General features: G+C 67.9%; 185 protein-coding genes, 3 tRNA genes, 2 rRNA genes and 1 other RNA gene (2 of these 191 only partly in view). 105 read left to right on the top strand and 86 right to left on the bottom strand.

Going from position 1 to position 220,000, the window contains the following annotated elements:
* From BRESU_RS14610 to BRESU_RS14600, 3 genes are all read left to right on the top strand, one after another.
* Positions 1-415: ribosomal RNA gene (locus tag BRESU_RS14610) — 23S ribosomal RNA — on the top strand; it begins 2,369 nt to the left of the window's first position.
* A 70-nt stretch (positions 416-485) separates the two neighbouring features.
* Positions 486-600, top strand: a 5S ribosomal RNA gene (rrf, locus tag BRESU_RS14605).
* 67 nt (positions 601-667) lie between these two features.
* A tRNA-Met gene (locus BRESU_RS14600) sits at positions 668-744 on the top strand.
* Positions 745-878: 134 nt separating this feature from the next.
* Here BRESU_RS14600 and BRESU_RS14595 read toward each other — a convergent pair.
* The 3 genes from BRESU_RS14595 to BRESU_RS17220 all read right to left on the bottom strand — a co-directional run bounded on the left by BRESU_RS14595 (position 879) and on the right by BRESU_RS17220 (position 2,956).
* Positions 879-2,330, bottom strand: a complete 1,452-nt coding sequence (locus BRESU_RS14595; RefSeq protein WP_013270333.1) for a recombinase family protein — start codon at positions 2,328-2,330, stop codon at positions 879-881.
* Complete coding sequence (locus tag BRESU_RS14590) at positions 2,330-2,647, bottom strand: hypothetical protein (protein ID WP_156796179.1); 318 nt, start codon at positions 2,645-2,647, stop codon at positions 2,330-2,332. The genes BRESU_RS14595 and BRESU_RS14590 overlap by 1 nt, the downstream gene beginning before the upstream one ends.
* 69 nt (positions 2,648-2,716) lie before the next feature.
* The gene (locus BRESU_RS17220; protein WP_083777565.1) at positions 2,717-2,956 is read right to left on the bottom strand and encodes a helix-turn-helix domain-containing protein; all 240 of its coding nucleotides are present in this window, start codon (positions 2,954-2,956) and stop codon (positions 2,717-2,719) included.
* Positions 2,957-3,027: 71 nt separating this feature from the next.
* On the opposite strand from BRESU_RS17220, the gene BRESU_RS14585 reads away from it, so the two are divergent.
* Positions 3,028-3,852 (top strand): hypothetical protein, encoded by an 825-nt coding sequence (locus BRESU_RS14585; protein WP_013270332.1) that lies wholly within the window; start codon positions 3,028-3,030, stop codon positions 3,850-3,852.
* A 1,400-nt stretch (positions 3,853-5,252) separates the two neighbouring features.
* Complete coding sequence (locus BRESU_RS14580) at positions 5,253-6,404, top strand: hypothetical protein (RefSeq protein ID WP_013270331.1); 1,152 nt, start codon at positions 5,253-5,255, stop codon at positions 6,402-6,404.
* A 330-nt stretch (positions 6,405-6,734) separates the two neighbouring features.
* Here the strand turns inward: BRESU_RS14580 and BRESU_RS14575 are convergent, their stop codons facing one another.
* Positions 6,735-8,075 carry a DUF5677 domain-containing protein gene (locus BRESU_RS14575; RefSeq protein ID WP_013270330.1) on the bottom strand — a complete coding sequence of 447 codons (1,341 nt, stop codon included), beginning with the start codon at positions 8,073-8,075 and terminating at the stop codon, positions 6,735-6,737.
* A gap of 198 nt (positions 8,076-8,273) precedes the next feature.
* Between BRESU_RS14575 and BRESU_RS14570 the strand changes: the two genes are divergently transcribed.
* Positions 8,274-10,406, top strand: a complete 2,133-nt coding sequence (locus tag BRESU_RS14570; RefSeq protein WP_169308027.1) for a P-loop NTPase fold protein — start codon at positions 8,274-8,276, stop codon at positions 10,404-10,406.
* Positions 10,407-10,906: 500 nt separating this feature from the next.
* On the opposite strand, the gene BRESU_RS16990 is transcribed toward BRESU_RS14570, so the two are convergent.
* Together BRESU_RS16990 and BRESU_RS14560 are read right to left on the bottom strand one after the other, a co-directional pair.
* Entirely contained in the window at positions 10,907-12,040 is a 1,134-nt protein-coding gene (locus BRESU_RS16990; RefSeq protein WP_013270328.1) for an AlbA family DNA-binding domain-containing protein, read from the bottom strand.
* Positions 12,037-16,254, bottom strand: a complete 4,218-nt coding sequence (locus tag BRESU_RS14560; protein ID WP_013270327.1) for an NACHT domain-containing protein — start codon at positions 16,252-16,254, stop codon at positions 12,037-12,039. The genes BRESU_RS16990 and BRESU_RS14560 overlap by 4 nt, the downstream gene beginning before the upstream one ends.
* Positions 16,255-16,268: 14 nt before the next feature.
* On the opposite strand from BRESU_RS14560, the gene BRESU_RS14555 reads away from it, so the two are divergent.
* A complete protein-coding gene (locus BRESU_RS14555; protein WP_218915391.1) occupies positions 16,269-17,192 on the top strand; it encodes a hypothetical protein in 924 nt (307 codons plus the stop codon).
* 106 nt (positions 17,193-17,298) lie between these two features.
* Here the strand turns inward: BRESU_RS14555 and BRESU_RS14550 are convergent, their stop codons facing one another.
* Positions 17,299-18,105: a hypothetical protein gene (locus BRESU_RS14550; protein ID WP_013270326.1), complete on the bottom strand. Its 807-nt coding sequence runs from the start codon at positions 18,103-18,105 to the stop codon at positions 17,299-17,301.
* A gap of 236 nt (positions 18,106-18,341) precedes the next feature.
* Complete coding sequence (locus BRESU_RS17580) at positions 18,342-18,479, bottom strand: hypothetical protein (RefSeq protein ID WP_013270325.1); 138 nt, start codon at positions 18,477-18,479, stop codon at positions 18,342-18,344.
* Between the two features lie 297 nt (positions 18,480-18,776).
* On the opposite strand from BRESU_RS17580, the gene BRESU_RS14545 reads away from it, so the two are divergent.
* Positions 18,777-19,337: a hypothetical protein gene (locus BRESU_RS14545; RefSeq protein ID WP_013270324.1), complete on the top strand. Its 561-nt coding sequence runs from the start codon at positions 18,777-18,779 to the stop codon at positions 19,335-19,337.
* A gap of 196 nt (positions 19,338-19,533) precedes the next feature.
* Complete coding sequence (locus tag BRESU_RS17455) at positions 19,534-19,692, top strand: hypothetical protein (protein ID WP_013270323.1); 159 nt, start codon at positions 19,534-19,536, stop codon at positions 19,690-19,692.
* Between the two features lie 75 nt (positions 19,693-19,767).
* Here the strand turns inward: BRESU_RS17455 and BRESU_RS14540 are convergent, their stop codons facing one another.
* Positions 19,768-21,069, bottom strand: coding sequence for a hypothetical protein (locus BRESU_RS14540; RefSeq protein WP_013270322.1), 1,302 nt, complete (start codon positions 21,067-21,069; stop codon positions 19,768-19,770).
* Between the two features lie 319 nt (positions 21,070-21,388).
* On the opposite strand from BRESU_RS14540, the gene BRESU_RS14535 reads away from it, so the two are divergent.
* Entirely contained in the window at positions 21,389-21,880 is a 492-nt protein-coding gene (locus BRESU_RS14535) for a plasmid mobilization relaxosome protein MobC (RefSeq protein WP_218915390.1), read from the top strand.
* A gap of 941 nt (positions 21,881-22,821) precedes the next feature.
* Here BRESU_RS14535 and BRESU_RS14530 read toward each other — a convergent pair.
* From BRESU_RS14530 to BRESU_RS14505, 6 genes are all read right to left on the bottom strand, one after another.
* Entirely contained in the window at positions 22,822-23,868 is a 1,047-nt protein-coding gene (locus BRESU_RS14530; RefSeq protein WP_013270320.1) for an HNH endonuclease family protein, read from the bottom strand.
* Positions 23,868-26,180 (bottom strand): AAA family ATPase, encoded by a 2,313-nt coding sequence (locus tag BRESU_RS17445; RefSeq protein ID WP_013270319.1) that lies wholly within the window; start codon positions 26,178-26,180, stop codon positions 23,868-23,870. The genes BRESU_RS14530 and BRESU_RS17445 overlap by 1 nt, the downstream gene beginning before the upstream one ends.
* Positions 26,180-27,655 (bottom strand): alpha/beta hydrolase family protein, encoded by a 1,476-nt coding sequence (locus BRESU_RS14520; protein WP_013270318.1) that lies wholly within the window; start codon positions 27,653-27,655, stop codon positions 26,180-26,182. The genes BRESU_RS17445 and BRESU_RS14520 overlap by 1 nt, the downstream gene beginning before the upstream one ends.
* Before the next feature lie 987 nt (positions 27,656-28,642).
* A complete protein-coding gene (locus tag BRESU_RS14515; protein WP_013270317.1) occupies positions 28,643-31,039 on the bottom strand; it encodes a glucan 1,4-alpha-glucosidase in 2,397 nt (798 codons plus the stop codon).
* A 70-nt stretch (positions 31,040-31,109) separates the two neighbouring features.
* A complete protein-coding gene (locus BRESU_RS14510) occupies positions 31,110-32,633 on the bottom strand; it encodes an MFS transporter (protein ID WP_013270316.1) in 1,524 nt (507 codons plus the stop codon).
* The gene (locus tag BRESU_RS14505; RefSeq protein ID WP_013270315.1) at positions 32,630-34,693 is read right to left on the bottom strand and encodes a glycoside hydrolase family 97 protein; all 2,064 of its coding nucleotides are present in this window, start codon (positions 34,691-34,693) and stop codon (positions 32,630-32,632) included. Before BRESU_RS14505 ends, BRESU_RS14510 begins: the two co-directional genes overlap by 4 nt.
* Positions 34,694-34,770: 77 nt before the next feature.
* On the opposite strand from BRESU_RS14505, the gene BRESU_RS14500 reads away from it, so the two are divergent.
* The gene (locus BRESU_RS14500; RefSeq protein ID WP_174262863.1) at positions 34,771-35,823 is read left to right on the top strand and encodes a LacI family DNA-binding transcriptional regulator; all 1,053 of its coding nucleotides are present in this window, start codon (positions 34,771-34,773) and stop codon (positions 35,821-35,823) included.
* 2 nt (positions 35,824-35,825) lie between these two features.
* Here BRESU_RS14500 and BRESU_RS14495 read toward each other — a convergent pair whose 3' ends face one another.
* On the bottom strand, positions 35,826-37,442 hold the full coding sequence (locus BRESU_RS14495; RefSeq protein ID WP_013270313.1) for an alpha-glucosidase: 1,617 nt from the start codon (positions 37,440-37,442) through the stop codon (positions 35,826-35,828).
* Between the two features lie 32 nt (positions 37,443-37,474).
* A complete protein-coding gene (locus BRESU_RS14490) occupies positions 37,475-39,301 on the bottom strand; it encodes an alpha-amylase family glycosyl hydrolase (protein ID WP_013270312.1) in 1,827 nt (608 codons plus the stop codon).
* 294 nt (positions 39,302-39,595) lie between these two features.
* Between BRESU_RS14490 and BRESU_RS14485 the strand changes: the two genes are divergently transcribed.
* A complete protein-coding gene (locus tag BRESU_RS14485) occupies positions 39,596-42,481 on the top strand; it encodes a TonB-dependent receptor (protein ID WP_013270311.1) in 2,886 nt (961 codons plus the stop codon).
* A gap of 174 nt (positions 42,482-42,655) precedes the next feature.
* Here the strand turns inward: BRESU_RS14485 and BRESU_RS14480 are convergent, their stop codons facing one another.
* Positions 42,656-44,170 carry a tryptophan halogenase family protein gene (locus tag BRESU_RS14480; protein WP_013270310.1) on the bottom strand — a complete coding sequence of 505 codons (1,515 nt, stop codon included), beginning with the start codon at positions 44,168-44,170 and terminating at the stop codon, positions 42,656-42,658.
* Positions 44,171-44,286: 116 nt separating this feature from the next.
* On the opposite strand from BRESU_RS14480, the gene BRESU_RS14475 reads away from it, so the two are divergent.
* Positions 44,287-45,306 carry a cupin-like domain-containing protein gene (locus BRESU_RS14475; RefSeq protein WP_013270309.1) on the top strand — a complete coding sequence of 340 codons (1,020 nt, stop codon included), beginning with the start codon at positions 44,287-44,289 and terminating at the stop codon, positions 45,304-45,306.
* 15 nt (positions 45,307-45,321) lie between these two features.
* Entirely contained in the window at positions 45,322-46,563 is a 1,242-nt protein-coding gene (locus BRESU_RS14470) for a cation:proton antiporter (protein ID WP_013270308.1), read from the top strand.
* A gap of 15 nt (positions 46,564-46,578) precedes the next feature.
* On the opposite strand, the gene BRESU_RS14465 is transcribed toward BRESU_RS14470, so the two are convergent.
* Positions 46,579-47,319, bottom strand: a complete 741-nt coding sequence (locus BRESU_RS14465) for a FadR/GntR family transcriptional regulator (protein WP_013270307.1) — start codon at positions 47,317-47,319, stop codon at positions 46,579-46,581.
* A gap of 410 nt (positions 47,320-47,729) precedes the next feature.
* Here BRESU_RS14465 and BRESU_RS14460 point away from each other — a divergent pair, with 410 nt between their 5' ends.
* The 7 genes from BRESU_RS14460 to BRESU_RS14430 all read left to right on the top strand — a co-directional run bounded on the left by BRESU_RS14460 (position 47,730) and on the right by BRESU_RS14430 (position 59,707).
* The gene (locus BRESU_RS14460) at positions 47,730-50,711 is read left to right on the top strand and encodes a TonB-dependent receptor (RefSeq protein ID WP_041762709.1); all 2,982 of its coding nucleotides are present in this window, start codon (positions 47,730-47,732) and stop codon (positions 50,709-50,711) included.
* Positions 50,712-50,768: 57 nt separating this feature from the next.
* Positions 50,769-52,982 (top strand): polysaccharide lyase 6 family protein, encoded by a 2,214-nt coding sequence (locus BRESU_RS14455; RefSeq protein ID WP_169308026.1) that lies wholly within the window; start codon positions 50,769-50,771, stop codon positions 52,980-52,982.
* The gene (locus BRESU_RS14450; RefSeq protein ID WP_013270304.1) at positions 52,979-55,186 is read left to right on the top strand and encodes a heparinase II/III domain-containing protein; all 2,208 of its coding nucleotides are present in this window, start codon (positions 52,979-52,981) and stop codon (positions 55,184-55,186) included. The genes BRESU_RS14455 and BRESU_RS14450 overlap by 4 nt, the downstream gene beginning before the upstream one ends.
* A gap of 10 nt (positions 55,187-55,196) precedes the next feature.
* Positions 55,197-56,489 (top strand): MFS transporter, encoded by a 1,293-nt coding sequence (locus tag BRESU_RS14445; protein WP_013270303.1) that lies wholly within the window; start codon positions 55,197-55,199, stop codon positions 56,487-56,489.
* On the top strand, positions 56,490-57,242 hold the full coding sequence (locus tag BRESU_RS14440) for an SDR family NAD(P)-dependent oxidoreductase (RefSeq protein ID WP_013270302.1): 753 nt from the start codon (positions 56,490-56,492) through the stop codon (positions 57,240-57,242).
* Positions 57,242-58,438 (top strand): SGNH/GDSL hydrolase family protein, encoded by a 1,197-nt coding sequence (locus tag BRESU_RS14435; protein WP_013270301.1) that lies wholly within the window; start codon positions 57,242-57,244, stop codon positions 58,436-58,438. Before BRESU_RS14440 ends, BRESU_RS14435 begins: the two co-directional genes overlap by 1 nt.
* A gap of 156 nt (positions 58,439-58,594) precedes the next feature.
* On the top strand, positions 58,595-59,707 hold the full coding sequence (locus BRESU_RS14430) for an extracellular catalytic domain type 1 short-chain-length polyhydroxyalkanoate depolymerase (RefSeq protein ID WP_013270300.1): 1,113 nt from the start codon (positions 58,595-58,597) through the stop codon (positions 59,705-59,707).
* Between the two features lie 9 nt (positions 59,708-59,716).
* Here the strand turns inward: BRESU_RS14430 and BRESU_RS14425 are convergent, their stop codons facing one another.
* Genes BRESU_RS14425 through BRESU_RS14390 form a run of 8 tightly spaced genes read right to left on the bottom strand, consistent with a single transcriptional unit; the run spans position 59,717 to position 66,621 of the window.
* Positions 59,717-60,127, bottom strand: a complete 411-nt coding sequence (locus BRESU_RS14425) for a SpoIIAA family protein (protein ID WP_013270299.1) — start codon at positions 60,125-60,127, stop codon at positions 59,717-59,719.
* Between the two features lie 27 nt (positions 60,128-60,154).
* Positions 60,155-61,009, bottom strand: a complete 855-nt coding sequence (locus BRESU_RS14420) for a glycosyltransferase family 2 protein (protein WP_013270298.1) — start codon at positions 61,007-61,009, stop codon at positions 60,155-60,157.
* Positions 61,006-61,593: an SAM-dependent methyltransferase gene (locus BRESU_RS14415; protein ID WP_013270297.1), complete on the bottom strand. Its 588-nt coding sequence runs from the start codon at positions 61,591-61,593 to the stop codon at positions 61,006-61,008. The genes BRESU_RS14420 and BRESU_RS14415 overlap by 4 nt, the downstream gene beginning before the upstream one ends.
* Positions 61,580-62,269: a PIG-L deacetylase family protein gene (locus tag BRESU_RS14410; protein WP_013270296.1), complete on the bottom strand. Its 690-nt coding sequence runs from the start codon at positions 62,267-62,269 to the stop codon at positions 61,580-61,582. Before BRESU_RS14410 ends, BRESU_RS14415 begins: the two co-directional genes overlap by 14 nt.
* Complete coding sequence (locus tag BRESU_RS14405; RefSeq protein WP_013270295.1) at positions 62,263-63,396, bottom strand: acyl-CoA dehydrogenase family protein; 1,134 nt, start codon at positions 63,394-63,396, stop codon at positions 62,263-62,265. The genes BRESU_RS14410 and BRESU_RS14405 overlap by 7 nt, the downstream gene beginning before the upstream one ends.
* Positions 63,393-64,436, bottom strand: coding sequence for a glycosyl transferase (locus tag BRESU_RS14400; RefSeq protein ID WP_013270294.1), 1,044 nt, complete (start codon positions 64,434-64,436; stop codon positions 63,393-63,395). Before BRESU_RS14400 ends, BRESU_RS14405 begins: the two co-directional genes overlap by 4 nt.
* The gene (locus tag BRESU_RS14395) at positions 64,433-65,347 is read right to left on the bottom strand and encodes a glycosyltransferase family 2 protein (protein WP_156796176.1); all 915 of its coding nucleotides are present in this window, start codon (positions 65,345-65,347) and stop codon (positions 64,433-64,435) included. Before BRESU_RS14395 ends, BRESU_RS14400 begins: the two co-directional genes overlap by 4 nt.
* Before the next feature lie 56 nt (positions 65,348-65,403).
* Positions 65,404-66,621: a glycosyltransferase family 4 protein gene (locus BRESU_RS14390; RefSeq protein ID WP_013270292.1), complete on the bottom strand. Its 1,218-nt coding sequence runs from the start codon at positions 66,619-66,621 to the stop codon at positions 65,404-65,406.
* 193 nt (positions 66,622-66,814) lie between these two features.
* On the opposite strand from BRESU_RS14390, the gene BRESU_RS17575 reads away from it, so the two are divergent.
* Positions 66,815-66,961 carry a hypothetical protein gene (locus BRESU_RS17575; protein ID WP_013270291.1) on the top strand — a complete coding sequence of 49 codons (147 nt, stop codon included), beginning with the start codon at positions 66,815-66,817 and terminating at the stop codon, positions 66,959-66,961.
* Complete coding sequence (locus tag BRESU_RS14385) at positions 66,958-67,716, top strand: DNA polymerase III subunit epsilon (RefSeq protein ID WP_013270290.1); 759 nt, start codon at positions 66,958-66,960, stop codon at positions 67,714-67,716. The genes BRESU_RS17575 and BRESU_RS14385 overlap by 4 nt, the downstream gene beginning before the upstream one ends.
* A 63-nt stretch (positions 67,717-67,779) precedes the next feature.
* Here the strand turns inward: BRESU_RS14385 and acs are convergent, their stop codons facing one another.
* Positions 67,780-69,717, bottom strand: coding sequence for an acetate--CoA ligase (acs, locus tag BRESU_RS14380; protein ID WP_013270289.1), 1,938 nt, complete (start codon positions 69,715-69,717; stop codon positions 67,780-67,782).
* Positions 69,718-69,736: 19 nt separating this feature from the next.
* Complete coding sequence (locus tag BRESU_RS14375) at positions 69,737-71,083, bottom strand: DcaP family trimeric outer membrane transporter (protein WP_013270288.1); 1,347 nt, start codon at positions 71,081-71,083, stop codon at positions 69,737-69,739.
* 164 nt (positions 71,084-71,247) lie between these two features.
* On the opposite strand from BRESU_RS14375, the gene BRESU_RS14370 reads away from it, so the two are divergent.
* Positions 71,248-71,865 carry a response regulator transcription factor gene (locus BRESU_RS14370; protein ID WP_013270287.1) on the top strand — a complete coding sequence of 206 codons (618 nt, stop codon included), beginning with the start codon at positions 71,248-71,250 and terminating at the stop codon, positions 71,863-71,865.
* Between the two features lie 12 nt (positions 71,866-71,877).
* Here BRESU_RS14370 and BRESU_RS14365 read toward each other — a convergent pair whose 3' ends face one another.
* Both BRESU_RS14365 and BRESU_RS14360 read right to left on the bottom strand, forming a co-directional pair.
* Positions 71,878-75,258, bottom strand: coding sequence for a hybrid sensor histidine kinase/response regulator (locus tag BRESU_RS14365; RefSeq protein WP_156796175.1), 3,381 nt, complete (start codon positions 75,256-75,258; stop codon positions 71,878-71,880).
* Between the two features lie 96 nt (positions 75,259-75,354).
* On the bottom strand, positions 75,355-77,028 hold the full coding sequence (locus tag BRESU_RS14360; protein WP_013270285.1) for an MFS transporter: 1,674 nt from the start codon (positions 77,026-77,028) through the stop codon (positions 75,355-75,357).
* 591 nt (positions 77,029-77,619) lie between these two features.
* Between BRESU_RS14360 and BRESU_RS14355 the strand changes: the two genes are divergently transcribed.
* From BRESU_RS14355 to BRESU_RS14340, 4 genes are all read left to right on the top strand, one after another.
* Positions 77,620-78,843 carry an L-lactate dehydrogenase gene (locus BRESU_RS14355; RefSeq protein ID WP_013270284.1) on the top strand — a complete coding sequence of 408 codons (1,224 nt, stop codon included), beginning with the start codon at positions 77,620-77,622 and terminating at the stop codon, positions 78,841-78,843.
* 115 nt (positions 78,844-78,958) lie between these two features.
* Positions 78,959-80,065, top strand: coding sequence for a beta-galactosidase BglB (gene bglB / locus BRESU_RS14350; RefSeq protein ID WP_013270283.1), 1,107 nt, complete (start codon positions 78,959-78,961; stop codon positions 80,063-80,065).
* Positions 80,066-80,085: 20 nt separating this feature from the next.
* Positions 80,086-81,738, top strand: a complete 1,653-nt coding sequence (locus tag BRESU_RS14345; protein WP_013270282.1) for an MFS transporter — start codon at positions 80,086-80,088, stop codon at positions 81,736-81,738.
* Between the two features lie 14 nt (positions 81,739-81,752).
* The gene (locus BRESU_RS14340; protein ID WP_013270281.1) at positions 81,753-83,111 is read left to right on the top strand and encodes an oligogalacturonate lyase family protein; all 1,359 of its coding nucleotides are present in this window, start codon (positions 81,753-81,755) and stop codon (positions 83,109-83,111) included.
* A gap of 10 nt (positions 83,112-83,121) precedes the next feature.
* Here BRESU_RS14340 and BRESU_RS14335 read toward each other — a convergent pair whose 3' ends face one another.
* Genes BRESU_RS14335 through rhmD form a run of 4 tightly spaced genes read right to left on the bottom strand, consistent with a single transcriptional unit; the run spans position 83,122 to position 86,854 of the window.
* Positions 83,122-84,027 carry an amidohydrolase family protein gene (locus tag BRESU_RS14335; protein ID WP_013270280.1) on the bottom strand — a complete coding sequence of 302 codons (906 nt, stop codon included), beginning with the start codon at positions 84,025-84,027 and terminating at the stop codon, positions 83,122-83,124.
* A 13-nt stretch (positions 84,028-84,040) separates the two neighbouring features.
* Complete coding sequence (locus BRESU_RS14330; protein ID WP_013270279.1) at positions 84,041-84,790, bottom strand: SDR family NAD(P)-dependent oxidoreductase; 750 nt, start codon at positions 84,788-84,790, stop codon at positions 84,041-84,043.
* Complete coding sequence (locus BRESU_RS14325) at positions 84,787-85,659, bottom strand: 2,4-didehydro-3-deoxy-L-rhamnonate hydrolase (RefSeq protein ID WP_013270278.1); 873 nt, start codon at positions 85,657-85,659, stop codon at positions 84,787-84,789. Before BRESU_RS14325 ends, BRESU_RS14330 begins: the two co-directional genes overlap by 4 nt.
* A gap of 16 nt (positions 85,660-85,675) precedes the next feature.
* Positions 85,676-86,854 (bottom strand): L-rhamnonate dehydratase, encoded by a 1,179-nt coding sequence (gene rhmD, locus BRESU_RS14320; protein ID WP_013270277.1) that lies wholly within the window; start codon positions 86,852-86,854, stop codon positions 85,676-85,678.
* A 157-nt stretch (positions 86,855-87,011) separates the two neighbouring features.
* Between rhmD and BRESU_RS14315 the strand changes: the two genes are divergently transcribed.
* Genes BRESU_RS14315 through rhaM form a run of 3 tightly spaced genes read left to right on the top strand, consistent with a single transcriptional unit; the run spans position 87,012 to position 88,972 of the window.
* Positions 87,012-87,857 (top strand): IclR family transcriptional regulator, encoded by an 846-nt coding sequence (locus tag BRESU_RS14315; protein ID WP_013270276.1) that lies wholly within the window; start codon positions 87,012-87,014, stop codon positions 87,855-87,857.
* 15 nt (positions 87,858-87,872) lie between these two features.
* Complete coding sequence (lra1, locus tag BRESU_RS14310; protein WP_013270275.1) at positions 87,873-88,634, top strand: L-rhamnose 1-dehydrogenase Lra1; 762 nt, start codon at positions 87,873-87,875, stop codon at positions 88,632-88,634.
* Positions 88,631-88,972, top strand: coding sequence for an L-rhamnose mutarotase (gene rhaM, locus BRESU_RS14305; RefSeq protein ID WP_013270274.1), 342 nt, complete (start codon positions 88,631-88,633; stop codon positions 88,970-88,972). The genes lra1 and rhaM overlap by 4 nt, the downstream gene beginning before the upstream one ends.
* Here rhaM and BRESU_RS14300 read toward each other — a convergent pair.
* From BRESU_RS14300 to BRESU_RS14275, 6 genes are all read right to left on the bottom strand, one after another.
* A complete protein-coding gene (locus BRESU_RS14300; RefSeq protein WP_013270273.1) occupies positions 88,969-90,393 on the bottom strand; it encodes a rhamnogalacturonidase in 1,425 nt (474 codons plus the stop codon). The two genes, rhaM and BRESU_RS14300, sit on opposite strands and share 4 nt — an antisense overlap.
* A complete protein-coding gene (locus BRESU_RS14295; protein WP_218915388.1) occupies positions 90,393-91,067 on the bottom strand; it encodes a DUF6250 domain-containing protein in 675 nt (224 codons plus the stop codon). The genes BRESU_RS14300 and BRESU_RS14295 overlap by 1 nt, the downstream gene beginning before the upstream one ends.
* A 65-nt stretch (positions 91,068-91,132) precedes the next feature.
* Complete coding sequence (locus tag BRESU_RS14290; protein ID WP_013270271.1) at positions 91,133-92,029, bottom strand: glycoside hydrolase family 43 protein; 897 nt, start codon at positions 92,027-92,029, stop codon at positions 91,133-91,135.
* Complete coding sequence (locus tag BRESU_RS14285) at positions 92,026-92,991, bottom strand: glycoside hydrolase family protein (protein ID WP_013270270.1); 966 nt, start codon at positions 92,989-92,991, stop codon at positions 92,026-92,028. Before BRESU_RS14285 ends, BRESU_RS14290 begins: the two co-directional genes overlap by 4 nt.
* Positions 92,991-94,169 carry a rhamnogalacturonan acetylesterase gene (locus BRESU_RS14280; RefSeq protein ID WP_013270269.1) on the bottom strand — a complete coding sequence of 393 codons (1,179 nt, stop codon included), beginning with the start codon at positions 94,167-94,169 and terminating at the stop codon, positions 92,991-92,993. The genes BRESU_RS14285 and BRESU_RS14280 overlap by 1 nt, the downstream gene beginning before the upstream one ends.
* A gap of 26 nt (positions 94,170-94,195) precedes the next feature.
* The gene (locus BRESU_RS14275) at positions 94,196-96,124 is read right to left on the bottom strand and encodes a rhamnogalacturonan lyase (protein WP_013270268.1); all 1,929 of its coding nucleotides are present in this window, start codon (positions 96,122-96,124) and stop codon (positions 94,196-94,198) included.
* Between the two features lie 226 nt (positions 96,125-96,350).
* Here BRESU_RS14275 and BRESU_RS14270 point away from each other — a divergent pair, with 226 nt between their 5' ends.
* From BRESU_RS14270 to BRESU_RS14255, 4 genes are all read left to right on the top strand, one after another.
* On the top strand, positions 96,351-99,518 hold the full coding sequence (locus BRESU_RS14270) for a TonB-dependent receptor (RefSeq protein WP_013270267.1): 3,168 nt from the start codon (positions 96,351-96,353) through the stop codon (positions 99,516-99,518).
* Between the two features lie 98 nt (positions 99,519-99,616).
* Complete coding sequence (locus BRESU_RS14265) at positions 99,617-102,364, top strand: exo-rhamnogalacturonan lyase family protein (RefSeq protein ID WP_013270266.1); 2,748 nt, start codon at positions 99,617-99,619, stop codon at positions 102,362-102,364.
* Entirely contained in the window at positions 102,361-104,760 is a 2,400-nt protein-coding gene (locus tag BRESU_RS14260; protein ID WP_013270265.1) for a glycoside hydrolase family 2 TIM barrel-domain containing protein, read from the top strand. The genes BRESU_RS14265 and BRESU_RS14260 overlap by 4 nt, the downstream gene beginning before the upstream one ends.
* A gap of 61 nt (positions 104,761-104,821) precedes the next feature.
* The gene (locus BRESU_RS14255; RefSeq protein ID WP_013270264.1) at positions 104,822-105,781 is read left to right on the top strand and encodes an alpha/beta hydrolase; all 960 of its coding nucleotides are present in this window, start codon (positions 104,822-104,824) and stop codon (positions 105,779-105,781) included.
* Positions 105,782-105,877: 96 nt separating this feature from the next.
* Here BRESU_RS14255 and BRESU_RS14250 read toward each other — a convergent pair.
* Positions 105,878-105,967 (bottom strand) — tRNA-Ser (locus tag BRESU_RS14250).
* A gap of 163 nt (positions 105,968-106,130) precedes the next feature.
* Between BRESU_RS14250 and msrA the strand changes: the two genes are divergently transcribed.
* Entirely contained in the window at positions 106,131-106,778 is a 648-nt protein-coding gene (gene msrA / locus BRESU_RS14245; RefSeq protein ID WP_041762678.1) for a peptide-methionine (S)-S-oxide reductase MsrA, read from the top strand.
* Between the two features lie 7 nt (positions 106,779-106,785).
* Here the strand turns inward: msrA and BRESU_RS14240 are convergent, their stop codons facing one another.
* The 7 genes from BRESU_RS14240 to flgF form a co-directional block, all read right to left on the bottom strand.
* Positions 106,786-107,316, bottom strand: coding sequence for a hypothetical protein (locus BRESU_RS14240; protein ID WP_013270262.1), 531 nt, complete (start codon positions 107,314-107,316; stop codon positions 106,786-106,788).
* Complete coding sequence (locus tag BRESU_RS14235) at positions 107,313-107,717, bottom strand: hypothetical protein (RefSeq protein ID WP_013270261.1); 405 nt, start codon at positions 107,715-107,717, stop codon at positions 107,313-107,315. Before BRESU_RS14235 ends, BRESU_RS14240 begins: the two co-directional genes overlap by 4 nt.
* A gap of 34 nt (positions 107,718-107,751) precedes the next feature.
* Positions 107,752-108,231, bottom strand: a complete 480-nt coding sequence (locus BRESU_RS14230) for a hypothetical protein (RefSeq protein WP_013270260.1) — start codon at positions 108,229-108,231, stop codon at positions 107,752-107,754.
* A 314-nt stretch (positions 108,232-108,545) separates the two neighbouring features.
* On the bottom strand, positions 108,546-109,271 hold the full coding sequence (gene flgH, locus BRESU_RS14225; RefSeq protein ID WP_013270259.1) for a flagellar basal body L-ring protein FlgH: 726 nt from the start codon (positions 109,269-109,271) through the stop codon (positions 108,546-108,548).
* Between the two features lie 11 nt (positions 109,272-109,282).
* Positions 109,283-109,915, bottom strand: a complete 633-nt coding sequence (locus BRESU_RS14220) for a flagella basal body P-ring formation protein FlgA (RefSeq protein ID WP_013270258.1) — start codon at positions 109,913-109,915, stop codon at positions 109,283-109,285.
* 4 nt (positions 109,916-109,919) lie between these two features.
* On the bottom strand, positions 109,920-110,708 hold the full coding sequence (gene flgG / locus BRESU_RS14215; RefSeq protein WP_013270257.1) for a flagellar basal-body rod protein FlgG: 789 nt from the start codon (positions 110,706-110,708) through the stop codon (positions 109,920-109,922).
* Positions 110,709-110,719: 11 nt separating this feature from the next.
* Positions 110,720-111,457 carry a flagellar basal-body rod protein FlgF gene (flgF, locus tag BRESU_RS14210; protein ID WP_013270256.1) on the bottom strand — a complete coding sequence of 246 codons (738 nt, stop codon included), beginning with the start codon at positions 111,455-111,457 and terminating at the stop codon, positions 110,720-110,722.
* 181 nt (positions 111,458-111,638) lie between these two features.
* Between flgF and BRESU_RS14205 the strand changes: the two genes are divergently transcribed.
* The 6 genes from BRESU_RS14205 (at position 111,639) to BRESU_RS14180 (ending at position 115,887) form a co-directional block, all read left to right on the top strand.
* Positions 111,639-112,310: a flagellar basal body-associated FliL family protein gene (locus BRESU_RS14205; protein ID WP_013270255.1), complete on the top strand. Its 672-nt coding sequence runs from the start codon at positions 111,639-111,641 to the stop codon at positions 112,308-112,310.
* Positions 112,311-112,313: 3 nt separating this feature from the next.
* Complete coding sequence (gene fliM, locus BRESU_RS14200; RefSeq protein WP_013270254.1) at positions 112,314-113,384, top strand: flagellar motor switch protein FliM; 1,071 nt, start codon at positions 112,314-112,316, stop codon at positions 113,382-113,384.
* A 1-nt stretch (position 113,385) separates the two neighbouring features.
* Positions 113,386-114,018 carry a DUF6468 domain-containing protein gene (locus tag BRESU_RS16980; protein ID WP_013270253.1) on the top strand — a complete coding sequence of 211 codons (633 nt, stop codon included), beginning with the start codon at positions 113,386-113,388 and terminating at the stop codon, positions 114,016-114,018.
* A 70-nt stretch (positions 114,019-114,088) separates the two neighbouring features.
* Positions 114,089-115,048: a MotE family protein gene (locus tag BRESU_RS14190; RefSeq protein WP_013270252.1), complete on the top strand. Its 960-nt coding sequence runs from the start codon at positions 114,089-114,091 to the stop codon at positions 115,046-115,048.
* 80 nt (positions 115,049-115,128) lie between these two features.
* On the top strand, positions 115,129-115,392 hold the full coding sequence (locus tag BRESU_RS14185) for a DUF3297 family protein (RefSeq protein ID WP_013270251.1): 264 nt from the start codon (positions 115,129-115,131) through the stop codon (positions 115,390-115,392).
* A gap of 183 nt (positions 115,393-115,575) precedes the next feature.
* Positions 115,576-115,887: an energy transducer TonB gene (locus tag BRESU_RS14180; protein ID WP_245528569.1), complete on the top strand. Its 312-nt coding sequence runs from the start codon at positions 115,576-115,578 to the stop codon at positions 115,885-115,887.
* 108 nt (positions 115,888-115,995) lie between these two features.
* Here BRESU_RS14180 and BRESU_RS14175 read toward each other — a convergent pair whose 3' ends face one another.
* The 12 genes from BRESU_RS14175 to lgt form a co-directional block, all read right to left on the bottom strand.
* Positions 115,996-117,444, bottom strand: coding sequence for a mannitol dehydrogenase family protein (locus tag BRESU_RS14175; RefSeq protein WP_013270249.1), 1,449 nt, complete (start codon positions 117,442-117,444; stop codon positions 115,996-115,998).
* Complete coding sequence (locus tag BRESU_RS14170; protein WP_013270248.1) at positions 117,441-118,751, bottom strand: MFS transporter; 1,311 nt, start codon at positions 118,749-118,751, stop codon at positions 117,441-117,443. Before BRESU_RS14170 ends, BRESU_RS14175 begins: the two co-directional genes overlap by 4 nt.
* Positions 118,744-119,487, bottom strand: a complete 744-nt coding sequence (locus BRESU_RS14165) for a FadR/GntR family transcriptional regulator (protein ID WP_013270247.1) — start codon at positions 119,485-119,487, stop codon at positions 118,744-118,746. The genes BRESU_RS14170 and BRESU_RS14165 overlap by 8 nt, the downstream gene beginning before the upstream one ends.
* A complete protein-coding gene (locus BRESU_RS14160; protein WP_013270246.1) occupies positions 119,487-120,293 on the bottom strand; it encodes a helix-turn-helix transcriptional regulator in 807 nt (268 codons plus the stop codon). The genes BRESU_RS14165 and BRESU_RS14160 overlap by 1 nt, the downstream gene beginning before the upstream one ends.
* Positions 120,294-120,390: 97 nt before the next feature.
* Entirely contained in the window at positions 120,391-121,794 is a 1,404-nt protein-coding gene (locus BRESU_RS14155) for an FAD-binding oxidoreductase (protein ID WP_013270245.1), read from the bottom strand.
* A 21-nt stretch (positions 121,795-121,815) separates the two neighbouring features.
* Positions 121,816-123,924, bottom strand: a complete 2,109-nt coding sequence (locus BRESU_RS14150) for a TonB-dependent receptor (protein WP_013270244.1) — start codon at positions 123,922-123,924, stop codon at positions 121,816-121,818.
* A gap of 111 nt (positions 123,925-124,035) precedes the next feature.
* Entirely contained in the window at positions 124,036-124,956 is a 921-nt protein-coding gene (locus BRESU_RS14145; protein WP_013270243.1) for an ROK family protein, read from the bottom strand.
* Positions 124,953-126,458 carry a carboxylesterase/lipase family protein gene (locus BRESU_RS14140; RefSeq protein WP_013270242.1) on the bottom strand — a complete coding sequence of 502 codons (1,506 nt, stop codon included), beginning with the start codon at positions 126,456-126,458 and terminating at the stop codon, positions 124,953-124,955. The genes BRESU_RS14145 and BRESU_RS14140 overlap by 4 nt, the downstream gene beginning before the upstream one ends.
* Positions 126,459-126,522: 64 nt before the next feature.
* Positions 126,523-127,707 carry an alpha-hydroxy acid oxidase gene (locus tag BRESU_RS14135; RefSeq protein WP_013270241.1) on the bottom strand — a complete coding sequence of 395 codons (1,185 nt, stop codon included), beginning with the start codon at positions 127,705-127,707 and terminating at the stop codon, positions 126,523-126,525.
* Positions 127,708-127,884: 177 nt separating this feature from the next.
* Positions 127,885-128,658 carry a peptidoglycan editing factor PgeF gene (gene pgeF, locus BRESU_RS14130; protein WP_013270240.1) on the bottom strand — a complete coding sequence of 258 codons (774 nt, stop codon included), beginning with the start codon at positions 128,656-128,658 and terminating at the stop codon, positions 127,885-127,887.
* A complete protein-coding gene (locus tag BRESU_RS14125; protein WP_013270239.1) occupies positions 128,655-129,728 on the bottom strand; it encodes a class I SAM-dependent methyltransferase in 1,074 nt (357 codons plus the stop codon). Before BRESU_RS14125 ends, pgeF begins: the two co-directional genes overlap by 4 nt.
* A 4-nt stretch (positions 129,729-129,732) precedes the next feature.
* Positions 129,733-130,620, bottom strand: coding sequence for a prolipoprotein diacylglyceryl transferase (gene lgt, locus BRESU_RS14120; protein WP_013270238.1), 888 nt, complete (start codon positions 130,618-130,620; stop codon positions 129,733-129,735).
* A 176-nt stretch (positions 130,621-130,796) separates the two neighbouring features.
* Between lgt and BRESU_RS14115 the strand changes: the two genes are divergently transcribed.
* The 3 genes from BRESU_RS14115 (at position 130,797) to BRESU_RS14105 (ending at position 132,421) form a co-directional block, all read left to right on the top strand.
* On the top strand, positions 130,797-131,087 hold the full coding sequence (locus tag BRESU_RS14115) for an accessory factor UbiK family protein (RefSeq protein WP_013270237.1): 291 nt from the start codon (positions 130,797-130,799) through the stop codon (positions 131,085-131,087).
* A 79-nt stretch (positions 131,088-131,166) separates the two neighbouring features.
* On the top strand, positions 131,167-131,667 hold the full coding sequence (locus tag BRESU_RS14110) for a type III secretion system chaperone family protein (RefSeq protein ID WP_013270236.1): 501 nt from the start codon (positions 131,167-131,169) through the stop codon (positions 131,665-131,667).
* Position 131,668: 1 nt separating this feature from the next.
* Positions 131,669-132,421 carry a pyrroline-5-carboxylate reductase family protein gene (locus tag BRESU_RS14105; RefSeq protein ID WP_013270235.1) on the top strand — a complete coding sequence of 251 codons (753 nt, stop codon included), beginning with the start codon at positions 131,669-131,671 and terminating at the stop codon, positions 132,419-132,421.
* Here BRESU_RS14105 and BRESU_RS14100 read toward each other — a convergent pair.
* From BRESU_RS14100 to BRESU_RS14090, 3 genes are all read right to left on the bottom strand, one after another.
* Entirely contained in the window at positions 132,398-132,892 is a 495-nt protein-coding gene (locus tag BRESU_RS14100) for a hypothetical protein (RefSeq protein WP_013270234.1), read from the bottom strand. The two genes, BRESU_RS14105 and BRESU_RS14100, sit on opposite strands and share 24 nt — an antisense overlap.
* Before the next feature lie 80 nt (positions 132,893-132,972).
* Positions 132,973-134,316: an ATP-binding protein gene (locus BRESU_RS14095; protein WP_013270233.1), complete on the bottom strand. Its 1,344-nt coding sequence runs from the start codon at positions 134,314-134,316 to the stop codon at positions 132,973-132,975.
* Between the two features lies 1 nt (position 134,317).
* On the bottom strand, positions 134,318-135,037 hold the full coding sequence (locus BRESU_RS14090; protein WP_013270232.1) for a response regulator: 720 nt from the start codon (positions 135,035-135,037) through the stop codon (positions 134,318-134,320).
* A gap of 82 nt (positions 135,038-135,119) precedes the next feature.
* Here BRESU_RS14090 and BRESU_RS14085 point away from each other — a divergent pair, with 82 nt between their 5' ends.
* The 6 genes from BRESU_RS14085 to BRESU_RS14060 all read left to right on the top strand — a co-directional run bounded on the left by BRESU_RS14085 (position 135,120) and on the right by BRESU_RS14060 (position 141,046).
* Positions 135,120-135,998 carry a branched-chain amino acid aminotransferase gene (locus tag BRESU_RS14085; RefSeq protein WP_013270231.1) on the top strand — a complete coding sequence of 293 codons (879 nt, stop codon included), beginning with the start codon at positions 135,120-135,122 and terminating at the stop codon, positions 135,996-135,998.
* A complete protein-coding gene (locus tag BRESU_RS14080; protein WP_050762579.1) occupies positions 135,995-137,170 on the top strand; it encodes an 8-amino-7-oxononanoate synthase in 1,176 nt (391 codons plus the stop codon). The genes BRESU_RS14085 and BRESU_RS14080 overlap by 4 nt, the downstream gene beginning before the upstream one ends.
* The gene (gene bioD / locus BRESU_RS14075) at positions 137,167-137,790 is read left to right on the top strand and encodes a dethiobiotin synthase (RefSeq protein WP_013270229.1); all 624 of its coding nucleotides are present in this window, start codon (positions 137,167-137,169) and stop codon (positions 137,788-137,790) included. The genes BRESU_RS14080 and bioD overlap by 4 nt, the downstream gene beginning before the upstream one ends.
* The gene (locus BRESU_RS14070) at positions 137,787-139,049 is read left to right on the top strand and encodes an adenosylmethionine--8-amino-7-oxononanoate transaminase (RefSeq protein ID WP_013270228.1); all 1,263 of its coding nucleotides are present in this window, start codon (positions 137,787-137,789) and stop codon (positions 139,047-139,049) included. Before bioD ends, BRESU_RS14070 begins: the two co-directional genes overlap by 4 nt.
* A gap of 87 nt (positions 139,050-139,136) precedes the next feature.
* Positions 139,137-140,408, top strand: a complete 1,272-nt coding sequence (locus BRESU_RS14065) for a NupC/NupG family nucleoside CNT transporter (RefSeq protein ID WP_013270227.1) — start codon at positions 139,137-139,139, stop codon at positions 140,406-140,408.
* Positions 140,409-140,425: 17 nt separating this feature from the next.
* A complete protein-coding gene (locus BRESU_RS14060; RefSeq protein ID WP_013270226.1) occupies positions 140,426-141,046 on the top strand; it encodes a glutathione S-transferase family protein in 621 nt (206 codons plus the stop codon).
* On the opposite strand, the gene BRESU_RS14055 is transcribed toward BRESU_RS14060, so the two are convergent.
* Entirely contained in the window at positions 141,047-141,478 is a 432-nt protein-coding gene (locus BRESU_RS14055) for a PaaI family thioesterase (RefSeq protein ID WP_041762669.1), read from the bottom strand. It abuts the gene before it with no gap.
* Positions 141,479-141,526: 48 nt separating this feature from the next.
* Between BRESU_RS14055 and BRESU_RS14050 the strand changes: the two genes are divergently transcribed.
* From BRESU_RS14050 to flhA, 10 genes are all read left to right on the top strand, one after another.
* On the top strand, positions 141,527-141,847 hold the full coding sequence (locus tag BRESU_RS14050; RefSeq protein ID WP_013270224.1) for a DUF3253 domain-containing protein: 321 nt from the start codon (positions 141,527-141,529) through the stop codon (positions 141,845-141,847).
* Entirely contained in the window at positions 141,831-142,427 is a 597-nt protein-coding gene (locus BRESU_RS14045; protein ID WP_013270223.1) for a uracil-DNA glycosylase family protein, read from the top strand. The genes BRESU_RS14050 and BRESU_RS14045 overlap by 17 nt, the downstream gene beginning before the upstream one ends.
* Positions 142,424-143,455, top strand: coding sequence for an alpha/beta fold hydrolase (locus tag BRESU_RS14040; RefSeq protein ID WP_013270222.1), 1,032 nt, complete (start codon positions 142,424-142,426; stop codon positions 143,453-143,455). Before BRESU_RS14045 ends, BRESU_RS14040 begins: the two co-directional genes overlap by 4 nt.
* Before the next feature lie 69 nt (positions 143,456-143,524).
* Positions 143,525-145,153, top strand: a complete 1,629-nt coding sequence (fliF, locus tag BRESU_RS14035; protein WP_013270221.1) for a flagellar basal-body MS-ring/collar protein FliF — start codon at positions 143,525-143,527, stop codon at positions 145,151-145,153.
* Positions 145,153-146,190: a flagellar motor switch protein FliG gene (fliG, locus tag BRESU_RS14030; protein ID WP_013270220.1), complete on the top strand. Its 1,038-nt coding sequence runs from the start codon at positions 145,153-145,155 to the stop codon at positions 146,188-146,190. The genes fliF and fliG overlap by 1 nt, the downstream gene beginning before the upstream one ends.
* A gap of 1 nt (position 146,191) precedes the next feature.
* Positions 146,192-146,854 (top strand): FliH/SctL family protein, encoded by a 663-nt coding sequence (locus BRESU_RS14025; protein WP_013270219.1) that lies wholly within the window; start codon positions 146,192-146,194, stop codon positions 146,852-146,854.
* Positions 146,851-147,183: a flagellar motor switch protein FliN gene (fliN, locus tag BRESU_RS14020; RefSeq protein ID WP_156796324.1), complete on the top strand. Its 333-nt coding sequence runs from the start codon at positions 146,851-146,853 to the stop codon at positions 147,181-147,183. Before BRESU_RS14025 ends, fliN begins: the two co-directional genes overlap by 4 nt.
* 38 nt (positions 147,184-147,221) lie before the next feature.
* On the top strand, positions 147,222-148,619 hold the full coding sequence (gene flbD, locus BRESU_RS14015) for a sigma-54-dependent transcriptional regulator FlbD (RefSeq protein ID WP_013270217.1): 1,398 nt from the start codon (positions 147,222-147,224) through the stop codon (positions 148,617-148,619).
* Position 148,620: 1 nt separating this feature from the next.
* Positions 148,621-149,520, top strand: a complete 900-nt coding sequence (gene bla / locus BRESU_RS14010; protein WP_013270216.1) for a class A beta-lactamase — start codon at positions 148,621-148,623, stop codon at positions 149,518-149,520.
* Positions 149,521-149,534: 14 nt separating this feature from the next.
* Positions 149,535-151,622 carry a flagellar biosynthesis protein FlhA gene (gene flhA, locus BRESU_RS14005; protein WP_050762578.1) on the top strand — a complete coding sequence of 696 codons (2,088 nt, stop codon included), beginning with the start codon at positions 149,535-149,537 and terminating at the stop codon, positions 151,620-151,622.
* Here the strand turns inward: flhA and BRESU_RS14000 are convergent.
* Complete coding sequence (locus BRESU_RS14000; protein WP_013270214.1) at positions 151,619-152,335, bottom strand: hypothetical protein; 717 nt, start codon at positions 152,333-152,335, stop codon at positions 151,619-151,621. The two genes, flhA and BRESU_RS14000, sit on opposite strands and share 4 nt — an antisense overlap.
* Positions 152,336-152,452: 117 nt before the next feature.
* Between BRESU_RS14000 and BRESU_RS13995 the strand changes: the two genes are divergently transcribed.
* The 5 genes from BRESU_RS13995 (at position 152,453) to BRESU_RS13975 (ending at position 156,165) form a co-directional block, all read left to right on the top strand.
* Positions 152,453-153,982 (top strand): sensor histidine kinase, encoded by a 1,530-nt coding sequence (locus tag BRESU_RS13995; RefSeq protein WP_013270213.1) that lies wholly within the window; start codon positions 152,453-152,455, stop codon positions 153,980-153,982.
* Positions 153,983-154,008: 26 nt separating this feature from the next.
* Positions 154,009-154,410 carry a response regulator gene (locus BRESU_RS13990; protein WP_083777603.1) on the top strand — a complete coding sequence of 134 codons (402 nt, stop codon included), beginning with the start codon at positions 154,009-154,011 and terminating at the stop codon, positions 154,408-154,410.
* On the top strand, positions 154,407-155,447 hold the full coding sequence (locus tag BRESU_RS13985; RefSeq protein WP_013270211.1) for a sensor histidine kinase: 1,041 nt from the start codon (positions 154,407-154,409) through the stop codon (positions 155,445-155,447). Before BRESU_RS13990 ends, BRESU_RS13985 begins: the two co-directional genes overlap by 4 nt.
* Positions 155,444-155,887, top strand: coding sequence for an NUDIX hydrolase (locus BRESU_RS13980; protein ID WP_013270210.1), 444 nt, complete (start codon positions 155,444-155,446; stop codon positions 155,885-155,887). Before BRESU_RS13985 ends, BRESU_RS13980 begins: the two co-directional genes overlap by 4 nt.
* An 89-nt stretch (positions 155,888-155,976) precedes the next feature.
* Positions 155,977-156,165 carry a CsbD family protein gene (locus tag BRESU_RS13975; protein ID WP_013270209.1) on the top strand — a complete coding sequence of 63 codons (189 nt, stop codon included), beginning with the start codon at positions 155,977-155,979 and terminating at the stop codon, positions 156,163-156,165.
* A gap of 63 nt (positions 156,166-156,228) precedes the next feature.
* Here BRESU_RS13975 and BRESU_RS13970 read toward each other — a convergent pair whose 3' ends face one another.
* The 4 genes from BRESU_RS13970 to BRESU_RS13955 form a co-directional block, all read right to left on the bottom strand.
* On the bottom strand, positions 156,229-156,720 hold the full coding sequence (locus tag BRESU_RS13970) for a hypothetical protein (RefSeq protein WP_013270208.1): 492 nt from the start codon (positions 156,718-156,720) through the stop codon (positions 156,229-156,231).
* A gap of 78 nt (positions 156,721-156,798) precedes the next feature.
* Positions 156,799-157,977, bottom strand: coding sequence for a vWA domain-containing protein (locus BRESU_RS13965; protein WP_013270207.1), 1,179 nt, complete (start codon positions 157,975-157,977; stop codon positions 156,799-156,801).
* A gap of 21 nt (positions 157,978-157,998) precedes the next feature.
* Positions 157,999-158,535: a GNAT family N-acetyltransferase gene (locus BRESU_RS13960; RefSeq protein ID WP_013270206.1), complete on the bottom strand. Its 537-nt coding sequence runs from the start codon at positions 158,533-158,535 to the stop codon at positions 157,999-158,001.
* Positions 158,536-158,550: 15 nt separating this feature from the next.
* Entirely contained in the window at positions 158,551-159,555 is a 1,005-nt protein-coding gene (locus BRESU_RS13955; RefSeq protein ID WP_013270205.1) for a zinc-binding alcohol dehydrogenase family protein, read from the bottom strand.
* A gap of 149 nt (positions 159,556-159,704) precedes the next feature.
* Between BRESU_RS13955 and BRESU_RS13950 the strand changes: the two genes are divergently transcribed.
* The 6 genes from BRESU_RS13950 to dxs all read left to right on the top strand — a co-directional run bounded on the left by BRESU_RS13950 (position 159,705) and on the right by dxs (position 164,859).
* The gene (locus BRESU_RS13950) at positions 159,705-160,625 is read left to right on the top strand and encodes a histone deacetylase family protein (protein ID WP_013270204.1); all 921 of its coding nucleotides are present in this window, start codon (positions 159,705-159,707) and stop codon (positions 160,623-160,625) included.
* 45 nt (positions 160,626-160,670) lie between these two features.
* Positions 160,671-161,321, top strand: coding sequence for a phosphoglycerate mutase family protein (locus BRESU_RS13945; protein WP_013270203.1), 651 nt, complete (start codon positions 160,671-160,673; stop codon positions 161,319-161,321).
* A gap of 47 nt (positions 161,322-161,368) precedes the next feature.
* Positions 161,369-161,620 carry an exodeoxyribonuclease VII small subunit gene (locus BRESU_RS13940; protein ID WP_013270202.1) on the top strand — a complete coding sequence of 84 codons (252 nt, stop codon included), beginning with the start codon at positions 161,369-161,371 and terminating at the stop codon, positions 161,618-161,620.
* The gene (locus tag BRESU_RS13935) at positions 161,620-161,973 is read left to right on the top strand and encodes a tRNA-binding protein (RefSeq protein WP_013270201.1); all 354 of its coding nucleotides are present in this window, start codon (positions 161,620-161,622) and stop codon (positions 161,971-161,973) included. Before BRESU_RS13940 ends, BRESU_RS13935 begins: the two co-directional genes overlap by 1 nt.
* Positions 161,973-162,878 carry a polyprenyl synthetase family protein gene (locus BRESU_RS13930; protein WP_013270200.1) on the top strand — a complete coding sequence of 302 codons (906 nt, stop codon included), beginning with the start codon at positions 161,973-161,975 and terminating at the stop codon, positions 162,876-162,878. The genes BRESU_RS13935 and BRESU_RS13930 overlap by 1 nt, the downstream gene beginning before the upstream one ends.
* Positions 162,879-162,942: 64 nt before the next feature.
* Positions 162,943-164,859: a 1-deoxy-D-xylulose-5-phosphate synthase gene (dxs, locus tag BRESU_RS13925; protein ID WP_013270199.1), complete on the top strand. Its 1,917-nt coding sequence runs from the start codon at positions 162,943-162,945 to the stop codon at positions 164,857-164,859.
* A gap of 151 nt (positions 164,860-165,010) precedes the next feature.
* Here dxs and panD read toward each other — a convergent pair whose 3' ends face one another.
* Positions 165,011-165,367: an aspartate 1-decarboxylase gene (panD, locus tag BRESU_RS13920; RefSeq protein ID WP_013270198.1), complete on the bottom strand. Its 357-nt coding sequence runs from the start codon at positions 165,365-165,367 to the stop codon at positions 165,011-165,013.
* A gap of 206 nt (positions 165,368-165,573) precedes the next feature.
* Here panD and sppA point away from each other — a divergent pair, with 206 nt between their 5' ends.
* The 3 genes from sppA to BRESU_RS13905 all read left to right on the top strand — a co-directional run bounded on the left by sppA (position 165,574) and on the right by BRESU_RS13905 (position 168,554).
* Positions 165,574-167,349 carry a signal peptide peptidase SppA gene (gene sppA, locus BRESU_RS13915; protein WP_013270197.1) on the top strand — a complete coding sequence of 592 codons (1,776 nt, stop codon included), beginning with the start codon at positions 165,574-165,576 and terminating at the stop codon, positions 167,347-167,349.
* Between the two features lie 121 nt (positions 167,350-167,470).
* The gene (locus tag BRESU_RS13910; protein WP_013270196.1) at positions 167,471-167,785 is read left to right on the top strand and encodes a hypothetical protein; all 315 of its coding nucleotides are present in this window, start codon (positions 167,471-167,473) and stop codon (positions 167,783-167,785) included.
* Positions 167,786-167,792: 7 nt separating this feature from the next.
* On the top strand, positions 167,793-168,554 hold the full coding sequence (locus tag BRESU_RS13905) for a peptidoglycan recognition protein family protein (RefSeq protein WP_013270195.1): 762 nt from the start codon (positions 167,793-167,795) through the stop codon (positions 168,552-168,554).
* On the opposite strand, the gene BRESU_RS13900 is transcribed toward BRESU_RS13905, so the two are convergent.
* Entirely contained in the window at positions 168,535-169,407 is an 873-nt protein-coding gene (locus BRESU_RS13900; RefSeq protein WP_013270194.1) for a putative peptidoglycan glycosyltransferase FtsW/RodA, read from the bottom strand. The genes BRESU_RS13905 and BRESU_RS13900 overlap by 20 nt on opposite strands.
* A 116-nt stretch (positions 169,408-169,523) precedes the next feature.
* On the opposite strand from BRESU_RS13900, the gene rnpB reads away from it, so the two are divergent.
* The 18 genes from rnpB to ppdK all read left to right on the top strand — a co-directional run bounded on the left by rnpB (position 169,524) and on the right by ppdK (position 194,040).
* Positions 169,524-169,915: RNase P RNA component class A (gene rnpB / locus BRESU_RS17035), an RNA gene on the top strand.
* A 405-nt stretch (positions 169,916-170,320) separates the two neighbouring features.
* The gene (locus BRESU_RS13895; RefSeq protein WP_013270193.1) at positions 170,321-170,788 is read left to right on the top strand and encodes a division/cell wall cluster transcriptional repressor MraZ; all 468 of its coding nucleotides are present in this window, start codon (positions 170,321-170,323) and stop codon (positions 170,786-170,788) included.
* A complete protein-coding gene (gene rsmH, locus BRESU_RS13890; protein ID WP_013270192.1) occupies positions 170,785-171,738 on the top strand; it encodes a 16S rRNA (cytosine(1402)-N(4))-methyltransferase RsmH in 954 nt (317 codons plus the stop codon). Before BRESU_RS13895 ends, rsmH begins: the two co-directional genes overlap by 4 nt.
* Positions 171,735-172,181, top strand: a complete 447-nt coding sequence (ftsL, locus tag BRESU_RS13885; RefSeq protein ID WP_013270191.1) for a cell division protein FtsL — start codon at positions 171,735-171,737, stop codon at positions 172,179-172,181. The genes rsmH and ftsL overlap by 4 nt, the downstream gene beginning before the upstream one ends.
* On the top strand, positions 172,178-173,926 hold the full coding sequence (locus tag BRESU_RS13880; protein WP_013270190.1) for a peptidoglycan D,D-transpeptidase FtsI family protein: 1,749 nt from the start codon (positions 172,178-172,180) through the stop codon (positions 173,924-173,926). The genes ftsL and BRESU_RS13880 overlap by 4 nt, the downstream gene beginning before the upstream one ends.
* The gene (locus tag BRESU_RS13875) at positions 173,923-175,374 is read left to right on the top strand and encodes a UDP-N-acetylmuramoyl-L-alanyl-D-glutamate--2,6-diaminopimelate ligase (RefSeq protein ID WP_013270189.1); all 1,452 of its coding nucleotides are present in this window, start codon (positions 173,923-173,925) and stop codon (positions 175,372-175,374) included. The genes BRESU_RS13880 and BRESU_RS13875 overlap by 4 nt, the downstream gene beginning before the upstream one ends.
* A complete protein-coding gene (locus BRESU_RS13870; protein WP_013270188.1) occupies positions 175,367-176,791 on the top strand; it encodes a UDP-N-acetylmuramoyl-tripeptide--D-alanyl-D-alanine ligase in 1,425 nt (474 codons plus the stop codon). The genes BRESU_RS13875 and BRESU_RS13870 overlap by 8 nt, the downstream gene beginning before the upstream one ends.
* 43 nt (positions 176,792-176,834) lie before the next feature.
* The gene (gene mraY / locus BRESU_RS13865; protein WP_013270187.1) at positions 176,835-177,944 is read left to right on the top strand and encodes a phospho-N-acetylmuramoyl-pentapeptide-transferase; all 1,110 of its coding nucleotides are present in this window, start codon (positions 176,835-176,837) and stop codon (positions 177,942-177,944) included.
* A 4-nt stretch (positions 177,945-177,948) separates the two neighbouring features.
* Positions 177,949-179,427, top strand: a complete 1,479-nt coding sequence (murD, locus tag BRESU_RS13860) for a UDP-N-acetylmuramoyl-L-alanine--D-glutamate ligase (RefSeq protein ID WP_013270186.1) — start codon at positions 177,949-177,951, stop codon at positions 179,425-179,427.
* Between the two features lie 6 nt (positions 179,428-179,433).
* Positions 179,434-180,624: an FtsW/RodA/SpoVE family cell cycle protein gene (locus BRESU_RS13855; RefSeq protein ID WP_013270185.1), complete on the top strand. Its 1,191-nt coding sequence runs from the start codon at positions 179,434-179,436 to the stop codon at positions 180,622-180,624.
* Positions 180,625-180,794: 170 nt separating this feature from the next.
* Positions 180,795-181,895, top strand: a complete 1,101-nt coding sequence (murG, locus tag BRESU_RS13850) for an undecaprenyldiphospho-muramoylpentapeptide beta-N-acetylglucosaminyltransferase (RefSeq protein ID WP_013270184.1) — start codon at positions 180,795-180,797, stop codon at positions 181,893-181,895.
* Positions 181,896-181,951: 56 nt separating this feature from the next.
* On the top strand, positions 181,952-183,778 hold the full coding sequence (locus BRESU_RS13845; RefSeq protein WP_156796169.1) for a tetratricopeptide repeat protein: 1,827 nt from the start codon (positions 181,952-181,954) through the stop codon (positions 183,776-183,778).
* Position 183,779: 1 nt separating this feature from the next.
* Positions 183,780-184,664 carry a 4-(cytidine 5'-diphospho)-2-C-methyl-D-erythritol kinase gene (locus BRESU_RS13840; RefSeq protein ID WP_013270182.1) on the top strand — a complete coding sequence of 295 codons (885 nt, stop codon included), beginning with the start codon at positions 183,780-183,782 and terminating at the stop codon, positions 184,662-184,664.
* Between the two features lie 206 nt (positions 184,665-184,870).
* Positions 184,871-185,854, top strand: a complete 984-nt coding sequence (locus tag BRESU_RS16975) for a fasciclin domain-containing protein (RefSeq protein ID WP_013270181.1) — start codon at positions 184,871-184,873, stop codon at positions 185,852-185,854.
* A gap of 28 nt (positions 185,855-185,882) precedes the next feature.
* Positions 185,883-186,818 carry a glycine--tRNA ligase subunit alpha gene (locus BRESU_RS13830; protein ID WP_013270180.1) on the top strand — a complete coding sequence of 312 codons (936 nt, stop codon included), beginning with the start codon at positions 185,883-185,885 and terminating at the stop codon, positions 186,816-186,818.
* Complete coding sequence (gene glyS, locus BRESU_RS13825) at positions 186,818-189,007, top strand: glycine--tRNA ligase subunit beta (protein WP_013270179.1); 2,190 nt, start codon at positions 186,818-186,820, stop codon at positions 189,005-189,007. The genes BRESU_RS13830 and glyS overlap by 1 nt, the downstream gene beginning before the upstream one ends.
* Positions 189,008-189,111: 104 nt before the next feature.
* A complete protein-coding gene (locus BRESU_RS13820) occupies positions 189,112-191,190 on the top strand; it encodes a catalase (protein WP_013270178.1) in 2,079 nt (692 codons plus the stop codon).
* A 159-nt stretch (positions 191,191-191,349) separates the two neighbouring features.
* On the top strand, positions 191,350-194,040 hold the full coding sequence (gene ppdK, locus BRESU_RS13815) for a pyruvate, phosphate dikinase (RefSeq protein WP_013270177.1): 2,691 nt from the start codon (positions 191,350-191,352) through the stop codon (positions 194,038-194,040).
* A gap of 12 nt (positions 194,041-194,052) precedes the next feature.
* Here the strand turns inward: ppdK and BRESU_RS16970 are convergent, their stop codons facing one another.
* Positions 194,053-194,622 carry a hypothetical protein gene (locus BRESU_RS16970; RefSeq protein ID WP_013270176.1) on the bottom strand — a complete coding sequence of 190 codons (570 nt, stop codon included), beginning with the start codon at positions 194,620-194,622 and terminating at the stop codon, positions 194,053-194,055.
* 122 nt (positions 194,623-194,744) lie between these two features.
* On the opposite strand from BRESU_RS16970, the gene BRESU_RS13805 reads away from it, so the two are divergent.
* From BRESU_RS13805 to BRESU_RS13795, 3 genes are all read left to right on the top strand, one after another.
* Positions 194,745-195,638: a 2-dehydropantoate 2-reductase gene (locus tag BRESU_RS13805; RefSeq protein ID WP_013270175.1), complete on the top strand. Its 894-nt coding sequence runs from the start codon at positions 194,745-194,747 to the stop codon at positions 195,636-195,638.
* 158 nt (positions 195,639-195,796) lie between these two features.
* Positions 195,797-196,327, top strand: coding sequence for a porin family protein (locus tag BRESU_RS13800; RefSeq protein WP_013270174.1), 531 nt, complete (start codon positions 195,797-195,799; stop codon positions 196,325-196,327).
* 297 nt (positions 196,328-196,624) lie between these two features.
* Positions 196,625-197,152: a porin family protein gene (locus BRESU_RS13795; protein ID WP_013270173.1), complete on the top strand. Its 528-nt coding sequence runs from the start codon at positions 196,625-196,627 to the stop codon at positions 197,150-197,152.
* 55 nt (positions 197,153-197,207) lie between these two features.
* On the opposite strand, the gene BRESU_RS13790 is transcribed toward BRESU_RS13795, so the two are convergent.
* The 6 genes from BRESU_RS13790 to BRESU_RS13765 form a co-directional block, all read right to left on the bottom strand.
* Complete coding sequence (locus BRESU_RS13790) at positions 197,208-197,471, bottom strand: hypothetical protein (RefSeq protein WP_013270172.1); 264 nt, start codon at positions 197,469-197,471, stop codon at positions 197,208-197,210.
* A 113-nt stretch (positions 197,472-197,584) separates the two neighbouring features.
* Positions 197,585-198,733, bottom strand: a complete 1,149-nt coding sequence (locus tag BRESU_RS13785; protein WP_013270171.1) for a beta-ketoacyl-ACP synthase III — start codon at positions 198,731-198,733, stop codon at positions 197,585-197,587.
* 28 nt (positions 198,734-198,761) lie between these two features.
* A complete protein-coding gene (locus BRESU_RS13780; RefSeq protein WP_425358211.1) occupies positions 198,762-200,819 on the bottom strand; it encodes a capsular polysaccharide biosynthesis protein in 2,058 nt (685 codons plus the stop codon).
* Between the two features lie 52 nt (positions 200,820-200,871).
* On the bottom strand, positions 200,872-201,708 hold the full coding sequence (locus BRESU_RS13775) for an HpcH/HpaI aldolase/citrate lyase family protein (protein ID WP_013270169.1): 837 nt from the start codon (positions 201,706-201,708) through the stop codon (positions 200,872-200,874).
* On the bottom strand, positions 201,708-202,385 hold the full coding sequence (locus BRESU_RS13770; protein ID WP_013270168.1) for an SDR family NAD(P)-dependent oxidoreductase: 678 nt from the start codon (positions 202,383-202,385) through the stop codon (positions 201,708-201,710). Before BRESU_RS13770 ends, BRESU_RS13775 begins: the two co-directional genes overlap by 1 nt.
* The gene (locus BRESU_RS13765) at positions 202,382-202,882 is read right to left on the bottom strand and encodes a GAF domain-containing protein (protein WP_013270167.1); all 501 of its coding nucleotides are present in this window, start codon (positions 202,880-202,882) and stop codon (positions 202,382-202,384) included. Before BRESU_RS13765 ends, BRESU_RS13770 begins: the two co-directional genes overlap by 4 nt.
* Positions 202,883-203,130: 248 nt before the next feature.
* Here BRESU_RS13765 and BRESU_RS13760 point away from each other — a divergent pair, with 248 nt between their 5' ends.
* The 3 genes from BRESU_RS13760 (at position 203,131) to BRESU_RS13750 (ending at position 207,003) form a co-directional block, all read left to right on the top strand.
* The gene (locus tag BRESU_RS13760; RefSeq protein WP_013270166.1) at positions 203,131-204,591 is read left to right on the top strand and encodes a tetratricopeptide repeat protein; all 1,461 of its coding nucleotides are present in this window, start codon (positions 203,131-203,133) and stop codon (positions 204,589-204,591) included.
* A 14-nt stretch (positions 204,592-204,605) separates the two neighbouring features.
* On the top strand, positions 204,606-206,063 hold the full coding sequence (locus BRESU_RS13755; RefSeq protein WP_013270165.1) for a right-handed parallel beta-helix repeat-containing protein: 1,458 nt from the start codon (positions 204,606-204,608) through the stop codon (positions 206,061-206,063).
* A gap of 112 nt (positions 206,064-206,175) precedes the next feature.
* Positions 206,176-207,003 carry an outer membrane protein gene (locus BRESU_RS13750; protein WP_013270164.1) on the top strand — a complete coding sequence of 276 codons (828 nt, stop codon included), beginning with the start codon at positions 206,176-206,178 and terminating at the stop codon, positions 207,001-207,003.
* A 70-nt stretch (positions 207,004-207,073) separates the two neighbouring features.
* On the opposite strand, the gene BRESU_RS13745 is transcribed toward BRESU_RS13750, so the two are convergent.
* Positions 207,074-207,146 (bottom strand) — tRNA-Ile (locus BRESU_RS13745).
* Between the two features lie 294 nt (positions 207,147-207,440).
* Between BRESU_RS13745 and BRESU_RS13740 the strand changes: the two genes are divergently transcribed.
* The 3 genes from BRESU_RS13740 to BRESU_RS13730 all read left to right on the top strand — a co-directional run bounded on the left by BRESU_RS13740 (position 207,441) and on the right by BRESU_RS13730 (position 209,642).
* On the top strand, positions 207,441-208,178 hold the full coding sequence (locus BRESU_RS13740; protein ID WP_013270163.1) for an SIMPL domain-containing protein: 738 nt from the start codon (positions 207,441-207,443) through the stop codon (positions 208,176-208,178).
* A gap of 295 nt (positions 208,179-208,473) precedes the next feature.
* Positions 208,474-209,172 (top strand): pirin family protein, encoded by a 699-nt coding sequence (locus BRESU_RS13735; protein ID WP_013270162.1) that lies wholly within the window; start codon positions 208,474-208,476, stop codon positions 209,170-209,172.
* A gap of 65 nt (positions 209,173-209,237) precedes the next feature.
* Positions 209,238-209,642 carry a DoxX family protein gene (locus BRESU_RS13730; RefSeq protein ID WP_013270161.1) on the top strand — a complete coding sequence of 135 codons (405 nt, stop codon included), beginning with the start codon at positions 209,238-209,240 and terminating at the stop codon, positions 209,640-209,642.
* Positions 209,643-210,561: 919 nt separating this feature from the next.
* Here BRESU_RS13730 and BRESU_RS13725 read toward each other — a convergent pair.
* A complete protein-coding gene (locus BRESU_RS13725; protein WP_013270160.1) occupies positions 210,562-211,338 on the bottom strand; it encodes a PhoH family protein in 777 nt (258 codons plus the stop codon).
* 303 nt (positions 211,339-211,641) lie between these two features.
* Between BRESU_RS13725 and BRESU_RS13720 the strand changes: the two genes are divergently transcribed.
* On the top strand, positions 211,642-212,169 hold the full coding sequence (locus tag BRESU_RS13720) for a gamma carbonic anhydrase family protein (protein ID WP_013270159.1): 528 nt from the start codon (positions 211,642-211,644) through the stop codon (positions 212,167-212,169).
* Here BRESU_RS13720 and BRESU_RS13715 read toward each other — a convergent pair.
* A complete protein-coding gene (locus tag BRESU_RS13715) occupies positions 212,166-212,693 on the bottom strand; it encodes a PAS domain-containing protein (protein ID WP_013270158.1) in 528 nt (175 codons plus the stop codon). The genes BRESU_RS13720 and BRESU_RS13715 overlap by 4 nt on opposite strands.
* Positions 212,694-212,847: 154 nt before the next feature.
* On the opposite strand from BRESU_RS13715, the gene BRESU_RS13710 reads away from it, so the two are divergent.
* The gene (locus BRESU_RS13710) at positions 212,848-213,762 is read left to right on the top strand and encodes a hypothetical protein (RefSeq protein WP_013270157.1); all 915 of its coding nucleotides are present in this window, start codon (positions 212,848-212,850) and stop codon (positions 213,760-213,762) included.
* 136 nt (positions 213,763-213,898) lie between these two features.
* Here BRESU_RS13710 and BRESU_RS13705 read toward each other — a convergent pair whose 3' ends face one another.
* The 4 genes from BRESU_RS13705 to hfaA all read right to left on the bottom strand — a co-directional run bounded on the left by BRESU_RS13705 (position 213,899) and on the right by hfaA (position 219,538).
* On the bottom strand, positions 213,899-216,763 hold the full coding sequence (locus tag BRESU_RS13705) for a M16 family metallopeptidase (protein ID WP_013270156.1): 2,865 nt from the start codon (positions 216,761-216,763) through the stop codon (positions 213,899-213,901).
* A 147-nt stretch (positions 216,764-216,910) separates the two neighbouring features.
* Complete coding sequence (hfaD, locus tag BRESU_RS13700; protein ID WP_050762513.1) at positions 216,911-218,167, bottom strand: holdfast anchor protein HfaD; 1,257 nt, start codon at positions 218,165-218,167, stop codon at positions 216,911-216,913.
* Positions 218,094-219,104 carry a holdfast anchoring protein HfaB gene (hfaB, locus tag BRESU_RS13695; protein ID WP_013270154.1) on the bottom strand — a complete coding sequence of 337 codons (1,011 nt, stop codon included), beginning with the start codon at positions 219,102-219,104 and terminating at the stop codon, positions 218,094-218,096. The genes hfaD and hfaB overlap by 74 nt, the downstream gene beginning before the upstream one ends.
* Positions 219,104-219,538 (bottom strand): holdfast anchoring protein HfaA, encoded by a 435-nt coding sequence (gene hfaA / locus BRESU_RS13690; RefSeq protein ID WP_013270153.1) that lies wholly within the window; start codon positions 219,536-219,538, stop codon positions 219,104-219,106. The genes hfaB and hfaA overlap by 1 nt, the downstream gene beginning before the upstream one ends.
* 325 nt (positions 219,539-219,863) lie before the next feature.
* Between hfaA and BRESU_RS13685 the strand changes: the two genes are divergently transcribed.
* Positions 219,864-220,000, top strand: partial view of a rhomboid family intramembrane serine protease gene (locus tag BRESU_RS13685; RefSeq protein ID WP_050762512.1) — the beginning only. Its footprint extends 490 nt past the window's final position; 137 of the gene's 627 nt are visible here — the first part of the coding sequence; the start codon lies at positions 219,864-219,866; its stop codon lies off the right edge, out of view.

Genomic DNA, 220,000 nt, shown 5'->3' with positions numbered 1-220,000 from the left:
GTCCATATCGACGGCAAAGTTTGGCACCTCGATGTCGGCTCATCACATCCTGGGGCTGGAGCAGGTCCCAAGGGTTCGGCTGTTCGCCGATTAAAGTGGTACGTGAGCTGGGTTCAGAACGTCGTGAGACAGTTTGGTCCCTATCTGCCGTGGGTGTTCGAAGCTTGAGAGGATCTGTCCCTAGTACGAGAGGACCGGGATGGACATACCTCTGGTGGACCTGTCATGACGCCAGTTGTGCAGCAGGGTAGCTAAGTATGGAATAGATAACCGCTGAAAGCATCTAAGCGGGAAACTAACCTCAAAACAAGGCTTCGCTGAGGATCGTGGAAGACTACCACGTTGATAGGCCAGGTGTGGAAGCGCGGCGACGCGTGAAGCTTACTGGTACTAATAATCCGATCGGCTTGATCGTTTCTCAGCAAAACTCATTCGATCTTTAACAGACAATGTCTTCTCAAATAATCTGCTGTCCGCCTGGTTGACCTGGTGGTTATGTCGGAGGTTCCCCACCCGATCCCATTCCGAACTCGGTCGTTAAGCCCTCCAGAGCCAATGGTACTTCGTCTCAAGGCGCGGGAGAGTAGGTCGCCGCCGGGTCTACCAGTCGGACAACAGATTATCTGAAAACTCTCTCGAACTCTTCCTTCACAACACACCCATCTGCCGCGGGATGGAGCAGCCCGGTAGCTCGTCAGGCTCATAACCTGAAGGTCGCAGGTTCAAATCCTGCTCCCGCACCCAATATTGTAGTATTATCGCCTTCCTGGTTCACCAGGGCGGCGATTTTGCCTTGTACCGTCAGTGCGAACTTCCCGCGCTCCGGCAACGGCATCACCACCGCGGTCTCGATCAATTTGCGCACCAGGTCCCGCGCCTCAGCCGCAGCCTCGCTGTCTATGCGTTCGAGGGCGCGCTCCAGCGACGCCACAACCGTTCGATAGTGGTCCGCCATGCGCGGGTGCAAGGCCACGAGCGGCGCCGCCGGCGATGTCGCCAGTTCGGATTCCAGTTCGCTGCGACGGATCTCCAGCGCCGCCAGCCGGTCTTGGACGGCCAAGCCGCTCAACACGCCGTCGGCGACCTGGTCCACCAAGGCGATCCGCCCGGCGCTTCACCTCCGCGAGTTCGCTCTCCGCTTTTGATCGCCCGAGCGCCAGAGTTCGCGCATCGTGCTCGGCGGCTCGCCGCGCCTCTTCGACGGCCAGCGCCACGCGTTCCGGCGCGAGAAGGCGATCCTTCACCGCAGCCAGGACGCGGGCTTCGATCTCCTCGCCCTTGATCCCACGGCCATTGCTACATGCAGCTTGGCCTTGCTCGCGGCGCTGAGAACACATGAACCGCCGATCTGCGCCGCTACGGATCATAGGGCCGCCACAGGCCCCACAGGTCAGCTTGCCGCTCAGCAGATGCTTCGGCCGCACCGCAGCCAGTGACGATGTCTTTTGCGGGCCCAGCCTATTCTGCTCGTAACGCGCCCGCACCTTCACCCAGAGATCCTCAGGGACGATGCGCAGGTCGGGCGCCGCTGTACGGACGATGTCCTCAGCGTCGCCCGTGCGAGCGCGCCGCTTGCCGGTTCGACGATCCTTCATCCAGGTCTGGCGACCGAAGACGAGCATGCCCCGGTAGAGTTCGTTGTGGATGACGCCGTTGCCCCGCTCGGCATTGCCGTTGATGGTGGAGGCGTTCCACTTTCCGCCCCGAGGTCCCGCGATCCCTCGCGTATTCAGATCGTTGACGATCGCGCGCGGCGACGCGCCGGCGGCGTAGCGGCGGAAAATCTCCCGCACGATATCGGCCTCGGTAGCGTCGATGTCCCGCAGGCCCCGGATCGGTTCGCCCACCGCGTTGAGTTCACGGCGGATCCGATAGCCATAGACGCGGCCGCCGGTGTGTCGCCCCGAGCGAACCACGCCCTGTAGGCCCCGCCGTGTCTTGCGGCCGATTTCCTGCAGCTGAAGGGCGTTCATCGTGCCTTTCAGGCCGACGTGGAGCTCGGTGACATTGTCCTCGGCCAAAGTGCGAATTCGGACGCCGTGGAAACGAAGGTCCTCAAACGTGGCCGCGACATCGGCCTGGGAGCGAGACAGTCGATCCAGCGCCTCGCAGATAACAACGTCGAACTGGCCCGCCTCGGCGCTGCGCATCAGGGCGTGCAGGCCAGGGCGGTTAGCGGCGGAGGCGCCGGAAATGGCGGCGTCTTCAAAAGTCGCCACGACCTGGACGCCTTGGCGCTCGGCATAGGTCCGACACGCGGCGAACTGATCCTGAATCGACGCCGCGTTCTGAAGGTCGCTGGAATAGCGGGCGTACAATGCTGCGCGCATCAGCGATCAGGCTCCGGAGGATTGAAGGAGCCGGAAGGTTGCAGATCGATCGCCACACGCGCAAGGGCGCGGGCCAACGCGTCGAGCAGCGCTTGCGCGCCGATCACTCGGGTCTCCGGCCACAGTTCGTCGCAAGCGGCAATGCCGCAGATGTCGACGATGACCGTTTGAGCGGCCTGCAAGGGAGCGGCTTGCGAAGGGGGCACCGCCGAAGCGTCATCGCTTGCCGGTTGGTGCTGCGGACCAGCGTGGGTGAGGCCGGTCGCTGCATCGATGGTCGTGTGTGCTTCGTTCGAAGCGAAGGATATGTTTTTCATCGCTACATCCATTTGGAAAAAGGGATGCAGGGATCAGGCTGACAGCAGGGCTATCCTCGTCGGCAGCTCTTAACGAGACGTTACGGCCCCGGATCCGTCCGGGAGCAGATCTCGCGCTTGGCAGTCGAGGCCGCGCGCCAAGGCGAAGACGGCCTTCACGCCCACGTTCCGCTCGCCGCGCTCGATTCCGCCTACGTAGTTCCGGTGCAGGCCTGCGCGTTCGGCGAGTTCTTCCTGGCTTAGCGCGCGCTCAAGGCGCCAACGTCGCACACAGGCCCCGAAGGCCAACAGGTCAGGGTCATTCGCCACCCCTTGGCCTTGCGGCCGAGCTATGTCCGCATCTACACACTATCAGTGTGATCTGGGGCGGAAGGTGCAAGATGGACAGGAATGGCCGGTTTGATGACGACGACTTCATCCCTCAGCTGATCGGCGATAACTCGCACCTTGACGCCGCCGCACTCGCCGAGCTTGAGCAACTGGCGGCACTCGACATGCTGCGTCGAGCGGCGACGGGAGGTCTGGAGGACGTGGGTTGCCAGGTCCTGCAGGCGCTATTGGTTCTCTGGCAGCGTCAGCGCCGGGAGAGTTCGGACCGGTCGTTTGTCGTCGCAGTCATGGCGGCTCACCTGGAAGATCTGACGGGCCTGACCGAGGAGGTCGTCCTCAGGGGTTTGCGTGAGCTGCGCCCCTTTGTGCGGGTTGAGGATGAAGAGCTTTATTTCGACGGCGATGTCGAAGTGGGGTTGGAGCCTCTGCTCGCTGCTGGGGTGGCGGAGCGGCTGGACCGCTTCTGGCGGGTAAGCCACGTTCAGATCATGCAGCGCGCGGCCAAGGAGGCGGGGGAGGGGATCGAGTCCTTTTTCCGCCTCGCGGAAGAACCGGGTCGTGCGGGGAATGCAGATAGGGTGTCCGCCCTGCGCCTCGAATGGCGACGCCACGTCGAGCAGCGGCGGTTCACCGACGCCCGAAACTTCCCGGACGCCGTGGCTGACCTGCAGGGTCTCCACGCCGAATTGGCGACGCTTGAACGAATCCATGACGCGTTGGCTGGCCTCGTGGTCCGCGCCGACGAACATGCAATGACCTTTCATGAGCGTCATCGACAGACCTCCGGCACGAAACTTCAAGCGCTGCGCACCAATCCCCTCGCCAATCCGAAGCGGGCGCCACAACGAGTCGCCCTCTTCTCTCTGGTTCAGTGAGATAGTCGGGCAGTAGCGGAGGTCCAAATGGCTGAGGTGGGGTATTTCGTCTTGGGTCTGCTGATCGGCGCCGGCTTGTGCTGGGTCCTCGCGCCGCTTTGGCAAGGGTTTGTTCAGGGGTTGTCTGAGGCTCGCTCGGATGCCTCCCGCGGGGCGGTAGGTTCGATAGCTCCTCTTCGCAGTAGAAACGGCGCCTAGAGGTCCGGCGAGCCAATGGTCCGGGGAAAACCAGTGGGTCGGTTGCGGTAGCACCCCACAGGGGGCCGTTTCGACGTCGTCATTCTGGGGCCGAATGACGTGCACACACTACGCACACCTGCGGTGGAGATGAGTTGTTGTAAAGCAACACTAATAAAACGCCGAAGGGTGGAGCCGAGAGTTACTCCACCATGCGCAAAGTGCCCGTTCAGCGATATTAATCAGCGAGTTAAGGTGGAGCCAAAAGTTACTCCGGTCATACAGTTCGCTAAAAAGACCCGCAGCGACGTATGCGGCTTGGATGACCGTCGAACTGGCACGACCTTACTAATGAGGTGGGCGACTAGTCGCCCACCGGAAGGTCTTGTTTTCAGAGCTATATCGGGACGGCGGGGAAAAGTGGGCGAGAAGTCGCCCACCTTGCGCCCGGAAAGTCGGGTGAGATTACAAGCCTCTAGCGGAAGCGCAGGTGTGCGTAAGGTGTGCACGTCATTCCGCTCGAATGACGCTCCTCGAGTGGCCCCCTCAGGGGTGTTGCGGACAGCCCGATTGGACTGAAATCGAATGATGGGCTGCCCGACCCTCTAGGCGTCTCGCGGAGCGATAGCGCCACTCAAGCAGACCACCCCGTCAGTGCGGGTCCGCCGCACCTCCGACCACCCCTGGACGAGCCCTTGGCAGACAGGAAGCAGGACCCAACATACGCCAGCTCATCGTTGCATGCTCGTCGGCTGGGATCACGAGGTCCTCGAGTGAGTCGTAAATCCGTTCGAGAGTAGCCAGTCGTCGTGGAGACCCTGCAGGTCCGCCAGCGCCTGCGTGAAGTTGAGAGCATCGAGGAGCCGGCGCTGCTCCAGATGGAATCGCCTTGCCAGCTGGGGGCCGATCAGACGGCCCGCGTTCCACGGCAAATGGGTTGGATGAACAGGTCAGACTGGCGCATGGCCAACCTCCATTGAGGTCGCCTCCCTGTCCATTCCCCATTCTGCGCTCTCAGCATCGCTTCAGCGCCAAGAGGAGACATTGGGCTCGCTCCAGAACCGGACCTTCAGCCGCTGGCCGTAAGCGGCGAGACTGAATCTTCGCGGAACTTGCCCACCGACAATAGGCGTTGCAGATCACCAGGACTGCGACATTTCCTCTCACAATGGCGTGGGGGCTCGAATGGCGCGAAGTCGCGCCAACGGAGGTAGCTGTTCGTCATGACGGAGGCGGCGACCCAATACGTCGTACAGTTCGAGGAGGGCTTTCCCCGTGCCGAGGTCGAAGCGCTGGGCGCGGAGTTGATGGCTGCTGGCATCTTGGCTCCAGGCTTCATTCCACCTTCGGCAGGGTTGTTGCGACTGGAGGCGATCGTCTACGCCACGGACGAGCAAGGTTACGATACCGTGGTCCTGCCCGATAGAAATCTGGTGTCGCGAATGGCCCGCGTAGCGCGTGACGGCCACGCTGAGCTTAGGGACAAGACGACACGGAGCGCCGTGGCCCTGATGGCGTACTGCCAGGCCATGCAGGTCCTATTAGAACCCTCAATTGCTTTCCATGAATTGGGTTTCGTGTCGGGAAACAGCATCGCTCGCGAGGAGCTAGCTTGGTTCCGAGCCGCCGATCGGGGCGCGGTGCTGGATTGGGTCGCCCTCGCTGCCGGCCAGAAGGACCGCGTGGCCTTGGGAGATCCAGCGACCCTGTCGGATTTTGATTTCGAAAAGCCGCTCATGCGCTGGCGACGCAACTACGTAGTCGCGCTCAAGGCGGCCGAGCTGGAACTCACACCCGCGACCGCGCCCTTAGAGCGGGCGATGGCGCTACTAGAGTGGATGGACAAAGACTTCGTACTGGCGGGGCCGGCGGCGTTGTTCGTCTCGATGTATTACGGGCCCAAGGCGGCACGAGCCGGACTCTTTAAGCAGCTGCGCTCACCCGATCGCCAAGCGGCGATCGACGGGGCCAGGAATGCGGCTTGGGACATGACCCACCTCAGCGACTTCGTGGTTCGCGTCACCAAGGCCGAGGAACAGCGCCGACGTTACATCTTCGCCAGCGGCGACCTCAGCCTCGTGCGGATCGCCTCGCGCCTGTTCCTGGGCCCCGAGCCGGCCGACGGCTTGCCAAGCCTCGAACAGGGCCTTCGGGAATGGTGGTCCAACAAAGACGCCGAGCGCCTAGCTGAGGCGGTGTTCGCACGTTTCGACATAGAGCGATTCAAGGATCGTCCCCTTCCCAACCCGCCGCCGGAGAGCATCGATAGCTTGGTCGCTAAGGGGGAGGCCTTCGTTAGGGCGTGGCCCTTCAGGATTTCCCCGTCGGATCGAAGCGCTCTGGCTTCCGGAGGTCAGCGGCGCGCCAGCAGTTGAAGTTCGCGCCGGGGCAATCGCCGCGCCTAGAACTCGTTGACCCGGGTTTTGCCGAAGGGTTTCCACAGGTGTTTGGCGATCAACCTAAAGCGCCATTCCTTCATGGCATCCATGCTGACGGTATGAAGGGGGCCTTTCGAAAGCACTTCGGTATCGGCGAGCTCTGTCGCCGCCTTCAGTTGGTTACCTGCGCGGTCATCCTGCTAAAGGGACGCCGATGGCGCCGCCAGTCGAGCCTCGGCGGCTCGGAAGCCGATAACCGTAGCCCGTGAGCTGAGCGCCCTTATCGTGCCGCTCTTAAGACACTGCCCGCTGAGATGCATGCGCAACTTATTTGGTGGTCGTTGGCTCTCTTCCATCTACTGAAGCGGTCGATACGTTTCCAAAACGCTGACGGCGCATTGGACGCAACGCGGCAGACGCAGCCTTTGCGAGGCGTTCGTTTTGGTATCCGCGCTCATCGTCGCCGAGCTTCTTCGCCGCCTTGGCCAAAGCTGGCCCCACCCGGTCGCGCAGGAGCAGGAGCGTTTTGACCTCAGCGAGACGGTCGAGATTCTTGCTGACATCCCCGATGTACTGGCTGGTTAGCAACAGAAGGGTTTGGGCGGTACGCTCGCCGGGCTCGGTCAACCCTGCATTGCTTCGGCCAGCCAAGAGGACTTCCCGCTCCCCAATCGAACTTAGATTGAAAAATAGGCTCCGAGCGGTGGCGTGCACATTGAACGATGCCAGCTTGTAGAACCCGCTGAAGGCGCTCTGATCTACCGCTTCTTGGAGATCCTTGAACGTGGGCTTTTTCAGCCGGAGCTTCTTGGCTGCCCAGCCATATGGGTAGGCGAAGGTTGGCCCAAATCTGGCTATGGCATCATCGTAGCGGCGATCGATTTTTGCCCGCTCACGCTTTGCAATAGGCTTGAAGCCCGCGGGCACTTGGAACGCGTCGTACTCATCCGACTGTCGCTTCACCTCGATGGCGTCGTGCAAAATATACCGCTCTGCCAGTTCCTCATCGCCCTCCGAAATCATCAGCGCGACGACTGATAGTTCGTGTAGCGTTCGCCACCTTGCCATCGCCCCCTCCGCAAAGCCGTTCTCCAGCAGGCAGATGATTTCGTCGGCGATCTGGCATCCACGGGTGTGCAGTCTCACCATCACCCAACGACGGAAATGGTGTCGTCGTGATCGCGACTTGTTGTACCTGGCCATCGCCTCTCTTCCCACTTCCCGACAGCAGGTGAGCAGCATCCGGAGGTAGTCCAGACCCTCGCCCCAACGTTCCTCAAGCCGCTCCTTAAAGCCGTCAGTCTCGGCTTTTTGGCGGGCATTCTCGTCGGGCCACTTCGACCGAAGATCGTTGAACACGCTGCGGCTGAAGCCCTCGATCCCCGCGTCGAAAATCTCGGGAACCTTGCCAAGGATTTGGTCGATCGCGACGTCCAGTTCAGCTTCATTCTCGTCGGTGAGATCGAGCTTGTATTCCCAGTCATCGTCCCCACCGTCCCAGACGAAGCCACCTTCATCTCCAGACAAGAGATGCTTGGCGTAGGCATCGATTGTCTCAGGAGGCATCGGGATGCCTGCTTCGGTCAGTTTGCGCTCCAATAGGGCGCGCAATAGCTCGTGCTGCACGTCCGATACCGCGTCTTGGATAGCGTCATCTATGAATGCCATGAGCCTACCCTAGTCCTTGGCAGGGAGTCCGAAAGAAGAACTCGCAGCTTATCCTCAGGACGCTCAGCCTGCGCAGATGGCGGTTGCCAGCTTCACTATAAGTTGTATGCCGGATTGAGAACGATCTTTCGATGGGAAGTGACGATGAGCGTTTCTAACGACAGCCCAATAGGCTCCCCGAGCGAGGATCGATTTGGCTTGAATCCGTTCGCTCGGGCGGTTGCACAGAGCCTGACGACGATGAGCGCCCCGGAGGGAGTCGTCGTCGCGATCAGTGGCCCTTGGGGCGCAGGCAAAAGCAGCGCCGTCAATCTGGTCAGGCATCACCTCCAACGATCGGTTGAGGACGGCTCGCTTGTGATCGTGCCGTTTAACCCGTGGTGGTTCCCCGGCTCCGATGCGCTGACGCTATCGTTCTTCCAAGAGCTAAGTGCCGCCATCGGCCCGTCACTTCCATCCAAGCTCCGCAACTCCTTGGCCGCGCTTGGTCAAGGCGTGTCCGCTGTCGGTGCCTTTGCCGGCGCCATCGCCAGCTTGGGCTCACCGGGGATCGGCGATCTGTTTTCAAAGGGAGCTGCGCTCCTCGGGCGAGCCTCAAAACAGGAGCGCACGATCGACGAGGAGCATCGTCAGATAGCCAAGGCGTTGAGAGAACGAAGCAAGCGTTTCGTCGTCGTTATCGATGACATCGACCGGCTCAGCCCCGACGACGCGCTCACCATCTTCCGCCTAGTCAAATCCGTCGGACGGCTACCGAACGTGATCTATCTCTTGGCGTTTGATCGTCAGATCGCGGAGCGGATCGTTGCCGAGCGGTTCCCTTCCGAAGGCCCGAGCTATCTGGAAAAGATCATCCAGCGCTTTTTCCCGCTGCCACCGCCTGTGCAGACGACGCTCAACCAATTGGTCGTCGAGTCGGCTGTGAAGGTGATGGGCGATGTCCCTGAGCGGCAAGTGGCGCGCTTCTGGAACGTCTTCCACGATGTCATCGCGCCAATTATCCGGACGCCACGCGATGTGGTGCGGCTGGTCAATCACATTGCCACAGGCTGGCCTGCCGTCGAGGGCAATGTCGATAGGGCCGACTTCCTGGCAATCAGTGCGCTCGAGCTTGCAGAGCCGGAAATCTACGCGCGAATTCGTGCAAATCCTGATCGGCTTTGCGGTGTTCGCCAGCAGAACGACGGAGGCCGCCAAGGCGACATCGGGCAAGAGTATGATGAACTGCTCGGCTTGGCGGATCGGTCGGAACGTGACCGCCGTCGTCTCCGTATCGCCCTTCGCCGTCTGTTTCCCCGCCTCGATGCAGTCTGGGGCAACACTTGGCACGCCGGCGATGAATGGCGTCGCGACCGTCAGATCGCATCCTTGGAACATTTCCGCAGCTACGTTTCATTCGCTGTCTCTGACGACGTTGCATCCGCGCAAACGATTCAGGGAATCGTTGAGCATGCTGCTGACGGTGACTTCATCCGGAATGAGCTGGTTCGCGCGATAGCCGAAGAGCAGCGTGGTGGCGGTACGCAGGCAGCGCTCATCCTCAATGAGCTGCGCTATGCCGCTCCGGACATCGCTGAAGGTGACGTTGCCCCATTCGTAGCGACCCTATTTGAGGTCGCGGACACCCTCGATGTCGATGCCGACCGGCAGCGGGGTTTTGCCGGTATGGGAAACAACCAACTTCGCATCTACTGGCTGCTCAATAGGCTGGTGCAAGACAGATTTGACCAACCCGCTCGCGAGGAAATCTACCGGGCGGCGATGGAGAATGCGTCGCTGGACTGGGCTTTGGATTTCGCTGAGAGCTGTCTGGCTGAGCACACCCCGCGAGAGGGCCGGCGAGTGAGCGATAATCCTCGCGTCAGCGAGGCGGTGGCGAGAGAGCTACGAGATATCGCTCTTCGCAAACTTCGAGCGGCGGCGGAGACGGCTGCCTTCTCAACCAGCCCCAAGCTGATCTCGATCCTGTTTGCTTGGTGGAGATTGAACGGCAGTGACGCTGCGGAAATACGCACTTGGACGGATGAACAGCTTGGCTCCGACGCTTTCGTCATCGCCTTGGCAGCAGACCTCCCCTCCGAATCTTGGTCATTTGGTGCGGGTTGGGATGGGATGGGAGATCGAGTCCAGCGTCGAACGCTGCGGGTCAATCTCCAACCTCTAGAGGATATTTTGGATACAGCGCGCTTAGAGGCTCGTGTCGCCGACTTGCTTGAGGGAGACACGCTCGACGAACAGACACGAGAGACGCTCGTCCTCTACCGCGACACGCCCAGAGGGCGTCACGACATCGGGCGAAGCGGAGCCGACGAGGAAGACGCTGGGGATTGAGAGGGAAGATCTGTCATTGTCATCAGGCGCTTTGACCTAAGCTCCCCTACAGGCCTAGCAGCGGATGCAAGTAAAGTCCGCTAAGAGTCAGGAGCCGACCTCTGTGTCCAGCCCGCGATCAGGTCTCCTTCTGACTCGAAGCGGCGGTTCGGAATGACTGCTTTTGGTACCGTCATTCTAGGTTCGAGTCCTAGTTCCCCAGCCACCGCCATCACTGGATCAGAGCGCTTTTCGCCAACTCCCAAGGTCGTGGGTTTTACAACGGTCTTTACGGTTGGCGTTCTGTTCTGGGTTTTCTGGAGCCTAGTGATCATACCCAAACCGATGGCGTCTCCCGTTACCTACCGGCGCGCAATTTCCTTCACGCGCTTGAAATCTCACCCCAGGACCGTCGCCACGTCGTCCATAGGCGGGCCTGCAAGGATATAGCTGGTCGCAGGCGTCCCGCGCAGGTCGTGGAAGAGAAGGCCTGCTAGGCCCGCTGTCGAATGCGGTCTGATCTAGGTTGGTCGGGGCAGGCCGAAGGCGAGCCAGAACGCGGACTTCAGCGGGTCGAGGGAGACCGTCCGCAGATCCTCGGCGAGGATCTCGCCGAGCCGGGCGTGGTCGCGCCACGTGCCTTCTGATGACTGGTGCGGACCCAGGATCAGATGGCTCCCCTCGATGCCGATCACAGTGGCTTGGATCAGGTACGGGCCCTCGATGCCAAGGTCCCGGAGCCGCAGCCCGCTGGACCTCACAGCATCGTCCAGACCGTCCTCGAAACGCTTTGGCCAGACGGCGAGGGCGGACATGTCGCCGGCGAAAATCTGATCGCGTCCGATCGTCCAGGCCACATCGACCCGACCCCGGCGGTGGGTCAGGGCGTAGGTCCGCACCGAATTTCGGTTGGAGTTTTCAGGCGAGCCGGCATTGAGGGGGGAATGGAGCAGGACGCCCTCGATCATATGGATCGCGTGGAGGCCATCCGTCGCCTTGACCGGCGCGACCGCGGTCTCGGGCGTCACCTCATAGTCGCTGGCTTCGCGAAGGAAGCTGAACGGAATGATCGAAATGACCGCCGTCGGGAATTCGTGAATCGGAAAGGGAAGGTTCCGGCCTTTGGCCGCCGCCTCGACGGCCAGATCATGCAGAGCTCTAAATTTCTCCGGCAGGGCGTCGCCGGCAATGAAGGCGAGCCGCAGGTCGTGGGTGTCCATCTGGTGCTTTCCGCGACTGTTGCGGGCGTAGAAGCGGTTGTGGCCGCCAAGGATGACCCGGTGAGGGGCGGCGGCGCTGACCGGGATCCGCAGGATCAGAATTCCTCGCCCTGACGGCAGTTTGACCCAGTGGGACCGAAGACCGGCGATACGGGGCTCCACCCCCGTCCGGATCTGACATTCCAAGGCGAGGATGAGACTGTCGCCGTCGCCTTCCAAACCCGTCAGGTCGGAGGCGACGCCTTCGGTCTCATCGAGTCCCAGCACCAGATCACCGCCACTGGTGTTGGCGAATGCGGTCACATCGGCAAGGAACTCCTTGCCGTCCTTCGGGATCTGTCGCTTGAACTCCAGCGTCCGGCTTTCGGACGTCGAGTTGTCGATCAGGCCCTGCAGGACCGTCGCGTCGATATCGTCGAGGCGGCCGGCGATCATGGGGTCGCGTCCGTCTTCGGTCGGCCTCGTGGGCCGGGCGTCCGGGGCGCCGCAGTCGTCGTTTTCGCCTCCTTGACAGTCATCGCCGCCCTGGTCGTCTTGACGGCCTTGGGCGGGGCGACCGCCTTTGGGGTGGCTCCAGGCGCATCCGAAGGCGTCTTCGCCTTCGGGGCCGCCTTCTTCTTTGGCGCCGTCCCGAGTTTGGCGGCGGCGCCCTTGGGCGACAGGTCCAGCACGACGACGTCGATCAGAGGCCTCAGCGCCACGGGCTGGTGTTTCACCAGTGCCTTGCGCAGCGCCTCGGCGCTGGTGATCGGATCGACGCCGGCCGGGCGTTTAGGCACGGCTCCGGCTGCGGCGCCGTACCAGAAGACGAGGAAGACGCCGTGGCCGCTGGAGCCCGCCGATTTCGCGTAATCGGCGACCTGGGTTTCGATGGCGGTGAACACTTCGTCGTTCATATGCCGCTTGGCCTCGACGGGGAGGGCGGCGTCGCCTTCGCCGATGACCAGAAGATCGGTCCTGCGGTCGTTGCGGCGCCGCGTCTCGGTCGGGGTGCGATGCGTCCTGATATCGAACCGGATCAACCGGTCGCGAAGCCGGTCGGTGAGCAGGTCCCGGCAGTCATTCTCGATCTTGGGCTTGCGGGACGCCAGGTCGGGATTGTTCCAGTAGCCCTTCCAGCCGGAGGTGTCCCCGTCGCGAATATCCTTGTCCAAATCCTCGAGGATCTCGCCGACGACCGCGCGCAGGTCCGCCGGCGTGGCGGGCGGTCCAGCGTTGATCGCCTCCGCCACGGCCCTCGGCGCGGGCGGCTTGAATGCGGCCCGCTGGCGCAGGACGAGCTGAAGGGCCACATGATGACGCAGGAGGTCGTGCCAGGCCGACAGGGCGGGCAGGGCGAGGAGACCGTCCAGCGCCTCGGCGGCCTCGGCGGTGGGCGACTGTGCGAGCGCCTGCACCGCCCGGGCGACCACTTGGCTCATGTCGTCGCGATTGCCGCGATCATTGTCGGTGGGTTTGTACAGCGGCCCGATCAACCGGGCGATCGCCGCATCACGGGCGATCGCCGAGGTCGTCATGCCGTCCAGGGCCTTGATCAGATGCCCGCGGTTCAACCGATCGAACAGGGCGTCGAAATTGCCGGCGGCGAGTTCGTCGGCGAAGCCAGCTTCGTGCGCCACCGGGTCGATCAGGAAGGCGACAAGCCGCCAGATCGAGCGCGCCTCTGGCGACAGACCTCTACGCTTGAGCGCGGCGTCCGCCAGGAGACTGATCTGCGGCCCCCGCGCCGTGGCGCCAAGCACGCCCAAGGCGCTGCGCAGGATTTCCGGCCTCGCGTTGGGCTCGGCCCTGAGGAAAGCCGCGATCGGGCCGAACCGTTTCGCCGTTCGCAGAGCGTCGAGGAAAGGAAGGTCCCGTACCCCGTTCCGGTTGGCCTTCTTCCAGTAGTCCAGGAGCGCGGCCTCGCCCGCGGGATTGTCCAGAAGCTGATCGAGCGCGGCGATCTGCACCCGGTCGCGGTTTTCGCCTTCCAGCCAGTAGTAGCCGCGCAGGGCGGCGAAGGCGGCGTCTAGGGACAGGGTGACGGGCGCGCGCCGGCTCAGTTGCAGGTCCAGCCAGACGGCGGCGATCACATTGGCCTGGAAATCCTTGTTCTTGCCCTCCTGCGCTGCCTGACGAAGCCAAGTGATCGGGAAACGGGTCGTCAGGTTGGCCCAGCCCTGGACGATGGCATTGGCGATCTCCTCACCAACCCATTGGATGAGCTGCGTCTCGCCCCGATCCTTGCCGGGGCTACGGTGGTAACCCTGGGCCGCGAAATGCAGGGCCTGGAAGGCCTGGCCGCTCTCGACCTTCGCCAGGTTGGCGGTGAACCACGCCAGGTCCTTCGCCGTCGCCTCGGCTTCCGCTTGGGCATTCTGTCTCGTCTTGGCGGCCTGCTCGGAACGCCAGTGGCTGGTCTCGCTGACGCTCAGCGACAGATGCAGACCGGCAAGGTCTGAGCGGGCGGCGGTCAGATGCCACAGCCGCCAGTAGCGCTCGCTGCCGGGGGCCCAGGGACCGACGAGATCAAAGACGATGCGCCCGATCGCCTCGGCGTCAGGCCCGGCCGGGGCCTTGTCCAGCCGGTCGAATGCCTCGTCGAAAACCTCGGCGGGTGGATCGAGTCCGACCATTCGGTGATAGTCGTAGTTGGGCCGCCAGCCCTGTCCGTGCGAGCGGGCGTACAGGGCCCAGAACAGGGCGGAGCCGTTGCCGGGGGCGCGGTCGATCCACTCGCGAACCGCGGCCCGGACGTGGTCATCCGTCTCGTCGTAGTCCCTCACGCTCGCATTCGCCGTCCAGCGCAGGATGTCCTGTGCCGTCGCCGAGGGTTTCGCCTTGATCGTTTTGGCGAGCACCCTCTGGATGATGTTGCCCGCCTCATAGGACCGGGAGTTCCCGACGTTCTTCTTCACCCCGACGGGTTTTTCGAACAGGTCCGGGATGGGTCGTTTTTCGAGTGCGTTTCCGAGGGGCCAGGCGTAGCCCATCACCCCGTCCCCGGTGGTCGAATACTCGGCCAGCATCCTGCGGACCTCGCCGGCCGTGGCCCCGTGACCGACCAACGGCGCCAAGGCGATGGGCGCGACCACCATGGCGGTCGCCGCCGGCTCGCCCTTCATGGCGGTCAGGATCTGGCGCAGCACCGGCAGGGGCTTGTCGACGCGGTCCTGGATCGCCTCGATCGCATGCCGGCGCAGCCAGGTTGGATTGGCCGGATCCGACGTGAAGGCGCGCAGGTCGGCGTCCAGTCCGGGCACGCGCCGCCCGCTGGTCAGGGCCTCGATCACCAGATTGCGGCGGTGAATGGTCTCGGTCTTGTCGTTGAGGATGACGCGAAGCCGCGCCTCGAGATCCACCCCGGCGAGACCCCCGACGGCCGTGGCGCCCTGAACCGACGACAGGAACCAGGGATCGCCCCGGCCGGTGGCGTCCAGAAGCGCTTCGCGATGCGGCGTCGGCAACATGGCGGCGTCGCCCTGGAACAGGATCGCCTCCGGATGCGCCTTGACCAGTTTGAGCGCGCGGGCCGCGTGGACGCCTTGCGACACTTCGGTGACGAACCAGGCGAAGGTGCCCAGAAGGGCCGGAGCCGGCTTGTTGTCGTCGCCGCACAGGAGGGCGTAGGCGCGGCGGAAGGGAAGCGCCGCGGGGCGGCCGTCGCGGCTCGAGGCGGCGGCCGCCAGCGCGCGTCCCGCCAGATATTCCGCGACCATCCGGTGCGTCGGCGTGAAGACATCGGCCTCGCCCCGGAACATCGGCGTATCGAGGGCGTCCCTCAGCGCCTGGGTGTCGACTCCGGCCGGGATCAGGTCGTCGCGTGTGACCAGATCGGGGCGGGTCGGGGCGGTGTTGCCCATCCAGATGTCGTCGCGCGCCGACAGCATCAGGACGAGGCAGGCCTTTTCGGCGGCCGCGATGATCGCTCCGGGCGTGGACCGGGCGGCGCGGTGCGGCGCATCCTCATTGACCTCATCGGCCATGGCCCGGGTGGCGTGGGCCAGAAGGGCGCCCCGGGATTCAATCGCCTGGGTGGTCGAGCTGAGGGTCTGGTAGAGCAGCTTGAGCGTCGCCGGATTCTCCATCAGCGACGCGGCGGCCAGGTCATTGACCCGTCGAAGAATCCTGTCGGGATCGGTTTCGTCCAGGCTCCTGAGGATCGCCTTCTGCTCGTCCTCCTCCAGCTGGCCGAGGTGGAAGATCTCGAACTCGCCCAGCGTTTTGCCGATATGCGACAGATCGGGCTTCGGCAGCGAGATGGACCGGCAGGTCAGACGCCATTGGTCATAGGGGCTGGCCTTGAGGGCGGCGGTGAGATCCTCCAGCCGGTCGCGGCCCGTCTCCCCGATCCGGTATTCCTCGACGGCGTCGATGAACACGACCTTGCCCTCGGGCCGCACGCCCCGGCTGACGAAATCCTTCGCGGTCACGACGGTCGTGCCCTGTGCGGCGGCGGCCAGGGCGAAGGCCGTGGACTTGCCGCTGCCCGGCTCGCCCAGCAGCACCAGACGCGCGTGCGTCGCCAGATCGCTCATGCGAACCGGCGCACCGGACGCCTTCAACGGATCCAGATCCTTCAGGACAAGCCGATCCAGATCGGCGGGCGCGGGGATGGAATACGGCAATCTACTGTCCAGCTTGTTCGACGCGACATTACAACTTCGCATGGTTATGGCGCGCCTTGGGGGCGCAGGAAGAGAGGATTTCCGGAGACGACGCCGGGACGGGCCGACAGGCCCGGTTCGAGCGCGGTCTGGTCAGGGCCGAGGACGTGGTCGCCGACCCTGCGTCCGAAGCGGACGCCCAAGAACGGGAAGAGACCGGCTCCGATGCCGCCAGCGGCGCCGAACCGGAGGAGGTCGAGACCCGGGCCCTGTCGGACCGGCTCGTCATCGACCTGACGGCCCACAAGACCATGGGGCTGCGCGATGCGGTGCAAGCCGATGTGACCATCGCCTTGGCCACGGTCGTTCACGCCCTCACCCTGCAGGTCTTCTATCCGGGCTGTGGCCAGTACACCCCCCTGCAGCTTCGCTTGAGCACCAGCGATCTGGAGCGGCTGGCGCCGGGGGTGTCGGACGGCCCGGCCGGGCGGCGCGTCACGGACCGGTGCGAGGCGTGGGGTGCGCGTCTGCCGGAACGGGCCGAGGCCCTCTGGGCGGTGGTGGAGGCCCTGCCGCCCTCGGAGCAACTGGACCTCATGGCCTGTTGCGCGGGCGTCGGCCTTTATGCCGTCCGCGACCCGCACGACCGAAGGCCCGACGCACGGGCGCAGGCCGAGACCTTGGCCACGGCGGTCGGGCTGGACATGACCGGCGCATGGACCGCGACCGCCGCCAGCTATTTCACGCGGGTGGCCAAGACGCGGGTGCTGGAGGCGGTGACAGAGGCCGTCAATGCGGAGGAGGCGGGCCGGATCGCCGGGTTGAAAAAGGGCGAGATGGCCGAGGCGGCGGAACGGCTGGTGGAGGGGACGGGCTGGCTGCCGTCGGTGCTGAGAACGGCGGCGGCGGGGACGGACGACGACGCGCCCGACCAACCGGAACACAGCCCGGATGACGTCCCGCAAACCGTTCCGGACGCTTACGCCTTCGCGGCGGAATAGCTGGAAGACACTGCGGAAACCTCGCCGCGCGCCCTTCGGGGGCGCGCGGCTTTCTTGTGCCTCCGAGACCTCTCACAGGTGTCGCGGATTTTGATCCGAAGCGAATTCAGGCCGCGTGGAGCCGGGGCCAAAGCGATCCGTAGCGACGGGGCTCCAGCTTGCGACGCCGCGCCTGGGCGCGCGCGCCATTGGGCCGGCACGCGATGTCCAGCTCGAGCAGATGCTTCTGGGACATGTTGAAGGTGACGTTCGGCCACTCCCAGCCGTCCCGATCGCGACCGGTCTTGTAGACGAAGCCCAGATGGATGGCGGCGACGATCAGGGGGCCGTTCGCCACATAGCCGGGGCCGAGGGCCTCACCGCCCGGATAGGCGCAAGGGAAGTTCTCCGCGATGTGCTTGAGCCGATAGGAGTCCGTGTCCGGCCGGATCGTCCGGGTGGCCGGAACGCGGGACAACAGGGCGATGGCCCGAAGAACCTGTTCGGCGACCCGAATGGATGTCAGCTCCTCGCGGTAGCGGAGGAACCGGTCGTAGTGCTGGTAAGGAGTCTCCCAGGCGCCGCCGCTCCCACGCTCAGGTCGGCCGCACCCCCAACCCCACAGGTGCAGGCGCTCGTCGCGATCCATGGCGCCGAGGGTGATCGCATGGGCGACCGCGCGCAGGATGACGGACGGCGGCGCGTTGAAGCCGTGATCCGCGAGATAGAGGCGGAAGGCCTCCGGATTTATCGGGCAGGGGCCGACGGCGCCGGCCGACAACCGGACCCGCAGCTCGGCGTTGGTGCTGAAGCCGAGGGCGCGGGCCAGCGCCTCGACGCGATGAGAGGATTTGATGTCGGGGGCCGTCAGGCGAAGTCCGGCCTTCAGCCGGTCCAGCGTCACAGGGTTCAGGCGGAGTGAAAGGTCGACCATGGCGTTTGCCTCGATGGGTGCGCAGGTCGCCGATTACACTGCGGCACACGAGGGAAAACGTGAGGCCGGGGACAGGACTTGAAGCAAGGAGACGTTTGACCCGGCGACAGGTCACAGGCGCCTAACCCGGATGCCATCTTGGGCTGAGTCGCGGATCAGTCCAGAGGCGTCTCGAGGCAGGCTGGTCCCACGCACCGCGCGCCCTTTCGGGGCGCGCGGCTTGGGCACGATCTGGGTCAGCCGGGCTGCATCAGATAGACGATCGCGACCACGGCCAGGACGACCACGACGGCGAGGCCGAGGCCGGTTGCCGAGAGACGCCAGCCGGGGCCTTCGAAGTCGAAGCGGTGTTTGTCGGGTTCGGTATCGCGCATTGAACGCATCCTTTTCAAATGCGTCCCGGTCCTGTCGCGTGATGCGCATAGGCAGCAGCAGGCAGAGCACCGGGACAGTTGAGTCCAGGCCGTTCCTGCCGGTCTGACGCCGGGTGCGAACGGATATCTCTCGGAACCCGTTACAGACGGGGGTTCCATTACCTGCCGCGGTAGTCACGCTCAGACATTCCGTTGCGGCGTCACCCGATGATTTCAAGGTGAGAGCGTTGCAGGCAGGATGCGCCCGTTGACGGCGGCCTGCAAGCTCGGCCGTATCGTTCCGGAGCCTGACGCCGCATGATCCACGAAAGCTCGCCCTGGAAGTCCGCGCTCCGGAGAGACGCCGACCTGATCGTGCGCTGGGCGACCCGGCCCCCGGGCGAACGTCGCGGCTTCCTGCTTGAACGGAAGCTCTTTCTGGCCGCCTACAGCCTGCGAAAGCTGTCGGACGATCACAAACTGTCCAGCGCCACCCTGTCCGCCCCGGTCCAGGTTCGCCTCGCGCCGCCGCTCAAGCCGCATTTCTCCGGCCTGATGCACGGGCTGGCCCGGCATTACGATCTCAACGCCCGGCAGACGCGAACCCTGACCTGGCGCCGGATTCTGAACATGATGATCCACAGCGCCGCCTTCGCCGAGGTGGTCGACGACGAGGGCCGCTGCACGGGCGTCCTCGTCACCTCCGACCGGGAGGCCGGGCGCGGTCTGGTCGAGGTCGATCTCGGGGATTTCGTCGCTCTGATGATGCAGGCGGCCGAGGACTATCCCAGCGTCGTCCGCCAAATATGGGACCCCGAGGGGGAGCGCTGGACGACGTGGGCGGGTCACGATGACACCGATCCCGCGTCTGGTCGCTGACCGGTCTCGGTCAGGCCGCTGTCGCCAATCTTGCAATGGGCGCAAGGCGCGCCAATATCGAGGTCACGCCCGGGGACGTCGGGCACCCATTCCTCATAGGAGGGCCGATCACCGACCTGCGTGCCTTCGTACTGACCTTCATTGTGACGGTCCTTCTCCGACAATACTTCAACGCCTTCGGAAGGGAGAACTGATCATGACCACACTGAAAATCTGGCTCAAAGACATGCTGCGCAACGTCCCGTCGAAACTGGCCGATCTCGGCCTCAACTTCGCAAGCTCGGTAATCGCAACCATCAACGGCCCCGGCAGACCCGCCGGGGCCGTTTCCCTATCTCAGGTGCGGGTGTCGTAGCCGTTCTCGGCCCGGTCGTCGCACTGGACAAAGGCGCGCTTCGACATCTCAGGGGCTTCTCACAGGGGCAGCGGGTCAGTCGTCCGGGTTCGGCGATCGGGGCTCGGGCCGGGGCTCGCTGACGATCAGATAGGCCATGCCGGAGAGGTCTCGCTTCCGGCAGCCGATCACATCCAGGAACAGCCGTTCGAAGATGGCGCGGGCCCGAACGAGTTCGACATAGACGGGCTTGATGTCCGACACCACGCGCCCGTGCACGATGTCGTTGCGCATCTTGATCATTTCTCCGAGCCCCTCGAGGAGGGTGCGATCTTCCGGATGCCAATTCGCGCGGTAGGCCTTCGCCATCCGCTCAAGCCGGTCCTGCAGGGACAGGGTCGCGGGCGCAACCAGCCCCCGCTTGATGCGTGACCTCAGATCCTTATCCAGGTCGATCGCGTCCACCGCCGCCTTCAGGGACCGGGCGATCGGCCGCCAGGCGGCCCGGCTCACGAGGTCCCGGCTCAGTCCGTTGATCTCCTCATAGGCGCAGACCAGTCTTTCCAGCGCCTCCATGACACTGGTCAGGGCGCTCTCGGTCACCGCGCCCTTGAAGGATTCCGCATACCCCCATGCGGCGCCGTGGAGCAGTTCGCGCTGTGGCTTCAGGGCGTGGAGAGCAGGGAGGACGCGCGCGAAGATCTGATCGACCGCGCCGTAGAAGGGCGGGGTGTCGTCGTCGGATCGAAGGCCGCGGGGCTCTACGGCGACGACATGCCAGGTCTGTTCCAGACCGCCTTCGCGCTCGTGCGACTCCATCAGCGGGGTGATCATCTGCCGATAGCGGAACGTCAGGAAGAGACGGAGGCTGAACCAGATGTCCTCGGCGAGCAGTCGGAAGGTCGCCGGGTCGGTCCCGGCGAGAGGCTCGATGTCGAGGCTTGGAATCTCGATGAGTTCGGTCTCGCGCGACACCCGCGGATCGTGGCGCGCATGACCCATGGTCGCGAACCGGAACTTGATCCCGAGCTTGGGGACCCTGCGCCAGTCGCCATAAGCGCTCAGTTCGTTGCGAAGGCTGAAACGGCGACGCATCGGGATCCAGCCGACGGGTCTTTGCAGAAACCAGTAGTGCGCCCGGGTCCCTTTCCAGCCGGGTCCCGAGATCATCTCCTTGATGTCGGATAGATCGATGTCGGCGAAGGTCTGGATGGAATCGAGCGCGATGTTCAGGCCGCTCGCCATCCCCTTGGATCGGACGAAGCCCCGCCCCGACGTCTGATAGTCGCCGCCCATGTCGGGCCATTGCGGATTGACGAACATGGACCATTGAACGGCGCGACCATCGTCGGCCCGGAACAGTTCGAACATGTTGTCCTGGGCGCCGAGGAGCGACATCCGGTTCCATTTCAGATGATGGGGATCCTGATGGAGGAGGGCCGAACAGGTGAGCGTTTCGCCGCTGTCAGACGACAGGACGATGGTCACCGGTTGCCCGTTTTCATGCCGCGTCATGAGGCGGTTGTAGCAGAGTCGCGCAGGTGGCGACCTCAGGGAAACCGCCCGGTTGGGGCGCCCTTCAGGGCGGCGGGCGAGCGGACGCAGGGCGGACGCCGAGGGGAGGGCGGGCAACCCCGTAGGCCTGCGGGGCGAAGGGGATGACGGTTTAGGGCAGGATAGGCTTTGCGACGTCAACGTCAGACAAAGCCGCCCGATCATGGATCGCATCACCGTCCGCCTTTCGCACGACCTGGCGCGCAAGTTCGACGCTTCGGCGGCGGCGCGTGGAGGACGGTCGCGTCTGCTGCGACGCCTCATCCAGGAGGCCGCACACGCCCACCTCCCGGACGCGGATGGAGGGGCGGTGGAGCGGCTGACGGGACGGCTGGCGCTCCGATTGGGCGATCGGGATCTTGCCCGTCTGGAGCAGGAAGCGGGTCGTCTGGGCGTATCTCGAACGCAGTGGGCGGTCCGGCTCATCCGCGGCCGGCTGACCGGCAGACCACAGCCGACTCCTCCGGAAGCGACCGCCCTGATCGAGATCCGCCGCGAACTCAGGCGGATCGGCGTCAACGTCAACAGATTGCTCGCGCCCTCAATGTCGCCGTCCTGGAAGGGCGCGTCCTGCAGGCGGAACTCACGCAGCTGGAGGCTTTCGCAGGCGAGATCCGTGACCAGGTCGCTGGCGTCGACGAGACCCTTCGACTGAACCGCGCCTATTGGGATGGGGGATGACCGACGATCGTCAGCCGTTCGGATTCGAAGAGGCCCTGCGTCCGCCCGTGGACGTGCGCCGCGCCCGGATTACGCGGCCCGTCTTGCGGCCTCCGGGTCCCACAGGCGATCGCGCCGCCTACGGCCAACTCGCGCGCCTGGTCCGCGGGGCGTCCGAGGTCATGGTCAAGGTGACGGGGCGGACCGGCAACCGGAGCGATCTGCGGATCCATCTCGACTATCTGACGGACGCCTGCCCCTTGAGGATGACATGGGCGAGCGGTGGAAGGGACGCGCCCCCGCCGACGCCCTGGCGGCCGAATGGGCGATGGAGGCCGACCTCACCCGACCCGGCGCAAGGACGCGCCCCTCACGCGATCCATCATTCTGAGCATGCCGGCCGGAACGCCGGCCCATGTGGTCGAGGATTCGGCGCGCGCCTTAGCCAAGGCCGCCTTCGGAGATCGTTTCGCCTGGGTCTTCGCGCTCCACGACGAGGGCCGGACCCGCACGTCCACCTCACGGTGCGAGCGCTGGGGGCGCGACGGCGAACGGCTGAATCCGCAAGGCCGATCTGGAGACATGGCGGCAGCTCTTCGCCCGAGCCTTGCGAGAGCGGGCGTGCAGGCCGAGGGGACACCCCGCCGGGTGCGGAACGTCCAGCGAAATCCGGACAGCTTGCGACGGATCAAGGCGACCGGGCGACCGGGGGAGGCTTTGCCCGGGGCCGGCTCCGGACCATGGGAAGAACGGCGCCTAAGCCGGGCGCTGAAGATCCAGCGCGCCCTGCTGGCCGAGGCCCTTCGTCTGCAGGGTTCAACGCGAAAAGAGGACCGGATCCTCGGCGACGCGGTCCAGCGCTACGTCGCCGAGCAGATTCGGACGACGCCGGCCCGGGATCCGCACAGGCCCGAACGTGGACGAAGTCGCTAGACGTCAGATGACGCCCGGCGCGAGTTCGCGACGGAAGTCGGCGATCCACGCCTTGGCCAGGCTGGTGAAGGGGGCCTCGTCGGCTCCGGCAAGCCGAACTTCTGACAAGGCCCGATGCGCCAGGGCGTTCGCCTGTTTTGCAAGAGCGGTCAGCTTCTGGTGTTTGACGGGATCGGCTTCACCCGTCGCGAGATCATCCAGATCGGCCTCCATGGTGAAGAGCTTCAGGATGAGTTCGCTCAGCAGCTCCAGGCGTCTCAGCAGCCGGGTCCGCTCTTGGACAAGGCCCAGGCGATTGAGGCCGTAGACTTGGATGGAGACCGAGCCGCGAGGGCTGAGATGGGCCGCGCGGGCGGCTTTCTCAATCGCCATCGCGTCTTTCGCGCCCTCGAAGGCGAAGGGCGGGAAGGACACCGCACTCCCGCCGGTCGGCAGAACCAGGCCCATGGGCGAGTGGCGATCGATATAGTGCTGAAGATGGTCTTCAGGCCTGTCGCTGGTCGGATCGATCAGCAGCGCCAGCTCGGCCTTGGTGGCGTCCTTCCGCTTAGTGCCCATCGGCTCGGTCGTCATTCGGACGCCGCCGGGCGCGAGCGGGAAGCTGGAGTGTTTGCCGGTCTGATAGTCCCGGCTGAAGCCGGTCGGCGAACTGTCCAGCACGGCGGTCACGCTCGCGAGGAGGGTCGGCGAATGCTGATAGCGGCGACGATTGCAATCGATGCAGCTCGGCAGCAAATTTTCCCAGTCCGCCGCGAGCCACCAGTAGCCGGTATGGATCTCGCCCTCCACTTCGCCCTTGGGGCGGAAATGCTCGATGTCGACGGGGGCCGTGATGTCGTAGCGGCTTTCGCAATAGGCGCATTTGCCGTGGAAGAGCCGTTCCATGGCGTGGCGGACATCGTCTTCTTTGTAGGCCCTGAAGGTGAACGTCGAGGGCGGGTTGGCGCTCGTGTACTTCTTCCTCGCGCGCGCCAGCTCTCTCTGACCGGCCTGCTTCGCTTCTGTCAGGCAGGCGGGCGCTGTTTGCTTTGAACGATCCACAAAGCGCACTAGAGGCCCTCGAGCGCTTTGATGATCGATTGCCGCGCCTTGTCGCGAAGTCCGCCGAGCGCATCAGCACGGGCCCGGCGCCGGGTTGCGAGATATTGCTCGACGGCCTCCTGGATGAGGCGCTCGACCTCGGTCGATCCCACCGGCATGGCGCGCGAGATGAGAAGGCGCATGTCTGCTCTCGCCTGCTTGAGTGCATCCCGATCGTCGTCCGAGAAGTCCGCCCCGGCCCGCTCGGCCGCAAGCAGATCCGCCGCCTTTGCGAACCGGGCCTCGATGTCTGGACCGTCTGTCGAGTACAGCTGGAAGAGATCCGAGGTCAGGATTTGCTCGACCGTCAAGGAGCCGACGTCCGGCAGATCTTCCAGCTGTTCGACCACGACGGGGAGACTGTCTGGCGCGCGGCTCTCGACGCGGCGGAACACCATGACCTCGCCGGCTCTCAACCCTCTCAAGCAGAGCGGATCATGGGTCGTCATGATGAAGGTGACGTTGGGAAGCGCTTCGCGAAGCGCGGTCACGATGCGCATTTTCCACCGGGGATGCAGGTGGGCCTCGATCTCGTCGATGAGGACAACCGCGCGGCTGAAGGCGAGAGAGGCGCTGAACCGGTCCCGTTGGCTCAGCAGGCCGCGCATCACGTCGCAGACCATGGCCAGCACCGAGCGGAAGCCGGAGGATACGGCCTTGAGGGGCGTATCCTGGACAAGGTCATCGCCGTTCTCGCGGCGATGCCGGACCCGGAGATAACAGGCTCCGCGCTTGACGACGATGACATCGCCTTCCTGATCAAAGCCGAAGATCACCTTCAGGACCCGGGAAACCTCCTCGAACTCCGGCTTCTTGTGGAGCGAGGCAAGCCATGCGTCGGGGTTCGGCAAGACGTAGCCGGCGTCGAACAGCGACCGGATTGGCGACGACCGCCGGATTTTCTTTTCGGCCGTGAGGTAGAGGCGAAAGGCGCCATAGGCGAAGACCGGGAGGCGGGAGATCCTGTCATCATCGAGGGTCGGCAGGTTCGGGCGAACCCCCATCGTCGTCCAGTAGCCGTTTTCGAACGTCACCCGGACCTCGCCTCGCCGGGCCGTCTCCGACGTGTCGGGGGACCCCATCAGACGGGGGTCGAGCATAAAGGCCTGGCTCTGGCCGGGCAGGTCGTTCCGCGTCCCTTCATCGACCAGAGACAGGGCGATCGCCTCAAGCAGGGTGCTCTTGCCGGCTGCGTTTTCGCCCAGGACGACGAGGGTCGAGCCCTGGCTTCCAACCTTGGTCCCATCGAGGCTGCGGGGAGGCGGGAGCCGGACTTCGATCTTCTCCAGCGCCTTGAAATTGTGGATCTGGAACAGGGTGGGCTGAGGCGCCTCGCCATGCACCAGAGACCGTTCGGGGACCTCCCGCTCTAGGAGCTGCTCGGGCCGCTCCATGAGATCGAACCAGGCCTGGTCGAACAGGAACTGAAACTCCGGGTTCGACAGCCAGGTCGCGTAATAGCGATCGATCCGGCTGATCGAGAGAACGGGCCGGCCTCCCGTCCCGCCGCCCAGCGTCCTAGCGATCTGGTATAGGAGCAGATACCACCCTCCGCCGAACTCCATGTCCTGGAATCTCATCGCGAACCGGGGGCCGCCATCGGTGGCACCCAACAGCTGGGCGCGGTAGCGATCGAAGGCCGCGCCCCGTCGCGCCTGGAGACCGGGCCTATCCAGGTCGTAATGCTGGATGGTCGCCTGTCCGCGCCCGGAGATGCCGAGCATCGCCCCGCCGGGTATTGCGGCGAGATGTTTGCGAAGATCGGTCCCCTCGCACGGATCGAGGAAAAGGGGGTGGTCGCTGATCTCCGTGATCCAGCTGCCGGTCGGCTGTGTGAAGTTCCGGTCGATTTCGCCCGGGGTGGGAAGGCGTCGACGCCTGCCGGTGACCGGGAAAATCGAAGGATCGCGGGGATGGCAGCCGCCGCAGATGGGGTAGATGTTCTCCCAGGCGTTGGCTAACCACGCATAATAGAGGTGAGCGCGATCCGCGTCCTGCGGCGGGGCTGCCTGGCTGGGTCCTGCCTCCTCGCTCGGCCGGAAGCGATAGGGACGGAGTTCATCCTCGGTCTCGCAGAAGGCGCAGCGCCCGCGGAAGAGGCGTGTGACCGCCGAGTGGAGTTCATTGTCCTCGACATAGACTGAGGACATGCGGAAGCTGCGTTGCGCAGCCACCGCCCGATCCAGCGAGAAGAGGTCGAACAGCGCGCGCCGTCCCGGCTCTGACCGTTCGTCAGACAGGCAGGCGGGCGCGGGATGGCTGGCTCTGTCGACGTGAAGCATCAGAGGGCCTTTTCGCGCCGGGCGTTGATCATTCTGGCGGTGTCGCCCGGGTCCCAAACCACGTCTTCGAGGGCGAGCCGCAGGTTCAGGGCCTTGCGAAGCGCGCCGATCCACTCCGGCGCAGGATCAGCTTCCGGGCTGAGCCAGTAGTCGTTGTGCCGGAACCGCGGCGCGGCGATGCGCAGTTTCACATCGCGCACGCCCGGTCCGAACAGCGGGGCGACGGCACCCGAGACGATGTCGCCGAACAGGATCAGCCGGCTGGGGAAATAGACGTTGGTCCAGACCGTCGAGGCGAAAGGCGCGGCATGGTGGGGGCCCCAGCGATTGCGCGCGACCTCATAGGAGAACCGGGGCGGCGTGGTCTGCTCGAAGAAGGGCGGGCAGGTCGCCAGTCCTCGCGCTCCCACCCTGAAGTCAAAACGCTCCCGATTGCGCGTGATCAGGATCTGCGCCTTGCTCAGCGGCGAGCCCAAGGTAACGAAGTCGGAGACCAGCCAAGGGGCCTTGCCGACCTGGGCGCCCTTCTTGAGGGTCGAGGCATAGGCGCGCTGGGCGTCCCGGAACGCGACGAAGAGGTCTGGGTCGGTGTGGGCGTCTACGAGCTTCGCCGCCGCCTTTTCCAGAGCGCGCAGGGCCTTTGCCGCCGGGCCTCCGGCCGGATGGGCCTCGGCCCAGGTCTCGCGCGCGACACGCTCATAGGCGGCGGTAAGGACATCCAGGCCAATCGCCGAGCCGAGGCTGTGTCCGACCAGGACGATGCGATCATATTTGCCGGACTGGGCCAGGCGTTCGAGCACCTCGACCCCGGCGCGCCGGATGGCGTTCCGCGCCTCCACATTGGGCGGGTCCGGGCTGAAATAGCGGGCGGCGTCGCCGGCGACCGGGGCGAGCCACCGGGTCGCCAGAAGGCTCAGCACGAGGGACCCGAGGGACAGACTGATCGGCAGGCGCCTGGAGACGAAGCCATCGGTGAGTTCCGACGGGAGCGCGGCCAGTCCCATCAGCAGGGCGGCGGCGATAAGCAGGACAAGGCCGACCAGCCAGACCCGCCGAAGCCCTCTGGGAACGCTGGACGGGGGGCGAATGAACAGCGCGCGCAGCCAGGACAGGGTGCCCTGGACCGTGTTGCCCTGCATCAGATGGGCCCAGTAGAATTCGAAGAAGTCGACCCTTTTCGGATCCGGATCGCTCCAGTAGCGGGTGGTCACCCGACGCAGGTCGAAATTGTCGTTGATCACATCGGGCTTGGCGTAGACCGCATTGTCATAGGCCGGTGTCAGGGTGCGGTCCGTGCGCCACGCCGCCTCCACAAAGCTCCACAAGGTCGCCATCGGACGTTGTTCGCCCATGCCGTGAATGAGGACGACCGCCGTCTTGAGCTTTGATGCGGTTAGGGTCGGGACTTCGGAGGTCCGTTTGCGGCCCGGATTCGACTTCGGTGCCGTCACGGCGGGCTTGGGATTTCGTGCCATGGCGCTCCCCCCAGAGCTGGCGTCGGCGGTGCCCGAGGGCACAACTTCAGATGTAGTTTTTCTCGGCGAGGAGATTTGACGAACAACGTGTGATCGTCAACGACCTCGTTCATCCTCCCGACGAGCGGAGGGTTCTTTTCGATCACGGCTGGCGAGGCACATACCTTGGGATTGAGACGCGCCTAAGCGGTCGGGTCGGGAACGATAGTGCGGATCACGACCGTCGCTTCTCGCAGGCGGGTCGCGAGGGTTCGTGGTTGAGCGTCGGCGCTCCTGGCGGCGTGTATTGCTGGATGAGAACAGCCAAGCCGTGGTCGAAGACTTCGAATCCTAAACCGGGTTGGAAAGGATGGTGCTGCGTTTGGCTCAGGGTGAGGCGGATCGATGTCGTGCCTTGTTTGTCGGCCCTAACGGTCCCGCGACCTGCATCACTGACGCCCGCGATTTTCGCAGAACAGACCGGTGGTACCCTGCCGACCCCTGACCAACGCCCGGTGACTGCGCCATCGCGAACTGGTCGGTACCTAGCTCCGCTAAGAGTCGGCTGCGCACCTCGAGTGCATCGGAACGCCTGCTTCTTGACGGCGCATCAATGTCCGCAGCTGGCGCTTAGCGGACCTTTCCATCACGCGGGAACGTCCACGGTCCCGGATATACTATGTTGACCAGTGCGAGCTCCCGCACCCAAATCAACGAAAAGCCCCGTCGGTCAAAACCACGGGGCTTTTTGCTGTCCAGGGCCGATCTCACTGGTCCGATGCCTTGAGGGGTGAACGAGCCCCTGCTCGCCGGGTGGCTTCAGGACATCAGTCCCTGCAAAATCCGGCCGCGAGTTCGTTCCGTCGCGACGACGAGAGCGACTGTGGCGACCGACACCACCGGCCGCCACGGCATCGTCTGATGAACGACCGTGCACAGAGCCTGATGCTGCCACCCTCCTGCTGTCGCCTCCCAAGAAGGACCGAGCTGTTCGCTCGGGGCGGTCGCCTATCGGGCGTACCGCGTCGCCACCGGGGCATAGCGGTCCCAGATAGCGCGATCGGCCAGCGATCGCAGCAGCTTCAGATACTCCGCGTGGGTCCAGGCGAGGGGGGTCGCCGAGTCCGTCCCCTTGCCGATCGCGTAGTCGGCCGGCGTGCGACCCACACCATCCCAGACCTGTTCGGGCAGGAGAAGGCCGTCGTTGGCGAAGCTTTCCATGCCGCGCACATAGGTCTGGCGGATGCGGTCGATGGCGTCGGGATCCGGCGTACCGTCTTCCAGCAGGCGGGCCAGCTCATAGGTGCCGCGCTCGCCGGTGAAGATCGGCCAGACCCGGCCGCGCTGACCCGGGGTCATGCCGCCCACCCCATAGTTCCCGGAGGTGTCGGTATTCTCGCCGTAGCCGTCGTTGCCGTACCGACGCCAGCCCGACGAGCCATTCAGATCGTAGCGCACGCGCAGACGATCCTCCCGGGTCTGGTCGTCGTATTCAGGCAAGGTCTCCGTGATGGAGGGCGCGTCGGCCGCCCGCACGCCATAGCGAACCAGCTCCAGGAAGCCGCCGTCTACGATCCGGTCCTCCGGCAGGGCGGGCTGGCCGTTGTTCTCGCCGAGAGGCGCGCGGTCGTTCGGGTCTTCGTTGCGGCTCAGGCGCAGGAAATAGTCGCCGTCACCGAGCGACCCCTCCGTCGTGAACATCCGTGCCTCGACCTTGCCGGCATAGTCGTCGGCGGTCGCCTGATAGCGGTCGGCGGAGGCGACGTCCCCGGAGGCCCGCGCGATCTCCGCTGCCACCGTCAGTCCGGTGATGACAGCAGCCGTCGTCGACGGTGAGTAGCCTTCCTGTTCCTCCCAGCGCTCCTGCTGGGACCAGGGCGGGGTGATCGTCCGGTCGTTCCAGTCCAGACCGATGGTGCCACCGTCGACCAGGAAGTCGGCGGCCGGCTTGATCATGGCGGCATACATGCGCGCCATCTCGGCGTCGGACACCTCGCCCGCCTTCCACAGCTTCCAGCCCAGCATGATCGGCATGGCCGTCTGGTCCAGTTGGACCCCGACCCATTCGATCTGGCCGTCGACGTGGGTCTTCTGCAGGAACCAGCCGGTGGCCCCCGTATTGCCGGGTGTCCCCGCGTCGACCTGCACCTGTGGCAGGTAGCGGAAGGCCGCCAGAGGCGTCTGCCGGTCTCCCAGCGCCATCAGGGCCATGGCCACCTGATAGAAGTCACGCGGCCAGACGGCCTTGTAGCCGGTCGAGGCCTGGGTCGCGTCGACCGTTTCGCCCCAGGGATTGGAGAGGGACGCGATCAGGGCTCCGGCGTGGGTGCGATCTTCCTGGACCTTCAGCATCAGTGCCGAGGCATAGGCCAGCTTGCCACCATCGGTCCCGACCTCGGCCATGCGGGGCAGTTCGGTCAGGGAGCCGATCCAGTCCTCCCAGCCGACATGATCGCCCTCGCCGTTGAAGCGGGCGAGAAGGTCGCCGACGGTCTCGCCCGACGATCCGGAACCCCTCACCGAGGCGAGGGCGGCCTCACGGCTGTCGCCAAAGCCGATGTAGATGGCCTGGGCCGAGGCGAGTCCCTCGGGGATCGTCTGCATGGCACCGGTCAACACCACCGATCCCGGCGTGCCGCCCGATGACGCGTAGAGATTGGTCAGACGGCCGTTGGCCTGCAGGTCCATCAGTCCATCCGATGCCCCCAGAAATCCGGCGCTGGCCGCTTCGAAGGGCTGGCTGGGCATGAGGGCCAGGTGCACGTTGCCCTCGTGGGCGAACAATACATCGTTGGTGGCCTCGGCGATGTCGCCGCCCCCCGTGTTGGCCATGTGGGGCTCCAGCACGAGATACGGCGTCACCGGGCCCTTAAGGGCATGGATCACGACCGACACGACCAGGGTGTTCCGGTCGGGATCGGTGAAGATGGTCTTTGCGATTTCGTAGCGGCCCGCCTTGTCGGTCGTGATCACCCGGTAAGCCGGCGACAGGGGACGGCCCCCGGCATCGACATACTGGTATTCGGTGCGCGACGTCGTGTCGGTTCCTTCCACGGACAGGCCCGTCTCCGTCATGACGGCGAACCGCATCTGCTTGATCTGGGCCTCGTGGATCAGGCCGTACATGGTCTCGGTGAGAACGCCGTCGGCGATCGAGAACCAGACCTTTGACACCGCGCCTGTCGGGCCACCGTCCCGGTAATGGCCGTCAACATAGGCTTCGTACGAGGCCCCGACGCCGGTCTTGGCGGCGCTCGACCAGGTCGTGGCGGCACCGGGGGCCCCGGGGGCGATGGGCTCGGACGCGGGCAGCACAGCCGGGTCGGTAACCGGCGTCATCGAGGCGCAGGCCATCGACGGCAGCAAGGCGGTGCCGAGCATCAGGGCGCGGGTCAGTTTACGCATGGTCTTACTCTCGGTCAGGCGGACGGGAGGGGGAAGGCGACGGGTGGACAGAGGCGGCGGCGATACGGTGTCATGCGGCCCCGGGGTCCTTGACGAACAGGGCGCAGACCGCGGCGACGAAGAACGATACCCCGCCGATCACCAGCGCCCAGATGGCCTCGCCTGCGAACAGATGCTTCAGGACCAGCCCCAGGATGGTGGCCGCCAGCAGCTGTGGCATGACGATGAAGATGTTGAAGATGCCCATGTAGACGCCCATCTTCCGGCCCGGCACCGAGCCCGACAGGATGGCGTAGGGCATCGACAGGATCGAGGCCCAGGCGAAGCCGACCCCGATCATGGGGAGCCACAACAGAGCCGGATCACGGACCACGGCGATGCCGATCAGGCCGAGCCCGCCCAGCACGAGGTTGATGGCGTGGGCCCCCTTGCGTCCGGTCTTTTGGGCCAGAACCGGAATGACAAGGGCCGCCAGCGCCGCGACCCCGTTATAGACCCCGAACAGCACGCCCACCCAGTCGGCCCCGGTGTTGTAGGCGGCCGATGTCGTGTCCGTCGTTCCATAGTGCACCGCGGTGACCGCGGCGGTCGTGTAGATCCACATGGCGAACAGGGCGAACCAGCTGAAGAATTGCACGACCGCCAAGCTGCGCATCGTGTCCGGCATGCGGAAGATGTCGTCGACGATCTCGGTGAGACCGTTCGAGGTCCGGGCCGCATGCATCGCGCCGACGACCATCTGCAGCGCGCCGAAGGCCGCGATCCCGCCGGACAGAAGATAGAGCTCCTTTTCCAGTCCGGTCGCCGCCACACCGATGAAGCCCGCGACACCGAGGACCGTCCAGACGAGGCCACCGGCGACATAGGCGCGCGTGGGTCTTGCAGGAGCCGGTTCGCCGTCCGGCGTCCGGCCGGGCAAGGCGCGGTGGGCGTCGAAGGCGGCCATCTGCTCGGGGCTGTATTCCCGCGTCGAGAACACCGTCCAGAGCACCGCCGTCAGCAGGCACCCGGCCCCGATGTAGTAGGCCAGCCGGACGCTGTCGGGCGTGACGCCCGCGGGCGCGGTGGATTCGACCCCGAGGTTCGACAGGATCCACGGCAGGCAGGACGCGAACACGGCGCCGGTGCCGATGAAGAAGCTCTGCATCGCATAGCCGGCGGTGCGCTGCTCGTCAGGGAGCAGGTCGCCGACGAAGGCGCGGAACGGCTCCATCGTGATGTTGATCGAGGCGTCCATGATCCACAGCGTCGCCGCCGCGAACCACAGGCTCGGGCTGTTCGGCATGGCCACGAGTGCCAGCGACGTCAGAACCGCCCCGACCAGGAAATAGGGTCGCCGTCGACCCAGCGGGCTCCAGGTCTTGTCGCTGAAGTGGCCGATGATCGGCTGGACCAGCAGGCCGGTCAGGGGGGCGGCGATCCACAGGATGGCGAGGGAGTCGACCTCGGCCCCTAGGGTCTGGAAGATGCGGCTCGTATTGGCATTCTGAAGTCCGAAGCCGATCTGGATGCCGAAGAAACCGACGCACATGTTCATGATGGCCAGGGCGTTCAGCCTTGGCCGGATGGTCAGGATCCCTGGAATGGCGATCATCGGCGCGCGCCTCGACCGAGCGGCACGAAGCGGATGGCCTGGCCGCCGCCGGGCGCGAGGCGCAGCGTCAGCGTATCGGCCGCAGTCACGTCCTGCTGCTCGATGACGATATCGGTCCGGCTCATGCCGTCGCCGTCCCGCCAGGAGGCGCTCGGGCCGTCGCGGTAGATCTCGGCGCGATAGCGCACGCCGGGCTCCAGGAAGGTCAGGGCGGCGGTCAGGACACGGGGGTTCTCGTCGGTGATCGAGCCCAGGAACCATTCCCGCCCGCCGCGTTCCTTGCGGACGATGGTGACATAGTCGCCGACTTCGCCGTTCAGGACGCGGGTCTCGTCCCAGTCGACCGCGACGTCCTTGATGAACTGGAAGGGACCGGGATTGGCTTCATAGGTCTCCGGCAGGTCGGCCGCCATCTGGATGGGGCTGTAGAGGGTGACATACAGCGCCAGTTGCTTGGCCCAGGTCGTGGCGACCCCGTCCGGGCTTCTCGTCGCCATGACGAAGATGCCGGGTGTGAAATCCATCGGCCCGGCCAGCAGGCGGGTGAAGACCAGGTTGACCTCATGCTCCGGCGGATTGCCGGGCTGGCCCCAGGCATTGAACTCCATGCCGCGGGCGCCTTCGCGGCTGACCCAGTTGGGATAAGTCCGGCGCAGACCCGTGTCCTTGATCGGCTCGTGTGCGTTGATCGCCACCTGGTGGGCGGCAGCCGCTTCCACCACGGCAAGGTGGTGACGAGCCATGGCCTGACTCTCGTGCCAGGCGAAGGTCGCCCGTCCGTCCGGTCCCCGGACCTGGGCCCCGCCCGCATCGGCCACATAGCCCGTCTTGACCGTGGTGATGCCCAGGCGCTGGTCCAGGGCGAAAGCGGCCTCCATCTGTTGCTCATAGTGGAAGGCGTTGCCGCCGGTCTCGTGGTGACCGATCAATTGGACTCCCCGCTCGCGGCCATAGGCGGCCAGGCCCTCCAGATCGAAGTCGGGATAGGGCTGGGTGAAGGAGTAGTCCGATCCATTGCCGAACCAGTCGCCGTCCCAGCCGATGTTCCAGCCCTCGACCAGGACGCCACCGAAACCGTTCTCTGCGGCGAAGTCGATGTAGCGGCGCGTGTTCGCTGTGGTTGCGCCGTGCCGCGGACCGGACGCCCAGGTCGCCGTGTCGAGGTGCATTTCCCACCAGATGCCGATGTATTTCATGGGCTTGAACCAGCTGACGTCGCCGATCGCATTGGGCTCGTTCAGGTTCAGGATCAGGCTGGATTCGACAAGGCCGCCAGCCGTGTCCGAAATCTGGATCGTGCGCCACGGGGTGGGGAAGGGGGCCGTCCGCGCCACGGCCGCATTGGTGAAGCCCGGCGTCAGGTCGGCGACGAAGCGTCGGCCCTCGGCCCGACGCAGGTTCATGCCCGCGTAGTCCACCAGCGCCGCCTCGTGGATCGAGATGTGCAGGCCCGAGTCGAGCTTCATCGTCAGGGGCGTCTGGGTGCCGGACGCCTCACCGATCGATGTGCGGTGATAGAGGTATTCCTCGCGGTTCCACTCGTGCGAGGGGATCCACCAGGCCTGGCCGTCCTCGGCGATGTTGAACTCGGTCAGTTCGGAGCCGATGTTCAGGACCGGCAGGGCCGCCTGCTCGGGAAATTCGTAGCGAAAGCCCAGGCCGTCGTCATAGACGCGGAAGACGACGTCGAAACTGCGCGCAAGCGCGGTCCGCTCGCGCAGATGGACCCGGAGTTCGCGATAGCGGTTCCGGACGAACCGGCGCTCGCCCCAGGGCTGCTCCCAGGTGTCGTCATGGTCGGTCGCCGCCTCGGCCGTCACGACCAGATTGCGCTCCAGCTTGGGGGCATCGGTCAGGATGAAACCCAGCCGCGAGGGCGCGATGACCGGCTGTCCGGACCGCGAGACCGCATAGCTCGCGCGGCCGTCGCCGTCGGTCGTGACCCGGACCGACAGGGTCCCGTCCGGCGAGGAAACCCCGACCGCCGCGGGCGCTGCGGTCTGGGCGGCTGCGGGCGTGCACAGGGCGATCACGGCCAGGATAAGTAGCGGAATACGCATGGGCTTCACTCCGGTGCAGCTTCGAAAAGCGAAGCGCTTGCCAAACGTCGTCTGCGGGGTGCAGATGCGGCGATGACGTGGTTTGCAGCAAATTTTGCAGAGATGGCGGGGGCCATTTGACGAAACGATCCACCCGACTGGAAGACATCGCCGCCCTGGCCGGCGTTTCCATCGCCACAGCGTCCCGTGCCCTGAACGACAGCCCGGCGGTCAACACGCGCACCAAGCAGAAGATCTGGAAGCTGGCGCGCGAGCACGACTATCCCTTCAGACGGCATATGCCTGCGGCTCCGATCGGCGCATCGGGCACGATCGCCCTGGTGACGCCGCGACCGCAAGGGCGCGAAGGTCGCTTGAGCGACCCGTTCTTCCTGGAACTGCTGGCCGGCGTCGGCGAGGCGGCCCGTGAACGCGGCTGCGATCTGGTGATGAGCCACGTCTCGCCGGCCAATCTGCACGACCTCAGCATCGCCATGACGACGAGCCGGGCGGACGGCGTGATCTTCCTGGGGCAATCGACCCTGCATGCCGCCTTCAACCGGATCGCCGAAACCGAGGGACGGTTCGTCGTCTGGGGCGCTGAACTGCCGGACCAGAACTACTGCTCGATCGGCTCGGACAACGTCAACGGCGGACGAAGAGCCACGGCGCATCTGGCCCGACTGGGGCGCAAGCGGATCGTCTACCTCGGTGACCTGGAGCCGCCCGAGGCCCTCCAGCGCCAGCGGGGCTACCAGGACGCGCTCGAGACCGCCGGGCTGACCCTCGATCCCGACCTGATCGTCCCGGCCCATTTCGAGGTCGAGAGCGCCGAGGCTGCGGTCGATTCCATGCTGCGCCGGGGTCTGGATTTCGACGGCATCGTCGCCGCCTCCGACCTCATCGCGCTGGGGGCCGTCCGCGCGCTGTTGCACGCCGGCAAGTCGGTGCCCGGAGACGTCTCGGTGATCGGCTTCGATAACGTTCCGTTCAGCCGCTACAGCCGGCCGGCCCTGTCGACTATCGCGCAGGACACGATGAAGGCGGGACGTCTGATGATCTCCAAGCTGCTGGACCACGCCGGGGAGGGCGGTGGGCGATCCGAGCGGATCCCCACGGACCTTATCGTGCGCGAGACCTGCGGCGGCTGACATCACCCGGCCATCCTGGCCAGAACCAGTCCGGCCATGGGCGGGAGCCCGCCGGACCCGGGCGCGGGACAGTTCACGCTCTGAAGCGCCGTGTACCCGGGCGGCCACGACCATGCGACATGGTCGTGGCCAAGGTTGAAGACGCAAAGCAGGGATTCGCCCGCTCCCGTCCGCTCGAACACCAGCAGGCTGTCGGTGGCAGTGACGACCGCCATGGAGCCCGTGCGGAGCGCCGGATGGGCCTTACGCAGGGCGACCATGTCTCGAGCCAGATGCAGCGTCGACGACGGGTCCCGCTCCTGCGCCTCGACCGTCAGCGCCTCGTGCCGGGGATCGACCGGCAGCCAGGGTTCGCTTTCCGAAAAGCCCGAGAACCCGTTGTCCGTCTTCCATGGAATCGGTGTGCGCGCCCCATCGCGCCCCAGCGTCTCGGGCCAGTTGGCGATGGCCTCGGGATCGACCAGACGCTCGAACGGCACGTCCGCCTGTGGAAGGCCCAACTCCTCGCCCTGGTAGAGGAAGACGTTGCCGCGCAGGCACATCAGCAAGAGCAGCGCCATCCCGGCATAGGCTTTCGGGTCGCGACCGTCCGCCCAGCGCGAGACCGCACGCGGCGCATCGTGGTTCGAAAAGGTCCACGACGGCCAGCCCTCGCCCGGCGTGCCCGGCCACATCGCGGGCCCCTGCTCGACCAGCCTCGGTGTCAGGCCGGACGCGTACAGATAGAGGAATCCATAGGCCGACTGCAGCCTGTCGGTGCCCTGGGTATAGAGCTTCATTTCCTCGTCGGCGCGCTCTCCGCCGACCTCGGCCACCAGGAACCGGTCGCCGTCATAGCTGTCTGCCACGCGCCGGAGCCGGGTCAGGAAGGGCAGGATGTCGGCGTGCGACTGGTTGTAGAGGTGATGCTGGAAATCGAACGGGCGGGTCCGCTTGCCCGGCGTCAGGACCGGCGGATTGTCCGTCAGGGACGGGTCGTGCATGGCGAAGTTCAGCGCATCGCAACGGAAGCCGTCAACGCCCCGGTCCAGCCAGAAACGGGCCACGGCCAGCAGGGCGTCCTGGACCTCCGGGTTCCGGACGTTGAGTTGCGGCTGCTCCTTCAGGAAGTTGTGCATGTAGTACTGGCCGCGACGCGCGTCCCAGGTCCAGGCCGGGCCGCCGAACACCGACTGCCAGTTCGACGGCGGTGATCCTTCCGGTTTCGCGTCGGCCCAGACGTACCAGTCGGCCTTCGGGTTGGTGCCGTCCCGGCGGCTCTCGCAGAACCACGCATGCTGGTCCGAGGTGTGTGAATAGACCTGGTCGATGATGACCTTCAGCCCCAGGGCGTGGGCCCGGGCCAGCATCGCGTCAAAGTCCGCCAGGGTCCCGAAGATCGGGTCCACGCCGACGTAGTCCGACACGTCGTAGCCGAAGTCCTTCATCGGCGAGGTGAAGAAGGGTGACAGCCAGATGCCGTCGACGCCCAGCGACGCGATGTGATCCAGATGCGCCGTGATGCCCGGCAGGTCGCCGATGCCGTCGCCGTTGCTGTCGGCGAAGCTGCGCGGATAGATCTGGTAGATAACCGCGCCCCGCCACCACGCCTGACCCAATTCGGGCCGGGCCGTGCTCATGGCGCGTGGGTCGTGGGCAATTACTTCGGCAGTCAACGCGCACCTTCGGAGGAACAGATCAGATAGTCGAATGCGGGGACGGTCACGCGCAGGCTGCCCGGTGCCGACGCCGCGGCGGGGCATTCGCCGCGGGCCGTCGACCAGCGGGTCGAGGCCGCATCGATCTCGATGTTGGCAGTGATGGACGCGGCCGACGTATTGTAGATGATCAGGGTCTCGCCCGGCATGGCGTCGATGCGCCGCGACAGGGCGAGGATCCCGGGGGCCTCGGCGGCGAAGCGCACCGTCTGCAGACCGCGGCGAAGGCGAACGTCCGCCTGCCGCAGACGCGCCATTTCAGAGATCGCGCGGTACAGTGGCGCGTCGGTCGCGAAGGGGGGGCGGGCACCGCCCACGATGCGGTTGTCCCGATAGGACGCGACCCGCGTGTCGGCCATGTCCTGCCGCGCCCCGCCATAGCCGCCGCTGCCGGTAAAGCCCTGCTCGTCCCCGTAGTAGAGCGTGGGAACGCCACGGCTGAACATCATGAGGGCATGGGCGAGGGTCTGGCGTTGCAACAGTTCGGCGTCGCTGATGTCCGGCCGGGCCGCCAGAATGAAACCGCCGATCCGACCCATGTCGTGATTGCCGAGAAAGGTGGGCAACCCCAGTGCGCCAGTGGCTCCGCCCTCGTACAGAGCATCGGCGTCGAACACCTTGGCCAGGGCGGTCGGCGGGACATCGCGCGCGACGATGTCGGTCACCGCGAACTGGAAAGGGAAATCCAGGACCGCCGGATAGCCGTCCACGCGGGTGAAGCGGGCCGTCACCGCCGGATCGACGTCATAGACCTCGCCGAAGATGTGGAAGTTCGGGATGCCCCGGGCCCGCGCCCGTTCCAGCATGGCAGGCACGAAGGCTTGCCAGAACGCCGAGTTCACGTGTTTGGCCGTGTCGATGCGGAACCCGTCGATGCCGTAGCGATCGATCCAGTCCCCGAAGATCTCGATCATGCCGGACACGACCCGGGGATGCTCGGTCAGCAGGTCGTCGAGCCCGGCGAAGTCGCCGTCGGTCGAGCTTTCGCCCCGAAACGTCGTGTCGCCCCGGTTGTGATAGTAGGCGGGGTCGTTCAGCCAGGCGGGCACTTTCACCGCCGCCTCGCCCTCCGGCACATAGGGCGTATAGGCATAGTCGGAGCGGGTCAGCCGGTCGAAATTGCTGCCGTCGAATCCCTCGTTGATCGCCGCCCCGGTGATCCCGCCCCGCCGTGTGAATGGATAGTCGGCGCGGCTGCGGTAGGCGCAGTCGTTGGCCGGGCATTCGCGGTACCGGATCACGTCCGCCGTATGGTTGGCGACGATGTCCATATAGACCTTCATGCCGCGCGCGTGGGCGGCATCGACGAGCGCATGCATCGCCGCCTCGTCTCCGAAATGCGGGTCGACGCGGGTGAAATCGGTGATCCAGTAGCCGTGGGCCCCGGCGAACTCCCGCCCCGGTTCGCCCTGTACGGGCTTGTTCCTGAAGATCGGGGCCATCCAGATCGCTGTGGCCCCGAGACCCTGAAGGTAGTCCAGGCGTCGTTCCACGCCCGCCAGATCGCCCCCGTGGTAGAAGCCCTCGTCCGTCGGATCGAAGCCGTGATCCAGCCGGCCGCCCGGCAGTCCCCCGGTGTCGTTGGCCGGATCGCCGTTGTCGAACCGGTCCGGCATCAGGAAGTAGATCACCTCATCCTGAGGCAGCCGTGCGCGATAGTCCGGGGTGGTCTGCGCATGGCCCGGCGCGCCGCCCGTCAGGACAGTCAGGGCGGCCAGGACCGCAGCAGCGGCCTGGACGGCCGGGCTGGTCCTCCGGATTGAGCCTCTTGCAGGGGTCATCGTCGCATTCCGTCCCGGCCTGTGCCGGATACATTGTCCGGCCTCATTGTTTGCAAGATTTTGCAGTCCTGAGGAGCTCTGTCAATCGGAATGCTGCCGGCCGGATATCAGGCGCTACGCCGAATGGTGCGCCGCAATATCGGCATTATAGCGCCGCTTGAAGACCCGCGATCTCTGCCACAATGCGGTCTTCAAAATAACAGGCTTGCAACCTTGCGCAAAGTTTGCATATTTTTGCGAACAGGCCGGGATCGCTTCGTCAGAAACGCGAGATGGCTGTCAGGGAGAATGACAATGACGTTTCGTTCGAACACGCGTGCGCGCCTGATGGCGAGCGGAGCCGCCGGGGTTCTGGCGCTCCTCGCCATGACCGGTGCCGCCCAGGCCCAGACCGCACCGCAGGAAGAGGAGACCCAGGTCGACGAGATCGTCGTCACCGGGATCCGCGCCTCCATCGCCAACTCGATTGCGGCCAAGGCCCGCAACACCTCGATCGTCGAGGTGATCACGGCCGAGGACATCGGCAAGCTGCCGGACGTCTCCATCGCCGAATCCCTGGCCCGCCTGCCGGGTCTGACGGTGCAGCGCCTCGACGGCCGCGGGCAGTTGATCTCGATCCGCGGTCTGGGACCCGATTTCACCACCGCCCTGCTGAACGGGCGCGAGCAGGTCACGACCGGCGACAACCGCGGCGTGGAGTTCGACCAGTATCCGTCGGAACTTCTGGGCGGCGTCACCGTCTACAAGACGCCCGATGCCCAGCTGATCGGACAGGGGCTGGCCGGGACCGTGGACCTGCAGACCATCCGGCCGCTGGCCTTCGGCCGGCGCGCCATCGCCGCCAACGTCCGCTACGAGCAGAACGACATCGGCGCGCTGAACTCGGGCACGGAGGACAACGGCAACCGCTACAGCCTGTCCTACATCGATCAGTTCGCGGACGGCACGATCGGGGTGGCCCTCGGCTACGCCCATATCGAAAGCCCGTATCAATCCGAGCGGTACAACGCCTGGGGCTATCCGACCGTGGATCTGGGCAACGACCTCTACGGCGAACAGGTCAATCCGCCGCCCGCGCCGCGCACGCCGCGCGCCGGCTATTCGGAAGAGATCGGCCAACTGGTGCTGGGCGGCTCCAAGCCGTACGTGATGTCCTCGGAGTTGCAGCGCGACGGGTTCGTCGGCACGGTCGAATTCCGACCGAACGACCGTTTCCACTCCACCTTCGACGGCTTCTATTCCGAGTTCCAGAACACGCAGATCCTGCGCGGTATCGAACTGCCGCTCTATTGGGGCGGGTCGTCCGGCGCGGGATGTCCTTCTGCAAGCGTCAACCCCGCGCCCCCGGCCACGGCGACCTGCCGCCCGGCTCCGCGGCTGCAGCCGACCACCACGGTCGACGGGGGGCTGATCACGGCCGGAACCTTCACCAATGTGAAGGGCGTCATCCGCAACGACGTCAACACGCGCGACAGCACCATCACCTCGCTGGGCTGGAACACCGTCTTCGACGCCAGCGACGACTGGTCCCTGATGGCTGACCTGAACTACTCGAAGGTCGAGCGGAACGACGTCGTGCTCGAGACCTACTCCGGCACGGGCCGGGACGTTGCGGGCGCGCTCGACACCATCGGTTACGCCATCGACTCCGACGGCTCCGCGACCTTCACCCACTCCCTGAACTACGCCGATCCCAACCTCATCCGTCTGACCAGCCCGCAGGGCTGGGGCGGCGACGTCATCCCCGGGGGGCAGGATGGCTATCTGAACACGCCCTCGGTCGAGGACGAGATCAAGGCTGTCCGTCTGCAGGCGACCCGCCAGCTGAACGGCGACGGCCCGTTCACGTCGATCAAGTTCGGCGTGAACGTCTCGGAGCGGGAAAAGAGCTTCGTCAACGACCAGTTCTTCCTCGGCGTGCCCGGCGGGGCGAGCGCTGTGGTGCCGGCGGCCTTCCTGCTGCCCTCGACGGAGCTGACCTACCTCGGCCTGGGTCCGGTGATCAGCTACGACGCGCTCGGCCTGGTGAACTCCGGCTTCTACAACCGGGTCCGCAACCCCAACGCCGACGTCCAGTCGGGCAACTGGGAAGTGACCGAGAAGGTCAATACGGCCTACCTGCAGCTGGCCATTGACCACACGCTGTGGTCGATGCCCCTGACCGGCAACATCGGCCTGCAGTATGTCTACACCGACCAGAGCTCGAACGGCTTTGCCGCCTCCGGCACCGGTGCCACGACGCGGTCCACGGCGGTCAGCGGTGGTCTGGAGTACCAGGAGTTCCTGCCGTCCTCGAACTTCATTCTAGAGGTCGGCGAGGACCAGTACGTCCGCTTCGCCGCGGCCCGGACGCTGGCGCGCTCGCGGATGGACGACATGCGGGCGTCGCGGAATTTCGGCTATGACTCCGGCAGGGCGACGTCCACCGACATCAACAACTCACCGTGGAGCGGCGGCGGCGGAAATCCGGAGTTGAAGCCGACGATCGCCGACGTGGTCGACCTGTCGTACGAGCGCTACTTCGCCAATCGTACTGGCTACGTCTCGCTCGCCGGCTTCTACAAATACCTGGAAACCTTCGTCTACAACCGGAACCAGATCTTCGACTTCACGGGTTATCCGATCGGTCCGATCACGCCGGCCAACCCCGAGCCGGCGCTGCGTCAGGGACTGGTCGGTGCGCCGGACAACGGAGACGGCGGCTACATCTCCGGGATCGAGTTCGCCCTGTCGGTGCCGCTCAATGTCGTCCATCCCGCTCTGGAGGGTTTCGGCTTCCAGTTCAGCGCGTCCCAGACCTCCAGCGAGATCAAGCCCGACGGTATCAACGCCACCCCTCTGCCGGGGCTGTCGGAGACCGTGGCCAACCTGACCGTCTACTACGAGGCCAACGGTTTCCAGGCGCGGATTTCGGATCGCTACCGGTCGGATTTCCTGGGTGAGGTCGCCGGCTTCGGCAACGGCCGCACCCTGCGCAGCGTCGCCGAGGAGAACGTGATCGATGCCCAGATCGGTTACGAGTTCCAGTCGGGACCGCTGGATGGCGCTTCGGTGCTCTTCCAGGTCAACAACCTGACCGACGAGCCCTTCTCGACCTTCCAGAACGGCGATGAGCGTCAGGTCATCGACTACCAGACCTATGGCCGGACGTTCCTGATCGGTCTGAACTATCGCTACTGATGCGATCACCGGCCGTCCCGACTTCCCCGTCCGGGACGGCTGCCTCCTCCTGAGGCATGAAACTGGCCGCGCGGGCAACCGCGCGGCCATCTTTCGTTTCGGAGCCTGCGAATGCCGCTTGCGGTCCCGGATCCCGTCGCGCTGCCTGAGATCAGCGGGGCAGAGCGGCGGGCCTCAGGTGGCCCCGGCCCACATGCCGCTGGCCTTCAGGAACTCGTCGTGACCGGGCATGGCGGCGACCGTCTGCGTCCAGCGACGCGCGATCTGGCCGAAGCCTGCCTGGATCTGGTCGAGATTCTGAAGGTCGTAGAGTGGATTGTGCCCCGTCGGCATGATGCCCTGGCCATACATGACTGCCAGCCAGGACCCCTGGCTGAAGTATTCGTCGGCTCCCGACTGGTACAGCAGGCCGCGATCGCGAAAGGCTTCGACCCGCTGGCTCAGGGTGTCCGGTATCGGCATGGTCGCCATGTGCCGCCAGAACGCCGTGTCGTCCCTCTGGGTCGCGTGATAGTGCAGGATGACGAAGTCGCGGATCAGCGCCACCTCCGCGCCCAGCCTGCGATTGTAGGTCTCGATATTGACCGGGCTGAACCGGCTGTCGGGGAAATGCTGCAGCAACCGGTAGATGCCGGACTGCACCATGTGGATGCTGGTCGATTCCAGCGGCTCGATGAACCCGCTGGACAGGCCCAGGGCCACCACGTTCTTCGACCAGAACGCCTTCCGCCGTCCCGTCGTGAACCGCAAGGGACGGGGCTCTGCCAGGGCGGGGCCGTCCAGGTTGTCCAGCAGGATCTGCCGCGCCTCGTCATCGCCCATGAAGTCCGAGCAGTAGACGTGACCGTTCCCCGTGCGGTGCTGCAGCGCGATCCGCCACTGCCAGCCGGCGTCGCGCGCCGTCGAACGGGTGAAGGGCGTCGTCGGACCGACCCGCTCGCAGGGCACGGCCCATGCCCGGTTCATCGGCAGCCAGTGGCTCCAGTCCTCGAACCCCGCCTTCAGCGCCCCCTCGATCAGCAGGGCGCGGAAGCCCGTGCAGTCGATGAACAGATCGGCCGACAGTTCGCGACCGTCCTTGAGCCGGACCCGATCGATGAACCCGTCATCGGGCCGCTGGACGACGTCGACGATCTCGCCCTCGATCCGCTCGACGCCCCGGCCTTCGCAGACCTTGCGCAGGTATCGCGCGTAAAGACCGGCGTCGAAGTGATAGGCGGTAAACAGGGCATTCAGCGGCGAGCGCGGGTCCGGATCCCGGGCGCCGGCCTTGCCCGCCTTGCAGGCCTGGGCGCACAGCGAATAGGCGTCCAGATCGTCGTCGATCCGCCCCTTGGCGCGCAGCGCCAGGAACGATTGCTGGAATTCCGACAGGGTCGGCCCCGGGCCGAACGTGCCGAACGGGTGGAGGTAGCGATTGCCCCGCGATCCCCAGTCGACGAACTCGATGCCGATCTTCAGCGTGGCGCGCGTCTCGCGCATGAACTCGGCTTCGTCCAGACCGATCAGCGCGTTGAAGTCGCGGATCGGCGGCACGGTCGCCTCGCCGACACCGACAATGCCGATGTCGTCGCTTTCGACCAGGGAGACCTTGCAGTGCGGACCCAGCGACCGGTTCAGGGCTGCGGCGGCCATCCAGCCGGCCGTACCACCCCCGACGACGAGCACGGATTTGATCGGATCAGCCATTTTTTCTACCGTTCTCCGCACCGGCGATTTCTAGCAGTTTCGCGGCCCAAGGGCAGGTCTGGAATGTCGAATTACGCGCCGGATTCAACCCGTTCCAGCAGCGTGGCGGCGGTCCGATGACGACTCTCCCACAGCCAGTCGCCGTCCATACAGACATGGATCGGGCGCGGTTCGAATCCGAGATCGTCCCGCTCGGGCGCCCGGCCGTCTTGAAGGGGCTGGTGAAGGATTGGCCTGCCGTCTCCGCCGCACGCACGTCGCCGGCAGCGCTCGCCGACTATCTGTTGCGACACGACAGGGGTTCGCCCGTACGCGCCTTCTTCGGTGCGCCGGAGATGGGCGGTCGGTTCGGCTATTCCGACGACCTGTCGGGGTTCAATCACGAACAGCGAAGCACCACCCTGCAGGCCCTGCTCGATCAGCTGCTGAACCCCGATACCCCGGGCGACGTCGGGCATGTCTACGCGGGCGGCGTGCCTTTGCCGACGGTGTTGCCAGGCGTGGGGGAGGCGCATCCGATGCCCCTTCTCGACCCGGGCAAGGAGCGGCTGACCTCCCTGTGGATCGGCAACCGGTCGCGGACGGCGGCACACTGGGATCTGGCCCAGAACCTGGCCTGTGTGGTCGCGGGCCGCCGCCGCTTCACCCTGTTTCCACCCGATCAGATCGGCAATCTCTATGTGGGCCCGATCGACCGGACGCTGGCCGGCCAGCCGATCAGCTTGGTCGACATCGTCGAGCCGGACTTCGAGCGCCATCCGAAATACCATTCTGCCCTGGCGGCCGCCGAGGTGGCGGAGCTGGAGCCGGGCGACGTTCTGTACCTGCCCAGCCTGTGGTGGCATCACGTCGAGTCGCTCGAGGATTTCGGAGCGATGATCAATCTCTGGTGGCGGGATGGGCCGGAGCATATGAACACGCCACTGTTAACGTTGCTGCATGCCTTGCTGACCATCCGGGACCTTCCGCCGGGCGAGCGCCGGCACTGGCGAGCCTTTTTCGATCACTACATCTTTCAGACCGGAGACGACCCGGTGGCGCACATCCCGCCGGCGGCGCGCGGTGTCCTGGGGCCGGTCACCGGACCCGTCCAAGCGCGGATCAAGGCGATCCTGCTGCAGTCACTTCAGCGATAGGGCGGGGCGGCCACGATGCACACCGCGATGAACGCGACCGAGCTCTTCCTGATCGCCATGCTCATCATCTTCACCATCCCCTGGATGGTGTGGCGGATCGGGCGGACAGACGCCTGGGCGCCGCTGGTGGTCGTCCAGATCGTGGCCGGTGTCCTGCTGGGACCGGGGCTTCTGGGAGCGGTCTTTCCGGCCTACTACGCCACGGTCTTCACGCCGTCGGTGATCGGAGCCCTGAACGGGATCGCCTGGTGGGCGGTCATGCTGTTCGTCTGGGTCGCCGGCGTCGAGCTCGACCTGAAGGAAGCCTGGCGACACCGGACCGACACCACGACAACCGCCGGTCTGGCCCTGATCGTGCCGATGGCGCTCGGGGCGGGCGCGGCGCTGTTCCTGACCCAATGGCCGGGCTGGATCGGCTCCGGGGGTCTGCGCTGGCAGGTGATCCTGGGCATGGGCATGGCCTGCGCCGTCACCGCCCTGCCGATCCTCGTGCTGTTCCTGGAGAAGCTCAACATCCTGAGGCTCCCGCTGGGCCAGCGCGTCCTTCGCTATGCCAGCCTGGATGATGTCGCCATCTGGGGGGTGCTCGCCCTGATCCTGCTCGACTGGGAAAGGGTCGGTCGCCAGGCCCTGTTTCTGGTCGGTTTCGTGATCGCCAGCCTGGCCGTGCGGGCCCTGCTGCGCCGTCTTGAGGCCGGGGACCGCTGGTACGTCGGCCTGATCTGGCTGGCGCTCTGCGGGTTCACGGCCGACTGGTCAGGCCTGCATTTCATGGTCGGAGCGTTCCTGTCGGGGGCGGTCCTCGAGCCCGGATCCTTCGACCGGCGCCGGCTGGAGAGCTTTCGCGATACGATCCTGATGACCATCATGCCGGTCTTCTTCCTGTCCACCGGCCTGCGGACCGAATGGGGAATGGGCGGGCTGGCGGTTTTCGGAGCCGCAGCCCTGCTGCTGGTGGCGGCCGTGGTCGGCAAACTCGCGGGCGTCCACCTCGCCGGGCGCATCCTGAACTGGCCGAAGGGCGAGGCCGGGGTGGTGGGCTGGCTGCTGCAGACCAAGGCGCTCATCATGATCATTTTCGCCAACGTCCTGCTGGACAAGGCGATCATCACCCACAGTGCCTTCACGGCCCTGCTTCTGATGGCCGTCGCATCGACGATGCTCACCATCCCCGTCGTCACGCGCAAACTGGCGGCGCTCGCCGCTCCGGACGGGCCGAACGCGCCAGCCCGCGGGCTGGAGGAGCGTCCCTCCTGAAGCCGGTGGTGCAGCCTATATCCGGGTGGTCGCCAGGAAACGGCTGCGGTCGTGTTCGGTGCGGCGGCGGACCTCGGCCAACGCATCGCTTTCGGTGGCTTCCAGCATGGCCTCGAACAACCGGTGGAAATGATCGCGCATCGCGGTCCGCGAGGCCTGAGGGTCCCGACGGCTCAGGGCCGCGAGGATATCCGCATGTTCGTTCGTGCGCGCCTCTCCGTCATTGTGACAGACGCGACCGTAGACCTTGCGAACCTGGGGCAGCTCGTTGCGGATCCGCCAGATCATGGACACGCAGAACTCGATGACCGGGTTACCGCCGATGCGGGCGATCGCGAGGTGGAATTTCTGATCGGCCATGGCGGCGCTTTCGTCCGAACCGGTCGGGTCCGACATGGCGAGGACCAGCTCTTCAAGCTCCAGCAGATCCGCATCGGTGATGTTGGCGGCCGCGAGTGCCGCGGCTTCGGCCTCGATGATCGCGCGCGCCGCGGTCAGGTCGAAAGCCGTCACGTTCGGCAGCGAGGCCGCGCTCTCCGTCCGTTGCAGAACATAGACGCCGGAGCCGGTCCGGATGGCGATCCATCCCTGGGCCTCCAGAGCGATCTCGGCCTCGCGGATCGTCACCCGGCTGACGCCGAGCCGTTCGGCAAGGTCGCGCTCGCCCGGCAGCCGCGAGCCTGCCGGAAACTCCCCCGACTCGATCATCGCGCGGATCGACGCGGCGACGGACTGGTAGAGACGCTGTTCGGACATCAATCTTCGCCTTCTTCAGGACCGCCGACGACGCATCGTCCCACCACCGAATCCCCGCGAGGATAGCGCGCCGCGGTCCGGCTGTAAGGCTGAGCCGATACGCTGGTATGGATGCAAGAGGTTGTCCCCTTTGTCAACCAGTTGTCCGTCGCGGTTGACCCTTCGCTGGATCGCTGATGAACCAGGCCATCCGACATAGTCTCCGGCGAGCGATCAGGCTTGCGCGGATAAGCATTTAAGCGCTGGTCTGGCAAATTGGTCTGGACCGCGGTCGTCGACGGCTCGAAAAAGCGGTTGACAGCATCTCCAGTCCAATCCAGCTTCTGCTCAACAAAAAGACGACAAACGGGAGACTAGGGATGAGGCGGACCGGGAACACCGGCGTTCGTTTGAGCGCCGACAAGCGACTGATGACGATTCTGCTGGCCGGGACGGCCATGACCATGGCCACGCCGGTCTGGGCACAGGACGCGCCCTCTGCGGAGCCGGACCAGGCCGATCAGGTCGACGAGATCGTCGTCACCGGCATTCGCGCGTCGCTCCAGAGCGCACTCAGCCAGAAGCGCAACGCCGACAACCTCGTGGAGGTGATCGAGGCCGAGGATATCGGCAAGCTCCCCGACCAGAACCTCGCCGAAGTCCTCGAGAACGTGACGGGTATTCAGATCACGCGCGAAGCCGGCGTCGGCCGTGGTGTCCAGATCCGGGGCACCGATGCGAACCGCGTCGAGATCAACGGCGTTTCCACCGTGGGCTCGGGATCGGGTCGTTCAGGCATCAGCTTCGACGACCTCGCCGCTTCGATGATCCGCTCGGTCGAGGTCATCAAGGTGTCCGAGGCCGGGACCATCGAGGGTTCCGTCGGCGGCACGATCAATCTGCGCACCATCCGCCCCCTCGAGCTCACCGAGCCGCTGTTCGCCTTCCGCGCCCAGTCGGAATTCAGCGACCTTTCCGACACCAGCACGCCGCGCTACTCCGGCACCGTCGGCCATCGGTGGGACACCGGCATCGGCGAGATCGGCCTGGTCGGCAGCTTCAGCTACGCCGAGCAGGACGTCGCCGCCTTCCGTCCGCGTGTCGACCGCGATGCCGTGGTGACCCCGACCTCGGGCCGCGCCAGCGCGGAGGCCTTCCCCTTCCTGCGCATCCAGTTCTTCAATCAGGACTACGACAACTTCGAATACGAGACTAGGAACTTCGCCGGGACGGCGGAGTGGAAGCCGACCGACAACCTGCGTCTCTATTTCGATGCCGTCCTGAACGATCAGGAGCGGGCCGAGCAGAGCACCACCGTCCAGATCTCGACCGTCTCCGACAACGGCGTCGTCGACAACACGCGCAACACCGCCTTCGAGACGGTCAACCTCGGCTCTGCGAACGGGCCGAACGGCACGGTCGACCTTGGCTCGGTTCAGGCCACCGTGGCCGGCATCATCCAGCCGCGGTTGAACGGCAACCTGGCGCCCTATCTGCGGACGACGAGCGACACCGGTTCGCGCGTGACCGAGAGTCGGGTCTTCGCGCTGGGCGGCGAGTGGCAGGGAGAGCGGCTGACGGTGAAGGCGGAGGCCGCACTGTCGACCTCCGACTCCGTCCTGCCGAGCTTCAATACGACGCTTGAGTTCGTGAACCCGAACTCGCCGCGTCCCACGGTCGGGGTCACCCTGGCCAACGGCGTGCCGATCGAGTTCGATCTGAGGGGCGGTACGCTTCAGTTCGGCATTGCCCAAGGCCTGGCGACCACGCCGACGGCGGCCATGCTGCGGGATCCCGCCAACTACCGGCTGCAGCAGGTCGCACAGGGACGAAGCCTGCGCGAGAACGAGGAGAAGGCGCTCCGGCTGGACGCCTCCTACGATACGGACGGCATCCTGCCCTTCGTGACGTCCATCGACGCCGGCCTGCGCTGGAACGAGACGAGTGTCCTGAACGACAACGTCACCGGCACGACCAGCTTCACGAACCTCACCACGTCCTTCTTCCGGCCGAGCGGAAACCTGTTCTCCGACCTGCTGATCGCAGGTCCGAGCAACTTCAACGCCGCGGACGATCGTCGACTGTACTTCCCGGACTTCCTGGTCGTCGACGGCGCGCGCGCGTTCCGCGATCCGGCCGGCACCCTCGCGGCGTTGAATGCCGCCATCACGGCCAGCAATACCGCCAACGGCTCCAACATCGCGCAGATTGGCGTGCCGACGTCCCAGTCCAGCGCCTTCTTCGAGATCACGGAAGACACGCAGGCGGCCTATCTGCAGGCGAATTTCGACACCGAGGCCTTCGGCATGCCGGTGCGCGGAAACGTGGGCTTTCGCTATGTGACCACCGATCTGACCTCGATCGGCAATGCGGTGGCGACAGGCGGGACATCGACCCGGACCGAGAACGACGCGTCCTACGCCTTCTGGCTGCCGCGCTTCAATCTGGTGGTCGAGCCGGCCGAGGACGTGGTCGTCCGCGCCGGGATCGCACGGGACATCCGCCGGCCGGACTTCAACAACCTGTCCTCGTCCGTGAGCTTTGCGACCAGCGAGAACACCTCGGTCGTCCGGGGCAATCCGGACCTGCAGCCCGAGGCCGTGCTGTCGTTCGACCTGTCGGCCGAATACTACTTCGCCCCCTCCAGCCTGATCAGCGTCGGCGTCTTCCACAAGGTGCGCGACAACCTGTTCGCCAGCATCACCGAGAGCCCGCCGGACAATGCGGTCGGCGGTGTCGTGAACCGCAGCCGCGACCCGAACTGCCCGGGTGGCGGCATCTACAACCCGATCGCCATCATCAACCAGAACAACCCGGCCCGGGGTCAGACCGGCATCTGCGTGCCGCTGACGTCCACGTTCAACGTCGATGGCGAGACCACACAGACCGGGGTCGAACTGGCGCTGCAGTATGACCTGTCCCAGTGGGAAGATCGTCTGGGCTGGGCGTCCGGCTTCGGCTTCATCGGCAACTTCACCTATCAGGAGACGGGCGGCGACGTTCAGAATTACCGCACGATCGGCCTGACGCGGAACACGACGCGGGACCTGGGCATCAGCCCCCTGCCGCAGGACCTGATCGAGCTCGAGAACCTGTCGAAGTATTCGTACAACACCACGCTCTACTACGAGCGTTACGGCCTGAGCGCCCGGATGCGGTACACGTGGCGGTCGGACTACCTGAACACCGAGGCGTTCACCTCTGCCTTCGACGTGCCGCGGGTCAGCGACGATCGCGGCCAGCTGAACGCCAGCGTCAACTATGACCTGACCCCCTGGGCCAGCATCGGGATCGAGGCGATCAACCTGACCCGCGAGGACGCCAACGAGTTCTGCATCAATGACGATGCGTTGCTCTGCTACAACGGCCTGACGGATCGTCGCGTGACGGCAGGCCTCAGCGTCCGGTTCTGATTGGCGATGACCGGTACGGATGCGGCTGCGGCCGTGAGTGAGCGTAAGGGTTTGGGGATGTCGTCGCTGCGTCGGACGCCCTGGCTGCCCGCGATCCTGGTCGTCCTCGGCGCAGGCGGAATGCCGACGACGTCATTCGCGGAGTCCGCTTTCGTCCGGACGCAGGCGGAGTTCCAGGCGGCTGTCGGCCGCCTGGAACCCGGCGACACCCTGACGCTGGCGAACGGCGAATGGCGCAACTTCGAGATCCAGTTCATCGGCCAGGGCACGACCGATCGCCCGATCACCCTGACGGCCGAGACGCCCGGCGGGGTCACGATCACCGGACGCTCCAACCTGCGCATGGCGGGTGAGCATCTGGTGGTATCCAATCTGGTGTTCCGCGACGGCTGGTCGCCCACCGGCGAAGTGCTTTCGTTTCGGCGATCCCTGACCGAGCGCGCGAACTACAGCCGGATTACCAGCGTCGTCATCGACGGCTTTTCCCGCCCCGACCGTGCCGAGACGGACAACTGGGTGGCGATGTACGGCCATCACAACCGGTTCGATCACAACCAGATTTCCGGCAAGACCAACGCCGGCACGACGCTGGTCGTCATCCGGGACGAACAGCAGGGCCTCGAGAACCACCACTCCATCGATCACAACTATTTCGGACGCCGGCCCGTCCTCGGCTCGAACGGCGGCGAGACGATCCGGATCGGGACCAGCCACGACTCCGTCTCCAGCTCCTTCACCTCCGTGACCCACAACTGGTTCGAGCACTGCGACGGCGAGGTCGAGATCGTCTCGAACAAGTCCGGCGGCAATGTCTATCGCGGCAACGTCTTCTACGAATCCCAGGGCGCCATGGTGCTGCGGCACGGCGACGACAATCTGGTGGAGGGCAACGTCTTCATCGGCAACGGCGTGGTCAACACCGGGGGCGTCCGCGTCATCAATCGCCGCAATACGGTGCGCGGCAATATCATGCAGGGCCTGACGGGATCGGTTTTCGGCAGCGCCCTGACCATCATGTACGGCGTCCCGAACTCGCCGGTGAACCGGTACGTCCAGGTCGAGGGCGCGGTGATCGAGAACAACACGATCATCGATGCGCACGAGATGTTCCTCGGCGCGGGGATGGACGCCGAGCGCTCGGCGGCGCCTGTCGACAGCCGTTTCGCCCGCAACCTGATCGTCAACCGCGACGGTCGCGATCCCATCCGGGTGATGGGCGACATGAGCGGCATTGTTTTCGACGGCAATGTTCAGTCTCCGGTCCGGACCGGGGCCTTGCCCGGTTTCGAGGCGCGTCGGATTTCTGTAGTAGCGGGTCGGGACGGCCGGCTGGGCGTCAGCCGTGTGGACGGCGTCGGCGCACCCGCCGATCTGACCGTGGTCGATCGCAGCGAAACGGGCGTGGCCTGGTATCCCAAGGACATCCCCCCGGTCGCCCTGGACAGCGGTGCCGTGCATTCCATCACGCCCGGGGAGGACACCCTGACCCGTGCCGTGGCGGACGCCGCGGCCGGTGACAGGATCCGGCTGGCGGCCGGGATCTACGTCGTCAACCAGACCCTGACGGCCAACCGGGCCCTGACCATCGAGGGGCCCGTCGACGGACGCGCGGAAATCCGGTTCGCCCGCCCGACACTGTTCGAGATCGCCCCCGGCGGTTCGCTGCGGCTGTCGAGGCTCGCCGTTTCCGGTGCGCTGGTCCCGGATGTCGCGGGGGCGGCGGCGATCCGGGCAGGGCAGGGCGCTGCCGGCTATCAGCTGATCGTCGAGGACACGACCTTCACGGACCTGACCGTCAATCGCGGTTTCAACGTCTTCGCGGCCGGTCCCGGGACCTTCGCCGAGCGCATCCGGCTGGAGCGGGTCACGGTCGACCGCATCAGTGGCGCGGTCATCTGGGCCCACACCGAGACGGCGGATCTGGGCACCTATAATGCCGAGGTCGTCGAGGTGGTGGACAGCACCTTCCGCGACGTGGCCGGCCCCGTGATCGACCTGTACCGGGGCGGCACGGACGAGAGTACATTCGGGCCGCGTCTGTTCCTGACGGGGTCCACCTTCGAGCGGAGCGGGCCCACCGGCGAGGGGGCCGGGGTGCTCGCGCTGTATGGCGTTCAGCGGGCCGAGGTTCTGGACAATCGCTTCGTCGACAGCGGCGCGCCCCGGTTCTTCCGCCGCGTCGGAGATCCCCTTCTGATCTGGCGGGACAATGTGCTGAGCGGCACGCCCGCGCTGGTCACCAACGTCCCTGCCGTGGAGCGCGCACCATGACCCGTCCCGTCCTGATGGCCGTTCTGGCGGTTCTGGCGGCCGGCGCGCCGGTCGCCTCCATCGCCCGGACGCCAGCCTCCGCCGCGGCGGCCTCCGCCGACGCAGGCCCCGTCCTCGTGTCGCCCGACCAGTGGCGGGCGATGGCGGAGGCGGGCGATCGCTATCCGATGTTCGCGGCCGAGCGCCAGAGGGTCGAACGCGAGGTGCGGGCCGCCATGGCGCACGGGATCGACGTGCCCCAGCCCCGCGATCTGGGCGGCGGCGTCACCCACGAGCGGCACAAGGCCAACTACAAGGCGATCGCCGGCGCCGGCGCGCTCTACCGGCTGACGGGCGACAGGGCCTATGCCGACTTCGCGCGCGACCTGCTGCTCGAGTACGCGCGTCTGTATCCCACGCTGTCCGACCATCCGGCGGGCAACTCTCCGGTCCGGGGGCGGCTGTTCTGGCAGGCGCTGAACGACTCGGTCTGGCTGGTCTATTCGGCCCAGGGGTATGACGCGATCCGCGAGACCCTGACGGCCGAACAGCGCCGCACGATCGACGACAACGTGTTCCGGCGCATGGCGCGGTTCCTGTCCGAAGAGAACGCGGCCTATTTCGATCGCATCCACAACCACGCGACCTGGGCCACGGCGGGCGTGGGCATGACGGGATATGTCCTGCGCGATCCCGATCTGGTCGACCGCGCGCTGAACGGCACGGCGCACGACGGCCGGGCGGGCTTCCTGCGGCAGGTCGACGAGCTGTTCTCGCCCGATGGCTATTATGCCGAAGGGCCCTACTACCAGCGCTATGCCCTCGCGCCGTTCGTGATCTTCGCCCGGGCGATCCAGCAGAACGAGCCGGAGCGCGATATCTTCGGGCGTCGCGACGGCGTGCTGCTGAAGGCCGTCGATGGCGTCATCCAGTCGTCCTATGCGGGTCTGCTGTTCCCGATCAACGACGCCATGCCGGACAAGGGCCTGACCAGCGAGGAGATCGTCACCGGCGTCTCCATCGCCTACGCCCAGACCCGGGATCCGGCCCTGCTCTCCATCACACAGCAGCAGGGGCGAACGATCCTGACCCCGGACGGCCTGGCCGTGGCTCAAGGCGTGGCGGACGGCGGGGCCCGACCGTTCGACTTCCGCTCGATGCAACTGCGTGACGGGCCGAACGGAGACCTCGGCAATCTCGTCTTCCTGCGTCGGGGCGGGGCGAACGGCCAGGCGCTGGTGATGAAGAACACCCAGCAGGGTCAGGGCCACGGCCATTTCGACCGGCTGCAGTGGCTGTTCTACGACAACGGCCAGGCGGTGGTGCGCGACTACGGGGCCGCCCGCTTTCTGAATGTCGAGGCCAAGGGCGGCGGCGGCTACCTGGACGAGAACGACAGCTGGGCCATGCAGACCGTGGCGCACAACACCCTGGTCGTCGGCGAGGCCAGCCAGTTCGGCGGAGACTGGATGGTCGGCGAAGAGCACCCCACCACGCCGCTGTTCTTCGAGGTGGAAGAGGGGCTCCAGATCTCATCTGCCCGGCTGGAGGACGCCTACGATGGCGTCGTCCTGACCCGCACCCTGGCCATGGTCGAACACCCCGAGCTCGCCTATCCGGTGGTGATCGACCTCTTCCGGGCGGAGGGGCAGACGGCGACCGCGTACGACCTGCCGCTGCATTTCAACGGCCAGATCATTTCGGCTTTCGAGGCCCGGCACTCGGTGCTGGAGCGGCCGGTGCTGGGGACAGGATCGGGCTATCAGCATCTGTGGATCGACGCCGTCGCCCCGGCCGCCAGCGGAACCCGCAGTTTGACCTGGCTTCTCGGCAGCCGGTTCTACACCTACCGGTTCGGAGCGTCGGCACCGACCAGCGCCCTGCTGGTCGAGAGCGGCGCCAACGATCCGGACTTCAACCTGAGGCGCGAGCCGGCGCTGATCCAGCGCATGCAGGGTCAGGCCGATGCCAGCTTCTTCTCCGTGCTGGAACCGCACGGCGTCTATGACGGCACCGCCGAGACGGTTTCGGGCGCGACGAGCCAGATCCGCGACATCGCCCGCGTGCGCGGTGACGACGCCGAGGTGGTCGTGCTGACCCTGGTGTCGGGCAAGACCCTGGCGCTCGGGGTCGCCCACGCAACATCCGCCGGCCTGGCTCACACCGTGACCGTGGACGGACAGACCTACGAATGGACCGGGCCCTACGCCCGGTTCGACCGCTGAGGAGGCGTCGATGAAGTCCGGCATGAGATGGGTCATCATCGGCCTGATCGCGATCGCCACGGTGATCAACTACATCGACCGCAATGCGCTGGCGGTGATGTGGCCCGAGATCGCGCCCGAGATCGGCGCGACCAAGGAGGACTATGCCCTCCTGGTCACCGTCTTCATGGTGTTCTACGCCCTCGGACAGTTCGTGTTCGGCAAGGTGTTCGACGCGATCGGCGTGCGGCTCGGCTTCGCCTGGTCGATCGGCGTCTGGTCGATCTCGATCGCCCTGCATGCCCTGGCGACGTCGATCGTCTCGTTCAGCGTGTTCCGCGCCATGCTGGGGATCAGCGAGGCCGGCGCCTGGCCCGGTGCGGTCAAGGCCAACGCCGAGTGGTTTCCGGCCAAGGAGCGCGCCTTCGCCCAGGGCATCTTCAACGCAGGGGCGTCCGTTGGCGCGATCATCTCGGCCCCGCTGATCGCCCTGATGTTCCTCGGTCTCGGCTGGAAGGGGACCTTTCTCCTGGTCGGGGCGCTGGGCTTCGTCTGGGTGCTGCCGTGGCTGATCATCTATCGCGCCGGACCCGATCGTCACCCCTGGGTCAGCGCCGCCGAGCGCGCCCTGATCCTGGACAAGCCCGCGACCCACACGGCGGACGCCCCGCTGGCCCCGGTCTATGCGCCCAACATGCGCCAGCTCCTGGCGCACCGCGAAAGCTGGGGGCTGATCCTGTGCCGGTTCTTTCTCGATCCGATCTGGTGGCTATTCGTGTCCTGGCTGCCGATCTATCTGGCCGAGACCTTCGACTTCGACATCAAGCAGATCGGCATCTTTGGCTGGGTGCCCTACGTCGGCGCGATGATCGGCAGCCTGTTCGGTGGCTGGCTTTCGGGCCTGCTGATCAAGTCGGGCCGGTCGCCCGGCATGGCGCGCAAACTGTGCGTCACCCTGGGGGGCGCGATCATGATGCCCTGCCTGATCGTGGCACCGAACATGACCGATCCGACCATGGCGGTCCTCGTCATCGCGGGCATCCTGTTCGGCTTCCAGGTCGCCATCGGCAACATCCAGACCATCCCGGGAGACCTGTTCGACGGGCGCTCGGTGGGGTCTCTGGCCGGCATCGGCGGCATGGCGGCGGTGGCCGGAACCCTCATCACCACCTGGCTGGTGCCTGCGATGACCACGATCTCCTACGGGCCGATCTTCATCCTCGTGGCCGCGCTGGTCCCCCTTTCCCTCCTCTCCCTGTGGTTCGTCACCGGGCGGATCGAACCCGTCTCCCCGAACCCCTCTCCTGCACTGAAGGATACCTGAATGCGCCTCAAGGATAAGGTCGCCATCATCACCGGCGGCGGCCGCGACATCGGTCGCGAGGTCTCGCGCGTGCTTGCGCGTGAAGGCGCCAAGGTCGTCATCAACTTCGCCAATGACGAAGCCAGCGCGGCCGAGACACTGGACAGCATCACCTCGGCCGGCGGCGAGGCCATCGTCTGCCGCGCCGACGTCACGACGGCCGAGGGTGTCGCGACCCTGGTCGCAGCGGCAAGGGACGCCTACGGCGCGGAGGTACACATCCTGGTCAATCTGGCCGGCGGGATGGTCGAGCGTCGTCCCCTGGCCGACATCGACGAGGCCTTCTTCGACACCGTCATGACCCTGAACCTCAAGTCGGCCTATCTGATGACACGGGCCGTCGCGCCGCTGATGACGGAGGGGGCGGCGATCATCAACTTCTCGTCCCAGGCGGGTCGGGACGGCGGCGGACCGGGGGCCGCGATCTATGCGACGTCCAAGGGCGCGCTGATGACCTTCACCCGATCCATGGCCAAGGAACTCGGCCCCAGGGGCGTGCGGGTCAACAGCCTGTGCCCCGGGATGATCGCGACCAGCTTCCACGACACCTTCACCAAGCCGGAAGTTCGCACGGCGGTGGCGGCAGGCACGCCGCTGCGTCGCCAGGGCCGCCCGGAGGAAGTCGCCGAGACGGTCCTTTTCCTGGCGTCCGACGCCGCCGCCTTCGTCACCGGTGCCAATCTGGACATCAACGGCGGGCTGTACTTCTCGTGATGAGGACCCGCGGGGTCGCCATCGCGCTGATGCTCGCGCTGGTGGGGACCCCCGCTTTGGCGCAGCAGGCGTCGGCGTGGCGACCGGCCTGGATCGCGGCGCCGGCTCCGCCCCGGTTCGACGGCCCGCCCGAAGCCCCGCTCGGCTATCTCGACCAGACCATCCGCCAGGACATCCGTCTGGGCGTCGCGGCCGATGTCGTCCGGTTGAGGATCAGCAACGAGGTCGGCCTCGAGCCTCTGGCGCTCGACACGGTCACGGCGACAGGCCCCGACGGGGTCGTGCGGCCGGTCACCTTCAGCGGCGCGCGGGACATCGCCTTGCCGATCGGGGTGGCGCTGTTGAGCGATCCATTGCCGATCGCGGTCGAACGCGGCGGCATGCTGAGCGTCAGCCTGCATGCTCCGGGTCCGACACGCGGCGTCGTCCGGCGCGTGCCCGTGCGGCTGGGGGAGGGCGTCGCCCCTGTCGCCGCCGACGCGCTTCTCGTCCGCCGTCAGAGTTTCGTCTCCGCCGTCTACGCCCTGAGCGAAGACGCGCCCCGGGTCGTGGTGGCACTGGGCGATTCCATCACCGAGGGCGCGACCGCGACCCTCGGTGCCGAGGCCGACTGGCCCTCCGTCCTGGGGAGACGGCTCGAGGCGGCCTGTCCGGGGGGCTTCGTCGTCGTCAACGCAGGCATCAGTGGCAACCAGGTGGTCCGGGACGGGCGCAGCGCCAACGTTCGCGCCCGACTGGATCGGGACGTCCTGTCCCTGCCCGGTGTCACCCATGTGATCCTGATCGAGGGCATCAACGACATTCGCCACGACGGAAACCCGGCCAACGTCGGCCGAAGCGCCGACGAGGTCATCGCCGCCTATCGCCAGGTCATCAGCCGGCTCCACCTGCACGGCATCAAGGTCATCGGAGGCACGATGACGGCGTTCGGCGGCTCCGAGCGTTTCGACGCCCGGTCCGAAGCAACCCGTCAGGCCGTCAACACCTTCATCCGCGAGAGCGGGGCGTTCGACGCCGTCGCGGACTTCGACGCGGCGACGCGCGATCCGGCGCAGACCGACCAGATGCAGGTCGACCTGGTGGGTGCTGATCGCCTTCATCCGAACGACAAGGGTTATGACACCATGGCCCAGGCGATCGACCTCGACGCCTTCGCGCCTTCCGGAACCGGGTGCCACGGAGATCTCGACCGGTAGGCGACCATCCGGTCGCTGGAGCCGGGCGAGCGGGTCGACGTCCGTGTCAGCTCGCGGTACGGCGACTGGGGATAGATATGTTGCGTTGCAACATAAACGTGTCCGGGGCGCTTGGTGGGTTCAGGTTGCGCGTTCCGCGTGACGGGAACCGACCCCATGCGCCATCCGTCTCATAGACCCGGATCCTCCGTCGGACCCTCCGGCAACGGGAGCCGGCCGGCGGGGCGGCGCGCGCTGTTAACCGACGAAGTCGGCTTTGCGCCCAATCCCGGCGATCTGCGGATGAAGCTGTTTCTGCCAGAAACCCTGCCTGCGGGCGCGCCGCTGGTGGTCGTGCTGCACGGATGCACCCAGACCGCGGTGGGCTACGCGCACGGGGCCGGTTGGCTGGCGCTGGCGGCGGAACTGGGTTTCGCCGTCCTTTGCCCGGAACAGACCCGCGCCAACAACGCCAACCTCTGCTTCAACTGGTTTCAGCCGGGCGATACGACGCGCGATGCCGGGGAAGCTGCCTCCATCCATGCGATGGTGCAGTGGGCTTTACGCAAGCACGACCTGGATCGCCGTCGGGTGTTCGTCACCGGGCTTTCGGCCGGCGGTGCCATGACGGCCGTCATGCTGGCGACCTACCCCGAGACCTTCGCCGCCGGAGCGGTGATCGCCGGCCTCGCCTATGGTTCGGCGCACTCGATGCCGGAGGCCTTCGCGGCGATGACCCAGGCACCGGCGCGCCCCGACCGCAATTGGGGCGACAGCGTCCGCGGCGCGTCGGATCACGCCGGCGGCTGGCCCCGCCTGTCGATCTGGCATGGCACGCATGACGCCACGGTGCGTCCCGCCGCCGGCGAGGCCCTGTTGCGGCAGTGGATCGACGTGCACGGCCTGATGGACGCGCCCATCCGTATGCGCGCGCCCGACGGACGCTTCTATGAGGTCTGGAGGGGTCCGGACGGGCAGCCGGTCATCGAGATGCACCGGATCAGGGACATGGGGCATGGGACACCGCTGAAGCCGAACGGCGAAGGCGGAAACGGCACGGCCGGTCCCTTTCTGCTGGACGTCGGCATCGCCTCCAGCCGGGAAATCGTCCGGCACTGGGGCATCGGCTCACCGGCGACCGACACCATGCCGGAGCCGGGCAGCGTCGTTGCGGAGCGCGGGCCGATCTCGCGGGAGCCTGCGAGGGGGCGTCCGAAAGCGCCCGCGACCAGCGACACCGTCACGGCCGTGATCGAGAACGCCCTGCGTTCGGCCGGCCTGTTGCGCTAGGCTGGCCCGTCAGGGGCGATCGATCCAGGCCCGGGCCTGAATCTCCTCGGCGGCGTCGAAGGTCTGAGATTCCACGGGGGACAGCCAGCCGCCGAGCGTGATCGCCGCCTCGGCCCAGGCCGGCGCACCGACGACAACGTAGCGTCTTACGCCCAGGATCGATGCGGCTTCGGCCTTCAGCGCCGTGGGTTCGAACAGGGCTCCCGGCGTTGCGCCCTCGAACCGCCGGATCAGCAGCAGGATGTCGATACGGTCGAAGGCCTCCATGGCCTGCGACACGGTCGCGCCCATCCATGCCATGTCCGCCGTATGGATCCGGGCATCCACTTCGAAGATCAGCAGGTCCGGACGCGGGCCCGGCAGACGACGGATCGCGGTCGGAGCGTCGGAAATCCCGGAAGGGAGGGGGGCATCGGACATGGCTGTCATCCTCGCTGAGGTGGTGGGTCAGTAGCGAACGTCTGGTGGGCGGTGGGCGGCCTCGATCTCGTCCGGGGTCGGCGGGCGTCGGCGCGTCAGGGTACGGCCGTCGAAGGCGACGAGTTCCAGACGGTCGAAGGCCTCGAGCCACCCTTCCATCGCCCAGACGCCCCAGCGCGCCTGGAACCGCGTCGCGTTCCTGACGATGTCCTCGAAATGTTGCAGCGGGGGATCATAGACGCCGTGGTGCTGGTGAAAGGACCCCGGACCCCCGCCGGCGAAAGCCAGCGGGAGGCCGGCGTCTCGACAGCGGAATCCGAAGTCGGTGTCCTCGGCCCCGTAGCCGGTGAAGGTCTCGTCGAAGCCGCCCACGCGACGGAAGGTTTCGCGCCGGATGCCGAAGGTCAGCGACCAGAACAGGCCGGCATTGGGTTCGATCCGGCGGCCCTTCATCGGGAAGGGACGGACCGGGTGGGGGGCGGCGAGGGCGGCGAGGCCGGCCTCTGTCCAGCCGTCGTCGACCGCGTCCTCGGCCAGGTAGCGGACCTCGGCGCAGACCAGGACATCGGCCCGGCGCAGTTCGTCGTCGATGCGCTGGACCAGACCGGCCGCTGGAATGCAGTCGACGTCCAGGAACAGAAGATGGTCGCCCGTGGCCTCCGCAGCGGCGAGGTTGCGCGCCCGGGCAAGCGGCAGCGCCCCGGTTTCCAGGCGCACGATCCGGATGGGAAACGCAGTCCCGTGCAGGGCGACCGGGGTGTCGCTCATGTCCACGATGACCAGCTCGCGCGGCAGGACGGCGCTGCGCTGGAGCCCCTCGACGAGACGGTGCAGATGTCGATCGCGATTCTTGACCAGCGTCAGGGCGCTTACATCGCTCATCGCGACCGCCACAGGTCCAGTCGATAGCGGTCGTGGCGCTCGGCCCGGACGACGTGGACCCGGTCGGCCAGGGCCGCCGCGAGGAATGCCACCGCCGCGTCCCCGCTCTGCGGATAGTCGGTCTCTCCGGTGTAGTGAACCAGCAGAAGGTCGCCCTCGGACACAAGGCTGCGGCTGACGAAGGCCGCCGCCCGGTTAAGGTCCTGGTCGTCCCAGTAATAGGCGACCTCGGACAGGACGATCAGATCGAACCCGGTCCCCTGGGGTCGATCGTCCGGGAAGGCCATGCGGGCGAACCGGACCTGGGCAAGCCGGGCACAGCGACGCCGGGCCCGGGCCAGCGCCGTCTCGCTGATGTCGACCGCCAGCAGATCGTCCACCCGGGGGGCCAGCCGTTCGGTCAGAGATCCGCCGGCGCAGCCGACCTCGAAGGCGCAGCCATAGCGTCGGCCGTCCAGGGCCTCGATCGAGCGATCGAACTTGGCCGCCTCGTAGGTGCTGCTCTCCAGATTCCACGGATCGTCGTCGCCCTGGAACATGGTCTCGAAATAGGCGGCGTCGAGACTGCGATCATGACGCGTCATGGCGATCCCTCGGGTAGAGCCGGTCGGTCCGCGGCATGATCCGCTGGCGTTCCGGCAGCCGGAACCCGTCCCCGAACGCCGGTGTCAGCTGGGACCGGTGCGCGGCCAGGGCGGCGCGCCGGCGACCCGGTGTGAGAAACCCCGTCTCCAGCGCGGACCCGCGCGCAGGGGGCTCGCCCCAGACGCAGTAGTCGAAGACGGTGACCGGCCGCAGGGCGGCGTCCGCCACGGCCTGCGCCAAGGCCCCGGCCGCGGCGTGATCGCAATGAGGCTCCTCCCGCGCGGTGGTGGCGATGGCGTCCACGCCCTCGCGTCGGCACAGCGCTGCAAGCGATCGGACGGCTGCAAGCCAGGCAGCCGATCCCGGGGCATGGGGATGGGCGTCCCGCCAATCGAGGAAAAGAGGCCTCGGCCCCTGCGCGCCGGTCAGGCGGCGGCAGGCGGTCCGCGCCTCGGCCTTGCGCATGGCCTTGAGCCGGGCCCGGCTGGCGGCGTCCGGATGCGGATGCGACCCGGTGCCGTCGGTCAGGAAGACAAGGCCGGCCAGGCGACCCGCGCGCGCCGTTTCGGCGATGAGGGCTCCGGCGCCGAGGGTCTCGTCGTCGGCGTGCGGGGCAAGGACCAGCCAGCGGGCCGCGCGCCAGTGCGTCGCGGAAAGGCGTCGCCGGCCTACCACAGCGCGTCCTCGCGGCCCCAGACGTCGCGCTCCAGCCAGGCGATGGCGGCCTGGTCGCGGGCATAGTCGGGTCCGGCCTGTCTCAGATAGAGGCTGAGGTCGCGAATGATCTTGTCGATCCGTTGCCCGTCGAAGGCGCTGCGTGTGCCGACGGCACGGGCCGCGTGCTCCATCACGTCGAGTGCCGCCCGTTCGACGACGCCCCGTGTCAGGCGCGCGAAGTCCGGCGCGTCCGGATCGTCGACGGCGGCGCGGACCGCGGCCTCGCGCACCCAAAGTCCCGCCGTTCGCGTGGCGACGACCGCCTCGGCGAACCGGGCCCGCTGCAGGGGGTCTGCCCGAGCGCCATCGGACAGGGCGGCGCGCATCTCCGTCAGCAGACCTTCAACGCCGCCGAGCTGGACCGCGCAGAAGCGCCAGGCCCCGGCGGTAAAGCGGGGGTCGCGGTCGTAGTCGCCCGGCGCGCCCAGAAGATCCCGCGTCTGGACGGGGAAGCCGGTCACGTCATACCGCCCGCTCCCCGTGGCCCGCATGCCGCGCACCCGCCAGCCGCTGAGATCGGCCCGGTCCGCGCGATCGGCCGGGACCACGACGAGCCGTCGTGGGCCTTCCTCGGGCTGGGCCGTCATCAGGGCATAGGCCAGCCCACCCGCGCCGGTCGCGAAGGACTTCGCTCCGACGAGGTCCAGTCCACCGCCGGTGGGCCGCAGCTGGACGCCGGGGGCCGGTTCGGTGGCCCAGACGCCGAACAGCGCGCCCTGTTCCAGCACGCTCGACAGCCAGGCGATCTGGTCGGCGCGCCCGTACCAGTCGAAGAGCTTCAGCGCGTTGACATGGCCTTCGTAGAGCCGGCCCAGGCTGAGGTCGGCCCGACCGATCACGCGCAGCACGTCGTACAGGGCCAAGGCCTGCGCCCGCGCGTCGACGAACCCGTCGCCACCGGCGGCCACGGGCGCGAAGACCCGGTGAAGACCGGCGTCGACGAGGGTCCTGACGCTGTCGATCGGGAAGACCGGCGCGGCGTCATAGCGCTCGCCCAGTGCTTCCAGCCGGGCCCGCAGGGCCAGGGCGCGATCCTTCGGTGACGGCCCGGTCGATCCGTGCGGAGCGGGGTGTGCGAGGGTCATGCGCGATCTCCGGACCGGTCGCCGGCATCGGCCAGTTGCAGCAGCCGGTCGTGGATGGCGGCAGCGTCCGGACCCTGAAGCAGGTGCTGGCGGGCTGTCGGCGACAGGGCGCGCGCCCGGGCCAGGAGGTCCGGCCAGGCCTCGACCTCCGGCCAGGCCTCGAGCGCGATGGCAGCGCCCGCGCGGGCGAGGGCCCTGGCCTTGGACGATTGCTCGTCGAACGGTCGGGACTGCGGCAGGCACACGAACGGACGGTCGGCGGCCAGCACCCCGGCGACCACACCGTCTCCCGCCGAGCCGACGACGACGCCGGCCGCCGCGATCTCGGTGGCCACGTCCTCGACCCAGCCCAGGACGACGAGGTTGGACGGCGGATCGGTCACAGGAGTCATGGGGCCCAGAACGCGCCATGTCAGGTCCGGGGTCCGGCGGGCCGCTTCCGCAAGCGCCGCCCCGTCCGCATCGCCGCCTCCGGCTCCGAAGACCACCACCACGCGCGCGGGGTCCACCGCCGGATCGGGCATCGTTTCGACGAGACCCGGGGCGTACCAGGTTTTGGCGCGCACCCAGTCGGGCATGGCCGGATCGTCCAGGTCGCTATGGAAGGGGGCGAGGATGGCGCTGGCACCCCGGAAGGCCTCCAGATGCGCGGGATCGGTCCGGCTCCCGGACAGGCGGACATAGACTGTTGGCGTGGCAGCGAGGCGTGCCAGCATCGCGACCTCGACGGAGACATCGACCACCATCAGGGCCGGGCGGCGGGTCGCGATCCAGTCGCTGATCCGGGCGACGCGCTCTCGCACGCCGTCGTGTCCCAGCGGGGCGTAGTGGAGGGCCTCGGGCCGGTCGGCAGCGCCGTCGCGCCCGTCAAACGCGCGCCCCGCCGCACGGTCGTCGGGCAGGTCGATGACCGGAAGGGATCCGGTCCGACCGGCCAGGCCGGTGCCCAGCAGGGTAAAGCGCGCGGCATCGCCCCGGGCGACTGCCCGGGCGCGCGCGAGATGTCCTGCGCCCTGATGATGGACGTAGTAGCCGATCAAACCGGCACCTGCCGCGAGAGGGCCTGAGCCAGGGGCGTGTCCTCCGGCATGGGGGGCAGGGCGGCCTCCGCAGCCACCAGCGCCGCCGGACCGAGACGCGACCGCAGGTCGCGACGCCAGGCGGCCCTGATCCGCCAGTGGTCGAGCGCCGGGGCGAGGGGGGGCGCACCGCCCGCGGACCCCAGGGCCAGGCGCCGCATGTCCGACGCCATCCCGCCGCTGGCCCGACCGTCCTGTCGTGGCGACACCCGCGTCCAGACCGAGGGCGGGTGAACCAGACGCGCGCCCGTGGCCACCGCGGCGGCCACCAGCGCTCGATCCTCTCCGTTGGGGATCAGCGGCACGCCGCCCGCCGCGCGGTAGGCAGCGGCCGTGATCGCCAGACTCGCTCCGGTGTGATCGCCATGGCGTGGCGCAGGGTCGTGCGGCAACGGGTCGAGACGATCCTCGATCGCCCGGACCCGGGCCCAGTATTCGTCCCACAGCGCCCGGACCTCGGCCGCGTCGGAGCCGAGCGGCTCGGCCTCATCGAGCACCAGACGCCCGCCGACCAGATCGGCCCCCCTGGCGATCGCCTCCAGATTGGCGCGCACCCAGTCCGGCGGGGGGCGGGTGTCCGCGTCCGTGCTGATCAGGACACCGTCTGCGGAGGCTCCAAGCCGCTGCAGGCCGAGCGCCATGGCCCGTTCCCGGGCCGACCCGGCATGGGCTTCGATCGCGGGAAAGACATGGTCGTCCACGGTCAGCGACAGACGCTCGCCATGCCGGCGGCGCGCTTCGGCGACCGCCTCGAACGACCTGTCGGTGGTGTTGTTGAGCGCGATCACCACCGGGATGGCCCCGGGCAAATCCTGGACCGCCAGGGCGTCGAGGAAGGGACCCAGCCGCTCCGCCTCGTCCCGTGCGGGCACGCAGACGCACCACGCCGGGGCACCGGGCGGGCCCGGCCTGTCTGACCCTTGCGGGCTCAATCGAAGACCCGGGCTTCGACCGGTCGCGCCATGCCGAGCGGATCGGCCGGGACCGGGTACTGTTCTTCGCCGCCAGGGCGTTGCGCATGTCCGGAATGGCCGGCGAGGGGCACCGGACGGGGAATGATCGCGAAGCCGCGGTCGGTGCGGGCGGCTTTCGCATGCTGGTCCAGCCGGCTGCGGTAGTGCGCCTCGTACCGGTCGATCATCCGATCGGCGTCACAGAGGGTTTCGGCACGCATGCGGCAGGCCTGACGCGACAGGGTCACGGCACGGCGGGCGGCGTCCGCCAGGCTCGCGACGTCGTCCGGCACGGCGAGGACGCCGCAGACGGGCGTCAGGATCTCGGGAATGGCCCCGCGCGCGAAGGCCGCGACGGGCACGCCGCAGGCGAGGGCCTCGGCCACGACGAGGCCATAGGGCTCTTCCCAGCAAGGCGTGCACAGGAAGGCGGTCGCCCCCCGGATCACACGCGAGAGTTCGGCGTGATCGAGGTGCCCGAGATAGACGGCATCGCTCCCCATGCGCGGCGCGATCTCGGTGTCGAAATACTCGCGGTCCAGGGCAGGCCCGGCGAAGCGGATCGGCATGCCCACGCGCCGCGCGGCGTCGAGGGCGAAATGGAGCCCCTTCTCGGGGACGATGCGTCCGTACCAGACCAGATAGGCCGGCGACTCCGGCTCCGGCGCGAAGGCGAAGCGCGCCAGATCGATCCCGTTGAGGATCACCGCGTCGACGGGGGTGACCGGCGTCCACGCCGTCCGGATCGACTCGGAGACACCGACAAAACTGTTGTTGCCGCCGCGCGCCACCCGCACGCCGCTCTCCAGCCAGCAGAAGGGCGGGGTGTGCAGGGTCGTCACCATCGGCATGGGCAGGGCGTCGGCCATGGCCACCGGCAGATAGTGGAGGGCGTTGTTGTGGACCAGGTCGAAGGCGCGATGGCGCAGATCGTTCATCAGCCTGAGATAGGCGTGATGCTCCCGGAAGAAGGCCACGTCGGTGGCCTCGGCAAGCCCGACCGCGTCAAGACTGGTCTCGTCGCAGATCGCTTCGAGGCCCAGTTCGGGTTCGGATCGCGTCGAGGCGAACACCGTCACATCGTGGCCCCGGTCGCGGAGCGACGTGGCGAGCAGATGGGTGTGCATCTCCAGCCCGCCCGCGAACGGCTCGCGGATGGGATGCTTCAGATGTGCGATGACGCCGATGCGCAAGGGTGGAGGGCTCCGGCCGGCAGCAACGCGCTCCGGGCGATTCCCAACCCACGGCACACCCGCCGGTTCCAGTGTCGCCCGTCGCACATTGGGCTCCCCTGATGCAGAGTGCCGCATGACTGATGGCTGCTGATTGTGCGTTTACAGAAGCACATCGCGAGCGGGCCGCTCGCGACCTTGAGGAGAAGGCTGGATGTCAGACACCAAGGGCCACGGGAGTCACGCCGCGCGCAGCGCCAACGCGGCGGCCGCGAAGGAGGGCAAGTCCAACCCGCGGACATCATCCGCCGCCCAGTCGATCCTTGGCAAGAAGGGCGCGAAGGCCAGGTCCGGGTCGTGAGTAATCCCGGTCCCCCTCGGATCCGCGTCGTCGATCTGGAAACCGCCGGGACGGGGCAGAGCGATGTCTGCGAGATCGGATGGCAGGATGTCGTGCTCGGGGGCGACGGACGATGGTCACTGTCCGCGGAGCGGGGAGCGCGTTGGGTCAACCCGGGTCACCCCATCTCGCCGGACACCATGGCGGTCCACCATATTCTCGATGAGTGGGTCGCGGACGCGCCGTACTGGAAGGATGTCGCACCCGCCGTCCTTCGACCGGACGGCGGCGTGGTGGCCCTGGCCGCCCATCGCGCGTCGTTCGAGCAGCGCTACTGCTCGCCGCGCCTGACGGGCGGGGCCGAGTGGATATGCACCTGGAAATGCGCGCTTCGAATCTGGCCCGACCTCAGTCGCTTTTCCAACCAGATGCTGCGCTACCAGCGCCGACCCGAGGGCCTGGTGCATGAAATGGGCTTGCCGGCCCATCGGGCCCTGCCTGACGCCTACGTCACGGCCCACCACCTCCGCGACCTGCTGAACGCCGCGTCGGTAGCGCAGCTGCTGGCGTGGAGCCGCGAGCCCGGCCTGCTGCCCCGGGTGCCGTCCGGACCGGAGCGTGGCAAGCCGTGGTCGGCCCTCGATGATCGCGCTCTGCAGAGTCTGGCCACGGATCGGGACGAAAGCATCCGCTTCAGCGCGACCAGCGAACTTCGGCGTCGGTGCCAGCAGGATGAACCTCTCGCCACCGCCCCTGCCCAGACATCCTTCCTCTAAGCGAGCCTCGAGCCCTGAGGTGGTCCCTTCCGAACCCGGGCCGGTTATCGTCCCAGCTCTGTCTCAGCTACCCCGATTTCTGACCAGATCGTCCACGACGGACGGGTCTGCCAGCGTCGAGGTGTCGCCGAGCGAGCCCAGGTCGTTCTCGGCGATCTTGCGCAGGATCCGCCGCATGATCTTGCCGGAGCGGGTCTTGGGCAGGCCGGGGGCCCACTGGATCGAGTCGGGCGCGGCGATGGGGCCGATTTCCTTGCGGACATGGGCGACCAGCGCCGCCTTCAGGTCGTCGTGCGGTTCGACCCCGGCGTTGAGTGTCACGTAGGCGTAGATGCCCTGGCCCTTGATGTCGTGGGGAAAGCCGACCACGGCCGCCTCGGCCACGACGTCGTGCAGCACCAGGGCGCTCTCGACCTCGGCCGTGCCCATCCGGTGGCCCGAGACGTTGATGACGTCGTCGACGCGGCCGGTGATCCAGTAATAGCCGTCCTTGTCCCGCCGGCAGCCGTCGCCGGTGAAATACTTCCCGGGATAGGTCGAGAAATAGGTGTCGAAGAACCGCTGATGATCGCCCCAGACGGTGCGCATCTGGCCGGGCCAGCTGTCGGTGATGCACAGGTTGCCGGAGGCCGCGCCGTCCAGCACCCCGCCTTCGGCATCGACCAGCTCCAGCTCCACGCCCGGCAGGGGCTTGGTGGCCGATCCGGGCTTCAGGTCGGTCGCGCCGGGTAGAGGCGCGATCAGGGCCCCGCCCGTCTCGGTCTGCCACCAGGTGTCGATGATCGGCAACCGGCCCTCGCCGACGACCTCGTGATACCAGCGCCAGGCCTCCGGGTTGATGGGTTCGCCGACCGTGCCGAGCAGGCGCAACGAGGCGCGGCTGGAGGCCTTCACCGGCTCGTCGCCGTCGCGCATCAGGGCGCGCAGGGCCGTGGGGGCGGTGTAGAAGATCTCGACCTTGTGCTTGTCGACCACCTGCCAGAAGCGCCGGTTGTCGGGATAGTTGGGCACGCCCTCGAACATCAGGGTCGTCGCCGCATTGGCCAGGGCCCCGTAGACGACGTAGCTGTGGCCGGTGACCCAGCCGACGTCGGCCGTGCACCAGAAGACCTCGCCGGGCCGATAGTCGAACACCAGTTCGTGCGTGTAGCTGACCCAGAACAGGTAGCCGCCCGTGGTGTGCAGCACGCCCTTGGGCTTTCCGGTCGAGCCCGAGGTGTAGAGGATGAACAGAGGGTCCTCGGCCCCCATCGGCTCGCAGGGGCAGTCGTCCGACACCCCGTGTTTCGCCTCGCCGTAGCGGACGTCACGGCCGGCGATCATCGGCACGTCGGCATGGGTGTGGCTGATGATCAGGACGGTCTCCACCCCCGCGACTTTTTCCAGGGCCGCATCGACATTGGCCTTCAGCGGGATGCGCTTGCCGGCGCGCAGGCCCTCGTCGGCGGTGATGACGAAACGGGAGCCGCAGTCCTCGATCCGCCCGGCGATGCTATCCGGCGAAAAGCCGCCGAAGACCACCGAATGGACCGCGCCGATGCGCGCGCAGGCCAGCATCGCCACGGCCGCCGCCGGGATCATGGGCAGATAGATCGTCACCCGGTCGCCCTTCCCGACGCCGAGGGCCTTCAGCACATTGGCCATGCGGCACACCTCGCGGTGCAGCTCGGCATAGGTCAGCTGTCCGGACTGGGCCGGGTCATCGCCTTCCCACACGATGGCGGTCTGGTCGGCCCGCTCGGGCAGGTGGCGATCGACGCAGTTGAAACAGACGTTCAGGACCCCGTCGGCGAACCAGCGGATGCGGAAGTCGTCCTTGTGGAACGAGACATCCTTGATGATCGTCGGCGCCGTGATCCAGTCGAGGCGCTTCGCCTGTTCGGCCCAGAAGGCGTCGGGCGTGTCGCGCGCCGCGATCCGGGCGGCGTCGTAGGCGGCCGCGTCCATGTGGGCGCGTTCTGCCCAGGCGGCGGAAACCGGATACAGGTCAGGATCGGTCATGAGCGGGATGTCCTGAGGGCTAGAAGCCATATTTTGCAAACACCTGAAGGCGGGTCACGTCGCCGGACACACCCGATTCCAGCTCTCGCTCGCCGTGCATCAGCTCGGCACCGATATCCATGGCCGGGATGGGCGTCCAGATCAGATTGGCTCGCACACTCTGGACCGACTTGTTGTTAGCCAAGGCGATGATCGAACGGTCGTTGTCCACCACCTGGGCCGAATACGTGAAGTTCGACCGCCACTGCGGCGACCATACGTGGCGATAGCTGGCGAAGCCGGCAACAAGACTGATGGCCTGTAGGTCCCCGCTCGCGTCGAGACCCGCGTCGTTGGCGAAGTTCAGGCCGACATAACGGCCGATGCCCTCGCCTCCCGACAGCATCAGGCGCAGGTCGTCCATCGCGCCGACCTTTATTTTGGCAGCCGCTGAAACGCCCCAGCCTGCGGTCGACGAGTCTATCGCGCCCGCACCCGTCGTCTGATACCGGAGTTGGCGCACCAGGCCGGCGACCGAGGCCTCGCCCCACGGCCGGGTGATCGCATAGCGAGCGGTCAGGTCGGGCAGGCTGTTGTCGTCGGCGATGATCCGGGTCGTGCCCAGATTGGGCGTGACCGTCGTTTCGGGATTCTCCAGCGAGATCGAGAACGGTCCGCGCGTGTAACGGATCTGGACCTGACGATTGAAGACGGTGCCCTCCGAAGGTCCGACATAGTCGGCGGTGTCGGGCAGGACGGCCAGGTTCTGGAAGTTGGTCCATTCCTGCCCGAACAACCAGTTGTCAACGGTCACGAAGGCGCGGCGCAGGGCGGGGGTTGAGGGGCTGGTTGTTCGCTGGTCACCAGTCCCCGCCAGAACCTCGAAGTCCATTTCGATCCGCGTGCCGACCTTGTGGCCGCCGATCATGCCGTCGGTCGTCAGCCAGAACCGGGTCTGACGTGCGTTGAAGTCGGTGGCTGTGCTTTCGTTGGTGCCGCCGACCGGGATCGAGCCCGGCAGATAGAAGTCGCGCAGCAGGTCGCCGTTCGCCGGGTCGCCGCCGCTGTACTGGCTGGCCATGAAATCGGCCTTCACATAGCCACCGATCTTCAGGACGTTGTTACCGATACGAAAGCCGTCTGCCGGCGGAGCGGCGGGCGCGGGCGCGGGCGGGGCCGCCGCCATGGTCTGGTCGATGCGGATGATGTCGCGAGCCTGGGCCGTCTGCTGGACGTGCGACGCCTGGATCTCGGCCTTGAGGGCGTTCAGCTGAGCTTCCAGCAGGGCGATGCGGGCCTCCAGCGCCGCAGGATCGTCCTGCGCCTGGGCCGGCGAGGCGATCAGAGCGATCGCTGCCGCTCCCGCCATCAACGCGTTTCTGACCATGGTGTCCCTCCCTTGACCCGTCTGATGCGAGCCTGAGGGCGATCCTCCGCCTTGAACCGCGTTGGAGCCATTAGCCGTTGGTCTAGTCTCGACCAAAGTCTATGGGTGTCAGAGTGGCACAGGGGCACGCGACGCCAGAGCGCGGCCCGGGAGCAGACGAGACCATGGACCGCATCGTCATTGCAGACGACCATCCCCTTTTCCGCGCCGCACTGGCCACGGCGCTGATACAGGCCGCGCCCGAGGCCACGATTGAAGAGACGTCCAGCCTGGCCGGAGCCCGAGCGGCGCTGTCGACCGGTCCCGTTGATCTGTTGCTGCTCGACCTGAAGCTTTCCGATAGCGAAGGCTTCGCCGGACTGGCCGGCATTCGCGCCGACTTTCCGACGGCACCGGTCGCGATTGTCTCCGCCAGCGACGACGACGGGACCGTTCGCAGGGCGCTGGCGTTCGGTGCCGCGGGGTTCATCCCCAAATCGGCGACCCTGTCAGCCATGGTGGAAGCCCTTGAAGCGATCCTGGCCGGCGATGTCTGGGCCCCGGCCCTGCACGACGGGGCCTCCGCCGAGTCCATGGAAGCACGGATCGCCAGCTTGACGCCGTCGCAGCTGAAAATCCTGATCGGGCTGCAGCAGGGCCGGTTGAACAAGCAGATCGCCTTCGACCTGGGCGTGACCGAGGCGACCATCAAGGCGCACCTGACGGGTGTGTTCAAAAAGCTGGGGGTCCAGAATCGAACCCAGGCCGTGATCGCCGCGCAGGCCCTGACCACCCAGGTCTGAGCCCGCAGTCTTTCAGCTTGCGCGTTTGCTGGACAGAAAGGCCTTCAGGATCGCCGGCTTGACGGGTTTGGACATCAGGACCGCGCCGGCCGCAGCCGCGCGAGCGTGCAGGGTCGCGTCCGCGTCGGCGCTGATCAGGGCGAGATGGCCGACGCCCCGCGCCTTCAGCGCCTCGATCACGGTCAGTCCGTCCGGTCCTTCACCGAGATGGAGGTCGATCAAGGCGGCGTCGAACGGGCCGTCCTGGGCAAGGGCCGAGGCCGCGTCCGACGACGTCACGACGGTCATGCCCCAGCGCGACAGCAGGGCGCTCAACGCCTCGATGATGATGGGCTCATTGTCGACGCACAGCACGCGACGTCCTGACGGCAGTGGCTGAAGACGCAGAGCTTTGTCAGCCTTGACTGACTGGCCTTCAGCGAGCGGGACCGTGACAGAGAAGCAGGATCCCCGGCCCGCGCTTGATCGAAGCGTCAGCGGGTGGTCGAGCAGACGCGCGACCCGGCGCACGATCGCCAGGCCCAGTCCGACCCCGGGCTCGTCACCGGCCTTTCCCGACAGCCGGGTGAACTCGGTGAAGATGGCTTCCTGCTGATCCTCGGCGATGCCGCGGCCGGTATCGAAGACGTCGATCCGCAGCGTTTCGCCCGCCTTGCGTGCACCGACAAGAATGCGGCCGGTGTCGGTGTAGCGGATAGCGTTTCCCACCAGGTTCTGGAGCAGGGAGCGCAGCAGGTCAGCGTCCGACAGCACCCATCGACGCGATGAGATGACGCTCAGGCGCAGCTCCTTCTGGAGCGCGAGGGGCGTGAACTCGCGCCGGATGTCGTCGAACAGGGCATCCACTGAGAGCGCTCGCACAGCTGGACGGACGCCCCCCGCTTCGAGCCGCGAGAGGTTGAGCAAGGCTTTCAGCAGGCCGTGGGCGGATTCGATGGACCTGTCCGCATTGTCCACCAGCTTGCGCGTCTCGGGCTCCTGCGCGCCCGTCCCTTCCTTCAGAGCCGCGATGAAGAGGCGAGCGGCGTGAAGCGGCTGAAGCAGGTCGTGACTGGCGGCGGCCAGGAAGCGGGTCTTGGAAGCAGTGGCCTCTTCCGCCGCCTGTTTGGCCTCGACCAGCCGTTCAGTGCGGTCTGCGACACGCGCTTCCAGCCTCTCGTTAGCCTCCTCCAGGGCCAGGGCCGCACGACGCAACTCGGTGATGTCGGTATAGCTGGTGACATAGCCGCCGCCCGACATCGGAGCGCCGGTCGATTTCAGGATGCGCCCGCTTGGCTGGGCCCGCTCGTGGTCATGCGGTTCGCGTCGGCGGAGTGCCTCCAGCCGCCGCTCGACCCAGGCCTCCAGATCCGTCGCCCCGACCTCTCCCCGTTCTGCATTCAGTCGATAGACCGAGGCGACCGGCTGGCCGACATGGACGAAGCCGGACGGCAGGTCGAACAGCTCGATATAGCGGGCATTCCACGCAATAAGCCGCAGGTCCTCGTCGACGACGCTGACCCCTTGATCGATGTTGTCCAGCGTGGCCTGGAGCAGTTCTCGATTGAACTGCACAGCCTGGGACGCTTCGTCGAGCATGCGAACGACGTCCTCGGGCGCGCGGCCGCCGCCCGCCAGCGCCGCGGAAATGACCCGCCGCGCCGAGGAAGCGCCGACCGCGCCCGCCAACATCCGTTCAGCCGCCCGCGCAAGACCGGCATCGGCGGGTTCTGCGTCCCGAAACACCCGACCGGTCTCGCGGGCGAAGGCGGTGAACGCGCGCTCCGCGCTGTGGTCGCCGACGAAGCGCGAGACCAGGGTCTTCAGATCGCCGACGGAAGCCCCCGACGGGGCAGACGCCTGCTCGCGCCAGTCGGGGCTCAGGCGGTCGACGAAGGCCCGGGCCTGGATGCGATCGATCAGGCGCGGCTCGGCAGTGCGCGAGACAAGGACATAGACCAGAGCATTCAGGCCAAGGCTGAGGAACACGGCGGCCGGCAGGGGGTCGGCAAGACCAAACGGACGGACCAGGTCCGCGCCGAACGCCACGCCCACCTGTGGCAGGGCCAGCAGGATGAGCCAGACGCCGGTGCCGCAGACGATGCCCGCAACCGCCCCGCGCGCGTGCCCGCCTCGCCACAGCACGGCTCCGAACAGAGCCGGCGCGAGCTGGGCGAGCGCCGAGAAGGACGTCAGGCCGATGGAGGCCAGACCTGAGGCGCGATCAAGCGTCTGAAAGTAGAGCCAGGCCAGGAACAGGATTCCACAGATGACGATGCGGCGGACCTGAAGAATGGTTTGCGCGACGTCCGAGGCGTCTTCGCGTCGTCGCCAGCGTCCCCCGGCCAGCATCGGCAGGATCAGGCTGTTGGACGCCATGGCAGACAGGGCGACGGCTTCGACGATCACCATGGCCGTCGCGGCCGAGAAGCCGCCCACGAAGACCACGGCCGTCAGGATCCTGGCACCTTGACGAAAGGGAATGTCGAGCACCAGCAGGTCGGGGTTGGTCGTCCCGGAGAACAGGCCGCCCGCGGCTACCAGGGGCAGGACCGCAAGGCTTGTGACGACCAGATAGAGCGGGAACATCCATCGGGCGCGGCGGACGTGATCCGGCTCTCCCGACTCGACAAAGCCGACGTGAAACTGGCGCGGCAGGCAGAAGATCGAGAGCGTCGCGAGGAGAAGAATGGCGATGAAGCGGGCGTTGATCTCGGGTGGGGCGGCGAGTTCGCCCAGCGCCCTTCCGATCCTCGTCGTGTCGGGAGCCCCAAGCAACATGATCACGGCGAACCCGGCCACAGCGACGAGCGCCGCCAGCTTCACGACGGACTCGACGGCGATCGCCCGGATCAGCCCGCGGTTATGCTCGGTCAGGTCGGGGCGCCGCGCGCCGAACAGGATGGCGAAACCGGCCAGGGCGACGGCGATAAGGCTGACGGTCAGACGCTCGGACCCGGCCATCGGCGTGCCGGCCGTGACCAGGGTCCAGGCCATCGACATCGATTTGAGCTGCAGGGCGATATAGGGCAGCGACCCCACGATGGCGACGCACGCGACCAGCGCGCCCAGGCCCTGGCTCTTGCCGTAGCGCGACGAGATAAAGTCGGCGATGGACCCCGCGTTCTCGCGCCGGGCGGCGGCGGCGATCCTTTTCCAGATCGGGAACAGGATGACGATGCCGATGATGGGTCCGAGATAGATGGGCAGATATTCCCACCCCTGGCGCGCTGCGGTTCCCACCGCGCCATAGTAGGTCCATGACGTGCAATAGATGGCCAGGCTGAGGGCATAAGCCCAGGGGCCCAGTCCCCGCTGCGGCTTGATCGCTCCCGGTCGTTCGCTTCGCCAGGCGAGCGCGAACAGCACCGCCATGTAGGCGGACACCAGCGCAAGGATCATCAGGGCGTACATCGGGACCATCTAGAAGCGTCGGCACCTGTTCCTGCAAGACAAAGGGCGGGCGATCCCCTGTTGATCGCCCGCCCCGTCGTTGAGTGTGATCGCGGGTCAGGCGTTCAGATCGACGTCCTTGCCTTCCTTGACCAGCAGGAAGCCCAGCACCACCGTCACGACGGCGACGATGATCGGGTACCAGAGGCCGTAGAAGATGTTGCCCGTTGCCGCGACCATGGCGAAGGCGGTGGTCGGCAGGAAGCCCCCGAACCAGCCGTTGCCGATGTGATAGGGAAGCGACATCGAGGTGTAGCGAATATTGGTCGGAAACATCTCGACCAGAGCCGCCGCGATCGGCCCGTAGACCATGGTCACGTAGAAGCCGAGGATGAACAGGATCAGCACCACCATCGGCTTGTTGACCTGCTCGCTGTCGGCCTTGGAAGGGTAGCCGGCGGTGGCCAGCGCGCTGCCCAGCCCGGTCTCCCAGGTCGTTCTGGCCGTGGCGAACTCTGCGGGCGCCAGCGCCTCGCCCCGGAAGCTCGGGTAGACGACGCTGTCGCCGATCCGGACCTCGGCCACCGTGCCCGCGGGGGCTGCCAGGTTCGTGTAGTTGACGCCCGCCTTGGCGATATAGGATTTCGCCAGGTCGCAGGACTGGTTGAAGACGGTCTTGCCCACGGGATCGAACTGAAGGTTACAGTCGGCCGGGTCGGCATAGATGGTGACCGGTTGGGACGCCGTCGCTTCGGCAAGGGCCGGATTGGCGGCCGTGGTCAGGGCCTGAAACAGCGGGAAATAGGTCAGGGCCGCGAGCAGGCATCCGGCCAGGATGACAGGCTTTCGTCCTACCTTGTCCGACAGCCAGCCCCAGAAGATGAAGAAGGGCGACGCTGCGATCAGGGCGATGGCCAGCAGGACATAGACCAGCGTCGAGTCGACCTTCATCACCCGTTCGAGGAAGAACAGGGCGTAGAACTGGCCCGTGTACCAGATCACGGCCTGGCCGGCGGTCAGCCCGACCAGGGCGATCAGGACCAGTTTCAGGTTCGGCCATTTCAGGAACGAGTCCTTCAGCGGCGTGGACGAGCCCTTGCCCTCGGCCTTCATCTTCTGGAACGAGGGGCTCTCGGCCAGCTTCAGGCGGATCCACAGCGAGACGCCCAGCAGCAGGATCGAGACCAGGAACGGGATGCGCCAGCCCCAGGCGGCGAAGGCCTCTTCGCCGACCGTCAGCCGAACGCTCAGGATCACCAGCAGGCTCAGCACCAGACCGGCGGTCGCCGTGATCTGGATGAAGGACGTGAAGAAGCCGCGCTTTCCCTTGGGCGCATGTTCGGCGACGTAGGTGGCGGCACCGCCGTACTCACCGCCAAGGGCCAGACCCTGGACGAGGCGCATAACGACCAGAATGATCGGCGCGGCGATGCCGATGGCGGCATAGGATGGCAGCAGCCCGACGACGAAGGTCGACAGCCCCATCAGCAGCATGGTCACCAGAAAGGTGTTCTTGCGCCCCCAGAGGTCGCCGAGCCGCCCGAAGAACACGGCGCCGAACGGACGCACGGCAAAGCCCGCCGCGAAGGCCATCAGCGCGAAGATATAACCGGTGGTCTCGTTCACGCCCGAGAAGAACTGGGCCGTGATGATCGCGGCCAGCGAGCCATACAGATAGAAGTCGTACCACTCGATCACTGTGCCGACGGACGAGGCGAGGATGACAAGGCGGGATCGCTTGTCGAGGGCTCGCTGGTCCGTCGTTGGCGCACCCATGGCGCTGTCGGTCATAGAAAATCCTCCCAAATCTCGCCGTTGTTCGGCTGTTCTGTCGCCGCGCAGGTGGGCGTCGATTTGGAACGTGACAGCGATCGCATCCGGACGTCAGATCGACTTTCGTCGAACAGTGGGGCAGGGCGACCTGGCGCTGCACCGCTGACCGGCATGTTTGATGCTGCGCAAACGCACCTGCGTCGGCGAGATCCCACAAGAGGATCCGGCCTTCCTGGCCCCCGGGCGGTGCAGACGGGACCGGAGCACCCGATCGATCAGGGACGCTTCCGAGGTCGCGGAGCCCGGCATTACGTCTCCGGTTTCGGACATGTCGCGGTAATGTGGGGGTATCTCGCCGGTAACAGGGACCCGTGCGTTTCAGCATGGGACCGTGGCGGTGCTGTCAGTCTGACGCCGACTTGTCTCCACGGAGGACGGCCAAGCCGCGGATAGGCTATGGTGTGTTCAGCGACGGACTGTGGCGGTGAGCGTGGCGGGAAGCGTTACCGCCCGAAACCCTCGTGATCTCGATTGTCTGATCCCACTATATGAACTACCGTCCCGTCATGCGCCGGTCAAACTCGTGACCCGCCTCGGAGTACTGTGCCGATGATCCTCGCCGACGTGATGGACTATCGCGAGGCTGCGCGACGCAGGATTCCCAGATTTCTATTCGACTATGTCGACGGTGGTGCCTTCGCCGAGACTACGCTGCGCGACAACATCGACCGTCTGCACCGGGTACGCCTTCGCCAGCGGGTGCTGACGGGTGCCGATCACGTCTCGCTTTCGGGTGCGTTGCTGGGGCGCGAGACCGCCATGCCGCTGGCGCTCGGCCCCGTCGGCATGGCCGGGCTGAACGCGAGGCGCGGCGAGGTGCAGGCCGCGCGTGCAGCCGAAGCGGCGGGCGTGCCGTTCTGCCTTTCCACCGTTGGGGCATGCTCAATCGAGGAGGTCCGCAAGGGCGTCCAGACCCCGCCATGGTTCCAGCTCTACGTCACCCGCGACCGTGGCTTCATGCGCGACATGATTGCCCGCGCCCGGGACGCGGGGGCGGATACCCTTTTCCTGACCGTCGACATGCCCGCGCCCGGCCCCCGCTATCGCGACAAGCGGTCGGGCCTGTCGGGGGGAACGGCGATGCAGCGCCAGCTCGGCCGGATCGCACAGGTCATGACGCGGCCTGCCTGGGCTGTGGATGTCGGGCTTCTCGGTGGGCCGCATACCATCGGCCACGTCTCGTCGGCGCTGGGTTCCGGTGCCGGGATCGACGACTACTGGGCCTGGATGTCGAAGAATTTCGATGCCTCGGTGACCTGGGACGATGCGGAGGAAATTCGCCGCCTGTGGTCGGGGCGCATGGTCATCAAGGGGATCCTCGATCCCGCCGATGCGATGGAGGCCGCCGCGCGCGGGTTCGACGGGGTTGTGGTGTCCAATCACGGCGGGCGCCAATTGGACGGGACCCTGGCGTCGATTGATGCCCTCGGGCCGATCGCCCGGGCCGTGGGCGATCGCATGACCGTATTGATGGACGGAGGGATCCGCTCGGGCCTGGACGTCCTGCGGGCCATGGCCAGCGGTGCCGACGGCGTCCTTCTGGGCCGGGCCTGGGTCTATGGTCTGGCGGCCAGGGGGCAGCGCGGCGTGGAGGAGGTCCTGTCGCTTATCGCCGCCGAGATGCGCGTGGCCATGACGCTGGTGGGCGTCAGCAGGCTCGACGAGATCGGCCCGGAGCTGCTGGTTTCAAGCCTGGAGCAGGAAGCGCTTGCCGGTCACTTGACCGATCCGGCACTGCCACATTATGAGATGATGCAACAAAGAATGAGATAGCGGCTTCGAGACGGATGGGAGGATCCGCCGCTGCCGAGGCAGTTCCAATGCCAGCGGCGGTGGCGCATCTCGGTGCATACACCGCATCGTATCCCCAAAAACCCGGACCATCCTCATGCCCAATCTCGTCCACGACATCGCCAGAGCCGACATCGACGAGACGCTGTCGCGTCTGATCGACAATCTGGTGAACATCAAGGACGACAGCGGCGCATTTCTGCTGAAGCTCGACGACGGTCGGGTGATCGATACCAAGGGCTGGAACGACTGGGAATGGACCCACGGCATCGGGCTGTATGGCCTGTATCGCCTGTTCGAGCAGACCGGCGACGATGCCGTCCTGAAGATCATGCTGGACTGGTTCGCCAACCGGTTCGAGGCGGGCACGCCGACCAAGAACATCAACACGGTCTCGCCCTTCCTGACCCTCGCCAATCTCTACGAACATACCGGCGACGAGACCTATATCCCCTATCTGGACGTCTGGGCGGAGTGGTTGATGGACGGCCTGCCCCGGACGGAGGAGGGCGGGTTCCAGCACATCGTCTTCAACGACGAGAACCCGCAGGAACTGTGGGACGACACCCTGATGATGAGCGTCCTGCCGCTGGCCCGCATCGGTTTGCTGCTGGACCGTCCGCACTATGTGGAAGAGGCGCGGAAGCAGTTCCTGATCCACATCAAATATCTGTTCGACCGCAAGACCGGCCTGTGGTTCCACGGCTGGAATTTCATCGGCCGGCACAACTTCGCCGATGCCCTTTGGGCGCGTGGCAATTGCTGGGTCACCATCGCGATTCCCGAGTTCATCGAGATGCTGGACCTGCCGCCCGAGGACGCCCTGCGCCGGTTCCTGATCGAGACCCTGGAGGCCCAGGTGAAAGCCCTGGTGGCCCATCAGGACGACAGCGGCCTGTGGCGTACCCTGATCGACGATCCCACCAGCTATCTGGAGGCCTCGGCCACGGCCGGCTTCGCCTACGGCATCCTGAAAGCGGTCCGAAAGCGCTACCTGCCCGTCGAATACGAAGCCATGGCGATCCGGGCCCTGAAGGGCGTGATCGCCAACATCAGCGATGACGGTGAACTGCAGCAGGTGTCGTTCGGGACGCCCGTCTTCGACACCCTGCAGGGCTATCGCGACATTCCGCTGACTTCCATGCCCTATGGCCAGGCGATGGCGATCATGGCGCTTGGCGAGTTCCGCCTGCGGTTCATCTAGAGTTTCAGGAGATCGATCGGATGGCCGCGCTGGAGATGCGAAAGCCGAGCTGGATCAACTACTGGGGCTGGGGCTCGGGCGACATGCTGGGCGCCGGGGCCCAAGCGGTCATCACCGGGTGGCTGTTCTACTTCTTCACGACGTTTTGTGATCTGACGCCGGTGGAGGCCGGGCTGATCCTGGGCCTGCCGAGGCTGCTGGAGGCGATCACCTGTCCGCTGATCGGTTATGTCTCGGACAATCTGCGCCACACCTGGATCGGGCGTAAGGTCGGGCGACGCAAGATCTTCCTGCTGCTGACCATCCCCCTGCTGCCCAGCTTCGCCCTGATCTTCGTGACGGGCCAGACCTTCACCTACTATCTGCTGACCTTCATCTTCTTCGAGCTCCTCTACACGATGTTCCTCATTCCGTGGGAGACGCTCGCGGCGGAAATGACCAAGGATTACAAGGAGAAGGCCAAGTTTGCCGGTGCCCGGATGCTGGTCGCCCAGACTTCGGCCATCCTGGCCTCCTACCTGCCCACGCTCATCATCAACAACTTCGGCGGCAAGGATTCGCCGACGACATTCCTGATCATGGCCGCGATCTTCGGCGGCATCTTCAGCGTCGTCGTGACCCTGGTCGTCATCTTCAGCTGGGAGCGGCCCTATACGGAGGCCGAGAAGACCATCCAGCCGGAGCCCTTGAGCCTGGCCCGTGCCGCCCTGATCCCGGCGACCATGTTCCGCGACCTGTTCTCGACGCTGAGGATCCGGGCCTTTCGCCAGCATCTGTCGATCTATCTGGGCGGCTATATCGCCCAGGACATCTTCAACACCGCATTCCCGATCTTCGTGGTCACCGTCCTGCTGGGCGGGACGCTGATCATCTCGCAGCTGATGACGGCCATGTATGTGGCCCAGCTGATCTCGGTGATGATCGCGATCAACATCGTGATCCGCACCGGCCCCGTCCTGGCCTACCGGATCGCCGTCGGCTTCTTCAGCGCGGCCCTGCTGCTGTATCTGATCTTCTACTTCGTGCGGCCCGCGGGCTTCGGCGAAGGTCTGGCGGCACTGGACGGCAACGTTCTGACCGCCCTGAACCCCCTGAGCGCGGGGTTCAGCCCGACCCTGGTGTTCTGGCTGTTCGCGCCGATCATCCTGGCCGGGCTGGGACGCGGCACGCTGAACTTCGTGCCGTGGAGCGTCTATAACTACCTGCCCGACGTCGACGAGGCGGTCACCGGGCAACGGCGCGAGGGTATCTTCGCCGGCGTCATGACCCTGGTTCGAAAGGTGGCCCAGTCGGGTGCCATCATCGCCACCGGATGGATCATCGGCGCGGGCGGCTATGTGTCGGCCACCGACGGCGTGGCCGTGCAACAGACCCCGCAGGCGGTGAACACCGTCGCCGCCCTGCTGATCTGCGGACCGATCGCGGTGATGTTGGCAGGCCTCGTCATCTCCTGGCAGTTCCGCCTGAACGCCCGCACCCACGGCGTGCTGATGGCCGAGATCGACCGCTTCCATGCCGGGGAACGCACGCCCTCCAGCGAGACCGCGCGCGAGGTCGTCGAGGACCTGACCGGCTGGCGCTACGACCGGCTGTGGGGTGCCAGCAAGGCGACCGCCGCCCCGCCGAACACCCGCACGGGCCCCGATATCGACCCGGGGGCCGGACCCAGCTGATCGGAGACCTCGTCATGCCGAACCTTACCCGACGCGCGGCCGCGGGCGCGCTCGTCCTGGCCGGTCTGTCCGGAGCCGCCCGGGCGCGACCGCAGGACGCGCCGCCCCGGCCGTCGACCATGGCGGCCGAGCCGCCGCGTGAGTGGGTCGACGCCGACACCGGGCACCGTGTCGTGCGCCTGTCGGACGAGGCGGGCAGTTCCAGCCTGTATTTCCACCAGAACGGCTACCTGCCGGATGGGCGGACCCTCGTCATCTCGACGCCCGGCGCGATCTCGGCCGTCGATCTGGAGACCCGCGCTGTCCGACCGATCATCCGGGGGGAGGGGCTGCAGCTTCTGTTCGCGGGACGACGGACGGGCGACATCTATTTCACCCGGACCGGCCCCGGCGACGGCTCGGCCCACCCTCTGCCGACGACCGTGTTCGCCGCCAGCGCGACCACCGGGGTCGAGCGCGAGATCGGCACGATCGCCTCGGGCAGCATCGGCTCCATCAACGCTGACGAGACCCTGCTGCTGGGGCAATGGGCCGAGCGTGACATGCCGCTGCAGCCGCGGACGCGGGGAAGAGACGGGCGATACGACCAGGCCGCCTATTCCGCCAACTGGCCTGACGGCACGCCGATGACCTTCGCCGACGCCAAGGAGGTGCGGCTGAACGACCGGCTGGAAGCCCGCATCCCGATGGAGATCTTCACACTCGACGTCCGCACCGGCGAGCGACGCGTGGTGCACCGGGCGACGGACTGGCTGAACCACCTGCAGTTCTCGCCGACCGATCCGGGCCTGATCATGTTCTGCCACGAGGGCCCCTGGCACAAGGTCGACCGCATCTGGACCATCCGCACGGACGGCACCGGCATGACCAGGGTTCATACCCGCACGATGAACATGGAGATCGCCGGTCACGAGTGGTTCGCCGACGACGGCCGGACCATCTGGTACGATCTGCAGACTCCCCGTGGTCAGAAGTTCACCGTCGCGGGTTATGAGCCGGAGACCGGCGTCCGGACCCACTACCACCTCGAACGGGACGAATGGTCGGTCCACTTCAACAGCTCGCATGACGGCGCGCTGTTCGCCGGTGACGGCGGCGACGCGGAAATGGTCGCGCGGGCACCGGATGGAAAATGGATCTATCTGTTCCGGCCCGAGGCGATCCCGGATGTGGCGGGTCTGCATGCGCCCAATGCCGGTGACCTGATCCGGCCGGGCATCTTCCGGTCCGAGCGGCTGGTGAACATGGGATCCCACGACTACCGGCTGGAGCCCAACATCACCTTCACGCCCGACAATCGCTGGCTCGTGTTCCGCTCAAACATGCACGGGGCCAACCACGTCTATGCCGTCGAGATCGCCAAGGCGACGTGAGGCAAGGCGGTCAGAGCCGATAGATGGATCGGGCCGTGCCGGCGAACAACATCCGCCGTTCGGCGTCGCTGAAGCCCGCCGTGAGCGCGTCATAGGCCGCATAGTGATCGCTGAACGACCCGTAGAGCCTGTCGACGGGGAAGTTGCTGGCGAACATCGCCCGGTCGGGTCCGAAAAGGTCGATCGTCGTCAGGACGAACGGCCGGATCGAGTCGGGGGTCCAGGCCCTGTCCACCATCGCCAGGCCTGAAATCTTGACCGCGACGTTGGGCCGGGCCGCCAGCAGCGCCATGCCCTCTCGCCACTGCGCCATGCCGTCGGGATCGCGATCGGTCGGCATGCCGGTATGGTTGAGGATCAACTGCGTATCGGAGTGCCGGGCCGCGAGCCTGGCCGCCTCGGGCATCTGCGACGGATAGATCTGCAGGTCGAACGACAGGTCATGTTTTCGCAGCAGGGCGAACCCCGCGCGCCAGTCCTCGTCCTGCAACAGGTCGCGGGGGGTATAGGTCCGGGCCGGATCCGCGTGCCAGTTCACGATCTGGCGAATGCCCCGCACATTGGCGAATGCGCGATGGGCCTCCAGCAGCGCGTCGACCTCCGTCAGGGGCCGGTCCAGCGCGGCATAGGCCACGATGCCGTCGGGCATACCGCGGGCGTCCGCGATGCTCTGCAGCCAGCGGGTCTCGTCTAGCGCCTGGTTCGCGTCGGCCCCGGCGTCGACATGGACCGTCGCGACGACGTTCCAGCCCGCGACATCGGCCAGATAGTCGTCGAGACCATAGGGTCTTGCGATGGGCGCGCAGTCCCCCGCCGGATTGTTCGGCAGCGGATGGTCCATCAGCCAGCCGTAGTGGTGGCGATCGAAATCCCACAGGTGCTGGTGCGGATCGACGATCGGCAGGTCGTGCGCCACCGGGCCGCTCCTTCTAGTAGGTCGTGCGCCCGCCCGAGATGTCGAAGGTGGCGGCGGTGGAGAAGCTGCACTCCTCGCTGGCCAGCCAGCAGATCAGTGAGGCCACCTCTGCCATCTCGCCCAGGCGCCCCATCGGAATCTTGGACTGCATATAGTCGATCTGGCTCTGTGGCAGCTGGTCCAGGATCGGGCTCTTGAACGTGGCCGGGGTAATGGCGTTCACGCGGACCCCCGTCTGCGCCAGTTCCTTGCCGAGCGATTTGGTGAAGCCCAACAGTCCGGCCTTGGACGCCGAATAGGCCGAGGCGTTGGGATTGCCCTCCTTGCCGGCCACGGACGAGACGTTGACGATCCGGCCGTAGTCGTTCTTCAGCATGTGCGGCACCACAGCGCGGCAGCAGTAGAAGGCCCCGTTCAGGTTGATGTCCATGACCCGGCGCCAGCTGTCGACCGGAAACTCCCAGACCGGCCCGGTCGCCCCGGTGATGCCGGCCCCGACGACCAGGATATCGATCCGGCCCATGGCCTCGGCGCTCGCATTGGCGGCGCGGGTGACGGCCTCGTGGTCCGATACGTCGACAGCCTGGAAGTTGCTGGCCCCGATGGCCCGGGCGACGTCCGCCAACGTGTCGGCGTCCAGATCCCACAGGCAGACCTTGCCGCCTTCGGCCACGATGCGTGCCGCGGTCTCTCGACCGACGCCGGATGCGCCGCCGGTGACGATGGCGCACCGGCCCTCGAAACGGTTGCCATAGATGCTCACGCGGCGTCTCCCGATACATTGGCGTGCCAGGCCACGACCGTCTGCTGCTGTTCACCCAAACCCTGGATGCCCAGCCGCATGACGTCGCCCGGCTTAAGATAGAAGGGTTCCGGCTTCTGCCCCAGGCCGACGCCGGGGGGTGTGCCCGTGGTGATCAGATCGCCCGGTTCCAGGGTCATGAACTGGCTGACATAGGCCACGATCTCGGCCACGCCGAAGATCATGGTGCGGGTGTTTCCGGTCTGCATGCGCTTGCCGTTCAGGTCGAGCCACATGTCCAGGGTCTGGACATCGGCGACCTCGTCGGCCGTCACTAGCCACGGTCCGACGGGGCCAAAGGTATCGCAGCCCTTGCCCTTGTCCCAGGTGCCGCCGCGCTCGGTCTGGAAGGCGCGTTCGGAGACGTCGTTGATCAAGACATAGCCCGCGACGTGATCCAGCGCGTCCGCCTCTTCGACGTAGGAGGCGGGCTTGCCGATGACGATGCCGAGCTCGACTTCCCAGTCCGTCTTGAGGGAACCGCGCGGGATCACGACCTCGTCGTTCGGTCCGGTCAGGCAACTGATCGCCTTCATGAACACGACCGGCTCGGCCGGGATGGGCAGGTTGGACTCCGCGGCGTGATCGGCGAAGTTCAACCCAATGGCGATGAACTTGCGGCTGCCCGCGACCGGCGTGCCATGACGCGGCGAACCCTCCACCACCGGCAGTGACGCCGGGTCGATGGCCTTCAGCCGCTCGAGGCCCTCTCCGTGCAACAGGTCCGGGGTAATGTCGGCGACATGACCAGACAGGTCGCGGATCACCCCCGCCTCGTCCAGCAGTCCCGGCTTTTCCAGACCCTTGGGCCCGTATCGCAGAAGTTTCATGGCCGATGTCCGGTGGTCAGTGAGTGTAGGGGCGGTGCAGGGGAATGTCGGGGTTCAGCGCGACGCCGAAGCCAGGCGTGTCCGGAACCTTCAGCCTGCCGTTCACCGGAACCGGCTCGCCGGTCAGCAGAGGCTGGAACATCGGCACGACCTCGTCGGCCTTGGGTGCCATCATCAGGAACTCGGCGAACGGGCTGTTATGGCGCGTGACCACGAAATGGTAGCTGTAGACGCTCGATCCGTGCGGAATGACCATGACGCCGCGCGCATCGGCGAGGGCCGAGATCTTGATCAGTTCGGTCATGCCCCCGCACCACCCGACGTCGGGCTGGATGATGTCGCAGCACTCCATCTCCAGCAGCATGCGGAAGCCCCAGCGCGTGGCCTCGTGCTCGCCGGTCGTGACCAGCATCCCCTTGGGCGCATTGGCCTTCAGGTCGCGATAGCCCCAGTAGTCGTCGGGACTCAGCGCCTCCTCGATCCACTTGAGGCCATACTCATGGGCCTTGTGCGCCAGCCGGGTCGCATAGTTCAGGTCCAGCGACATCCAGCAGTCGAACATCAGCCAGAAATCCTCGCCCACGCGCTCGCGCATCGTGGCCAGTTCCTCGATGTTCTTGCGCAGGCCTTCCTCGCCCTCGGCCGGGCCGTGGTGAAGGGGCATCTTGCCGCCGATGAAGCCCAGTTGTTTGGCGAGGTCCGGCCGCCCCCCGGTGGCATAGAAGGTCAGCTCGTCGCGGACCGCGCCCCCCAGCATGTGATAGACGGGCTCGCCCCGCAGCTTGCCCATCAGATCCCAGAGCGCGAGGTCCACCCCGGACAGGGCATTCACGACCAGTCCCTTGCGGCCATAGTACTGTGTCGAGAAATACATCTGGTCCCAGATCTTCTCGATCTCGTTGGGCGCGCGGCCTTCGAGGAAGCGCGCCAGGTGTTTCTCGACGATATAGGCCGCCGGCTCGCCGCCGGTCGTGACCGCAAAGCCGACCGTGCCGTCGGCCGCTTCGATCTCGACGACCAGCGTGCCGAGCACATTGATGCCGAAGCTCTGGCGGCTCTGGCGGTACTCGGGATAGCGCGACATCGGCGTGGCGATGTGGTCGTCGATCCAGTGGCCCTCGCCCTGGTCGTGATAGTCGGCTCCGCCGCCGCGAACGACGAAGGCCCGCACCTGGCGGATGAGGGGAAATCCCATTGCGACGTGAACTCCGGGTGTCAATATATGAGATAGTAGAGGGGAATACGCAGGCGGGTGTCCGCGATTCGTGCGAGCCGAAGCCTTGATTCCCCCCGCTGTCTCACAAGCCGATCGCTTGTGTATCGTTTCAGCATATGAAATAGGACGTTACGAGATGAGAATATCGGCGTCAACACGAACAGCGGCCACAGATGGGTCCGAGGGCGGCAAATCGTCGAGCAGCCAGACCCTTCTTCGCGGGCTGGATGTCGTCGAAGCCGTTTCGGACGGCACGATCGGCCTGGCCGACCTGGCCACGCGCCTTGGTCTGACGCGCAGCACGACCCATCGGCTGGCAGCCGCGCTGGTCGAAAGGCAGTACCTGAACTTCCTGCCCCGGGAGGGGTACGTCCTGGGGCCCAAGCTTCTGGAACTGGGCTTCAAGGCGCAGCAGCAGAAGGATCTGCCCCGGGTCGCCCGACCGCACCTCGAAACGCTCGCAGCCGACACCGAGGATACGGTTCACCTGGGCGTCCTGGACAAGGGCCGCGCCCTCTATCTCGACAAGATCCCGGGGCGCCGACGCATCGAGATCAGCTCGCGGGTCGGCGAACGGCAGCCGATCCGTTCCACGGGCTTGGGGAAGGCCATGATCCTCGACGAGACGGAGGCGCAGTGGGCCGAGATGTTCGACCAGGAGGAGGCGATCAGCCGAAGCGCTCTGGACCGCGAGACCTGGCTGAGCCGGATGCGCGAGTACGCGCGGGACGGCCACGCCTTCGACCTCGAGGAAAACGAGGACCGCATCCGCTGCGTGGCCGCCCCCATCAGGGATGTGGCCGGCCGCATCGTCGGTGCCATCAGCCTGTCGAGCGCGGCGCAGTACATGGACGACCATCGGATGGCCTCGCTGCCGCAGCAGGTCCGGGCGACGGCCGAAGCCATCAGTCGCGAGCTGGGCTGGAGCGAGGATGCTGCCGCCGAGTTCGCGGCCAGGCCCAGACGATCCTCACGACCCTGACACCCTGGAGGCTTCATGTTGCTGGAAGGCAAGACCGTTCTGATCACCGGAGCCTCCGGGGGCATCGGGCGCGCCGCGGCGCTGGGATGCGCCCGGCACGGGGCCGACGTCGCGATCAACTATCTGCAGGATCAGGATGGCGCCGATAGTGCGGTGGCCGAGATCGAGGCGATGGGTCGACGCGCCATCGCGGTGAAGGGCGACGTGTCGGATCCCGATCAGGCCCCCGTCTTCGTCCGGGCGGCCGTCGAGGCGTTCGGCAAGGTGGATGTCTTCGTCAGCAATGCCGGCATCTGTCCGTTCCACAGCTTTCTGGACATGCCGCGCGACGTGCTGGAGCGCACGCTGCGGGTCAATCTGCACGGCGCCTACTATATGACCCAGGCCGCCGCGAACCAGATGGTGGACCAGGGACACGGCGGTGCCCTGATCGCGGTCAGTTCGATCAGCGCCCTGGTCGGCGGCGGCATGCAGACGCACTACACCCCGACCAAGGCGGGGGTGCATTCGCTGATGCAGTCCTGTGCCATCGCCCTGGGCCCGCACGGGATTCGCTGCAACTCGGTCCTGCCCGGCACGATCGAAACCGACATCAACCGCGAGGATCTGGCCGATCCGGCGAAGCGCGAATACATGGCCGGGCGGATCCCGCTGGGGCGTCTGGGCGAACCGGATGACCTGGCAGGCCCCATCGTCTTCCTGGCCTCCGACATGGCGCGGTACGTCACAGGGGCCGCCTTGCTGGTCGATGGCGGGGCCTTCGTGAACCTGCAATGAGCCCGCCCGCCACCGAGACGATCGCCTTCCGGATGAACATGAACCCGGGGCAGGCCGAGGAATACCGCCGTCGCCACGACGACATCTGGCCCGCGCTGTCGGAGGCGCTGATCGCGGCCGGCGTGATCGACTACAGGATCTTTCTGGATCCGCAGAGCGATCACCTGTTCGCGGTCATGACGCGACGGGTCGATCACACCCTGGCCGATCTGCCCGGCACGGACGTCATGCAGCGCTGGTGGGCGATGATGGCCGACATCATGCAGGCCGGCCCCGACAATGTGCCGGTCCAGGTCGACCTGGATCCCGTGTTCCATCTTCGGGCCCCGGGCCTCTAGACAACATCATCCAGTACGACGTCGGGGCGGGCGTCCGGCGTTTCCGTCGCGAAGACGACGTTCTCCAGCGTGAGCCCTCGGACGTGGCGCGCGTACAGGCCATGGGCCGGGCTGACCCCGAACATGCTGGGCTCGGGATAGGCGTGAGGCAGTTCGGGGACCGTGCGACCGGCGTCGTCCGCCGTTCCACCGCCGCCATAGGTCAGGTGGATGTCGCTCAACCGCACATCCTCGATCGGATGATCCGGCAGGCCGGCCAGTGTCGCCGCAAAGCGGGGGTCTATGCCGGTCGCGACCAGGTTGCGGATCGACACGCGCTGCAGGGCCCCGGCGGTCGTGCCTTCGGGCCCCCTGCGGCGGTCGCCGAGGCGCAGGAAGATCGGGGCCGTGGTGACCTCGCGCATGACGATGTCGCGCACGACGATGTCCTCGATCACGCCGCCATCCACAGTCTCGATCGCCAGGCCGCGCGAGCGTTCGAACTGGCAGTCCGCGATCTCGATGTCCCGGAAATCGCCGTTCGACTCCGTGCCCAGCTTGATCCGGCCGGTGACGCGATCGAGGTCCGGCGACAGGTTCTGGGTCCGCCCGAACGTCCCGTCCAGCAGGGTGCCCATGTCGTAGCCCGAGACGCGACAGCCCATGATCTGAACCCGCTCGGTCGATCGCCGCTCACCCAGGGCAAAGGACGTCTTCAGAACGATGGCGTCGTCGTTGGGCGTATTCACCCGCAGGTTCGACAGCCGCGCCTCCCGCACGCAGTCCAGGTCGATGCCGTCCCGGTCCGTGTCGATCCGCAGGCCGTCCATCAGCAGACCGTCGACCCCGGTGAGGAGGAAGGCGAAATGGCCCCCCTTCAGAACCGTCAGGTCCCGGATGACGATGTTGCGGCCGTTCCTGATGGCCACGGCCTTGTTGCCCAGCCCGACCATGGCCGCCTGTTCCGCCTCGAACACGGCGGGCGAAAGGGGCGTGGCGGGCCCCATGCTCAAAGGCCGGTCGCCGATGTGGTCGCGCGACCAAGGGGCCCCGGGGCCTTCGCGCGTCAGCCCCAGGCCGTGGATCAGGCCCGGGCCCAGCAGGACGACGTCCTCGATGTCCTCGCCCCAGATCAGGCTGTTGTGCCAGTGGCTGTGGCCGAAGTCCTGGTATGCGTCGTGCGGGTTGGGCTCCGGTGCGTCGTACTGGCCGTCGTGCCGTGCGGGGTCGGCGGCTTCCAGGATCGCGCCTTCGCTGAGCTCGAGCGTGATGCGGCTTCGAAGCTGGATCGAAAAGCTGAGATACCGGCCCGGGGCGAGGACGACGCGGCCCCCTCCCGCGGCAGCGGCCGCGTCGATCGCTGCATTGATGGCGGGAGTGTCCAGCGTCAGACCGTCGCCGCGGGCACCGAAGTCTCGAACGTCGAAGACGCGCTCCGCCATCACGCGGGAGGCCGGACCGGCGGCAGCGTGCGAACCCGGAAATTGGTGATCCGAAGATGGCTGGCGGTGGTTCGGAGGGCGAACCAGCCGCGCTGATAGGGATCCGGATCGACCATCTCGAACACCAGGCGGTCGTCGCGCCAGTACTGGATCAGATCCCCCGCCGCGACCAGCCGGATCGACTGTCTCGCGTTCGCCACCAGCAGATCGTCCGCGTCTGTCCTGTCGTGGTCGGGCAACAGAGGCCGGTTGGAGGGCTCTCCCACATAGCGCCGCATCCGCGTCGTGGTGTTTCCGTTGCCCCCCTGACCGACATAGTAGGTCCGCAAGGTGTCGTAGTCGGCGAACGCGCCGCTGCGAGGGTAGGGCACTCCGCCCGGAGCGCGCGGGTCCGTCGCCATCCAGAAGGCGTTCAGGTCGCTGACGCGATCGTTGGCACCGCCCTCATCGACCGCAACGGCATCGTATTCGATGACGACGGGTCCCTGAAGGACGGGGCGGAACCAGACCGTCGCGCCTCCCGGCACGTCGATGTCGAGCACGCCGTCACGGGCCGTCACGCGGCCGCCGCGCTCCAGCTCGACCGCCCATTGTCCGAGACCGGACCGGAAGTCGTCGCTGTGGATCGGGTTGTCAGGCGACGGCCCGCCGGTCGGCACCATGACGGCGGGCAAGGCGCATCCGCAAAGCGTCATCGCCGCGACGACGACGGCCAACCCGGCCCATGTCCCGCGCGCCTTCACGGGGCTTCCGGCCGGGGCTGCCGAAGGACGGTGAAGTGCCGCGCGATGCCCGAGAGCCCCGCCAGTTCGACGCGCGGCGTCCAGTGAACCAGGTCGTCGCTGTCGCTGTGCCAGTAGCGCTTCTGGATGTACTCGTCGAAATAGATGCGCCATCCGCCGTCCGGGCGTCGGACCAGGGCCTGGCCTTCGGTGAAGGCACCCCAGCCGGCCCAGTCTCCGGTATTCACGATCGTCCACGGCCCGTCGAGCGTGGGGGCGGTGGCGCGCTCGATGAACTTGGTCGTCTCCTGCTTGATGAAGGCCTGATACAGGCCGCCCTCCCGGATCACGAAGGTGTCGATGTAGTTGGGGCCCAGCCCCACCATCGGCCGGGGCGCGCCCCACTCCGTCAGATCGTCGTTCGAGGCCGTGATGATGTGCGGCTGGAACTGGCCGTCGGGACCGTTCCGGGACAACGCATAGATGACGTGGGTCGAGCCGTCCTCGTCGACGAACCACTCCGGAGCCCAGGTGTTCGTGACGCCCGCCAGCGGGACCTTCAGGTTACGGACATGGTCCCAGTGGATCAGGTCGCGACTTCTGGCAAAGCCGATCTCGTCGTTGTTCCAGTCGGTGGTGTAGACGACATGGTACCAGCCGTCGGCGCGGCGGATGATGCTGGGATCGCGGATGAGGCCCGTAGGCGGCACGAAGGCGGTCAGGGCCAGGGGCCGAAACGTCGCGGCATCCTCCGAGACATAGACGCTCATGGTCGTCGCATTGCCGTTGCTGAACGATGTGAGCACATAGGGATAGGTCAGGGGATCGGGCACGGGGGCCGCCTGCTGGCTGGCGGCGGGCATGGCCAGAAGGGTGCCGGTTGCGGCGACGATGGCGAACAGGCGAGCGTTCATCGAGGACTCCCGAGATCAAGGGTGACAGGCTGGTCGCGATCGACCGACAGGAGGCCGTCGGTCTCGGTCAGGGCCGCCGCATGGATCACGGAGCGGCGACGCCAGGTCGGATCCAGGGCCGTTTCCGGTGCCCCGTCCTGCTGCGTGAAGTAGACGAGGTAGGCGCGGTCGCCGACCACGACGACATCGGCGTGCTGCCCCTTCGCGCGGTCGGTGGGTCTATGGCCCGGTTCGGCCAGCAGGCGTCCCGGCTGGGCCTGCCAGTGTTCGGCATCCTCGGACCGGTACACACCGAGGCCGTTCCAGTGATCGACGACCATCCAGTAGCGACCACGCCACGCGAAAGGCTTCGGCCCTTCGCCGGGCGGTCCGTCGAGGGCGACGCCGCGCGGCGTCCAGGTGTAGAGGTCGGGACTGTCGGCATGGTGGATGCGGCTGCCGTCGCGTTCGTCCTTGTACCACATGCGCCATCCGCCGCCGGGGAGGGGCAGGACCCCGGCGTCGATCACCCGGTCCGAGCCCAGGTCGAGCCGGGAATGATAGGTCCAGACCCGGAGGTCGGGGCTGGTCAGATGAACGATCGCCCGGGGCGCGTTCCAGTCCCTGAAGACGCCGGGCACCACGCTGAGGAACAGGTGGTTGAGGCCGTTGTCCGATACGATCTCCGGAGCCCAGTGCGTGGGAGCGTCAACGGGAAGGTCGGCGGTGCCGCGATAGGTCCATGTCGCCCCCCCGTCGCCGGACTCCGCGATCCCGATGCGCGTCCCGTGAACCCACGAGACGTCGCCCTCCGCCACCGGCAGGTCGGCTCTCCGGTTCGTGTAGAACATCAGCCATGTCCCGGTGCCGGCCTCGCGCACGATGGCCGCGTCAGCGGCACCGTCATGCACCGGGTCGCGGAACAGGGCCCCGTCGGACGGGGCGGACTGGGCGATCAGAGCCGCCAGTATCGCGGCCAGCATCACGATCCCCTCGGTCGTTCAACAGCGCGATCAGGGGACCCTGGCTCCGTGGTGTCAGGCCGTGGAGGACGGTCCGGGTCCAGCCGGTCGATCCCGGGGCGCACGTAGGCCTCATCCGCCAGGATCTCGCGCAGCCCGTCGGCGACGGCCCATGCCAGCAGATCGGCCCCGTAGCGGCTGTGATGGGTGGGATCCCGTCCCTGATCGGCGAAAGCACGCGTGGACAATTCTGGCCCCAGGGCCTCGTACAACCGGCCGCTGATCGCGGTCAGGTCGATCACCGCCACATCCTGCTCCGCTGCCACCGCGCGAACGGCCGCCGGATAGTCGCCATGGCTGTTCGTGATCCGGCCGTCCGCGCCGAAGGTACGCCGATGCGGAGATGTCACGAGCACCGGCTGTCCGCCGCGCCGCCGGACCTCGTCTATGTAGACACGAAGATAGGCGCGAAATGTCGTGCCCGCCTCGGCATAGGTCTGTGGCCACTGCACCTTCGAGTCGTTGTGTCCGAACTGGATCAGGACGACATCGCCGGGCCGGACCTGGCTCAACGCCTTGTCCAGACGCAACCCGGTCAGGAAGGACTTCAGCGTCTCGCCGGACTCTGCGTGGTTCGCGACGGACACACCGTCGTCGAGAAAACGGGGCAGCATCTGGCCCCAGCTGGCGTAGTCGCCGCCCGCCTGGTCGGCCACGGTCGAGTCGCCCATCAGGATCAGGCGCGTCGCCGTGACGGGCTCGATCTCGATCCGGGCCACGGGGCCATCGAAGCCGAGGGTCAATCGGTCGTCCCAGGACCGCGATCCGTCTTCCCGCGCATTGAGGCGCACCGCCGCTCCGCCCGGGGCATTGACGGGAACGGGATCCAGACCCGGCTGCCGGACATTGACGGTGAACCGGGCGGGCGCGTCCGTGACCTGGCGCATCAGCCGGCGTGTCTCGGCCCAGACCGTCACCGGCGCCGATGACGCCGGCCAGACGGTGACCCGATAGTCACCCTCGGGTACGGCGACGGAGAACAAGGCCCCTTCGCCGCCATCATGCTCGAACCCATAGCCGATCGCGTTGGTGTAAGCCGTATCGGGCGCAACCGTCCGCCAGCCGGGCCGATCGACCGCGGAGTTGAAGTCGAACCGTTGCTGGGCCGTCGCCGCCGTTGCCACCATCAAGCCGGCCATCACCGAAAGTCCCAGACGTCCCCGGTTCACCGCGTCGGCACCGTCATGCCCTCGCCGAGATAGAAGCCTGTGTGCGGGGGCTGGTTGTAGGCCGTGTTCTGCCACGCGACCGCCAGACGATAGACCGGATCGCTCATCAGCGTGACCATGCGGATGTCCGTCGGATAGGGCGTCACGTACACGCGGAGTTCGGAATTGTCCTCGGCCCGCAAGATGAGTTCCTCGCGCCAGTCGCCGAAGATGTCGGCCGACAGGACCGGGTTCGCCTTGGTGCCGTTGTTCGAGGTGGCGCCGGTCGCGGTCAGCAGGGGCGTCGCTTCCTCCGACACCCAATTCCATTTCGAGATCGTGGTCCCGTCCAGCAGTTCACGCAGCAGATCGCCGTCCCACCAGATGCCGAAATTCATCTGCCGGGGGCGTCGGCCGATGGGCTGGCCCTTCACGTCATAAAGAGTGTCCGAGTTGGCGGCCCAGGCTTCCGCCCCGAGGTGGCGCGGGTCGATGTCCATGGCGACGCCCCGGCCGATGTCGGTCTCCGCCGGCGTGCTCCACAGGACCGCGCCGGTGCGGGCGTCCAGCATGGCCGTACCGATGCCGCCGTTCCGGCCGGGACTTTCGTGCACCCCGAACTTCTCGAGCCCGGGCCTCGACGGGTCGAGGTCCGACAGGTGCATGGCATCGCCGTGGAACAGGCGCGCAGTCCACAAGCCGGTTCCGTTGTCGTCGATGGCCATGGATCCGTAGACGATCTCGTCACGGCCATCCTCGTCCACGTCGGCCACGCTCAGCTGGTGGTTGCCCTGGCCCGAGAAGGCGTCGTCGGGCGAGCCGGTATCGAAAAGCCAGCGCTGGCTCAACCGACCGTCCCGCCAGTCCCAGGCGGCGACCGTCGTGCGGGCATAGTAGCCGCGCGCCATCACGATGCTGGGCCGCGCGCCATCCAGATAGGCCACGCCTGCCAGATAGCGGTCCGACCGGTTGCCATAACCGTCTCCCCAACGCTCGGTCAGTTGCGCTGCGCTCGGTGTCGCGGTGTCGGGGTGACGCGGCGGGCTGAACGCCTCGGTGGCGAGGGCCCTGCCGGTCGTGCCCTCGAACACGGTCAGATACTCGGGTCCCCTGAGGATCCGACCGGTCAGGTCGGCGTAGCGGGTGCCGTCCGGCCGAAGGGCCGCGCCGGTCCGGTCGGCCTGCGGTGCCTCTCCGCCGGCTTCGCGCCAATCCACATTCGCCTTGCCGACGATGCCCCCCTGGCCGTCGATCGTGCCGTCGCCCGTCTTGGCCGCCACCTCGGCGCGTCCATCGCCGTCGAAGTCGAACACCATGAATTGGGTGTAGTGCGCGCCGGCGCGGATGTTGGGGCCGAGGTCGATCCGCCACAGACGCTCGCCGTCCAGCGTGTAGGCGTCCAGAAGGGCAGGGCCCGAATATCCGGAAAACGCGTTGTCTTTCGAGGTCGTCGGGTCCCATTTGACGACGATCTCGAAGCGCCCGTCCCCGTCCAGGTCGCCGACGCTGCCGTCATTGGCGTTGTAGGTGTAGGCCTCGCCGCTCGGGGTGGTGCCGCCGACAGGCCGTTGCAGGGGAATGGACAGATACCCGCCCGCGACAGCGGTCGTGACGGCCCCGCTGACGGAAGGCCCCGCGAGTGCGCGTACCTCGTAGCGATCGCCGACGGTGCCGTCGGAATCGGCGAAGTTGCTGCTGCCCGTCACCGGCTCGCCGTTGACCTTCCGACCATTGCGGTAAACGTCGAAGGCGAGATCCGCGGCGTCTTCCGCCCGGATCCGCCAACTGACCAGGACTCCCTGTCCGACGGCCGCGGCGGCCACCAAGCCTCGATCCAGGGTCTCCTGCTGGCGCTCGGTCTGCTCGCTCCGGGCCATGACCGGTATTGCGCTGGCCAGCGAGGCCGCAATGGCCCCCGCTGCGGCATGGGTAAGCCAGGATCTCATGAGCGTCCTCCTCGACGGTTGGAATGTCCGGGCCGTGACCGGCCTCTTGCGTGCAGATCGTTCCATAGAATGCATTGACATGTCACCATATGACATTAACGTCGGGTCAGTCGATGATGAACTGCGCTGCGGCGGAGCTAATGCGACAGGGATCGAACACCGTCAGATTGGCCCGGAGAGGCGAACGGCGAGGTTCTTGGACACGCGATTGAAACCAGGGGGCCACATGTCGAAATTCACTTCTATCCGCAGTCGTGCTTTGAATGCGTCGTCTCTGGGCGTCGTGGCCCTGCTGGTGTTCGGCGCGGCCAGCGGCGCGGCGGCGCAGACCGCTCCGGCCCCGGCTGCGGGCTCCGAGCCCGAGACCGAGGTCGGCGAGGTCATCGTCACCGGCACGCGGGACAGTCTCGCATCGGCGATCCAGCGCAAGCGCAATGCGGCCACGACGGTCGACTCGATCGTGGCCGAGGACGTCTCGCAGTTCCCCGACAAGAACGTCGGCGAGGCGCTTCAACGCATCACCGGCGTGTCGCTGACCCGGGACCTGGGCGAGGGCAGCCAGATCAGCATCCGTGGCGTGGAACCCGACCTGAACCGGGTCGAGATCAACGGCTTGAGCGTGCTCAACAACAACGGCACAGGCGCCCGTGGAGCCAGCTTCCAGGAACTGGCGTCGGAGCTGATCGCCTCGATCGACGTGTTCAAGGGCTTCACGGCCGACATGACCGAAGGCGGCGTCGGCGGCACGGTCAGCATCCGCACGCGCCGTCCCCTCGACCTGACCGAGCCCCTGCTGTCGGTCTCCACCTCGGGCCAGTATTTCGACCTGATGGAATCAACCAAGTTCCGCGGCAATCTCACCGCCGGGACCCGGTTCCTCGACGATCGACTGGGCGTCATCGTCAATGTCACGCGCGACGACAACGACACGCGCGGCGACTTCCTGCGGGGCACCAACTGGATCCGCTTCCCGACGACCGTCGGAACCTCCGGGGCCACATTGGGTGTCGTGACCGCCTCGGGCGACTACGACAACTCGCCCGACCGCACCTTCATCAATCCGACCTATGCCTCGGCGACCAGCAAGGCCGCCTGTCCGACGGACGCCTCGACCGCCAGCGGGCGCGCGGCGATCCAGGACTGCCTGGCCCAGTGGAACGATTTCGTTCCCGCCATTCCCCGCTATGGCCTTTGGGAACGTGAGGACCAGCGCACCTCGGCCAACCTGTCGGCCCAGTTCCGCGTCAACGACAATCTGTCTCTCTTTGCCGACTACACGGTCAACGATCGCCAGCAGTTTCTGACCGACTACAACTACACGGTCGACGCCTCGGCCCAGTCGCGGTTGAACGCGGTCACCTATACGCGGACAGGCACGCCCATCGCGACGGCCGGCACCCAGACCGCCACCGTGGATGCGGATCACAATGTGGTCGGTTTCAATACCGCCGCCCGCGCCACCAGCGGGACCGTCGGGGCCGCCAACAACTTCAGCATTCAGAACCGCGCGTTCGATTTCGCCTACCGGTCCGAGTATTTCTCCGGCGGGTTCCAGTGGAAGGGCGACCGCCTCACGGTGGATGGTGTTGTGGCCCATTCGATCGCCAAGAATGTGAGCAACAGCAACTCCGTCACGTTGAACGCCTCGATCCCCAACATCCGGGTCGACATCTCCGACACGGGCGTGCCGTCGTTCACCTTCCCGGCCGGCTTCGACCCCGGAGTCCTCGCGACCTATGGCATCTTCGCCAACAACGGTGCCGGCACGAACTATGCCACCACGGCGCTGCAGGTGAACTACGAGCCGAGCGAAACCGACACCAATGAAGACACGGTCAAGCTGGACGTCGACTACGACATGGACTCCGGCTTCTTCACGAAGTTCGAGACCGGCTACCAGTACCGGTCGGCGGGAACCCTGCAGTATGGCGTCGGCGGCTACATCCGGCCGGACGGCACCACGGTGCAGAGCGCCCGCGCGCGGCACAATCTGCAGCTGACGCCCGGTGCGACCGCCAACGGGGCGACGACGTTCAACCCGCTGCCGGTGCCCCCGACCTATACCACCAACTATACGCAGGCGAACTTCCTCGGCCTGCTGAACCAGATCACGGGCCGCACCCCGTCGAACTTCTACAGCGGCGGTCAGGATAACCCGGGCATTGCCCTGCCCCCAGGCTGGCTGACGCCGCTCTTCGGCCTGACGCGCGACAATGCCGGCCTGGATCTGTCGCTGTTCGATCACGACAACCAGCGTCGGGCCCCGGGGTACAATTCCGCCGGCGTGCAGGTCGGCGTGTTCGACCAGATCCCGGCCATCGACGTGGTCGAGGACGTTCACGCCGCCTATGCGCAGGCCAGCTGGGCCAGCGAAATCTGGAACATGCCGATCAGCGGCAACTTCGGGATCCGCTATACCAAGACCATCCTGGATGCGACGGGGTCCTATACCCAGCGCGAGCGCCGCGACAGCACTGTGACGCCGGGAGCCTTTGTCGACACGACGATCGGCACCGAGCTCACGACGCTGAACAATGAGTACGAAGACTGGCTGCCGACGTTCAACGTGGCCCTGGATGTCACCGACAAGGTCGTCGCCCGGTTCGGTTATGCCAAGGTTCTGGCGCGTCCCAATCCTACCTTCCTCGTTCCGGCGGCGAACTGCCTGTTCAACCGGTCGGCAGCGGGTCTGGCGGACGATCTGGAAGATACCTGCTCCGCCGGCAATCCCGATCTGGAGCCCTATCGTGCCGATCAGTTCGACCTGAACATCGGCTGGTTCCAGAACCGCGACACCCTCATCAACGCCGGCTTCTTCTACAAGAACATCGAGTCCTTCATCGCCGGGCCGCTGGTGGTTCAGAATGTGGACCTGTTCGGCGACGGTACCCTGTTCGACGTGACCCAGAGGGTCAACGGCAACGGAGCGAAGATCCAGGGTGTGGAGCTGTCAGCCCAGACCGCCTTCACCTTCCTGCCGTCACCCCTTGATGGCTTCGGTGGCATCGTCAACTACACCTACAGCGAAGCCAAGGATGTGGGCCTGTTCTCGACCTTGACGCAGGAGGAGCTGCCGTTCCCCGGACTGTCCACCCACACCTACAACGTCATCGTCTACTACGATAAGGGGCCAATCAACGCCCGGCTCGCCTACAATGCGCGCAGTCGCTATCTGCAGACGGCCGTCGACGCACGGGGGAACCCTGTCTATCGGGACGAGACGGGCTATCTCGACGGTCGGGCCGCCTACAAGTTCGGCGACAACCTGACGGTCTTCGTCGAGGCCCGGAACCTGACCGGCGAGAACGAGCGCAGCACCAACGACTCCATCCGTCTCGTCGAAGACGTCTACTCGGGTCGCCGCTACTTCGCCGGCCTGACCTACCGCTACTAGACCTTCCTCTCCTGGAACCCCTGACGGCGGATCCCCAGGATTCGCCGTCATTTTTTTTCAAACCCGGGCCTGTTTGAACGTCCTCTGAGACCAGCGTCATGAAGACTGCCCTGCTTACGCGTCGAGGCCTGATCGCAACCACCGCGACGTCGGCGCTGGCAGGCGTCGCCAGTCCTGCAACCGCACGAACGAAGGGCGGCAATCTGGAGACCGAAGCGGTCTGGCTGGATGGAGCCCCGCCGCTCCGCCACGAGGGGGTCACCTGGGGCGTGCCCTGGCCTCAAGGCCAGCACCCGAGCCGACAGAGCTTTACAGCGGTCGGTCCCGACGGTGGGCCTGTGCCGCTTCAGAGCTGGCCGCTGGCCTTCTGGCCGGACGGTTCCCTGAAGTGGACCGGCCATGCGCTGGCGGCCTCGACCACGCCGGCGGCGGAGTTGGGGATCGTTCCGGGGCGACCGCAGGATCCGTCCGATGCCATCCGCGTCGGGACCCTGGCGACGGGCTTCCAGATCGACGTCGGGCCATTGTCGTGGATCGTTCCGACCTCGGGGCCGGCGCTCATCGCCTCGGCGACGCGAGACGGTCGGAAGGTGCTGGGCCCGGTTCGTCTGGTGTGTCTGACCCAGGATCAGGCCGACCTGTCCGACGACATGCCCCTCCGGCAGGCTCGATACGAGAGCGATGTCACGGGGGCCGTCCTCGAGCAGTCAGGGCCGGTCCGTGCAGTGGTCCGGATCGAGGGCGTGCACCGCCTCGGCGATCGGGCCTGGCTGCCGTTCACGGTGCGGCTCTACTTTCACGCCGCGGGCGAGGCGGTCCGGATCGTGCACAGCTTCATCTTCGACGGCGACGAAAACCGGGACTTCATTCGGGGCATCGGTGTGCAGGCTTCGGTGCCGATGCGGGACCCGCTGCACGAGCGACACGTGAGGTTCGGCGGCGAGGCCGGAGGCCTGTGGGCAGAATCCGTTCGCCCCCTGACCGGTCTCAGGCGCGATCCAGGCGAGGCCTACCGCGATGCACAGATCGCGGGAGAGGCCATCCCGCCGCTGGAACAGATGGACCCCCGCGTCCGCGATCGTCTGGAGCTTATCCCGGCCTGGACCGACTTTACCTTGTCCCAGACGAACTCCGACGGCTTCGGCATTCGCAAGCGCACGGGTGATGGGCACGGTTGGATCGATGCGGCGGGCGGGCGCAAGGCACCGGGCCTGGCCTACGTCGGTGGCGTTTCAGGCGGCGCCGCCGTGGGGTTGACGAACTTCTGGAAAGCGGGTCCGACGCGGCTGGATGTCAGGGGGGCCGCCGGCGAGGAAGCCAGTCTGACGGCCTGGCTCTGGTCGCCCGATGCCCCGGCCATGGACCTGCGTTTCTACCACGACGGCCTGGGCATGACGACGCATGCCCAGGAGAACGAAGGCCTCGAGATCACCTACGAGGACTATGAGGCCGGTTGGGGCACGCCCTACGGCGTCGCGCGCACAAGCGAACTGACGCTCTGGGCCTTGGGGGCGACGCCCGGGCGAGAGACACTCGTGGCCATGGCCGCGGGCGTGGAAACGCCGCCGCGCGTCGTCTGCACACCCGCCCGCCTGCGCACGGTCGAGGTGTTCGGGGACTGGAGCCTTCCCGATCGATCCACGCTGCTGCGGGCCAGGATCGAGGACCGGCTGGATGGCCTGCTCGACCTCTACCGCGACCAGATCGTTCAGCGTCGATGGTACGGCTTCTGGAACCATGGCGACGTCATGCACAGCTATGACGCCGACCGGCACGAGTGGAAGTACGACATCGGCGGTTTCGCCTGGGCGAACTCCGAGCTCTCTCCGGACCTCTGGCTCTGGTACAGCTTCCTGCGGACGGGCCGGGCCGACGTGTTCCGCATGGCCGAGGCCATGACCCGCCATTCCAGCGAGGTCGACTGCTATCATATCGGCCCGCGCCGGGGGTTCGGCACGCGTCACGGCGTCCAGCACTGGGGCGACAGCTCCAAACAGCCGCGTGTCAGCAACGCCGCCTTCCGCCGCATCTACTACTACCTGACAGCCGACGAGCGGGTCGGGGACCTGATGCGCGCCCTCGTAGGGTCGGACGAGACCCTGACCCGCGTGCAGATCCGCCGCAAGCGGCCCGCGCCGGATGATCCTCCGCCGGGTGGCCCCATCGTGGACGCAGGCTTCGGCACGGACTGGAGCTCCTTCCTCGCCGCCTGGATGACCGAGTGGGAACGGACCGGCGACCGGCGCTGGCGCGATCGGATCACGGCCGGAATGACAAGCCTGGCCGCTCTGCCGCATCGCTGGTTCCATGGCGGCGGGCACTACGATGTACGAACCGGCCGCTTCGTCGGCGCAGGCCAGGCGATCGGCATCTCGCACCTCAACGCCGTCTTCGGGGCCGTGGAGACCCATTCCGAACTGCTGCGGCTGGTGGACGTGCCGGCCTATCGCGCAGCCTGGATCGAGTACTGCAAATGGTACAACGCGCCGGCCGCCGAGCTCGAGGCCTATCTCGGCGTGCGCGTTGGCAATCGGGGACTGCCGCAGGCCCATTCGCGCCTGACCGCCTATTCCGCAAGCCAGCTGGATGACCAGACCCTGGCGCAAAGGGCCGCGCACGAGTTCCTCGATGAGGCGCATTTCGAGGATTTCGGTCTGGTGTCTCGCCTGCGACCCATCGCAGGCTCGGCCGTCCTGAATCCGGTTGAGGAAGATCCCGGCATGTCCACCAACGGCGTGTCCCAGTGGGGTTTGGCGGCGATCCAGAACCTGACCCTCGTCCCTGCGGCGCTCGATGCGGTCGGAATCGAGGTGCCTACTGCGAACCGACGGAGTGAACGTCCATGAATCCCCTGAGCCTCGGACTTGGCGCACTGGCCGCGCTGTTCGCATCGACGCTGGCCGTCGCCGAACCGCGGGTCACGACCCCCCTGGCGGACGGCTGGCGGTTCTTTCAGGGCGACCCCGGCGGGCCGGAGAGCCGCGACTTCGACGATCGTGCCTGGCAGGTGGTATCGGTGCCGCACGACTGGGCCATCGCCGGACCGTTCGATCAGCAGGCCAGGGGCGCCGGCGAGAATGGTTTTCTGCCCACCGGCGTGGCCTGGTACCGCCGGACCCTCGACATCGTTCCCGAGCCCGGTCGCCGCTACTTCATCGAGTTGGACGGCGTGATGGAGCGCAGCGGCGTCTGGGTGAACGGGCACCACGTGGGCTTTCGTCCCATGGGCTATGTCAGCCTGAGCTATGACATCACCCGGCACCTGCGGACCGACGGTCCCAACGTGGTCGCCGTCCGGGCCGATACGTCGGCCGCCCCGTCCTCGCGCTGGTACAACGGGTCAGGCATCTATCGCCACGTCCGACTGATCGAGACGGACGACGTCCATATCCCCCACGGCGGCGCCTTCGTCAGCACGGCCGAGCTGACGCCGGACAGCGCGACGGTGTCGGTGTCGGTCGAGGTCAGCAACGCCTCGGCGACCGCCCGCGCGGCAATGGTCGAGACGACGATCCTGGATGCGGACGGTTGGGAGATCGCGCGGACGCGCAGCGCCGTCAGCACGATCGGCGACGGTCGCACCGAAATCGTCGAGACGCGGCTCGACCTCGCCCAGCCCGTTCGCTGGGACATCGACAGCCCGGCTCTATATCGCGCCGCGATCCGCGTGCTGAACGCAGACGGTGCCGTGCTCGACGACCAGGTCGTCCGTTTCGGGCTGCGGGAGGCGCGCTTCGATCCCGTCACCGGCTTCTGGCTCAATGGTCGCAATCTGAAGCTCAAGGGCGTGGCCCTGCATCACGACGGCGGGGCCGTCGGTGCCGCGGTGCCGCTCGATGTCTGGCGTCAGCGTCTGACGGCCCTCAAGGCGCAGGGCGTGAACGCGATCCGCACGGCCCACAATGTGCCGGCCCCCGAGTTTCTGGACCTGGCCGACGAGCTTGGCTTCCTGGTCATGGACGAACTGTTCGACCAGTGGAACGTGGCCAAGACGCCGAACGACTATCACCTGTTCTTCGGCGACTGGCACAAGCGCGACACCGCCGACATGGTCCGCCGCGACCGCAACCATCCCAGCATCATCCTGTGGAGCACAGGCAACGAGATCCATGACACCGCCTATCCGGTCCAGGCCAAGGCGGCCCTGCGCAGCATCATGGACGTGATCCATGCCAACGATCCGACACGTCCGCGAACGATGGCGCTGTTCCGTCCCAACGTCACCGGCGACTACGAGAACGGCATCGCCGACATGCTCGATGTGGTCGGCCAGAACTATCGCGAGAACGAACTGATTGCCGCCAATCGGCAGAACCCGGCCCGCAGCATCGTCGGCACCGAGAACGCGCACAACCGGTCCAACTGGCTTCCCGTGCGCGACACGCCGGCCTTCTCCGGCATGTTCCTGTGGACCGGCATCGACTACCTGGGCGAGGCGAACCGGTCCGGCTGGCCGAACATCCAGCACCCGTCCGGCCTTCTGGATCGCACCGGGGCCCAGCGCATCCGGGGCATGGAACGCGAAAGCTGGTGGTCCGAGCGGCCGGTGGTGCATGTCGTGCGCAATGCCAACACCGCCGCCGCCGGCCCCGCCACGGATGGCGCAGGGGGGCCTAACCAACCCGTCGTGCCGACGATGATCGCGGTCGCGACGCCGCCCCCGCCCGTCGCCCTGTTCGACGACTGGACCCCGGCGGGCGAGAATCCCGGCCAGCAGACGATCGAGGTCTACAGCAACTGCCAGTCGGTCGAGGCCTTCCTGAACGAACGGTCTCTGGGTCGCCTGCCGATCAACGGCGATGCCGCGCCGCGACGCTGGAGCGTCCGGTTCGAGCCCGGATCGGTGCGGGCCGTCTGTTCGGACGCGGGTGTCAGCGGCGTCGAGGATCGTCTCGACACGGCGGGCCCTGCGACCGGCATCGTCCTGACCCCGGATCGGGACGCCGTCGGCTCGGACTTCGACTCTCTCGTCTACGTCCGCGCGCGGGTCGTCGATGCGCAGGGCGTGACCGTGCCTGCGTCGAACCATCGTCTTCGCTTCACGGTGCAGGGTGCCGGAACCCTGATCACAACCGACAACGCCTCGTCCACCGATCACACGCCGTTTGCCTCGCCAGAGCGGGAGGCCCTGAACGGCACCGCCGTCGCCCTTGTACGCGGTGCGGGCGGCGGGCCAGTCATCATTGAGGCCCGATCAGAAGGCCTTGAAACCGCGCGCGCCACGATCGTCGCCACGCCATGAGACACGGTTTCGGCGCTGATCTGGACAGGTGGCTCGTCGAAACGCGACCGGGGAGGCGATCATGAACCGCTGGAGACCCGGCCGACGTGAACTTCTGGGTATGGCGGCGGTCGTCGGGACCGTTCCGGGCCTCGCGACAGCGCAGCCGGACCTCATCGACGTCGTACCCCTGTGGCCGGCGGATCCGCCCGGCGGCCGCGATGTGCGGGTGACCGAGCAGGTCATCCTGCGTACCCCGGGCGGCGATCCGAACGACACCGCCTTCCTGCACGTGACCAACCCCTGGCTGATGATGCGTCGACCCGCCGTGCCGAATGGCGCGGCGGTCCTGATCATTCCCGGCGGAGGGTTTCAGCGCGTGGCGGTCAGCCGGTCGGGCGGGGCCATCGATCGCTGGCTGGCGAGCCTGGGCTATACGGCCTTCGTCATGAACTACCGGTTGCCCGCCGACGGCTGGGCGGCAGGGCCGGATGCCCCGCTGCAGGACGCACAGCGCGCCCTGAGGCTGATCCGCGCCCGTTCGTCCGAGCTCGGGATCGATCCGGACCGGATCGCGGTCCTCGGCTTCTCCGCCGGCGGCTACGTCGCGGGAGGGCTGGCGACCCGCTTCCACCACGACACCTATGACCCGGTCGATGCGGCCGACCGCCTGCCGACGCGCCCCTCGGCATGCGGGCTCTTCTTCCCGGTCGTCACCATGACCGCGCCGCATGCGCACCCCGCTTCGCTGCGGGCCCTTCTGGGCGATGGGCCATCCGATGCTGCACGCCGCGCGGCCTCGATCGAGGCCCACGTGCCCCCGGACACCCCGGCGACCTTCATCGCCACCGCCGCCGACGATGCCGTCGTGCCGGCCGAGAACAGCCTGTTGATGTGGACCGCGCTGCGCGAACGAAACATACCCACCGAGATGCACCTGTTCGAGACCGGCGGTCACGGCCTGGGCGGCGGGGATCCCGCCGATCCAGCGGTGGTCTGGCCCAGGCTTCTGTCCGGCTTCCTGACGCGCCACGGGATCTGATCGTTCAGACCGGAAGGCTCGGCCGTCACGCAGGCCAGGTAATCTCGGCGATACGGTGCCAGCAACAATCACCCGCCTGTTTCAGAACAGGGACCGTGGCGGACAGAGAGGGATTCGAACCCTCGGTAGGCTTTCACCTACACACGCTTTCCAAGCGTGCGCGATCGACCACTCCGCCACCTGTCCGTTTGACCACGAGGCAAACGCCCGGGAGGTCGTTCCCGGGGAGGGCAGGCTGATAGAACAGGTGGGCGGTTCCGGCAAGCACCGTCTGGTCCGGTCGGCTCTGGGAAATCGCGCGGCCCCTCCCCATATGGGCGTAATGTCGTTCCTCTCACGGATCCTTTCCATCATGAGCTCCAAGACCACCCTGCCGACCGCACAGACCGCCCTGCCGGGCCGTTCCACCCCGCTGCCGACCGACGAGGTGCATTTCGTCTCCGGCCGTCCGCTGAAGGGACCCCATCCGGAGGGATTCCAGACGGCCATCTTTGGGATGGGCTGCTTCTGGGGCGTGGAGCGCAAATTCTGGTCGGTGCCGGGCGTCTGGGTGACCTCGGTCGGCTATTCCGGCGGCATCACGCCCAACCCGACCTATGAGGAAACCTGCACCGGCCTGACGGGCCAGACCGAGGTCGTCCAGGTCGTCTTCAACCCGGACGAGATCAGCTATGCCGAACTGCTGAAGACCTTCTGGGAAGGCCACGACCCCACCCAGGGCATGCGGCAGGGCAACGACATCGGGTCCACCTACCGCTCGGCCATCTACTATCTGGACGAGGACCAGCGTCAGCAGGCCGAGGCGTCGCGCGATGCCTATCAGGCGGCCCTGACGGCCGCGGGCCGGGGCACCATCACGACCGAGATCACCCAGGCCGGGCCCTACTATTTCGCCGAGGGCTATCACCAGGGCTACCTGGCCAAGAACCCGAACGGCTACTGCGGCATCGGCGGGACCGGCGTGGTCTGTCCGATCGGGGTTGGCGTCGACGCGTGACCGGGGGTCAGTCGCAGAGGGCGAAGAACCGTTCGACGTTGCCCTGCGACTCCGGATGGGCGGCGTAGGTCTCGCGCCGGTCGCCGATCCACTGGGCCATCCAGCCGATGCGCCTGAAGCGCTGGAAGATGGGGATGTCCGCCTCGACGGCGGCGGTCAGCAGATCGCCGTCCGTCAGCTGGGACGGCTCCCCGTCGGCGTCCAGTCGTTCGGTCTCGCCGCCGGACTCCAGCAGCAGCGTCCGCGTGCCGGTGGGGGCGTTGGCGGTGACTTCGATCCGGCCGGACCCGGCGTCGCAGTCGAAGCCCAGCTTCAGATCGTCGCTCTCGGCCACGCCATAGGCCAAGCGGGCCGCGCCGTCGGCCGTGCTCAGATGCCAGTCGTAGCCCGCGATCGGCGCAGGGCCCGCTGCGGCGGCGTTCGTGCCGGCCGCCGCATCCCCAAGCGCGGGCCGATCCACGCTGGCGCAGGCCGACGTCAGGGCGATCATCGCCAGGGCGGCCAGCCGGGCGGCAGGGGTGTACGGATGCGCGCTCATGGAGCGCACAGTTCGGCGAAGCGGCGCAGCTTGGCAAGATGCCCCGCCTCGATCTCCACGGCCTGGTGCTGGCTTGAAACCGCCACGTCGAGGCTTCCGGTCAGGATGAACTGACCGAACACGGGGTGGTCGGTGCGGACCACGACCGTCGTGCGGTCCGCGCTGGCCGAGGTCTGCGCGGTCGCCGATGCGCTTCCGGACGTCAGCGTGGCGAAGCCCGACAGGGGCCGGGCCCCATACAGATCCACACGGGCGACGCCTGTGCCGGGCTGGCACTCGAGGGTCGCCTTCAGCTGCGGCGTATCGGGCACCTCGTTGGCCAGCACGACGGGGCCGCGGCCCTCGTACAGGGTCCAGGTCCAGCCTGACTGCAGCACCGCGGCCACGGCCATGATCGCCATAACGGTCAAATGTGAGCCCCCGTCGACGAACCGGTCAGGCGCGTCCTGCCGAGCAGTAGGCCAGAAAATCGCCGACCATGCGACGTTCCTCGTCGCTGGCGGCCAGCTGGAACCGTCCTGCGTCGCCGCGAACCGTCATGCGGCCGCTGTCAGCCAGCCCCTTCAGCGCCGGGTCCGACAGGGAGAGCCGGCTTTCCTCGGCCTCGCCCAGCGACAGCGGATCGATCGCCTGCTGCGTCAGGCTGGCCGGCAGAACCGTGGCGGCCTCCGGCAGGACGTCGCCGTAGATCGCCGCCGTCCGGTCGCCCGGCTGGCACGACAGCATCAGCGCCAACTGGTCGGAGTTGGCGACCCCGTAAGCCAGCTTGGCCAAAGCCCCTTCATGGTGGACACTCCACCCCATCACGGGCGTGGTGTGCGCGGTAGCTTCGGTCGTGACGTCAGCCCCCTGGGACTGGGCCGCGAAGGCGATCAGACCGAGTGCGGCGGCGGCTGGGATCAGGATCTTGAACATGGCGGAAACCTTGCGTCTGGTCGTCTAACGCGGGTCCCCGTTAACGGTTCACGGCACAGCTTGCCGGGTGGCAGGCCGTGAGGCGTCCGAGACGGTGTCCCGAACCGCGATCCACGCTCACGCAGCGAGACGCCGCGCATCGAGCCGTAGCGCCTCAAAGCGGCCTGCGCCCAAGCAGCGAGACCTCGTGCGTCAAGCGTTAGCGCCCCAAAGCGGCCTGCGCTCAAGCAGCGAGGCTCCGCGAGCCGACCGCTAGCGCCCCAACCACGCTTGCGCTCAAGCAGCGAGCGACCGCGTCGCGAGCGGTCGCGCCCCTAGAAGGGACTGAACCGTTCCACCAGGCTCTGCGCCGCCGGCGTCGACTGGACGCGGCTGATGTCGCCCCGCCCGCCATAGCTGATGCGCGCCTCGGCGATCTGGGTATGGGCGATGGTGTTGGCCGAGGAGATGTCCTCGGGGCGCACGATGCCGGCCACCGTCAGCTCGCGCACCTCGCGGTTGGTGCGCACTTCCTGCCGACCCTGGATCACCAGATTGCCATTGGACAGGATGTCGGTGACCACCGCGGCGATGGTCAGGCTGACCTTCTCCGAGCGGCTGACCGACCCCGTGCCGTTGGCGTTCGACTGGCCCTCGACTCCCACGAGGTTCTGCGGATCGAAGCCGCCCGGGAAGGCCCGGCCCAGGCTGTTCTCCAGCCCGAAGAAGTTCGAGATGCCACCGGTGATGTCGTTCGACCGGCTGCGGCTGGTCGTGTTGGAGGTCTGGGCCTGGTCGTCGATGTCGATGTTGACGGTCAGGATGTCGCCGATCTGCCGCGCCCTCTGGTCGCCGAAGAAGGCCCGGGCGCCGGTCCGCCACAACGAGTTGGCGCTGGCGGAGCGCGGCTCGGGCACCGTCGTATAGGCCTGGGTCACGGGGACCAGTTGGGCGGGATAGCCGATCGGCGCCAGCTGCGGCCCCTGAACGGTTTCGACCACGGTGGAGCAGGCTCCCAGGGTCAGCGAGGCCAGGGCCAGGGCGAGGATGGAGTGACGCATGACAGGATTTCCTAGCGCGAGGCGAACTGGGAGCGGGCGCGGGCGGCCTGCGCCTCCGGGCCCGTGATGGCGCGGCCGGGGCCGGTGGCGACGGCGTCGATGGTGCGGCCGGAGGCGACGTTCAGGATCGGCACGGACTCACCGGCCGCCGCGTCGCGCGTGGCGCGGCCCGTGACGGTCAACATCACGCCGCCGACGGAATAGGCGACCTCGACCATGTCGTTCCTGGCGATGACCCGTGCCGCGCGGGCCTGACGCTGGGGCGGGGCCGAGACGGTCGGGGCCGGCGGGGGGAGGGTGGTCGTGGGGATGGTTGCCGCCACCGCCGTATTGCCGCCCGTCGCAGGGGCCAGCGAGGCCTCGCGGACGACGACGCGGCGCAGGCCGTTGGGATTGGCCCACTGCAGGCCGTTGCGCGAGGCGATGGCCTGCAGCTGGGCCGCCTCGAACACGACCGAGGGGCCGGCCCGGCTGGCGAGGACGAAGTTGGCGGCGGGTCCCGCGCCGTCGAACACGTCGCCCAAGGTGACCCGACCGTCGTCGTCGACGGGATTGACCTTGAGCGTGACGGGTCCGGCGAGCGCCGGCGCGGCCAGCAGGGCCAGGGCGGCGATCAGGGTCAGGGTCGGGGTCAGCGTCCGCATGATCCTAGCCCTTCACCTGGGCCGAGACGCTCATCATCTCGTCGGCGGTGGTGATGACCTTGGAATTCATCTCATAGGCGCGCTGGGCGATGATCAGGGCGCTGATCTCGGTCACGGCATCGACGTTCGAGGCCTCCGTGTAACCCTGCAGAAGTTGCCCGAAGCCCGTTTCGCCCGGCGTGCCGGTCGTGGCGGGGCCGGACGCGGCCGTTTCGAGCAGCAGGTTGTCGCCGATGGCTTCCAGCCCCGCCTCGTTGAAGAAGGTCGCCAGTTCCAGCTGCCCGACGATGGCCGGTTCCGGCGATCCGGCGGTGATGACCTGGACCTGACCGGTCTTGGAGATCGTGACGTCGATCGCGTCCTGCGGGATGGAGATGGCCGGTTCGACCGCGTAGCCGTCCTCGGTCACCAGCTGGCCCTCGCCGCTCAGCGAGAAGTTGCCGGCGCGGGTGTAGCCGATCTCGCCCGAGGGCATGGTGATCTGGAAATAGCCCTGGCCGTCGATGGCGACGTCATAGTCGCTGCCGGTCTGGGTCGGGGTGCCCTGTTCGGTGATGCGGTAGACGCTGCCGGCCTTGACGCCCAGGCCGACCTGGATGCCGGTGGGGACCACCGTGCCCTGGCTGGACGACTGCGCGCCCATCCGTTCGACGTTCTGGTAGATCAGGTCCTGGAACTCGGCGCGCTGGCGCTTGTATCCGACCGTGTTCATGTTGGCGATGTTGTTGGAGATGACCTCCACGTTCAGCTGCTGGGCGGCCATGCCGGAAGCGGCGGTTCTGAGAGCGCGCATCTAGGAACTCCTTACGTGGACCGCCCCAGCCGCTCGACCGAGCGGCGGGACAGGTCCTGGACATTTTCGATCATCTTGGTCGCGCGTTCGTAGGCGCGGGTGATCTCGATCAGATTGGTGATTTCGACGAGGGTGTTGACGTTGGATCCCTCCAGCATCCCCTGGCGCACCTGCACGCCCGTCGCGTCGAGCGCCGGGGCGTTGGAGGCGTTGCGGTAGAGGCCGTCGCCGTCCTTGGACAGGACCGCCAGATTGTCGAACCGGGCCAGCGACAGGGTCCCGAGCGCCGCGCCGCCCTGGCTGATCGTGCCGTCCTCGGCGACGCTCAGGGCACCCCTGGCGGGATCGACGACGATCGGTCCGCCGTCGCCCAGCACGGGCAGCCCGGACTTGGTCACGAGCTGGCCGGTCGGGTCGATGGTGAAGGCCCCGTCGCGGGTATAGGCCTCGCCGGCACCGTCCTGGATCTTGAAGAAGGCGCCCTCGCCGTCGATGGCGAAATCCAGCGTCCGGCCGGTCTCGTTCAGCGCGCCCTGGCCGAAATCGCGACCCACGCCATTGTCCAGCACGAAGCTGGCGCCCGGCCGCACGGCGTCGTTGCGGGCCCGCTGGCCCACCTCGGTGCCGAGCAGCAGCTGCTCGACCTTGAAGCCCGTCGTCTCCGCATTGGCGATGTTGTTGGCCGCGATATCGAGCTCGCGGCGCAGCGTCATCTGGCGTGACAGTCCGATGTAGGCGGCATTTTCCACGGGTGGCGAGGCTCCTTCGCAGCAGCACCTCGCAACGTCCGTGCCAACACGGTTAATCCAGCACGGGCGGGGATTTCGGCGGATCGGGCCACGGGGCACCCGGCAAAACTTGCCGGATTTACACCTCGCGTTAACCAAACGGGGCGCAGGTCGAAGTTTGGGATTTCCGGGGCGCGGGCCGATGATCAAGCTGGGCAAGAAGAAGGACAAGCCTCCCAAGGACGACGCGACCGCGCTTGCCGTGGCTCACGGCGCCGAGGTCGAGGGCGACGGCGAACCCAAGAAGAAGAAACTGCCGCTGCTGTTCATCATCGCGCCCGTGGCCCTGCTGGTCCTGGGGGGCGGGGGTGCCGGTGCCTTCTTCATGCTGCAGCCCAAGCCCGCCGCCGCCGAGGGCGAGCACGGCGAAGCGGCCGCAGGCGATCACGGCGAGGAAAAGAAGTCCGGCGGCCACGGCGCCGAGAAGAAGGAAGCCGGCGGACATGGCGGCGGCGGGGCCGAGGGCGAGGCCGATCCCGCCCTGGGTAAGATCTCCGAAGGTCCCGACGGCATCACCTTCTACACCCTGCCCGACATGGTGGTGAACATTCAGTCGCCCGACGGCAAGCCGACGTTCCTGAAGTTGACCCTGACGCTGGAGATGCACGACGCGGAGCTGGCCACGACCCTGCAGGGCCAGATGCCCCGCATGCAGGACATGTTCCAGGGCTTCCTGCGCGAGCTGCGGCCCGAGGATATCGCCGGGTCGGCCGGCACCTATCAGCTGCGCGCCGAGATCCTGCGCCGGGTGAACCTGATCGCCGCACCGTCGCGCGTGGACGCCGTGCTGATCGAAGAAATGCTGGTCCAGTAGCCCATGAGTGACGCGGGCGTGGCCGATACCGGGCTGGATCCCTTCGGGGCAGCCGATACCTTCGGCGATGACCGCTCGGGCGGGGCCTCCGAACGCGTCCTGAACCAGGACGAGATCGACAACCTGCTGGGGTTCGACCTCGGCGACGATGACGGTTCCGAACGGACCGGCATCCGCGCCATCATCAACTCGGCCCTCGTCAGCTACGAGCGGCTGCCGATGCTCGAGATCGTCTTCGACCGCCTGGTGCGGCTGATGACGACGTCCCTGCGGAACTTCACCTCCGACAACGTCGAGGTCTCGCTCGACAACATCTCGTCGATCCGGTTCGGCGACTATCTGAACTCCATCCCCCTGCCGGCGATCCTGGCGGTCTTCCGGGCCGAGGAGCTGGACAACTACGGCCTGCTGACGGTCGATTCCAACCTGATCTATTCGATCGTCGACGTCCTTCTGGGCGGACGACGGGGCACCGCCGCCCTGCGGATCGAGGGCCGGCCCTACACCACGATCGAGCGGGTTCTGGTCCAGCGGATGGTCGAGGTCATCCTGGCCGACGCCCAGGCGGCGTTCGAGCCCCTGACGCCGGTGCATTTCAATCTGGACCGGCTGGAGACCAATCCGCGCTTCGCCGCCATCGCCCGCCCGGCCAACGCCGCCATCCTGGTCAAGCTGCGCATCGACATGGAAGACCGCGGCGGCCGCGTCGAACTGCTGCTGCCTTATGCGACGCTGGAACCGATCCGCAAGATGCTGCTGCAGCAGTTCATGGGTGAGAAGTTCGGCCGCGACAACATCTGGGAAGGCCACCTGGCCACCGAACTCTGGACCACCGACACCGAGGTCCGCGCCGTGCTGGACGAGCAGTCCTGCCCCCTGTCCACCGTGTTGAACCTGAAGGTGGGCGACACCCTGATGCTCAATGCGACGCCGGATTCGGACATCTCGATCCGCTGCGGCTCGATCCCGGTCACGACCGGCCGGATGGGTCGCAAGGGCCAGCATATCGCCATCCGCGTGGAGGGCCCGATCAGTGTCGAGGCCGCCAACAGCCTGACCAAGGGAAGGCGCTGACATGACCGGCATGATCCTGGACGCCATCCTGATGCTGCTGCTGGTGGCGGCGCTCGCCTACGGTGTGCGGCTGGAGAAGAAGCTGACCCAGCTCCGCGCCGGCCAGCTGGCCTTCGCCGGGGCCGTGACGGAACTCAACACCGCCTGCGGCCGGGCCGAGAACGCCCTCGCCAGCCTGCGCGCCTCGGGCGAGGACGCCGACCTGCTGCACGACCGCATCCTGAAGGCCCGCCAGCTGAAGACCGATCTGGAACTGCTCATCGCGCGGGGGGCCAGGAACCCCTCCGTCCCGGGGCAAGCGCCCCGGGCCACCTCCCCATCCCTGCGGGACGGGGAGGAGACGACGCGTACCGTCTCCTCCATGCCGCGGAGCGGCGGGGAGGTGGCTCGAAGCGCAAGCGAAGAGACGGCGGGGCTCTTGCCGCAGCACCAGCCCACCCCCGATCCCGACGACCGCGCCTTCCGCATGGCGGCGCTGGCCGAACGCATCCAGGGCATGGCCGCCCCGGCCAAGGCGGCCGCCGGCGCCGGCAACGTCCAGGCCATCCTGCACGCCCTGACCGCTAACCAATCCGCGAAGCAAAGCCTCAACCGCGCCCGGGCTAGCCTCGACGACGACCTTTTCGCCGCCTGACTTTTAGTGCCCCTATGTCCGCCACGCGGTGGCGGACGACTTGAGGGGCGAGACCACTGGATCGACCACCATGGCCAAGCTGCCCCGCCTCCTGCCACTCATCGCCATCGCCATCGGCGGGGTCGTGGCCGTGCGCGCCGTCGGGGCGGGGCCTGGCTTGTTCGAGGGGGCCAAGGCCTGGGCCGAGGACGCGAGCAGTGCCGTCAGCGAGGCCGCCGCCGCGCCCGCCGCAGCCCGGCCCGCCCCGGCCGTCTGCGCCCTGACGCCCGAACAGCTCGCCCAGCAGGCGGGGATCTCCCCGGCCGAACTGCGCATCATCCAGTCCCTGTCGGCCCGGCGCACCGAACTGGACGCCCGCGACGCCGACTTCGCCACCACCCTGCCGCTGATGGTGGCCGCCGAGGCCAAGCTGGACGCCAAGGTCCAGGCCCTGAACGCCATCAAGGCCGAGGTCCAGGGCCTGCTGGGCCAGGTCGACGCGCGCGAGAAGGCCGAGACCGACCGCCTGGTCGCCGTCTATTCCGCCATGCGTCCGCGCGAGGCCGCCGCCGTGTTCGCGACGCTCGACGACAGCGTCCGCCTGCCCATCGCCGCCGCCATGCGCCCGCGCGGCCTGTCCGCCATCCTGGCCCAGATGCCGGCCCCCGCCGCCCGCGAGCTGACCGAGAAGCTGGCCCGCCGCTTCCAGGCGCAGCAGCTGGCCGCCCGCGCTGCCGCCGCGGCCGCCACGCCGCCGCCCCCGGCTACAACCCAGTCCGCCGCGACGACGCCGCCGGCCCCCGCGACGACACCGGCCGCCAATGGCGCGACCACGCCGCCGCCCGCGCCCCAGACCGCCGCGAACCGCGCGCCTCAGTCGCGGCCGGCGCCCACCCAGACCCGGCGTCCCGCGCCGCCCACCCGGTCGACCCCGCGTCCGCCGGCGGCCAACCAGGCTTCCGCCACGACCGGTCCGCAGCCCTATGCGCCGACCGCTCCGACCGCCCCGCCGCCGTCCAACCCCACCGCGCCCCGCCAGTCGGTGCAGTAAACGCGGCCGCACGGTTGGCACCGGGGACGTGGAGGGGTATCACCCGCCTCCGCTCCGCCCCGCCGTTCGAAGGCCCTGCCATGTCCGACACGCCCCCCGACCGCCTCTCGGTCAATCCCGCCAGCCCCCACTACGACGCCGACATCCTGGCGCGCGGCGTGGGCATCAAGTTCAAGGGCGAGGAAAAGACCAACGTCGACGAATACTGCGTGTCCGAAGGCTGGGTCCGCCTCGCCGTCGGCAAGGCCGTGGACCGCAAGGGCAATGCCCTGACCGTCAAGCTGCAGGGCCCGGTCGAGCCCTATTTCCAGAGCGGCGTCGCCGAGGGCGAGCCCGAAGCCTAGCTCCGCGAGGGACTGATCGATGTCCCCGATGCCCTCAGGGATGTCCGTTCCAACCCGTTCGGTGCCGTGAGTGGTGCCCGGGAGCGGGCGAACGATCGATGATCGCGTCGTCGTCACTGTGGTGGGCGCGTCCCGGTCTGTGATAGGCGTTGCGGCCTTGGCGTGGCCATCGGAGAGGCATTGGTGCTCGCGGCTCTGGTTCTGATGGCGGCATGGCAGGCCGCTCCTCCCGGCGAATTCCCGGCGGCGGCCCACGTCGTTGTGCAATGCGTCGCGGGTCCCAACCGGACCCCCACGGCCTGTCGGGCGGTTGAAGTCAGCCACCCCGGACAGGGCCTGGAGGGTGCCGCCCTGAGCATGGTCCGGCGCGGCCAGCGCCGTGAACATAACGGCGTCGCCGAAGGACAGACCTTCCAGGTCCGGATCGTGTTCCGCCTGGCCGAGGAGGGGGCTCCCACCGGTCCGGCACAATCGACCGGCAACGCGGGCCGGTGACGCCGAACCGTCCGGTCTGAAACGAGCCCGGACGCCGGCCATGGCCTGCGAAAGATGGAGCCCCCGGGGGTTCCGGCGCGAAGGCTCGGCCTCAACCGCGCGCCCCTTCTAGAGCATGACCCTGGCGGGTATCCGGACTGTTGTCATGACGCGCAACCGGCGCGTGACCGCGGTCAGAAACGCAGCATTGCCGGACAGATCGCCGAACACGTCTGATCTCGCAAGGATCTGGGCCTCACCCGTGGCTCCCCCTCTCGCCAGGGACGTCAGCGCGTCGGCTAGGGGGTGGCGGAGCGCCAGGGCATCATCCTCGATCAGGGCTAGTCGACGAATCCACGCCGCGACGGCGAGGGAGAGACGGCGGATGGGTCTGCCGTCCGCCAGTCTGTCCCGGATCGGATCCAGCAGCATGTTTATGGAAGCATCCGTATTGATCCGTTCGACCGTGTCTTGAAGCGTGCGGTTGGAGAACCGGGTCACGATGCGATCCTGATAGGCGGCCAGATCGACCGGCAGGTCCGCCGGCAAGGTCGGCGACAACTCGGTCTCCATCAGGGCGCGGATGCAGCGCTCCAGGGCCGGGTCGCGCATGGCCTCGGCGACCATGCTGTGACCGCGCAACCAGCCCAGCGAGGCCAGCGCGAGGTGGCTCGCATTCAGCAGGCGCAACTTCATGCGCTCGTACGGGGCCACGTCTGCGGTGAACTGGACGCCGACGGCCTCCCAGTCGGGTCGGCCGTCCGCGAAATCGTCCTCGATCACCCATTGGGCGTAGGGCTCGCAGACGATCGGCCAGCCGTCGTTCAGGCCCCAGGTCCGGGTCAGCATCGCGACGTCCTCCGGCCGGGTGACGGGGGTGATCCGATCCACCATGGTCGCCGGGAAGCGGGCGTGCGTCGCGATCCAGTCGCCCAGCCCGGGATCGACCTGTGCGGCGAATTCGAGAACCGCAGCCCTGAGCAGGCCGCCGTTGCCGGGCAGGTTATCGCAACTGAGCGCGGTGAAGGCCGGACGGCCGGCGTCCCTCCGCCGTCTGCAGGCCTCGACCAGCAGTCCGATGACGCTGCCGGGCTGCCGGGGGTGTGCGAGATCAGACGCGATGAGGGGGTTCGTGCGATCCAGCCGCCGGGTGGTGGCGTCCAGACAGTAGCCGGTCTCGCTGACGGTGAGGCTGACGATACGGATCCCCGGACGGTCGATGGCGTCGAGTATGGCTCCGGTGCCTACGGGCGGCAGGACCTCGACGATCGACCCGACGACCTGGGCCGACGCGCCCTGATCGTCACGCTCGACCAGGGTATAGAGCCAGTCCTGCGGAGCGAGCGCCTCGCGGACTCGGGCGTCGAAACTCGTCAGGCCCGCGCCGATGATGCCCCAGTCCATCGCCTGGCCCCGGCTCATCTGGGCGTGGACGTAGTGCGCCATATGGGCGCGGTGAAAGGCCCCCGGCCCGAGGTGGACGATGCCGGCCGTGATCCGGGACGGATCGTAGGTCAGGCCCGCGACTCCTTCCGGCAGCGAACCGAGCGTCGCGCGACACAGCCTCGGCGCGATCACGTCCGCCTCGGTGCCGCCTTCGCGGCCAGGGCGAAGGCGATCAGCGAGAGGAGGCTGGACGTGAGGCCGACCCCCGCCAGGGCCGGGGCCAGCGCGCCCTCTCCGCCGACTTGTTCGCTGATGATGGTCACCAGCGAGGGGGCCACGCCGAACCCGATGAACGATCCCACGACCACGAAGGAGCCGAGGCAGAGCGCCCGGAACTGGTTGGGGACCAGCACCGCGATCGCGGTCGCCGTGATCAGGCCCGTCGCCGTCCCCGCAAGCAGAAGGGCGGTCAGCAGGATCGCGAAACCTAGGACTCCGGGCATGATCGGGAACAGGGCCGCCGGTATGCCGATGGCGGAGGCGACGACGGCCCCCATCAACAGCCCCCTGCCGCCGCCGCGTTTCAGCCCGGCGTCGGCCGCCAGCCCGCCTGCGATCGTGCCGATGACACCGGACCCCAGCAGCACCAGCCCCATCCAGCCCCCGAACTGGGCCGGCTGCAGGCCATAGGTCCGCATCAGGACGGGCGTGGCCCAGATGCTGGCCGAGGCGTCCGCCATGATGACGGTGATCTGGCCGATGAACAGCGGGGCCAGAAGGGCGCGCCTCTCCCACAGCGCCAGCATGGAGGCGCGAAACCCTGCGCCCGCCGTGGCGACTTCCTGCCGCGCGGGTTCGCGCAGCAGCAACAACGGCAGCAGCAGGAGGGCGCTGCCGCCGGCGAAAATCAGCTGGGTGGCGCGCCAGGCGGCCATGCCGAACAGCGGCTCGGAGCGCGCCGACAGGACGCCGAACAGGGCCCCTCCGAGAGCGAAGGCGAGGGCGAGGCCGAACACCTTGCCCATCGACAGCAGCAGCAGCGAACGCCCCCGCTTGTCGGGCGGAGACAGGTCCGCTGCGATGGAGATGGCGACGGGCAGCACGACCGTCAGACCCAGGGCCGACAGCATGCGGGCGGCGAACAGCAGCTCGAACGAGGTGGCGAAGGCGCTGGCGGCGGCCCCCACGCTCCACAGCACCGCCAGGACCAGCATCATGCGGACCCGGTTGCTGTGATCGGCCATCCAGCCCACGGGGATGGAGAGCAGACCGGCGGGAATGGCGACCGCCATGCCCTGGACCAGCCCCATCTGCAGGTCTGTCATGTCGAGATCGGCGCGGGCGAACTCCTGGACCGGACCGAAGGCGGCCTGCACCGCGCACCCCGCGGCGATGCTGAGCGACAGGATCGTCAGGGTCAGACCCAGTCCGCGGGGACGGGCGACAGGGGCGGTCGGCTTGAGCGGACTCAGGGTCTCGACGGCGGTCGGATCATACATCGGACGGCTCCAGGTTTGCGAGGCCGCGCAGGATGTCCCCGATCGAGGCGTCGAAATGGGCGTCCATCGCCTGGACGGCGGCGTCGGCGTCACGATCCATGATCGCGCGCGCCAGGGTACGGTGACGTTCCAGCGTCGCCGCCCGGTCTTCGGGCCCTTCGCGGGTCTTCCAGGCCGCGGGCACGGCCTCCTGCATCAGCGGCGCGAAGGAAGAGACGATCTGGACGAACAGGGCGTTCTTGCCGGCGCGGGCGATGGCATCGTGAAACGCGATGTCGTGGGCGGCGACTTTCGCCATGTCCGCGTGATCGCGGTCCATGGCCTCGGCCAGATCGACGATGGCCCGGGCCTCGGCATCGGTGCGGTTCAGGGCGGCAAGGGCGGCGGTGCGGATCTCGATCGTGCGGCGCACGTCCCAGACATCGGCCACGGAGATCTGGGCGGTGGACACCGCGTGGTCCAGCGAACTGGCGATGACGGCGCCGTCGATGGCGCTGACGCGAGGCTTGCGGCCGTTCCCGACATCGATGAGGCGCAGCGCCGCCAGCACGCCGAACGCCTCGCGCATCACCGCGCGGCTGACGCCCAGCTTGTCGGCGAAATGTCCTTCCCCCGGCAGGCTGTCGCCGACGCGCAGGCCCTCGGTGCGGATGTGGGTCCGGACCGCGTCGATGGCCCTCTGGACCAGGGATCCACCCTCGACGCCGGATCGGCCGCTCATGGTCACGGCGCTCATCAGGCGGCGATCCGGGCGGCGCGATAGTCGGACGGCGACACGCCGAACCGTCGACCGAAGGCGCGCGCGAAGCTGGCGTTGTTCAGATAGCCGTTCTCGTAACCGATCGAGGAGACGGGCAGGTCGGTGGTGACCAGCATGCGGCTGGCCTCGGACAGGCGCCGTTCGGCCAGGGCCTCGGCGACGCTGCAGGCGAACATCTTTCGAAAGCCGCGGGTCAGCTTCTCGCGGTTCAGGCCGCAGCAGGCGGCGATGCCGTGCAGCGACAGTTTCTGGCCCCACTGCTCGTCGATCAGGCGACGCGCCTCCAGCAGGCGGCGGCTGTCGGCCAGTGACAGGTCGCTGTCGCCGGCAACAGGGATCAGGCGGCCCGCGTCCAGGGCGACCCAGGTCTCGCACAGAAGCTCGATCGCCTTGGCCGACCGGTAGATGTCGCCCGCCTCGCCGGTGCGGTCGCAGTCCCGCAGCGACAGCGCGATGGCGCGCATCTCGCTCGAGAGATGGAAATCGAGGCGCTCGTCGTTCTCCGGGCGCGTGATGGCTCCGATGCGCTCCAGCCCGGAAGGCGCGATCAGCAGAACGATCCGCGTCGCGCCGGTGTCTTCCGACGCCAGGGCTTCGGCGCTTGCGGCACCGACGAGGCTGAGCGTCGCCGGCGCGTCGATGGTGCCGAAGCCGAAGGCGACGGCCAGGGCGTCCGGCGGCATGTCGGTCCCCGCAAAGGGACCGCGCCCCGTCAGCACTGTGAACTCGGGCGAAACGACCAGGCAGCGACGCGCGACGGGCGCGGTGTTCGACGTGATCATGAAATCCTCCCGCCTCTCTGACGGAGGCTGAGATTGCAGGCTGGACCTATCTGACAGGTTTGGCAAGAGCTATCAGATAGGTTTTGCGAGCGGCGGATCAGAGGCTGAAGATCTTGCCCGGATTGAACAGGTTCTGCGGATCCATCGCCCGCTTCATCGTGCGCATGATGTCGACCGCGTCGCCCAGTTCGGCGACCAGCCAGTCCTGCTTGCCCAGACCGATCCCGTGCTCTCCGGTGCAGGTGCCGTCCATGTCGAGCGCGCGCTGGACCAGGCGACGGTTCAGGGCCTCGGCCTCGGCGGCCTCTTCGGGTCTGTTCGGATCGATGACGAACACGACGTGGAAATTGCCGTCCCCGACATGGCCCAGGATCGGGCCGGGGATGGAGGCCGCCTCCAGGTCCTTCTTCGTCTCGGTGATGCATTCCGCCAGGCGGCTGATCGGCACGCAGACGTCGGTGGGCCATCCGACACAGCCTTTGCGCAGGCCGATCGCGGCGTAATAGGCCTCGTGCCGCGCCTTCCACAGCCTGGCGCGCTCTTCGGGCAGGCTGGACCACTGGAACGCCCCGCCCCCGTTGTCGGACGCCAGGGCCGAGACTGTCTCGACCTGTTCCTGGACGTAGCGCTCCGAGCCGTGGAACTCGAAGAAGAGCGTCGTCTTCTCCGGATAGTCGAGTTTCGACCAGGCGTTGACCGCCCGCATCTGGACGTCGTCCAGGATCTCGACCCGGGCCAGCGGCACGCCGAGCTGGATCGCCTGAACCGTCGTGTCCACGGCCCCGGACAGGGTCTCGAAGCTGCACACGGCTGACAGGATCGATTCCGGAATGCCGTGCAGCCGCAGGGTGATCTCGGTGATGATGCCCAGCGTGCCTTCCGACCCGACGAACAGCCGGGTGAGGTCGTAGCCCGCGGCGGACTTCCGGGCCCGTCGCGCCGTGCGGATGTCGCGTCCGTCCGGGGTCACGACCCGCAGCGACAGCACCGCCTCGCGCATGGTGCCGTAGCGCACGGCATTGGTGCCCGACGCCCGCGTCGATGCCATGCCGCCGATCGTGGCGTTGGCTCCCGGATCGATCGGGAAGAACAGGCCGACGTCGCGCAGATGCTCGTTCAGCTGCTCGCGCCGGACCCCCGCCTGGACCGTGACGTCGAAGTCCTCGGCGTTCACCCGGACGATCTGGTCCATCAGGGACAGGTCGATGGTCAGGCCGCCGTTGACGGGGGTGGTGTTGCCCTCGATCGAGGTACCGGCTCCGTAGGCGATGATCGGCACGCCGGCCGCCCCGCACAGTTTCACCGCCGCCACCACGTCCTCGGTCGACAGGGCGAAGACGACCGCGTCGGGCAGGATGGTGTCGAAATGCGCCTCGCTGGATCCGTGCTGGGATCTCATCGCCTCGCCCAGGTGAAGGCGCTCGCCGAACACCCCCCGAAGGCTTTCGATGAAGCCATCGGGGAGGCGGGTCGGCTCCATCGAGAGAGGCAAAGCGTTCACTATCGTTCCAAGCAGACTGATCTAGAAACTGTACCCTACGCGCACACCGACGCGCCGACCGTCGCCGATCTGACCCAGGTTGCCCAGTGCCGGCAGGCCGGCAGCGGTCAGGGTCGAACTGTCGATGTAGGATTCGTAGAATTCCTCGTCGAACAGGTTGTTCGAGAAGACGGCGAACTCCAGGCCCTCGACGCGGTACGAGATCGTCGCGTTCGCCAGGAAATAGCTGTCCAGCTCCGGCGCGAAGGTGCTCGACAGACCCGCGCCGATCCGGTCGCCCTTCCCGACGATACCGCCCGAGAAGGTCAGGTCCCCCCGGCCGAGCGGAACGACGTAATCGCTCTGGAGGCTCAGGGTCCAGTCCGGCTGGAACGGGATGCGATCGGTCGGCAGCAGGCGCCCCGTCGTCTGCCGATAGCGCGTATCGTCCGTGATCCGCGCGTTCTGCAGCAGGCCGCTGGCCCGGATCGTCCAGGCGTCGGACAGCTGGGCGGTAACCTCGGCCTCCACGCCGTAGGACCGCGCGTCGCCGGTGTTCAGGTTGATGCCGACGATACCGGCCCCGGTGGTCGAGGGCGCCAGGCTGTTGGCGGCGATGATGTCCTTGTAGTCGTTGTAGAAGACGGCACCCTGCAGCGAGACCCGGCGGTCGTCCGTGCTGAGCTTGGTCCCGACCTCGTAGGTCCAGACCGAGTCGCCGTCATAGGTCAGGTTCGGCGCGCCCGGGCCGTTGGTGCCGCCGCCGCGGAAGCCGCGCGCGATCGAGGCGTAGATCATGTGGTTGTCGTCGAGGCGCTTGCGCAGCGCGATCCGCGGCTGGACCTCGTCGGCTTCGTAGGTGGAGTTCCGCGCGCTCTGGAAGTCGATCTGCTGGTGATCGTAGCGCAGGCCGACGGTCAGCTCGAGGTCGGGCTGGATGTTCCAGAAGGCGGTGCCGAACACGGCCCAGATGTCCGCGTCGGAGTTGGCGAAGGCCGGGACGGTCAGGTTGGCCGGCACCACCAGGGTCGCCGAGATCTGGTCCTGGGTCTGGTTCGACTTGAACACACCGAACACCGAGGTGATGTCGTCGCTCCAGCGGCTGTCGATGCGGGCCTCGACGCTCTTTGTCTCCAGAGTGCTCTCGCCGGTCGAGCGGAACAGGTTGATCGGCTGGAAATCGCCGTCGCTGTCGCTGTCCGAGTCCCGCTTGTCGGAGGAGGCGATGACGGTCAGGTCGTGCTGCGCGTTCAACGGCATCTGCACGCGGCCGTTGACGCCGCTGTACTCGTAGTTGGCGATGCTGCGGAAGTTCGTCTGGGCGTCGTCGACATAGACGGTCGGCCCCGTGGTGACGGCGTACAGCGGATTGGTGCCGTTCACTTCGTCATAGTAGGCGTTCAGGTTGATGACCGCGGGTCCGGCCTGCCACCGAAGCGCGCCGCGGATGGTGTTCTGCTCCAGCCGGTTCGCGTCGTCGAAGTTCAGCAGGCTGTTGTCGATGAAGCCGTCGCGGCTCTGGGTGCCCAGCGACAGACGACCGGCCAGAACGCCGGGCACGATCGGCCCGGCCACGGTGGCCCCGACGATGTAGTAGTTGTCCGGCCTGGCGTAGGTCGCCGTCAGCTTGCCTTCCAGCTCGTCGGACGGCTGTTTGGTCGTGACGTTGATGGCCCCGCCCAGGGTGTTCTGGCCGAACAGGGTCGACTGCGGCCCGCGCAGGACCTCGATCTGTTCGACGGCCAAAGTCGGGCTGTTCAGATAGGACGTGTTCTGCTGGTAGACGCCGTCCACGAAGATGCCGACGCCGGGCTGGACCGTGTCCAGAAGCGTCGTGCCGATGCCCCGGATCGAGATGAAGGCGCGGCCGGCGGCGTCGGAGTTGATGTTCAGGCCGGGCGTGATCGCGGCGATGTCCCGGATCGAGGTGAACTGGCGGCTTTCCAGCGTCTCGGCCGTGACGGCGGTGACGGCGACGGGCACGTCGATCAGGCGCTCGGAACGTTTCCGCGCCGTGACGATGATGTCGTCGACCGACGACGCGGGATCGGTGGCCGTCGCAGGGGCCTGGGTGGCCGTCTGTGCCGAGGCAATGCCGCTGGACATGGCCGCCAGGCCGACGCCGGCCGCAAGAATGGTGATGAAGCGCATCGTGGTTGTCTCCGCCCTGATATCGCCGGATCTGCTCCGGTCGTTAAGGCAACGGTGCGCCCCTCTCGACCTATCTGAAAGGTTGGCGAGTGTGCCGATCCGCAGTCAGACTTAGCGCGATGCCGCGTCGCGGGCGTCGATCGCCAGCGCCAGCGCACCGAGAGGCCCCGCCCGATGACCCAGGCCCGGCGGGACGATGAAGTCGTCGATGCCCGCAGCGATCCGGTCGGCCACGCCATAGCCGTTGAGGCTCGCCAGCAGCGCGCTCCGGAGGCGCGGCAGAAGATGGGGCCGGCCCATCCCCAGACCGCCGCCCAGAAGAATGCGCTCGGGCGCGGTGGTCAGCACCAGGTTGTGGAACAGCGCCGCCAGAGCACCGACGACCGTATCCCAGGCCGGGTCGGTGCGTGACAGCTGCTCGGCGGGCAGGCCCGCGTGGGCCAGGACGGCCGGGCCGGACGCCAGGCCTTCGACGCAGTCGCCGTGATAGGGGCAGGTCCCGGCGAAGGACGATCCGGGCGGTCTCGGGATGCGCAGGTGCCCGGCTTCGGAATGGCCCAGGCCGCGCACCGGCCGTCCGTCGACGATCGAGCCCACGCCGATGCCGGTCCCCACGGTGACATAGGCGAACGAGTCCAGTCCCCGGGCCGCGCCCCAGCGCGCCTCGGCCAGGGCGACGCCGTTGACGTCGGTGTCGAACCCGACCGGGACCGCCCAGCAGCGCAGGCGTCGCAGGATGTCGAACCCGCTCCAGCCGGGCTTGGGCGTGCTGACGACGCAGCCGTGGGTGGGCGAGCGCGGGTCCAGATCCAGCGGCCCGAAACTGGCGACGCCGACGGCCTCGAAGCCGTGCCGGTCCCGCCACTGGCGCAGCAGATCGTCGATGGCGTCCAGCGTCGGATGAGGACCCGTGGTCTCGATCCGGGCCTGGGCGCGGATGTCGTCGGGACCCGTGCCCAGCATCATCAGGCATTTCGTGCCGCCCAGTTCGATGCCGACCTTGAGAGGCGCGGCGCTGGCCGGAGCGCTCATTCGCGCCAGGTCGCGGCGATCGGAAAGTCCGTATCCGGCTCGGCGCGGCCCTTGGCCAGCTGGTAGACCTGCCGGGTCCCGGCCTCGTATTCGGGCCAGGGGGCCGAGCCGTCGCGCGCGAAGTCGATCCAGACCTTCTGGATGCTGTCGGCCAGGGCCTGGGGCGGCGGTGTCTGGCCCAGCACGCCGATCGGTCCCGTGGCGGTCGCCAGGGTGTTGAACACGAACGGCACATCCACGGCGTGGCAGGCCCCGAGCTCTCCGCCCAGAGCGGGCGAGCGCCAGTCCATCTCGTAGAAATGAGTCCGGCCCTGGTGCGCCTGGGCATAGGCCCGTGCCGGCCAGCGGAAGACCAGGTCGGTCAGGGCCCGGGTCAGGGTCGCGCCGCCCGGAACGCCACGCTGGCCCAGTCCATAGCGGTTCAGAATGCCCAGCGCGCCCCGCTCGGTCCGGCTGAGCAGGAACCAGGCCAGCAGGCGCCCGAGCTTCGCCTTCACCCCCGTGGGGACGAAATACAGGTTCATCTCCTCGGCGTTCGTCCCGATCAGCACATCGATCTCGGCCCCCGCGCCTTTCGCCAGGGCCTGCAGGGGTGGAACCGGGATCACGTCGTCGCCATGGACCGGCAGGAATTTGCTGAGGCCATAGGCCGGGTCGCGACCGTTCTCGCCGCGCATGTCCAGGCCCGAGGTCGGGGCCTGGACGACATCCTGGGCGTCGAGTCCCGCCTGGATGCTGGCTGACCGAAAGCCGGCCACGTCGGCCGACACGCCGAGCACCTTCGCCAGCCGGTCCACGACCTTTCGCATCGTCCGGACCGACCGGACCATCGAGCCATGGCCGCTCTGCAGGATCGCGCGACGGAACAGGCCTTTCGCCAGGGGCGAGACCACCAGGTCGCCGATCGACATGGCGCCCGCCGACTCGCCGAAGACCGTCACATTGGCGGGGTCGCCGCCGAACCCGGCGATATTGTCGCGCACCCACCCGAGCGCTGCGATCATGTCGCGCAGACCCAGATTGGTGGGCACGCCGGGAATGGGCAGGAAGCCCTCGATCCCCAGACGGTAGTTGATCGTCACGCAGACGACGCCGTTCCGGGCGAAGCTCGTGCCGTCCTGTGTGGGCGCCGATGCCGTGCCGCCGACCCAGGCCCCGCCATGGATGAAGACCATGACCGGCAGGCCGGCCGCATCCGATCCTGCGGGCGTCCAGATGTTCAGGTTGAGGTAGTCGTCCCCCTTCACCCATCCGGATCCGACCAGCGGCGTCAGGTCCAGGGTGGGAAAATCCCGCAGCTGATAGGGTGCCGTCGGGCCGAACGCGGTCGCGTCCCGGGGTTGGTCCCAGGGGGCGTGCGGCTGTGGCGCGACGAACCTCAGGTCGCCAACCGGCGCGGCGGCATAGGGAATGCCCAGGTATCGCGCGACACCCTCTGACTCTCGACCCCGCACCGGGCCACAGGAGGTTTTCGCCATGACGGCATCGGAGACAGTCGACATGGGGCCTACCTTGGACCGGTCGGACCGCATCCCGAAGACGGTCCGATTTGCTGACAGGCCGTTTTCATTGACCGATCCGCAGCCGCGCGCCGACCTGCGGCCTGTGCCGGATGTGGCGTCGCGACAGGGACTGGATGGCCGGGACGCCCGCCAGGGCCAGCGTGCGTTCGAACTCGTCGCGCAGGATCGCGAGGGCCCGGGCGACGCCGGCCTCCCCGGCGGCCGCCAGCCCGTACAGATAGGGCCGGCCGATGGAACAGGCGGTCGCACCCAGCGCCACGGCCTTGACGATGTCCGAGCCGCGGCGGACGCCCCCGTCGCAGATGACGTCGGGCCCGTCGCCCAGGGCATCCCGCACGGCGGCGACCTGATCGATGGGCGCGGGCGCGCCATCCAGCTGACGTCCGCCGTGGTTCGAGAGGATCACGCCGCTCGCGCCCGAACCGATGGCGCGGGTGGCGTCCTCCGGCGTCATCAGCCCCTTGATCGCCAGGGGTCCGTTCCATTCGGAGGCGAGCCACTCGACGTCGCGCCAGGTCAGGCCGGGGTCGAACTGGCGGCCAATGAAATCGAACAGGCTCATCGGGTTGGTCGCCAGGGCATCGGTCCTGTGACTGACATTGGCCAGGTCGAACCGGTCTCCGGTCAGCGCCGGGATCGACCAGCCGGGATGCAGGGCGAAGTCCAGCAGGGATCGTGCCGTCAGCCGGGGCGGCAGGGACAGACCGCTTCGGCGATCGCGCAGCCGGTTGCCCGCGACGGGGGTGTCGACCGTCAGACACAGGCCGGCGTATCCGGCCTCGCGGCACCGCGAGACGAACTCGCGCGTGAGCCCGCGATCCTTGAACACATAGACCTGGAACAGCATCGGGACGGGGACCGTGGCCGCCAGATCCTCCAGCCGCGTCGTGCCCATGGTGGACAGGCAGTAGGGAAGGCCCTGGGCCGCCGCGGCGCGGGCGACGGCCGGCTCCGCGGCACCGTGAAACATCCGGGTGAGGCCGGTCGCGGACAGCATCAGCGGCCAGGCGGCCGGCTGGCCGAAGACGGTCGTCGCCGTCCGGATCGAGGAGACGTCCGTCAGGACGTCGGGCACGATCTCGTAGTCTGAGAAGGCCGTGACGTTGCGTCCGAGAGACCATTCCTCATCTGCCCCGCCATCCAGATAATCAAAGATCGGACGCGGCAGGCGACGGCGGGCTCTAAGTCGGAGGTCGTCGATGGTGTGGGCATGATCAATCGCTGACACCGTTTTTCTGTATCGATTGCTTCCGGCGGCCGGAAGCCCACCTTGACCCCCACCCGCCGATGAACGTGGGCGCATGATGAGGTGCACATCCTTGGTGTCGATCTGCACAGGGCGGTGCCCCGCGGCCACGGGGCTCGAGTTCTAGATACCCTGACCGCCAGGCACCGCGCGTGCCCCTCAGCCCAGCGTGATCGTCGACATCAGCCGACCGAAGTCTGGCTCGCCCCGCTGGAAGGCCCGACGGTTGGAATAGAAGACCGCCTCGTCCGCGCAGGTGTCATGGCCGGTCCAGGCCGCCTCGCCGACGCCGGCCTGCTCCAGCCGCCACACCACATAGCCGGGCAGGTCGAACATCCGGCGGTCCCCGGTCACGCCGTCCGCGAAGAACCGGCCCGCGCCCGGGTCGTGATGCTCGAACCGGTCCTGGAAGTCGGCCCCGACCTCATAGGACGCCTGGGCGATGCAGGGGCCGACCACGGCGATGATCCGGTCGGGCCGGGCGCCCAGGGCTTCCATGGCGGTGACGGCCGAATGGACCACGCCCCCCAGCGCCCCCTTCCACCCCGCATGGACCGCGCCCACGACGCGCGCCTCGGGATCCGCCAGCAGCACCGGCGCGCAGTCGGCCGTCAGCACCGCGCAGATCACGCCGGGCGTGACCGATACCACCGCATCGCCTTCCGGCCGGTCGCCGCGCCAGGGGCCGTCGGCGACGCGCGTGATCGCCGAATGGATCTGGTAGCAGCCGGCCAGGTCGTCCGGTCCACCGCCCATGGCGTCGGCCACCCGTCGGCGGTTCTCGGCCACCGCTGACGGATCGTCCGCCGACCCCAGCCCGGTGTTCAGCCCCTCGTAAAGGCCGGTGGAGACCCCGCCCTGTCGCGTGAAGAAGCCGTGCCGGAGGCCGGCCTGTGTCAGCAGCGGATGGGTGATCGGCTCAGGCACGCTCATGTCTCGAATCCCGGAACACTCAGGCTGCGGGGCGAGAAGATCGCCGCCGCCTTGAACAGCGCGCCCATCTGGTCGGGGCCCGTCAGCCGGGCCAGTTGCCGCCCGATCACCGGGGCCGCCTCCGGCCGTCCCGTCCTCAACCGCTCGGCCCGCGCCTCGATCCCCAGCCGTCGCAGGAAGTCGCCCTGTCCGACGCAGCCGGTGACGTCCGCGCCCGCCCGGACCGCCGCCTCCAGCACGGCCGGGAAGTCGGCCCACTGGGTCACGTCCGCCTCGCCCGGGGTGGCCAGGACATCGACCTTCGCATGGCGCCGCAACGCCTGCAGCGTGTCGCCCACGCCCGGCCGGTCCCGTCCGTAGTCGATCAGAAGGGCAGCGCCCGACGCCTCGGCCAGCATCGCCGCCAGATCGCGTCCGAACGCCGCCTGCTGCTCCGACGCCTCGATCACCTGGCCCGGCTCCACCTCGAACCCGGGCCGTTCGAACCCGCCGGTGATGCCGACCAGCCCGAAGGTCAGGTCGCCGCCGTCGGTCACCCCGACCCGTCGCTCGGCCCATCCACCCTCCGTCCGTACGAACTGACGCGCAGGCAGACAGTCCAGCACCTCGTTGGCGATCAGGATGACGGGGGCGTCGGTATCGATCTGTCCCAGCGACCGGACCCAGCGTGGCGAGACGTCGGCCTGCGCCAGCCTCCGCGCCTGAACCTCCCGCAACGGCCCGCTGGGCTCGATCAGGATCAGGTCGCAGGCCTCCAGGAAGCCGGGCGCCACCCGCGCCGCCCGCAGCGCGTCGTCCATCAGGGTGCCGTCGCCGGGGCCGACCTCGACCAGCCGGAACCGCTCCGGGGCCCCCAGTCTCTGCCAGGTCTCGACCGCCCACAGACCGATCAGCTCGCCGAACATCTGGCTGATCAGGGGCGCGGTGATGAAGTCGCCGCCTTCGCCCAGCGCCGGACGCGTCGCATAGTAGCCGTCGGTCGGATCGTGCAGGCACCGGGTGACGTAGTCGGCCACGGTCATCGGCCCGGTCAGGGCGATCTCGCGGGCCAGTCGGTCCTTCAAAGCCATGGGATCAGGCCTCGACGGGCTCCGCGGTGACCGCCGGCGGCCGCATCCAGGCGCGCCGGATCAGCCAGGCCCCGACCAGGATCATCGGCACCGACAGGATCATCCCCATGGTCAGGCCGAAGGGAAGCTGGTCCAGTCCGACGTCCGGCTGGCGCACATTCTCCAGCGCCGCCCGTGCCAGTCCGTAGCCCACCAGGAACAGGCCGGTGATGTAGCCCGGCTTGCTCAGCAGCCGCCATTTCCAGACCCCCAGCGACAGGATGCCCAGCAGCACGATGCCTTCCAGCCCGGCTTCGTAGAGCTGGCTGGGGTGACGCGGTTCGTTGCCCGCGGGGCAGAAGCCGTACAGCTGTTCGATCCGCGCGTTGCAGAACCGGATCGCCCACGGCACGTCGGTGGTGCGGCCCCACAGCTCGCCGTTGATGAAGTTGGCCAGCCGCCCGAACGCCAGCCCGATCGGCACCACGGGGGCGATGGCGTCGCCCAGGCTCAGCAGGTTGGCCTTGTGCTTGCGGGCGAAGAAGAACACCGCGACGCAGACGCCCAGGAAGCCGCCGTGGAACGACATGCCTCCGGTCCACAGCTGGAACAGCTCGAACCGCTCGCCCAGCGTCTCGCCGGTGAACAGCTGGGCGTACATGACCGGCTTGTAGAACAGGGCGTAGCCGAACCGGCCGCCCAGGATGATGCCCAGGGTGATCCACAGCACCAGATCGTCCAGCTGCGTCGTCGTGATCGGGGGCTTGCCGGGAAGCCAGACGCGCGGGCTCTTGAGGATCCGGGCCGCATAGACCCAGCCCAGTACGATGCCCAGGACATAGGCCAGGGCGTACCAGCGGATCGGCAAGGGCCCCAGCTGGATCAGGACCGGGTCGAACTCGGGAAAGGGCAAGCGCGGCGCTCCTGAAACGGCTGTCGCAGCCCTTTAGCAAGGGTCGATGCGTCACGCGAGCGTGACACGTTTCGGCCGCGTTTCAGCTTATGCAGGGGGTGGCCGGGTAAGGTTTCGTTCACCATATCAGGCAACCCTCCCTTAACGATGCTCGCATGTCCGGGCCGGAGACGATCATGCAGACCCGCAACCCCTTCCTCGACGAGTTCGCCAAGCTGTCGACCAGCGCCATGGGCCTGGCCCAGGCCGCCGGCGAAGAGGCGAAATCCGCCTTCCGCGCCCAGTCCGACCGTATCGCCGCCGAGATGGATCTGGTCCGGCGCGACGAGTTCGACGTGTTGAAGGCCCAGGTGATCGCCCTGCGCGCCGAGGTCGCCGAGCTTCAGAAAGCCGCCGCCGCCAAGGCGAAAGCGCCGAAAACGGGAACGTCCACAGACGGAACTCGTCTTCCGGACGCAGCCGGTTGAGCCGAATCCGCGAACACGCCTACCGTCCTTCCAAGGCTGCTGAGTCGCGGCCGACCTCCCACGAGATCGAGTTTTCCTGATGGACGTTGCCGGACACGAAGCCGACGCCCCCTTTGATCCGCTGGATGTGGTCGAGCACGTTCTGAACGCCGAGAACCTGCCGTTCGACCGCACCGACGACGGCGATCTGGCCTTCGCCCTGGCCGGAGACTGGAAGGACTACGAGCTGTGGTTCGCGTGGCGGCCCGAGGGCGACTGTCTGCAGCTGTGCTGCGCGCTGGACCTGCGCGCCACCAAGTCGCGCCGCAACGCGGCCTATGAACTGGTGTCGATGGTCAACCAGCGCACCTGGATGGGCCATTTCGAGGTCTGGGCCGAGGATGGCGAGATCGTCTTCCGCCACTCCCTCGCCCTGCCGCACGGCGAGCGCCCGACGCTGGCCCAGGCCGCCTCCATGATCGACGCGGCCGTCGAGGCCTCCGACCGCTACTATCCGGCGTTCGACTTCATGATCCGCGGCAACAAGAAGCCGCAGGACGCGATCGACTCCTGCCTGTTCGAGACCGTCGGCACGGCCTGACATGGCCGTCGGCGGGGTCACCCTCCTCGGTCACGGCCGTCTGGGGTCGGCCATCACCGAAGGCTGGCGGCTGGCTGGCATCGCCTTCGACCCCGCGATCCTGACCCGCCAGAGCCCCCCCGGCTGTCCGCCCGGCACCCGGACTCTCGTCATCGCGGTGAAGCCCGCCGCCTGGCGCGAGGCCGTCACCCCGCTGGAGGCCACCCTGCCGGCCGACGCGACCGTCCTGTCCGTCATGGCCGGTGTCCGTGCCGCCGACATCGCCGCCGTCCTGCCGGGCCGTCCCGTCGTCCGCGTCATGCCCACGACGGCGGTCGCCCAGGCCCAGGGCGTCGCCGCCATCTGGTCGGCCGATGCCGGGGCCCGCGCTCAGGCCCACAGCCTGTTCGACCCGATCGCCGACACCGTGGACCTGGAGGAGGAGGGGCTGATCGATGCCGCGACCGCCGTCGCCGGCTCGGCCCCCGCCTTCTTCTACGCCCTGGCGCAGGCCTTGGCGGAGGCGGGGTCCGAGGCGGGACTGTCGCCCGATGCGGCCAGTCGGCTGACGCGCGGTGCCTTGCGCTCGGCCGGGGCCGGGGCAGGGACCGATGCAGGACTCGACGACCTGATCGCCCGGATCGCCTCGCCCGGCGGCACGACCCGGGCCGGGCTGGACGCGCTCGAGGCGGCAGGGCTGGACGCAACCGCCCGCTCCGCCGTCCAGGCCGCGATCCGGCGCGCGCAGGCCCTAGCGGGAGACCAGCCGGCCTGACGCCAGATTGCTGGCCAGACGATCGTAGGCCCGCTCGGCGTCGTACCAGGTGCCGTAGCCGATCACGTCGGCCAGCGAGGTCGAATAGCGCGAGAACCGGACCGGGCGACGCTGCCCGTCCGCGGTCACGACCTCGCCCTCGATGGCGGCTCCGCCGATGGAGATACTGTCGATGATCGACAGACCGGGCTTGGCGTTCGCCTGTTCGATCGTGGGCCGGTTCGGCTTCAGGTCCGTCAGGACCAGGTTGATCTGGGCCCCCTGAAGGGCACCTTCGCGCTCCAGCTCGCGCGAGACCGTTTCGGTCAGTTGCGCGATCTGCCGGTCGACCTCGCGCTGGCCCAGCGTCCGGACCTCGCGGCTCAGGTCCCCGCCGACCGTGACATTGATCTGCGGGCTCTGGGCCAGGGCGGGCGACGCGGCGAGACCCGCGACCAGGGCAAGGGGAGCGAAAAAGGCGAGACGACGCATGGCGACCTCCGGAAATCTCTCGCCGGAAGATGCGCTTCCCCGGCCGGCTTCGCCAGTGCCGTCCCCGCAATGTGATGGGGTCAGCCCGGCAGGCGGATCAGGGCGCGCAGCCCGCCCAGCTCGCTGCGGGCCAGGGTGATGTCGCCGCCGTGCCCGCGCGCCACGTCCCGCGCGATGGCCAGGCCCAGCCCCACGCCCTTGCGGTTCTGGTTGCGGCTCTCGTCCAGCCGGCTGAACGGCCGGAAGGCCTCCTCGTGCATGTCGTCGGGGATGCCCGGGCCGTCGTCCTCGACCGCGATCTCCAGCCCGCCCGACGCCAGGGCCCGCGCGGTCAGCCGCACATGCTCGCCGTGCGCCGCCGCATTGCCCGCCAGATTGGCCAGGGCCCGTTTGAAGGCGATGGGCCGCAGGGACGCGGTCAGGCTGGTCGGGGCCGCGATCTCGACCTCGGCCCCGGCGCGTTTGACGTCCTCGCCCGCGGCCTTCAGCAGCGCCGACACGTCGACGGCCTGGGTGGCTTCCCCCGCCTCGCCCTTGGCGAAGGCCAGGTACTCGTCGATCATATGCTCCATCTCGTCGAGGTCGCCCTTCATGGCGCTCTGACGCTTGAACTGCGGGGCCAGGGCCAGCTCCAGACGCAGCCGGGTCAGGGGCGTGCGCAGGTCGTGGCTGACCGAGGCCAGCAGCGCCGTCCGCTGCTCGATGTGACGCTGGATCCGGTCGCGCATGGCCAGGAAGGCGACGGCCGCCTGCCGCACCTCGCGCGCGCCGTGCGGCTTGAATTTGGGCGACATCTCGCCCCGTCCGAAGGCTTCGGCCGCCTCGGCCAGCCGTTCGATCGCGCGGACCTGGTTCCTGATGAACAGGATGGCCACCCCCATCAGCAGCACTGTCGCCAGCATCAGCCACAGGACGAAGATGTGCGCCTGGGTCGCCACGGCCCGCTCGCGCGGGGCGATGATCCGCAGCACTCCCGTGGGCTGCTGCACCTGGATGTCCACATAGGCGGGATAGCGGGTCGTATCGAACCAGAAGGGCTGATCCAGCCGCGCCGCCAGGGCCGCTTCCAACGTCCGGTCCACCACGCCGATCGGGCCGCGGCGCTGCTCGCCGGGCAGTTTGGCGTCCGGTCGCAGCGCGATCGACAGCTGCATGGACCGCTCGCCCCGGTCGGCGATGACGGCCAGGTTCGCCGGCGTCGGCTCGTCGCGATAGCTCTCGGCCGCCCAGGCCACATCGCCGGCCAGTCCCTCGGACAGACGCGCGGTCACGGTCTGCCAGTGCATGTCGAAGAAGGCCCAGGTCACCGCCCCCTGCATGATCAGGATCGGCAGGACGATGATCAGCAGCGACCGTCCCCACAGCGTCGTCGGCAACTGTCTTTTCAGCACGCGCCAGAAGACGGGGAAGGGGAGTAGCCTCATGTCAGTCCGGGGCCAGCATATAGCCCACGCCCCGCACGGTCTGCAGATACCGCGGATTCTTCGGGTCCGCCTCCAGCTTGCGGCGCAGCCGCGTGACCTGGACGTCCACCGCCCGGCCTGTGATGTCGGCCGTGTCCGGGGACAGGTCCATCCGCTCGACCGGCGCATGGGCGTGCAGCGCCAGGGTCTTCAGCAACTGCGCCTCGGCCTCCGTCAGCCGCATGGGAACCCCGTCGCGGGTCAGTTCCAGCCGCTCGAGGTCGAACATGGCCGTGCCCAGCCGGATCTCGCGCGGCATGATCGGCTTGACCCCGGTCCGCCGCAGGATCGCGTCGATCCGCAGCGACAGCTCCTTGGGATCGAAGGGCTTGGACATGTAGTCGTCGGCCCCGCGCGACAGGCCGTCGATCCGGTCGGCCGCCTCGCCTCGCGCGGTCAGCAGCAGCACCGGGGTTCTGGACAGCTGCGCCTTGCCCCGTACCCAGGTGGTCAGTTCCAGGCCCGACTCGCCCGGCATCATGACGTCCAGCACGACCAGGTCGAACTCGATCAGCTCCATCAGGCGACGCGCGGCGGCGGCGTGCGCGGCCCCGGTGACGCGATAGCCCTCGCGCGCCAGATACTCCTTCAGCAGCTCGCGAATCCGGTCGTCGTCGTCGACGATCAGCAGATGGCGACCGACACCGGCCCCGGCCACCGGCCCTGAACGGCTACTGCTCATGCGAACATTCCCGGACGCGCGGCGTTGACCTCGGGCGCTTCGAGCGTTCTAAGCGAGAAATCTACGCAGGAGACGTTGTTCAATGGCCTTGGTTCCTTTCGACGATCGTGATGGCTGGATCTGGATGGACGGCGATTTCGTACCCTGGCGGGAAGCGAAAACGCACGTTCTGACCCATGCTCTGCACTACGGCTCGTCGGTGTTCGAGGGTGAGCGTATGTATGGCGGGGAAATCTTCAAGCTGACAGAGCATTCCGAGCGATTGGCGCGCTCTGCAGAGCTGCTGGACTTTTCGCTGCCGTACAGCGTGGCCGAGATCGACGCGGCCTGCAAGGAAACCTGCGCCCGGATGGGGATGGAGGACGCCTACATCCGTCCCGTCGCCTACCTCGGCCCGGAACAGGTCAGCGTCTCGGCCCTGAACAACAAGGTCCACGTCGCCATCGCCGTCTGGGACTGGCCCAGCTATTTCGATCCCGAGGTCAAGAAGAAGGGCATCCGGCTGGAGTGGGCCAAATGGCGTCGCCCCGACCCGGCGACCGCCCCGACCACCGCCAAGGCGGCCGGCCTCTACATGATCTGCACCATGTCCAAGAACGCGGCCGAGCGGCGCGGCTTCTCGGACGCCATGATGCTGGACTGGCGCGGATACGTCGCCGAGGCGACCGGGGCCAACGTCTTCTTCGTCCAAGACGGCGTGATCCACACCCCCGACGTGACCCACATCCTGAACGGCATCACGCGCCAGACTGTCATCGACATCGCCCGGGCGAAGGGCATCGAGGTGGTCGTGCGCCACATCCGGCCCGAGGAACTGGCCACGTTCAGCGAGTGCTTCCTGACCGGCTCGGCCGCCGAGGTGACGCCGGTCCAGTCGATCGGCGAATATACCTTCACGCCGGGCGATATCTCGCTGTCCCTGATGGACGACTACGGCAAGCTGGTGCGGCGTCAGTCCTGACACCGACGCTGACGCTGCCTGAGGCGACGCGGTCCCGGCCGGCCCTGCTGGCCGGGCATCGCGCGCATCTGGCCGACCTTCAGGACGCCCACCGCCTGCGGCGCCTCGCGCCCCGGGCCGGGCGTGATTTCGCTTCCAACGACTACCTCGGCCTTTCAGCGTCCCCGGCCCTTCGCCAGGCGGTGGGCGAGGCGCTCGCGCGCGGTGTCCCGATCGGGTCGGGCGGCTCGCGTCTGCTGCGCGGCAATCACCCCGAGCATGAGGCGCTCGAACAGGAGGCGGCGGCCGTCTTCGGCAGCGCCGCGTCCTTGTATTTCTCATCCGGGTATGCGGCCAACGCGGCCCTGCTGGCGACCCTGCCGCAACGGGGCGATTTGATCGTCCACGATGCCCTCGTTCACGCCAGCGCCCATGAGGGCATGCGGCTCGGCCGGGCAGAGGCCGTGGCCGTCCCCCACAACGACGCCGGTGCGGTCGAGGCCGCCATCGCCCGATGGCGCACGGGCGGCGGCGTCGGTCGCGTCTGGATCGCGGTCGAGAGCCTGTATTCGATGGACGGGGACCGCGCCCCCCTAGCCGATCTGGCGGTCATCGCCGATCGTCACGACGCCTTCCTGCTGATCGACGAGGCCCATGCGACCGGCGTGTTCGGCCCCGGTGGCCGCGGTCTCGCGGCCGGTCTCGAGGGGCGGGAAAACGTCATCACCCTGCGCACCTGTGGCAAGGCCCTGGGCTGCGAGGGGGCTCTGGTCTGCGCCGACCGGACGGTGATCGACTTTCTCGTCAACCGGGGGCGGGGCTTCATCTTCTCGACGGCGCCCTCGCCGCTGATGGCGGCCGCCTGCCGCGCGGCCCTGGGCCTGATGCAGGACGAGACCCGTCAGGCGCGGCTGGCGACCCTGATGGCGGAGGCGGGGAGGCTGCTCGCCGACCGATTGGGGATCCCGTCGACCGGGGCCCAGATCGTGCCCGTCGTTCTGGGCAACGACGCCCGCACCATGGCGGTGGCGCAGGGTCTTCAGGCCCGGGGCTTCGACGTGCGCGGCATCCGGCCGCCCACCGTCCCTGCCGGCACCGCCCGACTGCGGCTGTCCCTGACGCTCAATGTCGCCATGACGGATGTCGAGGATCTGGTCGAGGTGCTGGAGCCGCTGCTGGAGCCCGCCGCATGAGCCGTTTCGTCGTCACGGGCACGAATACCGACATCGGCAAGACCGTCTTCGCCGCCGCCCTGACCCGGGCGCTGGACGGCTGCTACTGGAAGCCGGTGCAGGCGGGGCTGGAGGACGGCACCGATGCCCTGCGCGTCGCGACCCTGACCTGCCTGCCCGCCGACCGCATCCTTCCCGAGGCCTGGCGGCTGGGGACCCCGGCCTCGCCGCACCACGCGGCCGATCTGGAGGGCGTCCGCATCGACGCCGACGCCCTGATCCCGCCAGACTGCGAGCGGCCCCTGATCATCGAGGGGGCGGGCGGGGCACTGGTGCCGCTGAACCACGATGTCCTGTTCGCCGACGTCTTCGCCCGCTGGGGCCTGCCGGTCGTGGTCTGCGCCTCCACCGCCCTCGGCACCATCAACCACAGCCTGCTGACGCTGGAGGCCCTGCGGTCGCGCGGGGTGCCCGTGCTGGGTGTGGCCTTCATCGGCCCGGCCCAAGAAAGCTCCGAGGCCGCCATCGTCCGCTTCGGGCAGGTGAAGCGACTGGGCCGGCTGCCCTGGCTTGAGAGCCTGACGCCGCAGACGCTCGAAGCCGCCTTCGCCGAGGGGTTCGACACCCGGGACTTTTCATGAGCCCGGTCTGGCATCCCTTCACCCAGCACGGGCTGAACGAGCCCATCCCCGAGGTCGTGCGTACGGAGGGGGCCGCCCTGCACACCGCCGACGGGCGGCGCGTGATCGACGCCATCTCCAGCTGGTGGGTCATCACCCACGGTCACAGCCACCCCCGGCTGCAGGCCGCGATCCGCAGTGCCAGCGAGCGGTTTGACCAGATCATCTTCGCCGGCTGGACCCACGAACCGGCCGAGAGCCTGGCGCGTGGCTTGGTCGACATGACGCCCGAGCCCCTTCAGCACGTCTTCTATTCCGACAGCGGCTCGACGGCGGTGGAGGTGGCGCTGAAGATGGCGCTGGGCTTCTGGGCCAACACGGACCGGCCTCGCCACCGCATCGTGGTGATGCAGCACAGCTATCACGGCGACACCATCGGAACGATGTCGGTGGGCGAGCGGGGCGTGTTCAACCAGGCCTATGCGCCGCTGCTGTTCGACGTGGCGACCGTTCCGTTCCCGGCAGCGGGTATGGAACAGGCCAGCCTCGACGCCCTCGACGCCTTTTGCCGGCAGGAGCCGAAGCCCGCCGCCTTCATCGTCGAGCCCCTGATCCTGGGGGCCGGCGGCATGCTGATCTATTCCGCCGAGACCCTGCGCGCCTATGCCGGGATCTGCGCCCGCCACGGGGTCCTGTTTATCGCCGACGAGGTCATGACTGGCTGGGGCCGCACGGGCACCCTGCTGGCCTGCGAGCAGGCCGGGGTGTCACCGGACATCCTGTGCCTGTCCAAGGGATTGACCGGCGGAGCCCTGCCCCTGGCCGCGACCCTCGCCACAGCCCCGATCTTCGAGGCGCACCGGTCGACCGACCGCTCGAAGATGTTCTTCCACTCGTCCAGCTATACCGCCAACCCGATCGCCTGCGCCGTGGCCGCCGAGAACCTGGCGATCTGGCGCGACGAGCCGATGCTCGATCGGGTCACGGCCCTCGGCAGCGCGCAGCAGGCGGGTCTGGACTGCATCGCCGGCCATCCGGCCCTGTCCAACCCTCGCCGCCTCGGGACCATCGCCGCGGTGGACTTTGACGGCGCGCGCGGAGGCTATTTGTCCGGCCGGGGACCGTGGCTGAAGGCCTTCTTCGCCGAGCGGGATCTGCTGGTCCGCCCGCTGGGCGATACCGTCTATGTGATGCCCCCCTATTGCATCGATCCGGCGGACCTGGATCGCGTCTGGCAGGCCATCGGCGAGGCGGCCGACACCATCGATGCGCAGGACTGAGGCGAAGGGGCTTGCAGCCCGGCCTCCAGTCGCGTTCAAGCGGCACCGCGGATCCGCCCGGAACGGATCGGGGAAAGACGAACACCCATGTTCACGACACTGAACCTCCAGAGCCTCGGCGGCCTTATCGCCATCGTCGCCGCCTGCTGGCTGATGTCCGAGAACAGGGCGCGGTTTCCCTGGCGGCTGACGCTGGGCGCGATCGGGGTTCAGGCCTTGCTGGTTCTGGCGCTGTTCGCCATTCCGGGATCGCAGGGCGTGCTGGCCGCCGTCACGGGGGCCGTCGACGGCCTGGCGATCGCCACCTCGGAGGGCACGAAATTCGTGTTCGGCTTTCTCGCGGGGGGAGATCAGCCCTACGCCGTCACCAACCCGGGCGGCCTGTTCACCTTCGCCTTCAACGTCCTGCCCCTGATCCTCGTCATCTCGGCGCTGTCGGCCCTGCTGTGGCATTGGAAGATCCTGAAGTGGATCACCCTCGGTTTCGGCTTCCTGTTTCAGAAGACCATGGGGCTGGGCGGCGCCTCGGCCCTGGCCGTCGCGGCCAACATCTTCCTTGGCATGATCGAGAGCCCGATCGTCATCCGGGCCTATCTGGACAAGCTGACCCGGTCCGAGATCTTCCTGATGATGGTGGTGGGTCTGGCCACCGTCGCGGGCTCCACCATGGTGGCCTATGCCTCGATCCTGTCGGCGACCCTGCCCAATGCGGCCGGCCACGTGCTGGTCGCCTCGATCGTCTCGGCCCCGGCCGGGGTGCTGCTGGCCCGCATCATCATCCCGGAAAAGCCGGGCGAGGGCGGGGCGGTGGCCGACTACGGCTCGGCCCTGAAATACGACTCCGCCATCGACGCCATCGTCAAGGGCACGGCCGACGGCCTGATGGTCGTGCTGAACATCTCTGCCGTGCTGATCGTGTTCGTGGCCCTGGTGGCGCTGGTCAACATCATGATCGGCGGCTTCTGGATCTTCGGCGATCAGGTCACCGTGCAGCGCCTGCTGGGCTGGCTGTTCATGCCGGTCGCCTGGCTGATGGGCGTGGACTGGTCCGAGGCGGGCCGGGCCGGCTGGCTTCTCGGCACCAAGCTGACCCTGACCGAGTTTGTCGCCTTCATCGAACTGGGCAAGATCCCGTCCGGGGACATGAGCGAGCGCACGCGCATGCTGATGACGTATGCCCTGTGCGGCTTCGCCAACATCGGCTCGGTCGGCATCACCGTCACCGGCCTGTCGGTCCTGATCCCGGAGCGCCGCGAGGAGGTTCTGGGCATGGTCTGGAAGGCCCTGTTCGCCGGCTTCCTGGCCACCCTGATGACGGCGGCGGTTGTGGGCGCGATGCCCGCCTCCATATTCGGCTGAACGAAAAGGCGGATCCGATGAAGCTGTATGATTCCTTTCGGGCCCCCAACCCCCGGCGCGTCCGCTGGGTCATGGCCGAAAAGGGCATCGAGGACGTCGAGATCGTCCAGGTCGACATCATGTCGGGCGACCACAAGACGCCGGACTACCGCGCGAAAGTTGGCGTGCCCCATGTTCCCGCCCTGGAACTGGACGACGGCACGGTGGTCTCGGAATCGGTCGCCATCTGCCGCTATCTGGAAGCGCTCTACCCCGAGCCCAACCTGTTCGGACACGACCCGCGCGAACAGGCCGTCGTCGAGATGTGGACCCGCCGCTGCGAATTCTATCTGGCCAACCCCATCATGCTGAACGTGCGCCTGACCCACCCGGCCCTGGCCGTTCTGGAAGCCACCCAGCAGCCCCAGGTCGCCGACTACAACCGTGTGTCAGCCGAGCGCTTCATGAAGACCCTGGACCGGCATCTGGCCGAGCATGAGTTCATCGCGCTGGACCGCTTCACCATCGCCGACATCGTCGGCGCGGTCGGGCTGGATTTCGCGCGCATGGTCAAATACCGCCCGCCCGAGGAGTTCACTCACCTGGCCCGCTGGCTCGACGCCTGCCGCGCCCGCCCGGCCGCGAAGGCCGGCATCTGATCAGCGCGAGGTGAACTTCCGGATCACGCCCGAGAAGGTCATCAGCGTCCGTTCGCCCGTGGTGATCTGGCCGCGCACGAAGATCAGCGACCCGCCGGCCCGCACGACCTCTCCGGTCGCCTCGACCAGGTCGCCCACATAGGCCCCGTCGATGAAGGTGGAATCCAGCTGGATGGTCACGCCGTTCTTGCCCTCCATCTCCTGATAGGCGGTCTGGAACAGGGCGATGTCGGCGAAGGTCATCAGGCAGCCGCCGTGCATCCGGTCGCCGGCGTTCATGTGCTTGGGCTCGGCCCGGAAGGCGCATCGCATCCGCCCGTCGGGGTCGGGCTTGAAGTAGAACGGACCGACGGTCTGGTCGAAGGTGCCGTGCAGGTCGTAGGTCTGCCAACCGGCGAACTCGCCCTCCGTGACTGTAACTTTGGCGACCATTCCGAACTGAGCCTTCTTTTCGTTCCCGCAGTGCAGCATATAGGACCGATGAGCGATCCAATCGAAGCGGCAATTTTCGAAACCCTGGCAAAAGCCGACCCCAAGGGCGTCGGCGGCAAGTCCGTCGAGCCCGCGGACGTGGCCAAGCACATCCAGACAGAGCAGTGGCAGCGCGTCCTGCCCAAGGTCCGTGCGACCGCCCTGCACCTGATGCGTCAGGGCCGGCTGACGATCACCAAGAAGGGCAAGGTCGTGGATCCCGCGAACTTCCGGGGTGTGACCCGGCTGCGTCTGCCGACGGAGGCCGAGACGGCCGCGGCGCTCGCGGCCCTGCCGCCCAAGCCCGAGGTCGATGACGACTTCGTCTGATCTGGACGCCGTCCTTTCGGACATCCGGGCCTGCCGCGCCTGTCTGGGTGAGCTGCCCCATACTCCGCGCCCGGTCGTTCGCGTCTTTCCCGAGACCCGGCTGCTGATCTGCGGCCAGGCCCCCGGACGGCGCGTGCACGAAAGCGGCCTGCCGTTCACCGACCCCTCCGGCGACCGCCTGCGCGACTGGATGGGCGTCGACCACGAGACCTTCTACGCCGACCACAGGATCGGCGTCGCGGCCCAGGCCTTCTGCTATCCGGGCACCGCGCCGAAGGGCGGAGACTATCCGCCGCCGCGTCGCTGCGCCGAGCTGTGGCGGCCCCGGCTGCTGCAGGCCCTGCCGCGGATGGAGCTGACCCTGCTGGTGGGCGGTCACGCCCAGGTCTGGGCCCTCGGCGATCGCGCGAAGTCGACCATGACCGACACCGTCCGCGCCTGGCGCGACTACGGGCCCGCCGTCCTTCCCCTGCCGCACCCGTCGTGGCGCAACACCGCCTGGCTGCGGCGCAATCCGTGGTTCGAGGCCGAGGTCGTGCCGTATCTTCGCCAGAGGGTTCAGGGCATGCTCCGCGGATGATCCGGCGGACGCTGCTGACGGGGTTGATGCTGGGGCTGGGGGCCTGCGCCTCCCCCTATGTCCAGTCGCCGCTTGCGCCCCCGCCGGGCTTCACCGGTCCCCGGATCGAGCCGGGAGCCTTCGTCGTGCAGGACGGCGCGCGCCTGCCGTATCGCCGATGGTCACCGGGTTCGACCGAGCCCCGGGCCGTCGTCATCGCCCTTCACGGCATGAACGATCACGCCTCCGCCTGGCGTCTGGCCGGCCCCTGGTGGGCCGAGCGGGGCATCGCGACCTATGCTTATGACCAGCGGGGTTTCGGCGGTGCCCCGGGGCGCGGCGCCTGGGCGGGGGAGGCCCTGCTGGTCGAGGACCTGCGCACCGTCGTCGCCCTGGTCCGCGCGCGGCATCCGACGGCGCGCATCGCCGTGGCGGGCGAAAGCATGGGCGGTGCGGTGGCCATCTGCGCCTTCGCGTCCGATCGCCCGCCCGTCGCCGACCAGGCCATCCTGCTGGCCCCGGCCGTCTGGGGCTGGTCCAGCCAGAACGTCGCCAACCGCGCCAGCCTTTGGGCCGCCGCCCGCCTTCTGGGCGGACGCGCCGTCGAGGCCCCGGACTGGGCCGTGCGCGACATCCGCGCCACCGACAATCTGGCCGAGCTGGTCGCCAACGGCACCGATCCCCTGTTCATCCGGGCGACCCGGTTCGACACCCTGTCCGGCCTCGTCGACCTGATGGAGAGCGCCGCGCGCCAGCTGGGTCAGGTCCGCGTCCCGACGATGCTGATGTACGGGGCGCACGACCAGATCATCGAGCCCGGTCCGATGCGGCGCGCCCTTGTCCAGGCGGGCGATCCACCGAACCTGCGCACGGCCTGGTATCCCGACGGCTGGCATCTGCTGAACCGCGACCTTCAGGCCGAAGTCGTCTTTCGGGATGTGGCGGCGGTGCTCGCGGATCCGGCGGCGATCCTGCCTTCGGGGGCGGGCGATGTCCTCGCCGGCCTGACACTTTCTCGCCGTTCACCCCGACACTTAAACCGCCGTTAACCAGACGGGCGGCAGTTTCTGCCTAGCGGAGGGGTCTGGGCTCCCGCGACAGTATTTGGGCGGGGACGCGTGGGCGGCTTTACGGCGGCGTTGCAGAGATTCGGGATCGGCCGCCTCGCCATGGTGCTGGGCGTCGGCGCGGGCGTGGCTGCCGTGCTGGTCGCCCTGATGCTGCGCGTCGGCCAGGCCCCCGACGCGCTGCTCTATTCCAACCTGGACCTGCGCGAAGCGGGCGAGATCACCGCCTCGCTGGAGCAGTCCGGCATCCCCTATTCGACGCGCGGCGACGGTTCGACGATCATGGTCAACCGCGACCAGGTGGGCGAGGCGCGGCTGATGCTGGCAGGCAAGGGGCTCGTGACCTCCGGCTCTGTCGGCTACGAGCTGTTCGACACCCAGTCCGTGCTGGGCCAGACCGAATTCCAGCAGCAGATCAGCGAGCAGCGCGCCCTGCAGGGCGAACTGGCCCGCACCATCATGTCGATGCGTGGCGTCCAGTCGGCCCGCGTCGCCATCGCCCTGCCCAAGCGCGAGCTGTTCCAGCAGGATGCCGCCGAGCCCACCGCGTCCGTCGTCGTGGGTCTGGGCGGTCGCAAGCTCTCGTCGGACCAGGTCCGGGCCATCCGGGCCGTGATTGCCTCGTCGGTGCCCAACCTGAAGCCCAACAAGGTCACGGTCGTCGACGAGACCAACCAGACCCTGGCCGCTGCGGACGACGAGGCGGGCTTCAGTTCCGCGACGGCCGAGGAAGCCAAGGGCGCGACCGAGGCCCAGCTGCAGCAGCGCATCAAGGATCTGGTCGAGGGCGTCGTCGGCCCCGGCGCCGCGCGGGTCCAGGTCACCGCCGACATCGACATGACCCGCTCCACCACCCAGGAGCAGAAATACGATCCGGACGGCCAGGTCGTCCGCTCGACCTCGACCAACGGCACCCAGTCCCAGGACACGACGGGCGTCGCCGACGGCGGGGCCACGGCCACCAACAACATCCCCGGCGGGGCCGCCCCGGCCACCACCCCGGCGGGGTCGACCGAAAGCGCCAACACCGAGACGACCAACTACGAGATCTCGAACACCACCACGACGACGGTCAAGGAGCCCGGCGAGGTCAAGAAGCTGTCGGTCGCGGTCGCCGTCGACGGCAAGCTGACCCCCGCCGCCGAGCCGGGCGGCGAGGCGACCTACGCGCCGCGCACGGCCGAGGAGATCACCCAGATCGAGGATCTGGTGAAGGCGGCCATGGGCTTCAACGAAGAGCGCGGCGACCAGGTCCGGGTGACCAACGTCCGCTTCAACCGCGACGCCCTGGTGTCGGCCGGCGGCACCGACGGCGGATCGCCGCTGCTGAACTTCACCAAGAACGACATCATGCGGGGCGTCGAACTGCTGGTGCTGCTGGTCACGGCCCTGCTTCTGATCTTCTTCGTCCTGCGTCCCCTCCTGAAGAGCGCCTCGGGCGGCGGCCAGCAGATGGCGATGGCCGGTGGCGGTCAGATCCCGGTCACCTCGCTGCAGACCACGATGGTCGGCGGCTCCATGGGACAGCTGCCGGGCCCGTCCGAGATGGAGCAGCGCATCGACATCGCGCGCATCGAGGGTCAGGTGAAGGCGTCCTCGGTCAAGAAGGTGGCGGACTTCGTCGAGAAGCATCCGGATGAGTCGACCTCCATCCTGCGCAGCTGGGTGCACGAAGGCTGATGCCCGCCCGGATGGCCTCAAAGAAAGCGTCCGTCGATGACGCCAAGAAGCTGTCCGGCCCCGAGAAGGCCGCTGTGATCCTGCTTGCCCTGGGCGAGGATCACACCCGCCTGTGGCAGGGGCTGGACGACGACGAGGTCAAGGAAATCTCCCAGGCCATGGCTTCGCTGGGCACGGTCTCGGCCGGGGTGGTCGAGGAGTTGATGGTCGAGTTCGTCTCGGGCATGTCCGGCTCGGGTGCCGTCATGGGCAGCTTCGAACAGACCCAGCGGCTGCTCGCCTCCTTCATGCCGCCCGAACGCGTCGAAGGGCTGATGGAGGAAATCCGCGGTCCCGCCGGTCGCACCATGTGGGACAAGCTGGGCAATGTGAACGAGGCGGTCCTCGCCAACTATCTGAAGAACGAATACCCCCAGACCGTCGCTGTGGTCCTGTCCAAGGTGAAGCCGGACCATGCCGCCCGGGTGCTGACGTCCCTGCCCGAGGACTTCGCCCTGGAGTGCGTCCAGCGCATGCTGCGCATGGAGCCGGTTCAGCGCGAGATCCTGGACAAGATCGAGCAGACGCTGCGCACCGAGTTCATGTCGAACTTGGCCCGCACCTCCAAGCGCGACAGCCACGAGATGATGGCGGACATCTTCAACAGTTTCGACCGCCAGACCGAGGCCCGCTTCATCGGCGCGCTGGAGGAACGCAACCGCGAGTCGGCCGAGCGGATCCGCGCCCTGATGTTCGTGTTCGAGGACCTGTCGAAGCTCGACCCCGGCGGCGTCCAGACCCTGCTGCGGGCCGTCGAGAAGGATTCCCTGGGTCTCGCGCTCAAGGGCGCGTCCGAGCCCCTGCGCGAGATGTTCTTCACCAACATGAGCGAGCGCGCGTCCAAGATCATGCGCGAGGACATGGAATCCATGGGCCCCGTGAGGCTCAAGGATGTCGACACCGCCCAGATGGCCATGGTGCAGGTCGCCAAGGACCTGGCGGCGCGCGGCGAGATCATGCTGGCCGGGGCCTCCGGCGACGACGAGCTGATCTACTGACATGGTCGAGACAGCCCCCCTCAACAGCCGCCCCTTCGTCTTCGACACCGAGTTCGACGACGCCGGCTCGGTCGTGCGCCCCTCCGCCTTCCGGCCTACCAAGCGCGCCTATATGCCGGCCGAGGTCGAGGCCCTGGTCGCCCAGGCCCGGCTGGAGGCCCGCGAGGCGGCGCTGGCCGAGATCGAGAGCCTGTCGGCCATGGCCCTGTCCGCCATCGGCCAGGCGGTCGCCATGGCGGCGCCGGCCCTGAACCAGGTGGCGCACCAGCACCGCGAACACGCGGCCGACCTGGCCCTGGCCGCCGCGCGCGTCATCGCCGCTGCCGCCCTGGATCACCTGCCGACCGGGCCGCTGCAGTCCGCGCTCGAGACCCTGGGTCAGGAGATCGACGCCTCGCCACGGCTGGTCGTCCGGGCCTCCGGGCTGGACGAGGCGGCGCGTAACAGGATCCAGGCCCTGTGCATCGACTCGGGCTTCTCCGGCCTCGTCGCCTTCCGTGACGATCCCTCCCTGCCGGTCGCCGCTTTCCAGCTGGAATGGGCCGACGGCCGCGCCGACTTCGATCCGGCCGCCGCCGCCGACCGCATCGCCACCGCTCTCAGGTCCGCCCTCGCCGCCGAGGCCGGGCATGCCGAATCCCTCGACCATGGAGGTCAACACTGATGGCCGACGATCTCGCCCTCGAGGAGTTTCCGGACTCCACCGCCCTGGCCACCCTCGACGAAGCCGGGGACAAGTCGGCCGCCGACCTGGCCACCGTCTTCGACGTGCCGGTCAACATCTCAGCCGTCCTGGGCAAGGCCCACATGACCGTGGCCCAGCTGCTGAAGCTCAATCGTGGCTCGGTGCTCGAGCTGGACCGCAAGGTCGGCGAGGCCATCGACATTTTCGTGAACAACCGTCTCGTCGCCCGCGGGGAGGTCGTCGTCGTCGAGGATCGCCTCGGCGTGACCATGACGGAAATCATCAAGACCGAGGATTCGAACGCCTAGGCGTTCGGGTCGCGCGTAAGAAGTAGAGGAGAAGACCCATGCGGCTTCTGGTGGTTGGACGGCTCTCGGGCCAGCTCGCGGCGGCGGTGAAGATGGCCATGGCGCACGGCGCCAAGGTCAATCACGTCGAGCGCACGGATCAGGCGACGGAACAGCTGCGACGCGGGCAGGGGGCCGACCTGCTTATGGTCGACTACAACCTCGACATCGCCGCCCTGATCGCCGCCAACGAGGCCGAGCGGATCTTCGTGCCGGTGGTCGCCTGCGGGGTCGACAACGATGCCGACAAGGCCGCCGCCGCCATCCGGGCCGGGGCCAAGGAGTTCATTCCGCTCCCGCCCGAAGCGGACCTGATCGCCGCCGTCCTGGCCGCCGTCGCCGACGACGAGCGGCCTCTGATCTCGGCCGATCCGTCGATGCAGGCCGTCATCAAGCTGGCCGACCAGGTCGCCCGCTCGGAAGCCTCCATCCTGATCACCGGCGAAAGCGGCGTCGGCAAGGAGGTGATGGCCCGTTACCTCCACACCCATTCCAAGCGCGCCGAGCGTCCGTTCATCAGCGTCAACTGCGCCGCCATCCCCGACAACCTGCTGGAATCCGAGCTGTTCGGCCACGAGAAGGGGGCCTTCACCGGTGCGGTCGCCCGTCGCATCGGCAAGTTCGAGGAGGCCGACGGCGGCACCCTGCTGCTGGACGAAATCTCGGAGATGGACACCCGTCTCCAGGCCAAGCTCCTGCGCGCCATCCAGGAGCGCATCATCGACCGGGTCGGCGGCACCAAGCCCGTGCCGGTGAACATCCGTATCATCGCCACCTCCAACCGCGACCTGGCCAAGGCGGTCGCCGAGGGCACCTTCCGCGAGGACCTGCTGTACCGCCTGAACGTCGTGAACTTGCGGCTGCCCGCGCTGCGCGAACGCCCCGGCGATGTGGCGGTCCTGGCCGATCACTTCGTCAAGAAATACGCCGCCGCCAACGGCGTCCCGGTCCGGCCGCTGTCGCTGGACGCGCGTCGCGCCCTGGCCGCCCACCGCTGGCCGGGCAATGTGCGCGAGCTGGAAAACGCCATGCACCGCGCGGTCCTGCTGGCCGTCGGGCCGGAAATCGACGCCGAGGCCATCCGCCTGCCGGACGGGCAACCGTTGATGGGGGCTGTGGGCGGGGCTGTGGACAACGGGCTGGCGGGTCGTGCCGCCCAGACCGCCGACGCGGTGTCCCGGGCCTATGTCGGCCAGACCGTCGCCCAGATGGAAAAGACCCTGATCCTCGACACCCTGACCCACTGCCTGGGCAACCGCACGCACGCGGCCAACATCCTGGGCATCTCGATCCGGACGCTGCGCAACAAGCTCAACGAATACGCCGACGAGGGCACCCGGATCATGGCGCCCCAGACCGGCATCGCCACGACCGGCTACGGCGCGAGCGCGGCCTAGGATGATCGTCGCGGACCGCAGAAGCGTCCTGACCGCCATGGGTGCGCTGGGCCTGATCGGCTGCGCGCCGCAGGCCGCCCCGGCCGATGCCCCGACCCCGGTCGTGCCGGAAACGTTCGACCTGTCCGCCCTGGAGGCTGACAACGGCGGCCGGATCGGCTTCGTCGCCCACGATCTCGGCTCGGGCCGCCGCCTGACCGCGCGCGGCGACGAGCGGTTCGTCTATTGCTCGACGTTCAAGATGTATCTGTCGGCCGCGACCCTGATGCGCGTGCAGGCGGGCCAGGAACGGCTCGACCGCGCCGTTCCGGTCACCCGCGCCGACATGGTCTCCCATGCTCCGGTGACCGAGCCCGCCATCGGCTCCAGCCTGTCGGTCGAACGCCTGATGCAGGCCGTGGTCGAAGTCTCCGACAACCCCGGCGCCAACCTGCTGCTCAAGGCGCTGGGCGGTCTCGAGGCCATGCGGGCCTTCTATCGCGGCATCGGGGACGACAGCACCACGGTCGACCGGTTCGAGCCCGAGATGAACCGCCTCGACGGCATCAAGGACACCATGACGCCCGCCCGGTCGGTCGCCAATCTGCACCGCCTGTTCGTCGACCCGACCTCGCCCCTGTCGGCGGACTCGAAGACGATGCTGCTGGGCTGGATGTTCACCTCGCCGACCGGGACGGACCGGCTCAAGGCCGGCGTCCCGGCTGACTGGCGCGTGGCGCACAAGACGGGCACCGGAGGCTATGGCCCGACCAACGACATCGGCATCCTGTATCCGCCTTCGGGCGAGCCGGTCATCGTCGCCGCCTACTACCACGCCACGCGTGAGACCTCGGACAGCCAGAACGCCGCCGTGATCGCGCAGGCGACGCGGATGGCCCTGGCCCGGCTCGGTCGCGCATGACCGACGCGCCCGTGATGATGAAGGACGGCATGGCCCGTCCGACCGGCGGCGACATCCGGGGCTGGCTGCTGCGCGGCGAGGTCGGCATGGCCGTCGGCGTCATCGGAGTCATCCTTCTCCTCATTCTGCCTGTCCCCAAATTCCTGCTCGACCTGTTGCTGGCCATCAGCCTGGTCTCGTCGGTGCTGATCCTGATGACGGCGCTGATGATGAAGCGCCCCCTGGACTTCGCCATCTTCCCGACCGTGCTGCTGATCTCGACCCTGTTCCGGCTGGGCCTGAACCTGGCGTCGACGCGCCTCGTCCTGACCCACGGCCACGAGGGCCACGACGCCGCCGGTCAGGTCATCAACGCCTTCGGCGCCCTGATGATGGGCGGCAGCTTCATCATCGGCATCATCATCTTCGCCATCATCCTGGTGGTCAATTTCGTCGTCATCACCAAGGGCTCGACCCGCATCGCCGAGGTCAGCGCCCGCTTCACCCTGGACTCCATGCCGGGCAAGCAGATGGCCATCGACGCCGACCTGTCCTCCGGCCTGATCACCGAGGACCAGGCCAAGCTGCGGCGCAAGGAACTGGAGCAGGAATCGACCTTCTTCGGGGCCATGGACGGTGCGTCCAAGTTCGTGCGTGGCGACGCCATGGCGGGCCTGATCATCGTGGCCATCAATGCCATCGGCGGCATCCTGATCGGCACGATCCAGCACGGCCTGCCGATCGGCGAGGCCGCCAACACCTATATCCAGCTGACCATCGGCGACGGTCTGGTGACCCAGGTCCCCGCCATCATCATCTCGATCGCCGCCGGCTTCCTGGTGTCCAAGGCGGGCGTCGAGGGCTCGGCCGACAAGGCTCTGGTGGCCCAGCTGGCCACCAACCCCGTCAGCCTGGGCATGGTGTCGGCCGCCGCCGGGCTGCTGGCCCTGATCCCCGGCATGCCGATCATCCCCTTCGCGGCGCTCGCCATCGGCGCGGGCATCATGTCCTGGCGCCTCGGCCGGGCCCGTCTGAAGCCCCAGCCGGTCGAGAACGACGCCGTCAACGCCAAGCCCAAGGACGACGTCGAGGAACCCATCGGCACGGCCCTGACCATCGACGAGGTCAAGATCGAACTGGGCTATTCGCTGCTGACCCTCATCAACGACCTGGAGGGCCGCCGCCTGACCGATCAGGTCCGCGCCCTGCGTCGCGCTCTCGCCCAGGAGTACGGCTTCGTCATGCCGTCGGTCCGTATCCTCGACAACATGCGCCTGCCGACCCAGGGCTACGCCATCCGGATCAAGGAGATGGAGGCCGGGCAGGGCGAGGTGCGTCTGGGCTCCCTGATGGCGATGGACCCGGCCGGCCGCCAGGTCGAACTGCCGGGCGAACACACGAAGGAACCCGCCTTCGGCCTGCCCGCGACCTGGATCGACGAGAGCCTGCGCGAGGAGGCGACCTTCCGCGGCTACACCATCGTGGATCCCTCGACGGTGCTGACCACCCACCTGACCGAGATCCTCAAGGAGAACATGGCCGACCTGCTCAGCTATGCCGAGGTGCAGAAGCTGATCAAGGAACTGGGGGTCGAGGAGAAAAAGCTGGTCGACGAACTGGTCCCGTCGGTCGTCACCGTCACGACGCTCCAGCGCGTGCTGCAGGCCCTGCTGCGCGAGAAGGTCTCGATCCGCGATCTGGGGGCCATCCTCGAAGGCCTGGCCGAGGCGGCCCCGCATTCGTCCTCGGTGACCACCCTGGTCGAGCACGTCCGCACCCGCCTGGCCCGTCAGCTGTGCTGGCAGTACAAGGGCGAGGACGGGGCCCTGCCGATCATCACCCTGTCGCCGGAATGGGAGAACGCCTTCGCCGAGGCGCTGGTCGGCGGCGGCGAGGACAAGCAACTGGCCATGGCGCCGTCGCGGCTGCAGGACTTCATTCGCGCGGTCCGCGACGTGTTCGAGCGCGCCGCGATGTCGGGTGAGAGCGCGGTCCTGCTGACCGGTCCGCAGATCCGGCCCTACGTCCGCTCCATCATCGAACGATTCCGCGGCCAGACCGTCGTCATGAGCCAGAACGAGGTCCACCCCAAGGCGCGGTTGCGCACCCTGGGCAGCGTCTAGTTCACCTGCACGAACCCGCCGGCCGACGCCGCCCGCGCCGCGTCGTTCGTCGGCCGGGCGATCAGCCCCGACTGGGTGATCCAGACCTCGTAGGCCGCGCCGTCCGCCATCGGCATATAGGCGGCCGAGCCATAGAGGGTGTCGACGGCGTCGACGTAGCGGCGGTACTTCCGGGCCATGTCCCAGGCACTGGGCGACCACGGCATCTGGACGCCCGCGATCGTCCCGGGTTCCTCACGGTACAGGGCGTGGACGCTGCGCGCTCCGGTGCGTTCCTGGTCGATGTCCTGATAGCGCCCGGACAGGCGATCCAGACGGTACTGGCTGTCCAGTCCGATCACATTGGCCCAGGGCTTCCACTTCAGGACCTGCGCCTCCATCCGCCATTCGTCGCCGTTGACCGGGTACACCGCCGTCCGGGCCGGCAGGTCCGCGGTGGCGGGCTGGGTGACGGTGACCTCAAAATACTGGGGGGCAAGCTGGCGCACCGTCAGGGCCGCGACCGGCCGCTCGTAGGTCAGGCGCGCGTAGGTCTGGATGTTCTGGCCCAGCAGCGCCGCTCCCAGCCCACCGGCCAGCAGCACGCCGCCGGCCGCGGATCCGAACAGACCGCCGAGGAACCGCCCCTTGAACAGCGCGGTCAGCCCGCTGATCAGCAGCAAGGCTCCGATCACGGCCACGGCCGCCGGGATGAACCACCACCAGGACACCATGAAATCAGACTCCCTAAAACGGCACAGCTTGTTGTCGGAATGCTTTAGGCCTGCATGTGTTGCGCCGCGAACGACTTCTCTGGACAGGCGATACCGCTCCGCTAAAGCTCGGCGGACATGACGAAGATTTCCGCGCTTTTCGCCCACATCCGCACATTGTTGCGCCAGCGTACACTGGGGCGGTCGATCGTTCTGCTTCTGGCGGCGGCGATGATTCTTCTGCTGGCCGTGAACGCGACGACCTACGTCATGATCCAGCGCACCGCCGCCTTCAACGATCAGGTGGAGCGGACCTGGCAGGCGCGACGGGCCGGCCGCATCATCCAGATCAACATGAAGGACGCCGAGGCGGCGCAACGGGGCTACGTCCTCACGGGCCAGTCCGGCTTCATGCTCGCCTATGAGCAGGCGGTCGACGGTCAGACCTATCTGGTCGACCAGTTGGGGGAAAAGCTCGGCGCTGACCCCGAGGATGCGGCCACGGTGGAGGCCATCACCCGGCTGTCACGCGACAAGATCCTGGAGATGAACGAGGTCTTGGCGCTCAGCCGATCAGGCCAGGGGCGGGCCGCGGTCGAGCGGATCAGCGCGGGCGACGGCCGGGAACTGATGCGCCAGCTGGAGGGAGAGCTCGGCACCTTTGATCAGAGGATGGGCAGCCGCCTCGCCGAGCGCCGCGCCGCATCGGAATCGTCGGCCCTGGTCACCCTCGTCGTCAATGGCGTGGCCGGCGTGCTGATCCTGGCGCTGGCGGGCATCGTGTTCCTGCTCGTCCGCCGCTACCTGCTGGAACTCCAGGACGCCCAGGCCGCCATCGACCGCGTCAACGCGGGGCTGGAGGAGACCGTCAGGGCGCGCACGGCCGCCCTGATGCGCTCGACCGAGGAGGTGCAGCGCTTCGCCTACATCGTCAGTCACGACCTGCGCTCACCGCTGGTCAACGTCATGGGCTACACCGCCGAACTGGAACAGGCCGGCAAGACGATCGACCTGCAGATGACCAAGGTCGAGACCCAGGCCCCGGAACTGCTCGAACGCGATGCGCTGACGGCCGCCCGCGAGGACATCCCCGAGGCCGTGGGCTTCATCCGCGCGTCCACCGAAAAGATGGACCGGCTGATCAATGCGATCCTGAAGCTGTCGCGCGAGGGCCGGCGCAATCTGGTGCCAGAGACGCTCGACGTCGGGGCGATGGCGTCCCGGGCCGCCGACAGCGTGCGCCATCAGCTTGAGGCGACGGAGACCGAGTTCGTCGTCGGCGAGATCGTGCCGTTCGAAAGCGACCGCCTGTCGATGGAGCAGATCATCGGCAATCTGATCGACAATGCGGTGAAATACCTTCAGCCCGGACGGCCGGGCCGGATCGAGATCACGGGCAGCGATCTGCCCGGCGGCTGGGTCGAATATGCCATCAAGGACAATGGGCGCGGCATCGCAGAGAAGGACCACGAACGCATCTTCGAACTGTTCCGCCGCGCGGGCCGGCAGGACCAGCAGGGCGAGGGATTGGGTCTGGCCTTCGTGCGGAACAGCGTTCGACGTCTGGGCGGTTCCATCGATGTCGACTCCGTCCTGGGCGAAGGCTCGACATTCCGCCTGAAATTCCCCAAACGCCTCATCCTCGACGACGCCGGAGATACCCTTTGACCAACAGCAATCCCGTCAAGATCGTGATGGTCGAGGATGATCACGGCCACGCCAAGCTGATCGAGAAGAACATCCGCCGGGCCAACATCTCCAACGAGATCGTCCATTTCGACCACGGCCAGCCGGCGCTCGACTATCTGTTCAGCGAGGAGGTCCGCGCCAACGGCCCGATGCTGATCCTGCTGGACCTGAACTTGCCGGACATGAGCGGCACCGACATCCTCGCGGAGGTGAAGAAGGACGACCGGCTCAAGCGCGCGCCGGTCGTGGTCCTGACCACCACCGACGACAAGACCGAGATCCAGCGCTGCTACGATCTGGGCTGCAACGTCTACATCACCAAGCCCGTCGACTATGAGAGCTTCGCCGGGGCCATCCGGCAGCTGGGCCTGTTCCTGTCGGTCATGCAGGCACCGGATATCGAATGACGCCTGAAAAGCCGCCCATCCGGCTGCTCTACATCGACGACGACCGCGGGCTTTCGCGGCTCGTGCAGAAGGAACTCGGCCGTCACGGCTACGAGGTGACCCTGGCGGCCGATGGCGATTCGGGGATCGCGGCGCTGGACGCCGCCGACTACGACGTGTGCGCGCTGGACCACTACATGCCGGGTCGCGACGGCCTCGATGTGCTGCCCGACCTGCTGCACCGCCCCGCGCCACCGCCGGTCGTCTACGTCACCGGGGCTCAGGAAGGCCGGATCGCCGTCGCCGCCCTGCGCGCCGGCGCGGCGGACTATGTCATCAAGGACGTGTCCGAGGACTTCACCGCCCTGCTGCGCTCGGCGCTGGAAGACGCGCTGCTGCGCCGCCGCCTGGAACGCGAGAACGAGGAGGCCCAGGAGCAGGTCCGTCTGGCCCGCGACCGCGCCGAGGCCATGCTGCGCGAGGTGAATCACCGGGTCGGAAATTCGCTGCAGCTGGTCTCGACCTTCATGTCCCTGCAACTGCGCCATCTGGCCGACGAGGGGGCCCGCAGCGCGCTGAAGGAGGCCCAGGCGCGGATCGAGGCCGTCGCCCACGTCCACCGCCGCCTCTACACGTCCGGCGACATGGAGACGGTGGACATGCAGGCCTATCTTGAGGGTCTGGTCGACGAACTGTCCAAATCCCTCGGCCCGGACGACTGTTCGCCCAACATCGCGCTGACGGCCAGCGCCATGCGGGTCACCACCGATCAGGCCGTGTCCCTCGGGGTGGTGGTGACCGAGCTGGTCACCAATGCGGTCAAATACGCCTATGCGCCCGGCCAGACCGGCGAAATCCGGGTGATCCTGGAGCCGGACGCGGCCGGTCGCGCGATCCTGACGGTCGAGGACGACGGGCCGGGCCTCGGCGACGGTAAGCCCAAGGGCACCGGCCTGGGCGGCAAGATCATCACCGCCATGGCGTCGGGCCTTCGCTCGGCCGTGGAGTTCGACGGCGCGCACAAGGGCGTGCGGGCCCGACTGGCCTTCGACCTTTGAACCCCGCTCTCCAGTTCGGCCAGGCCGATCCCGACAGCGACTACCGCCTTCGCCCCGCCGTCTTCGGGCTGGTATTCCACGACGAGAAGATCGCCTGCGTCCGGGTGACCCGCGACACGCCCTACTATGATCTGCCCGGCGGCGCGGTCGATGGCGACGAGACAGAGACGCAGGCCCTGATCCGCGAGTTCGTCGAAGAGACCGGGATGACCGTCCGGCCCCTGCACCGCATCGCCGAGGCCGGCCAGTTCTTTCGCAAGTCCGATGGCGACCCGGTCAACAACGTCGGCGGCTTCTGGATCGCCGAGAGGCTGGCCCTCGATCCGGCGCGAAAGATCGAGGCCGATCACGAACTGGTCTGGCTGCATCCGCGCACGGCCCTGGCCGAGCTTCGCCACGACGCCCACGCCTGGGCCGTGGCGAAATGGCTCAGGCGCTAAGCGCCAGCATACGGAACGCCTCTTTCGGTCATTCGCTTTTGATGTCGAAGCGCCGCCGATGGGGCGACGCCGAATGTCAGGAGCCTCCCATGGCCGATCATGACCGCATCGAAGGTGCCGCCAAGAACATTGGTGGCAACATCAAGGAAGCCGCCGGCAAACTGACCGGTGACGAGAAACTGAAAGCCGAAGGCCGCGCCGATCAGGTCGAAGGCAAGGTCCAGAACACCGTCGGTGGCATCAAGGACACCCTGCGCGACAACGACAAGCGCAACTAGGTTTCCGCCTCGACGAAACACGAAAGGGCTGCTCCACCCGGGGCGGCCTTTTTGCGGTCTGGCTCAGTCGCGGTCGCCGAGCCGGAAGGTCAGGCCGCGCGTCTCGCCGGCCTCCGGTTCGCATTCGGTCACGAAGGCGACCGATCCGCCCTGACGGGCGGGGCGGGACCGGCATTCGGCGATGCGGGGCGTCACGCTCTGGGCCGTGCGCCGTTCCGGCAGGCCGCACTGGACCGGATAGGCACCCGTATCGTCCGGCGTGGCCAGACACGGCACCGGCTCGCCCGGGGGCTGCAGGCCCGCCGGCAGGCGATCGCCGAGGGCGGCCGACAGGTCGTGCCGCACCCGTGCCTGGCAGGCCTCCATGGAGGCGTCCTTCCGGAGCAGCGGGCTGCACTGCGATCGCTCCCAGCCGAACGGATCGGCCAGGGCCCAGGCAGGCAGGTCGGGCGGGGGCGCGGCCATCTCCGCGACGGCCGCCGGCTCTGCACGCGGGGCGTCCCAGACGGGTGCCGCCTGTTGCAGCATTGTTGCCATCATCAGCGCGGTCAGCATCGGTGGGCCCTCCGGGTTGCAACCCACGGTGACACAGGCGGCGGCGCGCCGCATCTCACCTCTGCGTCACTGCCGCGACTAGCGCGTCAGGGCCCGCATCGCCCGGTCGAGTCCGTCGAGCGTCAGCGGATACATCCGCTCGTCCATGACCTCGCTGAGCAGCTTCACCGACGCGGTATAGCTCCAGTAACGTTCGGCCACCGGGTTCAGCCACACCGACTTGTCCCACTGCAGCCGGGCCCGTCGCATCCAGACCGCCCCGGCCTCCTCGTTCCAGTGCTCGACCGAGCCGCCGGGCATGGTCACTTCATAGGGGCTCATGGTCGCGTCGCCGACGAAGATCGCGCGCCAGTCGCCGGGGTATTTGTTCAGCAGGTCCCAGGTCGGGATCTTCTCCGCGTGCCGGCGGCGGTTGTCCTTCCAGACGCCCTCGTAAAGGCAGTTGTGGAAGTAGAAGAACTCCAGATTCTTGAACTCGGTCTTCGCGGCGGAGAACAGCTCCTCGCACAGCTTGATGTGACCATCCATCGACCCGCCGACGTCGAGGAACAGCAGCACCTTGATGGTGTTTCGCCGCTCCGGCCGCATGCGGATGTCCAGCCAGCCCTGCCGCGCCGTGCCGTCGATCGTGCCGTCGATGTCCAGTTCCTCGGCCGCGCCTTCGCGCGCAAACCGCCGCAGCCGACGCAGGGCGACCTTGATGTTGCGCGTCCCCAACTCGACTGTGTCGTCCAGGTTGCGGTATTCGCGCTTCTCCCAGACCTTGACCGCACGCCCCTGTTTGGCCGGTCCTCCGATACGCACGCCCTCGGGATTGTAGCCGCCGTGGCCGAAGGGGCTGGTGCCGCCGGTGCCGATCCATTTGGACCCGCCCTCGTGACGCTCCTTCTGCTCCTCCATCCGCTGCTTCAGCGTCTCCATCAGCTTGGCGAAGCCGCCCAGCGCCTCGATCTCGGCCTTCTCCTCGTCGGTCAGGAACTTGGAGTTCAGCAGCCTCAGCCAGTCCTCGGGCACGTCCAGCGTGGGCTCATCGCCCGCGGCGATGGTCTCGATGCCCTTGAACACCGTGCCGAACACCTGGTCGAACCGGTCGTAGTGCTTCTCGTCCTTGACCAGCACTGCGCGCGACAGGTGATAGAAGTCCTCGACCCGACCGCCCGCCACGTCCTTGTCCATGGCCTCCATCAGATGGAGCCATTCCTTGGTCGAGACCGGAACCCTGGCCTGCCGCAGGGCGGTGAAGAAGGGGAGGAGCATGGCTGAAACCCTGAACCTCGCTCAGCCGCGCCGCAAGATGAACTCGTCGTCCAGCCACGCCCCGACCGGGTACTGGTACTCTCCCGCCTTCTCGAATCCATGGGCGGCATAGAGTTTCTGCGCCTTCAGGTTTCCGCTCCAGACGCCGATCCACAGGGGGCCGTCGGTGTTCGCCTCCATCCACTCCAGCGACAGGGTCAGAAGCCGGGTTCCCAGACCCAGCCCTTGGGCGGCCTTGCCCACATACAGCCGGCGAAGCTCCATGTGGCCGGGTCGGCCGTCCGGATGGGGCAGGGTGTTCGACCCCGCATTGGCGAAGGCCAGCAGCGCGCCGTCCGGCCCCTCGGCCACCCACCAGGCCGCGCCTAGCTCCGCGAGTTTGCGCGCCGTGGCCTCGGGGCTGAAGCTGGCGTCGAGGAACGCGGCCAGATCGTCGGCGGGGTAGGGGATGGCGAACCCGTCCCCGGCCACGAAGGTGTCGATGAAGGTCTGGCGGCCCACAGCGCCCAGGGCGGCGGCGTCCTCGGGGCGGGCGGGGCGGATCACAACGTCGGTCATGCCCGCCCCATAGCCTCAGATCGCGTCCAGAGCGACCTTGCCGATGGTCGCGCCGCTCTGCAGCCGGCGGTGGCCTTCCAGCAGGGTCTCGACGGTCATCGCCCCCAGGGTCTCGGTCAGCGGACTGCGCATCTGGCCGGCCTCCACCAGACGCGCGATCTCGGTCAGGATGTGGTGCTGCTGGATCATGTCGGGCGTCTGATGCAGCGAGCGGGCGAACATGAACTCCCACACGAACCCGGCCGTCTTGGGCTTCAGCAGTTCGACCGGCAGGCCCTTGAAGTCGTCGATCGCCCCGATCACGCCCTGGACGGCAACGGCCCGTGCCAGGGCCTCGAAGTGGTCGGTCGTGTGGGTCAGGGCGGCGATGTATTTCGGCGCCCGCTCCCCGGCGGCGGTCAGGGCCTCGTCGATCGGTCCGCTGTGGTCGATGACCGCGTGGGCGCCCATCTCCAGACACCAGGCCTGGGTTTCGGGCCGCGCGGCCGTGGCGACCACACGCAGGCCGGTGATGGCCCGCGCCAGCTGGATCAGGACCGAGCCCACGCCGCCGGCCCCACCGACGACCAGCAGGGTCTCGTCCTCGTCGCGCCCGGCGTGCATCCGGTCGAACAGCAGCTCCCAGGCCGTGATCGAGACCAGCGGCAGGGCCGCCGCCTCGTCAAATCCCAGCCGCTCCGGCTTGCGCCCCACGATCCGTTCGTCGACGGCCTGCCGCTCGGCGTTCGAGCCCGGGCGGTCGATCTGGCCGGCGTAGAAGACTTCGTCCCCGACCTTGAACAGGCTGACGTCGCTGCCGGTGGCGGTCACGATCCCGGCCGCGTCATAGCCCAGGATGCTCGGCTGGCCGGCCTCGGGCTGGCGGCTGCCCCGGACCTTCACGTCGACCGGATTGACGCTGACGGCCCTGACCGAGACCAGCAGGTCGTGGGGCTTCAACACCGGCTCGGGCGCGTCGAACGCCACCAGGGCTGCGGGGTCGTCGGCCGGAAGGGGGCCGGGGGTGCCGATGGCTTTCATGGGGGTGTCCTTCGCCGCGAAGCCGCGACCTGGCCGTTCAGATGGGTCCGGTCGTCCGCATCGCAACCCATCGCCCCGTTTCGCCGGAGCGGGGCCGATGCGCAGAGAAACGCGTTCCGTCCCCGCGCGCGAACGCCTAGTCTGGGCCCATGTCCGTCTCCCTGTTCACCCACCCCGACATGATCGCCCACGCGCCCGGCGCGGGGCATCCCGAACGCCCCGAGCGACTCGCCGCCGTCCTCGCCGCGCTCGACGATTCGGACCTGTCGCTGGACCGTTGCGCCGCCACCGAGGCCGCCGTCACCGATCTGGAGCGGATCCACCCGGCCGCCTACGTCTCCCGCATGATCGAGGCCTCGCCCGCGCAGGGCCTGGCGCAGCTGGACGCCGACACGATCCTGTCCTCCGGCAGCGTCCGGGCCGCCCGCCTCGCCGCCGGAGCGGTCATCGACGCCGTGCGCGCGGTGGCGGAGGGCCGGACCGCCCGCGCCTTCGCCGCCGTCCGTCCGCCCGGCCACCATGCCGAGCCGGACCAGGCCATGGGCTTCTGCCTGTTCTCCAACGTCGCCGTCGCCGCCCGGGTCGCCCAGACCCTCGGCATGGCCCGCGTCGCCGTGGTCGATTTCGACGTCCACCACGGCAACGGCACCCAGGCCGCTTTCGAGGCCGACGACAGCCTGTTCCTGGCCTCGATCCACCAGATGCCCCTCTATCCCGGCACCGGCGCGCCCTCCGAGACCGGCGTCGGCAACATCGTCAATGTCGCGGTCGAGCCCCATGCCGCGCGCGAATCATGGCGCGCCAGTTTTGCCGGCGGATTGATGCCGGCGCTCGACGACTTCGCCCCCGACCTGATCCTGATCTCCGCCGGTTTCGACGCCCACCGCCGCGATCCCCTGGCGCATCAGTCACTGGAGGCCGAGGATTTCGCCTGGGCGACCCGCGCGGTGCTGGAGGTCGCGCGCCGTCGTTGCGGCGGCAAGGTTGTCTCTTCGCTGGAGGGCGGTTACGACCTTGAAGGACTGGGCCGCTCGGCCCTGGCCCATATCCGGGCGTTGGGGGAGGCGTAATCTGAAGGGTCCAGGCGGCCGCGCCGCCCGTATCTCCGTCTCACCATGATGCCAGACACCCTCGATCATCCTTCGGCTGAACTGCACGCCCCTGCCGTGGCCCCCTCCCGTGCCGTAGCCACCCGTCCCGGTTCCATCACCCTGGCGCGCCACGGGGAACCCGCCCTGTCGCGCAAATGCCTGCTGACCTCGGACCAGTACCGCGACTGGTGGGCGAAATATGAGTTGGGCGGTCTGCTGGCCGGCCAGACCCCGCCACGCGGCCTGCTGGAAACGGCTCAGGGTGCCGGCGTCATCTTCGCCTCCACCCGCCAGCGCGCCCAGGAAACCGCCGCCGCCATCTCGGCCGGCCGGGAGATCACCTCGGACGTGCTGTTCATCGAGGCTCCCCTTCCGCCGCCCCATTTTCCGTCATGGTTCAAGCTGCCGCCCAAATATTGGGGAGCCGTCGCCCGCTTCTGGTGGCACGCCTTCGACCATCATGACGGTCAGGAAACCCGGGCGCAGGCCGAGGCCCGCGCCGAGCGCGCCGCGCAGAAGCTGATCGCCCGCGCCGAGGCCGGGGAGGACGTGCTCGTCCTGGCCCACGGGTATTTCAATCACATGGTCGGCGGGCGCCTGAAGGCCGACGGCTGGAAGCTGGTCCACAACCAAGGCTTCAAATACTGGTCCCAGCGACGTTACGAACGGGTTTGACGCTTCCCCGTTGAAGCGATCGCATCGCCCCTCTAGGGTCGAGGGCAATGTCAGACGCAACGCCTTCCGTACCCGCCGACCTCAGCTTCGAGGATGCCCTGTCGCGGCTCGAGACCATCGTCTCGCGCCTGGAATCGGGACAGGCCCCGCTTGAGGAATCCATCACGCTCTACGAAGAGGGCGCGCGGTTGAAGGCGCATTGCGAGGCTCGCCTGAAGGCCGCCCAGCTGCGGGTCGAGAAGATCGTCGTCGGCGCCGACGGCAGCGCACGGGGCGTCGAACCGGCCGAGTTCAACTGATGGCGACCGCTCTGGCAGACCGCATCGACTACGACGCCTTCGCCGCCGTCGACATCCGCGTCGGCCAGGTCGTGCGTGCCGAGGCCTTCCCCGAGGCACGAAAGCCCGCCTACAAGCTCAGCATCGATTTCGGCCCCGACATCGGCATCAAGCGGTCCTCGGCCCAGATCACGCGCCACTACACCTTGGACCAGCTCGAGGGCCGCAAGGTCGCCGCGGTCGTGAACTTCGCCCCGCGCCAGATCGGGCCCTTCATGTCCGAGGTCCTGACCCTGGGCTTTCCGGATGCGGCGGGCGAGGTCGTGCTGGTGGGCGTCGACCGCGACGTGCCGCTGGGCGGAAGGCTGTTCTGATGCGTCTGGCCGCCAATGCCCCTGTCCAGAGCGTCGCCGATCGGGTGGCCGAGGTCGCCGACATGGTCACCGTGGCGCTCGACGAACTGCTGCCCCGCGCCGACGGACCCGAGGTTCGACTGACCGAGGCGATGCGCTATGCGGCGCTTGGCCCCGGCAAGCGTCTGCGGCCCTATTTCGCCATGGAGGCGTCGCGTCTGTTCGACATCGAGGAACGGCCCGTGCTGCGCGCCGCCTGCGCCCTCGAATGCGTCCACGCCTACAGCCTGGTCCACGACGACCTGCCCTGCATGGACGACGACGACATGCGCCGCGGCCGTCCGACCCTGCACCGCGCTTATGACGAGGCCACCGCCGTCCTGGCCGGAGACGCCCTCCAGACGGCCGCCTTCGACATCCTCCTGCACGAGGACACGCACGAGGACGCCAACATCCGCTGTGCCCTCGCGGCTCGGCTGTCGCTGGCCAGCGGCGCCCGCGGCATGGCGGGGGGGCAGATGGTCGATCTGCTGGGCGTTCGCGACGACCTCGAAGGCGTGGCCCGCATGCAGCGGCTCAAGACGGGGGCCCTGTTCACCTATGCGTTCGAGATTCCGCTGATCGTCGCGCGGGCCAACGAGCGGCACTGTCAGGCGCTGACCGACTTCGCCCACGACATCGGCCTAGCCTACCAGATCGTCGACGACCTGCTCGATTTCGACGGCGACGAGGCGGTGCTGGGCAAGGCGGCCCAGAAGGACGCGGCCCAGGGCAAGACCAATTTCGTCACCCTGCTGGGCGTCGATCAGGCGCGGCATCGCGTCGCGCAACTGGCCGATCAGGCCCGTGGACACCTCGACGTGTTCGGCCCCGACGCCGAAAACCTCAAGGCCAGCGTGGACTTCGTGCTAAATCGAAGATCGTAGTGAGGAAACGTCCGGCATCAGACCGGCCGACCAGCAGTCAATAAAGCCAAGGTTTGCGCGTTCGATGCCCGACACCCCGCTTCTCGATAAGGTCCACGTCCCCGCCGACATGCGCGGGTTCGATGCCGCCCAGCTGCGTCAGCTGGCGGACGAACTGCGGGCCGAGACGATCGATGCGGTCTCCACCACCGGCGGCCACCTCGGCGCGGGCCTGGGCGTCGTCGAGCTGACGGTCGCCCTGCACCACGTCTACAATACGCCCGACGACATCCTGATCTGGGACGTCGGTCACCAGTGCTATCCGCACAAGATCCTGACGGGTCGCCGCGACCGCATCCGCACCCTGCGCATGGGGGGCGGCCTGTCCGGTTTCACCAAGCGGTCGGAAAGCGAGTACGATCCGTTCGGCGCGGCCCACGCCTCGACCTCCATCAGCGCCGCCCTTGGCTTCGCCGCCGCCCGCGACCAGCAGGGCAAGCAGAACAAGGTCGTGGCCGTCATCGGCGACGGCTCGATGTCCGCCGGCATGGCCTATGAGGCGATGAACAACGCGGCCGAGACGACCGGCCAGCTGACCGTCATCCTCAACGACAACGACATGTCGATCGCCCCGCCGGTCGGCGGCATGAGCGCCTATCTGGCCAAGCAGGTCTCGGGCGGCGCCTACCAGAACTTCCGCAAGTTCGGCCGCGAGGTCGTCCAGCACATGCCCCGCCCGTTCCGCGAGGCCGCGCGCAAGGCCGAGGAATACGCCCGCGGCATGGTCGTCGGCGGGACCTTTTTCGAGGAACTCGGCTTCTACTACATCGGCCCGGTCGACGGGCACGACATGGACAATCTGGTCCCGATCCTGAAGAACGCCGCCGCCATCACCGACCGTCCGGTGGTGGTCCACGTCGTGACCCAGAAGGGCAAGGGCTATGCCCCGGCCGAGAGCAGCGCCGACAAGCTGCACGCGGTGGTCAAGTTCGACGTCGTCTCGGGCAAGCAGTCCAAGTCGGTCTCCAACGCCCCCAGCTACACCAAGGTGTTCGGCACCGAACTGATCAAGCGCGCTGCGATCGACCCGTCCATCGTCGCCATCACCGCCGCCATGCCGTCGGGAACGGGCCTCGACCTGTTCGGACAGGCCTACCCCAAGCGCACCTATGACGTCGGCATCGCCGAGCAGCATGCCGTGACCTTCGCCGCCGGCCTGGCCGCCGACGGCATGAAGCCGTTCTGCGCCATCTATTCGACCTTCCTGCAGCGCGGCTACGATCAGGTCGTCCACGACGTGGCGATCCAGAAGCTGCCGGTCCGGTTCGCTATGGACCGCGCCGGTCTGGTCGGCGCCGACGGCTCGACCCACGCCGGGTCCTTCGACATCGGCTATATGGGCGCGCTGCCCGGCATGGTCCTGATGGCCGCGGCCGACGAGGCCGATCTGGCCGCCATGATCGCCACCGCCTGCGAGATCGACGACCGTCCCTCCGCCTTCCGCTATCCGCGCGGCGACGGCGTCGGCGTGGAGATCCCGGAACTGGCCGCCCCGCTGGAGATCGGCAAGGGCCGAATCGTCCGTGAAGGCACCGCCGTCGCCATCCTGTCGTTCGGCACCCGCCTGCAGGAATCGCTGAAGGCGGCCGACCTGCTGGCCGCCCACGGCATTTCCGCCACCGTCGCCGACGCCCGGTTCGCAAAGCCGCTCGACCACGACCTGATCACCCGCCTGGCGCGCGAGCACGAGGCGCTGATCACGGTGGAGGAGGGGGCCATGGGCGGCTTCGGGGCCTTCGTCCTGCAATTCCTCGCGTCCGAAGGCGCGCTGGACGCCGGCCTCAAGATCCGCACCCTGCACCTGCCCGACGTCTTCCAGGACCAGGACAGCCCCGCCGCCCAGTACGTCACCGCCGGCCTCGACGCCGACCACATCGCCGCGGCCGCCCTGAAGGCGCTGGGCGTGGAGAAATCGGCCCTCTCCCAGCGGGAGAGGGCTTGAGCGCACGATCGCATAGCGATCGTTCTGGCGCGAAAGGGTGAGGGGTTACAGTGCGAACCGGTGAGGGTCTAACCCCTCACCCTTTCGGCTTGGCGCATCGCTACGCTGTGCGAGCCTCAAGCCCTCTCCCAATGGGAGAGGGGAGCTGCTCTCACGCCGCCTTCTTTACCGTATTGCCGTCGTCCAGCAGCACGACCGTCGGCGACCACTGGCGGGCCTCCTCGACCGGCAGCTGGCCATAGGTCACGACGATGACCTTGTCGTGCTTCTGCACCAACCGCGCGGCGGCGCCGTTCACGCCGATCACCTTCGACCCGCGCGGGGCCTCGATGGCATAGGTGGTGAAGCGGGCGCCGTTGGTGATGTTCAGCACATCGACCTGCTCGTTCGGAAAGATCCCGGCCGCATCCAGCAGATCGCCGTCGATGGCGATGGAGCCTTCATAGTCCAGGTCGGCCTGCGTCACCGTCGCGCGGTGCAGTTTGGCCTTCATCATGGTGACCAGCATGGGGAGTGCGGTCCGATCGTGACGCGGGGCGATTGGCCCCCGCTCGCAGGCGGCTCATATAGGGATTTCGAACCCCGCCATCAATCGCGATGCTGCGCGTGCGAAGCCCCCGTCCCCGTGACGGTACGTTCATTTGACCGCAACGCCCCGCCCTCTATGGTCAGGCGTGGCCGACCGTGGCCGCTCGATCGGATCGCCGCCTCCCCATGAAGCAGTTCTTCCTGACCGTGCTCGGTGTCTTCACCGGCCTGATCCTGTTTGTCGTGGTCTTGCCGATCGTGCTGATCGTCGGTGCTGCGGCCTCGGCCAAGGAGCCCGCCACCCCGGCCAATGCCGTGCTCGAACTGGACCTGCGCGAGGGCCTGACCGACCAGGCCCCGACCAATCCGTTCGCGGCGTTCGGCGGCAGCGGCCTGTCGGTGATCCAGATCGTCGACACCCTGGCCCAGGCCGAAAAGGACAGCCACGTCAAAGTCCTGCTGATCCGCCTGCCGGAGGCCGGGATCAGCCCCGCCTCCGCCGACGAGATCCGCCAGGCCGTCCGCCGCTTCCGCGCCTCGGGCAAGCCCGTCATCGCCCATTCGCAGGGCTTCCAGCCCGTCGGCACCGTGATCTCCAGCTACATGGTGGGGGCCTCGGCGTCCGAGCTGTGGATGCAGAACACCGCCAGCTTCCAGGCCACCGGCTTCTCGGCCGACTCCATCTTCCTCGGCCGCGCCTTCGACCGATACGGCGTTCGCGCCGAGTTCGAGCAGCGCTACGAGTACAAGAACGCCGTCAACGAATACACCCAGTCCGACTACACCGGCCCGCACCGCGAGGCGATGACGGCCTGGATGACCTCCATCTACGACAGCGCCATCGCCAATGCCGCCTTCGACCGCAAGGTCACGGCCGCCGCCCTGAAGACCACGATCGAGGCCGGCCCCTACTCGGCGCCCCAGGCCCTGTCGTTGAAGCTGATCGACAAGATCGGCCAGGTCGAGGAGGCCGAGGCCGAGGCGAAACGCCGGGCCGGTAACGGGGCCGACATCCTCGAGTTCGGCGACTACGCCTCGTCCAAGGGCGAACGTCAGGGCTCGGGCCGCGATGCGATCGCCATCGTGGGCGGCGAGGGAGCCATCGTCACCGGCACCGGCGGCGGCGGGGCCTTCGGCGGAGGGTCTTCCATCCGGTCCGACGACACGGCCGAGGCCATCTACGACGCCATCGAGGACAAGTCGGTCAAGGCCATCGTCTTCCGCGTCTCCTCGCCCGGCGGATCGCCCGAGGCGTCCGAACAGATCCTCGCCGCCGTCCGCGCGGCCAAGGCGGCGGGCAAGCCCGTCGTGGTCTCCATGGGCGACTATGCGGCGTCCGGCGGCTACTGGATCAGCTCCGAGGCCAACTGGATCGTGGCCCAGCCCTCGACCCTGACCGGCTCCATCGGCGTCTTCGGCGGCAAGTTCGTCGTGTCCGAGGCGCTGGGCCGCTTTGGCGTCGACCTGCGCGGCCTGTCGATCGGCGGCGACTATGCGGACGCCTTCGCGCCCAGCCAGAGCTTCACCACGACCCAGCGGGCGGCCTTCTCGGCCTCCATGGACCGCACCTACGAGGAGTTCGTCCAGCGGGTCTCGACCGGTCGTCGCCTGCCCATCGCCCGGGTGCGCGAGATCGCCCGCGGCCGGGTCTGGACCGGGGCGCAGGGCAAGACCCTGGGCCTCGTCGACCAGCTGGGCGGCCTGACCGAGGCGATCGGCAAGGCCCGCGAACTGGCCAACATCCCGGCGGATACCTCGGTCCGCTTCAAGCGATTCCCCACGCCCCAGTCGCCGTGGGAAGCCCTGTCGGCGGCCTTCGGCGTCCAGTCCGAGGCGGCCCAGGCCCTGGTGACCTTGGGCGGCGTCATGTCCGATCCCCAGACGCGCGCCGTTCTGAACCGGGTCGAGATGGAGCGGATGCGCGGGCAGGGGGCCTCGGTTCTGGCCGATCAGCCCCTGTGAGGGCCGCGACACACTCGCCTTTGAAGCGGTCGGTCATTGACGGTTCATCTCTGCGGACCGACATTGGGATTCAGGCGTTCCCATCGACCTCCCCCCGGGCGCGCTCGACCAAGGACCAGTGATGACGCAGGACCGCTACGCCTCCCTCGGTTTTCAGAACCGCCGCTCGAACGGGCTCCTCGCCCCGATCATGTGGCTGGGCGGGTTGATCGCGGCCGTGGCGGCCCTGACGGTCGGGGCGATCCTGGCGGTCTTCACCGCCGCCGCCGTGGCGGTCATCGCCCTGTTCGCCAGCGTGCTGGTCTTCTTCGCGGGCCTCGCGGTCCGCGCCCGTCGCAAGGTCACGGTCAAGGCGCGTCGCGCCGACGACGTCATCGAGGCCACCAAGGTGGGCGACACCTGGGTCACCTACGGTTGGGAACGTCAGGGTCGCTAGGGCGCCCATGCTGACCATCACAGAGGCCCCGTCGCCGAACTTCGACCCGCGTCGCGGTCCGCCCGACATGGTCCTGCTCCACTACACCGGCATGCAGACGGCCGAGGTCGCGGTCGCCCACTTGCGGGATCCGGAAGCGAAGGTCTCGGCCCACTATGTCGTCGACGAGGACGGATCGATCCTGCGTCTGGTCGACGAGGAGCGCCGCGCCTGGCACGCGGGCCGGTCCTGGTGGCGCGGCGAGACCGACATCAACGCCGTCTCCATCGGTATCGAGATCGTCAATCCGGGCCACGAGTTCGGCTATCGGCTGTTTCCGGACCCCCAGATCGACGCGGTCATCGCCCTGATCGAGGACATCCGCACGCGCTGGACCATCGAGGACGCCCGTATCCTCGGCCATTCCGACGTCGCCCCGACCCGCAAGCAGGACCCCGGCGAACTGTTTCCCTGGAAGCGTCTGGCCGCGCATCGCCAGGGCCTGTGGTTCGAGCCGGCCGCCGAACGCATCGCCGCCCTCGGTCCGCCCCTGACGATCGGGGACGAGGGTCTGGGCGTCCACGTGCTCCAGGCCGGCCTGCACCGCCTCGGCTACGAGCCCCTGCCGGACGGGCGATACACCGACGAGACCCGCATCACCGTCGAGGCCTTCCAGCGCCACTGGCGGCCCTCGAAGGTCGACGGCATCGCCGACGGCGAGACGCGCGCGACGCTGATGGGGGTGCTGCAACTGGCGACGGCCGAGAGCCTCACCGGGGTGCTGGACTAGCCGCTCCGCTGCGCATCCGCGCGCACAGAAGGCCCATGCCCAGCCACGCCCCCAGGATCGGGCTCATGCCGATGCCGACCAGTGGCACCGGGAAGGCGCCGAACAGAGGGGCCAGGGCCCAGAGAACCAGGCACAGGCTCAGGGCCTGACCGGCCAGCCGCGTCCCGGGGACCGGGAGCGTCAGCGCTGCGGGCAGGGCCGCGACCGTCGCGAGCGTCACCAGCGCGAGCCCGCCGAGCCAGGGCGACAGGCCAAAGGCCAGGCCGACGATCCCCTCGACCTCGGGCACCGGCAGCAGCGGGTCGGGCCGACCGCATGCGATGGCCGCCAGAAGCACGGCTCCGGCGATCAGGCCGGTTCTGGTCGTCATCCCGGACACGCGCGTGATTGCGATCCACGCCATGACGCCGGCCAGCGCCGCCGCCTGCGATGCATCGGGCTGGAGGACCAGCAGACCCAGCATCAGAAACGCAGGAAGCCAGGCCGTCCAGCGGGGGGCCGCGGACGCCAGCGCCACCGCCGTCGCCGGCAGGACCACCATGGCCACGTTGATGTGCAGCGGTCCGATATCGATCCAGCGATGAACCCCGTCCTGATCCGGATTGAACAGGGTCATGAGAAGGGCGGCCGCACCGATCCACGGCATGATCACAACGCGCCTGCCGGGCGTCGTCATCGCCAGCCCGACAGCGAGCAGCAGGCCGACCCCCCAGGCGACGAGGTTTCGCAGCCACGATCCCGTCGGCACGTCGCTGGACGCGCTGATAAAGGTGCCGAGGCTGACGGCCGCCAGCGATGACACCGCGAAGATCAGCAGGGCTCCGCCGCCACCCCGTGCCCTTGTGTCCGCCATGCCTGCTTCTCCCCGTCGCGGCATTGAGGACGTCCGGCCCGGAAGGGTCAAGCCGGAGAGCCGTCCCGTGCCATGCGAGATTGACCGGACGTCCGCCGGAGCGCATCTAGCCCCGGTCAGACGGCCGGGCGGTCGCGGCGGGGCCAGAGCTTGCTTTGTCTCCCGTCGAGGAAAGTCCGGGCTCCACGGTGAAAAGGCGGCGGGTAACGCCCGCCCGGGGTGACCCGAGGGATAGCGCCACAGAAAGCAAACCGCCTGTGTTTCGATGCAGGTCAGGGTGAAAGGGTGGGGTAAGAGCCCACCGCGTGGCTGGTAACAGCGACGGCATGGCAAGCCCCGCCTGGAGCAAGACCGAATAGGGACGTCGCGCGGACTTCGGTCCGCAGGGTTCACCGCCCGAGGCGTCCGGGTAGGTCGCGAGAACCCTCCGGCGACGGGGGGTCCAGAGGAATGATCGTCACCGCACCCCGGTGCGGGACAGAACCCGGCTTACAGGCCGTCTGACATTCCTTTCCTGAGAGGGGGCCATCGCTCGGCTCGCGGAGCCTCGCTGCTTGAACCCGATCCTCCCCCGGAGCGTAGCGATACGGGGGAGGGGGACCGCGACGCGCTTGCGTCGGGTGGAGGGGGCGACGGCAGCACCGCCCGTCGCGCCCGTTAACCTTTTGGCCCGAACCGGGGCGCACACTTCCCCACAGCCTGTTAATACTTGCGGCGTTCTCTGTATGTTCACTGTCTATGCAGTCTAGATCGGTGGTTCGAGCCCGATCATGGTTAAAGTTACCTTCATCATCCCATTGAGACCCATTCGATCCCATGCTATCCCAGTCCGGTGATTTGGGGATTGGCGGCGTCGGCACTTCAGGCGCGGGGATGATCGGGGAGCGGGTCCAGGCGGGCCCGGTAGGCAGGCGTGTTTCTCGGAACCAGTGAGAAGCAGCTGGACGGCAAGCGCCGTCTCTTGATCCCCCAGGAATTCCGCACGGCCGCCAACGGGGCCGAACACGGCGTCTTCTGCTTCTTCTCCGTCGAGTCCGACTGCCTCGAGGCCGGTGGTGACAAGCTGATGGCCGAATACGTTGCCATGATCGAAGCCCTGCCGTTCGGGGACGACTGGCGCACCGCGCTCGAGGAGACGGTCTACGGCGGCCAGAAGCAGCTGGCCTATGACGGCGGCGGCCGCATCACCCTGCCGGAAAGCCTGTGCGAGGAAGCCGGTCTGGGCGAGGACGTCGTCATCGTCGGCATGGGGCCCCGCTTCCAGATCTGGGACCGTGCCCGCTGGAACGATCGCAAGGACGACCGACGCGCCCTGGCCCGCAAGGCCATGCGCGAGCGCGGCGACACGGCCCGTCGCGGCATGCCGGGGAACGACCAGTGAGCCCCGCGCCCCACGCCCCGGTCCTGCTGGCCGAAGTTCTCGAAGCGCTCGCGCCGAAGGCCGGCGACGTGATCATCGATGCCACCTTCGGGGCCGGCGGCTACACGCGCGCCATCCTGGCGACCGGGGCCACCGTCATCGCCCTGGATCGCGATCCGACGGTCCAGCCGCACGCCGATGCGGTCGCCAACGACCACCCGGGCCGGTTCACCCTCGTCCGGACGCCGTTCTCGGGCCTCGCCGACGCCTTCGCCGACAGTGGTGCCGCGCGTCTGGACGGCATCGTCTTCGACATCGGCGTGTCCTCGATGCAGCTGGACGAGGCCGAGCGCGGTTTTTCTTTCATGCGCGACGGGCCGCTGGACATGCGCATGTCGCGCGACGGCGACAGCGCCGCCGACATCGTCAACACCTGGGATCACGGCCCGCTGGCCCACATCCTGAAACAGTATGGCGACGAGCGTCAGTCCGGACGCATCGCCACCGCCATCCTGCGCCGCCGCACCGTCCAGCCCTTCACCCGCACCCTCGACCTCGCGGACGTGGTCGAACGCGCCCTGGGCGGTCGTCGCGGGGCTCCGACCCATCCGGCGACGCGCACCTTCCAGGCCCTGCGCATCGCCGTGAACGACGAGCTGGGCGAACTGACCGCCGGGCTGCAGGCCGCCGAGGCCGCCCTGTCGCCGGGCGGCCGTCTGGCCGTCGTCACCTTCCATTCGCTGGAAGACCGGATCGTGAAGGCCTTCCTGACCGAGCGGACCGGCAATGCGCCCGGCGGCTCGCGTCATGCGCCGATGGCGGTTGAGACCCGCAAGCCCAGCTTCACCCTGTCGTTCAAGGGCGCGCGCGAGGCGGGCGAGGCTGAACTGGCCGCCAATCCCCGTGCCCGCTCGGCCAAGCTGCGCGCCGCCGTCCGCACGGACGCCCCGGCGTGGAAGGCGGCGGCATGACCCGCAATCCGGTCCAGGCCCTGTTCGACTGGAAGGTCCGCGGCATCCGCTGGATCGAGATCATCGGCTTCGTCTGCGTCGGCGCGCTGGTCTTCTCCGTCTATATCGCCAAGGCGGCGGCCGCCCGCGAGAGCGCCGAGATCGGTCGCCTGGAACGCGACATTGCCGAGACCGGCCAGCGCGTCCGCCTGCTGCGGGCCGAGGCCGCCCGCCTGGAACAGCCCGGTCGGCTGGAGGTCCTGTCGCGGGGCGCGGGCCTGGCCCCCGTCGCCGCCACCCGCCAGGCCGACGAAGCCCAGCTGACCGAGCTCAAGCCCGCGCCGCTGCCCGTGCCGGTCGCGCCCGCACCCGACGCTGCCGCCCCCCTGGCCGCCTCCGTGTCCGCCGCGCCGACGCCTGATGCCGTCCCCGCGTCTCCGCCCGTCGACGGAGCCCAGCGATGAGCGTTCAGGACCACCGCTTCTACCGTCCGCCGAACGCGACGACGCGTCAGGCCCGGCCGATCACCTCCACCGTCTCGCCCTGGCTGCGCTGGGCGTCGGAGGCCGTCTGGTTCGTCGAGCACGCCTTCGAGCGCGCCCATGCCGACGCCCGGCCCGAAGAAGACACCCGCGTCCGCATCTTCGTGATCCAGATGGTCTTCGCGGTCGTGTTCAGCGGCCTGGCGCTGGGGGCGGCCCATGCCGCCCTGTTCACGCCGAAGAACGGCGGCGGGTCCGTCGCCGTCGCCGGAGCGCTTCAGCGCGGCGACCTGACCGACCGCAACGGCGCGCTGCTGGCCACCAACATCGTCCACTACGGCCTCTATATCGACCCGTCGGAAGTCTGGGACCGCGACGCGGCCTTCACCCAGCTGCGCCGGGTCCTGCCGCGCGTCCCGGCCGCCCGGCTGCGCCGCGTATTGGATGGCGACCGCCGGCTGATCGTCCTGCCCGGCCTGACCCCGGCCGAGCGCCAGGCGGTTCACGCCCTGGCGCTGGGCGGCCTGTCGTTCGAACCCGAGGACCGCCGCGTCTATCCGCTGAACACCTCGGCCGCCCACCTGATCGGCGTCGCCGACACGGGCGGGCAGGGCGTGTCCGGGGCCGAGCTGGCCTTCAACGACGACATCCGGGCTGCCGGCCGGCAGGGCCAGGATTTCGCCCTGTCGATCGACCTGCGCGTTCAGGGCGTGCTCGAGAACGAGCTCAACGCCGTGGCCTCGGCCGCCGGGGCCAAGGGTGCCGTCGGCGTCGTCGCTGACGCGAAGACGGGCGAGATCCTGGGCATGGCGTCCTGGCCGACCTACGACGCCAACCGGCGTGGCGGAGCCACCGACGATCAGGCCCTCAACCGCGTCACCTCGGGTCACTACGAGATGGGCTCGGTGTTCAAGACCTTCACGGTCGCCGCCGCGCTGGACACCGGTCAGGCCGACATGGACACCATGCTCGACGCCTCCCAGGCCTATATGATCGGCAACCGCCGGATCAGCGACTTCCACGCCACCAACAAGGTGCTGTCGCTAGAAGAGGTCTATCTGCACTCCTCCAACATCGGGACCTCGCGCCTGGCGGTCGAGCTCGGGTCCCAGGGCATGCGCGACTATTTCCAGCGCCTAGGGCTGCTGAACGCCGCGCCGATCGAGCTCAAGGAAAGCGCCCGTCCGCGTCTGCCGCGCGACTGGTCGGACTCGACCCGCGCCTCGATGTCCTTCGGCTACGGCATCATGATCACCCCGCTGCAGATGACGGCCGCGACCGTGGCCCTGGTCAACGGCGGCTTCTACCGGCCCCTGTCGCTGCGTCGCGGCGGGACCGGCGTCGAGGGCCGGCGCGTGATCCGCCCCGAGACCTCCTCCGAGATCCGCCAGCTGATGCGCGCCAACGTCCTGCGCGGCTCGGGCAAGCAGGCCGATGCGGCAGGCCTGCGGGTCGGCGGCAAGACCGGCTCGGCCAATAAACTGGTCAACGGTCGCTACGACGCCGGCCACGGCGTCGGCTCCTTCGCCGCCGTCTTCCCCGCCGACGGCCCGGACGATGCCCAGCGCTATGTCGTCTTCGTCCTGATCGACGAACCCAGCCAGGGCTCGCGCCTGGGCGGTGCCATCGCGGCCCCCGTCGTCGGCCGCGTCGCCGACCGGATCGCGCCCTTCCTGGGTCTGGCCCGCCGCTTCGATCCGCCCGTCACGACGGTGGCGGCACCATGAGCGCGATCCGCCTGTCCGACCTCCTGCGCCGCGACGTCGCCGCGGATCCCGTGATCACCGGCGTCACGGCGGACAGCCGCAAGGTCACCTCGGGCTCCCTGTTCGTGGCCCTGCCGGGCACCGCCGCCGACGGCCGCGCCTTCATCCCCCAGGCCCTGTCGCAGGGGGCCGCCGCCGTGCTCGCCCCCCAGGACACGCCCGACGGCGCCGCGCCCCTGCTGGTCCGGTCCGGCGATGTCCGCCGCGCCTATGCCCTGGCCGCGCGGGGCTTCTACGGCGCACAGCCCGCGACCTGCGTCGCCGTCACCGGGACCAACGGCAAGACCTCGGTCGCCGCCTTCTGCCGCCAGATCTGGGCCGCCCTCGGCATCAAGGCGGCCAGCATGGGCACCCTCGGGGTCGTCGCCCAGTCCGGATCGATCACCGAAAGCCTGACCCCGCCCGGCCTGACCAGCCCCGACGCCGGCGACGCCGCCCGCCTGCTGGCGACCTTGGCCGAGGGGGGCGTCACCCACCTCGCGCTCGAAGCCTCGTCGCACGGCATCGACCAGCGCCGGCTGGATGGCGTGACGCTCAAGGCCGCCGCCTTCACCAACCTGACCCAGGACCACCTCGACTATCACGGCGACATGGCGGCCTATCGCGCCGCCAAGCTGCGGCTGTTCGAGAGCCTCCTGCCGCGCGGCCGGACGGCCGTGCTCAACGCCGATTCCGACGCCTACAACGCCTTCGCCGCCGCCTCGATCATGTCGGGCCTGGGCGTCATGGGCGTGGGCGAGCGGGGCCGCGACCTATCCCTGATCGAGCGCCGCGCGGTGCCCGAGGGCCAGCGCCTGATCCTCGACGTGCGCGGCGACCGCCATGACGTCCTCCTGCCGCTGGCCGGCGCCTTCCAGGCCTCCAACGCTCTTGTCGCCGCGGGCCTGTGCATCGCCGCCGGCGAGGACGCCGCCCGGGTCCTGCACGCCCTCGAGAAGATCACCGGGGCCGCCGGCCGCCTGCAGCGCGTGTCCGGCGGTCGGGGCGAGGCCTATGTCGACTACGCCCACACCCCCGACGGGCTCGAGACGGTGCTCAAGGCGCTCCGCCCCCACGCCACCGGCCGCCTGATCGTCGTCTTCGGCGCGGGTGGGGATCGCGACAAGGGCAAGCGGCCGCTGATGGGTGGGATCGCCGGGCGGCTGGCCGACGTCGCCATCGTCACCGACGACAACCCCCGGTCGGAAGACCCCGCGGTCATCCGCGCCCAGGTCCGCGCCGGCTGCCCCTCGGCGCGGGAGGTCGGCGACCGCCGCGCCGCCATCCGCGAGGCCGTCGCCATGATGCGCGACGGGGATGTGGTCGTCGTCGCCGGAAAAGGGCATGAACAGGGTCAGATCGTGGGCGGGACGACTCATCCCTTCGACGACGCCACCGAACTTGCCGAGGCCCTGCGCGTAGATGCCTGAACCGACACCGCCTCTCTGGACGGCACAAGAGATAGCCGTCGCGACCGGCGGGCGGATCGAGGGCGGGGTCTTCGACGCGAACGGCCTGACCTACAACAGCCGCGAGATCGAGCCGGGCGACCTGTTCCTGGCTTTGAAGGGCGCGCGCGACGGCCACGACTTCGCCGCCTCGGCCTTCGCCGCCGGCGCCGCGGGGGCCCTGGTCGAGCGCCCGGTCGACGGCGGTCCCTGCATCGTCGTGCCGGACACCCTTCACGCGCTGGAAGCCCTCGGGGCCGCCGCCCGCGACCGCGCCCCCCACATCCGGCGCGGCGCCGTCACCGGCAGCGTCGGCAAGACCAGCGTGACCCAGGCCATCAAGGCCGGGCTCGACCTCGCGGGCCCCGCCCACGCCTCGATCAAGAGCTACAACAACCACATCGGCGTGCCCCTGACCCTGGCCCGCATGCACCCCTCGGTCGAGCGGGCCGTGTTCGAGATCGGCATGAACGCGCCGGGCGAGATCGGGCCCCTGGCGCGCATGGTCCAGCCCCACGCCGCCTGCGTCACCACCGTCGGCCCCGTCCACATCGAGGCCTTCGCCGACGGAGAGGCCGGGGTCGCCGCCGAGAAGGCCGCCATCTTCCAGGGCCTCGGCCCGGGCGGTCTGGCCGTCATCAACGGCGACAATCCGTGGGTCGAGCTGCTGCATCAGGCCGCGCTCCGCGCTGGCGCGCGCGTGGCGACCTTCGGCTCGGAGCCGGCCCACGACGCCCGCCTGATCGATTTCACGCCCAATCCCGAGGGGGCCCGCGTGACGGCCGAGGTCTATGGCCGGACGCATGTCTTCCCGCTGCGCCAGTCCGGCTTCCACTGGGGTCTGAACAGCCTCGCGGTCATCCTGATGCTGGATGCGCTGGACGTGCCGGTCGAGACGGCGCTGGAGGCCCTCGCGCATTTCGAGCCGCTCAAGGGCCGGGGCGAGACGCGCCTGGTTCACCTGCCGAAGGGGGCCTTCACCCTGATCGACGAGAGCTACAACGCCAATCCCCTGTCGATGAAGGCGGGCTTCCTCAGCCTGGGCGCGAAGCCGGTCGAGCGGCGCGGTCGCCGCGTGGTGGTCCTGACCGACATGCTGGAACTGGGCGACCAGTCCGAGGCGCTCCACGCCGGTCTCGCGACCGCCATCGAGGCCGCCGCCATCGACGTGGTCCATGCGGCGGGCCCGCAGATGCGCCACCTCTACGACGCGATCAGCCCCGAACGCCGCGGCGTCTGGGCCGGGACCGCGGCCGCGCTCGCCGATCAGGCCGCCGATCTGGCCGGCCCGGACGACATCGTCATGGTGAAGGGCTCGAACGGCTCGAAAGCGTCGCTTGTCGCGGCAGCGCTGCTGCGGCTAGAGCGAGATGATACCGGGGGACCGCCCCTCAAGTAGGGGAGCGACGCGCGCGACCCGATAGGGGCAACAAGGAAGCTGAATGTTCTACCTGCTCTATCTCTACTTCGGCGACGCGGCGAAGGATTATCCGCTGCTGAACCTGGTCCAGTACCAGACGGTGCGCGTGGCGCTGGCCATGGCCACGGCCATGATCGTCGCCGTCATGATGGGCAGCCGCTTCATCTCCTGGATGCGGGTCAAGCAGGGCAAGGGCCAGCCGATCCGCGCCGACGGCCCCGTCAGCCACCTGTCCAAGGTCGGCACCCCCACCATGGGCGGGCTGATGATCCTGGCCGGCATCGCGGTGGCGGTGTTCCTGTGGGGCGACCTGACCAACCCCTACATCTGGATCGTCTCGGCCGTGACCCTGGCCTTCGCCGTCCTCGGCTTCGTCGACGACTACGCCAAGGTCACGAAACAGACCTCGGCCGGCCTGACCTCGAAACAGAAACTGGTGGCCCAGGTCATCGTCTCGGTCATCGCCGGCATCCTGGTGGTGCTGTGGACGACCTATTCGCCGACCTCCCCGGGGCTCGAGACCTCGATCGCCTTCCCCTTTTTCAAGAACGTGCTGCTGAACATCGGCTGGTTCTACGTCGCCTTCGCCGCCTTCACGATCGTGGGCTTCTCCAACGCGGTGAACCTGACCGACGGTCTCGACGGCCTGGCCATCGTGCCGGTGATGATGGCGGCGGCGGCGTTCGGCATCATCAGCTATCTGGTCGGCAACTTCATCTTCTCGGACTATCTGGGCGTCCACCACGTCCCCGGATCGGGTGAACTGGCCATCTTCTGCGCCGCCATCATCGGCGGGGGCACGGGCTTCCTCTGGTACAACGCCCCCCCGGCCAAGATCTTCATGGGCGACACCGGATCGCTGGCGCTGGGCGGCGCCCTCGGCTCCATCGCTGTGGCCACCAAGCACGAACTGGTGCTGGGCATCGTCGGCGGCCTGTTCGTGGTCGAGGCCGCCTCGGTCATGATCCAGGTCGCCTATTTCAAGGCCACCAAGAAGCGCATCTTCCTGATGGCCCCCATCCACCACCATTTCGAGAAGCTGGGCTGGCCGGAATCGACCGTGGTCATCCGCTTCTGGATCGTCGCCGCCATGCTGGCCCTGGTCGGGCTGTCGACGCTGAAACTGCGCTAGACCGATGATCCCCGTTCCCGGCTTCGACGGCCGCCGCGTCGCCGTCTTCGGCCTGGGCCGGTCGGGCATCACGGCCGCGCGCGCGCTGAAAGCCGGCGGGGCCGTCCCGATCCTGTGGGACGACGGCGTCTCCGGCCGGATGCGGGCCGAGGCGGAAGGATTCACGGTCGAGGACCTGACCACCGCCGACTGGTCCGGGTTCGCCGCCCTGGTCCTGTCCCCCGGCGCGCCCCTGACGCATCCGAAGCCCCACTGGACGGTCGACAAGGCTCGCGCCGCCGACGTGCCTGTCATCGGCGACATCGAGCTGTTCGCCCGCGCGCTGGCCGCCATCCCCGCCGATGCTCGCCCCAAGGTCGTCGCCATCACCGGCACCAACGGCAAGTCGACCACCACCGCCCTGATCGGCTGGGTGCTGAAACAGGCCGGCCTGACCGTCCACATCGGCGGCAACATCGGCATCGGCGTGCTGGCCCTCTCGGCCCCTACGCCCGACGCCGTCTATGTCGTTGAGGTCTCCAGCTACCAGCTGGACCTGACCACCTCTTTCGCGCCCGACGTCGCCATCCTGACCAACATCAGCCCCGACCATCTCGACCGCCACGGCGGGATGGAGGGCTATGTCGCGGCCAAGGCCCGGCTGTTCCAGGTCATGTCGCCCGAAAAGGTCGCCCTGATCGGCGTCGACGACGACTGGGGCTGGAAGACCGTCAACGCCCTGAACGACCGGGGCCTGCGGCTCAGCACCATCACGACCCGGACGCCGCCGCAGTTCGTCGATCCCGCCGGCGGCGTGCCCGTGGCAGAACTGGCGACCCGGCTTCCGGACCAGAAGCCCGCCTTTGACGCCGGTCGCTTCATCATCGTGGACGCGACCGGCGGCAAGCTCGTCGCTGACGGCGTCGCTATTGCCGACCTCGCCCCGGCACGCTCGCTCCCCGGCCGCCACAACGCCCAGAACGCCGCCTTCGCCTACGCGGCCGCCCGCGCGCTCGGCGTCTCGACCGAGGCGGCCGTCGACGGCCTGATGACCTTCCCCGGTCTGGCCCATCGCATGGAGACGGTCGGCCATCTCGGCCCCGTCCGCTTCGTCAACGACTCCAAGGCCACCAATGCCGACGCCGCGCGTCAGGCCCTGATGTCCTATCCGACCAGCTTCTGGATCGCCGGGGGACGGGCCAAGGACGGCGGGATCGAGGACCTGCGCGACCTCTTCCCGCGTGTGGCGAAGGCCTATCTGATCGGCGAGGCCGCCGCCGACTTCGCCGCGACCCTCGGTGATACCCCCCACGTCGTCGCCGGCGACATGGCCACCGCCGTCGCCCTGGCCGCCGCCGATGCCCGGGCCGCCGGCGGTGATGCGGTCGTCCTCCTCAGCCCGGCCTGCGCCAGCTTCGACCAGTTTCCCGATTTCGAGGTGAGGGGAGAGGCGTTTCGGGCCGCCGTTCTTAACCTCGGGGCTACCCCTTCGGTTCATGGTTGAGAAACCATGACCGACGCGACCGCCCCCTACAGCCATCCGTTTTCACGGAATGACCCCAGCCCGATCGCCCAGTGGTTCTGGACGGTCGACCGGGCGCTGCTGGGCGCGGCCCTGATCCTGATCGGCCTCGGCGTGGCACTCAGCTTCGCGTCCTCGCCCGCCGCCATCCTGGCCGATGAGTCCATCACCGATCCCTTCCACTATTCCTGGCGGATGATCGTCTTCTCGACCGGCGGGATCGCCGGCATGCTGACGCTGTCGCTGCTCAGTCCCCGGGGCGTGCGCCGGATCGCGGTGCTGGCCCTTCTAGGGGCGATCGTCGTCATGGCCATGCTGCCCTTCATCGGCGACACGGTGAAAGGGGCCGCCCGCTGGGTGAACCTGGGCCCGTTCAGCCTGCAGCCGTCGGAGTTCGCCAAGCCCAGCCTGATCGTCTTCGCCGCCTGGATGTTCGCGGAGGGCAAGAAGGGCCAGGGCGTACCTGGCGTGTCCATCGCCTTCGGGTTCTACGCGGTCACCGTGGCCCTGCTGCTGATCCAGCCCGACATCGGCCAGACGCTGCTGATCACCACCACCTTCATGGCCGTCTTCTTCATGGCGGGCGTGCCGCTGCGCTGGGTCGCGGTGCTGATGGGCGCCTTCGCGGCGGGCATGACCGCCATCTATCTGCTCTTCCCCCACGTCCAGTCGCGCGTCGCCAAATTCGTCGCCCCCGGCATCGAGGACACCCACCAGATCGATCGCGCCTCGGAGGCCATCCGCGCCGGTGGTCTGGTCGGGCGGGGCATCGGCGAAGGCGTGATGAAACGCTCCGTCCCCGACCTGCACACCGACTTCATCTATTCCGTGGGGGCCGAGGAGTTCGGGCTCGTCCTCAGCCTGGCGATGATCGCCCTGTATGCCTTCATCGTCATCCGCGGGATGCGCCGGGCCATGAAGCTGAACGACCCCTTCGAACAGACGGCGGCGGCGGGCCTTTTCATGCTGATCGGCCTGCAGGCCTCGATCAATGTGGCGGTGAACCTGAACCTGATCCCGACCAAGGGGATGACGTTGCCCTTCATCAGCTATGGCGGCTCGTCGATGCTGGCCATGGGCGTGACCATGGGCTTCGCCCTGGCCCTGACGCGGCGTCGTCCCGGGGCCTATGAGCCCGGGGCCAGCCTGACCCGTCCGCGTCGAATGCTGATGCCGTGACCCCTGCGACCGGAAATGGCGTAGCGAAGGCCTAGGGTGTTGCTCGCGCCGACCACATCCCTAAAGGAGCGAGCTGGACTCATTGGACAAGCTGGACTCGTCTGATCGAGTCCAGCTGGTATCCGCTTGTTCTCGCCGCCTCCGCGCGAAAATCGACGTAAGGCACTGAAATGGTTGCGCCCAACTCTCGAAGCCGCATCTGCGTCGTCGCCGCCGGCGGCACCGGCGGTCACATGTTCCCCGCCGAGGCCCTGGCTCGCGAGATGGCGGAGCGCGGCTGGCGCGTCGTCCTCGCGACCGATCACCGGGGCGAGCAGTATGCCCAGGCCTTCCCGGCCGAGGAACGGCTGGCGCTCGACGCCGCGACCGGATCGGGCCCCGTCGCCCTGGCCAGGGCGGGCATCGCCATCGTGCGCGGCGTCCAGCAGGCGCGCTCGGCCTTCACCCGTCTGAAGGCCGACGTCGTCGTGGGTTTCGGCGGCTATCCGTCTGCCCCGGCCCTGGTGGCCGCCATCCTGCAGAAGCGGCCGACCCTGATTCACGAACAGAACGCCGTCCTGGGCCGCACCAACCGCATCCTGGCCCCCCATGTCCGCGCCGTGGCCTCGTCCTTCCCGACGCTGGAACGCGCCAGCCCGTCCGTGAAGGCCCGCGCCCGGGTCGTGGGTGCTCCGGTCCGCGCCGACATCCGGGCCCTCTACGACCGCGCCTGGACGAGCCCCGGCGACGGCCCGATCAACGTCCTCGTCACCGGTGGCTCGCAGGGGGCCCGCATCCTGTCGGAGACCACCCCCCGCGCGCTGGCCGCCCTGCCGGACGCGCTCCGCCGCCGCCTGAAGGTCCAGCAGCAGTCGCGCCCGGAGACGCTGGAAGCCGCGCGGCAGATCTACCTCGAGGCCGGGATCGAGGCCGAGGTCGCGCCCTTCTTCCGCGACATGGCCGGCCGTCTGTCGCGCGCCCATCTGGTCATCGGCCGCGCCGGGGCCTCGACCTGCGCCGAGCTGGCCGTCGCCGCCATGCCGTCCATCCTGATCCCGCTGAAGATCGCCACCGACGACCACCAGCGCCTGAATGCCAGACTGCTCACGGATGTCCGCGCCGCCGAGGTCATCCTCGAGGACGACGTGACGGTCGACGCCCTCACCGCCGCCGTCACCGGCGTTCTCGCCGACCCGGGTCGGCTGGCGTCCATGAGCGCCGCAGCCCGCTCGGTGGCCATCCCCGACGCGGCCCAAAGGCTCGCCGACCTCGCAGAGGCGACGGCCGGCTGACCCCTGCTGCCTCTTGCCCCTTGCGGACCGCCCCCAAAGCCGCGACGTTCATCCCCATGCGTATCCTCCTCGTCCCGGCCTCTCTCCTCGCCCTTGCCGCGGCGCATCCCGCGGCCGCCCAGGACGTACCGACGACGCCCGAGCGGTTGCCCCCGCGTCCGAACATCGTCGTCGACCCCGAGGCCCTGTCACCGCCCCTGATCGTGGACGGAGCCGGCGCGGCGCCCGCGTCCGCCCCCACCATCGAGGCCATCCCCCGCGTCTGGTCGCCCGCCCCGCGCGACGGCCAGGGCCGCAGCGCCTACGGCCTCTATCTGTCGGGCCGGTCGGCCCTGAGCGCCGGTGAGTCCGCCGAAGGGGCCGACCTGCTGGCCCGGGTCGAGAGCCTGACGCCCGAGCAGCCGATCGTGCGCGAACAGGCCTTCACCTCCGCCCTCCTGGCCGGGGACCTGAACCTCGCCGCCCGCATCTCGCCTACGGACGAAGGCGTCTCGCCCGTCATTTCCGAGGCCGGTGCCCTCGTATCGGTGATCCAGAATCTGGTCGCCGGGGACGCCCGGGCGGCCAATGCGGCGCTGGCGGCCCGTCCCATCGGTGCCCCTCACGCCCGGGCCGGCACCCTGATCGCGCCCTGGGTCGCCGCCGCCGCGGGCGACTGGGATACCGCCCTGGCCGAGCCCAATCCGACCGCCGATCCCCTGACGGTCGTGCTCGGTCGCTACGACCGTGCGCGCCTGCTGGAGCATCGCCGTCGCTACGACGAGGCCGACGCCGCCCTGAAGACGCTGGCCGAGGACGCCCGCACCGGACCGCTGTTCCGCGTCGCCTACGGCAACTTCCTGGAGCGGCGGGGCCGTCGGGACGAGGCCCTGGCCGTCTATGACGCCGGGCTGGCCGCCGGGGCTGGCGATCTCGCCCTGACCGCCGCCCGCGCCCGCGTCGCCGCCGGGGGGCGCGCGCCTGAACTGCCGAGTTTCCGCGAGGGGGCGGCCGAGGCCCTGACCATCGCCGCCCAGCAGGCCTCGGCCGAGGGGGCCAATGAGTTCGCCGTCGTCTATCTGCGCCTGTCGCTGAACCTCGATCGCGACCCGGCCTCGCTCTATCGCCTGGGCTCGACGCTGTCCCAGGCCAATCTGGAAGGTCCGGCCCAGGCCACGCTGGAACAGGTGTCCGACGAGGATCCGTCGGTCTATGCCGCGTCCCGCGTGGCGCTCGGGCTGACCCTGGACAAGGCCGACAAGCCCGAGGAGGCGCTCGCGGCCTACCGTCAGGCCGAGGCGGCGACCCCGACCGATCCGCGCATCGCCGGTCTGATCGCCAGCCAGCTGATGAAGCTGGAACGCTGGGAACCGGCGCTCGACGTCCTGAACGGCCCGCTGCTGAACACCGCCGACCAGTCCGCCAACGTCCGGTTCATGCGCGGCGTCGCCTATGAATCGCTCGATCGCGTGCCCGAGGCGGAGGGCGAGCTCTGGGCCGCGCTTCAGGCCGAGCCGAATGAGCCGTCGTTCCTGAACTACCTCGGCTACCTCTGGGTCGATAAGGGCACGCGCGTCGCCGAAGGGGCCGCCATGATCCAGCGCGCCCATGCCGCCGATCCCGAGGACGGCAACATCCAGGACAGCCTCGGCTGGGCCCAGTACCGCCAGGGTCAGTACGACATCGCCGTCGATACCCTGGAACAGGCCGTGGCCAAGGAGCCGGCCAACGCCGAGATCAACGACCACCTCGGCGACGCCTACTGGCAGGTCGGCCGCCGGCGCGAGGCGGGCTTCCAGTGGAACCGCGTTCTGACGCTGGATCCCGACGCCGAACGTCGCGCCGAGGTCGAGAAGAAGCTGGAACAGGGCCTGACCGACGTGCCCCCGTCGACCGGGGGCTGATCTGGCCACGCTGTCCCGACTGGCCCCGGCCAAGGTCAACCTGTTCCTGCACGTCGGGGCGGTGCGGCCGGACGGCTATCACCCCCTGTCCAGCCTGGTCGCCTTCGCCGATGTCGGCGACCTCGTCACGGTCGAGCCCGCCGACCGCTTGTCGCTGACGGTCACGGGCCCGTTCGCCGGCGCGCTGGACGGGCAGGGGGACAACCTGATCCTGAAGGCCTTGCGGGCCCTGGCCGCCGACCGGGGCCTGTCGGATCTCCCCCTGCACGTGACCCTGGACAAGCGCCTGCCGATCGCGGCCGGGCTGGGGGGCGGATCGTCCGACGCCGGCGCGGCGCTGCGGCTCGCCGATGAGGCTCTGGGGTTCGGCCTGTCGGAGGATGCGCTCGAGGATCTGTCCCGTATCGTCGGCGCCGACGGTCCCATGTGCCTGCGCGCCCGCTCCGCCTGGGCGGAAGGGTTGGGCGAGGTCCTGGTCGAAGCCCCGGACCTGCCGTCCCTTCACGCCGTTCTCTACAACCCCGGTCGTCCGTCGCCGACAGGCGCGGTCTATCGCGCCTACGACGCCGATCCCTCGGGTAATGCACTGCGTCCGGCACCGCCGCCGGACTGGACCCTGGACGGGGTCATCCCTTGGCTCGGCGCCACGCGAAACGATCTGGAACCCCCCGCCGTCCGCCTCGAACCGGCCATCGCGGCCGCGCTGGAGGCCATGACCCGCCAGCCGGACGTGCGCTTCGTCCGGATGTCGGGATCCGGGGCGACGGTGTTTGGCCTGTTCGACACCGCCGGACAGGCCGCATCCGCCGCTGTGAACCTTCACAGTAATAACGGCTCAAGTTGGGCCGTGGCGACGCTTCTGGGCGGCAACACGGTCGTCAGCTAGGCAATAAGGCTATGTAACGGCGTCATCTCGACCGCGGCCTGTCAATGGCCACAAGATGACCAGAAGCTTCGCCTTGTTTCAAATCAGCGTGATCCGACATGGAACCTGTACCCGAGGTTGAGGCTTCTTATGCCTCGTAACACTCAGTTACGGGCCGCGATCAACTCCTCCCCGCTGGTCCGTGCAGCATTGAAAAGGAAACTGACATGCTTCGCACTCGCCTTCTGACCGCCACCGCCGCCATCGCTCTGTTCGGTGCCGGCTCCGCTTTCGCCCAGGACGCCATGGCTCCGGCCCAGACGCCCGCCACGCCGCCTGCCCAGTCGGCCGCGCCGACGCCGGTGCCGAATGAGGCCGTGACCCCGCCGCAGGCCGCCACGCCCGCAGCCGGCAACACCATCGTCGACGTTCTGAAGTCGAACGGCCAGTTCACGACACTGCTGGCGGCCATCGATGCGGCCCAGCTGACCGAGACCCTGACGTCGCAGCCGGCCATCTCGATCTTCGCCCCGACCGACGCCGCCTTCGCGGCCTTGCCCGAGGCGGAGCGCACGCGCCTGATGGATCCGGCCAACGTCAATGAGCTGCGCCAGCTGCTGCTGTATCACGTGGTCGTTGCCGACGTGAACTCAAGCCAGATCGAGGGCACCAAGGGTGGCGTCGAGACCGCGGCCCGCACCCAGGTCCAGCTGGACGGCACCGGTTCGGCCATCAAGGTCGACGAGGCCACCGTCACGACGGCTGACATCGACGCCTCCAACGGCGCGATCTTCGCCATCGACCGCGTCCTGAACCCCGGTGCCAGCCAGGTCGCCGCCGGTGACGCGGAAGAGGAGACCGCGGCTCCCGCCGAGGACGCCACCACGGCCGCTCCGCCCGCCGACGAGGCGACGGACGCCGTCGCACCGCCGACCGACGAATCCATGACCGGCGACGACATGGACAACGACTCGGCCACCACGGACGGCGAGACCTCGCCGCCGCCGGCCGACAGCACCATGGCTCCGGCGGGTTCGACCAACACGACCACGACGCCGCCGGCCACGACCACCAGCGCCAGTCCGACGCCGGAGGCCGTGCGCGCTCCGAACGGCCAGCCGGCCGAGAGCACGACCACCACGGCCTCGCCCCCGGTCCCGAACTCGACCGACGGCCAGACCGACGACATGGCTCCTAAGCCGCAGTCGTAATCTCACCCAAGCAGTGAGTTGAGTTGGAATGCGGCGGGCCCTAGGGTCCGCCGCCTTTCTCTTTGCCCAAAGACGTGCCGTGACCGAACCGCTCGCCTTCCAGGATCTAATCCTCACGCTCCAGCGCTACTGGGGCGATCAGGGCTGCGCGATCCTGCAGCCCTATGACATCGAGGTGGGGGCGGGGACTCTGCATCCGGCGACGGTGCTGCGCGCGCTGGGCCCCAAGCCGTGGAAGGCCGCCTACGTCCAGCCCAGCCGCCGCCCCGGCGACGGCCGCTATGGCGAGAACCCCAACCGCCTCCAGCACTACTACCAGTTCCAGGTCATCCTGAAGCCGAACCCGGACAACCTGCAGGAGCTCTATCTGGGCTCGCTGCGGGCCATCGGCATCGACCCGGCCCTGCACGACATCCGCTTCGTCGAGGACGACTGGGAGAACCCCACCGTCGGGGCCTGGGGCCTGGGCTGGGAGGTCTGGTGCGACGGCATGGAGGTGACCCAGTTCACCTATTTCCAGGGCGTCGGCGGTCTCGAGGTCGACGTCGTCTCGGGCGAGCTGACCTACGGGCTGGAGCGTCTGGCCATGTATGTCCAGGGCGTCGACAACGTTTACGACCTCAAGTTCACGAAGGACGGCACGACCTATGGCGAGGTCTTCCTCGAGAACGAGCGCCAGCAGTCGGAAGCCAATTTCCACGGCTATGACGTCGAGGGCCTGAAGCGCCGGTTCGAGGACATGGAGGCCGAGTCGTCGCGCCTGCTGGCCATGACCGGACCGCAGGGCCAGCCGCTGGTCCTGCCGGCCTATGACCAGGTCTTGAAGGCCTCGCACCTGTTCAACCTGATGGACGCCCGCGGGGCCATCGCGGTGGCCGAACGTCAGAGCTACATCGGCCGCATCCGCGATCTCTGCAAAGCCTGCGCCCTCGCCTATGTCGAACAAGAGCGGAAAACCGCCTGATGCCCCAGCTCCTGATCGAACTGTTCTCCGAAGAGATTCCCGCCCGCATGCAGGGCGGGGCCGCGCGCGACCTCGAACGCATGGCGACCGAACGGCTGAAGGCCGCCGGCCTGAGCTGGGACGCCCTGACCACCTGGGCCGGCCCGCGTCGGCTGACGCTGGTGATCGACGGCCTGCCCGCCGCCACGCCGGATCGCTCGGAAGAGCTGAAGGGTCCCCGCGCCAATGCGCCGGAACAGGCGCTGGAGGGCTTCCTGCGCAAGACCGGCCTGACGCGGGACCAGCTGACGGAGCGCGACGGCGTCCTGTTCGCCGTGATCGAGGAGGCGGGTCGTCCGACGACCACCGTGATCGCCGAGACCCTCGATCAGATCGTCCGCGCCTTCCCCTGGCCCAAGTCGATGCGCTGGGGCTCCGGCACCCTGCGCTGGGTACGCCCGCTGAAGCGGATCGTCGCCCTGTTCGACGAGGCCGTCGTGCCGTTCGCGATCGACGGCATCCAGAGCGGCGACGTGACCGAGGGCCACCGCTTCATGGGGGCGGGCCAACCGTTCGCGGTGAAGGACTTCGCCGACTATCGCGCCAAGCTGGACCAGCACTTCGTCCTGCTGGACGCCGCCGATCGCAAGCTGAAGATCCTCGAGGCCGCCCGCGCCGCCTGCCACGCGCGGGGGCTGGAGCTGGTCGACGACGACGGCCTGCTGGACGAGGTCGCCGGCCTCGCCGAATGGCCGACGCCGATCCTGGGCGACATGGACCCCCAGTTCCTCGCCCTGCCGCCCGAGGTGGTCCGCCTGTCGATGAAGGTCCACCAGAAGTATTTCGCCGTCCGCGACCCCGCCACGGGCAAACTGGCACCCAACTTCATCGTCGTCGCCAATGTCGAGGCTTCCGACGGCGGCGTGGCCCTGGCCGCCGGCAACTCCAGAGTCCTGTCCGCCCGCCTGAACGACGCCCGCTTCTTCTGGGACGAGGACAGGAAGACCGGCTTCGACGCCTGGAACGAGAAGCTGAAGGGCGTCACCTTCCACGCCAAACTGGGCACCCTGGCCGGACGCGTCGACCGCATCGCCGCCCTCGCCCGCGAGATCGCCCCGCTGGTCGGGGCCGACCCGGATCAGGCCGAAACCGCCGCCCGTCTGTCGAAGGCCGATCTGGCCTCCGCCATGGTCGGGGAGTTCCCGGAACTGCAGGGGATCATGGGCGGCTACTACGCCCGCGCCGACCACGGCGACGCCATCGCCGACGCCGTCCGCGATCACTACAAGCCTCAGGGCCCGGCCGACTCGGTCCCGACCGCGCCCCTGACGGTCGCCGTCGCCCTGGCTGACAAGCTCGACACCCTCGTCGGCTTCTTCGCCATCGATGAAAAGCCCACCGGGTCGAAGGACCCGTTCGCACTTAGGCGAGCAGCGCTTGGGGTGATCCGGTTGATCCTCGACAACGGTCAGCGCGTCGCTCTTATGCCTGTCTTCGGATCGGCGTTTGCCGAACTCTCGACGAAGGCTTGGGGTCGGCCGATCGCGCGTCTTGCTGATCTCGAGATTGCCGAAGAAGACGGCGAACTCACAACCGCGCAAACGGCTGAACTTGTACAATTGCGCGCAGCTGACGTTCAAGGCCGCGACCCCGTCGGTCACACCGTTGAGGATGATGTCGCAAACGTTGACGCGCTCCTCGCCTTCTTCGCCGACCGCCTGAAGGTCCTCCTGCGCGATCAGGGCAAGCGCCACGACCTCGTCGACGCCGTCTTCGCCCTGGGCGACGACGACCTCGTGCGCATCGTGCGCCGGGTGGAGGCGCTCGACGCCTTCCTCGCCACCGACGACGGGGCCAATCTGCTGGCCGGCTACAAGCGCGCCTCCAACATCCTGAAGGCCGAGGCCAAGAAGGGCGAGGTGCCGACCGGCATGGTCGCCACCGGCCTGGCCAACCAACCCGAGGCGGAGACGACGCTGGCCTTCGCCACCGACGTCGCCCGCACCGCCGTCGACACCGCGCTGGAGACCGAGGACTTCGCCGCCGCCATGACGGCCCTGTCGCGCCTGCGCGCGCCCGTCGACGCCTTCTTCACCGACGTGATGGTCAACTCCGACGTCCCCGCCGAGCGCGACAACCGCCTGAAGCTGCTGGGACAGGTGCGGGATGTGATGGGCCGCGTCGCCGACTTCGGGCAGGTGGCGGGGTAGGGGCCTAAGTCCTCCACCAGACACAGCGGGCATTTGAACGGCCAAGCTGAGACCGGGGGGATATCCGCGCGTTCCGACGGCACCTCACCCGTCAGGACGCTCCCATGCCCAATACCAAGATCTCCACGACCCCCGGCAATGCCGGGGAGACCCATCAGACCGCCTCGACGCCGGAAACCCGGCTGACCACCAACCACGGCGTCCCCGTCAGCGACAACCAGAACACCCTGTCGGCCGGGCCGCGCGGCCCGCACCTGCTGGAAGACTTCGTCCTGCGCGAGAAAATCCAGCATTTCGACCATGAACGGATCCCCGAGCGGATCGTCCACGCCCGTGGCTCGGCCGCCCACGGTGTGTTCGAACTGACCGAGAGCCTCGCCGACTACACCACGGCCAAGATCCTGACCGAGGTCGGCAAGCAGACCGAGCTGTTCACCCGCTTCTCAACCGTTGCCGGCGGCGCGGGCTCGGTCGACACGCCCCGCGACGTGCGCGGCTTCGCGGTCAAGATGTACACCACCGAGGGCAACTGGGACCTGGTCGGCAACAACATCCCGGTCTTCTTCATCCAGGACGCGATCAAGTTCCCGGACCTGATCCACGCCGTGAAGATGGAGGCCGACCGCGGCTATCCGCAGGCGGCATCGGCCCATGATACCTTCTGGGACTTCATCGGCCTGATGCCCGAGAGCACCCACATGATCATGTGGGCCATGTCGGACCGCACCATTCCGCGCTCCCTGCGCATGATCGAGGGCTTCGGCGTCCACACCTTCCGGCTGGTCAATGCGGCGGGCGAGGCGACCCTGGTCAAGTTCCACTGGCGGCCGCGTCTGGGCACCCAGTCGACCTGCTGGGACGAGGCGGTCAAAATCGCGGGCGCCGATCCGGATTTCCACCGCCGCGACCTGTTCGAGGCCATCGACGCGGGCGACTTCCCGGAGTGGGATCTGGCGGTCCAGCTGCTGACGCAGGAACAGGCCGACTCCCTGCCTTTCGACGTGCTGGATTCGACCAAGCTGATCCCCGAGGAGCTGCATCCGCTGCGGGTCATCGGCAAGATGACGTTGAACCGGAACCCGGACAATTTCTTCGCCGAGACCGAACAGGTCGCCTTCCTGCCGACCAACATCCCGCCCGGCATCGACTTCTCGGAAGACCCCCTGCTGCAGGGCCGGCTGTTCTCCTACCAGGACACCCAGCTGTCGCGCCTGGGCACGGTCAACTTCCACCAGCTGCCGATCAACCAGGCCAGGGGCTGCCCGTTCCAGAACATGCAGCGCGACGGCCAGATGCAGATGCAGGTGCCCAAGGGCCGCGCCAACTATGAGCCCAACAGCCTGTCCCAGGCCGGCGAGGACGGCGGTCCGCGCGAGGACCCCAAGGGCGGCTTCCGCTCGTTCGAACAACCCGTCGAGGGCACCAAGGTCCGGATCCGGGCCGAGACCTTCGCCGATCACTATTCGCAGGCGCGGCTGTTCTTCCTCAGCCAGACCGAACCGGAACAGGCCCACCTGGCCAGCGCCCTGGTGTTCGAACTGTCCAAGGTGACGATGGACCACGTCCGCGACCGCGTTCTGGGCAATCTCCAGAACGTCGATGCCGGTCTGGCCCAGCGCGTCGCCGACGGCCTGAACATCAAGCTGCCCGCCGCCAATCCGGCCGCCAGCGAGCCTTATGACATGGACGCCTCGCCCGCCCTGCGCACGGTCGGCAAGTACCCCGACACGCTGAAGGGGCGCGCGGTCGGCATCCTGGTCAGCGACGGGGCCGACGGCGCGATCGTCGACGCGGTCAAGGCCGCGGCCGAGGACGCGGGCGCGACGGTCAAGATCGTCGCTCCGAAGATCGGCGGGGTCACCCTCAAGGGCGGCAAGAAGCTGAAGGCCGACGGCCAGCTGGCCGGCACGCCGTCGGTGGTGTTCGACGCCGTGGCCCTGGTCCTGTCGGAAGCCGGTTGCGCCGAGCTGACGAAGGAGGGGGCCGCGATCGACTTCGTCGCCCACGCCTTCGGCCACCTGAAGGCCATCGGCTACACGGCAGAGGCGCAGGCCTTGCTGGACAAGGCCAATGTCGAACCGGACGACGGCGTGGTGGATCTGGCGAACGGTGCCGACGGCTGGCTGGCCCCGGCCGCCATGCGCCAGTGGGATCGCGAGCCCAAGGTCCGCATGCTGGCCTGACCATCGACCCGGCGTCCCTGATGCGGGGACGCCGGGGTCGAAACAAGCCATCACCCTTTGTTACAACCCGGCCTCGCCTTCGCGCGCGCAGCAATGTAGTCAGGTTGGCATGCGAGCGGGATCAACCCGCCGATCACGACACCACCTCAGGGGATACCGATGACACAGTGGGTCTACGGATTCGGCGGCGGGTCCGCCGACGGCGACGCGTCCATGAAGAATCTGCTGGGCGGCAAGGGTGCCAACCTGGCGGAGATGTCGTCCCTGGGCCTGCCCGTTCCCCCGGGCTTCACCATCACGACCGAGGCCTGCGTCCACTATTATTCCAACGGCCACACGTATCCCGACGGCCTGCGTGACCAGGTCGCCGCCGGTCTGGCCAAGGTCGAATCGGTCGTCGGCAAAACCTTCGGCGACGCTGCCAACCCCCTGCTGGTCTCGGTCCGCTCCGGGGCCCGCGCTTCGATGCCCGGCATGATGGACACGGTCCTGAACCTGGGCCTCAACGACGAGACGGTCGAAGGTCTGGCGAAACTGTCGGGCGACCGCCGCTTCGCCTTCGACAGCTACCGCCGCTTCATCACCATGTACTCCAACGTGGTGCTGGGCCTGTCCCACGACGACTTCGAGGAGGTCCTGGACGACCACAAGGACCGTCTGGGCGTCACCGTCGACACCGACCTGTCGGCCTCGGACTGGGAAAAGGTCGTCGCCCAATACAAGACGGTGGTGGAGCGCGAGCTGGGCCAGCCCTTCCCTCAGGACCCGCATGAACAGCTGTGGGGCGCGGTTTCGGCCGTCTTCGCCAGCTGGATGAACGACCGGGCCAAATTCTATCGCCGCATGCACGACATCCCCGAGAGCTGGGGCACGGCCGTCAACGTCCAGTCGATGGTGTTCGGCAATATGGGCGAGACCTCGGCCACCGGCGTGGCCTTCACGCGCAACCCCTCGACCGGCGAGGCCCGCCTGTACGGCGAGTTCCTGATCAACGCCCAGGGCGAGGACGTCGTCGCCGGCATCCGCACGCCCCAGTCGCTGACGAAGGTCGGCCGCGAGGAGATGGGCGAGACCGCGCCGTCGATGGAAGAGGCCATGCCCGCCGTGTTCGGCCAGTTCGTCGACGTCGTCGGCAAGCTGGAGACCCACTATCGCGACATGCAGGACATCGAGTTCACGGTCGAACAGGGCCGTCTGTGGATGCTGCAGACCCGCAACGGCAAGCGCACCGCCAAGTCGGCGCTGAAGATCGCCGTCGATCTCGCCGCCGAAGGCGTCATCTCCGAGGAGGAGGCCATCAGCCGGGTCGAGCCGTCGGCTCTGGACCAGCTGCTGCACCCGACGCTGGACCCGAACGCCGCCCGCACCGTGGTCGCCACCGGCCTTCCGGCCTCGCCCGGAGCCGCCACCGGCAAGATCGTGTTCGACGCCAACGAGGCCGAGCGTCTCGGCCAGCTGGGCGACGCCGTCATCCTGGTCCGCGAGGAAACCAGCCCCGAGGACATCCACGGCATGCACGCCGCGCGCGGCATCGTCACCGCCCGCGGCGGCATGACCAGCCACGCGGCCGTGGTCGCGCGCGGCATGGGTCGCCCCTGCGTGTGCGGGATCAACGCCCTGTCGATCAACGAGCACGCGGGCACCTTCAGCGCCAACGGCCGCACCTTCAAGGCGGGCGAGATCATCACCATCGACGGCTCGAAGGGCGAGGTGCTCGAAGGGTCCGTGGCCATGATCGAGCCCGAGCTGACCGGCGACTTCCAGACCCTGATGGCTTGGGCCGACAAGGTCCGCCGCCTGAAGGTCCGCGCCAATGCGGAGACGCCGCTGGACGCCAAGACCGCGCGCGGCTTCGGGGCCGAGGGCATCGGCCTGTGCCGGACCGAGCATATGTTCTTCGACGAGGCCCGGATCGCCGCCGTGCGCGAGATGATTCTGGCCGACGACGAGAAGGGCCGCCGCACGGCGCTGGCCAAGATCGAGCCGTTCCAGAAGTCGGACTTCGTCGAGCTGTTCACCATCATGGCCGGCCTGCCGGTCACGGTGCGCCTGCTCGATCCGCCGCTGCACGAGTTCATCCCGCACTCCGACGAGGACATCGACGCCCTGGCGGCGACGAGCGGCATCGACGCGGCCAAGCTGAAGCGCCGGGCGCGCGAGTTGCACGAGACCAACCCCATGCTGGGCCACCGCGGCTGCCGCCTGGGTGTCGCCTATCCCGAGATCTACGAGATGCAGGTCCGCGCGATCCTGGAAGCCGCGCTGGAGGTGAAGAAGACCGCCGCCGAGGCGCCCATCCCCGAGATCATGCACCCCCTGGTCGCCATGGGGCTGGAGATGAAATACCTGCGCGAACTGACCGACCGGACGGCCAGGGATGTCTTCGCCAAAGCCGGCGACACCGTCGACTACCTGGTCGGCACCATGATCGAACTGCCGCGCGCGGCCCTGCGCGCCGGGGACCTGGCCGAATACGCCGAGTTCTTCTCCTTCGGCACCAACGACCTGACCCAGACGACGTTCGGCATCAGCCGGGACGACTCCGGCCGCTTCCTGCAGGCCTATATGGACAAGGGCATCTTCGAGACCGATCCCTTCGTCCGTCTGGACCAGGAAGGCGTCGGCGACCTGATCCGCATCGCCGCGGAGCGGGGCGGGGCGGTCCGTCCCGACATCAAGATGGGCATCTGCGGCGAGCACGGCGGCGATCCCGCCTCGATCGCCTTCTGCGAGGAGGTGGGCCTGGCCTACGTCAGCTGCAGTCCCTATCGCGTGCCGATCGCCCGCCTTGCGGCCGCCCAGGCGGCGCTGGTCCACCGGGGCGGCGAGGCGCGCGAAAAGGACCGCTAGACCCCTCCGGGATCAGGTCGCGTCGCAGGTGACGCCGACGTTCAGGCGCTGGATGACGGCCTTGGCCTCGTCGAGATAGCCGTCGATGCCGCCGGCGGTGAAGTACCAGCCGATCGTGTCCTGCTCGATCGCGACGCCCGGATAGGCGGCCTGCAGCGCGGCCAGGGTCGACCCCACGTGGATTCCCCCGGCTGTCGACAGGTCGGGGGCCGTGGTCTGCCAGCCCGCGAAGGCGTCCTGCTGGAACAGCAGGTGCAGGCCATTGTCCCAGGACACGTGGTCCATCGGACCCGCGCCGCATTCCTCGAAGGCGTCGGTGACGGCCGGCGGGCCGCCGATCGCGGCGGTCACGGCGGCCACGGTCGCGACCTTCGAGGCGCCGATGGCCACCGTCGCCCCGTCCACCGTCAGACCGACGGCGTCCAGGACGATCGACGCCGCCTGGACCTGTGCGGGCGCAGGCGCTTCTGCGGGCATCCCGGCGGGCACCGGCGCTTCCGCAGCCACCGGGTCGGCGGGCGCGCTACAGGCCTGCAGCGCCAGAACAGCGACGGCGACGGACACGGCGAACTGGAACTTCATGGCGATTCTCCCCCGGCCGCCCCCTGCGGCACGGCAGAGCTTAGACCGCCGCCCGCTCCGCGACCAACCGGCGGCTCGCCCGGATCATTGCGGCCCGACGTCACGGACCCTAAGTGCGCCCCATGACCTCACCCCCAGGGCTTTCCATCGCCGTTGTCGGCCCCGGCGCCATCGGCGGCACGGTCGCGGCCTGGCTGTCGCGCAGCGCGCGGGTCGCATCGCTCACCCTGTGCGCGCGCACCCCGCTGGACCGGCTCGTGGTCGAGGCTCCCGACGGCCGCCGGATCGAGGCTCATCCGCGCGTGATCACGGCCCCGTCGGACATCACCGCGCCCGTCGACTGGGTCCTGGTCGCCACCAAGGCCTATGACGTCGCCGCGGCCTCCGCCTGGCTCGCCCCTCTGGTCGGCCCCAAGACCCGCGTGGCGGTGCTGCAGAACGGGGTCGAGCATGTGGAGCGGTTTGTCCCTTTCGTCGCGGCCGGGCGGATCGTCCCCGTGGTCGTCGACATCCCCGCCGAGCGGACCGCGCCGGGCCGGATCCACCACCGCCGGGAAGGCACGGTCGTCGTCCCGGCCGGCCCGGCGGGCGACGCGTTCGTGACCCTGTTCGCCGAAAGCCCCATCGCGGCCTCGACCACTGACGATTTCACCACCGTGGCCTGGACCAAGCTGGCCCTGAACTGCGCCGGAGCCGTCAACGCCCTGACCGGCCGGCCGGGCGGCGTCGTGCGCGAGGCGGGCATCGCCGACCTGATGCGCGGCATGGTCGAGGAATGCGTCCGCGTCGGCCGCGCCGTCGGGGCCGACCTCGGCGATCATCTGCCGGACTGGGTCGTCGAGCGGGCGGAGACCTCGCCGCCGGATTCGATCAACTCGCTGCTGGCCGACCGGCTGGCGGGTCGGCCGATGGAATGGGACGCCCGCAACGGTGTCATCGCCCGGCTCGGCGCCACCCACGGAATTGCCACACCTCTGAACCTCATGGCGGCAAACATTCTGGCCGTCATGAAATGAGGCAGCAGCGCGGCAAGTATAACGCCGTCTGTGCTTCGTCTCCCACAGTTTCGGTTCTGTAACGATTTGGCCATGGAACGGCCCGCCGGACTACCTACTTGTGCACTCGCTGGATGGGGCAGGGACGATTGGTCCCTCATCTAGGAGTATAAGAAACAATGCGTAACATTCTTCTCGCGACCGCCGCTTTGACCTTGTTCGCTGTGCCTGCCGCGGCGCAGAGCATCCAGACCCCGGCCTGGTCCGGCTCGGTCGGCTACACGCACCTCGACGGCGACAACGCCGACCTGGGGGCCATCACGGGCCGTCTCGACGCGCGCCTGCATCCGAACTTCGGCCTCGAAGGCGAAGCCTCGATCGGCGTCCGCGACGATGACATCACTGTCGCCGGCGTCACCGGCTCGATCGAGCAGGACTACGACGCGGCCGGCTATGCCGTCGGCTACCTGCCGATCAATCCGAACCTCGAACTGTTCGGCCGCATCGGCTACGGCACGACCCGGATCAAGGCGGACATCGCCGGCTTCGAAGCCAGCGAAGACGGCGAGAGCGTCAACTACGGCGTCGGCGCCAACTACTTCTTCGACGGCGTGAACGGCATCCGTGGCGACATCACGCGCCGCGACTTTACCGACGATAACGGTGGCAAGATCGACACCTACGGCGTCAGCTACGTGCGCCGCTTCTAGGACCTCGGACCTCCTCCCCGCGCAGAAGGCTCGGGGAGGAAGAGGTCTGCTTCGGTCACCCGGCCCGGAGATGGCCCGCTGCCCCGGCCCGGATCGTCCAGCCGTATTGGACTTACGTCCCGACAATGTACTGCTGTAATATCGACAATATTGAGAGACCGTTGTCTGTGTCTGTCGAGCAATAGCCGACATCTATACAGTGCAGACATCAGGAACCTCGCAGCCTGACGCCCGCTTACAAGACACGCTGGGTTGGCGTCGGGTATTCAAATGCTCGCAAATGACAAGGACACGACCATGATACGTACACTTCTCGCTGCCGCCGCTGTTGCTGCGATTGCCGTCCCCGCCGCGGCGCAGACGGCGTCCGAGCCGCGCGGATACGGCACCTTCGGCTATACTCACCTCGAGGGCGACACGCCGTCGGTGGGCGCTGTCACGGGCCGTCTCGGCGTCGACGTCCTGCCCTGGCTGGCCGTGGAAACCGAAGCCTCCATCGGGGTCAAGGACAACAAGTTCGACATCGCCGGCGCCGAGGGCACCAATGAGCACCAGTGGGACGCCGCCGGCTATGTGGTCGGCAAGATCCCGGTCGGTGATCGCTTCTCCGTCTTCGCCCGGGGCGGCTACGGCCACACCGAACTGACGCGGACGGTCGCGGGGTCGGAAACCGACATCGGCGGCGACAGCTGGAACTACGGGGCCGGTGCCGAGATGGCGCTCGGCGGCAATACGGGCGTTCGCGCCGACTGGACGCGTCGTGATTTCCGCGAGGGCGACGTCAAGGCGGACGCCTATTCGCTGAGCCTGGTCCGCCGCTTCTAGGTCCATCGGGCGGGAGGGTGGGGCTGTTGCCTCGCCCTCCGGCCTGACCGCCGGATCAGCCCGGTTCGGCGACCAGCGCCCAGCGCATCGACCCGTCGCCGAAAGGCCGGGTAAACCAGTCCGAATAGCGCTCGAACGCCTCGACCACGGCCTGGCGCAGGTCATGCGTGACGGGCTCGCCGCGTTGGCGCTTCAGCGCCGCGACACAGTCGATCACCACATTCTGATGCGCCGATCCACCGAGCGATTTCAGGACCGTGGCGACGTCACGCGCCAGCGATTCCAGGAAACTCGGGGATTTGGCGGGCGATTGGTTCATCGGTGGACTCCGTGCCGCTCGGTGTCGTGGTGGCCGATAGGTCACAGACTGCAACCCAAAGTGCAAGCTATGCCGGTGTTCGATGGGTCATCAGTTTGTGATCCGCGGATCGATCAGCGTTTTCGGACGAACACCGTGCCCGCCGAATAGCCCGCGCCGAAGCTGCAGATCAGCCCCGTCTCGCCCGCCTCGAACCCGTCATTGTGCAGGTGGAAGGCGATGATCGAGCCCGCCGAGGAGGTGTTGGCGTACTCGTCCAGGATGATGACGTTCTCGGCCTCGGACGGATCGCGGCCCAGCACCTTGCGGCCGATCATCGAGTTCATGTTGATGTTGGCCTGGTGCAGCCACAGCCGCTTCAGGGCGGTTGGATCGAGACCGAGGTCGCCCGCGTGGTCCACGATCATGTCCGACACCATCGGCACGACGTCCTTGAAGACCTTGCGGCCCTGCTGGATGAACAGCTTGTCGTCCTGCTGGCCGGCGGGGCGATCCGATCCGGCCTTCGCGCCCGTCTCCTGCGCCCAGCGGTTCAGGAAGCCGAAATTGTTGCGGATGTTGTTGGAGAAGACCGTCTTCAGCCGTGTGCCCAGGATGTCCCAGCCGCCCGGGCCCGCCGTGTCTGATGACTCGACGATCACGGCGGTACAGACGTCGCCGAAGATGAAATGGCTGTCGCGGTCGGTGAAGTTCAGGTGCGCCGAACAGACTTCCGGGTTGACCATCAGGACGGCCTTGGACGGGTCGTTGGCGATGAAGTCGGCCGCCGTCTTGATGCCGAAGGTGGCCGAGGAACAGGCCACGTTCATGTCGAACCCGAAGCCCTCGATCCCCAGCGCCTGCTGGATCTCGACCGCCAGGGCCGGATAGGGGCGCGGCATGTTCGACGCCGCGCACAGGACCGCGCCGATCTCCGAAACCGGCTTGCCCCAGGCCTCGATCGCCTGACGGGCCGCCTTCACCGCCATCTCGGCCATGATCGACAGCTCGTCGTTGGACCGTTCGGCCAGATGGGGCGCCATGCGCTCGGGGTCCAGGATGCCCGCCTTGTCGAGCACGAACCGGCTCTTGATGCCCGAGGCCTTCTCGATGAAGGCCTCCGACGACGGGGTCAGGGCGGCGACGTCGCCCTCGGCGATCTGGCCGGCGTGGGCGGCATTCCACCGTTCGGCCCAGGCGTTGTAGGCCTCCACCAGTTCGGCGTTGGAGATGGACTGCTCGGGGGTGAACAGGCCGGTGGCGGCGATAACAGCGTGGGTCACGGGTCGTGCGTATCCTTTGGGGACGCTCTCAATAGGCCGGTGGCGCGCGCCGGTCGAGACTGGCGTTGATGCCCTTCCACCAGCGGGCGATCTGGTTCGAGGGCGCGGCGGGCGGCGGGTCGTTGCGGGCCGCGATCAGGGCCTCGACCAGATCCTCGGCCTCGCACGGCCAGCCGACCGGCGTGACATAGATCGGGTAGTCGATCAGAGCCGCGGCGACCAGCGCGTCCAGGCTGGCCCGCCGGGTTCGCCGGTCGAAGGTCATGGCGTCGGTCGTCAGGCCCCAGCCGCCGTAGAAGGGCCGTCCATAGGTGGCCACCGCCTTGCCCCGCAGCAGGGCCTCGAACCCCGACAGCGAGGTCAGAGTGGCCAGCACGTCGCAGGCGTCCAGGCAGTCGACGATGTCCAGACCGTCCGCCGTCGCATCGACCGCCTCGATCGCCGAGGCATCCAGCATCCCCGGCCGGTTCCCGCTCATCACGTCGGGATGGTTGCGATAGATCAGGAAGGCGTCCGGGAAGTCCGCCCGCGCCGCCGCCACCAGCCCCGAGTTGGTGCGGATGTCGCCGCAGCCCTTCAGGATCGACTTGTCGTTCTCGACCTGACCGACGACCAGAACTTTCCGGCGGTCCGCCGGCCAGTCCGGTCGCGCCGTTCCGCCCGACAGATTGTATTTCGACAGCCCGGCCTCGACCACGCGGGCCCGCAGACGCGCCGCCCGGGCCAGTGTCGCCGCGTCCTGCCGACCCTCCTCGATCAGGGTCTCCAGACGCGACGGACGGGTCGGATCGTAATAGACGCCCTGGTCGTCCAGGGCGACGCTCAGCGCTCCGAAGAAGTCCGATCCCAGCCCGCGCGAACGGATGAACCCGTCCTCCATCCGCACCACCGGCACGACGGTCGCCGCCGCCATCGCCGCGATCGCGGGCGTTTCCTTGCCGGCCCAGTAGATCAGCCGACCCGACTTGGCCTGCGCCTTCCGCTCGGCGGTGGCCGGATTGCCGAAGTAGCGCAGCCGCGTGCGGGGGCCGTTCAGCAATCGGCGGATGGGGGGACGCTTGGCGGGCGAGAACCCCACCCCGGCCCAGTACCCGGCGAGGCGCTCGGCCCGGCCGCGCAGGGCGACCAGCCGTTCCAGCGCCGTCTCGACCTCGCATCGACGCCCGGTGACCGGATCGACGTAGCGGGTGTACTGGATCATGGCGGCGGCCACGACCGTCTCGATATCGCGGGCGACGCCCCGCCGCCCGGTGACGACCTCGTCGGTGGTCAGCCCCCAGCCGGAATAGAAGGCCGCCCCGAAACACCGCACGGGCAGTCCCCGCATCACGGCCTCGAACCCCAGGGCCGACGTCACGCACCAGACCTGGTCGACCTCGTCCAGCAGATCGGCCGGGCTCACGTCGGCGTCCAGAAGGGTGGTGCCGGTCAGGTCGGCCTCGGCGATACAGCCCTTCTTCCGGCCCGCCGCCACCGCCGGGTGGCGTTTGACGATCAGCTGGGCCTCCGGGTGTTCGGCCTTCGCGGTGGCGACCATGGTCGCGAAGCTGTGCGGTCCGGCCAGGCCGCAGGCGATGGAGGCATCCCCGGCTGTCTGGTCGACCAGCAGGATACGGGGCCGGTCCTGCAGGATCGCCCGGTCCAGCGGCCCGCCCATATTGGTCTTTGAGATCCCGGTCTCGACGATCCGGTCGATCAGCGCCCGGGCCCGGGTGCGCATCGCAGCGTCGCACCAGTCGGGGGCCGTCTCGATCCACCGCTCCAGCCGCGAGGGCCGCGTCGCGTCGTAGTAGATGCCCAGGTCGTCGACGATCAGGCTGACCGATGCCGCCCCCGTCTCGCCGAGGCCGATGGAGCGAAGGAAGCCGTCCTCGAGCGCCAGATAGGGTAGGCCCGTCCGCGCCGCGCGCTTTCGCCCGCTTCTCGACGACGGTTTCAGCCCCCAGCCGACGATGGCCTCGACCGGTGCCAGCGGGCTGGCCCGCAGCGACAGGTCGTCGAGGAAGGTCTTCAGGAACCGGACGTCCCATATGCCGGGCGAACAGACCCAGGTGCGACGAAGGGGGGGTGTTTGCAACTCAGGCACTTTCAGCGGATGGCCCGTTCATCGGCCGCGACACGCGGGCGAAGCCGCGTACCTACCCACACACCGCCGCGCGGTCCAGCAAGGCCTGTGCCTGCGCCAGGTGCAGGCGTTCGACCATGGCCCCGTTCACGCGGATCGCGCCACGTGCGGCGGCCTCGGGTGCCGCGAAGGCCGCGACGATGGCCTGCGCCTCCGCCACCTCGGCCGGGCCGGGCGAAAAGGCGACGTGCGCCGCGGCGATCTGGTTCGGATGGATCAGGCTCTTGCCGTCGAAGCCGTAAAGCCGCGCCTGGCCGCACTCGGCGGCCAGACCCTCCGCGTCGTCCAGCCGGTTGAACACGCCGTCGATGGCCAGAAGATCATGCGCCCTGGCCGCGGCCACGATGGCGCTCAGCCACGGCTTCATCGGCTCGCGGTCCGGCGACGGTCCCGTGCCCAGCGCCTTGGCCAGATCGTTGACGCCCAGCATCAGCGCCCTCAGGGGACCGCCCGCCGCCGCGATCTGGGCCAGACCGAGCAGCGCCCGGGGCGTCTCGATCATCGCGAACAGCCGCACGGCCTCGCCCATCCGGGCCTCATAGGCGTCGACTGTGCCGGCCTCCTCGACCTTGGGGGCCACAATCCAGTCGAGGCGTAGCCCCGCCAGCGCGGCCAGATCGGCCTCGCCCCATTCGGTGCCCAAGGCGTTGACGCGCACGCCGACCTGACCGCGAAACCCGCCCGCGCGTACGGCCTCGACCGCCGCCGCCCGCGCCTCGGCCTTCATCTCCGGCGCGACCGCGTCCTCCAGGTCCAGCACGGCCAGGTCGCAGTCCAGCCCTCGCGCCTTCTCGATGGCCCGTGCGTTGGAGGCCGGCAGGAACAGGACGCTGCGGACCAGCGTGACCATCAGACCCGCCCGGTCACCGGCACCAGGGCCCCCGTCATCGCCCGGCTGTCGGGCGAGGCGAGGAACAGGATCACCTGCGCCAGATCGGCAGGGGCGACCCAGGTCGCGGGATTCGCGTCCGGCATGTCCGCCCGGTTCGCCGGGGTGTCGATGATCGAGGGCAGGACGGCGTTGACCGTCACCGACGTCGATTTCAGTTCCTCGGCCAGGGCCTGAGTCAGGCTGTGGACCGCCGACTTCGACGCCGCATAGGCCCCCATGCCCGCGCCGGCCTTCAGCGCGGCCGCAGACCCGACATTGACGATCCGCCCGTCGGCCGAGCCCTTCAGATGGGGCAGGGCGGCCCGGCTGGCGTTCAGGGCGGTGGTCAGGTTCAGGGCGAACATCCGGTCCCAGGCCGGCGTGTCGTCATCCGTCTTCTGCCAGACGAAGCCTCCGGCGATGTTCAGCACCGCATCGATGCGTCCGAAACGGTCGATCACCTGCGTCATCGCCGATTGAGCGGCGGCGGCATCGGTCAGGTCCACGCCCGCGATCTCCAGCGCGCCGTCGGGGGCCGCCTCGCCGCTCGCGTGGTCGATCAGCGCGACCTTGAGGCCCCGCGACAGCGCCGCCTCGACGACGGCCCGGCCCAGCACGCCGTGCCCGCCCGTGACCACCACCACCCGTTCGTTCATGCGTCTGCTCCGAAAACCTTGGCCATCAGCCGTTCCAGCGCCTCGGCGTCCACCGTATCGAAGGCCGCCTTGGACGTCGCGTCCACGTCAAAGACGGCGATCAGTTCGCCGGCCGGTCCGAACACCGGCACCACGATCTCGCTTTCCGATCGACCGTCGCAGGCGATGTGGCCGGGAAAGGCATGCACGTCCTTGACGATCTGGGTCTGGCGCGTGTCCGCGGCCGTGCCGCAGACGCCCCGGCCGAAGGCGATCCGCAGGCATCCCAGCGTGCCCTGATAGGGGCCCACGACCAGTTCGCGCTCCCGGTGGGGATCGACGACGTAGAAGCCGGTCCAGAAGTAGTCGCCAAAGGCATCCGCCAGCATCGAGGCGACCGTGGCCATGCGCGCCACGCGATCCGGCTCCCCGTCCAGCACCGCCAGGATTTCCGATTCGATCTCCAGATAGGCCGCGGCCTTGTCCGTCGGACGGTCGTTACGGGCGACATAGGACATCGGATCGGGCCATGGAGGATCGGAACAGGAGCGGGTGGATATAGATCGCCGACGTCGCCAGCGCGAGGCCGCGACCGTGCTTCCGGGGTAAACCGCTGTTTTCTGTGGACGAAGCTTGGCCGCGCCATATTTCTGCCGGTCTACGGCAACGCTTTGTCACCGAACGCCGTTAACCATGACTGGACCAGAACGCTGGTTTCGGAAATGGTTAACGCAGCCAGAGTGTGGATCGGCCTTCGGGGAACGGGATGAGAGTAGTGCGCGATGGCGATGCGAGCCCTGACGACCGCCGACGCCGCCGCGTCGGCGGGCCGGCCGCGGCCATCGTGGTCCTGGCTTTGACCGCCGGGACACTGGCCGCCTGCGGGGACAATGGCGCGGCCTTCTGGCGTCGCAGCGACAGCGCGGCCGCCAACCAGTGCCCCCGCCCGCAATCGATCACCGGCCCGGAGTTCAATGCCCAGGAAGCGGGCCTGCGCCTGCTGAGGCGCGAGGCGTTTCGGGGCGATTTCTTTGCCCAGCTGGAGCTCGGCTCCCGCTACGCCGCCATTCGCGCCACCGACAAGAACATCGAGGACCCGATCGAAAGCGCGGTCTGGACCGGTCTGGCGCTCGCCAACGACGAAGGCTACGCGCCGATCAACCGCGTCAACCGGGGCGGCTGGGGCGGTTTCCGCCCCGCCTCGCGCTACGACGACTGCCGCGCCTGGGAACGCCACGTCGCCTATCAGCGGCTGGACCGGCAGCTGGCCCAGATGACCATCGACGAACAGGCCGCCGTTCGCGATCGCATGATCTATGTGCTGTCGACCCAGGACGCCGAGGGCTTCCGCACCCTGGCCCGGCTGCACGATGTCCTCTACGGCCCCTATGGCGAGCCGTCCGACAACCGCGAGGCGCGCGAGGCGGTCGGGCGCGGCAACGGCGCCGGGCAGGGTAGGGGCGGCTACTACTCGGCCGCCGCCCTGTTCCCCCGCAACGACGTCGACGCCTATCTCTACAACTACCTGGCGACCCAGACGGGCGACGTGGGGTCCTATGTCCTGCTCAAGGACTTCGAGCGGTCGTCGCCGAACCGGTCCCGGTACGGGGCCTTCGTGGAGGCCAAGGCCCGCCAGTGGGTCCCGCCGTTCGAGTTCTATCCCAACGATGCGCCGGCCTCGGGCGTCCCCTTCTCGGACGAGAGCCGGCCGCGGGGCGACGCCTACGAATATGCCCTCGGCCGCATGACCGAGCTGCCGTTCATCCACGTCGGGCGGGCGCTCCGCTATCTCGGCGTCACCGAGACCGTGGCGTCGGCCCCCAACGACCTGTCGGCCCGGCAGATCCAGTCGCTGGAGGCCATGCTGGGCCACGACATGGAATCGCGGCTCTCGTATCTGGAGATGGTCCGCGCCATCCAGCTGGCCGCCGTCAACGGCTCGTCCGAGGCCCAGCTGGTGCTGGCTGTGATGTATTCCGAAGGCATCGGCGTCCCCACCGACTACGCCCGCGCCTTCCACTGGTACTCGCAGGCCGACAGACAGGGGTCGCCGGAGGCCAAGTTCGCCATCTCGACCTATTTCGCGCTCGGCGTCGCCGGGGTCGCCGACCAGGACAAGGCCGAGGCCGTGGCGTCCCGCATCGATTCGGCGCTGGCGGGCTTCGGCCCCTCCGCCTCCCGTCTCCAGGCCGTCCTGTCCCAGGTTTCCCGCTCGCAGCGCCGTTAGGAGGGGCTGAACACATGAAAACGCTTATTCTCGCCGCCTCCGCCCTGGCCCTGACGCTTTCGGTGCCCCCCGAGGTGTCGGCCCAGACCGCGGCCCGCGTCGAAAGCCAGACGCGCCCCAACTTCGGCCTGTTGCTGGATCCCCCGTCCGGCCAGCGCAGCCGGCCGCGCACGCATCGGCGCTGGTCTTACGGCGATCGCTACCCCGGCTGGAACGGCGCACCCCCGCCGGTCTACCGGCCGAACGGCTCCGAAGAGATCGTGCTCGTCGACTGCGGCGGAAATCCCGGCACCGGCGCGGTGGAGGCGGCGGTCCACCGGGTTCGTCCCGGCGGCACCCTGGTGATCCGGGCCCGCGGCGGGGCCTGCGTCGGCTGGCTCAATGTCGACAAGCCCCTGACCATCATCGGCGAGGGCGGGTTCGACCCGCGCCGCTGGAACGAGAACCCGTCCGCCAGCCTGCAGGCCCCCGACGGCCTGCCCTGCATCACGGTTTCGGCAGGGGTGCGGCTCGAGATCCGCGACCTCGTCCTGGCATCGCCCCGGGGCGGCGACGCGGCCTGTATCGTCAACTACGGCGGCCAGGTCATCATGAGCCGCGCGGGCATCCGCCATTCGGGCGACGAGGCGGCCATCCTGTCCGACGGGGGACTGGTGGACCTGCGCGACGTCGTCATCGACGCCCGGACCATCGCCCCGGCCATCGTCGCCGACGGCGCGACCCTGACGACCTGGGAGACGGTGGTCACGGGAGCCCAGTCCGGCATCGAGCTGACCCCCGGCGCCGGCGATCCCTCGCGGATCCAGTCGACCACCCTGGCCGGGGTCGAGAGCCCCAACAACTACGGCCCGCGCTCCCTCGGCATCTCCGTCCGGTCGCGCCGGGACTATGGCCGGGTCGAAATTTCGAACACCAAGGTCTGCGGCTATGTCGAGGGCGTGGCCATCGAGGGGGCGTCGGTCACCATCGACGGATCCAAGATCTGCAAGTCCGACAAGGGCGTGGTGCTCTACAATGGCGAGCTCAGCCTGACCAACAGCCGCGTGCGGGCCGATACGGTGGGGGTCGCCATCGCTTCGGGTCGCGCCGTCGTCACCGACAACAGCTTCGTCGGCGTCACCGCGGTGTTCCAGCAGGAGTACCGCGCCCAGCTTACCGCCAGCGGCAATCGCGTCTGGTCCGACAGCCTGTGCCGCCCGACCTATCGGCCGGTCTATCGGGATCGCTACGCGCCCTACTGGGCCCAGGGCGGCCAGGGCTACGAGTGCCAGCGCAGCGCCTATCCGCGCGAATGGTGGGACGACATGGACGGGTCCTACGGCGATCCCTACGACGACTATGCCTACAGCCCGACCGGATACGACCGGTTCCAGCAGGGCTACGGCTGGTACACGGGCCAGGGCCAGTATGTGGATCAGCCGTCCCCCTACGGCGATGACCGCTGGCGCGAGGGCCGCCGCCGCTGGCGCTGACGGTCCTTTCGCCACAGTCCGGTCAGGACTGCGGCGGGACTGCGTCCGAACCGGGGGCGTCTTCGTAGTTCGCCTTGTCAGGCCCGTCGTGGCCCCCGCAAGGATGTGCAAAATGTTGAAGACCTTCGCCGCTCTCGGCGTTTCCGCCCTCGCCCTGGCCGCCGGCTCTGCCTCCGCCCAGGACTGGCAAGGGTTCTATGCCGGTGGCTTCGCCGGCTATCAGCACCAGGTGCAGGACGAGGACGAAACCATCCTCTTCGACACCAACCTGGACGGACGCTTCGGCGACACGGTCAATACGACGGCACCCGCCAACGCCTTCTCGCCGGGCTTCTGCGACGGCCGGCCCCAGGGCAACAACGCCGGCGCAGGCTGCCGGGACGACGATGACGGATCGGGCGAGTTCGGCGCGCGTGCCGGCTACGATTTCCAGACCGGTCCGGTCGTGGTCGGGATCGTCGCCGACTTCAGCAAGGTCAATCCGCAGGACTCGGTCAGCGCCTTCTCGACGACGCCGGCCAACTATGCCTTCAAGCGCGAGGTCCAGCACCTGTTCGGCGCCCGTTTCCGCCTGGGTCTCGCCTATGGCCGCTACCTGCCATACGTCACCGGCGGCTATGCCAGCGCCCAGATCGAGGACAAATACTCCACCTCGAACACCGCCAACAGCTTCACGCCGACGACCCAGAGCCAGGACGCCGACGGCTATCAGCTGGGCGGCGGCATCGAAACCCGGGTCACGTCGAACTTCAGCGTGGGTCTCGAATATCTCTACACCGACATCGACGCCGATCCGCTGACCGTCCGGACGGGCCCGGGCACCGCGCCGCCGACCTCGAACCCCTTCCTGCTGGTCAATGCCGCGGGCACCGACCAGCGTCGCTCCAGCGACAAGGTCGAACTGCACGCGTTCCGCATCACGGGGGCCTGGCGCTTCTAGGCCACGGCATTCGCAGGAAACATGGGCCCGGTCTGTTCGCAGGCCGGGCCTTTTGCCGTCTGGAGCTCGGTAGGCGCGGAGGGACTCGAACCCCCAACCAGACCGTTATGAGCGGTCGGCTCTAACCATTGAGCTACGCGCCCGCCGAACGGCATCGCCTAGCAGGGGCCGCACATCGGGGAAAGTCCACGCTCAAGCAGCGAGACGCCGCGCGTCGAGCGGTAGCGTGCGAAGGATGCCCACGCTCAAGCAGCGAGACGCAGCGCATTGGCGGCAGCGCGCCGATGCGCGCCATCACCTTGCGCCGATGTCATGCAGATGAACGGTTTCTGCCGATGGGACCCGCCCCCTGTTCAGGCGTTCAAGGCCAAGGTTCCACCACGGTCCTCGCAGAGAACTGAGGACCGTCCCAGGAATCGTTCTCGATGAGGCTATCCATGACCCGCTCCCTTCCCGCCCTGATGTTGGGCGCCGCCCTCGTCGGCCTGTCCGCGCCGGCCGCCCTCGCACAATCGGCTCCGATGGAGATGCATGCCATGACCGCCGCGCCCGCGCTGAACCTGTCGGCCTATGGCGAGGTGAAGGTTGCGCCCGACATGGCCACCATCACCTTCGGCGTCATGACCGAGGCGCCGACGGCGCAGGCCGCCATGGCCGACAACGCCCGGCGCATGCAGGAGGTCTTCGCCGCCCTCGGCCGCGCGGGGATCGCCGACCGGGACATCCAGACCTCGGGCCTGAACCTGTCGCCGCAGTATGACTACGTCCAGAACGAGCCGCCGAAACTGCGCGGCTACCAGGCGTCGAACCGCGTCACGGTCAACATCATGGACCTGACGAAGGTCGGCACCACCGCCGACGCCGTGGTCTCGGCCGGGGTCAACCAGATCGACGGCATCGCCTTCGGCCTGAAGGATCCCAAGGCCGCCGAGGATCAGGCCCGCGTCCTGGCCGTCCGGGCCCTTCAGGACAAGGCCCGCCTGTATGCCCAGGCCCTGGGGGTCGAGCTCGGTGCCGTCCGCACCCTGAACGAGGGGGGAGGCTACCAGCCGCCCCAGCCGATGCCGATGTATGCGGCCCGCATGCAGATGGCCGAAAGCGACTCGACGCCCGTCGCCGCCGGCCAGCTGGCCGTCCGCATCGACATCACCGGGACCTACGATCTGGGGCGGTGAGTCCTTCGGTCTCCTCCCCATCGCCGAAGGGCGATGGGGAGGTGTCCCCTCGCGATCAGCGAAGGGACGGAGGGGGCGACTCGGTGGGAACAGGCGAGCACCCGCCGGCCCTCACTTCAGACAGCGGGTCGCCCCCTCCGTCTCGCCGCTCCGCGCCGAGCCACCTCCCCATTCGCCTTCGCGAACGGGGAGGAGACGCTATTCATCACCACAACTGTTGCAGTTCTCTCCGGCCATCCTATGTTAGCGTCCACGCAACAGCGCTGCGGGACGTCCCGCGGCCGGAGACACGACGATGATCGAGCGCAGACCGTTCGAGAGCCTGGGTGGAGCCAACCACGGCTGGCTGAACGCCAAACACCATTTCTCCTTCGCCAACTACTATGATCCCAAGCGCATGAGCTGGGGCAATCTGCGCGTCTGGAACGACGACGAGATCGCCGCCGGGTCCGGCTTTCCGCCGCACCCGCACTCGGACATGGAGATCATCACCTATGTCCGCGAAGGGGCGATCACCCATGAGGACAGCCTGGGCAACAAGGGCCGCACCGAGGCCGGCGACGTCCAGGTGATGAGCGCCGGCACCGGCATCCGCCACGCCGAATACAACGCCGAGCCGACCCTGACCCGCATCTTCCAGATCTGGATCGAGCCGACGAAGCGCGGCGAGGCCCCGGCCTGGGGCGCCAAGCCCTTTCCCAAGGGCGACCGCGCGGGACAGTTCGTCGTGCTGGCCTCGGGCTTCGAGGGGGACAATGACGCCCTGCCGATCCGCACCGATGCCCGTATCGTCGGCGCGACCCTGAAGGCGGGCGAAAGCGCGACCTATCCGCTCGGCGCCAGCCGCCGGGGCTATCTGGTCCCGGCCAGGGGCGAGGTCGAGGTCAATGGCGTCCGCCTGAATGCCCGCGACGGCGCGGCCATCACGGGCGAGGACACCCTGACGGTGACCGCCGTCAACGACGCGGAAATCGTCCTGGTCGACGCGGCCTAGGTTGCCAATCGGTCCGTCCGGCCTACCGTCGGACGGACCCTTTCTCTGACTCAGGATCGAAACGCATGGCCACCTATACTGCCGCCTCCATCTCTTCCTGGCAGCCCCGCGGCCTGGCCGTCCTGCGAATCGTCACGGGCCTGACCTTCCTGGCCCACGGCGTCATCAAGCTGTTCGGCTTTCCCGACGGCGCCGAGCCGGGCCGGCAGGCCATCGCCTCGCTGATGGGCGTGGGCGGTGTTCTGGAGGTGGTCGGCGGGCTGCTGATCACCCTGGGCCTGTTCACCCGTCCGACGGCCTTCATCCTGTCGGGCATGATGGCCGTGGCCTACTGGATGTTTCACGCCCCCGGTTCGCTGTACCCGGCGGTGAACGGCGGCGACGCGGCCATCCTGTTCTGCTTCATCTTCCTCTACCTGGTCACGTCCGGCCCCGGCGCGTGGAGCCTGGACGGCGCGCGCCGGCGGTAGAACTGAAGATTGATGTCCCTCCCCGATCGGGGAGGGTGGTCGGAGCGCAGCGGAGACCGGGTGGGGCGGGCAAGGCGAGCCAGACCTAGGTCGGCGCGGCCTTGCCTTGCAGCCCCCACCCGGTCGCTGCGCGACCTGCCTCCCCCGAGGGGGAGGGAAAAGGGCCCAAGTGTCCGCTCCCCACCGTCGAGTTGTCCGCGCTGGCCTCGAATTCCCCAATCCGATCAACGCCCGATCCTCACAGGCAGCGTCCGGACGCGCCTGCATCGGAAACGCGTTTATCCTTTTGCCGTCCCGTTGCGAGGGGAAGGCGTCCTGGGCCCAGGACCCGGACGCGCGGCGGGGTCGATCGCAGGGCATGCCGGGGCGAAACCCCGGGTCCGGCGGCGCACTGGGCGTCGTCGCCTGTCGTGGGCTAAGACTCGGAAAGGGACAAATCGGGACAGGACCAAGGCGTCGGGGAAGAGGCCCCCGGCGTTGCCCGACACAAGACATCCCGCCCCCGAACGCTTGCGAAAACCGGTCGAGCGGAGCCAAGGCGACCACGCCGAAACTCTTCTACAGGCGGCCGTCGGCGACGGCGGTCGTCACGGTCCCGGGCGAGATCGCCCTGGCTCCGCCGCTTCCCCGACCCGTTCACAGCGGAAGAGCGATGGGTCACGTCTCCTCCCCGTCCGAAGGATGGGGAGGTGGCTGCGAGCCCTTGCGAGCAGACGGAGGGGGCGACCGGGTCTCGACCGGCGAGCACCCGAAGCCCTCACCCCAGGCACCGTCTCGCCCCCTCCGTCACGGCGCGAAGCCGCGCCGTGCCTGAGGACGGCTCGTATACAAGCCGCCCGCAGCCCCATTGCTTCGCAACGGGGCGGAGAACACCGGCCTCACAATCATCCGCAGGGAGTCATCGATGACCGGCCGGAATTCACAGCACCCCGATCATGCTCGCCACCAGCGGATGCCGGACGATGTCGCCCTCGGCCAGACGCACGACCGCGATCTCCGGCACCGCCTCCAGCCGGGTGGCGATGTCCGCCAGGCCCGACAGCGACGGCAGCAGGTCCGTCTGGCCCGGATCGCCCGTCACCACCATGTTGGAATGCCAGCCCAGCCGCGTCAGCAGCATTTTCAGCTGCACGTAGGTGCAGTTCTGGGCCTCGTCGATGACGATGAAGGCGTTGTTCAGCGTGCGCCCGCGCATATAGCCGACCGGGGCGATCTCGATCAGGCCTTCGGCCATCAGGGCCCCGACCCGCTTCATCGACAGCCGGTCCGACAGGGCGTCGTAGAGCGGGCGCAGATAGGGGGCCAGCTTGTCCTCCATGGCCCCGGGCAGGAAGCCGATCGATTCGCCGGCCTCGACGGCGGGACGGCTCAGCACGATGCGGCCGACCTTGCCGGCCTCCAGCGCCTCGACCGCCTTGGCTACCGCCAGATAGGTCTTGCCCGTGCCTGCCGGGCCGAGCGCCAGGGTCAGGTTGTGGGTGTCGATGGCGTTCAGCAGCTGGGCCTGTCCCTCGGACTTGGGCTTCAGCGTCTTCAGATAGCCCTGCTCGCGATCGTCGTTGGACGGATGCGGCGACCAGGCCCCCCGGCTCTGCGGTGTGGGCAGCCGGCGCACCTTGGCGTCCTGGCCATAGTCGGGGCCGTCGAAGGCTCCACCTTCACGGGATTGACGTTTCAGGGCGGCGCGCTTGGTCATGGCAGGCTCCGAGACATGAAAAAAGGCGACGCCGGAATGGCATCGCCTCGATCGAGGGTGGGGAGGAAACAGAGAGCGCCGACAGGCCGTCCGGGGTCGGAGATGTATCCCACATCCAGCGGGAAGACCCGCCGCATACCCGAACGCGTCACGCACGCTCTCCAGGGCTCTGACCGGACCGGGGTTGATCCGGCTTCTGATCCGGGGCCGAAATGGCGGCCACGAATCGCATCAACACATTGATGCTAACGTGGTTTACGAAGGCTTAAAGCCCTCATTTGCTTGAGATAAGGTGATGGTTCCATGACGATCTATTCGCTGGCGGACAAGAAACCGCAGCTGCCGCCCGAGGGCGAATACTGGATCGCGGACAATGCTGTGGTCATTGGAGACGTGATTCTGCGGTCGGGCGCCAGCGTCTGGTTTGGCGTCACCGTGCGGGGCGACAACGATCCGATCACGATCGGCCGCAACACCAACATCCAGGACGGCAGCGTCCTGCATTCCGACCCGGGCGAGCCGCTGACCATCGGGGACAACGTCACGGTCGGGCATATGGCCATGCTTCACAGCTGCACCATCGGCGACAACACCCTGATCGGCATCGGCGCGGTCGTGCTGGGCCGCGCGGTGATCGGGAAGAACTGCCTGATCGGCGCCAATGCCCTGATCACCGAGGGCAAGGTCATTCCCGACGGGTCGCTGGTCATGGGCCAGCCGGGCAAGGTCGTCCGGTCGCTGGACGAGGGTCAGATCGCGGCGCTGGCCGCCTCGGCCGACCACTATGTGCAGAACTGGAAGCGGTATGCGCAGGGCCTGACCGAGGTCTAGGCGATACGCCGTCCGTCGATGGCGGCCAGGGTCAGCGGGGGGCGTCCTGCCACGCCGACGCCGACCGACAGGCGGGCGCTGAGCGGCCCGACCGCCTCGCGGCGGCGTTCCTGCTCCTGGGCGGACTGATAGAGGCCCAGCAGCCGGTCGGCCTCGCCGTCCGGTCCGCGCAGGGGGGCGATGACGATCTCGAGCACGCCGCGCAGGCGGGCGGCTTCGGCCACCATGACGACCGGGCGGGCTTCGCGGAAGGTCTGGACGAGCGCCGCGGCCACCAGCGCCCGGCTTTCGGGAGCCCACAGGTCAAGCCAGCTCACGCCGCGCATGGGCCGGCCGTGCAGGGTCTCGATCCAGGCCCCGGCCAGGCGGAAGGTCGCGCCGTCGGGCGAACGGTCGGCGGTGAAGAGCTGCGGCACCAGCCGGCCCAGTCGCATCGGCTCGAAGCGCGCGCGGGGCGGAATCGGGCCTGCGGCGGGCAGGGCGGCCCAGTGGTCGATCAGGGTCTGTGTGCCGGGATGGAACATGCGCCTCGCCTTCGAAGGACGAGGCGCAATCGATGGGCCAGGATACGGAAAGACGCCTTGGCAATGGAAACGCAAGGGTTTTGCCCGCAGATGGTCCCTTGGACCGGCCCGCGTTTCGTTGGGGCCGGCGATGGAATCTTCAGGAGCCTGGCCCATGCGGGTGGCGATCAAGATCTGGCTGCCGGTGGTGGCAGGGGCCTTCACGGGCACCATGGCCCTGTTCAGCCTGGCCGGACCGGCCTCGGCGCAATGCAGTTCGGGCTGTACGCCTCCGCCTCCGCCCCCGTGCGGATCGTGCCAGCCGCCGCCCCCGCCACCCCCGCCGCCGCCGCCGCCGGACTGCTGCACCCCGCCGCCGCCGCCGGGCTATCCGCCGTATGGCGGCGACATCAACGTCAACGTGAACGTCAATGCCAATGCGAACGCCAACGCCGGTGCAACGGCGGCCGCGCGCGCCGGCATCAACGCCCGCCTGAACAGCTACGGCAATGTCCGTGGCGGCGGGGGAGGCGGGGCCTACTTCAGCGTCGAACAGCCCTATCCGACCGTGATCCAGGGGCTGAACGTCGAGGCCGGGGCCGTCGCCCAGGTCATCCGCGTGCCCTACGAAGCTCGCCGGCGCTGGGAAAAGCGCGTCGTGATCCAGGCCTTCTGCATCGACGACCGCGACGTCCCGCACCCGGCATCCCAGGTCACGGGTGGCCGTGATGTCTACGACGGCTATGAAGGCGAACTTTACCGCTGCATCGCCGGCACCCGCCTGCAGGTCACCTGGTCGGAATGGACCGGGCAGGTCAGTTTCGAGGGCGGCCAGACCTTCGCCTGCCAGAAGGGCGAGGCCCTGTGGCGCGACCGGGCCGGGGACCTGCGCTGCAAGACCCAACTGGTGGAACGTGACTGCAACGAACGCTCGCTGCTGCGCCGCTATGGGGCGGGCATCAAGGTGCTCGTCTGGGTCAAGGAAGAAATCTACACCGAATACCGCGAAGAGGTCGTCCAGGCGCAGGGCATCTCGATCACCGGGGCGTCGATGATGCTGGACGGCGGCGTCGGCGGTCGGGTGTTCTGAGCCTGAATGCCGGACAACGGCCCGTTCAGCCTGTGCGCAGGGCGGGTCGCGTAGAGATCGACCGTCGGGTTCATCGCCGACGATCCTGAGAAGACTGAAAGGCCCCGGAGCGAAAGCCCCGGGGCCCTTTTTCGGTCTATTGCGCGGCCGCGTTGGCCGAGGTGACCTGCGCCCGCCACGCCTTCTCGGGCACCAGATATTTGCGGGCCGCCGCCTGGATGTCGGCGGGGGTCAGGGCTTCCAGATCGCTGATGTGGGTCAGGGTCTGCTGGATCGTCTCCGGACGGGCGGCGACGTCCTCCAGTTGGCCCAGCCAGTACTCGTTCCCGGCCTGGCTGCGACGCAGGGCCTCGATGGTGGGGGCCCGGGCCCGGTTCAGCTCGTCCTCGTCGATCGGCGTGTCACGCAGCGAGGCGGCGATGACGTCGATCGCTGTGAAATAGGCACCGAGATTTTCGGGCGTCGTCTGGGCGTTGACGAAGATCGAGCCGTAGCCGGGGTAGACCTCCGATGCGCTGGACTCGACGCCGGGCGAATAGGCCAAGGCCTGACGCTCGCGAATCTCGTCCAGAACCCGAAGCTCCATGACGTCGGCCAGAATCCCGACGGTGCGCGCCTCGGTGCGATCGGCGATCTGGTCGGTCGTCGGCCAAGCGATGTAGCCGAGCGCCTGTTCCGGCGGGCCGTTGTGGGTCAGGGCCACCGGGGTCGACGTACCCGCCGGGAAGCGAAGCGCGTCTGAGCCGGGAAGCGGTGCGGGTGCGGCCGGACGGGCCGGCAGGGCCGCGAGGGTCGAACCGACGGCCGCGATGGCGTCGTCCACCGTCACGTCGCCGACCATGACCACGCTGATCGGACCCTGCGACAGACCGCTGGTGACCTGTGCCTTGAGCTGATCGTTGGTGAAGCCCGCGACCTGTTCGGCCGTCGGGAAGGTCTGACGCGCGTCGCCCGAAGCCAGCAGGCCACTGGACTGGATGGCGAAGGCCCCGCCGGGCGTGGCCGACTGCTGGGCGATGATCTGCGGGAAGACGGCCTTGATCTGCTCGAACGGTGCCGGACGCAGGCCGGGGTCGGTCAGGTAGGCGGTCAGCAGCTGCATCTCCAGCGCGAGATCCTGCGGCCGTGTCGCGCCCGCCAGCTGATACGCATCGCCGTCGGTCGAGAAACTGGCTCCGAAGATCCGGCCGCTGAGAACGCGGGCCAGCTCGTCGGCCGTCAGCTTGCCGAGACCACCGGCCGCGAAGGTGAAGCCGGCCAGGGTCTGGGCCTGGACCTGGTTGGTCGGCATGCCGAGCTCGCCGATGCCGGTCCGGACCGTCATCAGGATCTGCTCGTCGCGGAACGTGGTCGGCTTGACCACGAGCGTCGTGCCGTTGGCGAAGGTGACCAGGGTGGCGCCGACCTCGGTCAGCTCTCGGCGTTCCGTGGGCTGGGCGGGCGTGCCGAAGCTCGCATAGGGCCATTCGGCGGCGGCCTGTGCGACGCGGGCCGTGACTGCTGTGGCCTCCGAGGCCTGAAGCATGGCGGTGACGGCCGCTTCCCCGCCCTCGATCTCTTCCGGCGTCACGACGAGCGCCAGCGGGCCCTGGCCTTCGAACACCGGCTTGACCGCCGCGTCGACCTGGGCCGGCGTCAGACCGTCAACGGCGGCGTTGAAGATTTCCAGGTTCGTCTGAGGCGTCGAGAAGACGCGGTCGTCATTGGTGGCCGTCAGAAGGCCATTGACCAGTCCGGGCGTCGAACGGGTCGCCGCGGCTGCGACGGCATTTTCGAGGCTGGTCCGGGTGTCGGTGATCTCACGCTGCAGTTCGGCCTCGGTCACGCCGAACTGGATCAGGCGACGCTGCTCCTGCTCTGCCGTCTCCAGCGCGCGCTGCAGGCCGCCGGGATTGAAGTTGGCCGTCAGGGTCGAGATGTCGATGCTGTCGAACAGGGTGTTGCTCGAGGCACCGGCGGCGATGAAGGGCGGGTTGTCCGCGCGGGCGATCTCGCCCAAGCGACGGTTGAGGACCGCCAGGCCCAGGCCACGCAGGATTCGCGAGCGACGCTCCGCGACAGTGTCGGGATCCCGGTCCGGGTTGGCGACCCAGTTCAACTGGACCGACGACTGCACGCCCGGCTCGACCAGGATGCGGGTCTCTTCCTCGCGCGGGGCGACCTGACCCAGATCCGGCTCGGGACCGTCGGGGGCCTTGGGCTCCCAGCCTTCGAAGGCGGACCGGATCTTCTGCTCCATCACGTCGACGTCGAAGTCGCCGACGGCGAACATCGTCGCCCGGGACGGCCTGTAGTAGGCGTTGTAGAAATCGACGAAGCGCTGCCGAGGCGCGGTGCGGATGACCTCGAGATCGCCGATCGGGAACCGTTGGGAGACCCGCTGACCCGGAGCCAGCAGGGCGAACTGGGCCTTGGCCGAGCGCAGGCCGGGGGTGTTGCGCGTGCGCTCCTCACCCTCGATAACACCGCGTTCGGCATCGATGTCGTCGGCCTCCATCAAGGCCTCTGACACCTGCTCGCGCATGATCCGGAGGCCCGTGTCGACCGTCTCATCGTTCGTGCGGGGCAGTTCCAGCTGGTAGAAGGTCTGGTCCCAGCTGGTGGCGGCATTGGTGTCGGCCCCGAACGCCAGGCCCAGGCGCTCCAGAATCCGCAGCAGCTCGTTCTCGGGGATATTGGTCGTGCCGTTGAAGGCCATGTGTTCCATGAAGTGGGCCAGACCCAGCTGGTCCTCATTCTCCATCAGCGATCCGGCGTCGATCCGCAGACGCAGCGAGGCCTGGCCGGGCGGAGTGGCGTTGCGCAGGATGGCATAGCGCATGCCGTTCGGCAGTTGCCCGAAGCGGACGGCTGGATCGGCCGGGATGTCGCTGGCGGCCTGGGGCCACGGATCAGAGGGCTGGGCCGTTGCGGCCGTCTGGGCCAGCGCGGCACCGGACAGCGGTCCAGCCAGAAGGGCGAGGCCGGATACAGCGGCAAGCAGAAGGCGGCGAGGGGTCATGACGGCTCCAGGCGAAGGCGGGGCCGCCATGGAAGCGCGGCCCGGATGTGAGTCGGACAGGGGATCGGATCGCCCCGACGCCCAGCCTTCCTCAATCTCGCGGAGCTGTAAAGTGAACTTTACGTCAGACGGTTGTTCGGTCGCAGGTCAGGATCCCGGACGCGACACATAGAAGGTCGCTGTGTTCCCGACGGCCGTCGCGCTGGAGGCAATGGTCCGGCCCGTGCCGTTGATGGTCGTCGTCGACGTGGCCGAGACGGGGCCGGAGTTGGTCTGGCTATTGGTAGCGATCAGATTGCCCTGGCAGGTCGAGCAGACATAGCCGGTCACGGCGTTTCCGACCGCGTCCGCCGAAACATAGGCGTCATAGCCGTTCGTGCCGGCGAACTCGGCGGTGACCTCGATTCCGCCGGAGTTTACCTGGCTGTTGTCGATCTCGAGATAGATGTCGTTGTTGCCGGCGACCACTTCGTTGCCGGTGCCCGCCGCGACGGCGACCGCGCCGCCCCAGTCGTAGCTGGTGACGGTGGCGGAGGCACGGACCTGGGACAGGTTCGACTGGTCGGTGGTGGCGACGACCGAGCCGCCGTCGTTGTACAGCAGGGTCTGGTTTGCGGTGGCGCGGGCGCGCCCGGCCAGGTCCCAGGCATTGGCGGCATTGGCGCTGGTCGAGGCTGTGACCGCATCGCCCGCCGAGCGCTGGCGGATGGTCAGGTTCTGGCTGGACGCGAGGCCCGAGTTCAGGGCGGTCGTGTTGGCGATCGACTGGCTGATGAACTCGGCCGTCGCCGGGATGTACTGGGTTTCGGCGAAGTTTTCGGCGCGGACGCCCGCCTCCGAACGCTGGATCACGGTGCCCGAGACATGCGAGGCGCTGGCGGCCATGGAGGCCGTGTTGCCGATGGCGGTGACGCCGATCGAAGCGCCGCCCAGCAGTCGCGCGGTCGGACCGTTCAGGGTCGAGCCGGCGGTGATCTCCGAGGGACCGACGTCCTGTGTGGCCTCGATCGCGACATCGCCGCCATAGGCGGCCGCGGCCAGATAGTTGCCGCGCGACTGGGTGGTGGCGTTGACCGGGCCTTCCAGATCGCCGTCCAGATTCAGGGTCGTGGTCGAGCGGACGTCGCCGTTCGACGTCTGGGTCGAACTCACCTGGATGTCGCGGTCCTGGGCGGTGGCAGACACGATATTGCCCGAGGCGGAGGTGGTTGCCCCCACTTCGTCAGAGGCCCCCTCGACGTTCAGCGTCTGGCCGGCGATGACGTCGCCCAGGCGCAGCTGGTTGTTCAGGACGATGACACCGTCCTGGGGCGGGGTCCGGGCGAAAGCGCTAGTAGCGGCTGCGACGCACAGCGCTGTCGCGGCGATCGTTCCAGCGAGACGGATCGGCGCGGGTCTGGCCATTGTTCGTTCCCGTGTTGTCGTAGGCGGGGTAATAGCCCCCGGTCGGTCCCACCGTATTCAGCGGGTCGTTTGAGGCATTCAGGCAGACCTCGGGGCCCGGCGCGCCGTACAGGTTGGCCATGAACTCGACCGTGGCCCGTTCAATCAGGGCACGGACAGCCAGCTGGACCGGCTCCATCCCGCCGGTCCCGGCCGAGATGTCGAAGACATTGCCGTTCAGGAAGTCGAACACCCCGGCCGAGATCTCCCGGCCGATGATCTGCTTTTGATACGAGACGACATCGACGACCTCGAGCGTGGTCGTCTGGACCAGGCGCAGGTCGATGGCGATGTTCATCACGAACACCTTGCCCTGCAGGATGCCGGAGCCCGGGACGTCCGTGTCGGTTTCGCCCACGCCGGCGTCGAAGCCGGCAGAGCGGATGTTGTAGTTCACCTCGGTGATGCCGCCGACGAGGTAGAAGTCCGAGCCCGGCACCTGGCCGGCAAGGATGCGGCGATAGTTCGGGTCCTCCGGCGTGCCGCCCTGGTCGCCGATCAGACGGTTGTTGGCGTAGCGCAGTTCCATTTCGGAGATCGAGGTGTCGTAGCGCTCGACCATCTGGGCCCCGGACTTGGCCAGGGCGCTGAAGGCCATCAGGGAGGCCCCGCCGGTTACCTGGCGTCCGCCGTCCGACGACACAGTGCCGGTATAGTCGCTGATCCGGCCGACCGCCATGCGCGGCGAGGGCAGGTTGTAGCGCCTGGCATAGTCGGCGAGGCAATACAGGGCCGAGGAATAGGGGGTCGGGTTCGCGGTCACCGGCGCATTGCCGATCGGCGTCGCGTAACGTCCGTTGGGGCCTGCCACAGGGCTGACGCAGGCCCCGAGCAGGGCGGTCACGGCCATCGTGACGCCGCCGATCTTCAATCGACGGGAGAGGGTGGTCGTTCTCATCAGAAGCCTGTCAGGGTGCCGGTCAGGTCCGTCCGGGCACTGACATTGCCCGTGTTGGTCTGACGCGAGTTGACGATCACCGTGTTGTGGCTGCCCTGGACCACCACGTTCAGATTGTTGCCGATCGCGGTCGAGCCGCCGATGGCCGAACCGCCGCTGGCGTTGCCGGATCCCGACCAGGTCTGGGAGACGCCGCCGGACTGCGCGGAATAGGCCGACGCGCCGGCCTGGATGATTCCATCGACGATCAGGCGATTGCCGTTCTGGTCCCGGGTCGAGCCTGTCTGGGCCGTGGTGACCGACTGGCGCGCGCCACCATAGCCGTTCTGGAACGACGCCATACCCCCCGAACCCGTCGTCTGGGCGAGGGCCGGAGCAGCGATGACGGCAAGGGCCAGGCCCCCGCCGGCTAGGATCTTACGTCTGACGGCCATTCGATATTCCACGCGACACGATCCGCGATGGGCGGTTCTCGTGCCAAAATGGGTCACGGTTATTAAGAACCGCTTGAGATTGTGGAGGACCCACGTTTGCCGACCCGGCTCGGGAGCCAGGGGCCGGCCCGGGCGCAAAGGCCCCGAAATCGATCCGCGCCGCGCCTGCGGCATTGCGGGTCATGGCGATGTCGGTCATCAACCGGCAGCCTGAGCTGGCCCCCAGCAAGGCGGCGCGCAACGTTAAATGGAGGCCGATACGCCCTCGGACCCGAACGCTTCATCTCCCTGGGGATCGCTTGAGCCGCCGCCCGAACGCGAGCGCATGTTCAATGCCCCCTTGCCGGCCGTGCTGCTGGCCGCCTCCATGCCGGCGCTGTATTTCTTCCAAGCCCGGGCCCACACCTATTGGCTGGAGCTGTCCTTCGCGCCGATCGACCTGAGCCAGGGGCGCTATGCGGG

The sequence above is a fragment of the Brevundimonas subvibrioides ATCC 15264 genome (assembly GCF_000144605.1).
Lineage (GTDB): Bacteria > Pseudomonadota > Alphaproteobacteria > Caulobacterales > Caulobacteraceae > Brevundimonas > Brevundimonas subvibrioides.
Note: the sequence above shows the minus strand (reverse complement) of the source record. Positions and strands in the feature narration are given on the sequence as shown.

What these genes read in the sequence shown, in the direction of transcription:
- BRESU_RS14595 (WP_013270333.1), bottom strand. Translation starts at nt 2,330, where the DNA reads ATGCGCGCAGCATTGTACGCCCGCTATTCCAGCGACCTTCAGAACGCG.
- BRESU_RS14590 (WP_156796179.1), bottom strand. Translation starts at nt 2,647, where the DNA reads ATGAAAAACATATCCTTCGCTTCGAACGAAGCACACACGACCATCGAT.
- BRESU_RS14585 (WP_013270332.1), top strand. Translation starts at nt 3,028, where the DNA reads ATGGACAGGAATGGCCGGTTTGATGACGACGACTTCATCCCTCAGCTG.
- BRESU_RS14580 (WP_013270331.1), top strand. Translation starts at nt 5,253, where the DNA reads ATGACGGAGGCGGCGACCCAATACGTCGTACAGTTCGAGGAGGGCTTT.
- BRESU_RS14575 (WP_013270330.1), bottom strand. Translation starts at nt 8,075, where the DNA reads ATGGCATTCATAGATGACGCTATCCAAGACGCGGTATCGGACGTGCAG.
- BRESU_RS16990 (WP_013270328.1), bottom strand. Translation starts at nt 12,040, where the DNA reads ATGATCGCCGGCCGCCTCGACGATATCGACGCGACGGTCCTGCAGGGC.
- BRESU_RS14560 (WP_013270327.1), bottom strand. Translation starts at nt 16,254, where the DNA reads ATGCGAAGTTGTAATGTCGCGTCGAACAAGCTGGACAGTAGATTGCCG.
- BRESU_RS14550 (WP_013270326.1), bottom strand. Translation starts at nt 18,105, where the DNA reads ATGGTCGACCTTTCACTCCGCCTGAACCCTGTGACGCTGGACCGGCTG.
- BRESU_RS17580 (WP_013270325.1), bottom strand. Translation starts at nt 18,479, where the DNA reads ATGCGCGATACCGAACCCGACAAACACCGCTTCGACTTCGAAGGCCCC.
- BRESU_RS14545 (WP_013270324.1), top strand. Translation starts at nt 18,777, where the DNA reads ATGATCCACGAAAGCTCGCCCTGGAAGTCCGCGCTCCGGAGAGACGCC.
- BRESU_RS17455 (WP_013270323.1), top strand. Translation starts at nt 19,534, where the DNA reads ATGACCACACTGAAAATCTGGCTCAAAGACATGCTGCGCAACGTCCCG.
- BRESU_RS14540 (WP_013270322.1), bottom strand. Translation starts at nt 21,069, where the DNA reads ATGTCGCTCCTCGGCGCCCAGGACAACATGTTCGAACTGTTCCGGGCC.
- BRESU_RS14535 (WP_218915390.1), top strand. Translation starts at nt 21,389, where the DNA reads ATGGATCGCATCACCGTCCGCCTTTCGCACGACCTGGCGCGCAAGTTC.
- BRESU_RS17445 (WP_013270319.1), bottom strand. Translation starts at nt 26,180, where the DNA reads ATGCTTCACGTCGACAGAGCCAGCCATCCCGCGCCCGCCTGCCTGTCT.
- BRESU_RS14520 (WP_013270318.1), bottom strand. Translation starts at nt 27,655, where the DNA reads ATGGCACGAAATCCCAAGCCCGCCGTGACGGCACCGAAGTCGAATCCG.
- BRESU_RS14515 (WP_013270317.1), bottom strand. Translation starts at nt 31,039, where the DNA reads ATGCGTAAACTGACCCGCGCCCTGATGCTCGGCACCGCCTTGCTGCCG.
- BRESU_RS14510 (WP_013270316.1), bottom strand. Translation starts at nt 32,633, where the DNA reads ATGATCGCCATTCCAGGGATCCTGACCATCCGGCCAAGGCTGAACGCC.
- BRESU_RS14505 (WP_013270315.1), bottom strand. Translation starts at nt 34,693, where the DNA reads ATGCGTATTCCGCTACTTATCCTGGCCGTGATCGCCCTGTGCACGCCC.
- BRESU_RS14495 (WP_013270313.1), bottom strand. Translation starts at nt 37,442, where the DNA reads ATGAGCACGGCCCGGCCCGAATTGGGTCAGGCGTGGTGGCGGGGCGCG.
- BRESU_RS14490 (WP_013270312.1), bottom strand. Translation starts at nt 39,301, where the DNA reads ATGACCCCTGCAAGAGGCTCAATCCGGAGGACCAGCCCGGCCGTCCAG.
- BRESU_RS14485 (WP_013270311.1), top strand. Translation starts at nt 39,596, where the DNA reads ATGACGTTTCGTTCGAACACGCGTGCGCGCCTGATGGCGAGCGGAGCC.
- BRESU_RS14480 (WP_013270310.1), bottom strand. Translation starts at nt 44,170, where the DNA reads ATGGCTGATCCGATCAAATCCGTGCTCGTCGTCGGGGGTGGTACGGCC.
- BRESU_RS14475 (WP_013270309.1), top strand. Translation starts at nt 44,287, where the DNA reads ATGACGACTCTCCCACAGCCAGTCGCCGTCCATACAGACATGGATCGG.
- BRESU_RS14470 (WP_013270308.1), top strand. Translation starts at nt 45,322, where the DNA reads ATGCACACCGCGATGAACGCGACCGAGCTCTTCCTGATCGCCATGCTC.
- BRESU_RS14465 (WP_013270307.1), bottom strand. Translation starts at nt 47,319, where the DNA reads ATGTCCGAACAGCGTCTCTACCAGTCCGTCGCCGCGTCGATCCGCGCG.
- BRESU_RS14460 (WP_041762709.1), top strand. Translation starts at nt 47,730, where the DNA reads ATGACGATTCTGCTGGCCGGGACGGCCATGACCATGGCCACGCCGGTC.
- BRESU_RS14455 (WP_169308026.1), top strand. Translation starts at nt 50,769, where the DNA reads ATGTCGTCGCTGCGTCGGACGCCCTGGCTGCCCGCGATCCTGGTCGTC.
- BRESU_RS14450 (WP_013270304.1), top strand. Translation starts at nt 52,979, where the DNA reads ATGACCCGTCCCGTCCTGATGGCCGTTCTGGCGGTTCTGGCGGCCGGC.
- BRESU_RS14445 (WP_013270303.1), top strand. Translation starts at nt 55,197, where the DNA reads ATGAAGTCCGGCATGAGATGGGTCATCATCGGCCTGATCGCGATCGCC.
- BRESU_RS14440 (WP_013270302.1), top strand. Translation starts at nt 56,490, where the DNA reads ATGCGCCTCAAGGATAAGGTCGCCATCATCACCGGCGGCGGCCGCGAC.
- BRESU_RS14435 (WP_013270301.1), top strand. Translation starts at nt 57,242, where the DNA reads ATGAGGACCCGCGGGGTCGCCATCGCGCTGATGCTCGCGCTGGTGGGG.
- BRESU_RS14430 (WP_013270300.1), top strand. Translation starts at nt 58,595, where the DNA reads ATGCGCCATCCGTCTCATAGACCCGGATCCTCCGTCGGACCCTCCGGC.
- BRESU_RS14425 (WP_013270299.1), bottom strand. Translation starts at nt 60,127, where the DNA reads ATGTCCGATGCCCCCCTCCCTTCCGGGATTTCCGACGCTCCGACCGCG.
- BRESU_RS14420 (WP_013270298.1), bottom strand. Translation starts at nt 61,009, where the DNA reads ATGAGCGATGTAAGCGCCCTGACGCTGGTCAAGAATCGCGATCGACAT.
- BRESU_RS14415 (WP_013270297.1), bottom strand. Translation starts at nt 61,593, where the DNA reads ATGACGCGTCATGATCGCAGTCTCGACGCCGCCTATTTCGAGACCATG.
- BRESU_RS14405 (WP_013270295.1), bottom strand. Translation starts at nt 63,396, where the DNA reads ATGACCCTCGCACACCCCGCTCCGCACGGATCGACCGGGCCGTCACCG.
- BRESU_RS17575 (WP_013270291.1), top strand. Translation starts at nt 66,815, where the DNA reads ATGTCAGACACCAAGGGCCACGGGAGTCACGCCGCGCGCAGCGCCAAC.
- acs (WP_013270289.1), bottom strand. Translation starts at nt 69,717, where the DNA reads ATGACCGATCCTGACCTGTATCCGGTTTCCGCCGCCTGGGCAGAACGC.
- BRESU_RS14375 (WP_013270288.1), bottom strand. Translation starts at nt 71,083, where the DNA reads ATGGTCAGAAACGCGTTGATGGCGGGAGCGGCAGCGATCGCTCTGATC.
- BRESU_RS14370 (WP_013270287.1), top strand. Translation starts at nt 71,248, where the DNA reads ATGGACCGCATCGTCATTGCAGACGACCATCCCCTTTTCCGCGCCGCA.
- BRESU_RS14365 (WP_156796175.1), bottom strand. Translation starts at nt 75,258, where the DNA reads ATGTACGCCCTGATGATCCTTGCGCTGGTGTCCGCCTACATGGCGGTG.
- BRESU_RS14360 (WP_013270285.1), bottom strand. Translation starts at nt 77,028, where the DNA reads ATGACCGACAGCGCCATGGGTGCGCCAACGACGGACCAGCGAGCCCTC.
- BRESU_RS14355 (WP_013270284.1), top strand. Translation starts at nt 77,620, where the DNA reads ATGATCCTCGCCGACGTGATGGACTATCGCGAGGCTGCGCGACGCAGG.
- bglB (WP_013270283.1), top strand. Translation starts at nt 78,959, where the DNA reads ATGCCCAATCTCGTCCACGACATCGCCAGAGCCGACATCGACGAGACG.
- BRESU_RS14345 (WP_013270282.1), top strand. Translation starts at nt 80,086, where the DNA reads ATGGCCGCGCTGGAGATGCGAAAGCCGAGCTGGATCAACTACTGGGGC.
- BRESU_RS14340 (WP_013270281.1), top strand. Translation starts at nt 81,753, where the DNA reads ATGCCGAACCTTACCCGACGCGCGGCCGCGGGCGCGCTCGTCCTGGCC.
- BRESU_RS14325 (WP_013270278.1), bottom strand. Translation starts at nt 85,659, where the DNA reads ATGAAACTTCTGCGATACGGGCCCAAGGGTCTGGAAAAGCCGGGACTG.
- rhmD (WP_013270277.1), bottom strand. Translation starts at nt 86,854, where the DNA reads ATGGGATTTCCCCTCATCCGCCAGGTGCGGGCCTTCGTCGTTCGCGGC.
- BRESU_RS14315 (WP_013270276.1), top strand. Translation starts at nt 87,012, where the DNA reads ATGAGAATATCGGCGTCAACACGAACAGCGGCCACAGATGGGTCCGAG.
- lra1 (WP_013270275.1), top strand. Translation starts at nt 87,873, where the DNA reads ATGTTGCTGGAAGGCAAGACCGTTCTGATCACCGGAGCCTCCGGGGGC.
- rhaM (WP_013270274.1), top strand. Translation starts at nt 88,631, where the DNA reads ATGAGCCCGCCCGCCACCGAGACGATCGCCTTCCGGATGAACATGAAC.
- BRESU_RS14300 (WP_013270273.1), bottom strand. Translation starts at nt 90,393, where the DNA reads ATGGCGGAGCGCGTCTTCGACGTTCGAGACTTCGGTGCCCGCGGCGAC.
- BRESU_RS14290 (WP_013270271.1), bottom strand. Translation starts at nt 92,029, where the DNA reads ATGAACGCTCGCCTGTTCGCCATCGTCGCCGCAACCGGCACCCTTCTG.
- BRESU_RS14285 (WP_013270270.1), bottom strand. Translation starts at nt 92,991, where the DNA reads ATGCTGGCCGCGATACTGGCGGCTCTGATCGCCCAGTCCGCCCCGTCC.
- BRESU_RS14280 (WP_013270269.1), bottom strand. Translation starts at nt 94,169, where the DNA reads ATGGCCGGCTTGATGGTGGCAACGGCGGCGACGGCCCAGCAACGGTTC.
- BRESU_RS14275 (WP_013270268.1), bottom strand. Translation starts at nt 96,124, where the DNA reads ATGAGATCCTGGCTTACCCATGCCGCAGCGGGGGCCATTGCGGCCTCG.
- BRESU_RS14270 (WP_013270267.1), top strand. Translation starts at nt 96,351, where the DNA reads ATGTCGAAATTCACTTCTATCCGCAGTCGTGCTTTGAATGCGTCGTCT.
- BRESU_RS14265 (WP_013270266.1), top strand. Translation starts at nt 99,617, where the DNA reads ATGAAGACTGCCCTGCTTACGCGTCGAGGCCTGATCGCAACCACCGCG.
- BRESU_RS14260 (WP_013270265.1), top strand. Translation starts at nt 102,361, where the DNA reads ATGAATCCCCTGAGCCTCGGACTTGGCGCACTGGCCGCGCTGTTCGCA.
- BRESU_RS14255 (WP_013270264.1), top strand. Translation starts at nt 104,822, where the DNA reads ATGAACCGCTGGAGACCCGGCCGACGTGAACTTCTGGGTATGGCGGCG.
- BRESU_RS14240 (WP_013270262.1), bottom strand. Translation starts at nt 107,316, where the DNA reads ATGAGCGCGCATCCGTACACCCCTGCCGCCCGGCTGGCCGCCCTGGCG.
- BRESU_RS14235 (WP_013270261.1), bottom strand. Translation starts at nt 107,717, where the DNA reads ATGGCGATCATGGCCGTGGCCGCGGTGCTGCAGTCAGGCTGGACCTGG.
- BRESU_RS14230 (WP_013270260.1), bottom strand. Translation starts at nt 108,231, where the DNA reads ATGTTCAAGATCCTGATCCCAGCCGCCGCCGCACTCGGTCTGATCGCC.
- flgH (WP_013270259.1), bottom strand. Translation starts at nt 109,271, where the DNA reads ATGCGTCACTCCATCCTCGCCCTGGCCCTGGCCTCGCTGACCCTGGGA.
- BRESU_RS14220 (WP_013270258.1), bottom strand. Translation starts at nt 109,915, where the DNA reads ATGCGGACGCTGACCCCGACCCTGACCCTGATCGCCGCCCTGGCCCTG.
- flgG (WP_013270257.1), bottom strand. Translation starts at nt 110,708, where the DNA reads ATGCGCGCTCTCAGAACCGCCGCTTCCGGCATGGCCGCCCAGCAGCTG.
- BRESU_RS14205 (WP_013270255.1), top strand. Translation starts at nt 111,639, where the DNA reads ATGATCAAGCTGGGCAAGAAGAAGGACAAGCCTCCCAAGGACGACGCG.
- fliM (WP_013270254.1), top strand. Translation starts at nt 112,314, where the DNA reads ATGAGTGACGCGGGCGTGGCCGATACCGGGCTGGATCCCTTCGGGGCA.
- BRESU_RS16980 (WP_013270253.1), top strand. Translation starts at nt 113,386, where the DNA reads ATGACCGGCATGATCCTGGACGCCATCCTGATGCTGCTGCTGGTGGCG.
- BRESU_RS14190 (WP_013270252.1), top strand. Translation starts at nt 114,089, where the DNA reads ATGGCCAAGCTGCCCCGCCTCCTGCCACTCATCGCCATCGCCATCGGC.
- BRESU_RS14185 (WP_013270251.1), top strand. Translation starts at nt 115,129, where the DNA reads ATGTCCGACACGCCCCCCGACCGCCTCTCGGTCAATCCCGCCAGCCCC.
- BRESU_RS14170 (WP_013270248.1), bottom strand. Translation starts at nt 118,751, where the DNA reads ATGTATGATCCGACCGCCGTCGAGACCCTGAGTCCGCTCAAGCCGACC.
- BRESU_RS14165 (WP_013270247.1), bottom strand. Translation starts at nt 119,487, where the DNA reads ATGAGCGCCGTGACCATGAGCGGCCGATCCGGCGTCGAGGGTGGATCC.
- BRESU_RS14160 (WP_013270246.1), bottom strand. Translation starts at nt 120,293, where the DNA reads ATGATCACGTCGAACACCGCGCCCGTCGCGCGTCGCTGCCTGGTCGTT.
- BRESU_RS14150 (WP_013270244.1), bottom strand. Translation starts at nt 123,924, where the DNA reads ATGCGCTTCATCACCATTCTTGCGGCCGGCGTCGGCCTGGCGGCCATG.
- BRESU_RS14145 (WP_013270243.1), bottom strand. Translation starts at nt 124,956, where the DNA reads ATGAGCGCTCCGGCCAGCGCCGCGCCTCTCAAGGTCGGCATCGAACTG.
- BRESU_RS14140 (WP_013270242.1), bottom strand. Translation starts at nt 126,458, where the DNA reads ATGTCGACTGTCTCCGATGCCGTCATGGCGAAAACCTCCTGTGGCCCG.
- pgeF (WP_013270240.1), bottom strand. Translation starts at nt 128,658, where the DNA reads ATGAGCGTGCCTGAGCCGATCACCCATCCGCTGCTGACACAGGCCGGC.
- BRESU_RS14125 (WP_013270239.1), bottom strand. Translation starts at nt 129,728, where the DNA reads ATGGCTTTGAAGGACCGACTGGCCCGCGAGATCGCCCTGACCGGGCCG.
- BRESU_RS14115 (WP_013270237.1), top strand. Translation starts at nt 130,797, where the DNA reads ATGCAGACCCGCAACCCCTTCCTCGACGAGTTCGCCAAGCTGTCGACC.
- BRESU_RS14110 (WP_013270236.1), top strand. Translation starts at nt 131,167, where the DNA reads ATGGACGTTGCCGGACACGAAGCCGACGCCCCCTTTGATCCGCTGGAT.
- BRESU_RS14105 (WP_013270235.1), top strand. Translation starts at nt 131,669, where the DNA reads ATGGCCGTCGGCGGGGTCACCCTCCTCGGTCACGGCCGTCTGGGGTCG.
- BRESU_RS14100 (WP_013270234.1), bottom strand. Translation starts at nt 132,892, where the DNA reads ATGCGTCGTCTCGCCTTTTTCGCTCCCCTTGCCCTGGTCGCGGGTCTC.
- BRESU_RS14095 (WP_013270233.1), bottom strand. Translation starts at nt 134,316, where the DNA reads ATGAGGCTACTCCCCTTCCCCGTCTTCTGGCGCGTGCTGAAAAGACAG.
- BRESU_RS14090 (WP_013270232.1), bottom strand. Translation starts at nt 135,037, where the DNA reads ATGAGCAGTAGCCGTTCAGGGCCGGTGGCCGGGGCCGGTGTCGGTCGC.
- BRESU_RS14085 (WP_013270231.1), top strand. Translation starts at nt 135,120, where the DNA reads ATGGCCTTGGTTCCTTTCGACGATCGTGATGGCTGGATCTGGATGGAC.
- bioD (WP_013270229.1), top strand. Translation starts at nt 137,167, where the DNA reads ATGAGCCGTTTCGTCGTCACGGGCACGAATACCGACATCGGCAAGACC.
- BRESU_RS14070 (WP_013270228.1), top strand. Translation starts at nt 137,787, where the DNA reads ATGAGCCCGGTCTGGCATCCCTTCACCCAGCACGGGCTGAACGAGCCC.
- BRESU_RS14065 (WP_013270227.1), top strand. Translation starts at nt 139,137, where the DNA reads ATGTTCACGACACTGAACCTCCAGAGCCTCGGCGGCCTTATCGCCATC.
- BRESU_RS14060 (WP_013270226.1), top strand. Translation starts at nt 140,426, where the DNA reads ATGAAGCTGTATGATTCCTTTCGGGCCCCCAACCCCCGGCGCGTCCGC.
- BRESU_RS14055 (WP_041762669.1), bottom strand. Translation starts at nt 141,478, where the DNA reads ATGGTCGCCAAAGTTACAGTCACGGAGGGCGAGTTCGCCGGTTGGCAG.
- BRESU_RS14050 (WP_013270224.1), top strand. Translation starts at nt 141,527, where the DNA reads ATGAGCGATCCAATCGAAGCGGCAATTTTCGAAACCCTGGCAAAAGCC.
- BRESU_RS14045 (WP_013270223.1), top strand. Translation starts at nt 141,831, where the DNA reads ATGACGACTTCGTCTGATCTGGACGCCGTCCTTTCGGACATCCGGGCC.
- BRESU_RS14040 (WP_013270222.1), top strand. Translation starts at nt 142,424, where the DNA reads ATGATCCGGCGGACGCTGCTGACGGGGTTGATGCTGGGGCTGGGGGCC.
- fliG (WP_013270220.1), top strand. Translation starts at nt 145,153, where the DNA reads ATGCCCGCCCGGATGGCCTCAAAGAAAGCGTCCGTCGATGACGCCAAG.
- BRESU_RS14025 (WP_013270219.1), top strand. Translation starts at nt 146,192, where the DNA reads ATGGTCGAGACAGCCCCCCTCAACAGCCGCCCCTTCGTCTTCGACACC.
- flbD (WP_013270217.1), top strand. Translation starts at nt 147,222, where the DNA reads ATGCGGCTTCTGGTGGTTGGACGGCTCTCGGGCCAGCTCGCGGCGGCG.
- bla (WP_013270216.1), top strand. Translation starts at nt 148,621, where the DNA reads ATGATCGTCGCGGACCGCAGAAGCGTCCTGACCGCCATGGGTGCGCTG.
- flhA (WP_050762578.1), top strand. Translation starts at nt 149,535, where the DNA reads ATGATGAAGGACGGCATGGCCCGTCCGACCGGCGGCGACATCCGGGGC.
- BRESU_RS14000 (WP_013270214.1), bottom strand. Translation starts at nt 152,335, where the DNA reads ATGGTGTCCTGGTGGTGGTTCATCCCGGCGGCCGTGGCCGTGATCGGA.
- BRESU_RS13995 (WP_013270213.1), top strand. Translation starts at nt 152,453, where the DNA reads ATGACGAAGATTTCCGCGCTTTTCGCCCACATCCGCACATTGTTGCGC.
- BRESU_RS13990 (WP_083777603.1), top strand. Translation starts at nt 154,009, where the DNA reads ATGGTCGAGGATGATCACGGCCACGCCAAGCTGATCGAGAAGAACATC.
- BRESU_RS13985 (WP_013270211.1), top strand. Translation starts at nt 154,407, where the DNA reads ATGACGCCTGAAAAGCCGCCCATCCGGCTGCTCTACATCGACGACGAC.
- BRESU_RS13975 (WP_013270209.1), top strand. Translation starts at nt 155,977, where the DNA reads ATGGCCGATCATGACCGCATCGAAGGTGCCGCCAAGAACATTGGTGGC.
- BRESU_RS13970 (WP_013270208.1), bottom strand. Translation starts at nt 156,720, where the DNA reads ATGCTGACCGCGCTGATGATGGCAACAATGCTGCAACAGGCGGCACCC.
- BRESU_RS13965 (WP_013270207.1), bottom strand. Translation starts at nt 157,977, where the DNA reads ATGCTCCTCCCCTTCTTCACCGCCCTGCGGCAGGCCAGGGTTCCGGTC.
- BRESU_RS13960 (WP_013270206.1), bottom strand. Translation starts at nt 158,535, where the DNA reads ATGACCGACGTTGTGATCCGCCCCGCCCGCCCCGAGGACGCCGCCGCC.
- BRESU_RS13955 (WP_013270205.1), bottom strand. Translation starts at nt 159,555, where the DNA reads ATGAAAGCCATCGGCACCCCCGGCCCCCTTCCGGCCGACGACCCCGCA.
- BRESU_RS13950 (WP_013270204.1), top strand. Translation starts at nt 159,705, where the DNA reads ATGTCCGTCTCCCTGTTCACCCACCCCGACATGATCGCCCACGCGCCC.
- BRESU_RS13945 (WP_013270203.1), top strand. Translation starts at nt 160,671, where the DNA reads ATGATGCCAGACACCCTCGATCATCCTTCGGCTGAACTGCACGCCCCT.
- BRESU_RS13940 (WP_013270202.1), top strand. Translation starts at nt 161,369, where the DNA reads ATGTCAGACGCAACGCCTTCCGTACCCGCCGACCTCAGCTTCGAGGAT.
- BRESU_RS13935 (WP_013270201.1), top strand. Translation starts at nt 161,620, where the DNA reads ATGGCGACCGCTCTGGCAGACCGCATCGACTACGACGCCTTCGCCGCC.
- BRESU_RS13930 (WP_013270200.1), top strand. Translation starts at nt 161,973, where the DNA reads ATGCGTCTGGCCGCCAATGCCCCTGTCCAGAGCGTCGCCGATCGGGTG.
- dxs (WP_013270199.1), top strand. Translation starts at nt 162,943, where the DNA reads ATGCCCGACACCCCGCTTCTCGATAAGGTCCACGTCCCCGCCGACATG.
- panD (WP_013270198.1), bottom strand. Translation starts at nt 165,367, where the DNA reads ATGCTGGTCACCATGATGAAGGCCAAACTGCACCGCGCGACGGTGACG.
- sppA (WP_013270197.1), top strand. Translation starts at nt 165,574, where the DNA reads ATGAAGCAGTTCTTCCTGACCGTGCTCGGTGTCTTCACCGGCCTGATC.
- BRESU_RS13910 (WP_013270196.1), top strand. Translation starts at nt 167,471, where the DNA reads ATGACGCAGGACCGCTACGCCTCCCTCGGTTTTCAGAACCGCCGCTCG.
- BRESU_RS13905 (WP_013270195.1), top strand. Translation starts at nt 167,793, where the DNA reads ATGCTGACCATCACAGAGGCCCCGTCGCCGAACTTCGACCCGCGTCGC.
- BRESU_RS13900 (WP_013270194.1), bottom strand. Translation starts at nt 169,407, where the DNA reads ATGGCGGACACAAGGGCACGGGGTGGCGGCGGAGCCCTGCTGATCTTC.
- ftsL (WP_013270191.1), top strand. Translation starts at nt 171,735, where the DNA reads ATGACCCGCAATCCGGTCCAGGCCCTGTTCGACTGGAAGGTCCGCGGC.
- BRESU_RS13880 (WP_013270190.1), top strand. Translation starts at nt 172,178, where the DNA reads ATGAGCGTTCAGGACCACCGCTTCTACCGTCCGCCGAACGCGACGACG.
- BRESU_RS13875 (WP_013270189.1), top strand. Translation starts at nt 173,923, where the DNA reads ATGAGCGCGATCCGCCTGTCCGACCTCCTGCGCCGCGACGTCGCCGCG.
- BRESU_RS13870 (WP_013270188.1), top strand. Translation starts at nt 175,367, where the DNA reads ATGCCTGAACCGACACCGCCTCTCTGGACGGCACAAGAGATAGCCGTC.
- mraY (WP_013270187.1), top strand. Translation starts at nt 176,835, where the DNA reads ATGTTCTACCTGCTCTATCTCTACTTCGGCGACGCGGCGAAGGATTAT.
- murD (WP_013270186.1), top strand. Translation starts at nt 177,949, where the DNA reads ATGATCCCCGTTCCCGGCTTCGACGGCCGCCGCGTCGCCGTCTTCGGC.
- BRESU_RS13855 (WP_013270185.1), top strand. Translation starts at nt 179,434, where the DNA reads ATGACCGACGCGACCGCCCCCTACAGCCATCCGTTTTCACGGAATGAC.
- murG (WP_013270184.1), top strand. Translation starts at nt 180,795, where the DNA reads ATGGTTGCGCCCAACTCTCGAAGCCGCATCTGCGTCGTCGCCGCCGGC.
- BRESU_RS13845 (WP_156796169.1), top strand. Translation starts at nt 181,952, where the DNA reads ATGCGTATCCTCCTCGTCCCGGCCTCTCTCCTCGCCCTTGCCGCGGCG.
- BRESU_RS16975 (WP_013270181.1), top strand. Translation starts at nt 184,871, where the DNA reads ATGCTTCGCACTCGCCTTCTGACCGCCACCGCCGCCATCGCTCTGTTC.
- BRESU_RS13830 (WP_013270180.1), top strand. Translation starts at nt 185,883, where the DNA reads ATGCGGCGGGCCCTAGGGTCCGCCGCCTTTCTCTTTGCCCAAAGACGT.
- glyS (WP_013270179.1), top strand. Translation starts at nt 186,818, where the DNA reads ATGCCCCAGCTCCTGATCGAACTGTTCTCCGAAGAGATTCCCGCCCGC.
- BRESU_RS13820 (WP_013270178.1), top strand. Translation starts at nt 189,112, where the DNA reads ATGCCCAATACCAAGATCTCCACGACCCCCGGCAATGCCGGGGAGACC.
- ppdK (WP_013270177.1), top strand. Translation starts at nt 191,350, where the DNA reads ATGACACAGTGGGTCTACGGATTCGGCGGCGGGTCCGCCGACGGCGAC.
- BRESU_RS16970 (WP_013270176.1), bottom strand. Translation starts at nt 194,622, where the DNA reads ATGAAGTTCCAGTTCGCCGTGTCCGTCGCCGTCGCTGTTCTGGCGCTG.
- BRESU_RS13805 (WP_013270175.1), top strand. Translation starts at nt 194,745, where the DNA reads ATGACCTCACCCCCAGGGCTTTCCATCGCCGTTGTCGGCCCCGGCGCC.
- BRESU_RS13800 (WP_013270174.1), top strand. Translation starts at nt 195,797, where the DNA reads ATGCGTAACATTCTTCTCGCGACCGCCGCTTTGACCTTGTTCGCTGTG.
- BRESU_RS13795 (WP_013270173.1), top strand. Translation starts at nt 196,625, where the DNA reads ATGATACGTACACTTCTCGCTGCCGCCGCTGTTGCTGCGATTGCCGTC.
- BRESU_RS13790 (WP_013270172.1), bottom strand. Translation starts at nt 197,471, where the DNA reads ATGAACCAATCGCCCGCCAAATCCCCGAGTTTCCTGGAATCGCTGGCG.
- BRESU_RS13775 (WP_013270169.1), bottom strand. Translation starts at nt 201,708, where the DNA reads ATGGTCACGCTGGTCCGCAGCGTCCTGTTCCTGCCGGCCTCCAACGCA.
- BRESU_RS13770 (WP_013270168.1), bottom strand. Translation starts at nt 202,385, where the DNA reads ATGAACGAACGGGTGGTGGTGGTCACGGGCGGGCACGGCGTGCTGGGC.
- BRESU_RS13765 (WP_013270167.1), bottom strand. Translation starts at nt 202,882, where the DNA reads ATGTCCTATGTCGCCCGTAACGACCGTCCGACGGACAAGGCCGCGGCC.
- BRESU_RS13760 (WP_013270166.1), top strand. Translation starts at nt 203,131, where the DNA reads ATGAGAGTAGTGCGCGATGGCGATGCGAGCCCTGACGACCGCCGACGC.
- BRESU_RS13755 (WP_013270165.1), top strand. Translation starts at nt 204,606, where the DNA reads ATGAAAACGCTTATTCTCGCCGCCTCCGCCCTGGCCCTGACGCTTTCG.
- BRESU_RS13750 (WP_013270164.1), top strand. Translation starts at nt 206,176, where the DNA reads ATGTTGAAGACCTTCGCCGCTCTCGGCGTTTCCGCCCTCGCCCTGGCC.
- BRESU_RS13740 (WP_013270163.1), top strand. Translation starts at nt 207,441, where the DNA reads ATGACCCGCTCCCTTCCCGCCCTGATGTTGGGCGCCGCCCTCGTCGGC.
- BRESU_RS13735 (WP_013270162.1), top strand. Translation starts at nt 208,474, where the DNA reads ATGATCGAGCGCAGACCGTTCGAGAGCCTGGGTGGAGCCAACCACGGC.
- BRESU_RS13730 (WP_013270161.1), top strand. Translation starts at nt 209,238, where the DNA reads ATGGCCACCTATACTGCCGCCTCCATCTCTTCCTGGCAGCCCCGCGGC.
- BRESU_RS13725 (WP_013270160.1), bottom strand. Translation starts at nt 211,338, where the DNA reads ATGACCAAGCGCGCCGCCCTGAAACGTCAATCCCGTGAAGGTGGAGCC.
- BRESU_RS13720 (WP_013270159.1), top strand. Translation starts at nt 211,642, where the DNA reads ATGACGATCTATTCGCTGGCGGACAAGAAACCGCAGCTGCCGCCCGAG.
- BRESU_RS13715 (WP_013270158.1), bottom strand. Translation starts at nt 212,693, where the DNA reads ATGTTCCATCCCGGCACACAGACCCTGATCGACCACTGGGCCGCCCTG.
- BRESU_RS13710 (WP_013270157.1), top strand. Translation starts at nt 212,848, where the DNA reads ATGCGGGTGGCGATCAAGATCTGGCTGCCGGTGGTGGCAGGGGCCTTC.
- BRESU_RS13705 (WP_013270156.1), bottom strand. Translation starts at nt 216,763, where the DNA reads ATGACCCCTCGCCGCCTTCTGCTTGCCGCTGTATCCGGCCTCGCCCTT.
- hfaD (WP_050762513.1), bottom strand. Translation starts at nt 218,167, where the DNA reads ATGGCCAGACCCGCGCCGATCCGTCTCGCTGGAACGATCGCCGCGACA.
- hfaB (WP_013270154.1), bottom strand. Translation starts at nt 219,104, where the DNA reads ATGAGAACGACCACCCTCTCCCGTCGATTGAAGATCGGCGGCGTCACG.
- hfaA (WP_013270153.1), bottom strand. Translation starts at nt 219,538, where the DNA reads ATGGCCGTCAGACGTAAGATCCTAGCCGGCGGGGGCCTGGCCCTTGCC.